The sequence below is a fragment of the Polynucleobacter sp. 86C-FISCH genome, from assembly GCF_018882415.1.
In the GTDB taxonomy this organism is placed as follows: domain Bacteria; phylum Pseudomonadota; class Gammaproteobacteria; order Burkholderiales; family Burkholderiaceae; genus Polynucleobacter.
In genome coordinates this window covers 1,479,875-1,710,560 of the sequence record NZ_JACVOL010000001.1, presented here as the reverse complement: position 1 = coordinate 1,710,560, position 230,686 = coordinate 1,479,875, and the positions used below count along the sequence as shown (strand labels likewise).

Below are 230,686 nucleotides of genomic sequence, written 5' to 3'. Positions count from 1 at the left end.
CTATTTGAATGCATCACGCATCAAAGGCAGTCATGCCGCCATTAAGACAGGCATGCTTGCTGCAGAAGCGGCAGTCGCAGCGATTAATGAAAACCGTTCTGAAGATGTTTTATCTGCTTACCCAACTGCATTCCAAAATAGTTGGCTACATACAGAACTCAATCAAGCGCGTAACTTCAAGCCATGGATGTCAAAAGGGCTCTATCTCGGCACCCTCATGGTTGGTTTGGAACAGAAGTTGTTGGGCGGTAATATGCCTTGGACTGTCCATCTAAAACATGCTGACCACGAATGCCTTGAGCCCGCTGCTCAACACAAGCCCATTGATTATCCGAAGCCAGATGGGAAGATTACGTTTGATCGCCTCTCATCCGTATTTATTTCCAATACGAATCATGCCGAGAATCAACCTATTCACTTAACTTTGAAGAATGATTCGGTGCCTGTGGATGTGAACCTTAAAACCTATGCAGGCCCCGAGCAACGCTACTGCCCTGCTGGCGTGTATGAGTACGTAGAAACTAACGGCAAGCCACGCTTGCAAATCAATTCTCAGAACTGTGTTCATTGCAAGACTTGCGATATTAAAGATCCAACTCAAAACATCGTGTGGGTTACGCCAGAAGGTGGCGGCGGCCCGAACTATGCTTCCATGTAATAAATACAGCCCCGGTTATATGCCGGGGTTTTTCATTCAAAACACGATTCAATAAATAGCGTTATATTTAGCTCATGATGATCTTACATACCATGCTTCGCGTTGGCGACTTGAATCGCTCCATTGATTTCTACACCAAAGTATTGGGTATGAATTTACTGCGCACTACTGAGCGTCCTGAGCAAAAATACTCACTCGCTTTTGTGGGATACGGCAAAGGTAATGGCGATGGACAAGCTGAGATTGAGTTGACCTATAACCATGGAGTTTCTAGTTACGAGATGGGAACAGCATATGGTCATATAGCCATTGGTGTTCCTGATGCATATGCTGCATGCGCCAAGATTAAGGCGGCTGGTGGCAATGTCACTCGTGAAGCTGGACCAGTAGCTGGCGGCGACACCATCATTGCATTTGTTACCGATCCTGATGGCTACAAAATAGAGCTTATTCAGCGCTAATCGTGGCCCAGCCCGATTCATATCAATTAGAAATACTTGATCGCTTAAGCGATATCCCTTGCCAGGACTGGAATGCTCTACTTCCTTCTGATGCAGGACCCTTTCTGCGTCATGAATTTCTGAGTGGCCTAGAAGAAACGAGTTGTGTTGGCGGCAATACCGGGTGGCAAGTTGCGCACCTACTCCTAAAAGATCATGGCCAACTGATAGGCGCAATGCCTCTGTATTTAAAACAACATTCGTATGGCGAATTTGTATTTGATTGGTCATGGGCTCAGGCTTATGAGCAGCAAGGTATGCAGTACTTTCCAAAGGCCCTCTGTGCCATCCCCTTCTCGCCAGTACAAGGCTCCAGAATTCTTAGCGCCAGTCACATTGATGCCGATATGGTTAAGCAGCATGTCATTACAGGGTTAAAAACTTTAGTTGTACAAAACAATCTGTCTTCAGCGCATGTTTTATTCCCTTACGCCTCAGACTCTAAAAGCCTTCAAGAGCAAGGCTTCATGCTACGTGACTCAGTGCAATTTCATTGGCATAACCAGAGCTTTGAGAACTTTGAGCAATTTTTAGCAGTCCTCACAATGAAGCGCCGCAAGAATATTCGGCGTGAACGCGAGCAAGTGGCAAAAGAATCTATTAGCTTTAGGCATGTGTCAGGAATATCTTCAACCAATGATGATTGGGAATTTTTCTATCGCTGCTATGAAAATACATACTTAGAGCATCGCTCTAATCCATATCTCAGTGAGGCATTCTTCAAGCTATGGGCACAGCGAATGCCCGAGAACCTTCATTTAATCATTGCTGAACGTGCGGGAAATCCTATTGCTGCATCATTACTAGTCATAGACCCCAAAACCTCCAAGGCTTATGGCAGATATTGGGGTGCGATAGAACATATCCCCTGCTTGCACTTTGAAACTGCCTATTACCAAGCCATTGAATACTGCATTTCCAACAAGGTACAGACCTTTGAAGGCGGCGCACAAGGTGAACACAAGATGGCGCGCGGCTTCTTACCTACTACGATTCAATCAGCCCATTTCATTGCCGATCCCCGCTTTGCCAAAGCAGTACAACACTTCTTAGATCGAGAGCATCAAGGGATTGGGGCTTATGTTGATGAGCTAGCCGAGCACAGTCCTTTGAAATCGTCTAAAGTACAGCCATGAATTCTGGAAGCAACGACACCAAATCAGCCTCGCAAGATGGCTCTCACTCCCTATCGACTGGGGATAATGAGTCCGACTCCCCTTGCATTGGTGTGTGCACCACTCTTTACGATGAAATCTGCCAAGGATGCGGTCGCACTCTCGGAGAAGTCAGTAATTGGGTTTTCTTTTCTCAAGAAGAAAAGGATTCAGTGTGGAAGCGCATTCGCGAAGAAGGTACTGCGACCCGCTTTCAACGACAAGCCAAAGAAAATAAGCCCGCGTAGGGGCTTATTTTTACTAACAGGTTTACTGCTGAACTTAAATTAGCCAGCCAATGCTTGGCTTCGTAAATACTCTTCGTAAGTTCCGGAGTAATCCACTACAGTGCCATCCATCTTCACCTCTAAGATGCGATTAGCCAAAGCAGATACAAACTCACGGTCGTGAGAAACAAAGATGAGCGTGCCGTCGAATTTCTCAAGTGCAATTTGCAAGCTCTCAATGGATTCCATATCCATATGGTTTGTCGGCTCATCCATTGCTAGCACGTTATATTTTTGGAGCATCAATTTACCCCAAATCATTCTGCCTTTTTCACCACCAGAGAGGACCTTAACGGACTTGCCAATATCGTCACCAGAGAACAAGAGGCGACCTAATGTGCCACGAATCACTTGGTCATCGTCACCAGTATTGCGCCACCAATTCATCCAATCCATGAGTAATTCGTCTTTTGCGAACATCTCAGTATTGTCTTGAGGCATCACACCAACATTAGCATTTTCAGCCCACTTCACATCACCGCTATCAGCAGCAATACCTTCAAAGCGCTTGCTTAGAATAGTCTTGAGTAGTGTCGTCTTACCAGCGCCGTTTTGTCCAATGATGGCAATCTTCTCGCCAGCACGAACACCTAATTTGAAGTTCTTGAAGATAACGCGGTCATAAGCCTTGGTTAGCGCATTGCACTCTACCGCCATGTTATGCAACTTCTTCTCTGTATCAAAACGAATGAATGGGTTTTGACGTGAGGAAGGTTTTACTTCAACAATCTCAATTTTCTCTAACTGTCTTTGACGTGAAGTCGCTTGACGTGCCTTAGAAGCATTTGCTGAGAAGCGTGCTACGAAAGCTGCCAATTCAGCAATTTTTTCTTTAGCCTTAACGTTATTGCTCAGTTGTTGTGTACGTGCCTGTACAGATGCCAGCATGTAGGAATCGTAGTTTCCTGGGTAGACCTTGAGCGTTCCATAGTCCATGTCGGCCATGTGCGTACAGACTTCATTGAGGAAGTGACGATCATGGGAAATGATGACGATGGTGCTCTTAATTTGATTGAGGATGTCCTCAAGCCAATGAATGGAGTGAATATCCAAGTTATTGGTTGGCTCATCAAGCAAGAGAACGTCTGGATCAGAGAACAATGCTTGCGCTAGCAATACACGCAATTTCCAACCTGGCGCAACATTGCTCATTGGGCCGTTGTGTTGCTCAATAGGAATACCAATGCCTAATAACAACTCACCTGCTTTTGCTTCAGCGGTATAGCCGCCGTATTCGGCGTACTTACCTTCAAGCTCAGCAGCCTTCATGTAATCTTCATCAGAAGCATCTGGATTAGCGTAGATCGCATCGCGTTCTGCTGCAGCCTTCCACATCTCTTCGTGACCCATCATCACTACATCAAGAACGCGCACATCTTCGTATGCAAATTGATCTTGACGCAATTTACCCAAACGAATACCTGGGTCTAAGCTCACGTTCCCACTAGTTGGCTCAAGCTCGCCACCTAAAATTTTCATGAAGGTCGATTTACCGCAACCGTTTGCGCCGATGAGGCCGTAACGATTACCGCCGCCAAACTTCACGGAAATGTTTTCAAACAGAGGCTTTGCCCCAAACTGCATGGTGATATTAGATGCTGACAGCACGGATGTTTTCTAGCTTTCTGAAATTCAATAGTTACCCCGGAGGGGCAAAGACCGTTATTTTAACGGCTTAGACGTCTTTGTTGGCAGGAAGCCGTGGTCTTACTTAGACTTTGACCCTAAATGGGGTGAAATTCGTATGAATATCGTAGAAATCCTCGTTTTCTTTACGTTTGAGGTAGTTCACGACCAAGTAAGTCAATGGGGTTGCCAAGACCTCCCAGGACGTCTTGAGAACGTACTGCGCCAAGGCCACCTGAATGATTTCATGGGTTGGCCAGATACCATAAAACGCCAGCATATAGAAAAAAGAGGAGTCGACCATCTCACCTACCGCTGTAGAGCCGATCGTGCGCATCCATAGAGCACGGCCCTGGGTCCAGATCTTCATCTTTGCCAATACATAACTGTTGACCAGACTTCCGCACCAGAAAGAAAACATGGAAGCCAAAGCAATACGCCAAGAGTTTCCAAATACCGTTTCTAGCCCGTGCTGATAATTAGCCATATAGTCGCCAGGAGCAACCGGTAAGGCAATGACTATTTGCGCCATGATTGCGGCAAATGCGAGAGCAGCAAAGCCAGCCCAAACTGCTCTGCGGTCGTATGCGTATCCATAGACTTCCGTCAGGATGTCACCAAAGAAATAGGCGATGGGGAAAAATAGAATTCCTCCACCAAATGGCACAGCCCCGAAATACGGAAGATCAATTACAGCCGCCTTACCAGCGCCAATAAAGTTCGAGCACAACAAAACGACCACAAAGGCAGTCAGAATGAGGTCGTAATAGCGATGGTGACGTCTAGGCGAGTCCATAAGTCCAGAAAAATGGATAATAGAAACAGAATATCTGCATTCCTGAAAATTCGCAGGGCGCAGGCAAAAAGTAACTACAACACCGCATAGAGGATGACAAGGCAATGAGTAAAGTAAGTTTTAACTGGGCAGACCCCCTACTTCTTGATACCCAGCTGACTGAAGAAGAGCGCATGGTTCGTGATGCTGCCGCTGAATATGCTCAAGGCCGCTTAATGCCACGCATTCATGATGCCTATCGTAATGAAACCACCGATCCTGCTATCTTCCGTGAAATGGGTGAGCTTGGTCTTTTAGGAATCACCATCCCCGAACAATATGGTGGAGCAAATCTCAACTACGTCTCTTACGGCTTAATCGCTCGTGAAATCGAACGTGTGGATTCTGGTTATCGCTCCATGATGAGCGTGCAGTCTTCCTTGGTGATGGTTCCGATTAATGAATTCGGTAGTGAAGCGCAGAAGCAAAAATATCTTCCTAAATTAGCCAGCGGCGAATGGATTGGTTGCTTTGGTTTAACCGAACCTAACTATGGCTCAGATGCTGGCGGCATGATTACTCGCGCCAAGAAGGTTCCTGGCGGATTTTCTTTGACTGGCTCCAAGATGTGGATCTCCAACTCCCCGATTGCAGATGTGTTTGTGGTCTGGGCAAAGAATGATGAAGGCATCATTCGTGGCTACATCCTTGAAAAAGGCATGAAGGGCTTAAGTGCGCCAAAGATCAGCGGCAAGATGGGTCTGCGCGCCTCAATCACCGGTGAAATCGTCATGGACGAAGTGTTCGTGCCTGCTGAAAATGAATTTCCAGAAATTGAAGGCCTTAAAGGTCCATTCACTTGCTTAAACTCAGCACGCTATGGCATCGCTTGGGGCGCCCTTGGTGCAGCTGAATGGTGCTGGTATGCCGCACGTCAATACACCATGGATCGCAAGCAATTTGGGAAGCCACTCGCCGCGAATCAATTGATTCAGAAGAAATTGGCTGACATGCAAACTGAGATTACTTTAGGGCTTCAGGGCTGCTTACGCCTGGGTCGCATGAAAGATGAGGGCATTGCTGCTCCAGAAATCACTTCCATCATGAAGCGCAACTCTTGCGGCAAGTCTTTAGATGTTGCGCGCATGGCACGCGATATGCATGGTGGTAACGGTATCTCAGATGAGTATGGCGTTGTGCGTCACATGCTGAACTTGGAAGTCGTTAACACCTACGAAGGTACTCACGATATTCACGCCCTTATTTTAGGTCGTGCACAAACAGGTATTCAGGCCTTCAGTTAAGCGCCCAGCTTGCTTGCGATGGCCTTTGCTGCTCTGGCAAAGGCCTCATCACTATCATCATCTAGTTGTACAAAATTCTCAATTCTGTATTGAGGAAAGTTACGGACAATAGATGATTGGTAGGATGGGTCGTAATGCTTTACTAGCAACTCTTCAACGAGCTCCGGAAAATTACCCGCATCAATTGCCTCATTCCATTTAGCAATCTGCACTTTTCCATAATGAGCAGTCAGCAATGCTAACTTAAGCTTGAAATTATCGGTATCGGTTAGAAAGTGATGGTATTCACGAATTAACCAGGACACTCGTGTTTGAGTGCTCGATCTCAATTCAATACAAGACCCATTGCGAATTTTTTCCATTAAAGCATCAGGTACGTGCAATCCCCCTACCTTCTTGCTTTCGGATTCCACAAATACTGGCTTAGCGGGATCAAGCGAACGCAAGGCATTCCATAGCGCAGTTTCAAAGCCTTTTTGCGATGGCTGGTCTTCATTAGGCTCATTACCAAGCACCGAGCCACGATGAACTGCTAGACCCTCCAAATCAAGGATCTGAGCCCCTAATGCACCGATCTCTTGCAGCACTCGTGTTTTGCCACTGCCCGTCATTCCACAAATGACCTGAAATGAAAATTGACCGGCTGCCTGGTCTAGACCATCAATCACCGTACGACGAAAACCTTGGTAACCACCTTCTAGCTGTTTAGCTTTCCAACCAATCCGATTGAGAATGTGAGTAAAGGCGCCACTGCGTTCACCACCACGCCAGCAATAAATTAATGGACGCCATTCACGGGGTAATTCTAGAAAGTGATTTTCAAGATGAGTAGCAATGTTTTTGGAGACCAACGCTGCCCCTAGTTTTTTAGCCGCAAATGGAGACTCTTGTTTATAAAGCGTTCCTATTTTTGCGCGCTCTTCATTATCAAGAACGGGGTAATTAACTGCGCCAGGAATGTGATCTAAAGCAAACTCTGCTGGAGATCTCACATCAATCACGAGATCAAACTGATCTAGCTCAGATAAAAATTGATCAACTCGTAAGATATTTGGATTGCTGGGTTGCACGATAGACTAGCGCAACTTTTGCAAAATATGCTCAGGCCAAGGCGCTGATTTATTAGTGGTCAAATCTACCCAAACCATGGTGGCGCCACCAATAGCCGCCTCGACTTCAGGCGAGGTAGTTAAAGCCATGCTGGTATAGACGTCCAAACTAGTTCTGCCAATGGCGCCAATGGAGGTCTTTAATATCAGCTCACCTGGGAACGAGAGTTGTTGATAAAAGTTACAAAAGCCATTCAGCATCAACATGGATTCACGACCAGGGGCAACCTCGTAACCCATCGCAGTAATCCATTCACAACGAGCCTGCTCCATGTAGCGAAAGTAAATGGTATTGTTCACGTGTCCATACGCATCCATATCGCCCCAACGAATAGGCATGATCATCTCATGTACTAATTTTCGTTCTTCGGGAATGGTGATGCGCATGGTTTAACGAGTGCTCTTTAGATTAACCAAGTTGCAAAGCAAGTTGGTACAAATTAGTAGAGCGTGCGCCAGAGCGACAAAAAGCAAGAACTGGTCCAGGTAAAGTTTTTAAGAGGCGCGCCATTTCTTGTACTTGAGCCGGAGTGAATGCACCTGGCACCACTGGTAAGTAAACGTAATTTAAGCCCAGCTTTTCTGCTTCGGCTTGAATTGCAGCATTCAAAGGTTGGCTTGGACCACCCTCACCGTCAGGACGGTTATTAATGACGCTCTTATAGCCTTGTTTAGCAATTTCAGCCAAATGGCTTGGGTCTATCTGACCGAGAGTGCCAAACTGAGCGTTATGGCAAGAAATAGGAAGACTCATAAAACCCTCTACATTCAATAAATTATGCGATAGGGTTGATTTTAAATCAGGGTTGACTCAGAGGTTTGGCTTGCTTTTATGGGCCGTAAAGAAGCGCTCGCAAATCTCCATGCCAGCTAGCATGGCAACCACAAACACCAAGGCCTTAAGGTGGCCTGCGCCTAGAGCAACTAGGGCTGGACCAGGACAAAAGCCAGCGATTCCCCAGCCAGCCCCAAAAATTAAGCTACCAATAATCAATGGCTTGGTAATGTCTCTACGTGTAGGGATATGCAATGCCCCACCAAAAAAAGCTTCAGTTCTTTTGCTAACAACGTAGAACCCGGCTAGACCAACAATCACGGCACCCATCATGACAAACATTAACGATGGATCCCAGTTACCGGTTAAATCCAAAAATGCCAAAATCTTCTGTGGATTGCTCATGCCGGAGATGATCAAGCCCCAACCAAACAGCACACCAATTGCGTACTGTCCAAGTAAGCTGAAATGTTTTCTCATCTCAAACTCCAATCAAGTGACGCAGCACGTAAACAGTGATAAATCCTGCACCCATAAAAGAGAGCGTGGCAACTAATGAACGTGGCGATAAGCGTGAAAGGCCGCAAATACCATGGCCACTAGTACAGCCTGAACCATATTGAGCACCAAACCCAACCAGAAGACCGGCAATCACAATCGCGATCCAATCCGCTTCAATTTCCACTACCGGGAATATGCCAAAAAATAACGCTGCCAGAAAAGGTGCGGTTACCAAACCCAGCACCAGAGCAACACGCCATGCTGAATCAGTCAATTTAGGGTGCAGCAAACCAGAAACAATTCCGCTAATACCCAAAATACGACCATGTAATAAAACATACAAGGCCGCAGCAACCCCCAGAATCATCCCGCCTAATAAGGAAGGAATGGGGGTAAAAGACATCCAATCAATTTGCATTATTCAGCCGTATTTAAAATTAACTGCAAGGGTTAGGAGCAAGGCGTATTTGTAAATAACGTAGACCTAAATAAGCCCCAAAGATAAATCCAGGCAAGGCCAGCAGTGAACCAACGGCAAGAGTTGAGATACCGCTCAAGCCCTGCCCTACTGTACAGCCTAAGGCAGTCACACCACCAAAGCCCATCAGTGCAGCGCCGACTAAATGATTGGCTGTATCTTCAGTATTACGAAAGGATTCCCAACGAAATGATTTAGTTGCAATTGATACTGCAGTAGAACCCAAAATCATTCCTACAACAGCTGCAATACCCACTGTGATTACTTTGGATGTATCGCTATACATCATCAACCAATCCAAGGAATAGGCATAAGGTGCAACAAACGAAAGGCTTTCCATGCGACCTGAATTCGTTACCAAAAATACTTCTTCTAAAGTATTTGGATCCTCGGCAACATATCCTAGATTGCCTGATACCCACCATACAGCACAGATTGCCAATCCTACGGCAATGCCTGCAAATAGATTTTCAGCAGTCCAAAATGCTTTGCTAGCTATGGCATAAGCAATGAATGCTGCGCCAATGATCAAGCCTAGAGCCAGATGAAGTTGAGGACGAGCAATGCCAAGAGGTGCGCTTAAAAGACTAGGTAAATCCTGTGGGGTATTAAAGGCGATAAAAAACGTATCCAAAGTATTGATGCGTACCACGCCTAGGAAACCGCGCATTGTCATATAGGCAGTCAATCCGAGGACCATAAACACTACGATGGACTTTAAGTTACCGCCACCGATACGGATCAAGGTTTTGCTGCCGCACCCTGACGCTAAAACCATACCCAAGCCAAATAAAACGCTTCCAACGATTGTGGAAAGCCATAAAAATTTATTGCCGGTATAAAAACTTTTGAGCGGATCAATCAAGCCAAGGTAAGACATCAAGGTAAAACCAATAATGGCGACACCGATAGCTAAGAACCATTGTTTTAAACGACCCCAGCTAGACATGATGAAAATGTCAGAAACTGCACCCATGCTGCAAAACCCAGTCTTCTGCATAACGGCACCCAGAAAAAAGGTGATGGCAAAAGTAGCCCAGAGAACAGACTTGCTTAAAGAACTAATATCTACAACATCCATAGCGATCAAATCTTGAAAAAATTAAGGTTTAAATTTGTAAAACTGTTTATTGAGAAAAGCGGTGACATCCGCTTCATCCTCGGGGAACAGATCAAGCCGTAGTTCGGTATTGCATAGGCCAACCATCTTTTTCAAGTCAGCCAGCGACTTCACCTTACTATCAGAGCGTGTGTAAATCATGTCGCCATTACCAAAGCCGGTTTTCTTGGCATGACAGGCGTAGCACTTTTGCTGGTCTATGGTCTTGCCATTAGCCAAATCTGGAGCGGCAAGCGCTGGAGTGCTAATAAGCGCACTGAAAGCAATTGCTGAGATAGATCGGAGAAAAGTCATTTTCATTACAAATCAAGGATTTAGCATTAATCCTCTATTTTAAGGCCCAATGGCTGAATTTGCCTTACTTGCTTGTCTTACTCAGCCTGGATCGACAGATAGACGTTATAGGCATTCATGCGGTTAGCAGCCCTAAACAGCGGCATCCCCTCGTATTCAGACCAATCAGCCTGTTTATAGGCATCCTCGAAAGGATCTAGGTTAATAGCGGCTTCAGACATGGACTCACGCAAATACTTAAGGTAATTCCTGGTGAAGGCGATGTCTTCAGCCGGTTTAACCGAGTAATTGCCGTGCCCTGGAATCACAATATTAGGGTTGAGTTTTTCAATCTCATCTAGAGCAATCAGCCACCCCTTGCTATCGGCGTTCCCAACAAATGGAATGCGGCCTCTGAAAACCAAATCCCCCGCGAACAATACCTTTTCAGATGGCACATACACCATCAGATCTTCAGGAGCATGCGCAGGTCCAACCCTACTGACAAAGAAATCTACCCCACCAATGGTTAGCTTGGTTTTTTGATCCACCCATACATCCGCAGAGATTAATTTAGTATTTGCATTAACCCAAGGAGCAAAATCGATTCTTGAAGCTATTAAGCGTTGCTTAGCGGTTTCAGAAGAGAGGTAATTTCTACCCTCACCTTGCGCATAGATTTTGGCACCAATCTTTTTAAATTCTTGCAAGCCATAAACATGGTCGGCATGGTAATGACTCACGATGAGAGCCACTATCTTTTGCGGTGTAATTTTCTTGATTTCAGCAATGAGCTTTTGTGCAAGAATCGGCGAACCCAAGGCATCAACAACAACTACTCCACCTGGCGTAACAACAAAGCCAGCATTAGAAATAAAGTTTTGGTTAGCACTACTTCCCATTTCTGGAAAGCCTTGTACAAAATAGGTATGGGGAGCTACCTGGACAGGTTTTAGTGATATCGCATCAACAGGCTTGCCCTGACCAAAAGCCGAACTCAGAAAGATAAGGGATCCCATCAGGATCCCCGCAAGACGTTTGAAGCAATTCATATAAGACTGTTTAAGGCTTGATGTAAGCAAAACCATCTTTATATTGCAAATCGGCAACACGAACTACACCCGATGGCGTGAAATCAGCATCTAAAGTGAACTGGTCTTTTTTCAAGTTACGATTCTTGAGCGTAATCTCGCAAACCTCAAACTTCACACCGCGAGACTTCAAAGCGCCAACTAAAGGTGCGTACTCCACATTATTCTTTTTATCTTTCGCTCCTTCCATCATGATGTCGACGCCATTGGCATGGGTCACCACAATAATGGTGGTTTGTGGCGCTACATCTAAATGATTACGGATATTGCGCAATCCCTTTAAGCCCTGGGACTCTGCATCATCAATGTGGTAAACCACTTTTGTATTACCTGTAGATTGAGCTGAAACTAAAGAACCAAAGCCAAGCGAAAAAGTCAAAACAGCAATGATGGAAAGTAGTTTTTTCATTTCACGTCCTATGACTTAAATTAGATCGAAACCATACCAGGATTGTTTGCAACACCCTTAATGATTGGCTCATTGAGCTTGACTGCTTTAACCACTTTGACATCGCGCAAGTGACGTTCCATTACATCCCAGATTGCCTCGCCACCAGCATTCTTTGCCTCTTCGCTAACCGGCGCCCAGCCTGCCACTTTATAAGTCTTACTAGCCTCAATTGGCTTACCGTTTAAGCGCATATCTGTAATACGCTTACCGGCTGTTTGCGCAGGATCAATGGTGTATTGCATGCCGCCAACGCGAACCATGTCACCACCCTGCTGATAATACGGATCTGGATTAAACAAATTATCTGCCACGTCCTCAAGAATGGTCTTGATGGTTTCACCACTCATATTAGTCACCGTGGTGTACGGATAAGTAATCGCCGTTTGATCCATCAGATTCTCGCGTGTGATTGCTTGACCTGGCAACAGGCTGGTTCCCCAGCGGAAGCCTGGTGAGAAAGCAATCTCCGCATTCTTCTGCGCCATGAGCCCATCTAGGATAAGTTGATCAAAGCTACCATTAAAGTTGCCACGACGATACAAGAGGCCTTCAGTAGTGGCTAATTTTTCATTTAGCTTAGCTTCGAATGGCGCTCTAATTTTGGTGATCAACTTACTCATCGTTGGATCAGCAGGAATCATATTAGAGAAGATTGGCAGTAACTTATATCTAAAGTCGACTGGCTTGCCGCCCTTCACGTCAAAATCAAGTACGCCCAAGAACTTGCTATTGGAGCCCGCATTGGTAACAAGCGTTACACCACCCGCATTCTTTACCTTGACCGGAATAGGCACACCATCATGAGTATGGCCACCTAGAATTGCATCTAGACCACGCACGCGCGATGCCATCTTTAGGTCAACGTCCATACCGTTATGCGACAGAAGCACCACTACCTTGGCCCCTTTAGATCTAACTTCATCAATGGTCTTTTGCATATTCTCTTCTTGAATACCAAAGGTCCAGTCTGGGGTGAAGTATCTTGGATTTGCAATCGGGGTGTACGGGAAGGCCTGGCCAATAATGGCAACCTGAATACCGTTCTGCACTTTCATGACATATGGGTTAAACACCATATCGCCAAAGTCAGATGTCTTAATATTTTGAGCGATAAATGAAACCTTACCTTTGAAATCGCCATTCACGATTTCCATTACGCGCTTCTCGCCTAAGGTCATTTCCCAATGCGGCGTCATCACATCTACGCCTAACGCCAAAGCAGCATCAACCATATCCTGGCCGTTGGTCCAAAGAGACGTACCAGAACCTTGCCAAGTATCACCGCCATCCAATAAGAGCGAGCCAGGGCGATTTGCCTTGATTTGCTTAATCAATGTAGCCATATGGGCGAAGCCACCCATCTTGCCGTAGTTCTGGGCTGCAGCAACGTAATCCAAGTAAGTAAATGCATGGGCGTCACGTGTACCTGGTGCAATGCCATTGGCTTTGAGGAAATACTCGCCAACTAAGTGCGGAGTCTTGCCCTCTTGCCCACCAATGCCAAGGTTTACGTTGGGCTCGCGAAAGTAAATCGGCAATAGTTGCGCATGACAATCCGTGAAATGCAAAAAGTGGACATTACCGAATTTGGGTAAGTCATAAAACTTTTGCGCGTTTCCTTGAGCATTAACAAAATTGGATTGCAGACTCATTCCACCTGCAGATGCAATGGCCAATGCCTGCAAAAATTCGCGGCGACTTAAAGACATAAGATTCCCCTTGTGAAAACAGGCCTGTCGGCCTGTTCTTTGATTCGTTATTGATTAACTGGAGAGGCAGGATCAAGCAGTAAAGCCATGACATCCTGAATCTGCTGCTCATTTAAGAGCTTGAAGTGTGCAAATCGTGGCATATTGCTACACGCGTTATACGCCTTGGAATTATTAATACGATTCCAGGTATACGTAACCACTTCAGGTGAGTAACCGCGCATTTTTCCGTAACCGGTTAATGATGGTCCGATGTTTCCATAAGAAATCTCTTTAGGGTCAATCTGGTGACAGTTATAGCAACCACCGCCAATTACGGTATCAGCTTTATCAGTCCAGGTTGCACCGCGACCACTTTGTGCAATTTTCTCGCCATTCTTCCAGTCGCCAATATATTTGCCATCAGAAGGCTGCTTGATGGTGTCCATATTCATTTTCTGAATCTTGTCGCGCATCTTCTCGCCCTGTTTGCTATTTGCAAACACAGGATCAGAGCAAAACTTCTGGGTTGCATCTTGATCGATACGATCCAAGCCTGCAATACCTTGAGCTTTAAAGCTGTCGGCCATCATTTTGTTGAACTTTGGATCGTTCTTTTGTTGAGCTACAGCTACGTTATGCAGCAAGCTAGAAGCAACAATAAATCCAGCAATAGTTAAGAGCTTTTTGATATTTGTATTTTTCATGATCTTTATCTCTTATCTCTTAACGCTTTAATCCAGGAGTTTCAACTGTTCCGCCGTTGGCAGTCTTTGCCATATACATAGACAAAGCAATCGTTACATCTGAGCCATAAATTGGGAATGGGAAACGCTGCTGACGATAGCAATCGTTCAAGCGCTGTTGCATAGTCCAGAACTGACCGCTAGAAACGCGATACGCCGGCCAATAACCCCATCCGAGAGCGGCGCCCTTTTGCTCGACTAAGTTAGGCAAATCTTGCAAACGAATACGTTTACCGTTTTCAGCATGGCAAGATGCGCATGAGAAATCCATTGGACCACCCTGGAAGAAGAATGCGCGCTTACCGAGCTCATACATTTCTTTTTCTTTGGGATGATTCGTGCTCACCTTAATTTTGTCGCCTTTAGATGCAGTGACTACGTAAGCAACGATCGCCTCCATATCCTTCTTAGGACCTTTTTGGAATGGGGCATCAATCATTTCTTGCGGATCACGACCTTGAAGGACTTGCATACAAGTCATCAAACGTGATTCGAGGTCTTGCACCTTGTTGGTATCTTTAAAGTAGCGCGGCAACTGAGCTGCTGCGCCCTTCACTACGCCAGCGCCTAGGCCTAAATCACACTTCTCAAGAGTGGCGTTTTTAGGGCCTGCTGGTTTTTTCCATAGATCTTCACCGGCTGCTTCATAGAGCTCCGAAGGGTTGCCGTCAGCGATCATCTCGCGATATTTAGCGATATCGTCTGTTGCACTCTTTTGCGCAGAGACTGAAGATGACACTATTAATAAGGTAGCCAACAATCCAGAGGCCAACCCTAAAGTTAATTTACGCTGCATTTGCAACCCTTTCAAAACTCAGGTGATAGTAAAAATCTATGGAGACGAGCAATTAAGAAGCGGTTGCTTCGTCGGTGCGCTTGTCACCCTTGCTATCTACCCAGCTCACAACAATCTTGTCGCCCTTAGCGCCCTTGTATTTGAAGTTCAAGAATGGATCCTTAGAAACCGCTGGACCAAATTGACCATTCAATACATCTTTGCCGTTTGCTTTGACATTGATTGTACTGATGAACCAAGCTGGAATTGTTTTGCCGGAAGCGTCTTTACGCTGGCCAGATTCCATGTCGTGTTTCATCAAAATTTTTACATCCACAATTCCACCGTTCTCAGCAGCTCTAACGCGCATTGGATCAGCCATGTTTTCCTCTTGTAATCTAGTAATTAATTAATGGTATTCAGATAGATTGGGGGATTAACCGCCGCAACCACCTAAAGTTACTTTCACTTCCTTAACAGACATGCTCCATTTGCCATCGGCTTTTACCAAGGCGTATACATTGGAGGTCTGACCCATCTTGATACGTGTAGTAACAAATGGCTCAGTGCCCGCAGGAATGAAGAATTGAGCAGCTAAGGCGCTTGGGTTCTTCTCAACCAAGATTGCCATTTGCTCTGCTTTAAGGGTGGTTGTAATGCCGACCGGCACAACTGCACCATTTTCTGCGATGTCAGGGGCATTCAAAGTAACTGCACCAGACTTCTCTGGACTACCTGCACCCAAGATCTTAAATACATCGTCAAGGCTCTTGCCTTCAAAAGCGGCTTTATTCCACTCTTGAGCTTGGGCCACGCTAATAAGACCCGCAGAAGCCATCAAGCCAAATACGGCTGAATATTTCAATAAACTGCGTCGCTGCTGATTCATAAAAACTCCTTAATTAATCTACTCTTAGTATCAAATATAGCGGTATTTCAAAAAACCTTCCGTAAATCTATTGCCCTGTTAGCATCCAGCGGACGAGAGTGGCCCCATCCTCATCAGATAGCTGCGCCTGGGGTGGCATTGGAATGGCTCCCCAAACCCCAGAACCTCCACTTTTGACCTTAGCCATGAGCTTTTCTTGCGCCCCACTTTGACCTTTATATTTAGCCGCAATATCGGTAATGGACGGCCCCACTAACTTCGCATTTGGTGCATGGCATGCTGAGCAGTTCTCATTTTTAAATAATGCGGCAGGACCCTTCGTAGTGGCCGCATGTGTATCCGCAGCATGGGCTAAGCCCTCACCCGAAGAACCGGGTAACTTATCAATTGGCGGCTTAGTTGAATCTGAGCCGCGATATGGTCCGTACATGCGGTTTTGCTCGGCTATGTTGCCATGGGCATTTCGCGCAAAGTCTGGCAAGGTTGAGCCAATCTGCACAAACTTCACGCAATTAATCATGCAGGATGAACCATTCACATCTGGTTTACCGTTAATACTCCAGAAACCATGATTACGCGTCATACCATTGCGATTTGGCATCTTCTTTTGCACATCAGCAATATTGGTATTGCTCAAGACAAAATCATCTGGAACGATTTCGCCTAAGCTCAAAATAAATGCAACGAGTGCATATGTATCGTCCGGCGTTAATGACCTAGGTGCATTCCAAGGCATTGCTCTGTAGATATAGTCCCAAAGAGTAGAAACCGTAGGCACCTTCATCAAAGTAGTGCGCTGAGGTTGTTTGCGATCAGCCAGTGATGCAACCCTTCCAGTCTTAATATCGTCAGTTGTTGTTCCGCCGGCAATCGGTGTAAAGATTTCATTTGATTCACCGAATACACCATGACAACTAGCGCATTTAGCCTCCCAAATGACTTGGCCCTGAGCTACCGAACCAGACCCCTTTGGCAAACCCTTAAAGTCCGGGCGCACATCAATATCCCAAGCGACCACCTCTGCTGGTGTTGCATTACGCCCAATTCCAGGAAACTTTGCGGAGCCCTGAGTGCTTTGCGCATAGGCAGCATTCGCAACCAGCACAGTCGCAGCGACTAGCCCTAGATGAGCAATTGATTTAACCAACTTGTACATTGCTCACCTCGCCATTTGAATCTAATTTCCAAGACTGTATTGCGTTGTTGTGATAAATCGAGCGATTGCCACGAACATCACGTAATGCTTTGATGGATGGCTGAACATAACCTGTATCGTCAATTGCTCTTGATTGCAAAATTGCCGGAGAGCCATCCCACACCCAATCAATATTGAAACGGGTAATCGATTTAGTAAGGACTGGAGTTTCTAAGCGTGCCGTACGCCAGTTATTGCCACCGTCAAAAGAAACATCCACGCGCCTAATCTTGCCGCGACCTGACCAAGCCATACCACTGACGTTATAGAAACCTTTGTCCAGTAATTGCTGACCGCCAGAAGGCGTTGTAATAACAGATTTACACTCTTGAATCGAGGCGTACTGGCGATGCATGCCGTCTGGCATTAGCTCAATGTAGTGAACCGCCTCATCTTTAGTGTTCCATGGCATATCGCCTACCTCGAGGCGACGCAACCATTTGACCCAGCTAACGCCTTGCACTCCAGGCACTACCAAGCGTAATGGAAAGCCATTCTCTGGACGTAGCATCTCGCCGTTCATACTCCAGGCAACGATCGTATCTTCAAGGCAAGCCTCAAGATTGATTGTGCGGGTCATACCAGAACCATCACCACCCTCAGCAAGTAAAAACTTACCTTTTTTCAGATCGGCACCGCATTCTTCGAGCAATACTTTCAGTGGTACCCCCGTGAACTCACAGCAAGACAACATACCGTGCGTATATTGGACAGTAGGCACTGCAACGTTACCCCACTCTAGACCAGTATTTGCTCCACACTCAATGAAATGTGTACGAGAAACGGAAGGCAAGCGCATCAAGTCGTTCATCGTGAAGACGCGAGCATTTTTCACCATACCGTTCACCATCAATCGATGGGTCTCAGGATTTAAGTTGTACCAACCTTGGTGATGACGCTCAAAGTGCAAACCGTTTGGTGTAATTGTTCCGAATAAGCCTTGCAAAGGTGTAAAGGCAACCGATGCTGCTGATACACGCGTCAAACCTGGTGACTCACGACGAATTAAATTAGCCTCATAAATTGAAGGCACACCATAAGGCATTGTGGCCACGTTTTTACCAAGGGTAGTCTGCCATTCTTGCTTCTCCAGAATTGCTGGATCGCCTTCGCCAGCAGCAAAGGCCATTGGAGCAGCTATACCAGCCGCTGCTCCGCCCAAAGCTGAAAAGAAACCTTTGCGCAAGAAGCCACGACGGGTTTCATCAAGGCCATTGGCATTGATGTCTGCAATTAATTCTTGGGAGACAAAGTGCTCAGGCGCCTTTACCAAGCGAGCCCTGTTCGCTGGCTTCTCGACTGCCGAGATGTCATTAGCACTTAATTCAATTTGCTTATCTGTCATAGAAACTTCTATCTAAAAAATTAATGAATGCTTTCAGCAATTTTGCTGCATACAGATTGGCAAATATCAACCGTAGCATTATCTGCAATCGAGTAATAAACCGTTACACCTTCTTTGCGCCTCAGCAGTATTCCTGCTTTGTGCAATGCCATTAAGTGTCTTGAAACGTTGGCTTGACTAGATCCGCACATCTCAACAACCTCGGACACTGATTTTTCGCCACTGCAAACGGCATACATGATGCGTAAACGTGAGGGCTCAGATAAAACATTGAAATAGGCAGCCACTTTTAGAAAGACCTTCTCCATCTGCTTGGGAGATAAGTTCTTTGTCGCTTTTTGCACTCTAGCTTTCATGCGGCCTATCTATATGAATATATGCGTATAAAGACATATTTAACTCTCAAGGGTGGCCGCTTTATATAGTGAGATACCCTTACGGGATCTACAGATACAATCAATTTGTGGATATCGAAGCCCTTCTTCTCTCGCTAAAGCTGGCTATATGGACCCTGGTCCTAATCTTGCCATTTGGAGTTTGGGTAGCTCACTCACTCCAAAGCATGGGCAAGAGCAGGTCTTGGGTAGAGGCAGCCTTAGCTCTACCGCTGGTTCTGCCGCCCACCGTTCTGGGCTATTACCTCTTGGTCGGATTGGGTGGGAAGAGCGTTTTCGGCATTCCTTTGGTCTTTTCCTTTACGGGCATCCTGATTGCCTCCCTGATTGTCAATTTACCGTTCGCCATTCAGCCAATACAACGCGCCTTTGAAGCCATTAATCCTGAAATCCGTGAGGCAGCCCAAGTCAGCGGTCTATCTAAATGGCAAATCTTTCGCCTCATTGAATTACCGCTTGCTTGGCGCGGCATCACTAGCGCTGCTGTACTGACGTTTGCGCATACCTTGGGCGAGTTTGGAGTCATTCTCATGGTGGGCGGCGCAATTCCTGGTGAAACCAAGACAGTCTCTATCGCCATATACGACAAAGTGCAAAGTTTTGACACCTCTGGCGCAGGTGCTCTATCGCTCATTCTTTTGGGTACATCTTTGATCGCCATTGCCCTTTCATATGGTGTATTTAGTCGCAAGCCCGCGACTTCTAAAAAGTGGAGAGGCTAATGCTGAAAATTAAGCTCTCCCAAAACATTCCCAACCCCTTGCAACTCAACATTGAATGTATGCCGGGTGAATTACACGCCTTGGTTGGCCCTTCAGGCAGTGGCAAAACGACTGCCTTGCGAACAATCGCTGGATTAAATCACGCTGAGAGCGGAAAAATTGAATGCGATGGGCAGTTATGGTTTGAAGCTAATGATGTCAGCGGCATCACCACCTCCTTGAGTCCAGCCGAGCGATCATGCGGGTTCTTATTTCAGCAATATGCCCTCTTCCCGCATCTCACTGCGCTAGAGAATGTGTGTATTCCGCTCTACAACTCGGTTGCAAATCTTGCCGAACGTAAAGTAAAAGCCCAGCAATGGCTTGAACGCATGGGCATTGGCGAGCTCGCAGAGCGCATGCCAAACCAACTGTCTGGTGGTCAGCAACAACGGGTTGCACTTGCTAGAGCTTTAGCGCGCTCACCCAAAATTTTATTACTAGATGAACCGTTCTCCGCAGTAGATGCGCCAACGCGTCAAGGTCTCTACAAAACATTAGCTGAACTACGCAAAGATTTAAATATTCCGATCCTCTTGGTTACCCATGATCTCCGCGAAGCAGATTTGTTAGCGGATCGCATCACCGTCATTGACCAAGGGGTAGGCTTGCAAACAGCGCCACCTCAAGTATTGTTTGAGAAGCCCAGAAACTCTCGTGTTGCTGAACTAGTAGGTATCAGCAACATGTTTGAAGGTGTGTTTAATGCTGGGGTGTTGGCTTGGAATGGAAGTCAGCGAGTATTTGAAGTGGCTGACAAAGGAAAGATTCCTCCCAATACAGCTGTTGCGTGGGTTATTCCTGCTGGAGGATTAAGCCTTCATGCCACATCTAGCCCTGAGAGGATTGAAGCAACTGTAGAGCAAATCAGCACTCTAGGTCAGGTAGCAGTTATTCAACTTCGAACGCTAGAAGGCTCCCACTCAGTACTCTGGGAAGCATCAGCTGCTGAAGTAAAACGTTTAGCGCTAGAGGTTGGAAAAAATAGTTACGTGCAAATCGATGGCAACAAGATTCATATCATGCCACTTCGCCCCATCAATGATCCACGCCGCTTTACGAATTAAGCAACCAATTACTTTTTAGCAACTAAGCCCAAGATTGCAGACATGCCGGTATGCCTTGGCCCCTCTGAGAGCTCTTTCTCATAACTCATTAGTTCAAGTATCTGAAAGTCTTTAGCAAGGCTTCTAATTAATTCTTCAGTGTAGAGGTGTTCTATTAAGCTTGGTCCACCAGTTTTATATTCCAACTGCTTTGGAGTGTAGCCCTGCAGAATAAAGATACCGCCAGGCTTGAGGGCCTCATAAGTTTGCTTAAAGATGCGCTCACGCATTACTGGATCAGCAAACTGAATAAAGATGCCAACCACTGCATCATAAGTATTGGCTTGCCATGCAAAACTATCCGTATCTGAGAATGAATACTCAACCTCAACTTGATTGTCTTTGGCAAACTGCTTTGCTTTAGCTAGCGCAATATCAGAAGCATCAAAACCAACTACCTGCATTCCTTGTTTAGCAAGCCAGACACCATTACGCCCCTCGCCATCAGCGATGCAAAGGACTTTGTCTTTTGACTTCAGATACTGATTTGCCTTTTCAACAAGATATTCGTTGGGCTCTTTGCCAAAGATGAATTCTTCTTTATCAAAGCGTTCATTCCAGAACTGGGTAGCGTCAGAGAAACCCATGGGCTTATCTTGATGGATCTGATTATTTTTTGAGTCCACCAACGAGGTCATTCTTTAAATCGTTGATGTTTTCTAGACCAACTGCAATACGCACTAAGCCATCCGTAATGCCAGCAGCTTTTCTGGCTTCAGGCGGCACGCGGCAATGCGTTGTTGTTGCTGGATTGGTGATAGTTGTACGTGTGTCACCTAGGTTTGCTGTAATCGAGCAAAGCTTGGTTTGGTTAATGAGCTTGAACGCAGCTTTCTTGCCGCCCTTCAGCGTGAAAGACAGAATCGCCCCGCCCTCTTTTTGCTGGCGCTTAGCCAATGCATGTTGAGGATGCGACTTCAAGCCTGGATGGTATACACGCTCGACACCAGGCTGCTTCTCTAGCCATTGAGCTAAGGCAAGCGCATTCTGGCTTTGTTGCTTCATACGAAGCTCTAAAGTCTCGAGGCCCTTTAGGAATACCCAAGCATTAAATGCAGACAGTGTTGGTCCTGCGGTACGCACATATGGGAATACTTTACCCATGATGAAGTCTTTGCTACCCACGATCGCACCACCAACCACTCTGCCTTGACCGTCCAAGTACTTAGTGGCTGAATGAATAACGACATCCGCACCAAGTGCCAATGGTTTTTGCAAGGCGGGCGTACAGAAGCAGTTGTCTACAGCAAATAATGCTTTTGCTTTTTTGGCGATCTTTGAAATTGCTTTGATGTCCGCAATCTCAGTCAATGGATTGGAAGGTGTCTCTAGATAAAAGAGTTTGGTATTTGGTTGGACAGCAGCTTGCCATGACTTGGTATCAGCCAAATCAACATAAGTCGTAGTAATGCCAAAGCGACCCAAGATATTGGTGAACAACTGAATTGTTGCACCAAATACGGAGCGAGAGCAAACAACGTGGTCACCTGCCTGCAGATGCGCCATCGCCAATGTCATGATGGCAGCCATTCCAGAAGCAGTTGCAATACAAGCCTCGCCACCCTCTAGAGCAGCCAAACGATCTTGGAACATGCTGACTGTTGGATTGGTAAAGCGGGAATAAATAAAACCTTGATCAGCGTGAGCAAATCCATCTGCTGCTAATTCAGCGCTATCAAAGCAAAAGCTTGAAGTGAGGAACATCGCCTCGGAGTGTTCTTGATACTCAGCAGTACGACGTGTGCCAGCGCGAACCGCTAGGGTCTCTAGGGCCAGCTTAGAAAAATCAGGTTTTTTGCGTGTGGTTTTGCTCTTCATGATGCTATTTTGACACCGAATTGAGGAATTGCCTCGTGTGAGGCAATATCCTGTCGCTTTTTAGTCTTCGGTAGCTAAATGCAGGTGAAGCTGGGAGCGAGCGAAGTCACTCGAATCCTTTTGACGGTCGGCCTTAGCAGCTGAAGTATTTCTGGCAGCTTCCAAAGCATCCAAATAGGATTCGGTAATATCGCCCGTGACATAGAAGCCATCGAAGCAAGAAGCCTCAAAGTTCTGAATATCCGGATTAACATCCCTTACTGCCTGCTTCATGTCTTCAATACTTTGATAGATAAGTTGATCCGCACCAATCATCTTGTTGATTTCTTCATCAGTGCGGCCATAAGCAACCAATTCACTACGTGTAGGCATATCAATGCCATAGACGTTCGGGAAACGCACTGGAGGCGCAGCAGAGGCAAAGATCACTTTCTTGGCACCAGATTCGCGAGCCATTTGTACGATCTCGAAGGAGGTAGTTCCGCGCACGATAGAGTCATCCACGATCAGCACAGTCTTATCTTTAAACTCGATACGCATCGCATTGAGTTTTTGACGAACTGACTTCTTACGAACAGCCTGCCCCGGCATGATGAAGGTACGACCGATGTAACGGTTTTTAAAGAAGCCTTCGCGGTAATCCACACCTAAATTCTTGGCTACCTGCATTGCTGCTGGACGGCTTGAGTCCGGAATCGGCATCACCACATCGATCTCGTCGACATTGGTCTCTTTGCGAATCTTCTCAGCCAAGTAATCACCCATGCGCATACGCACGTTATAGACAGTGACGCCATCAATGGTGGAGTCTGGGCGAGCCATGTAAACATACTCAAAGATGCAAGGAGTAAGCACTGCATTAGGTACACACTGACGTGAATAGAAATTGCCATCCAAATCAATATAGATTGCTTCGCCAGGATTGACGTCACGTACAAATGTGAAGCCCAAGCCTTCGAGAGCAACAGACTCAGATGCAATCATCCACTCAGGGCCTTGCGGCGTATCAATTCTTCCAATACAAAGAGGACGAATGCCGTACTGATCGCGGAAAGCCAACAAACCATAGCCGGCAATTAATGACACAACCGCATAAGAACCTTTAACGCGACTGGTGACTCCAGTAACGGCATTAAACATTGCGCTCTCATCAAGAGCTGCGCTATTGGTTTCTTTTTGTAGTTCGTCAGCCAATACGTTCAGCAATACCTCAGTATCGGAACTCGTATTGATGTGACGACGATCACGATACGCCATCTCAACACGCAGACTTGGCGCATTGGTTAGATTGCCGTTGTGCGCCAAGATGATGCCGTATGGTGCGCTGACATAAAAGGGTTGCGCCTCTTCTTCGCTGCTTGCTGAACCAGCGGTTGGGTAACGCACCTGACCAATACCCGCATTACCTACTAGGCTGCGCATATTGCGTGTTCTGAAAACATCTCGTACTAAGCCGTTGGCTTTATGCATCGTGAACGAATTACCGTTCATCGTCGCAATACCTGCGGCATCTTGACCGCGATGTTGCAAAAGCAACAAGGCATCATAGAGAAGTTGATTTACTGGTGAGTGGGAAACAGTTCCGACGACGCCGCACATATCTCTAGATTCCTATTGTTAATTTAGGAGTAATGGTAGGGGTAACTTTAGGCATTGCATCACCCATTTGCTTTGCCCAGTCGGCAGGAAGCCAACCTTTAATTAAACCGGTTGCCATATCAATTGCTGGTCTGGTAATGGCATTTTTCCAGGCCATACTTTGCGGAATGGGAGTGAGTGCAGCCAAGGTAGCAAGCACTACAACGATCAAGCCACCACGAATCACACCGAAAATCAAACCCAAAAAACGGTCAGTCAAGCTCAGACCTACTGACAAGATAATTTTTTGCACTACCCCACCAAACAAGCCACAAATGATGAGTGTCAATATAAACAGAATGATGAAACTTACACCCAAACTAAGCAACTCATCCAGGTGAAATGTAGACAGCCATTCTGTAGAAAGATAATTGCTGTAGTGATAGGCAACCCAAGCTGCAGCAAACCAAGATGCTAAAGCAAGCACCTCTTTAAACAGGCCGCGTGAGATACCAACCAAAGCGGAGATCAAGAGCACAACTAGGGTGAAGTAATCCACCGATGTTAGCTTGAGGGTGGATAAGTATTCCATTACTGCTTACCGGATTCGACGAGTCTTGGTGACAGACCCATCGCCTTAATTTTCTTCTCCGCTGCTTCGGCGGACTCTTTATCGGTGTATGGGCCTGCTCGCAGTACATACAACTTAGCACCATCAGTACCAGTCTTATTTAAGACATAGTTTGGAATCTTTTGATCTTTGAGTTTTGCAATCCAACCTTTAGCACGCTCTTCCGATGCAAAAGCACCAATCTGAATAACGTACTTACCTGAACCGTTTGTAGTGGTAGGTTTGGTTGCGTCATCTGTTTTTGGCTTGTCTGCTTTGGCAGCACTGGCAGCAACTACTTCTTCACCGGCCGCCAAACCTAATGCGCCAGATTTATTTGCTGCGGGCGGCGCTGGCTTAACTTCGGTCTTGGCATCCGGTTTTGTTTCCGGCTTTACTTCAGGCGCAGGTACGGGTGCTGCTGCAACTTTGGGTGCTTCTTTAGCACTCTCAACAGGGGCTTCTGCTTTTGGTTTTTCTTCAGGCTTAGATTCAGTGCCGGGGATTGGCAAGCTGGTCACGATATTTACGGCGATATCGTTTGGAGCTAACTTGGGCTTGCTATCCAAAATACGAGGTAGGCCAACTACTGCAATTAAGACCAATACAGCTGCGCCTATCAGACGATGACGCGCTCTTTGTTGTTCTGGATCTTCGGTTAGGGCTAACTCTTCAGCTTCTGCTGCACGCTGAAAACTACGTGGTGCCGCTCTTTTGGCGGTGCGACCACCCCTTGAATCAAATTCAAGGTCATCAGACTGGGTTTTTCGCTTAAAAAAGCTTGGTAAACGAATCATGGATCAGTGGGCCTGGTTGTTTCGGTAAGTCATTACGCCTGCAACGGTATAGAAGGATCCGAAGGTGACAATTCTATCACCCTCACCAGCCTGAGATAGCGCTTTTTGATACGCTAAAGCGGGATTTTCAAAGATTTCGATGCCACCATCTGACCCATTTTTAGGCTTTACACCCATGCTTTCAAGCTTCTGGGCTAGGAACTGCCCTGAAGCCGCCCTAGCTGTCGGTAAATCCGTGCAAAACCAGAAATCCACGATATTCAAAAGGGGCTTAATGACGCCTTCGATATCTTTGTCGGCCATTGCCCCAAAAATGGCATAGGTATAGGGGTGATAGCCCATCTTATCCAGACCTTGAGCCAAGGTAGCTGCGGCATGGGGATTGTGAGCCACGTCCAAAACGACCGTAGGCTGTCCAGGAAGAACCTGAAAGCGACCAGGCAGCTCCACTAGAGCAAAGCCATTACGTATGTCCTGAGCACTTACAGGCAAGCGCTGATGCAGCGCCATTAAGGCGGCAATAACAGCGGATGCATTAAGAATCTGATTGGCGCCACGCAGTGCTGGATAACCAAGACCACTAAAGCGCTTTTTACGCCCTGCCCAACCCCACTGCTGTTTATCACCTTGGAAGTTGTAATCACGTCCCTGCAACCAAAGATCACAACCCAGCTTTTCGGCATGGTCGATGAGTGTTTGTGGTGGCACAGGGTCACCACACACCGCAATATGTCCCGGGCGGAATATGCCAGCCTTCTCCAAACCAATCGCTTCGCGTGTCCCACCTAAGAAATCCGCATGATCAATATCGATACTGGTCACGATCGCGCAATCAGCGTCAACAATATTGACAGCATCTAAACGACCGCCCATACCCACTTCTAATACAACGGCATCTAGATTCGATTTAGAAAATAGATGCATGATGGCTAAGGTGGTGAATTCAAAATAAGTCAACGTTGGCGCGTCAACCAAACTAACGCGCGCATTTTCTACAGCAGCGAAATGCTCAAGCAAGATATTGTCTTTAACATCCTCGCCATTGATACGAGCGCGCTCATTAAATTGCAGAAGATGTGGTGAAGTGTGGCAACCAACACGGTAACCGGATGCGAGAAGAATGCTTTCCAAGAAGGCGCAAGTGGATCCTTTGCCATTGGTGCCAGCAACCGTAATCACTGGACAATCGAAATGCAAATCTAATGCTGCCTTCACACGATTAATACGCTCAAGCCCCATATCGATACCGACAGGGTGAGCAGTTTCGAGGTGGCTAAGCCAAGCCTGTAGGCTAGAAAATAAAATGGGGGCTTGGTGTGCGGAGCTCAAGCGCTTAAACGGCTGCGCTACCCGCTATCGCAGGCTCAGGAAGCTTTTGCAGCAAAGCCAGCAAACGGGCAATTTCACCACGCATCTGACGACGATCAACAATCATGTCAATGCCGCCCTTTTGCATCAAGAATTCTGAACGCTGGAATCCCTCTGGTAATTTCTCACGCACAGTTTGTTCAATCACGCGAGGACCAGCAAAACCAATCAAAGCTTTAGGCTCCGCCATTACAACGTCACCCATGAAGGCAAAGCTCGCGGAGATACCACCCATCGTTGGGTCTGTAAGAACGCTGATGTAGGGCAAACCTTTTTTGGCTAATAAGGTCAACATCGAATTGGTCTTAGCCATCTGGAACAGAGATAACAAACTCTCTTGCATACGTGCACCGCCAGTAGCAGTGACACAAATGAATGCACACTTCTTATCAATTGCCTCTTGGACACCGCGGGCAAAACGCTCACCCACTACAGAACCCATCGAGCCACCCATGTATTGGAATTCAAAACATGCAGCAACTACAGGAATCGTTTCAATCTTGCCGCCCATCACAATCAGAGCTTCAGATTCACCAGAAGCATCGTTTGCTTCTTTAATGCGGTCTGGGTATTTTTTGGAATCTTTGAACTTCAGTGGATCGGTTGGATAAATATCTGCACCGATTTCATAGCGACCTTTTTCATCTAACAGACTGTCTAAGCGTAGACGTGCACCGATGCGCATGTGGTGACTGCATTTTGGGCAGACTGATAAATTCGCTTCGATGTCAGTGCTGTAGAGAACAGTTTCGCAACCGGGGCACTTAACCCACAATCCTTCAGGAACTGATTTGCGATTCGCAGGATCAGTGTGTTGAATTTGGGGTGGGAGTAATTTATCTATCCAGCTCATTAGTTTTTAACTATCCAATGCGTCGCGAATCTCACGAATGAAGGTTTCCAGTGATTGTACCGCCTGGCCAGGGGGCGCATCCTCTAAAAGGCGAATAATTCGGCTACCAATCACCACAGCATCAGCGCTGGCCGACACAGCCTTGGCGCTAGCGGCATCGCTAATTCCGAAGCCTACGGCGATTGGAATATCGGTTTCTTCACGGATTTTCGGGATGATGCTGGCTACGTCCTGGGTATTGAGGTGAGATGCACCTGTAACGCCCCGCATAGAAACGTAATAGATATAACCAGAAGCTATTTTGGCAGCTTCTTTTATACGTTCATGGGATGAAGTCGGTGCCAATAAGAAGATCGGATCAATACCTGCAACGCGCATACGAGCTGCGAAATCAACACACTCCTCTGGAGGGTAATCAACCACTAGAACACCGTCAACACCGGCAGCTTTTGCTTCAGTTGCAAAACGCTCTGCTCCCATTTGCTCAACTGGATTTGCATAGCCCATCAACACCACTGGAGTGTTGGCGTCCTTCTTGCGAAACTCTTTCACCATCTCTAAGCAGCTATGCAAAGTGACGCCATGCGTTAATGCGCGCTCTGATGATCTTTGAATCACTGGACCATCTGCCATTGGATCTGAAAATGGCACACCTAATTCGATCACGCTTGAACCACCGCGTACCAATGCATGCATGAGTTCAACAGTTTGTTTTGGATCTGGATCGCCGGCAGTAATGAAAGGAATTAATCCTTTTTTACCTGTTGCTTTTAGCTCCTTAAAGAGCGCTGTAATTTTTGACATAGCTATTTTATTTTTCTATTTTTATTTTTTCTTTTTAGCCTTCGGAGCCTGTTGCTTGAGCAACGGTATGCATATCTTTATCACCACGACCAGATAGGTTAACCAAGATCGTCTTGTCTTTTGGCAATGTCTTAGCCAGCTTGCAGGCATAGGCAATGGCGTGAGAAGACTCAAGCGCAGGAATGATGCCTTCAATACGGCAACAGTCATGGAATGCTTGCAATGCTTCTTCGTCTGTAATTGCCACATAGTCTGCACGACCAGAATCTTTTAACCAAGCGTGTTCAGGGCCTACTCCCGGATAGTCCATGCCAGCAGAAACAGAATGGGTTTCAGAGATCTGACCATTCTCATCTTGCAATAAGTAAGTGCGGTTGCCATGCAATACACCAGGCTTACCTACGCATAACGCTGCAGAATGTAAGCCACTGCCTAAGCCATGACCCGCTGCCTCAACACCAACAAGTTTTACCTCTGGGTAATCAATGTACGGATAGAAAATACCCATCGCATTTGAACCACCGCCTACACAAGCGAGAACGAAGTCCGGTTGACGACCAGTCATCTCCGGCATTTGCACTTTGCACTCTTCACCAATCACGCTTTGAAAATCTCTCACCATCATTGGATAAGGATGCGGTCCTGCAACAGTGCCAATAATGTAGAAAGTATTGTCGACGTTCGTAACCCAATCGCGCATCGCTTCATTGAGCGCGTCTTTCAAGGTCTTTGTGCCAGATTCCACTGGAACGACTTTGGCGCCGAGCAACTTCATGCGGAATACGTTTTGCGCTTGACGAGCTACATCAACAGAACCTTGATAAACCGTACAGTCCAAGCCAAAGCGGGCGCAAATAGTAGCTGTGGCAACGCCATGCTGCCCTGCTCCAGTCTCAGCAATGATGCGGGGCTTACCCATACGCTTAGCCAACATTGCTTGGCCAATCACGTTATTAATCTTGTGTGCACCAGTGTGATTTAAATCTTCACGCTTGAGATAGATCTGCGCACCACCGAGCATTTCACTCCAACGCTTAGCGTGATAGACCGGTGATGGTCTGCCTACAAAGTGCTTAAGTTCGTAATGAAACTCTTCAATGAATTCTGGATCGTGTTGATATTTTGCATAAGCCTCTTTGAGCTCATCCAATGCATACATCAATGTCTCAGAAACAAATACGCCACCATAGGGACCAAAGTGTCCTCGTGCATCTGGCTTATCGTACATAACTACCTCTTTTGATTTGGTTACAGCAAATTATTGGGATGATGTTTTCGCATCAGCTGCGCGCACTGCCTGGATAAATTGAGCCATGAGCGCAGGATCTTTAACACCCCTGCTGATTTCTACGCCACTACTGACGTCAACCGCGCAAGGATGCAGGCGTGCAATCGCTTCGCCCACGTTGTGCACGTTCAATCCACCACTCAAAACGACCCGAGGCGCGTTTTCGCTTACCCATGTCTGCGGTATTCCTTGCCAATCAAAAGGAACGCCTCCGCCACCATATCCCTCGACGAGGGCATCCAGCAGAAAAGCGTTTGCTTGACCATATTGTAGGGAAAAATCATCAAAAGCGAAGCCTGTTCCTACACGGGCGGCCTTCATCCAGGGCTCGCCAGCAGCAAGCTGGGCACAGCGCTCTGGGGTCTCATCCCCATGAAACTGCCATAAGGTGATCGAGGCAGCAGCCCGAATAGCGGCAAATTGCTCATCTGTTGCGTTTACAACCAATCCAACAGCATCTACCCCTGCTGGGAGCCTAGAAATGAGCTGGGCAGCGATATTGGGGCTTACAGCCCGCACACTTGGGGGATAAAAGACAAAGCCAACCGCATCCACGCCTGCAGCAACGGCTGAATCCACGTCAGCAGACGTCTTTAAACCGCAGATTTTGACCCTAGTTCGGCCGGGAGAATGTGTCAGTAAGCCCATAAATGAATGATAAGGCCTGGGGCCTATTATTTCTCTTGCTTCCCGATAACCTTGGCGGGTAGCCAGGAGTTTTCCAGCAATGGCTGTGGAATGGCAAATTCTTCGGGATAAGTAATTTTGGCTAAGTACAGACCATCCGCCATAAAGGTCGGAGCGGCAATTTGCCGATTCTTGGCTGCCAACACTTCTGTCATCCATTCTGGCTTTTGTCTGCCCTGCCCGATTTGCAAAAAGCATCCAACAATATTGCGGATCATATGATGCAAAAAGGCATTTCCACGGATTCGAAAATAAACCCAAGGCTGCTCAGAAATAATCTCAATGGAGTAAATCGTTTTTACTGGGGTTTTACTCTGACACTCGGATGAGCGAAATGAACTGAAATCGTTCTCGCCAATTAAACATTCAGCGGATTTTTTCATTGCATCTACATCAAGCCAATTGCCTAGCGGCAGCATTAAATATCCAGCACGCGAATGCGACATTGGTGAACGACATGGTCCAGCCTGTAATGCGTAAATATATTCGCGCTCATATGCTGAGAAACGCGCACTAAATTCATCGGAAACGGGTTTAGCCCAGTTCACCACAATCGATGGTGGCAAGAAGGAGTTGACACCTCGTACCCATGAAAAATCTTCCCGCTCGACATTGGTATCAAAGTGCACAACCTGCCCCAGAGCATGAACTCCAGTATCCGTTCTACCTGCGGTGATGGTGTGTATGGGATGTTCTGCACTCGCCTGCTCACCAACAAAAGCAGAGATTGCTTTTTCTAATTCGTCTTGTACGGTGTTGTGATTGACCTGAGTTTGCCAACCAGAATATGGGCTGCCGTCATACTGAAGGCCAAGGGCTATTCGCATATTAGGTATTGCGATGCGAGATTTCTGCCAACAAGCCCTGTGCTTCAATGGTAATTGCAGGGTCAACCGAATTGCTCATGCGGAGTACTTCATCCAAAGACTTTTTAGCGGCAGAAAAATCTTCAATCGTGATGTAAGCGCGTGCCAAATTGAGTTTGACGCGCAAGGTATCCGCCAGAGAATTAGAGGCTGGGACTTCCGTAACAGATGGCACTACATTTGCTGGCTTTGAAAGATCAAGGTCGATTCCCTCAAACAATGCCTTAGCACGAGCTGGCATTTCAAAAGAAGATCCTGTAGCAGGTTTCTCTTCTTGATGTCTTTCTTCTTTGCTTGCTTGATGGGTATGCGTAAGAATACTTGGCGCCTCTGAACGACGAGCATTACGAGCTAAGCCCCACAGAAGTAGACCAGTTAGTGCGATTAAGCCAATGGCCAAAATAGCTGGGCCAAAGCCACCTAAGCCAAAATTACTATCTACCGCCTTCTTCTCTTTTGATTTATCTAAGAGTCTTTGTAGATCGGCAATATTCTTTTCTAATTCAGCGACACGGGCTTTAGTTTGCTCAAGCATCTTCTCTTGAGCGACCAACTCTTCGGTGTAACGACGCTCTTGCTCATTACCCTCAGCACTTGAACCAATCTTTAAGCGATCTTTAGGTGCTACTTCCCCCGGCTTGGCGGCATTTGATCCAGTGCCTGCATTGGCACCCTTTCCATCATGCTCAGCACGCCACTGTTCATTGGCATCAGCAACAAATTGATTTGCTTCTGCAGGACTGATTGAGCGCAACAATGCCTGACTTGGCTTAGTTAACTCAGCGCCAGCAGCCAGGCGATTAATGCTGCCGCTAGCAAAAGCATCCGGATTGGCTTTATACAAAGCCATCATGGTTTGATCAAGAGTGGCGCCCTCTAGTTGAGGTGCAATGGTGGCAGCAATCTCAGATAAGGTTTGACCTGGCTTTACGGTGATTTTTTGTACATCACCCAGCAATAAAGTAAATGTCTTAGTGAGGCTTCCGCTCGACCAATTGAGATTTACCAATACATCTAGAAATGGATCATCCGTCATAGGAACAGAGTCAACGGTTTCAACGAGCACCATTAACCGCTCTTGACGATTGCGATACACCATCGCTTGTGGATTTAACTGCAGTATCTTTTGAGAGATTCCGAGGCGCTCATATGCAGCCTTATTCGGCATCGCCACATTCAGACCGGATAGAGCGGCCTGCTCATCAGCCCCTACCCGAATAGGAATTTCTACTCGCAATGGTTCGCCTGGGCGAGACTGGAGTTGCGGCGCACCTAAGGAGATTGCAGCGGCGTTGAAAGACCAGCTTAGCCAAACAAAGCAAAGGAGCTTTAAAAAGCTTGATTGGCTAAGACGTAGCATCAACTTCAGATTACTTTTCGAGCAAAATGCGGAGCATGCGACGCAATGGCTCAGCAGCGCCCCACAGGAGTTGGTCGCCAACCGTAAATGCACCTAAGTACTCTGGACCCATTGCCATCTTATGCAAACGACCGATAGGTACAGTCAGTGTGCCGCTGATAGCTGCAGGAGATAAATCACGCTCAGTTGTTTCACGATCATTTGGAACCACTTTGACCCACTGGTTATCAGCGGCCAAAATTGCTTCGATCTCTTTGAGTGGAATATCTTTTTTGAGCTTTACAGTCAAACCTTGTGAGTGGCAGCGCATCGCACCAACACGCACACATAAGCCGTCAATTGGAATACTGCCTGGCGTGCGGAATGCTGGACGACCCAAGATCTTATTGAACTCAGCTCCACCCTTCCACTCCTCTTTAGTTTGACCGTTCTCAACAGGCACATCGATCCAAGGAATCAAGCTACCTGCTAATGCGGTGTTGCGGAAGTTTTTCTTCGGAAAGTCAGAAGAGCGCAATGTCTCAGTAACTTTGCGATCAATATCCAAAATCCATGATGATGGGTCAGCCAATTCAGTAGCAACGCTGTCACGCAATGCGCCCATTTGCAGGAGCAACTCGCGCATGTTCTGTGCACCAGCACCAGAAGCCGCTTGGTAAGTCATGGCGCTAATCCACTCAACCATGTCAGCCTTCACCAGACCGCCCATAGCCATCATCATTAAGCTCACGGTGCAATTGGCGCCGATCCAATTCTTGCCACCAGCAGCTAAAGCTTTATCAATCACTGGACGATTCACTGGGTCCAAGACCAATACAGCATCATCTTTCATGCGCAACGCACTGGCAGCATCAATCCAATGACCATTCCACCCTGCAGCGCGTAGCTTAGGGAAGATGTCGTTGGTGTAGTCGCCACCCTGGCATGTCAAGATGATGTCACAACGTGACAATGCTTTGATGTCATTGGCATCTTGCAAAGTGCTTTCACTCTTAGTAACTTTTTTACCATTAAGTAGTGGCACTTCACCACCGGCTTGGCTGGTGCTAAAAAATACTGGCTCAATTAGATCGAAATCCTTCTCAGCGAGCATACGTTCCATAAGAACGCTACCAACCATACCGCGCCAGCCAACTAAACCAACCAAAGGTGTTTGTGTATTTGCCATGATGTTAACTATCTAGTGAATTTGATTTCTGTTTAAGTTTGTTATGTTTCTTATACAAGTGCTGCAACAACAGCATCGCCCATTTCAATGGTTGATACTTTTTTCGTACCTTCGGTATAAATATCAGCCGTACGCAATCCTTGCGCCAATACTTTCTGAACCGCCTTTTCAATACGGTCCGCTTCACCAGGCATTCCTAATGAATAGCGCAACATCATGGCAGCAGACAAAATTGTTGCCAATGGATTGGCGATACCTTTACCGGCAATATCCGGCGCAGAGCCATGACTTGGCTCATATAAGCCTTTATTGTTCTTATCCAAAGAGGCAGAAGGCAGCATACCAATCGAGCCAGTCAACATAGCTGCTTCATCAGACAGAATGTCACCAAACAAATTACCGGTGACTACTACGTCAAATGCCTTAGGCGCTTTAACCAACTGCATTGCAGCGTTATCGACATACATATGCGACAACTCAACGTCAGGATACTCTTTTGAAATACGAATCATCACTTCACGCCAAAGTTGTGAAGTTTCTAATACGTTCGCTTTATCAACGCTGCATACTTTCTTGCCGCGCTTGCATGCCGCTTGAAAAGCAACATGTCCAATACGCTCTACTTCTGGCTCGCTATAGTGCATAGTGTCAAAGCCTTCACGAGCACCTTTAAACAAGGGTAACTCTGAAGTACGAATACCGCGCGGCTGACCAAAATAAATATCGCCATTAAGTTCACGCACAATCAAAATATCTAAGCCGCCAATAATTTCTGGCTTAAGACTTGATGCAGCAGTCAGCTCTGGGTAGCAAATCGCTGGTCTGAAGTTGGCAAACAACTCTAAATGTTTACGCAAACCTAAGATCGCTTGTTCAGGACGTAGTTCGCGCGCAAGGGTGTCGTACTTCCAATCCCCTACCGCACCAAACAAAATAGCATCGGCTTTTTTAGCTAGCTCTAGAGTTGCCGGCGGCAAAGGATGACCAGCAACGTCATAAGCAGCTCCACCAACTGGAGCTTCTTCTAAATCAAACTTTGGGCCAAGGGCTTGGAGAACTCGAACGGCTTGAGCAACGATTTCCGGGCCGATACCATCGCCCGGTAGAACTGCAATTTTCATGAAAGGCCTTTAAATCAACGAAATTACGGCAATTGTGTCGCAAGCCAAGGCATCTTGAGGATGCGCTCAGCTTCATAAGCCTTGATTTTATCTGCATGTTGCAGAGTTAAGCCAATATCGTCTAAGCCATTAAGAAGGCAATACTTCCTAAAGGGGGCAACATCGAAGCTATAAGCGGTGCCATCAGGGGCAATGACTTGCTGAGCCTCTAGATCAATCGTCAACTGGTAACCATTGAAAGCCATGGTTTCATTAAAGAGGTGATCAACCTGCATTTCAGTCAAAACAATGGGTAAAACACCATTTTTGAAGCAGTTGTTATAAAAAATATCAGCAAAGCTTGGGGCGATAACCGCTCTAAAGCCATATTGGTCTAAAGCCCATGGCGCATGCTCACGGGAGCTGCCACAACCAAAGTTCTTACGGGCCAGCAAAATGCCTGCGCCTTTATAACGAGGCTGATTGAGGACAAAGTCTGGATTAATCGGACGAGTGCTGCAGTCTTGACCAGGTTCGCCATGGTCTAAATAGCGCCACTCATCAAAGAGATTTTGCCCAAAGCCAGTCTTTTTAATGGACTTTAAGAATTGCTTTGGAATGATGGCGTCGGTATCCACGTTCTCGCGATTAAGCGGAGCAACTAAACCTTTGTATACCGTAAATTTTTCCATGATTCGACTTTTGCTCTATTTGCTCTAATGATTTACTTCACAGGAGTAACGACAACGTCCTTACCCTTTGTTTGAGATTGATTGCCTTGTTGTGTATTGCTTGATCCGCCCATGGAAGTTCCCATGTTTTGCAAATCCTTACCCATGCCTTCCATTGTGCTGCTACAGGCTGAAATCACCAAGCCAGCAATGCCAATAATGGCCAATCTGGAAATTAAAGAGAGTGAAGAAAATTTCATCGATCAGTTTCCTTATGAAATCTTGCGAACGTCAACAAAGTGACCTTCGATTGCAGCAGCAGCTGCCATAGCAGGACTTACTAAATGAGTACGGCCGCCATTACCCTGGCGACCTTCGAAGTTACGGTTAGAAGTTGAAGCGCAACGCTCGCCTGGCTCCAAGCGATCAGCATTCATTGCTAAACACATAGAGCACCCTGGCTCACGCCATTCAAAACCTGCGGCTTTAAAAATGCGATCCAAACCTTCACGTTCCGCCTGAGCTTTAACCAAACCAGAACCTGGAACCACAAGAGCCAACTTCACATTGGCCGCCACTTTCTTGCCTAAACGATCCACCACTTTTGCGGCAGCACGGATATCTTCAATGCGGCTGTTTGTACAAGATCCAATAAATACTTTATCAATAGCGATGCTACTGATAGGTGTATTTGGATTGAGGTTCATATACTGCAACGCACGCTCCATAGCAGAACGCTTGTTTGGATCACGTTCTTTTTCTGGATCAGGAACGCGGTCGCTAATTGCTAGAACCATTTCTGGAGATGTTCCCCAAGTAACTTGTGGAGCGATTTCTTCAGCACGCAGTTCAACCACAGCATCAAATTTTGCATCTGGATCAGAGTGCAAAGTTCTCCAATACTGCAAGGCTTGCAACATCGCAGGGCCCTTAGGCGCATACGGACGACCTTGAATGTACTCAATGGTTGTTTCATCTACAGCAACTAAACCAGCACGTGCGCCAGCTTCAATTGCCATATTGCATAAAGTCATGCGCCCCTCCATCGAAAGCTCGCGAATAGCTTCGCCAGCAAATTCAATGGTGTAACCAGTGCCACCAGCTGTACCAATCTTGCCGATCACGGCAAGAACAATATCTTTAGCGGTAGAGCCTGGCTGTAAACGGCCATCGACTTTTACCAACATGTTCTTGCTCTTTTTCATGAGCAAGGTTTGCGTAGCCAATACGTGCTCGACCTCTGAGGTGCCGATACCAAACGCCAAAGCACCAAAGGCGCCATGAGTACTTGTATGAGAATCTCCGCAAACCACTGTCATACCAGGCAAAGTTGCGCCCTGCTCTGGTCCAATCACGTGAACAATCCCTTGACGGGTATCGTTCATTTTGTATTGGGTAATACCAAAGGCATCGCAGTTTTGATCTAAGGTATCAACTTGCAACTTAGAAATTGGATCAGTAATGCCTTCAGAACGATCCGTTGTTGGAACGTTGTGATCGGATACCGCCAGATTGGCGGAGATGCGCCAAACAGGACGGCCAGCTAAATTTAAACCTTCAAATGCCTGAGGGCTGGTTACCTCATGAAGCAACTGACGATCAATATAAATCGTGGCTGTGCCATCCTCTTCAGAGTAAACAACGTGGTCATCCCACAATTTGTCATAAAGCGTACGAGACATGAGTGACCTTAAAAAACCTTATTTACGAACTGTAATGTTTGGAACCTTACGTGCTGTTTCGCCAACATACAACTGACGTGGACGGCCAATCTTGTACTCAGGATCAGTAATCATTTCTTCCCACTGAGCAATCCAGCCTACTGTTCTTGCCAAAGCAAAAATACAAGTAAACATTTCTGTTGGGATGCCTAAAGCGCGTTGAACGATTCCTGAGTAGAAGTCTACGTTTGGATAGAGCTTGCGACTTACGAAGTAGTCATCTTCCAAAGCAATCTTCTCGAGAGTCATTGCCAACTTGAACAATGGGTCATCTTGCAAGCCCAATTCATTCAATACTTCATAGCAAGTCTCACGCATCAATTTAGCGCGTGGGTCAAAGTTTTTGTAAACGCGGTGACCGAAGCCCATCAAGCGAACGCTAGAGTTCTTGTCTTTTACTTGAGCGATGAACTCATGAATCTTATCTACGCCACCTTGAGCTTGAATCTCATTCAACATCTGCAAGCAAGCTTCGTTTGCACCACCGTGCGCTGGGCCCCAAAGGCAAGCAATACCAGCAGAAATCGCTGCAAATGGATTTGTGCCTGAAGAACCGCACAAACGCACAGTAGAAGTAGAAGCGTTTTGCTCGTGGTCAGCATGCAATGTGAAGATGCGATCCAAAGCGCGTACCAATACTGGGTTCACTTTGTACTCTTCACATGGTGTTGCGAACATCATGCGCATAAAGTTTGCTGTGTATGACAAAGAGTTATCTGGATAGATAAATGGCTGCCCCACGGAATACTTATAAGCCATCGCTACTAATGTAGGCATCTTTGCGATCAAGCGAATTTGGGCAACTTCACGTGCATGCGGATCGCTGTAATCAATCTCATCATGGTAGAAAGCAGCCATTGCACCAACCAAGCCAGTCAACACAGACATTGGATGCGCATCACGACGGAAGCCACGCAAGAAGAATTGCATTTGCTCATGAACCATGGTGTGGTGCATGACCATTTCATCAAATGCTTTTTTCTCAGTTGCGTTTGGCAATTCGCCATTGATCAAGAGGTAGCAAACTTCTAAGAAGTCACAGTTATTTGCTAAGTCTTCAATTGGGTAACCGCGATAGAGCAACTCGCCCTTGTCGCCATCGATGTAGGTAATTTTGCTATTGCATGATGCAGTAGACAGAAAGCCTGAATCGTAAGTGAACTTACCGGTCTGACCATAGAGCTTACGAATGTCAATTACGTCAGGACCTACTGTCCCTTTGTAAATTGGCAGATCAATATCTGGTGTTCCATCCGAAAACGAGAGTTTTGCCTTGATGTCCGATTCAATCATTTCTAATCCTTAGTCATTCAAAATTATGATTAATACACTATTCATTCATGCATCTATACGCTTACCGCACCAAAAGGTTGAATTACTTCTCTCTCAACCTCTGTAAAACCAGTTTGAAAGAGTTTGTTTGCATCTCTTTCTCCAAGCTTGCTACAGAATCTTTGCGACCAATCAATAAATCCATTAAGTCGTTGTCATCTAGAGCCAATAGCTGGGTTAATACTTTTCCATCTTCAACGCTTAACTGAGTGCCATAGCGCTCAAAGAAACGCTGCAGAATTAAATCGTTCTCTAGCAAGCCCCTGCGAGCGTCACTTTTTAAACGATATAACTCTGCATTGCCGAGGGTCATACTGCCCTACGAACCATCAACTCCTTGATCTTGCCAATTGCCTTCGTTGGGTTCAAGTGCTTAGGACAAACGTCCACGCAATTCATGATGGTATGGCAACGGAACAAGCGGTATGGGTCTTCTAAGTTATCTAAACGCTGCGCAGTTTCTTCGTCGCGGCTATCGGCAATAAAGCGATACGCCTGCAACAAGCCAGCTGGACCAACGAACTTATCTGGATTCCACCAGAATGATGGGCATGAAGTTGAGCATGATGCGCACAAGATGCACTCATACAAACCGTTCAACTCTTCACGCTCTTCAGGACTCTGGAGACGCTCTTTTTCAGGAGGCGGATTATCGTTTACCAAGTAAGGCTTGATAGACAAGTATTGCTTGAAGAACAAAGTCATGTCGACGATCAAATCGCGCACAACTGGCAAGCCAGGCAATGGGCGCAATGTGATGACCTTAGGCAAAGTCAACATATTGGTCAAACAAGCCAAGCCGTTTTTACCGTTGATGTTCATTGCATCTGAACCGCACACGCCTTCACGGCATGAACGACGATAAGAAATGGTTTCGTCTTGCTTCTTCAAAGAAATCAAAGCGTCCAACAACATGCGCTCGCCAGTGAGTTCTAACTCATAGCGTTCCATGCGTGGAGCTGCATCGACATCTGGATCGTAGCGGTAAATTTCGAATATACGGATATCACTCATTTTCTATTTCTCTTCGCTTAGAAAGTACGTTCTTTTGGAGGGAAGGACTCAACCGTTAAAGGCTTCAAAATAACTGGCTTGTATGTAAGCTTATTGCCTTCGCTGTACCAAAGGGTATGCTTCATCCAGTTCTCATCGTCACGATGCGGATGATCATCATGTGAGTGAGCACCACGACTTTCTTTGCGAGCTGCCGCAGAAATCATAGTTGCGTTTGCAGTCTCAACCAAGTTAGCCACTTCCAAAGCTTCAATACGTGCTGTATTGAAAATTTCAGATTTGTCTTTAACCCATAAGTGCTTAGCGCGCTCAGTCAATTTAGCCATTTGACGAACACCTTCGTCCATCAACTCTTGATTGCGGAATACGCCAGCATATTTCTGCATGCACTTGCGAATATCGTTTGCAACGTCTTGTGCGTACTCGCCTGAAGTTGAGTTATCCAACTTCGCAATACGCTCCAATGTTTGCTCACCAGCATTAGCAGGCAATGGCTTGAATTCGCGATTCTTGAGATCAAGGCCAACAATGTGGTTACCAGCAGCGCGACCGAATACTAAGAGATCGAGCAATGAGTTTGTACCCAAGCGGTTCGCGCCGTGCACAGAAACGCATGAACACTCACCAATTGCATACAAGCCATTCACGATTTCATTGTGAATACCATTTGCAGGCACAACTACTTGACCATTGATGTTGGTAGGAATACCACCCATCTGATAGTGAATTGTTGGCACAACTGGAATTGGCTCTTTAGTAACGTCAACGTTAGCAAAGTTGATACCAATTTCATAAACAGAAGGCAAACGCTTCATGATCGTGTCGGCACCAATGTGTGTCAAATCGAGCACAACATAGTCACCGTTAGGACCGCAACCGCGCCCTTCTTTAATTTCTTGGTCCATTGAGCGGGATACGAAATCGCGTGGAGCCAAATCTTTCAATGTTGGCGCATAACGTTCCATGAAACGCTCGCCATCTTTGTTACGCAAGATACCGCCTTCACCACGGCAACCTTCTGTCAACAACACACCTGCACCAGCTACGCCAGTTGGGTGGAATTGCCAGAACTCCATATCTTCCAATGGAATGCCAGCGCGAGCTGCTAAGCCCATGCCGTCGCCGGTATTAATGAATGCGTTAGTTGATGCGTCCCAAATACGGCCTGCACCACCAGTAGCCAACATCACAATCTTGGCTTCCAGGATGTATACCTGGCCAGTTTCCATCTCGAGAGCAGTTACACCAACAACATCACCGTCATCATCACGAATCAAATCGAGCGCCAACCATTCAACAAAGAAATTGGTTTTTGCGCGGACGTTACGTTGGTACAAAGTGTGCAACATTGCGTGGCCAGTACGGTCAGCAGCAGCACAAGCACGTTGCACAGGCTTCTCGCCATAGTTTGCTGTGTGACCACCGAATGGACGCTGATAAATCGTGCCATCTGGGTTACGGTCAAACGGCATACCAAAGTGCTCTAACTCATAAACAACTTTTGGAGCTTCACGACACATAAACTCGATCACGTCTTGGTCACCTAACCAGTCGGAACCTTTGATGGTGTCGTAAAAGTGATAGTGCCAATTGTCTTCACTCATGTTGCCCAATGAAGCACCGATACCACCTTGTGCAGCAACAGTGTGTGAACGTGTTGGGAAAACTTTTGTCAGAACAGCAACATTCAAGCCGGCTTCAGCCAACTGCAATGAAGCGCGCATACCTGAACCACCTGCTCCAATAATCACCGCATCAAAACGGCGGCGTGGCAATGATTTTTTAATTGCAGTCATCGAATTACACTTTCCACAAAATTTGAACGGCATAGGCCGCACAGGCTACGAGATACAAAACGGTTAACACTTGAAGTGTCAAACGAATGCTGACGGGCTTGATGTAATCCATCCAGATGTCACGCACGCCAATCCAAGCGTGATAGAACAAGCTGATGAAAGCCAAGAGTGTTAACAGCTTCATTACTTGACCGCTGAACAAGCCAGACCAGCCCTCGTAGGAGGCGCTACCAGTGATGCAGTAGTCAACTAACAAAACAATCGTAAATACCACCATCACAATCGCAGTAACGCGTTGGATGATCCATTCTTTAAGGCCGTAATGCGCACCGACAACTAAGCGCTTTGGTCCGATTTGATAAATAGGCATGAGATTTCCTTAAATGATTAGCGCTTAGTACAAGCCGAACATTTTGAGACCAACTACTGCAGTCAAAGCTAGACCAATAACAAGAACAATAATGGCCGAACGATTAGCTTCAGACTTCTCTACGCCGATTTCTAAATCGAGCAAGAGGTAGCGGATACCAGCACAGAAGTGATGTAAAAAACACCAGATCAAACCGAGGCAAATAATTTTTACCAAGATGTTGCCGGTAAAAGCCTGGAATTTTTGATAGCTCAACTCAGAGGCAACGCTCTGATCGAAGAGATACAAGATAAATGGCAATAAGAGGAACAATGCTGCTCCACTAATGCGATGAAGAATTGACACTTTACCGGCCCAAGGAAGGCGGTATTTAATCAACTGGGCAAGACCAATATTTTTATAAACAGGTCTATCTTTTTTTACTGCTTGCTGTGAATCAACCATGGGTAATCTCTATCTTTAGGTGGAGGTTCAGTGTGGTTTTGTTGTATCGCAACATATTCTATTGGAAACCTTAGGGGTGGTGGGGATTTTTTGGCGTTTAAAGGGGTTAATTACTGGTTTTTACTGATTTGCTTAGTTCAATTTGTTCTCGTAATGCTGCTCTGAAGTGTCGTATCTAGCGTGACGAATTTCTACTGGTTTATTCCCGTAGGTAAATGCCACCCGCTCTACAGAAAGGAGTGGCGCACCCTGCGGTAAATGCAGGTGCTTCGCTAAAGTCTCATCAGCAGCCACAGCCTTGATCTTTTCTTCTGCGCGCACCATGTGAGTAGCGTACTGACCCTCATAAAAGGCATATACCGGGCCATGCCAAGCATTGAGAACCTCTAAATCTAAGCCCTTAAAGCGCGCCCCAGGAAGAAAAATCTCTTCAAAAACAATGGGTTTACCCGCAAAGCTCTGCACCCGGTCGATATGAATGATGGGGTCGCCTGCCTTTAATTTAAGCAAATTGGCCACATAAGGGCTTGCTTTGGTGTTTTCGCAGGATAAAAACTGATTGGTAAGATGAAATTTCTCGCCGGAGTCTGGGGCTAAGCGTAAAAAACGGTACTGCCAGTCATCCTCTTGATGGGTGGCAACAAAAGTACCCTTCCCTTGGCGACGCACTAGGAGGTTTTGGGCGGCAAGCTCATCAATTGCCTTGCGAACCGTACCCTGGCTGACGGCATAACGGGCTGCCAGCTCCATTTCACTGGGGATAGCCTCGCCTGGAAGCCATTCAGAGGCTTGCAAACTGGTCAAAATCATCGCCTTAATCTGCTCGTACAGAGGGCTAAATGAGGCAACAGGCAAAGTCACATCAGACAAATTAACTCCAGACCGCGTCAATTGGATAAAATTCTAGGTAATTCTAGTCTTATATAAGACATCATTGACAGTGTAAAGCTAAAGTCCCTACACTTGAATGGATAATAGAAAAGTTTTCGTAAATTAACCCTCTTAACCTTCTTCTGGAGTTATTAGTAATGGCAAAAGCCCCAATGCGTGTCGCCGTAACCGGTGCAGCCGGTCAAATCGGATATTCCCTTTTATTCCGTATCGCCAATGGCGACCTTTTGGGCAAAGATCAGCCCGTAATCTTGCAATTGCTTGAGATTCCTGATGAAAAAGCACAAAAAGCCTTAACTGGCGTGATGATGGAGTTAGAAGACTGCGCATTCCCGCTCTTGGCAGGCATGACAGCTCACTCAGATCCAATGACAGCGTTTAAAGATATCGACGTTGCCCTTTTAGTTGGCGCACGTCCACGCGGTCCTGGCATGGAGCGTAAAGATCTACTCTCCGCTAACGCACAAATTTTCACAGCACAAGGTAAAGCATTGAATGCTGTTGCTAAGAAGACTGTAAAAGTATTGGTTGTTGGTAACCCAGCAAACACTAACGCTTACATCGCTATGAAATCTGCTCCAGATATTCCTGCGAAAAACTTCACAGCAATGTTACGTCTCGACCACAACCGTGCACTCTCACAATTGGCTAACAAGTTGAATAAGCCTGTTGCTGATATTGAGAAATTAGTTGTTTGGGGCAACCACAGCCCAACAATGTATCCAGACTATCGCTTTGCAACCATCGATGGCAAGTCAGTTAAAGACTCTATCAACGATGCAGCATGGAACAAAGATGTATTTATTCCTACTGTTGGTAAACGTGGTGCAGCCATCATTGAAGCTCGCGGCCTTTCTTCTGCAGCCTCTGCAGCGAACGCAGCGATTGATCACATTCATGACTGGGTACTCGGTACAAACGGCAAGTGGGTAACTATGGGTATTCCTTCTAAAGGCGAATACGGCATTCCTGCTGAAGTGATTTATGGCTTCCCAGTAGTTTGCGAAAACGGCGAATACAAAATGATCGAAGGTTTAGAGATCGATGAATTCTCCCGTGAGCGCATGACACACACCTTGAATGAATTACTCGAAGAGCAAGCTGGCGTTAAGCACCTGCTCTCATAAGGAAAATTCACACATGAAAAAAAATCTTCTCGCCATTAGCGTAGTACTTGCAAGCCTTTTAGGCGCTGTAAATGCTAGCGCTAGTGAAGAAGTAATTACATGGACTTGTCAGGAAAGCAAGCAGTTCAAAACTACTGGCACTACTGAAAAGGTTCGCTTAACTTGGGAATCTAAATCTTATGATTTAGAGCGCCAAACTTCATTGCCAGGCAGCTTGCGTTACAAGAATATGAACTCTGGTTACGATCTTGTAGTGCTAGGTAACAAAGCAATGTTGTTTAACATCAAAGCAGGTGTACGTCTTGCCGATTTCTGCCAAACAGCAGAAATGAAATCTGGTAAGTTGCCACACTTGTTTGCTGGTGCGGAACCATTTGTGCAGAATTAATTTCTCACGTTGCATTAATTAAAAAAGCCGAGGATTCCTCGGCTTTTTTATTACTTAGTTTCCTATTTCTTTAGTGAAACAAAGGCTGCTGTGACGGAGCGTCATCTGGCATTTCAGCATGTACTGCTTCGCCAGAACGATCCGGAAATAAAGGTGCGCCGCAGTCGTCACAGAGCTCTGGATCAAATAGCATGGCATGACGGAAGACATCTTCCACTCCAGCATCATGCAAAGCATCGCAAATTTTCTTGATCGGACTCTCATCATCCGATAAATCATTTAAAGCATCACTTGCCACGCTCTCGCGATCATAGAGGGGCCAGATCACGCCATACATCACTTCCGAAGAGCCCTTTGCGCTAAATGAAATTCGGTACTCATCGGCCTGCTCTTCGCCAAATGCACCTACAACGCAAGACAAGCCCGCAGGGAGAATGCCGAGAGTGCTCTCGAGGAAATTCACCGCTGCACGAATACTCAAAGGACGAACATGCTTATCTGCTAAGCGACAGTTTGTGAAATAGGCCTCAGGCAGAAGAAGCTCGAACTCACAGCCCGGCAATAAAGAAGCTATTGGCTCTTGCATGGCATTTTGCCAACCAATCAAACTCACGCCGCGCTCTTGACGTGCTGGTGGCTCAGCCTGCCAACGGAAGATTGGGGAGCCAACAGGTGCGCTTAAGGCCGCAATAATGAAACGAGGATCAGCTAATACAGCAATAGTTTCTGACATGTCGCGCAATTCAAGCTTGACGTCTTTTCCAGAGATCGCTGCACTTGCCAATGACTCTGTGAGGATACGAGTTTGACAATGCGAATGGGGCATTTGATCAATGCTATACAACCAAGGAACAATCGCTATGCGTGTGTCCGTTGAAGCAATAGCGCTATGCAAGGCCTGAGCTGTAGACTCAATAATGTTGACCGGCAATGGGCCTGAAGGGATCTGGTAACGCGTGTGAGCAACGATAGGCAGCGCTAACAACAACACATCCCACTCCTGCCCTTCATGCTCGATCCTTAAGGATTCGGCCAAGGTTTCGGCGATATCAGCGAGCACCTCAAAAGCTACCGTATTAATTCGGAAGGTTTGATCCAGGGCGGCGTCGATCACGTTTTGATTCTGACTTTTAAGCAAGCGCATCAAGCGCACATTCAAACGCTCTTCCCAAAAACGGTCTTCAACCTGACTCCCAGAAGCCGCTAAAGAAATAGCGTCAGCAACCAACTTCTCCACCTCAGGAGAATTGCGTTGTGATGCTTTGGTGCGATGAACGGCCATTATTTTCTTTCTGCCCTTCTAAATACAGGCTTATCTACTTTAGATTCTGCGGCATAGTATTTATACCCGTCTAAGTTAAAGCCTTTTAAATCCGCTGGATCGGTAATACGATTCTCAACTACATAGCGCGCCATTAGGCCACGAGCCCGCTTGGCATAAAAAGAAATGATCTTGTACTTACCGTCCTTAGCATCCTGAAATACAGGAGCAATCACTGGGCAATCCAATTCCTTGGGTTGAAGGACCTTGAAATACTCTTCAGAAGCCAAATTCAGTAGTACGGGCTTCTTTTGTTTTTCTAAAACCTTTTTGATGGCATCAGTCACCCTACCACCCCAAAAGGCATAAAGATCCTTGCCCCTGGCATTCTTAAATGAAGTGCCCATCTCTAGTCGATATGGCTGCATCAAATCCAAGGGCTTTAGCGCACCATAAAGACCTGACAAAATCCGAATATGGTCTTGAGCAAAATGTACGGACTTGGCGTCTAAGGTTTTGACATCAAAACCGTCATAAACATCACCATCAAAAGCATAGATCGCCGGCTTGCTGTTCTCTTCGGTAAATTTCTTAGACCAATCCCGATAGCGTCCAACATTCAATATGGCCAATTGATCGGATAAGCCCATAAGCTTGGCAATATCTTGAGGGGCCAATTTCTTCAAGTCGGCAATCAGCTTGGCTGATTCAGAGACAAACTCAGGCAAAGTTGGCGCCTTGACCTTGACTGGGGTCTTGTAATCCAGGGATTTAGCAGGTGAAAGGACGATCAGCATGGCACAATTTGTTTATGTATTTTTACCATTCTAGCGACTACCGGCTATATCCGCTCTAAACGACCGACCACCACCCTGCGCCTCCATGAACCCACTAGAGACTCCCTCTTTTCCAAGTCGCCTGCCAAAGGTGGGGACCACGATCTTTACGGTGATGTCATCTTTAGCTGCGGAACACAAAGCCATTAATTTGGGCCAAGGTTTTCCAGACTTTCCCTGCGATAGAAAACTGATTGCCGAAGTCAATGAAGCCATGTTGGCTGATCGCAATCAATATCCGCCAATGATTGGCATTGCAGAACTTCGTAATGGCATTAGTCAAAAGATTCAAAACTTATATGGTCATCACTACGATGCTGATACTGAAATCACTATCACTGCGGGCGGCACGCAAGGCATCCTGACAGCAATACTCGCTTGCGTTAGTCCGGGCGATGAAGTCATCATCATTGAACCAGCGTATGACAGCTATCGCCCATCCATCGAATTAGCAGGTGGCAAAACGATTGCCGTTTCTTTGCAAGTGATTCGTGATGAGCATGGGCAAGTCGCCTCTTATGAAATTCCATGGGATGCATTAGCCAAGTCAATTAACTCCAAAACCCGTTTAATCATTATTAATACTCCGCATAACCCTACCGGGATGATTTGGAGCAAGGCTGACCTAGATAGTCTCGCGAACTTGGTTCGCAATACTTCCGCATTGATTTTGAGTGACGAAGTCTACGAGCATATGGTCTACGATGGAGCGCAGCACCACAGTGTTGCATCCCATCCCGAGCTTGCAGCTAGAAGCTTTCTGATCTCTAGTTTTGGCAAGACCTATCACGTTACTGGCTGGAAAGTAGGCTATGTGGCTGCACCACCGGCACTAACTAAAGAGTTTCGTAAGGTTCATCAGTTCAATGTATTTACTGTGAATACGCCAATGCAATACGGTCTAGCAACATATCTTGCGGATGCAGAACATTATTTAAATCTCCCCGCCTTTTATCAAGCTAAGCGTGATTTTTTTAGGACGGGCTTGGGTAAGACTAAATTTAAATTGCTGCCTACTCCAGGCACTTATTTTCAGTGCGTTGACTACTCGGCATTGGGCATTCCCCAGGCAAAACTCAATGAGGCTGAATTTTGTAAATGGCTTACAACAGAAATTGGGGTAGCCGCCATACCAGTCTCTGCTTTTTATGAGCAAGCGACTGAATCTGGCGTCATTCGTTTTTGTTTTGCGAAACAAGATCAAACACTCACAAGCGCCTTACAACGTTTAGAAAAAATCTAAGGAACATCATGGCAAATAAGAAATCAGCCGTAATTGATGTTTATAGCTGGCCGACACCAAATGGCCACAAAGTGCACATCATGCTGGAAGAATGCGGCTTTCGATTGGGCAAGGATTGGATCGCTCACCCCATCGATATTGGTGCAGGCGATCAATTTGTCCCTGATTTTTTAAAGATTAGCCCCAACAATAAGATTCCAGCGATCGTCGATCCCAATGGTCCTGATGGCAAACCCATTAGCCTTTTTGAGTCAGGCGCGATTCTTCTCTACTTGGCCGGCAAGACTGGCAAATTCTTGCCTCAAGATACTCGTGGAAAGTATGAAGTGCTGCAATGGCTGATGTTCCAAATGGGTGGCTTAGGCCCTATGCTTGGGCAAAACCACCACTTCCGCCTGTATGCACCTGAGAAAATTGAATACGCGATCAATCGCTATACGAATGAAGCTAAGCGAATCTATGGGGTGTTGGATAGTCAACTGAAAGATAATCCCTATGTAGCGGGGAAAACGTATTCGATTGCCGATATTGCGATTTATCCATGGACGCGTAATTGGAAAAATCAAGGCATTGATATCAATGAGTACCCGCATTTCAAACGATGGTTTGAAAAGATTGGTGCGCGACCAGCAGTAAAGCGTGGTTGCGAAGTATTGACCGCATTACGGAAGCCTTTGCACGATGCCAAGGCTAGAGAGCAGTTATTTGGTTCAACCCAGTATCAAAAGAGGAAATAAGATGAGTATTCAATCAGTCGGTGTAATCGGTGCAGGCACCATGGGAAATGGTATTGCACAAGTGTGTGCAGTTGCCGGCTTAGATGTCGTCATGGTTGATATTAATGAGGCAGCGGTTCAACGCGGTCTCGAGCAAATTAGCAAGAGTCTAGATCGTCTCGTCAAAAAAGAAACCTTAACGGTTGAAGCAAAAGATGCGGCACTCAAGCGCATTAAAGGCAGCACTTCTTATAACGACTTCAAAGGCCTAGGTTTAGTCATTGAAGCTGCCACTGAAAACCAAGCAGTCAAAGAAAAAATTCTCAAGCAAGTAGATGAGATTGTGAGTAAAGACACCATCATTGCTACCAACACTTCTTCTCTTTCCATTACCAAATTAGCAGCACTTGATTCCAATCCTGCGCGCTTTATTGGTATGCACTTTTTTAACCCGCCACCCTTGATGGCTCTGGTGGAGGTAATTCGTGGCTTGCAGACCAGTGACGCGACCCATGCTGCCATTATTGATATGGCTAAGCGCGTTGGCAAAGAGCCAATCACTGTTAAAAACTCTCCAGGATTTGTAGTCAATCGCATTTTGTTGCCGATGATTAACGAGGCCTTCTTTGTTTTATCCGAAGGACTTGCTAGCCCAGAAGATATTGATGCCGGCATGAAGTTAGGTTGCAATCAACCGATTGGCCCTCTGGCATTGGCAGATCTGATTGGTTTAGATACTTGCTTAGCAGTAATGGAAGTCTATTTTGAAAACTTCAGCGACTCTAAATACCGCCCTTGCCCACTGCTTCGTGAAATGGTTGCGGCTGGATATCTCGGTCGCAAAACAGGTCGCGGCGTTTACACCTACGATAAATAATTTTTTACTTTAAATAACGAAACCATCTCATCGTGAACCCCATTCCACCTTTAGTACGCAAACTTGGTTATGCAGGTCTTATTCCATTTATTGGACTAGCTTTAATGGTGCAATTAGCACCCACACCAATGAACTACTTGAGCGCTGAATCCTTAGCAGGTTATGGGGCTGTAATTACTTCATTTATGGGGGCCTTACATTGGGGCGCTAATTTGCACCTCTTGGGTAAAGCACCTGCTGGAGATCGCTGGGAAGACCGTAATGCCTGGATCTGGGGCGTTATTCCAGCGCTAGTTGCTTGGGTAGCACTACATATCTATATACCTGTAGGTCTACTCATCCTTGCTTCCACCCTGATTATTCAGCGCAATATTGATCAGAACACCTATCAATATTATTTTTCTGATGAAGCTACTCGCTCTGCATTTATGACGATGCGTAATCGCTTGACCTATGTTGCCGCTGCATGCCTAACTTGGGCATCTGTAGTGATTCTTTTTATTCAAGCATGATGCAATGAGCAGTCTTTTTGATAGCACTCCGCCACCACCCTTAGCGGAAGCTCTGCGTCCAAAAACGATTGAAGAAGTCATTGGGCAAACCCACTTATTAGCCAGTGGTAAACCCCTCAACTTAGCTTTTGCTTCAGGCAAACCTCACTCGATGATTTTGTGGGGTCCCCCAGGTGTTGGCAAGACAACGCTGGCACGTCTTTCAGCAAAAGCATTTGATCGTGAGTTCATAGCTATCTCTGCAGTATTAGCTGGTGTAAAAGAAATCCGTGAGGCTATTGAGCAAGCCCAACAGAACATGGCCCAGTACGGCAAGCAAACAATCTTGTTTGTGGATGAGATCCACCGCTTTAATAAAAGCCAGCAAGACGCCCTGCTACCCCATGTGGAATCAGGCTTATTTACCTTTATTGGCGCCACTACTGAGAACCCTTCTTTTGAAGTGAACTCCGCTCTCTTATCGCGAGCTCAGGTATATGTATTGAAGTCACTCACGCCAGAAGAGTTGAAATTACTCTTTGATCGTGCGTGCCAACACGCAATGCCTGATGTGCAATTTGAGTCTGCTGCTATTGATACGCTTATCTCGAATGCTGATGGCGATGCTAGGCGTCTATTGAATCTGGTTGAACAAGTACGCAATGCAGCACTGACACCGAATGCTGAACTCAAGAACGTCGATCAACAATTTATTGAAAACGCCCTCAGCGCTCAAGCACGACGTTTTGATAAAGGTGGCGATCACTTCTACGATCAAATCTCCGCGCTACATAAATCTGTACGTGGATCCAATCCCGATGCCGCCTTGTATTGGTTTTGCCGCATGCTCGACGGTGGCGCAGATCCCCGCTATCTAGCGCGTCGCATTATCCGCATGGCATGGGAAGATATTGGCTTAGCAGATCCAAGGGCTATGCAATTAGCCAATGATGCTGCGCAAACCTTTGAAAGACTGGGCTCACCTGAAGGTGAACTTGCTCTAGGACAAGCAGTGGTCTATCTTGCCGTTGCCTCCAAGAGCAATGCTAGCTACAACGCCTTTAATGCGGCACGAGCTTTTGTCGCACAAGACCAATCTAGAGGCGTGCCAAATCATTTGCGCAATGCCCCAACAAAGCTAATGAAAGAGCTTGGTCATGGCAAAGAGTATCGCTATGCCCATGACGAACCTCATGGCTATGCTGCTGGTGAATCCTACTTACCCGAGGGCATGAAAGAGCCGCACTGGTATGAGCCTGTTGAACGTGGGCTTGAGTCTCAGATTAAAGAGAAGTTGGCTTTCTTAAAAAAGCTCGATGAAGAGCATAAGAAGAAGTAAAGCGATATGAGCACAAAAACTTCGGCTACTTTTTATTACGACATTGTTTCGCCGTTTGCCTATCTTTACGTTAAGCAAAGACATCGCCTTGAGGGCAAGCTAGACATCAAGCCAGTTCCGATTCTGTTGGGCGGCCTACTCCGCGCTGCTGAAAACAAGGGCCCTGGTGAGGTTGCAGCTAAACGTCCCCACACTTATCAGTTCTGCGTATGGCAAGCAGAGAAGCTAGGCATCCCTTTTCGCTTTCCGGAACATCATCCGTTTATGACGGTTGCTGCACAACGTCTTCTAGTTGAGCAGAATGCTGACTGGGCAATGGTAGAGCGCGCCTTTGATTATGTGTGGGTAGAAGGCAGAGATCCCAATCTATCTTGGTCAGAATTTTGCACATACTTAGGTTTGCCTGCTGACACCCCTAAACCTGAAAATCCAGAGGTAAAAGCAAAGCTCATTGCCAATACCAACCAGGCCAAAGCTGATGGTGCTTTTGGAGTGCCAGCTCTGATAGTCAATCAACAGTGCTTTTGGGGAATCGATACGATCGACTGGGTCTTGGATTACCTTGCCAGGCCTGGCATGTTTGAAGAGGCCTCTTACGCCTATGCTGGTAATGTGCCTAATGGCCTAAGCTGACGATACAGCTTCATTCACCCATCATGCAGTAATGAGCAATACAATCAATTTAAGTCACTTTCATATTGTTTAAGGAGTTCTTATGCGTAAGCTATTAGCCGCCCTCGTTGTTACCCTTTCTTGTTTTGCCAGCCAAGCTGCAATTGCTGGACCAAAGGTGGAATTTAAGACAAATATGGGGAATTTCGTAGTGGAGTTAGATGACGTTAAAGCACCTAAGACCACTGCTAACTTCTTAAATTATGTGAAGAGCGGTTTTTACAACGGCACAATCTTCCATCGCGTAATTGATGGCTTCATGATTCAAGGTGGTGGCTTTACTGCAGATCTAAATCAAAAGCCAACCAATGCTCCAGTGGTTTCCGAGGCGCAAAACGGTTTAAAAAACAATGCCTATACGATTGCAATGGCCCGCACTTCCGATCCTGACTCTGCAACTGCCCAGTTTTTTATTAACGTTAAAGACAATGTAGGTTTAGATTATCCAAATGCGATGGGCAATGGCTATACCGTGTTTGGCAAAGTGATCTCTGGCACGCAAACGATTGATGCTATTCGTAAGATCCCAACCATGGTTGCCCCAGCGCCACGCATGGGTAGAATGGCTGACGTTCCAAGTCAGACTGTGACCATCGAATCCGCCACGATTCTGAAGTAATCTGAACTTACTAGGCACGCCGCAATGATTTTGCTCGATGACGCGCAAAGCACTGCGGCCTCGCCTACTAGCCGCCTCTATGAAAATGCACTCCACTACTGGCGCGTACTTCCTAGTGGCGATAACGCTGTAGATTTATCCGCCACCCAGAAATGTCTTTCTGAAATCTCTGAATCTCTCGCTAGAGGTGAATATGTTTTGGCTGCATTTGCCTATGAATTAGGTAGGCAAATACACAAGCTTCCCCAGAGACCCTCTTTATCTGATGAACCACATCCATTAATAGAGGCTTGGGCTTTCTCAAGCTTTAAAAAACTGTCCAAGCAAGATGTTGATAGCTACATCTCAGAAAAGCTATCCTTGCTTGAGAGCTCTCAACGTTGTGCAGGCGTAATGGATGTTCAAGAATCGATATCTGAGGATCGTTTTACGGCAGATATCAACGCCATCCAGGAATACATTCGTAGCGGTGATAGCTACCAAATTAATCACACCTACCGCATCAAGGGTGAGACCTATGGAGCTCCTTTAGCTTTATACAGTCGCTTACGGGATAGGCAGCCCGGTAGATTTGGAGCTTACATAGAACATGAAGGCAACTTTCTACTATCTCAGTCTCCGGAACTCTTCATTGCACGCGATGGCGATACTTTAAAAGCCATGCCCATGAAAGGCACTGCCAGTGCTTTATCTGCGGTTGCCAGCGCTTTATCTGATGACCCGAAGAATCAAGCAGAGAACGTCATGATTGTTGACTTACTGCGCAACGATCTCAGCCGTATCTCTTTACCGGGTACGGTAACGGTACCCAATCTTTTTGAGGTAGCAAGACATGGTGATGTTTTGCAGATGACTTCTACCGTGCAAGGTCAAATTAAACCTGATGTCAGTCTCTTTGATATTTTCAAGGCTGTTTTTCCGTGTGGCTCTGTTACTGGCGCCCCAAAGAAACGCAGCATGGAGATTATCCAAGAGCTTGAACCCGAAGATCGAGGCTACTACTGTGGCGCTTTAGGCTGGCTCGACCCCAACGGCAACTTTGCCTTTAGCGTACCTATTCGTACAGTTGAAATTGCGACAGATAGTCAATCCCACGCCTCCACTTTCACTTTAGGTGTCGGCGCTGGCATTACCAATGACTCCGATGTCAAACAAGAGTGGCAAGAATGTCATATTAAATCTGCCTTTCTGATGGATCTTCCAAGCGCTACCGGCTTGTTTGAAACGATTGCAGTAATACATGGTGAGCCGCAAAGACTTCAATCACATATACAGCGCATGCGTGCCTCTGCTTCAGCATTAAGAATTTCCTTTGATATTACAAGTGCAGAAAAGTTAGTTCTGGACGCTTGTGCATCATTTGATAAAAACTTGTCTCATCGATTAAGACTTGATCTTGCGGCCAATGGAGCGCTTTCTATTTCAAGCGCCGTCATTCACCAGACAAATGAACCTGTCAAAATATTCTGGGCTAAAGACATCCTGCCTGGTGATGTAACGATGCATTCAGGGGATGCGCTACTGCGACACAAAGTTAGCGAAAGAACTCTTTATGATCAAGCATGGCAAGAAGCTACTAAGTTAGGCGGTTTTGATGCTCTATTTTGTAATGAGCAAGGCTTTGTGACAGAAGGCGGAAGAACTAGCATTTTTGTTAAACCTCAAGGTAGCTCTGATTGGCTTACGCCCCCCGTCTCAGCAGGTGTTCTGCCCGGTGTCATGCGTGCCGCTTTGCTTGCTGATCCCAAAATGAATGCCCGTGAAGCCAACCTGACTATTAATGATGTTTCAATGGCAGATGAGATTATCCTTAGCAATGCCCTTCGTGGCGCCATCAAAGCCCATTTTTAGAAAGTCAGTATGAAGTATTGTCCTAACTGCGCTGCTGTATTGACGATCAAAATTCCAGTCGATGATTCTCGTGAACGCCATGTATGCGAAGCCTGCGGCAGCATTCATTATCAGAATCCTCGCAATGTAGTGGGTAGCATTCCTGTATACGGGCAGCAAGTGCTCTTATGTCGCAGAGCGATTGAGCCTCGTCATGGTTATTGGACTCTTCCTGCAGGCTTTATGGAGTTAGGAGAAAGTACGAGTCATGGTGCCGCTCGCGAGACTCTCGAGGAGGCTGGTGCTGAAGTAAACATTGGACCGCTCTACTCTCTTCTCAACGTGCCCCATGCCGAGCAAGTACATCTATTTTATTTAGCAACGATGAATGCACCAGAGTTTTCTGCTGGTGAAGAAAGTCTTGAAGTTGCACTCTTTAATGAGGCTGACATTCCGTGGAATGATTTAGCCTTCCCCACTGTCAAGCAGACCTTGGAATGGTTTTTTGCCGATCGCGCTGCAGGTAACTTAGAGACCGGTAAAGAGTTTCATGTGCGCAGTCGTGACATCTTGCCTTCCGAAAGAATTTAAAGAGTCGCTATGGGTCAGATTGCCTGGCTAGGGCCGCATGACCCTTTCCCTAATCCTCTGCTAGAGGCTGATCCAGATCCTAGCGTTCCTGGATTGATTGCGGTGAGCGAACAAATATATCCAGGACAACTCGCGCGCGCCTATCAACAAGGTATCTTTCCTTGGTACTCCGATAACCAGCCAGTACTCTGGTGGTCACCAGATCCTAGAATGGTTTTAAAGCCAAGCAACTTTAAATGTAGCGATTCCTTGCGAAAAATTATTCGCCTCTTTTGTCAAAACGCCCAATCCCAAGTAGAGGTAGATCGTGATTTTGGTGCTGTCATCCGCTCTTGCGCAACCAGTGCACGCAAAGATCAAGACGGCACCTGGATTACCCATGAAATTATGGATGCCTACACGGCATTACATGAGCAAGGCAATGCTCACAGTATTGCCGTAATTGAGGATGGTCAGCTGATGGGCGGACTTTATTGCGTTTCTTTTGGAGGTATGGTTTTTGGGGAGTCCATGTTCAGCCGCAAGACCAATGCGTCCAAAATCGCCCTAGCAGCCCTCAGCGCCTGGTGCCTAGCCAATGAGGTATACATGATTGACTGCCAGCAAGAGACGGCTCATCTGCTTTCTTTGGGCGCCGCACCCATACCGCGTAAAGACTTTTTAGAGCAACTGCAAGTTTCTTTAAATCAAACTAAGATTGATCAATCTTGGACATTTGATAAAACGATCTTGCATCACTGGCTATGACCCAGCTCAAAGAACTTCCTCTAACTACTCTGCAGTTTTATGCGACTGCTCCATATGCTTGTAGCTATCTTCCAAATAAGACTGCTCGCTCTCAAGTGGCTACGCCATCACATTTGATTCATGCGGATGTCTACAGTGATTTGTTAAATGCTGGGTTTAGGCGTAGCGGTCTGTATACCTATCGACCCTATTGCGATGAATGCAAAGCCTGTATTGCGACACGCATCTTAGTAAATCAATTTATCCCCTCACGAAGCCAGCGCCGCGCTCAGAAAAAACACGCTGGTCTTGAAGCTTCAGTATTAAATCTTGGCTACCAAGAAGAGCATTACCAACTCTATCAACGCTATCAACATGAGCGCCATGAAGGTGGAGATATGGATAGCGACGATCAAGACCAGTACATGCAATTTTTATTGCAAAGTCGAGTGAACTCCCGCATTGTGGAATTTCGGGACGGTCCTCATGATCCGCATCCAGGTCGATTACGCATGGTCAGCATGATCGATATCTTGGAACAAGGCATCTCTTCGGTTTACACCTTTTATGACACTTCAAGCCATGCCGCTAGCTATGGTAGCTACAGCATTCTGTGGCAAATCGATCAGGCGCGGATCTTGGGTTTGCCTTACCTTTATCTTGGCTACTACATCAAAGAAAGCAACAAGATGTCATACAAGATTAACTATCAGCCTATGGAGGGGTTGATCGACGATCATTGGCAGCCGCTGTCTGAGTCATAATATCTACCCATGATCGATCGCTATTCCCTTCTACGCCCTTGGCTCTTTTGTATAGACCCTGAAAAAGCCCATAACCTCACTCTGAGCAATATGGATCGCGCGCAGCGCTGGGGATTATTAGAGCGCTTGGTAACTAAGCCGATTAACGATCCACAAATGCTTTGCGGTATTGAGTTTCCAAACCCGGTTGGCCTTGCTGCCGGATTAGATAAAGATGGCAAACACATTGATGCACTGGCCGCATTGGGATTTGGATTTTTAGAAATCGGCACAGTGACGCCCCGCCCGCAGCCTGGCAATCCAAAACCTCGCATGTTTCGCCTTCCTGAAGCACAGGCCATCATCAATCGCATGGGCTTTAACAACGATGGTGTTGATGCCTGCGTCACCAGAGTACGCCGTTCTAAGTTTTGGCAAAGCGGCGGTGTTCTTGGTATGAACATTGGCAAAAATGCCAGCACGCCAATCGAAGAGGCTTCCCGTGATTACGTCTTAGCCATGGAAGCCGTCTACGAAATCGCCACTTATATTACCGTCAACATCTCCTCCCCGAACACTCAAAATCTGCGCGCTCTACAAGGCGAAGAAATGCTCCGTGAATTACTTGGCAGCCTTGATGAAGCTCGAAAGCGTTTATGCGATCGCTATGGCGTTCGTAAGCCACTCTTCCTGAAGATTGCACCGGACTTAGATCATGGCGATATCAATCTCATTGCTGATCTACTACTTGAGTTTGGTATCGATGCAGTCATTGCTACCAACACAACCATCTCCCGCGATGCAGTCAAAGGAATGGAATTTGGCGAAGAAGCCGGCGGCCTATCTGGTGCACCCGTTCGTAATGCCTCCAATATCGTCATCAAAGCTTTAAAAGCTAGACTTGGCAATCAACTACCGATCATTGGCGTTGGCGGCATCATGTCCGGTGCTGACGCTAGAGAAAAGATCATGGCTGGCGCCAGCCTAGTCCAACTCTATAGCGGCTTAATCTATCGCGGTCCAGACTTAGTTAACGAGTGCGCCACCGCCCTCAGGCAGCCCTAAAACGCCCTTAAAGAGCCCCAATTGAGGGGCTTTTTTATTGCTTGTCCCATAAAATGGCATTTCACAATATGCAATTTCGTCTGAAATCGCTACAATAAGCCCTATGAGCACCAGTAAAACCATCAAAACTCCCAAATCTACCGGTGAGGTTGGCAAAACAGCCATCCAGGTAGTGGAGCGCATGATGAATTTGCTAGATGCGCTTGCTGATCAAGAGGACTCAAGCAGCCTCAAAAACCTTGCTGAACTCACTGGCCTCCACCCTTCTACTGCTCACCGCATATTGAATGACATGGTTGCCTGCAGGCTAGTTGAGCGTGGTGATGGCGGCACTTACCGTCTTGGCTTAAAGCTACTAGAGCTTGGCAATTTAGTGAAAGCAAGATTGTCAGTTCGCGAAGCAGCGCAGTTACCAATGCGTACCCTACACAAGCTCACCGGTGAAACAGTGAACCTTTCTGTTCGCCAAGGTGATGAAATTGTTTATGTTGATCGCGCTTATAGCGAGCGCTCAGGAATGCAAGTTGTCCGTGCTATTGGCGGTCGTGCGCCCTTGCACCTCACCTCAGTTGGCAAACTCTTTTTAGCTAGCGATGATCCTGGTCAGGTTCGCGCCTATGTCACACGCACCGGCCTATCCGGACATACTCGCAATAGCATCACAGAGTTAGGCAAACTCGAAACTGAGCTCAATCAAGTACGCAAAGTGGGCAATGCTCGCGATGATGAAGAATTAGAGTTGGGTGTGAGCTGTTTAGCTGCAGCTATCTTGGATGACACCGGGAAATTGGTTGCCGGCTTATCCTTAAGCGCCCCAACCGACCGTATTCAGGCAGATTGGCTGCGCGCTCTTCAAGAAACCGCCTTACAGATCTCCAAAGGCATGGGCTTTAAACCCAAATCTGCCGAACCAGGCAGCGCAAACTAGTCTTACATTAAGCGACGAATTGGCTGCGCGCCAGACGGCATACGCTCATACCAATCACGCACACGTACGGCATCAGCAAAACGAGATTGTGTTCCCACAGAATCTAAGAACACTAATAACAAAGGCGTGTTATTTACTCTAGCCTGCATCACCAAACATTTACCAGCAGCATTAATGAAGCCAGTTTTTTGCAGGCCGATATTCATATCACCAGAACGCACTAAGCGATTGGTATTCAAAAACTTTTGCGGACGTTTTGCAATCACCATGGTCAGGTCCGGCCAAGTTGAAAACTCACGAATGGTTTTATATTGATATGCGGCACTGAGCATGCGCGTCAGATCTTCTGCTGTTGCAACGTTCTCACTCATGAGACCAGTTGGGTCCGCAAAATGAGAATGGTCCATGCCAAGCTCTTTTGCTTTACGGTTCATAGCACCCACAAATGATGAAACACCGCCTGGGTAATTTCTTCCCAAGGTATATGCAGCACGGTTCTCAGAGGACATTAAAGCGAGCAGCAAGGCTTCTTCACGAGTCAAAACAGTACCGCCAGCTAAGCGTGATGAGCGATAACTCGCTACATCTTCAGAGTTGATTACCAAAGTTTCATCTAATGGCATCTTGGCATCTAACACCACCATCGCTGTCATTAACTTAGTAATGGAGGCAATTGGCAAACTGACAGAAGGGTTCTTTTCAAAATACACTTCTTTAGTATCTTGATTAACTACCATCGCTACGCTAGATTTGAGATTCAGATCGTCATGTTGCCCGCGCAATCCCAATGCAGTTGCAAGAGATGGTCTTGCAGGTACAACCGGCTCAGTTGAGCGCGTTACTGTTACGCGAACGGTTTTAGGTTTCTTGGAAGTCTTGGTGCCTGTCTTAGTGGCTGCTTTAGTAGTAGTTTTGGCTTGCTGTTTATCTTTATTAGCAGCAATTGCAGGTGCATTCGCCATAGCGCCAACCGCAAAAATTACTGCCAAGGCAAAAAGCCACAATCGATTCAAACGCATCCCAAAATACCTTCCAAAACTTTCAACATACGGAATGATAATTAATTTCCTTGAGCAAGGCAGTTTTATTCGCCCCAATCCAGGTCATCCACTCATCAAAATCCACTCTTACTAATACGGCCCTACTCTGCAATTGTCGCCACTGTATTAGCCTGACGCGCATTTACAAGCACTACCCCCGTCATTGTTAGACATAGACCAACAGCCATCAACAAGGTAAACGGCTCATCAAATAACATCCAAGCCATTGCAGCAGTTGTCGGTGGCACTAAATAGAGAAAGCTGGTGACTTTGGTAGCAGCCCCCTTGCGAATCATCATGAACAACAAACTGATTGATCCAATCGATAAGGGGAAGATGGCCCAGAGCAATGCGCCAATAACGGAGGGGTTCCAAACCATCTCACCTGATTCAAACAAATACATACAGATAAAGCACAGCGCAGCTGAAACGCCAAACTGAATAGATGAGCCGGCACGCAGGTCAAATACCGGGCAGTATTTCTTCTGATACAGAGTGCCAAAGGTAATAGAAAGCAGACCTCCAAATGCGAGCGCGTAACTCGCCAAAGGAATATGCGTAAAACCAATCTTTTCAACCACTACTAAGGCGACACCAGCAAAACCAAATCCCAGACCAATCCATTGGCGCGGCGATACCCTCTCTGATATCCAGGCAGCAAACCAGGCAGTCACAATTGGCTGAAGTCCAACAATGATGGCGACCAACCCAGCCGTCATTCCCAATCTGACCGCAAACCATACGCCGAGCAAGTAACCAAACTGGAGCAAGATGCCAGCAACGGCAATATGCTTGATTTGAGACCAGCTAGGCCAAGTGATTCTCCACACTAAGCTTAGTGCTGCCATCGCAGCCAAAACCCCTGCAAACCGCCAAAACAAGAAGGTTGCCGGCTCTACATATGGCATTGCTAAACGCGCGATCACGAAACCCGTACTCCAAATGAGTACAAATATCGGGGCAATCGCGTTGTCTAGCGTAAGCTTCATAAGTAACTTGCTGAAAATAATAGGATTTTTTACTGAATCTTCGATTTTAGGCGCTTTTGTCTACCCACCCCATTTATATCCAAGATTGGTAAGATATGCTGCAACGCAACATATATGCCATATAATTTATTAATGAGAGTACATTAGGTAAAAGCCTAAAGTCAGAATCAAAATAATTACCAAATGGAAAGAGACCGAAATGAACTTAACTCCAGAACAAATTGCAGCAGCACAAAAAGCAAACCTAGAGACCTTGAGTGGATTAACCAATCAAGCTTTGCAAAGCATTGAAAAATTAGTAGAACTGAATATGCATATTGCTAAGCAAAGTTTGAGCGATAGCATGAATAGCGCCAAGAAAGCATTAGAAGTAAAAGACATTCAACAGTTACTCGCCCATCAAGCTGAAGCAGTTCAGCCAATGGCAGAAAAAATTATGGCTTATAGCCGCCACTTATATGAGTTAGCTCACGAGACTCAAAACAGCTTTACTCAATCTGCAGAAAAAGAGTTTCAAGCAGGCCAAAAGAAAATCAACTCTTTAGTAGAAGAGTGGACTAAGAATGCACCAGCTGGATCAGATGCGGCTGTGCAAGCCATGAAACAAGCTATCGCTTCTGCTAACAATGTATTTGAGACTAGCCAAAAGGCTGTCAAGCATGCAGTTGAAGTTGCACAAACTAATCTGAATAGCGCTACCGAAACCGTATTAAAGGCTGCCGATACTGCGAGCAAAACTACGAAGAAGAAATAAAGTACTGCAGAGTAATCTGCAATACAAAAGCCCCGATAACTCGGGGCTTTTTCTTTTGCGATTTAAAGATTTCTTTTAGGATTTCTTTTTCACTGGCGGTAGATCAGTGCAATGGCCATGGGCCGCTTCAGCCGCAAGACCTACAGATTCACCGAGGGTTGGATGTGGATGAATAGTTTTACCAATATCCACCGCATCAGCGCCCATCTCAATAGCCAGACACACTTCACCAATCAAATCACCGGCGTGTGTGCCAACAATACCGCCACCAATAATGCGATGAGTAGTTGCATCAAAAATGAGTTTTGTGAAACCTTCATCACGTCCGTTAGCAATCGCTCGTCCACTAGCTGCCCATGGGAATAAACCTTTTTCATAGGCAATGCCTTGTGCTTTGCACTGCTCTTCTGTTAAGCCAGCCCAAGCTACTTCCGGATCGGTGTAAGCAACCGATGGAATTTGCTTCGCATCGAAGTAGGATTTTTCGCCAGCAGCTGCTTCAGCAGCAACGTGACCTTCGTGCACCGCCTTATGAGCCAACATCGGCTGACCAACTAAGTCACCAATTGCAAAAATATTGGGGACATTAGTGCGCATTTGTTTATCCACTGGAATAAAGCCGCGCTCATCTACCTGCACGCCTGCTTTACCAGCATCAATCTTCTTGCCATTTGGAGTACGACCCACTGCAACCAATACCAAGTCGTAGGTTTGCGGTTCCGCTGGCGCATTCTCGCCTTCGAAACTAACCTGTATGCCATCAGACTTCACTTCTGCTTTGGCGGCGCGAGTCTTGAGCATGATTTTTTCAAAACGTCCGGCATTGAACTTCTCCCAGACCTTTTCTAAATCACGATCAGCACCAGCCATGAGGCCATCCATCATCTCAGCAATATCAATACGTGAGCCCAGCGTGCTGTAAACAGTCGCCATCTCTAGACCAATAATGCCGCCACCGATTACCAACATACGCTTTGGGATACTCTTGAGCAATAGTGCGCCCGTACTATCCACAATACGTGGATCTTCTGGCAAGAAAGGCAACTTCACTGGCTGACTACCAGCAGCGATGATGGCCTTCTGAAAGCGCACCACTTCTTTTTTACCAGTGAGGTCTTGGCCAGTACCGTCGGTTAACTCAACCTCGACATGGTTCGCATCTAAGAACTTACCCAGACCACGAACTACTTTGACTTTGCGAGCCTTTGCCATTCCAGCAAGACCGCCAGTTAATTTGGCAATGACAGATTCTTTATAACCACGCAATTGATCAATCTCGATTTTCGGCGCGCCAAATGTAATGCCATGCTTTGCCATGGTCTTCACCTCATCCATGACAGATGTGGTGTGCAGCAATGCTTTAGATGGAATACAACCAACGTTTAAACAAACGCCACCCAAAGTTGGGTAACGCTCTACTAAAACGGTATTCATCCCCAAGTCAGCACTTCGGAATGCTGCACTGTAACCGCCGGGGCCAGCACCAAGCACTAATACTTCACATTCATGATCAACCTTGCCGCTGTACTGCCCTGCTACTGCTGCAGGTGCAGCGGTCATTGTTGGAGCAGCCGGAGCTGGTGCCACAGGAGCTGCAGCAGGTTTAGCGGCAGGCGCCGCACCACTTGCTTCGATTTCTGCAATCACAGAACCTTTGCCAACCTTATCGCCCAACTTAACTGCAATGCTAGTAATAGTGCCTGCAGCATCTGCTGGCACTTCCATTGTTGCTTTGTCTGATTCGAGCACCAAGAGCGGTTGCTCTTTTTCAATAACGTCGCCGACTTTCACCAGCACTTCGATAACAGGTACATCTGAATAGTCACCAATATCTGGCACGAGAATTGTTTGCTTAGCCATGAATTCCCCTTACAGACTAGCGCGACGGAAGTCGGCCAAGAGCTGAGCAATGTACACATTGAAGCGAGTAGCCAAAGCACCGTCAATCACGCGATGATCTGCTGACAAAGACAATGGACAAATGAGGCGTGGGACAAATTGCTTACCATCCCATACCGGCTTCATCGCAGCCTTGCTAACACCCATGATGGCTACTTCAGGTGCATTGACGATCGGTGAGAAATATGTACCACCAATACCGCCTAGAGATGAGATCGTAAAGCTCGCGCCTTGCATTTGATCAGGCTTTAATTTGCCGTCACGAGCAAGGGCTGCTAGATCTGAAGTTTCTTTGGCTAATTCAAAGATGCCTTTTTTATCCGCATCTTTAATGACAGGCACAACCAAACCAGTAGGAGTGTCTGCGGCAAAACCAATATTGAAGTATTTCTTCAGTATCAGATCATCGCCATCCAAAGAGCTGTTGAACTCGGGATATTTTTTCAATGCTGCTACTGCAGCCTTCATTAAGAAAGCAAGCATCGTGATCTTGACGCCCTTCTTCTCATTCTCCTTATTAGTGAGAACGCGGAATGCCTCTAAGTCAGTAATGTCAGCATCTTCGTGATACGTCACAGCTGGAATCATTACCCAGTTACGACCCAAATTGGCTGCTGTGAGTTTCTTAATACGATTTAGTGGTTGACGTTCAATCTCACCAAACTTTGTGAAATCCACTTTTGGCCAAGGAATGAGATTCAAGCCACCTAAACTGCCACCGCTAGAAGCAGCCGCAGGACTTCCTACTCCGCCACTCATTGCTGCTTTGACAAATGCTTGTACGTCCTCTTGAGTAATGCGCCCCTTTGGACCTGATCCTTTAACTTGATCAATCGTGACGCCAAGCTCGCGAGCAAACTTACGAACAGATGGGCTTGCATGACTTACTGCTGCGTCTACTGGCGGAGGAGTATTGCTCAGTGGAGGCGGTGCTGGCGCTCTTGCAATCGGAGGCTCAACAGTTTTAGCTGCTGGTGCCGCTGGTACTGCGCTGGCGGCTACTGGAGTAGCTACAGACGCTGAGGATCCACCTTCCAAAATCAACACAACAGATCCCTCGGAAAGGTTATCGCCAACTTTCACTTTGACCTCCTTCACAACGCCAGAGTGTGACGAGGGAACATCCATGGTGGCTTTATCAGATTCAAGTACAACGATAGATTGTTCTTTTTCAACCTTGTCGCCGACCTTCACCAAAACCTCAATTACAGGGACATCTTTGTAGTCACCGATATCAGGAACTTTGATTTCCATTGGAGATCCGCCAGAACTGACTGGCGCCGCAACTGGTGCTGTCGCAGGAGCGCTAGCAGCTGGTGCTGATGCTGCAGCCGCTGCACCCTCTTCCAAGGTAATGACAACAGAACCCTCAGAAAGGTTGTCACCAATCTTCACTTTGACTTCTTTGACAACGCCAGAGTGTGATGAAGGAACGTCCATGGTGGCTTTATCAGATTCAAGCACAACGATGGATTGTTCTTTCTCAATCTTATCGCCCGCTTTAACCAATACTTCGATCACCGGCACATCTTTGTAGTCACCGATGTCCGGGACTTTGATTTCAATTATTTGACTCATAGTATTTATCTCTTATCAAACCGTCATTGGGTTTGGTTTAGTAGTATCGATGTCGTATTTCTTAATCGCTTCTGCCAACTTAGAGCGATCAATCTGACCGGAGTCAACCAAAGATCTCAAAGCAGTCAGAACCACCCAACGACGATCTACTTCAAAGAAATCACGGAGTTTTTCACGAGTATCTGAACGACCAAATCCGTCAGTACCGAGCACTTCGTAGCGACGACCCATGTGCTGAATCGCTGGACGAATTTGCTCAGCAAATAAACGAACATAGTCAGTCGCAGCAATCACTGGACCAGCAGTGTCTTTGAGACACTTCTCAACATGGGATAAGGTTGGTGCAGCAGCTGGGTTCAAGAGATTGCTGCGGTGTGCTGCAGTCCAATCACGGCCGAGTTCAGTAAAGCTTGGGCAACCCCACAAGTCTGAAGCAATACCCCAGTCTTTATGCAAAATCTCTGCCGCTTCGATAACTTCGCGGAAGATTGTTCCAGAGCCTAAAAGTTGTACGCGCAGCTTTGCGTTGGCGTCGCCAACTGACTTCAGCTTATACATACCCTTAATGATGTCTTTTTCTGCACCCTTAGGCATTGCTGGATGAGCATAGTTCTCATTCATCAAGGTAACGTAGTAATACACGTCTTCCTGAACTTCCAACATGCGACGCATACCATCCTGAATAACTACTGCTAATTCGAATGAGAATGTAGGGTCGTAGCTAATACAGTTTGGAACTGCACCGCTCCATAGATGGCTATGACCATCTTCGTGTTGTAAGCCTTCGCCGTTCAAGGTAGTTCTACCAGCAGTACCGCCAAGCAAGAAACCGCGGCTACGCATATCGCCTGCAGCCCAAGCTAAGTCACCAATACGTTGGAAACCAAACATGGAATAGAAGATGTAGAAAGGCAACATCGGTACGCCATGGGTAGAGTAAGAAGTAGCGGCAGCGATCCAATCGCACATACCACCAGCTTCGTTAATACCCTCTTGCAAGATCTGACCAGTTTTATCCTCTTTATAGAACATCAATTGATCGTGATCTTCCGGGGTGTAGAGCTGACCTAACTGATTCCAGATACCCAATTGGCGGAACATGCCTTCCATACCAAAAGTACGGGACTCATCTGGAACAATCGGAACTACACGCTTACCGAGCACCTTATCGCGCACTACGGTGTTAAGCATACGCACAAATGCCATCGTTGTAGAGATCTCACGACCCTCAGAAGTGGCTTCAAGTAAAGGTGCGAAAACATCTAATGCTGGAACAGGCAAGCTCTCTGCTTTCATGCGACGCTGCGGCAAATAACCACCTAACTCTTGACGGCGCGCTTTCATGTACTCAAGCTCTGGACTGCCTTCAGCGAACTTCACTAATGGCATCTCGTCTAACTGCTCATCTTTAACTGGGATTTCAAAGCGATCACGGAAGCGACGAACGTCATCATCATTCATCTTCTTCGCCTGGTGGGCAATATTCATCGCCTCGCCTGAGCCACCCATACCGTAACCCTTAATGGTATGAGCCAAGATCACGGTTGGCTGCTCTTTATGATTTACCGCTGCATGAAACGCTGCAAATACTTTATGAGGATCATGGCCGCCACGATTGAGCTGCCAAATCTCATCATCACTCCAGTCGCTGACTAAAGCTTTTAATTCTGGAGTGTTGAAAACGATCTCGCGAACGTAAGCACCATTCTTAGACTTCATTGTCTGGTACTGACCGTCAACGATCTCGCCCAAACGCTGCATCAAGATGCCTTTTTTATCACGTGCAAATAAAGCGTCCCATTGACCGCCCCACACTACCTTGATAACATTCCAGCCTGAGCCACGGAACTCACCCTCAAGCTCTTGAATAATCTTTCCGTTACCGCGTACTGGCCCATCTAAGCGCTGCAAGTTACAGTTAATAACAAAAATCAGATTGTCGAGTTTTTCACGACCGGCCATACCAATGGCGCCCAAAGATTCTGGTTCATCGGTTTCACCATCACCCAAGAAGGCCCAAACTTTGCGACCCTGCTCTTGAATAAAACCACGATCTGTTAAGTACTTCATAAAGCGAGCTTGGTAAATCGCCATGATCGGACCCAAGCCCATCGATACTGTTGGGAACTGCCAGAAGTCTGGCATCAACCAAGGATGCGGATAGCTAGAAATTCCTTTGCCGCCTACTTCTTGACGGAAGTTATTGAGCTGACCCTCTTCGAGGCGACCCAACATATAAGCACGTGCATAGACACCTGGCGCTGAGTGGCCTTGTACAAATATCAAATCACCACCATGCTCTGGTGATGGTGCATGCCAGAAGTGATTAAAGCCAACGTCGTATAAAGTCGCCGCTGATTGGAAAGAAGAAATGTGGCCGCCAACGTTGGTATCTTTATTAGCGCGCAAAACCATCGCCATGGCATTCCAACGAGTGTAAGAACGAATACGGTGCTCTACATTCTGATCACCAGGCAAGCGTGCTTGGTTTTCAACTGGAATCGTATTGATGTAAGGAGTCTCAGCATGGAATGGCTGAACTACCCCGTTTACACGCGCATGAGAAATTTGTTGATCAATAAGATAGGCAGCTCTTTCTGGCCCCTCATTGCGAATCACGCCATCGAGCGCTTGCAACCATTCTTGAGTCTCACCCGGATCAGCGTCCTGAGCGTTCTGTTTGCCTAATACTTGGTCTGGAACCGCTGCCATCTTTAGTCTCCGTTAAATAGTGCTTTATTTGTCATTAACTCTATAGGCAATATTCTAGGAAGGTATATGGGTGTAAACAAGCAATTTTCCACATAATGATAATATTTCTCATAATGTGGTAATTTATTGCAGTGCAAATAAGAATGGCTATATAGACCAGAAATCCCGTTTCAGGGGTCGCAATAGGGCAAAATGCTTTGTATTCATGAAAGTTTCAGCCTCCACCAACCTTTTCCTTCGGCCATTGAAATGGCTCCGCAAAATACGCGGATTTAGGCTTGTTTACACCCCTCTGATTGCGATTGTGATTTTTACTGCAGTCATGGGCATTATTTTGGGCACCCTGCACTTACAAGAAAAGAATCAACAAGAAGCGGCGCTATTTAGAGAGCTATCTTTTGCCAAGCAACGTATTCAATCTCGATTTGCTAGCAATCTCGATGCATTAACCACAATCAATCGCGAAGTGTCAGCCAGTGAAGATCAAGTCAAATTCAAGCAAATCGCTAGAGAACAGGCAGATGATCTAGTTGTTAACAATCATGAAATAGTCAAAATCATTTGGCTAAACAACCAAGCTCAGCGTGAATGGGCAGCGCCAAACGAAACTGGCAAATCGGATTGGATTACTAAGACTCAAAATGATCAACCCGTTAATACTGGTCTTGCATCCACCATTGAGCTGAGCAGAGTAACTGGTCGAGCTGCCTTTAGTCCTTTTATCTCGTTGAATCTTCCAGGCGATGAGCCAATCAACGCAGAGAGAAAAATTGTTTTCTGGCAAGTAGTACCCAATATAGTCAGCGGGGAAATTGTGGGTTACTTGGCAGCGCTCTACACCACCCAAGGGATTTTGGATGTCATTCCCGGAGAGCTCAAGTCCTACTACCGCTTTACCCTCATTACCGACAACGAAAAAGTTCTGGCGATCTCCTCTGATAAAGGGACTCCTAAAAGAGCTTTTAGCAATCAGACCAGCTTAGATATCGGAGTATTGAGCCCGAATATCACCTTGCGGATTGACACCTATCCTCCGCCCACTAACCTCACCTTCAGGATGTTGATTGGTGTTGTATTAGGATTAAGTATCTTCGTGATTTGGAGCTTGTGGTCCGTCCTCAAGCAAATGCAAGTGCGTCAAGAAGCCGAGGCAAGTCTGCGCACAGAAACCACTTTTCGTAATGCGATGGAGAACTCCACTCCAGTGGGTATTCGTGCTCACGATATGGAAAAACGCATCACCTATGTAAATCGAGCCTTTTGCGAAATGACCGGCTGGACCTCCGAAGAATTAATGGGCCTCACCCCACCGTTTCCATTTTGGCCAGATAGCCGAAGAGATGAGCTTGTAGATAAGATGAACCGAGCTCTGCAATCAAGCATCAGCGGCAGTATGAAGATTGGCATCGAGGGTGCGATCCTGAAGCGCGACGGAACTTTGATCCAAACCCGTACATTCATTGCGCCATTGATTAATGAAAAAGGTAAACAGACTGGCTGGGTAACTTCCTTAATCGATATTTCGGAGCCGAAGAAGATTCGTGAAGAATTGGCTGCGTCACAAGAGCGATTTACCACCGTTCTAGAAAGTCTAGATGCTGCAGTGTCTGTTGTCTCCCTGGAGACTGATGAACTGCTGTTTGCAAACCGCTTCTACCGAGAAAATTTTGGCAATGATTCCAAGGGGCACTTTCAGCTAGCTCATCAAGATAAAGAAATTGATACCCTGCACAACATCGCGCAAGATCTTCAGGACTACATACGTGATGGCATTCCGACCTCCTTCCTTTATCAGGAATCAGAGTCAGAAGAAGTGCAATTGACTGATGGCAGCAATAAGTGGTTTGAAGTCAGACGACGCTTCATCCCATGGGTTGACGGCCATCTTGCACAATTATTAGTTGCTACCGACATCACCGCTCGTAAAGAAGCTGATGATTTGGCACTCCAACAACAAGAGCGCATGCAGTTCACCAGTCGCCTCACCACCATGGGTGAGATGGCCTCTTCATTGGCTCACGAGTTGAATCAACCACTCTCCGCTATTTCAAATTACTGCAATGGAGTGGCGAAACGTTTAGAAGGCAATGTCGATCCTGCCATTACTAAGGAGATCTTGCCAGCGCTGGCCAAAGCCTCCGAACAAGCCCACCGCGCCGGAACGATCATTCAGCGGATTCGAGGCTTCGTTAAGCGTAGCGAACCTCAGCGTAAAGCAGCATGCGTTTCTGAAATCATTAATGATGCAGTTGGCCTGGTTGAAATTGAAGCGCATCGTCACCGCCTAACCATTAACTCGGAGATTGCTGAAAATCTTCCGGTAGTTAATCTCGATCCAGTCCTGATTTTGCAGGTGGTGGTCAATCTACTGAAAAATGCGCTTGATAGCGTACGGGAGGCCTACCCCCTCTCCTCACGCTGGTCAGCCCCTCCAGTGAAGATTACCGCCGATTTGGACACCAGTATTTTCCCTGCCATGCTCAGAATTCAGGTTATCGATGGCGGGGGCGGAATACCAGAAAACGTACTGGAACACATGTTTGAGCCGTTTTTTAGCACTAAATCCGATGGTATGGGCATGGGGCTCAATATCTGCCGCTCTATTATTGAATCCCACCATGGCAGGCTTTGGGCCACCAATGTCCAGGACTCCGAACAGACCAAGCTGGTCGGCTGCACCTTTACAATACTTCTACCCCTGGAATCCCCTGGAACCAAGGCCAATACTTAATATTGAATTTATAGGTTTACCTCGCGAGAACTGATATGAACTTAAGTGCTACTGCAAAACCAAACCAAGCTGAAGTTGTCTATGTTGTTGATGATGATGAAGCAGTTAGAGATTCCCTCACTTGGCTTTTAGAAAGCAACGGCTATGTTGTGCGTTGCCATGCAAGCGCTGAACGTTTCTTACAGTCTCTGCAAAGCACTGATAAGTCCACTATCTCTTGCGCCATTTTGGATGTGCGCATGCCTGGTATGTCAGGCCTTGAATTACAAGAGCGCTTAACCGCTGAAAATTTGCCAATGCCAGTAGCCTTCATCACAGGTCACGGTGATGTTTCTATGGCGGTATCTACTATGAAGCGCGGCGCAGTAGATTTCATCGAGAAACCATTTAAAGAAAATGATCTTTGTGGTTTGGTAGATCGCATGCTTGCTAAAGCTCGCATTGACTATTCACAAGCAAGCCAACGCAAAATTACTCAAAGCTTACTCAGCAAACTGACTGGACGTGAACGTCAAGTGCTCGAGCGTATCGTTGCTGGTCGCTTAAACAAACAAATTGCTGATGACCTTGGCATTTCTATCAAGACTGTTGAAGCGCACCGCGCCAACATCATGGAAAAGCTCAACGTCAATACTGTGGCAGACCTGCTCCGCTTGGCTTTATCTGATCCACAACCTAATTAATATCAGGGTCTTGAGATGCCAGCGCAATTATTAGACGGAAATGCACTCTCTAAAAAGCTTCGTACAGAGATTGCAGCTCGTGGTGCAATCGTTACTGCCAAAGGCACTCGCCCTGGCTTAGCCGTCATTGTGGTTGGCGACAATCCTGCCAGCGCAGTGTATGTACGCAATAAAGTCAAAGCTTGTGAAGATGTTGGCTTTCATTCTGTTTTAGAGCGCTACTCTGCTGAACTTGGTGAAGAAGAGTTACTGGCTCGCATTGCTACCCTGAATGCAGATCCTGCTATTCATGGAATCTTGGTGCAACTCCCATTACCAGAGCACATCGCGTCTGAACGTGTACTCGAAGCAATTGCTCCCGAGAAAGACGTAGATGGCTTTCACGTGGCGAATGCTGGCGCATTAATGGTTGGACAGCCAGAATTCAAGCCATGCACGCCTTATGGCTGCATGAAGATTCTAGAGAGTATTGAGTATCCGATTCGCGGCGCACGTGCTGTGATTGTTGGTGCATCTAATATTGTGGGTAAACCAATGGCCATGTTGCTGCTTCAGGCTGGTGCAACCGTCACCATCTGCAATAGCAAGACACGTGACCTGGCACACCATACAAAGGATGCGGATATCTTGGTCGTTGCTACCGGCAAACCAAAGATGATCTCTGGCGATATGGTCAAAAATGGCGCGGTAGTGATTGACGTTGGTATTAACCGCCTGCCAGATGGCAAGCTTTGTGGTGACGTTGATTTTGATACCGCCAAGTATGTCGCCGGCTGGATCACCCCCGTTCCTGGTGGCGTTGGTCCCATGACCATCACGATGTTGCTAATGAACACCCTAGAGGCTGCTGAAAAGGCATCAAAGCACTAAGGATTTGACTGGGACTTTTGGCAAAATTGCTCCCAGTCCATTAAGCTAGAGGGATGACTACATCCCTCGTTAACACCCTCCCCGCTGAATTACAAAAAAATCCTCTGGTTACGTTTGGACGTGGCATCGCTGCCTACTCTGAAGTAAAGCCTGAGCACATTGCCCCAGCAATCGAATACCTATTGAAGCATGCACAAGACGCAGTGGATGTTGCGGTAAATCCGAATACAGCACCAACCTGGGAAACGCTGGCTGAACCACTAGAAGATGCTACCGAGTCTTTCGGTAGATCTTGGGGTGTGATCTCTCACCTTAATAGTGTTGCTGATACACCAGAATTACGCGCAGCCTATGGAGAAATGTTGCCCAAGGTGACTGCTTTCTTTTCAAGTCTTGGACAGAATTTAGATCTCTACAAGAAATTTAAAGAACTCAGCAAGTCTCCTGACTTTGCAAAACTGAGTTCAGCTCAGAAGAAAGTGATCGAAAACTCTTTACGTGATTTTCGCTTGGGCGGCGCAGAGCTGAGTGATGCAGACAAACCGCGTTTTGCCCAAATTCAGGATGAGCAAGCAACCTTAGGCAAAGCCTTTTCTGATCATGTCTTAGATGCAACCGATGGCTTTGTGCATCTTGTAACTGATAAGGTGGATCTAGTGGGGCTGCCTGAGGATGCAGTTGCTGCAGCCGCAGATACTGCTCAGCAAAAGAAACTGCAGGGCTGGGCATTCACACTGCACTTCCCTTCTTACTACCCAGTCATGCAGTACTCAGAAAATCGCGCCCTCCGCCGCTTGATGTACGAGGCCTACGTAACGCGCGCTTCAGAGCTGGCGCCACAATACGGCAAAGGCAAGCTGGATTGGGATAATACGAAAAATATGCTTGAGCAACTCAGGCTGCGCGATGAAGAAGCGCGAATGCTGGGATTTAAGAACTATGCTGCACTGAGCTTGGCGCCAAAGATGGCCAATAGCGTTGAGGAAGTCGACTCCTTCTTAACCAATTTCGCCCAGAAAGCAAAACCATTTGCACTCAAGGATTGGCAAGAACTTTCCGAGTTTGCCAAAACTGAACTTTCAATTACAGATGGCTTAGAGCCTTGGGATGTTGCATTTGCTTCTGAGCGATTGAAGCAAGAGCGTTACTCATTCTCAGAGAATGAATTGAAACAGTATTTCCCATTACCCAAAGTATTGGATGGACTCTTCCAAGTGATCCAAACTTTGTTTGGCGTAAAGATTGAAGCAGCCAACCTACCTATATGGCATGCTGACGTGCAATCCTTCTCAGTAAAGAATGCCAAAGGCAATATCGTGGCCTACTTCTATCTCGATCCCTATGCTCGCCCCGGCAAGCGTGGCGGCGCTTGGATGGATGATGCCCGCGGTCGCAGAGTATTACCTAATGGAGAAATCCAAGTACCTGTAGCGTATTTAGTCTGTAACTTTGCGCCTCCGGTGAAGGTTGATGGCGTCTTGCGTCAGCCAACGATTACCCATGATGATGTAATCACCCTCTTCCATGAGAGTGGTCACGGACTGCATCACCTCTTGACCCAAGTGAGCGCTTTAGGTGTTTCTGGAATCAATGGGGTTGAATGGGATGCGGTTGAGCTACCAAGTCAGTTTATGGAAAATTTCTGCTGGGAATGGGAAGTCTTAGAAAAGATGACTGCTCATGCTGAAACTGGTAAGTCTTTGCCGCGTGAACTCTTTGAAAAAATCTTGGCCGCCAAGAATTTCCAAAATGGCTATATGACCCTGCGCCAAATTGTGATGTCATTAACCGACTGGCGCCTACACTCCAGTTTGGATACCAAAGATGCGAAAGATCAAGCGGTACTCGACCTCTCAAGAGCGATTGCCGATCAATTTAATGTCATCCCACAGCCTGCTATTTCTCGCTGGATTAATACCTTCAGTCATATCTTCGCAGGTGGCTATGCAGCAGGCTATTACAGCTACAAATGGGCAGAAGTTCTATCGGCGGACGTTTACTCCGCCTTTGAAGAGGCTGCCAAGCTTACTGGCAGCGTCCTAGATGAAAAAACGGGTACTCGTTATCGAGAAGAGATCTTGGAAGTGGGTGGCAGCCGTCCGGCAGCCGAATCATTCAAGGCCTTTAGAGGCAGAGAGCCGAGTATTGATGCTCTGCTTAGGCATGGTGGCTTGGCATAAGTGATGCTGGATTGATCAAGCAGAAAAACCACCCTCGGGTGGTTTTTCTGCTTCTTGACCTATGAATTTGAATAGTTCTTTTTAATTTGATTTCTATTTTAGTTTCTGACTTAGTTTTTTGGGCAACCATTCTCTAGAGGCTTGCCTGCTACTCGATCCTTAACCCAAGATAAATACATCGGCGCAGAAACACCGGGGGTTGTAAAGTGTGTTTGTTCCCCTGGTAGCTGATTCCTGCCTACATTTGCACCCATGGCGCACATTTGCTTTTGATATAGCTCATGCATGATTGGCGGAACTGCAGTATCTTTTGTTCCCCAGTAAATCACGACTGGTGCTACTGGCTTTACGGGCTTCACACTGCCAGCAACAAAAGACTTCAACCATGCTACTGAGTTGTTCGGCTGAGGCTTAATCAAAGACTTATATTGATCTCCATAAGCATAGCTAAAGCTATCAGCCATCACGTGAACACACTTATTACGGGATAACTTATCCGCAACCTTTGCGCCTTCATCGGTCAACACATCGGTTAACTTCAGATCAGGAAAGGCTGCTTGAGCCCCCCAAAGGCCCATCATATAGTGAGCAAACAAAAATACATTGGAGACATTAGCCTCAGTAAATCCATTCATGATCTTCATTGCGCTAGCATCATCGGATGGAACATTTGGAATCACAGCGGCCACATCATCTGGTGCCAAGGCAACAAATCCTAAATACTCCAGATTGTCTGCCGCAGTGCCCTGAAGAGCCTGATAGTCAGGCAGACTAGCTGCTGCAATCGTTGCTCCACCACCTTGAGACCAACCATAAATAATCGTCTTTTTACCAGCGCCAACTTCTTTCATAGAGCTAGCTGCTCTTGCCGAATTGATAGCATCCCTACCGTTAGTTCCAGCAACCGCATACTGATGCTTGCCGCCACCGCCCTGCCCCTGATAATCAGTGGCAACAATGACATAACCTTCTTTAATAAATTCTTCTACGTTTGGAATGCCGTAGTCAGTCCACGAATTACCATCCATTAGAAAATATTCGTTTAAAGGAGCTGTTGGGTTGATGATTTGTGATGGGCCGCAATTCTGAGCTGAACCAGTAGTGCCATGTGCCCAAGCCAATATCGGCCGACCTTCTTTAGGCGCCTGCCCAATGGGGGAAATGATTAATCCAGTCGCAATCGTCTTACGTTCAGCAACATCCGAAGAAATATAAGCAATCTTCCAAGCTTGCGCACCTTTGACGGAAGTTTCTATTTTTTCCTTCTTGATGATTTGCCCTAACTTCCCTTCAGGAGCCATTTTCATGACAGAGGCATAAAAAGGTGGCATTGGTGGGTCGGCATAAACAGCGAGAGAAAGAATACTCAGTGCCATACCGAGCGCCAAAACAGAAAGGCGAGTGATTTTTTTCATGGATATGATGAAATGAGGTTCTAAAACCTCTATTAAACACCAAGCCAAATAGAAATTAGGGCTATCTAAGCTTTTTTAATCGTTGCGATTACAGGCGCATGGTCTGAAGGCTGCTCCCAGGTTCTGGGCTCTTTATCAACTACGCTAGCGGTGCATTTTTCTTTAAGCGCTTCACTGAGAAGGATGTGATCGATGCGCATACCGGCATTTCTTCTGAAGCCCATCATGCGATAGTCCCACCAACTGAAGGTTTTTGGTAGCTGCTCAAACATTCTGAAAGAGTCTGTTAAGCCCAATTGAATCAATTCTTGAAAGGCTTGACGCTCCTCTGGAGAAACCAGGTTCTGCCCGATCCACTTAGAGGGATCATGCAGATCATCATCGGTAGGCGCAATATTGAAGTCCCCTAACAACGCTAAACGTGAATTCTGCTGGAGCTCTTCACCTAACCAAGTTTGCAATGCTTTAAGCCAACTCAGCTTATATACGAATTTATCGCTATCAGGCGATTGCCCGTTTGGAAAATATGCAGAGACCAACCTCATTGGCTGGGTTCCCGCAAAAGGAATCGTGGCAGCCAAGATTCTCTGCTGCTCATCTTCGAAGTTTGGAATATTTCTAATGGGTTTTAGAAAGCTAGTTGCTGTGTCAGAGGCAATCGGTGCTAGCGCCGCCTTGCGAACAATGATGGCCACACCGTTATACGTCTTTTGGCCTGCCGCTAGACTGAAGTAGCCAGCATCCTCAAGCTCTTGATGAGGGTAATTATCATCCGTGAGCTTGAGCTCCTGCAAACACAATGCATCAATAGGCTGCTGCTTTCTTTCCTGATCCTGCAACCAACGCAGGACTTGTGGAAGGCGAACCTTTAATGAGTTCACATTCCATGCGGCTATGCGAACTGAATCAGTCATCAATTCCCAACTCTTGCAACTTACGGGTAATCGTATTACGTCCAATACCTAGACGTTGAGCAGCCTCCACTCTTCTACCGCGCGTTACTTCAAGAGCTGCTTGTAATACCGCTTTTTCGAAGCGTGCAGTGAGGGCGTCAAAGACTTCCTTATCGCCATCCTGCAGCATCTTGACAGCAAGACGTCCTAAGCCACTCTCCCAGTCACCCGAAGCAACTTTAGTCGCAGCGGGATTGCTTGGCGAGGACTCGCCATGAAGAATCACGGGTTGCTCGCTAGCCTCTGCAACGATATCGGCAGGCAGATCACTTACCCCAATCACATTGGCAGGCGTCATTACTGTTAACCAATGACACAAGTTCTCTAATTGGCGCACATTACCTGGAAATGGCATGGCGCTGATTTCTTTTAAAACTTCATCAGAAAGCTTTTTAGGCTCAACACCCAATGACTTTGCACAAGTGAGCATGAAATGACGGGCTAACATCGGAATATCTTCGCTACGCTCACGCAATGAAGGCATGCGCAAACGAATGACATTCAGGCGATGCAGTAAGTCTTCACGGAAAAGCCCTGCTGCAACTCTTGCATCGAGGTTCTGATGGGTAGATGCAATGATGCGTACGTTGGCCTTGATCGGATCTTGTCCGCCAATGCGATAGAAATGACCATCAGACAAAACTCGCAGTAAACGGGTCTGCAAGTCAAACGGAAGATCGCCTACCTCACCTAAAAACAGGGTGCCGCCATCGGCCTGCTCAAAGCGACCGCGACGTAGCGTTTGCGCGCCAGGAAAGGCGCCACGCTCATGACCAAACAACTCAGACTCCAATAAATCTTTTGGTACTGCCGATGTGCTCAAAGAGACAAATGGACCTTTAGCGCAAGGGCTGTGCTTGTGCAATGCATGAGCTACCAACTCTTTGCCGGTACCAGACTCGCCAGTAATGAGGACCGTTGCATTGGATTGAGCTAAACGACCAATTGCACGAAAGATTTCTTGCATGGCTGGGGCTTGACCAATGATCTCAGTAGCATCTTGGCGCCATGCGGTTAATTCTTTAGATCCAGAGTCATTGCGAATACCCTGCTCAACTGCACGATGAATCAACTCCACAGCTTTTTCAACGTCAAATGGTTTGGTGAGGTACTCAAATGCACCACCTTGAAATGAAGAGACAGCTGAATCCAAATCCGAGTAAGCCGTCATGATGATGACAGGCAAATTCGGATGGCTAGCTTTTACATGCTGCAAGAGATCTAAGCCATTACCGCGCGGCATGCGAATATCTGAAATCAGTACCTGAGGAGATTCCTTCTCCAGAGCATTGAGAACATCATTTGGATTAGAGAAACTCTTATGCGGAATATTCTCACGCGATAACGCTTTTTCTAAGACCCAACGAATGGATTGATCATCGTCAACGATCCAAATTGGTTTCATGATGCTTTCTCCTGCCTACGGTATGGAATTTGAATATGAAAATCGGTACGACCAGGACGGCTATTACAAGAAATAAAGCCCTGGTGCTGCTGAACAAAGGTTTGCGCCAAAGTAAGACCAAGGCCACTACCGCCCTCTCTACCCGACACCAGCGGGAAGAAAATGCGTTCAATAATTTCTTCTGGGATACCTGGCCCGTTATCAATCACATGCAGATCCATCGCTAACTTGTATCGATGCTTAGCAATCGTCACTGAACGTGCCACACGGGTCTTAAGCTCGATTTGCGCAACACCACTTTGAATCTCTTCAGACAGAGCTTGTGCTGCGTTATGAACAATATTGAGAGTCGCCTGAATCAACTGCTCACGGTCTCCCAATACATCTGGCAGGCTCGTATCGTAATTACGAATAATTTTGAGTCCCTTTGGAAACTCAGCCAGAACCAAGCTACGCACACGCTCTAAAGCTTCGTGCACATTGAAGGATTCCATCACGTGCGCCTTGCGATGTGGCGCCAAGAGACGATCCACTAAAGTCTGCAGGCGATCGGATTCTTTAATAATGACTTGCGTGTACTCCCGCAAACCTTTATCTGGCAATTCGAACTCGAGCAGCTGAGCCGCTCCACGAATTCCACCCAATGGGTTTTTAATCTCATGCGCTAAATTGCGCATCAACTGTTTATTAGCTTCAACCTGCTGCGTTACGCGTTCATCGCGCTCACTACGCAACTGCTGATCAATCGGAAACCACTCCATCATGATGAGAGTAGGATCCTCGAGGACCGCCACAACCACGTGTGCCGGTATTGACTCATGATGAATGCTGCCAGGCAAGGAATGCAAGATCATTTCTTGGCGCTGCGCCAGTACATGCCCCTGCTTCACTTCACTAATCATGACTCTTAATGCTTCATTGTCGCCAAATAAATTGTGCACAGATTGACCCTCAAGTGATTTACGTGAGAGGTCCAAAGCTGACTCAGCAGCTGGGTTCACGTACACCAATTGTTGGGTCTCAGCCTCAAATACCACGATGGCATTGGGCATCTGATCAAGCAATGTCGGAAAAAAAGGAGCAGCCGAAGCTGCTCCCTTGAACGAATTGCGCAACAGACCTGCGCTCAAGTTCTCTCCTTCGCTTACAGGGAGTAGTACATATCAAATTCGATAGGATGAGTAGTCATACGGAAACGTGTGACATCTTCCATCTTCAAATTGATATACGCATCAATCATGGACTCAGTGAATACACCACCGCGAGTCAAGAACTCGTGATCTTTCTTCAATGCTTCCAATGCCTCTTCCAAGCTCGCGCAAACGGTTGGGATCTTTGCATCTTCTTCTGGTGGCAAGTCATACAAGTTCTTGTCAGCAGCTTCGCCTGGATGAATCTTGTTTTGAACGCCGTCCAAACCAGCCATCATCAATGCAGAGAAGCAGAGGTATGGGTTAGCCAATGGATCTGGGAAACGAGTTTCGATACGACGACCCTTAGGACTTGGAACGTGTGGAATACGGATAGAAGCAGAACGGTTACGTGCTGAGTAAGCCAACTTCACCGGAGCTTCAAAACCTGGCACCAAACGCTTGTATGAGTTTGTACCTGGGTTAGTAATCGCATTCAATGCCTTAGCGTGCTTGATGATGCCGCCAATGTAGAACAATGCGAATTCTGACAAGCCTGCGTAGCCGTTACCAGCAAACAAGTTTTCTCCATTCTTCCAAATAGATTGGTGAACGTGCATACCAGAACCGTTATCGCCAACTACTGGCTTAGGCATGAAAGTTGCTGTCTTGCCGTAAGCATGAGCAACGTTTTGAATTACATATTTCTGCCAGATAGTCCAGTCAGCGCGTTGTACTAATGTGCTGAACTTAGTACCCAATTCGTTTTGGCCTTGACCAGCAACTTCATGGTGATGAACTTCAACTGGAATGCCCAATGATTCGAGAATCAAACACATTTCAGAACGCATATCTTGGAATGTATCTACAGGAGCAACTGGGAAATAGCCGCCTTTTTTGCCTGGACGGTGACCAGTGTTGCCGCCTTCGATTTCAGCTGCTGAAGACCATGGAGCTTCTTCGGAATCAATCTTCACGAAGCAACCCTGCATGTCAGCACCCCAACGAACGCCGTCAAAAATAAAGAATTCTGGTTCTGGACCAAAGTAAGCTGTGTCGCCCAAGCCAGTACTCTTCAAATACGCTTCAGCGCGCTTAGCAATAGAACGTGGGTCACGGTCGTAACCTTTGCCATCAGCCGGCTCGATTACGTCACATGTCAGAACCAATGTTGGCTCTTCATAGAATGGATCAATGTAAGCAGCTGTTGGATCTGGTTTGAGCAACATGTCTGATGCTTCAATACCCTTCCAACCAGCAATAGAAGAACCGTCAAATGCATGACCGCTCTCAAATTTGTCTTCGTCAAAAGCAGAGATAGGAACTGTCGTGTGTTGTTCTTTACCCTTTGTGTCTACAAAGCGGAAATCAACGAAAGTACATTCTTTCTCTTTAACTAACTTCATCACATCAGCGACGGTCTTCGTCATGCAAATCTCCTCTATTAACTAATTCGGAATTAAAACTTAAGGCATACACCCTTGTTTATTCCAGGCACCAAACATGCCTTATGGATGTATGTAATTTACTGAAGCAAACAAATGGGAACTCTCATTATTGCACTGTTTAAGTGCTGAAATACCCCTCATACAAGCTCAAATACCCCTATTTGCACCTTTTTAGTGCAAATAGTTTTAGGTGATGTCGTGGATTTCGTAACCCAGCTCTTGGGTACCTGTTCTTAAGGCAATCCAGGCGCTTTCTAGGAGGTCGGCATTGCCTTTGATGCCCAGCTCAATATGGCGCTGAGCGTACACGCCGCCCCTGGTGGCATCACCTACTGATGGCAAGCTAAAGACCTTCACCCCAGGAAAATTGGCCTCTATGCGCTCCATTAAGGGGGTCAAAGTTGATTCAATCCCCTTCGGAACAATAAAACTCTGCTCAGCCCAATTCTCTTGGTGGAATAGATCCTTGTAATGGGTATCCAAACACCATGCCATCATCGGCGCCGCCATTACCGGAAAGCCCGGCACAAAGTGATGCTCCTGAATTCGAAAGCCCGGAATTTGGTTGTAGGGGTTTGGAATGATTTCACTACCAAGCGGAAATTCGCCCATCTTGAAACGATGTTGATTTTCTGGAGTGTTGAGATCTGCCTTAATCGGATCTCCTTCTGCCATCGACTGAATTCTGCCGGCAATCAATTCTTTTGCAGTTGGATGCAATTCAATTTTTGTACCCAAGGCTAATGCAGCGCATTGACGAGTATGGTCATCTGGCGTTGCGCCAATACCGCCAGTACTAAACACGACATCGCCGCTTGCAAAGCTCTCCTTTAGCGTGGCAGTAATTTGCGCAGGATCATCAGCAACATACTTAGCCCAAGCAAGGCTGAGGCCACGCTCGTTAAGTAGCTCAATCATTTTGCTCATGTGTTTGTCTTGACGGCGACCTGACAAGATTTCATCACCGATCACGATTAAGCCGAAGCGACGTTGCGCTGCAGCTGCTACATCTTTTGGTTCGTCTATTTCAACTTTTTTCATTTCATCAACCATCTAATTTGCCATCGTATTAACCGTGATACGGAAGTTCCATATCCACTACACGCGATTCCACGGTCAGCGCTTTATCCAACTCTTCTTCTCTCAGCTGCTTTAGTGCATCCAATAGGAAGTAACTAAACCACAAGGCAGCAAATACAAAGATCAAAGAATAAATCCAAAGCGCTATAAAACTTACGATCGGGAATAGCACCAAAGCCAATGCCGAGGTGGCCCAAAAGAATGTAGGAACTGCACCTAGCATCCCCGAGGCAATGCCCATGCAGAGTAAAGGCCAGCGATATTTTTCAAGCAAGAGATCGCGCTCTTCCGAGCTAGCATGTTTAGCCAATACGTCATAGGACATGAGTCGCATCGTTAACCACCCCCAGAGCAAGGGAGGTAAGACAGCGACAAGTGGAGGCACCCACCAAACCGGCAGAGTCAACATCACGAGAGCCAGGCAAATAATGGCCGACCACAATGAGTAAATCAAACTGCCGAAGAACCCGCCGCCTTGTTTACATTCAAGATCATGAAATTGAGAATTTCTTGAAGCAATTTTGACAATTGCAGGGACGGTTGAAAAGGCAATGAATACGAGCAAGCTGATTGTGATCAGCGGAATGATCAGCATGACAAAAAATAATGGCGCTATCCATGCTCGCGCGTTATCAAATCCCGCCCAAACAAGACCTTCTTGAATCCAGCTGGTAAATATCGAAGTTGTCAGAAAGATACTTAATGCTTCGAGTGCAGGCGTCCATGTAAGCCAGATAAGACAGCCCCACAGCACGGAAACAATCAGAAATGGTCTTAAGCTGAGCCACAACATCCGTGGATGCATAGTTCCAACCAAGGCCATACCAAATGATTTAAATACCTGCTGCAAGCCGACCATACAACTCCTATTGCCTTGAGACTTGAAGTCTACTTGGGCATGATTTCTTTAAAGGCATGAACAAGGCCTTGCCACTGTTGAGTAAGGATATTTTGCGAAACCGTTAGGTTTCTTACCCCCGTAGGATAGACCTCTTTAGGGAAGATAGCTGTTCTAAACAACATATCCCACCACGGAAACAAAACACCAAAATTGCAGCCTCCTAAAACACCAGGCTTACCTTTGGCTTCATGACCATATCCAACGGCATGGTGCATACGATGAAACATAGGCGATACCAATAGATATTTAGCAGGCCCTAAATGGGTCTTGATATTGGCATGCTGCCAACTTTGCAGAAATTCACTCAAAGCAATTAGCAAAATGAATTGGCCTGGCGATACTCCAAACATCAACGCAACAAAAGACATCACCACTGCCCGCATGATGTCATCCAGTATGTGATTGCGATTATCAGACCAAGCAGTCATGACTGTTTGGCTGTGGTGCAAAGCATGCAACTGCCACCACCAGTTAAATACGTGTGATGCACGGTGGTAGAGATAGTCTACGAAATCCAGCAATATTAAATAAATCAGGAAGCTAATAGCCGGAATAGAAGTTACACCAGGCCACCATGACTCGACGTTTAAACGATCGAAACGGAAATCGTGCAGGATGGAGTCGACCCCAAAGAAGAATCCAGATAAGGCGATGAATACTAGGCCATGAAAAATTCCCAAGCGATGAAACAAGGTATACAAGACATCTGCCCTGCTGGCTTTCGCAAAACGCTCTTGCTGCTCTGCTGGCGCTAGACGCTCCCAAGTCCTTAAGACAACAATAATCAAGAAAATTTGGATGCAGCCAAACAAAAACCAATCAAGTCCATCAAATACATCTTCAGCCCAAGCCATTAAATCGAATTGATATAAAACGGGGGCTACTATATTTGCAAACAGAAACTCCTGAACGCTAGCGTACGCGGCTGAAATTGCAGAAGTGATTGCATTGAGATCCATACTTTATTTTGACTGATTTACAGGATTCTTGGGCAGCAGTCCAAAGCAGAATCCGCGAGCCTTGAGATTCACAATGAGCTGCTCCAATACGGCGGGCGCCCAAGGGTCTTTTCTGGACCAAATCCCCAAATGAGCCATGGTGATATCGCCATCCTTAAGATTGCGGCTCGCCTTATCCAGAAGAGTGCCGTTGGGGTGTTTATCAGAGTTCAGCTCATCACCCAAAAATCCAGCAGGATCCCAACCGATATGCTCATAACCACACATATTGCCCATGCGAATCAAGGTAGGAGAAGTTTTGCCGCCAGGTGCACGCCATATCTTTTGAATCGGGTGATCGGTAAGCTCTTGAAAACGCTGATCTACACGGCGAATTTCTTTACACATAGCTGCCTCGTTATAGAGGACTGTCATGCCTGCCTTAGGTCCAAACTGAGGTTTTTCAAACACTTCACCTTTAGGACCATCTTTTACAAAATAAGTATGGTCATAGGTATGACTACCAAAGTGATGTCCCTCTTTTACGCGTTCTTGCCAATAAGCCTTCCAAGAATCGTCTAAAGAAAAATCACCGCGGAGAGTTTTCTCATTCGCCAAGAAAAATGTAGCTTTTACATTTTGTCGCTTCAGAATTTCCGCCACCTTTTCTGCGACTGCCATATTGCCAGTATCAAAAGTAAGGTAAACCTTTTTATTACACTCTGCAGCTTGAGCAGAGGCGCCCAATGAAAAACAGCCGAGCAAGAGCACGGCTGCAATACTTATGAATGCCTTATGACTCATGCATTTCATGATGATGCTTACTCCCATCCAGCCCTTGGGGTAAAGAAGACTCCATGAGGCGACTTACCCACCGGAATAACAGTAACTAACTTCATGGTTGGGATATCGATGACTCCAACCTTTTTTGAGAAACGGAAAGTGACCCATAGCGTTTTTCCGTCAGGAGTGATTTCCATATCGTCTGGTCCCGCTGGGAGCCCAGTGATGTCGCCAACCTTTTCCAGGGTTTGCATATTGATCAGACTAATCGTGGAGGCAATACGGTTACTCACAAATACATGCTTCTTATCCCCTAGAGGGCGGAAGTTATGCGCGCCCTTCCCTGTTGGGATGCGTTTTACTTCTTTGCGATTTTTCCAGTCGATCACCTGGACATTGTCTTCGCCAGTAATGCCAACCAATAAGTACTGATCACCAGGCGTCATCCATAAGCCTGCAGGCACTTTACCTGTCGGCATAACCCACAAGACATTTTGTGTTTCAAGATCAATGGCAGCAAGCTCGTTTGAGTCTTGCAAAGTAATGAATGCAATTTTGCTATCGGCTGTAAATGCAATATGGCTTGGAGTCTTTGCCAATTTCACAGTCTTCGCTAATTTGAGATTTGCGCCATCAGCAGCATAAATATCGACACGGTCTAAGCGATTGCCATTTGCCACAAACCATTTGTGATTTGGGGAGTATCCAATTTGGTATGGATCGATGATGTTTGGAATTCTGCCAGTCAACTCACCAGTTGTTGGATTCATTAAAGCCACATCATTGCCTGCTGCATTTGCGATCAGCAAAGTCTTTTGATCTGGCGTCAACATCAGATGGTGAGGTTCTTTACCAACTGGAATGGTTTTGATGACTTGACGAGTAGGCATATCAATCAAACTGACTGAAGCTTCGCCAGAATTGAGAATCACCGCCAACTTAGGCTGATTTACAGCTACTGGTGCTGCAGCATTACTAGCTTGCGCAAATGCGTTTTGATTGGCTAAAAGGAGGGCCAATAAAGCGGAGGTCGCAATTGTGCGAAAACCTCTAATCTTGATAAATGTATACATACCTCCATTGTAAGCAATCAGGAGGCCCAAAATGACCTCTAGGCTGCAATGGATTTGACTTAGCGCAAGCTGGCTAAAACCTTTTCAAGGCGCTTTAAGGACATCGGGGTTGGTGTTTTCAGCTCCTGGGCATATAAAGCCACCCTCAGCTCTTCCAGTTGCCAACGAAAATCCGTTAAGGCCTGGTCTTCGGCCATTGCATAGGATGAGCCACCCTTAGTTCCCTGTATCAGTTTTTGCCATGGACGCGCCACCGATTCCCAATCTTTTTGACACTGGGCATCGCGACTTGGGTTAGAACGTAATTTATCAATCCGCATCGCAATGGCTTTTAAGTAGCGCGGCACATGTACCAGCTGGGCATACGGTATCTCTGCAACAAATTTGGAAAATATCAAGCCTTGCATCTGCGCCTGAATATCAGCATAAGCACTTGGTGATGCAGTTTTTGCACTGGCGATCTTTTTCTGCAAATCCGCATGGGCTTGTAATGCATTTAATGCATGACGAGAAATCTCTTGGGCGATGAGCGCTAATCTTGGTTTTCCTGCTTGTAAGCGCTCTGTAAATTGCTCAGCATTAACTGGCAATGGCTCAGTCATATAAGCACGCTCAAGAGCTAGATTCAAAATCTGATCAATCAATCCCTCTACTGAGCCCACATTAATAAAGAGCAGGCCTAATTCTCGAATACCGGGCAACTGTTTTTGCAAAGCCTTAAGCGTATCTTTATTGCTCAGAGCAAATAGACGGCGCAGCCCTAAACCATGTTGTTTACGAGCTTCCTCTAGATCATCAAACACCTCAAGATCGCAGAAGTCGCCGCGGTCAACTAATGCGGGATAACCAAATAAGGTTTTATTGCCTTTTTGTATTTCTAATGTTTCAGGCAGCTCACCAAACTCCCAGGTACGGTAACCGCCCTGCTCCACCTTACGAGTCGTATCTGCAGTACTTTTACCGCCAGTTGAATTGGCATTAGTTCTTTCGCCCACCGGAGGCTCTACGCCTAACTCGACCTGGGCCGTTTCCTGAGCAATTGCTTGGAAAGCGTTTCGGGCAGTCTGTCCATACTCAGAGCGTAAGCGCGCTAAATTGCGCTCCACCTCTAACTGTCGCCCATGCTCATCGATCAAACGGAAATTCATAGACGAGTGCAAAGGTAAAGCTTCAGGCCTGAAGTCCGTGCGCTTAATTTCTAATCCACGCTCTTTGCGGATGTCGCCAATCAAACTATCTAAGAAGTCACCAACACCAAATTGCTTTTCTTCTAACTTGCGCTCCAGAAAAGATTTAGCGTAATCCGGTAGCGGCACACAATGACGGCGAAGTTTCTGAGGCAAAGATTTGAGCAGGAGAAGCACTTTCTCCTCACACATGCCGGGTACCAACCACTCGCAACGACGTCCATCCACTTGGTTTAACTGCGTCAACGGAACAACAAGTGTCACACCGTCTTTCGGGCTTCCAGGTTCAAAGTGATAGGTCAGGCTAAGTTGCGCACCGCCCACCAGCATCGTCTTAGGATAACGATCTACAGTAATGCCTGCCGCCTCATGGCGCATCAGGTCTGCTTTTTCTAGGCGAAGTTGAGCATCCAGCTCACTTCCCTGATTTTTATCTTCTCCGCTTTTTTTAGCCAACCACGCTTTAAGGCTTTCTCGACTACATACTCCATTGGGAATACGAGACTCATAGAAAGCAAATAGCAACTCATCATCCACTAAAACATCTGGTCGACGTGAGCGATGCTCTAAGGCTTCAATCTCTTTAATGAGACGACGGTTATGCCAAAAGAATCCAAACAGATTTGGGTATTTTTTCTTGGCATCCGTTTCAGTCTCGCGTTGCAACGCTGGAGTATCCATGCGCCCAAACATTTCTTCTTGGACTAAAGCCTGACGAATGAATAACTCTCTAGCTTCATCGGGATTATGAGGCTCATAACGCACGCGGCGGCCATGGTAGATCGGTAGGCCATATAAGGTGCCACGTTCAAACGCCATGACCTCGCCCTGACGGTTATCCCAGAATGGATCACTCAAGGATTTAATTAGACGATGTGCAGCAACCCGCTCCACCCATTGCGGTTCAATCTTTGCAATTGTTCTGGCATACATGCGATTGGTTTCTTGGAGCTCTCCAGCCAAAATCCAGGCACCTGCCTTTTTGCCAATGGTAGAGCCAGGCCAGATAAATGGACGTATACCTCGGGCACCAATGTAACCGCCGGTCTTGCTATTGCGATCCTGGGATTTTTCATCTTCTTCTTTTTTAGCGACATAACCAAGTAAGCCGGTCAATAAAGATAGATGAACTTGTTCATAAGTTGCGGCTAGGCCATTTTCTTTCCAGCCCTTCTCGCCCAGCATCGTATGGAGTTGACCATGGACATCGCGCCATTCGCGTAAGCGACGGGGTGACAGAAACTTACTCTTGCAAAGATTCTCTAGCTGACGATTGCTGTGCTTATGTTGCAAAGCATCCTGATACCAATTCCAAAGCTTTACGAAACTCAAGAACTCAGAGCGCTCATCAGCAAACTGAAGATGCGCTTGATCTGCAGCGGCCGCCTGATCCATAGGCCGATCTCTTGGGTCTTGCGTAGCTAGGGCTGAAGCAATGATGGTTACTTCCTTTAAAGCGTTCTGCTCTTTTGCGGCGAGCAACATACGTCCAATGCGAGGATCTAACGGCAAGTCCGCCAACTGCTTACCAATAGCAGTGAGTTTGAAGCTGTTGTTGATATCCTTGCCGTCTACTGAATCAGATTCATCAAATTCAATTGCACCTAACTCATCTAAAAGTTGTACGCCATCTGCAATTGCTCTGCCAAGTGGCTTATCAATAAATGGAAAGTGCTGAATCTTTGGCAAGCGTAAGGAGCTCATGCGCAACAACACTGCTGCCAATGAACTTCTCAATATTTCCGGGTCAGTAAATTTAGGGCGGCCTTGGTAATCTTGCTCGCTATACAAGCGCACGCAGATGCCATCCGATACACGACCGCAACGCCCCGCCCTTTGATTAGCAGCCGCTTGAGAGATCGGCTCTATTTGGAGCTGCTCAACCTTATTGCGGTAGGAGTAGCGCTTTACTCTAGCTAGGCCGCTATCAATCACATAACGAATATTGGGAACCGTTAATGAAGTCTCTGCTACGTTGGTAGTCAGAATGATTCTGCGACCATTGCCCGGACTAAATACTCTTTCTTGCTCGGCAACGGACTGACGAGCAAACAAACTCAGAATCTCCGGATGAAAGCGTTGCTGCAGGACATGATCTTTACGCAAAGCTTCTGCGCAGTCACGTATCTCTCGCTCGCCCGGCAAAAATACCAATACATCTCCAGCGCCAGCGGCGCCTTCACGCCATAAGCTAGCAATCTCTTCGGTAACGGCATCCGGAATTTCTTTGGCAGTCTTGGATTCTTTTTTACCATCAGGCCTGGCGTCTGGTTCCAGTGGTGCATAGCGCTGCTCCACCGGAAACAGTCGACCACTGACCTCAATTACCGGTGCTACCTTGCCATTCATGGCAAAGTGCTCTGCAAATCGCTGGGCATCAATCGTTGCTGAAGTGATGATCAGCTTAAGATCAGGACGCTTAGGTAGGAGCTGACGCAAATAGCCCAATAAGAAATCAATATTGAGGCTGCGCTCATGCGCCTCATCGATGATGAGCGTGTCATAAGCGCGTAGCTGTGGGTCACGCTGCGTCTCGGCTAGCAAGATGCCGTCTGTCATCAGTTTGATAGAGGCTGTATTGCTAGTCTTGTCGGCAAAACGCACTTGGTAGCCAACATCCTGGCCAATGGGTGAACCTAGCTCTTGAGCAATGCGCTTGGCTGTGGCAGTCGCTGCGATCCTGCGCGGTTGGGTGTGGCCAATGAGCTTGCCACCATTAATGGTGCCTCGCCCCAAGTCCAGACAGATCTTTGGAAGCTGCGTTGTCTTACCTGAGCCCGTCTCTCCGCACACAATGACCACCTGGTGGCTCTGCAGGGCATCCTTGATCAGCTGGCGCTGACCAGAGACCGGCAATTCCTCCGGAAAGCGAATATCTAGCTTCCGCAAGGTGTTGGAAGCAGGCACAGGCTTTGGGATTGCTTTGGGTTTTTGTTGGTTTATAGGCTCTTGCACCCTATAATTTTCTCACTATGCCGACAAATGCACCAAACCAGGCCTCATTGGCCGAAGAAACGACCTCCAACTTCCCTTTTGTGGGGTGGCTGCGTGATGTTGCGCCCTATATTCATAGCTTCCGCGAAAAGACCTTTGTGATTGCTTTTGCGGGTGAACTCGTACAAGAAATCGGTCTTGAGAACCTGATTGAAGATATCGCCATGTTGCATGCCATGGGCATGCGTATTGTTTTGGTTCATGGCATTCGCCCGCAAATTGAAGAGCAGCTCATGCTCCGCAACATTAAAAGTAAGTTCGGTAAGAGTGCTATGCACAGCTACCGGATTACCGATGCCGCTGCACTAGAGTGCGTCAAAGAAGCTGCAGGTGAATTACGTCTGGATATTGAGGCGGCATTTAGTCGCGGTCTTCCAAATACACCAATGGCTGGTTCACGCATTTCAGTAATCTCTGGCAACTTTATTACTGCAATGCCGGTAGGTGTTGTTGAGGGTACTGACTACATTCATACAGGACTGGTTCGTAAAGTGGACTCTGGTTCGATTAGACAATCCCTTGATAGCAACAAAATTGTTTTGCTTTCGCCTTTAGGTTTTTCACCAACGGGTCAAGCATTCAACTTGGCTTATGAAGATGTAGCGGCATCTACTGCTGCAGCACTCAAAGCAGATAAGCTGATTTTCTTAAGCCCATATGCCGGTCTTAAAGATGCTGAGGGCGACTTCATCACTGAACTGTCGATGCCACAGCTACAAGAGTATGTCGCACAGAACAAAGACATGGACTTTGGCATGAAGGGCCTATTGAATACTGCTGGTAGAGCGATTCGGGCTGGTGTTAGCCGTGTTCATTTCCTCCCATGCAATCAAGATGGTGCCCTGCTGGAAGAGCTCTTTACCCATGATGGTATCGGCATGATGCTAGCTTCATCCGATATTGAGAACTTACGTGAAGCCAACCAGGACGACGTTGGCGGCATTTTGCAATTAACTATGCCTCTAGAAGATGAAGGCATTCTGGCTGCTCGTGGTCAAGATGTGATTGAGCGTGATATTCAGCGCTTCTCCGTGATTGAGCATGATCGTGTTCTCTTCGGTTGCGCAGCACTCTTCCCCTTTCCGAATGGCGTTGGTGAGCTAGCATGTCTTGCTGTTGATCCAGATGTTCAAGGATCAGGTGACGGTGAGCGTCTGCTAAAGCGTGTTGAGATGCGCGCCAAACAAGAAGGCATCAAAAAATTATTTGTTCTCACGACAAGAACCGAACACTGGTTCTTAAAGCGCGGCTTTAAACGGGCGTCAGTGGATGACTTGCCTGAAGAAAGAAAACAAATTTATAACTGGGACCGCAAGTCCATGGTTTTAACTAAAGATCTATAAGAAACGCTAGAAATACTAGAAAGGCATTACAGATGGCACGCATGGTTCAATGTATCAAACTCAATAAAGAAGCTGAAGGCATGGATTTCGCCCCTCTTCCTGGAGAGCTGGGTAAAAAGATTTGGAATCAAGTCTCAAAAGAAGCTTGGGCTGGTTGGTTAAAGCAGCAAACCATGTTGATTAATGAAAATCGCCTCAATATGGCAGACCCACGCGCACGCCAATACCTCTTAAAACAGGTAGAAAAGCATTTCTTTGAGGGTGGCGCTGATACCGCACAAGGTTACGTACCTCCGCCAGCAGAATAAATATTCATTACCTTTTAATTAAATATTGATTTGGGGTGTTGACACCCCCAAAGATAAGCGTAGGATGAAGTCGTGGTGAGGCAGTTATAGTGCCCCGCTACATTGGCGAAAGCCAATCTTAATAAGTACATCTATGTGCTTATAGGCTAAGGAACTAAATACCTTCCGAGCGCCTGCGCCATGCAAACCATGGCAAAACAACCCGATGGGGATACCCCGTCGGGTTTTTTATTTCCTAAAGAACGATACGCTCAACACCTGCAGCATTGCTCACTAGCAAAATATTGGCTTTTTCTTTGGCAAATAGGCCCACGGTGATTACGCCAGCAATTTGATTAATTTGCGCTTCCATCTGAACTGGGTTGGCAATCTTTAATCCTGCGACATCAAGAATCCACCCACCGTTATCAGTCACGAATGGCTCGCTAGGTGTTTGATTGAGATCGGCGCGAGTATTTTTCACTAAGCGGAGAGTCACCTTGCCGCCAAACCTCTCCAATTCGCGACTCACGACACCTCGAGCAAGAGGTATGATTTCTACTGGCAGCGCAAAGTTACCCAGCACAGGCACTTGCTTTGATGAGTCACAAATACAAATGAATTGCTTTGCCATTGAGGCAATGATTTTTTCTCTCGTGAGCGCCCCACCGCCACCTTTAATCATGTGTCCGGCTGGATCGATTTCATCTGCACCATCAACATATGCAGGCAAGCCTTGCACATCGTTTGGGTCAAGCACTTTAAAGCCGTGTTTTAGCAAGCGCTCCGTAGTTGCATTAGAGCTCGATACTGTCCCTGCAAAATGATCCTTGTGCGGAGCTAGCGCATCGATAAAGCAATTGGCAGTAGAACCGGTGCCTACACCCAAAACCTGTCCAGCGGGCAACTTGAGAACTTCATCTTTGGCCGCCTCACCTACCATTTGCTTGAGTTGATCTTGATTCATATAGCTATCAAACGCCTTTACTGGAACTGAGTAATTAATCCATCTATCATATGATATTCACAAGTAAACCACTTTAGAGCATTGAGCAAGCCCATGAACAGCACCGCCTCAGCATTAAGCCAGTTAGAACAACTCAAGAAACTCACTACGGTTGTAGCCGATACAGGCGATTTTGAGCGTATGCAGGCCTTCCAGCCGCAAGATGCGACTACCAACCCCTCACTGATTCTGAAAGCAGCTCAGCAAAGCAATTACCAGGATTTAGTGAAGTCTGTAAAAGCAGCCTATCCAGGTATGAGCCCAACCGACCTCGTGGATTACATCCTGGTTGCGTTCGGCCTAGAGATTTTGAAGATTGTCCCTGGTCGCGTTTCTACTGAAGTGGATGCCAGACTCTCATTTGATACCAAAGGTACTGTTGCCAAAGCAAAGCATTTAATTGCCCTATACAAATCTCATGGGATCGATCGCAAACGCATTCTGATTAAATTAGCCGGCACATGGGAAGGCATTGCTGCCGCCAAAGAATTAGAAGCTCAAGGCATTCATTGCAATATGACTCTACTCTTCTCTTTAGTTCAAGCAGCAGCCTGTGGCGCATCTAATGCCAAATTGATTTCTCCATTTGTGGGTCGCATTACCGATTGGAATAAAGCTAAGCTTGGTGCTAACTGGAGTGATACAGCCAATGGCGGAGCAAATGATCCTGGCGTGACTTCTGTGAAGAGAATTTTTCATTACTACAAGCACTTTGGCATCCCAACTGAAATCATGGGCGCAAGCTTTAGAAACACCAGTCAGATATTAGAGTTGGCAGGCGTCGATTTACTAACCATTAGCCCTGAACTATTGGCTGAACTTCAAAGTAGTAATGCGTCTGTTGAGAAAAAACTTAATCCTGCTAATGCTCAAGCAGCATTGCAGGCGGAAGGCATTACACCCCTTAAGCTCGATGAGTCCAGTTTCCGCCTGCAGCTCAATAACGATGCCATGGCGACCGAGAAATTAGCTGAAGGTATTCGGAACTTCTGCGTAGATACTGAGAAGCTAGAAGCACTACTCGCTAATTGAGACTTCAATACTTTTAATAGGAAAAAGAAAAGCCACCCGAAGGTGGCTTTCTCGTCATTGCTTAGGCTCTATTGATAAAAGAGAGTAAAAGCATTCGCACCAGCTACATCAACGTCATATGAGTTGATCGTCTTGATTTCTTTAACTTCCTTCAGCTTATTAATATCAATCACTGACCAATTCAAAGCATTAATAGATCGAACATAGAAAAGGTTTCTAGTTAGATCCTGCAAAAAGAGGACCCAACTAACTTCAGTAGATTCTGTATCGCTACCAGGACCATCGCCCGCTGCGCCTGCCTCATCGATAGTAAGGTCGAAACAACGATCAAAGTTATTCATGATGTGTCCTAATGCAACAATGGCTTCATCAGGAGTTTTTGCCTTACGAACATAATTTGAGTAAAAAGCGGCTTTTACAAATCTTCCTGCAGAGGTCTGAGCAGAAGGTAATGCAGCTAATGCGCTACCTGCGTCAGTTGAAGCGATATTGAGTTTTCCGAGCTTTCCGGCGTTTGGATTGATGTTGGAAAAAGTATAGTTATTTAAATTTTCTAGGTGCCATGGAAACGGCGGCTGATTTGTCATGACATAAACCGGATTGTCATATACGTTTACTTTATTGTCATAGAACTCAATGACAATGGCCCCACCGTTTTTATCAAAAACAGCATAGTGCTCTTGATAAGGGGTATTTCCAAAGTCTGGCACTAATGGCAACCAAAACTCTGTTTCACCACTGAGCATTGCGGCCTTAACCTCGGCAACATTTTTAAAGCTACCCAAAATCCATGTTCCAAGATCATTCACAGAGAGTATTTTTGATGGGTCATTACCAACAGGTGGAGAGCTTGACTTGACAAGCGTCTGAGCGCCAAAGGAGAGCCCTTGATCATTGGCCCCTTGAAACACTGCTGGAAACTTTGCTTCAGGAATCGATTGGCCAACAAAGGCCAAAATTGGATATTGGGTGTTGAAAGTTTTTCCCTGTTTGCCCTCTGGGGTTAAGGATGCAACCGCGGTTCCAGCCGGCATATATGAAATTTGGGTCGGCATGAGGCGCGAGTACTCAATACCACGGCCAAGATATGCCTTGCCGTCAGCATCGAACGTTAAAAGGGATGTACACATAACTGCCTCCTATATATTAAGAAAATAAACCTTAGCAAAATGCTGCTAACTAATGCGTTGGAATTAATTTAGATAAATCAAGGGCGTATCCATTAAGACCGCCCAAGAAGATTTGTACGCCAATTGCCAATAAGATAAAAGCGAGCAATCGCATCAATACATTAGTTCCACTAACCCCTAATAACCTCTGAATACCAGAAGATTCTCGATAAACAAGGTAAACGCTTATCGAGAGCGCTACTAGCGCTAATGTGGCACCAATTAATGCTGGCATGTGATCAATATAATGGAAATCTTTAGTACTCTGCTCAGCTGCGGCTAATGAAATTGCAGTTGCAATAGATCCAGGTCCAACCGTCAAAGGCATTGTTAAAGGGAAAAAGGCGCTACCTGCTGCTGTAGCATCAGTAAGCCCTGACGATTGACTTGAATTGCTACCAGATGAACTTTGTTGGTTGAGTAAATTCCAGCCCACTCCAATAACTACTGCGCCACCAGCAAGCTTGAGTGCAGAAAGTGAAATGCCAAAAAATAGCAGTAACTGAGGACCTATCAACATCGACCCAAAAAGCAAAAAGAAACAATTAACACTGACACTTCTTGCTAGCTTCTTTCTAACATCCTCAGAGCAGCCCTGAACCATATTCAGAAAAATTGGTCCATCGCCCAGGGGATTAATAATTGGGAAAAGAGCGGCAAAGACTGCTACAAACGAGGCAAAGGCAATTGAAAACATGTTGATGTGGGGCTCTTACATAACAGAATAGGGATAAATTAACAGTCCAAACTGGCATGCACTACGTACCTGAGTACAGTCAAGCCAATATATTGGTCTAGTAGAATGAATTCATCATTTACCGAAGTATTTAATGCCGCCATGAATGCAATAGCAGCTCTAGGAATAACCTACCTTCTAATTACAATTTGCTCCGCCAGCATTTTGTATTTTTCATTTAAAGGCAAAATTGATGCATCAGGTAGGTATTTCTTTCTCAGCGAGCTAGCCATCCTGCCGGGAATATTTGGTGTTGCCCTCAGCAGCATCAATCCTGAATACCTAGGAACAACATTATTTTTAATTATTAATACCTCCGTTTGGGTCACGCATATATGCGTTTTATTTAGCATTTATGCTCTTTGGGGCGAAACGAGTTCTAGTAAATTTTTCCTATCAATTAGTTTTGGAATAATCTATGCAGTAACAATAGAAATTTTTCGAAGTACCAACCCCACAATTCAAGTTACTACATTAATTGCAAGCACTGCAGATGCCATATTTTGCTTTTGGGCTTTTGTAATATGCAGATCGACTCAGGATAAAGAGTTAAAAGAAAACTTGTTTTTTAGCTGGATTAAGAATATTGAGTTGATGCTTGGCCTATTTGCCTGCATTCGAATTCTGAGCTGTTTTTCCGATGCTCCAATTAACCCAAGGCTACCCACTTCCGCAGCAATCACTTTTTACATTCTCTTTTTGATTTTGAATGTATTTCGCTATATCTCGTACCAATCACTCAGAATTAGCTGGGTCGACCATAGAACATATAGCATCAACCCCCTTAATAGAAATCTAATGGTTGTTACCCAAGAAAAAAATAGTCTTCTACAGGGTTTAATCGCATCAAATAGAGTCATTGGTATTGGCGCCCTAGCCAGCTCCCTTGCCCATCAACTTAGCCAACCACTTACTGGCATAGGTCTTCAGGTCGAAACCTTGAGGCGTAATTTGAGTCAGCGCGGTAACAATCATGAAGCTGTCAGCGTTCTAGATAAGGTCAACTCACAACTAAGCAAATTAACCAGCCTTGTAAAGAACCTTAGGCAGCTATTTAATGCAAACTATCTTGATTTTCATGAGGTGGATGTAACTTCAACTGCGAATGAATTATTGGAAATCATTGAGCCCACTCTCGAAGCGAAGAAAATTTTACTTGTAAAAAATATTGCTAATAACACTGCAATTCTGGGTGATGCTATTCAAATTCAGCAGGTGCTGATTAATCTAATTAACAATGCAATTGACGCCATTGAGATAGCAAATCCCACATCACGTGAAATTAAGCTAAGCATTGGTCATGAGACTCAATATGTCGTCATTAGCATTGAAGATAGTGGCGACGGAATTGACCCAGAATTGCTACCTTCTATATTTGAGCAATTTAAAACCACCAAAAAAGAGGGATTGGGGATTGGGTTATGGCTGAGTAAAACCATTATTCAAAAGCATCAGGGCATTATCTCCGCTACAAACAGCCCTAGTGGTGGCGCTATCTTCACCATCAAAATCCCTTTGTTACAAGATTCACATGAAAAATCATAGAGTAATCATCGTAGATGATGATCTAGATATTCGTGATGGCCTTCATGTATGGTTGTCTCAAGATTATCTAGTAGAAATATTTGATTGTTCAGAGTCATTTTTAAGTGCCATCAATGATTTTGATTTTGAAGATGGCTTAGCCACCTGTTTGCTACTGGATTTTCAAATGCCAGGTATGAATGGGGTTGAACTACAAAAAACTCTTAAGCAAATTAATATTGAATTTCCAATAATTTTCATGAGCGGCAATGCTCAACAGTCTGACGTCATTGATGCTTGGCATGAAGGTGCGGTTGACTTCATCTTAAAGCCATTTACGCCAGGGAAAATAAGTGCCTCCCTAGAAAAGTTATTTAATACAGCCAAACAAAATCAAGAAAAGATAAAGCCTTCTGAAAGTGATCGGACACGACTTGCTCTCCCCATCACCCCAAGAGAGGCTCAAGTTCTATTGCTACTAGGAAATGGGCACGAGCAACAAGAAGTTGCAGAGATTTTGGGACTGTCCCTGAGAACAGTGAAGATGTATCGTACTTTTTTGAAGAATAAACTTAATCTTCATACTCTGATGGAGTTGGGACGATACTGCGATAAACATCGGGCATCTATTGAAAAACATGCAATGCTTAAGCAGACGTTTGATTAAGCAAAGCACCAAGATCATCTATCAAATAATTTACGTCGCTTAAAGGCCGATAGCGGGCCATCTGCGTCAAAAGAAAAGCCATCCTAAAGGATGGCTTTGGTAACAATTTTGGCAGCAACTAAGACCAATATCTACTTCTTGCCAGTATTAATGCCCAGTATTGAGTAAGCCGGGCAATTACCAATCATTCCCGTCAACAAAGGAACGATCCCTATCCAGGCCCAGGGGCCGGTGATACCAAAACCAGCTAAACCCATTAGCGTAACGCCAACAGTCATTCGCAGAACGCGATCTGTGTGTCCCATATTGCATTTCATATGAAGCTCCTTATTTTACTTGGCAGCTTTGTCAGATACTTTGGCTAGGCGCTGTCTTAATGCCTCATACAAGCATACGCCACTTGCAACAGAGACATTCAAACTTGAGACCACGCCCTGCATAGGGATACGGACTAGCTCGTCACAGTTTTCTTTTGTGAGGCGACGCATGCCCTCGCCTTCGGCCCCCATGACAATACCAATAGAGCCCGTGAGGTCGATATCGTAGATTGACTTAGTCGCTTCATCATCCGTACCAATCAGCCAAACTCCCGCTTCTTGCATTTCTTTCATACTACGGACAAGATTGGTAATAGTAATTACAGGCATGACTTCAGCTGCACCACTGGATACCTTGCTTACGGTGGCGTTAATAGATGCCGAGCGATCTTTGGGGATCACAACAGCATCTACACCAGCGCCATCTGCTACACGCAGACATGCACCAAAGTTATGGGGATCAGTTACACCATCTAAAACCAAAAATAATGGTTTCTTCTGCGCGCTCTCAGCATCTTCAACCACTTCGGTAATGGTTCTTGCAACAGTCATTTTTTCAGCCAAAGCAACTACGCCTTGGTGACGGTCATGCCCAGTTAACTTATGGAGACGTTCAGCGTCTGCTGCATGCAAACGCTCGCCCAGAATCTCTTCGGCTTGCTTTAAAAAATCACCCATGCGCCTGTCGCGACGACCAGAATCAAAGTACACCGACTTCAAGCTACCTGGATCTACCCGCAAACGAGCTTGCACTGCATGGAACCCTACTAATATTTGTTTCATTTTCTTTTCTAACTTAATTTCTACACAGAGCGTCTTTATTTACGGCGTGCTTTAGTGCTGCGAACTGGAGGCTTGCTACCGGCTGGTTTACCAATAGATCTTCCAGGCTTGCTGGTCTTGCCGCTTTTACGAGTTGCCTTACTCTTAGACTGGTTAGCACCCAATGTGCCCGCAGATTTAGCCGCATTCACATTGATACCACTAGGCTTTTGCGGAACCTTATTATCCGGGCGACTCTTTTTAGAAGCTGCTTTTTTATTAGGTCTACCAGTATCAGTTGCCAGTAAGAGCTGACGACGATTGGATGATCCGCCGGGCTCTGCCCCAACTGATTTAACCAAGCTAAATTCAATCTTGCGCGCATCTAAATCAACGCGACTTACCAATACATGCATACGATCACCTAAGCGATAACGTATTCCAGTTCGCTCACCGCGCAACTCTTGGCGTGCTTCGTCATATTGGAAGTAATCACCGCCGAGTTCAGTGACATGCACCATACCTTCGACGAACAGATTTTCCAACTGAATGAATAAACCAAAGTTTGCTACGCCAGTGACTGTACCCGCATACTCTTGACCTAAATGGTCTCGCATGTAGTAACACTTGAGCCATGCCTCAACATCACGAGAGGCTTCATCAGCACGACGCTCATTCGATGAACAGTGAACACCTAATTGACCCCAGATTGGCAATGCGGCATTTGCGCCCTTAGGTGCTTTTGCACCCTTGACACCAGCTTTTGCATCACTTTGGGATTTCTTGGCATTGACTGCATTCTCACGACCCTTACCTTTGCGTGGCAGAGTGAGGTTAAGAGGCACCTTCGGTGGCAAGACTGGTACGTAAGGCTTTTTCTGCAGGATTGACTTGATCACGCGATGCGTTAGCAAGTCGGGGTAACGACGAATTGGGCTTGTGAAATGAGAATACGCTGGATAAGCTAAGCCAAAGTGGCCTTCGTTATCTGGCTGGTACATCGCCTGCTGCATAGAGCGCAACACAACCGACTGCAGCATATTAGCGTCAGGTCTCTCTTTAATTTCACGCATCAATTTAGCGTAATCGCGTGGCTTAGGTTTCTCGCCGCCGCCCAATGAGAGACCGGAGGTTCTGAGAACTTGGCGCAAAGTAACCAACTTTTCTTCTGATGGCTCACCGTGAACACGATACAAGCTGAGGTGCTTATTTTTATCAATGAAGTCTGCAGCACAAACGTTGGCAGTCAACATGCACTCTTCAATTAAGCGGTGCGCATCATTGCGGAGACGTGGCTCAATGCGCAGAATCTTGCCTAGCTCGTTACTAATGATTTGAGTCTCAGTTGTTTCGAACTCAATAGCGCCCCGCTTCTCACGGGCAGAAAGCAAAATCTTAAACAACGAGTAGAGATTTGTTAGTAATGGGCGGAACTGTGCAAAGCGAGTTGCTTCAGGACCCTTGCTATTAGAAAGAATCTCCCAAACAGTGTCATAAGTGAATCTTTGTGCTGAGTGCATCACTGCTGGATAGAACTGATATGCCAACACAATGCCGTTGTTATCCACTACGGAATCGCAAACCATACACAAACGATCTACACCCGGATTAAGAGAGCAAAGACCATTCGAGATCTTCTCTGGCAGCATTGGGATCACACGCCTTGGGAAATATACCGAAGTGGCGCGCAACAAGCCTTCATCATCCAATGGCTGGCCTGGTTTGACGTAATGAGATACGTCAGCAATCGCCACGATTAAACGCCAAGCCTTAGTCTGGCCGTACATGACGGGTTCACAGTAAACCGCATCATCAAAATCTCGTGCGTCAGCACCATCGATAGTAACCAAAGGCACATCACGCAGATCAACGCGACCTTCTAGATCAGCCTGCTGGACTGTATCTGGCAAAGCTGTCGCCTCTTTCATGGCAGCAGCTGAAAACTCATGAGGCACGCCATACTTACGCACAGCGATCTCGATTTCCATGCCGGGATCGTCAATCTCACCTAAGACCTCTACTACGCGTCCAACTGCTTGGCGATAGCTATCTGGGTAATCGATAATCTCGACACTCACTACTTGGCCTAATTTGGCATTGCCCTGACCTTTTGGTGGAATCAAAATGTCATGGCCGATGCGCTTATCTTCTGGCGCAACAATCAAAACACCGTTTTCATTTAAGAGGCGACCGATAACTACTTTATTAGCATGCAGAACAACTTCAACGATTTGACCTTCAGGACGACCGCGGCGGTCTGTACCAAGAACCCTAACATTGACTCTATCGCCGTGCATGACGCGAGACATTTCTCTTTCAGATAGAAAGATATCTTCACCACCGTCATCGGGAATAACAAATCCAAATCCATCTCGATGCCCTTGAACTGTACCTAAACGGTCAGCCTCGCGTGGCACCAAGTCTTTTGCTTTACGCATTTAATTCCTTCGGCAATACATGCCCTGTCTATATATCTAGAGATATCTATTTTTGTTATAAATAAGGCTACTGTATCAAACCACCAAGTCCGATGGGAAAAAGCCAAATGGGGCCAGAAATGACCTAGAAATGCCCATCCCTCTATAATAAAGGCATGCCCAGGTGGCGAAATTGGTAGACGCACCAGCTTCAGGTGCTGGCGATCGTAAGGTTGTGGGGGTTCGAGTCCCTTCCTGGGCACCAAATAGCTTAAAGTCACCCTTATGAGCCTGAATAGAGGGTTCTGTTGCTCCACTGCTGAACCCAACTGATTACCAGTCCATAGACTCCAAATTGAACCCCGCCCTACTCAAAACCTCGAGCAAGAAGAATAAAGGGATTAGCCTTTTTTCAGCCACCGCCCTTGGTATCGGCGGGATGATGGGTGCAGGACTGTTTTCTCTGTTGGGCACTGCAAGCGCTCATGCTGGAACACATATTCCGCTGGCCTTTTTGCTTGGCGCCATTGCTGCGTCCTTCTCTGTCTATTCCTACGCCAAATTAGGTGCCACCTTTCCTAGTAGCGGAGGAGCTGCAACATTTACCGTGATGAGTTTTGGCCCAGGCGTTATTTCTGGTGGTCTCAATATATTTCAATTTATAGCCTACCTAATAGCTGCTGCGCTTTACGCTGCCGGCTTCTCTGAATACGCCAATACCTTGCTTGGCGGCAATTTATCGCCACTGGAAGTAAAGTTTGTTAGCACTGGCATAGTGGTTTTTTGCGCCGGCATTAAATTACTTGGCACTAATTTTGTTGGCAAGGTAGAGGCGCTTGCGATTGGCTTTGTGACAATTGCCCTAATACTCTTTTCTATAGATGGCATTTATGTTGCCGATATAGGCGCACATAAGATGTCGAGCTGGTCTATCAATGGTATCGCTATTGCTACAGGTATTTTGTACATCAACTATCAAGGCTTTGGCGTAGTCACTAACTCTTCTAATGCCATGCAAGAGCCTCGCAAGGAACTTCCGCTGGCAATGTTTTCAGCGCTTGTGTTGGTAACTATTGCCTATGTTCTAGTAAGTACCGCAGCCATCCTGCTACTCTCCCCCGCCCAAATGGCAGCCTACAACGGCCATGTATTGGCGGACGCAGCCCAAATAGTGGCCGGGAAGACAGGTTTTGTTGTAATTGGCGCCTCTGCCCTCTTAGCTTGCGCTGCAGCTCTAAATGCCACGATCTTTGCCGCATCTAATATCGCCGCTGACATGGCTAATAAGAACTCGATCTCTAAAGCACTTGGCGATTCCGTCCTAAAAACAGGGTTACGCTCTTTAACTGTATCTACCGTTTTGGTTATTGCTTTGGTATTAGCTTTCCCGCTAGAGGTAGTTGGAAAAATGGCGAGTCTCGCCTTTTTATTGGTCTACGCCGCAATTACCTTTGGGCATATTCGTGTACGGAAGCAAACAGGCGCCAAGCTTTGGCCACTCTGGACAGCAATCATCATCAACTTAAGCTTATTTTTGACTTTATTTATCAATGTGATTGAGAGCGCTAGAGGAAGTGCAATCGCTCTCATTGCTGCCTTAATTGGATCTTTTGCGATAGAAGCTACTTCTCGTAAATTTCTGAGAAAGAAATTACAAGCCCATTGAGCGGTGCAAGATTTTTGCTTTCATTTCTAACCAGAGACCTTCAAAGTCTTCGGTCTTTTCTTCGGACAGCTGAATAGGAGCAAAGAGACCTCCAAAAATAATGGAGCCCTTCTTGACTAGAGTCTTCTCAAACTCTCCCAAGCCAATTGGCTTATCGTCCATATCCCTAGTGAGCTGAGCAGAACAAACTATTGCTTCAGCATCATCCCTATCAATCACGGCAAACTCAATATATTGCTGATTTTTTTCAACAATCACCAGAGTGCCACGAGCATAGCAAACAGCATCATGCTGCTGAACGATATATGCCAGAAACTGATTCTTTTCCTCCTCTTTCTCAAAAGGGAGATCATCTATAAAGAAAAGGTATTGATCACCCTCGCCATTTACCAAGGTAAACACCTTCGGCACTACTCCATGGCCCAAGGCCAAATTACGGTAATAGGATGAAATTTCTACAGCAAGATTTTCAGAAAATAAGTGCATAGCAATTTAAAAGAGTCTTACTCTTTACGAGTTTTAATAGATTCGATGATTTTATAGAAGGCATCAGGCTGTACGGAGTTCTGTCCTTTAAAAGGTTGATCTGTAATGACCAATAGAGAAATCAAAGCTCCCATGGTGACCGGCAGAATCTTCAAACCAAAGAAGAATGAGTCGGAAGGCAGGAATAAGGTATTAATGCCCATGAGCGCAAACATACAAATCAGAATGACCACCCAAAATAGGCCTGGCAAGCGAATAGTCGAGCGCTCAATACGAGCCTCCCTGCTTTCTGCCACTTCTTCTGACTTCTTAATGATGTCGGTATACATGGCTGTTTGACGATTGGTATGAGGCTCAATCGCCATCAGTTTTCGGGAAATACCCCGCCACAACATATGAGTCTTGGAGCTTCCCTCACCCTTTTGCAATAAAGCCCATTCGTCATTGACGATAGAATTCATATACTCAAATAACTCGGCGCGTACAGGCGCAACGGATGGATCACCAAAGCGAGTCAACAGGCGGTCCAAGTTATTGATACGTCCCGCCTCTTGAGAAACCAAGGTCTGAACTTCACGAAAATTCGTTTGCGCTTGATTGAGTAAAAAACCAATCAATAAACCACTTAAAGTAATGATGGATCCAAAAAGACCCAAGCCCAATCGAGTGCTATCTTGGGTTGGCGCAAAGATGGGAATGTATTGCAGCAGACGTGGCAATACATCTAGCAAAGTAACAAAAAAGAGAACCAGTATTAATAAAATTTGGACATTACTTTTTTTGTATATCCAATTGAAGAACGCATCTTCACGTCGAGTATTCATAGAGCCTAGTTATTGATATATTTATTTAAAAAATTGAGTGTTCGCTCCCAGGCCAGCTGCGCTGCCTCTGCGTTGTACTTCAAGGGAGATAGGCCACGGGTATCTGATTTGGGATTAGCGAAAGCATGTTTGGTGTCATAGCGATGGAACTCGTAATGAACGCCAGCCTGCTTTAACTTTTCCTCCAGTTGATCTACGCCGGAGATCGGGAAGAAGTCATCATGTAATGCCCAATGCGCTAGCATCGGCTTAGTAATTGCTTTTGCATCCACATACTCGAGGGGTGGGTTGCCATACCAAACTATTGAGCCATCAAGCTCTGGTACATTGCAGGCAGCCAAGATGGTGAGTGCACCACCCATACAGAAGCCCGTTACCGCAACTTTGGCACTCCCGGTAGCTTTTAGATACTGAACGGCGCCACGGATATCCTGGCCAGCAGCATCACCAAAATTCAGATCACCCATCAGATGCTCTGCTTCATTGGCTTCAATCGCCAATTTACCGCGATATAGATCTGGCACCAATGCCCTATACCCAGCACTTGCAAGACGATCAGCTACCGCCCTGACCTCATCATCTAGACCCCACCACTCCTGAATCACAACAACTCCTGGAGCATTAGACTTATCGGCCGGCTCAGCAAGGTAGCCTTTTACAGCTTGTCCATCGGGTCTTTTGAATTCAATCATGGGTATCTCCTTATGCTTTTTTCGTATCAGAATGAATATATCCTACCAGCCAGAAAGTGAGCAACCCGCAAATTGCGGCGCCATAGCCCACGAGGTTGTAGTGCTGCATCATGCCATCAGGCCCAATAGTGACTATCCAACCAGCCAAAACCGAAGCAATGCCAGAGGACAGCATTTGTACTGAGCCAACCAAACTCATAAAGGTTCCGCGAATCTTGTTTTCCACCACTTGACTCACCATTGCCATTGCCGGAATCATTCGACCAGATACCAGAATGAAAAATGCGGTTGAGTTAATCAGCACAATCCACAACGGCGTTACCGGTAAATTGGTTGTTACCAACAGCGGTACGAGACTCACAATAGCCAAGACTCTGAAAACAGTAACTTTCCCATACTTATCTGACATATGCCCTATAAAACGAGAACTCATCAGGGTGGCTACACCGCCGCACAAGTAAATTAACGAAATATAGGAGTTACTAATTCCAACATTGGATGTGAAATATAGGGCGATATAGGGGATGACCGAGAACCCTGTAATCATAATGAGTGCCATAAAGACAAAGGCTTTGACATGCTGAGGTGCAATCAAGATCTTCAAAACCTGACTCAGTCGACTGCCTTCATGAACATGATCTAAATGCCCTGCGATCTTGGGAATATTGCGATAGCCCAAATAAAGAATCAGACTTGAAATTAAGGCAATAAAAAAGAACGGTGCACGCCAACCTAAGCTTGGAATATGGTTTGCAAGAAATAATCCCAAAGGAACTCCTGCAACTGTAGACACCGAAAATGCAGCCATTACCGTACCTAGCGCCTTACCTCTTCGCTCAAATGGAATTGAGTCGGCAACAATGGTTTGTACTAGCGATCCTAGAATGCCGCCAAAAGCACCGGCAAATGCGCGAGCAATAAAAAGCGCTTCATAGTTAGGAGCTAAGCCACAAGCAAAAGTGGCGATGATAAAGAGCGCATACAAACTTAGTAGAAGTTGCCTACGCTCAAATCGATCTACATAATAAGTTGCAAAAATACCTGCAGCTGCTGCGGCAAAAGTATAAGAAGAAAGCAACAAACCAAATTGATGCGTGTTGATATTGAGCTCCCGAATAAATTCAGGACCCAAAGGCATCATGATCATGAAATCCAAGATGTGGGTGAACTGTATGCCCGCCAAAGAAAACAAAAAGAAGCGTTCTCGCTTCTTGGTTTCAGTCATATGGGGGGCGGTGTTCAAGGGATGCTTTACTTGGCTTAATCAATATGACATTATCAACCCTGATAAGGAAACTTGCCTGCCTTAAACTAAATGAAATTCGCCTAACTTATGTCCATTTCTACTGAAATCATTACCCAAGCAACGCTAGGCGGAATCCCGCTTCTGCCGTTACTCAGGGATACTTTTTATGGGATTCTTGGTCTAATTCTTGTTCTTCTCTTTCATGGAAGCGGGATTAATTACATCATGCTGCGCTTTGAGAGGCTAACCATTGGAAACTTGAAGCTTAAGCAATACAACCGCGTATTTTTTCATTTTTACGCATCATTTTTCTTCATTGCCTTGATCCATATTGTTGAAATAGTTATCTGGACTTTCTATATTATGGCCCTCAACTTAATGGATAACGGTATTCAGACATTACTATTTGTGGGTAGTTGCTACACCACGGTAGGATTTGTTGAAGATATTTTGCCGACAGGCTGGAAGAGTCTTGCCTTCTTTATTTCTTTCTCTGGATTATTTGCAGTGGCTTGGACTACCTCCGCCATGATTGGCATGACCAATTCATACAAAGCCGCTTGGAATCTCAAGCACCACCAGAAAGACCCTAGCGCTTCTTAATATAGTAGCCATAGACACAGCGATTCCCGTCTCGTGACGGGTTGTGTGTGTCATGAATTACGCCATTAATAATGGCGGTAAGATGCTTAGAAACCTTAGCTATCAGGACTCCATCGGGCAACTCATCAGGTCGTAAATGAACTTGGCAACCCGCCCCTATCTTCATTGTTGGCACCCATTCAAACCCCTGAGCCAAGATGTAGTCATGAAAGACATTACGGTGATTGCCATTCCTAGGTGATGCCCCTTTGACGCTTAATCTCTTGGCAAGACGATCGTTTTTGACTAGCGCATATCTTTCGTTTGCAAGTCTGAGATCTTCATACACTTGCATGTAGGGAAGATTCGCTGCAATCGCAATAGATCTAACAACGCAATCCCCTGCCCCACCTTTAAAGCCAGCCTTCTCCCTACCACCATCATTTAACTGAAATGAATACTTGGGGTACGTTTTAGAGAATGGGTTCAGAAATCCGAACATAGACATGGGCTAATAAAAAATGGATTTGCTTTGTGGGCAAATCCATTCTGATCTAGAGCGCTAAAGAAGTATTAAGCGTGAGCCTTCTTTACTTCTAAACGCCAAGCGTGCAACAAAGGTTCTGTGTAGCCATTAGGCTGCTCAAGACCTTTAAAAATCAAGTCACTAGCTGCTTTGTAGGCATAAGAATCCTTGTAATTTGGCATCATTGGCTTGTACAAAGGATCGCCAGCATTCTGGCCATCAACCACTTTAGCCATACGCTGCAAAGTTTCATTCACTTGGTCTGCAGTCACAATGCCATTGAGTAACCAGTTAGCAATATGCTGACTGGAGATACGCAATGTTGCACGGTCTTCCATCAAACCTACGTTATGAATATCAGGGACCTTAGAGCAACCAACGCCTTGATCGATCCAGCGAACCACATAACCCAAGATACCTTGGCAGTTGTTGTCCAACTCTTGCTGAATCTCTTCTTTAGACCAGTTAGCCTTTTCCACAACTGGAATGGTCAACAAATCATTGATTAAGGCTTCAGCTTCAGCTTGAGTATCGAGCTTTTCCATTTCTTTTTGGAGTTCAGCTACGTTTACTTGATGGTAATGAAGTGCATGTAAGGTAGCAGCTGTTGGTGATGGAACCCAAGCAGTGTTTGCACCTGCTTTTGGATGAACAATCTTCTGCTCAACCATGGCTTTCATCATGTCTGGCATCGCCCACATACCTTTACCGATTTGAGCGCGGCCACGCAAGCCACAATCCAAACCTGCAAATACGTTACGACGCTCATAGGCTGACAACCACTTGCTGGTTTTCATATCACCCTTGCGCATCATTGGACCTGCATACATTGCAGTGTGCATCTCATCACCAGTGCGATCCAAGAAACCTGTGTTAATAAAGGCAACACGTGCACCAGCAGCAGCGATCGCCGCCTTGATATTTGCGCTCATGCGACGCTCTTCGTCCATGATGCCAAGCTTCACAGTGTCAGCTGGCAAGCCGAGTAATTTTTCAACGCGGCCAAACAGTTCGCCTGCAAAAGCCACTTCTTCTGGGCTATGCATTTTTGGCTTAACGATATAAACAGAACCCTTACGTGTATTGCCAATCGCTTGGCTTGCTGGACGATTGATATCGTACAAAGCAATCAATACAGTCACTACCGCATCCAAGATGCCTTCGTAGATTTCTTTACCCTCACCGGTAATGATGGCCGGGTTAGTCATCAAATGACCAACATTGCGGAGGAACAAGAGCGAACGGCCATGTAATGTCACAACACCATCTTTTGCATCAACAGCGCCAATGCCGGCTTTGTATTTACGGTCCGGGTTGAGCGTACGAGTAATCGTCTTATCACCCTTCTTCACTTCCTCAACCAAAGTACCCTTGAGGATCCCCAACCAGTTTTCATAGGCAACAACCTTGTCATCGCCATCCACTGCAGCAATAGAGTCTTCCAAATCCAAAATAGTGGAAAGCGCAGCTTCCAATACAACATCATTGATGCCTGCAGGATCACTAGCGCCAATCGTTTTGCTCTTATTGATTTCGATATCAATATGAATGCCATTGTTGCGCAAGAGGATTGAGCTTGGTGCTGAAGCTTCGCCTTGATAACCAACAAATTGCTTCTCGTCAGCCAAACCTGTTGTTGTGCCATCTTTTAACTTCACAGAAAGCTTATTGCCATCAACTGTGTATGCCACTGAATCACGGTGTGAGCCTTTAGCCAATGGAGCTGACTGATCCAAGAAGTTACGTGCATAAGCAACTACCTTTGCACCACGAATTGGGTTGTAAGCACCTGCCTTAGTGGCGCCATCTTCTTCGGACAGAACGTCGGTGCCATAAAGGGCGTCATATAAAGAACCCCAACGCGCATTAGCGGCATTCAATGCATAGCGCGCATTGAGAACTGGAACCACCAACTGAGGGCCAGCTTGCAGAGCCAACTCATCATCCACATTCTTGGTAGTTGCAGTAATTTTTCCTGGAACATCAACGAGATAATCAATCTCTTTCAAAAACTTGCGATATGCAGGCATATCGGTAATTGGGCCTGGATTTGCTTGATGCCATTTATCCAAATCCGCCTGAATGCGGTCACGTTTAGCTAGCAAGGCTTCATTTTTTGGCGTGAGATCTTTAACGATTTCATCAAAACCCTTCCAAAAGTCGGCACTCTTAATGCCAGTACCTGGAAGCACTTTGTCTTCAATAAAACGATATAAAGGGGTTGCCACTTGAAGGCTATTGCAGGTAGTGCGCGCAGTCATGTTGTTATCTTCTTATGCAAAAGTTAATAAATTAAATTGAGTCGGTTATTTTCCATTAACCCTGAAAAGGGTGCTGGAGGAGAATGGTTTCATCACGCTCTGGACCGGTAGATACCATTGCGATTGGCTTACCAGCCACTTCCTCGATACGACGCAGGAAGTTTTGTGCCTCAACAGGCAGCTTGCTCCACTCACGAATACCAAAGGTTGTGCCCTTCCAGCCTGGGAAATCTTCATAGATTGGTTCGCAGCGAGCTACTGTTTCTGCACCACGTGGCAATACATCCAACTTCTTACCATCGAGGTTGTAGCCAACACATAAGCGAATGGTTTCAAAGCCGTCTAGAACGTCTAACTTAGTAATGCAAAGACCAGACAAGCCGTTGATCTGAATGGAGCGCTTCAATGCAGCAGCGTCTAACCAACCAGTGCGGCGTGGGCGTCCAGTGACAGAGCCAAATTCTTTACCTACTTCAGCTAAACGTACTCCAACTGGATCTTGTTTAGCAGGATTGTCGTGGTCATAAAGTTCGCTTGGGAATGGGCCGGCACCAACACGGGTGCAATAGGCTTTAGTAATTCCCAAAATGTATTGCAATGAATCTGGTCCAACACCTGAACCAGCAGCAGCATTACCTGCTACGCAGTTACTGGATGTAACGTATGGATAAGTACCGTGGTCGATATCTAACAATGTGCCTTGAGCACCTTCAAACAACAAATTCTGACCAGATTGCTCAGCGGCATATAAAGCACTAGAGACATCCACCACCATTGGCTTAAGGCGCTCCGCGTAAGACATGGCTTCAGCCAATGTCTTCTCGTAGTTCACTGGCTCAGCGCCATAGTAATTGGTAAGCATGAAATTGTGATATTCCAAGTTCTCACGTAATTGCTCAGCAAATTTTTCTGGGTAGAACAAATCTTGTACGCGCAATGCACGACGCGCTACTTTGTCTTCGTAAGCTGGTCCAATGCCGCGTCCAGTGGTACCGATCTTCGCTTCGCCGCGCTTCTTCTCGCGTGCATGGTCAATTGCCACGTGGTACGGCAGAATCAATGTAGTTGCTTCAGAGATTTTGAGGCGTGATTGAACATCTAAGCCTGCAGCTTCTAATTCGCCAATCTCTTTAAAGAGCGCTTCTGGTGAGAGAACTACGCCATTGCCGATATAGCAAATAACAGACTTATGCATGATTCCAGATGGAATCAAACGCAAAATTGTCTTCTTATCGCCAACAATGAGTGTGTGTCCAGCATTATGACCACCCTGGAAGCGAACTACTGCTTGCGCATGATCAGTTAACCAATCTACCACCTTACCCTTGCCTTCATCACCCCACTGGGTGCCAATGACAACTACGTTACGACCTTTAGCTTGCTGCTTTGAAGACATAATGAAATCCAAAAAGATAATTACAAAATAAGTTAACTGTTCACTGCTTTAATTTAATTACTGCCTTACTTCTTTTTTACTTCCCAAGAGTTGCCCTGCTTCACCAACTCTCGGTCACATTCGTATTCGGCAGCCTCAAGGGTTGTGCCTGCTGGAACTTGTATCACTACCTCACCCTGACCTCTAAGGGTGGCGATAGCCTTGCTTAATTCTGCATCGTCGATCCAAGGGGCAATGATTGCCAGCTTGCGAATACTTAAAGGCGATAAGCTTGCCAGCGTTAGCAGATCCAAAGAAAAACCAGTAGCAGGACGTGGACGTCCAAAGGCTTGACCAACATGATCATAGCGACCGCCTCTTGCAATCGGCTGCGGTAATTGATCAACATAGGCAGCAAACATCACACCGCTGTGATACTGATAGCCACGCAAATCCGCCAAGTCAATACTGAGCTCTAAATTGCCAGACAGTTTTGCTGCAGCTGACACTAAACGCTCAAGATCCGCTAAAGCCTGATCAATAGCAGCGTGTTTAGGTAAGTCTTTTTTGGCCTTTGCCAGCACTTCCGCACAAGGACCGTTCAACTCGGTCAAAGACATCAATGCTTTTGCAATATTTGTTGGCAAGCAAGTTGCCCATTGAGTTAGACGTGGACGATCCTTGCTTTGCAAGAGACCATACAAAGCTTCAACTGTTTCTTTATTTAAGTTCTGACCGTCTAAGATGCCAGCCAAAATGCCCGCATGAGACAGATCTATATAGACCTTCTCTAAGCCGGCAACAGACAATGTTTTGAGTAATAGAGTAATAGCCTCTAAATCCGCTTCCCAGGTAGAGCATCCATAAATCTCAGCGCCCAACTGCAATTCTTCACGAGCAGAGCTGCCCACTGGAGTGCGAGCGTGCGCTACAGAGCCTGCATAACAGAGACGAGTAACCCCGGCACGATTTAAGAGGTGTGCATCAATGCGAGCTACTTGCGGTGTCATGTCCGCACGCAGACCCAAGGTACGGCCAGATAACTGATCTACTAACTTAAAGGTCTGAAGATTGAGATCGGAACCGGTACCCGTTAATAAAGAATCCAAGAACTCCAAAATTGGAGGAGCAACTAGTTCATAACCATAAGACTGGTATAAATCCAAAACGGCACGACGCAATGACTCAACCTTGCGAGCCTCAGCAGGCAAAACATCTGCAATATCTTCAGGAAGTAACCAGCGATTCATGATGTGAACAATTTGCTTTCTTATTTTTTGTGCAGGAACTTGAAGAACTCGCCGGTCGGCTCAACCACCATCACGTCTTTCTTATCCTTGAAAGAACTTCTATAGGCCTCTAGGCTCTGATAGAACTGAGCAAACTGTGGGTCACGACCAAATGCCTCTGCATAGAGTGCGGTTGCTTTAGCATCGCCTGCACCTTTAATTTTTTGGGCATCACGATAGGCTTCCGCCAAAATCGTATCGCGTTGACGTTCTGCATTTGCGCGAATCTTGTCTGATTCAGCAGCACCCATAGAGCGCAACTCATTAGCAACACGCTTGCGCTCTGCTTCCATACGGCGGTAAACAGAATCACTAATTTCAGCCAATAGGTCAACACGCTTTAAGCGCACGTCCACAATCTCAACGCCGATATCAGATGCGTCATCCGCAACCTTCTTGCGAATACCCTGCATCACCTCTTCACGCTGATCAGAAATCAACTCACGCACAGTGCGCTTGGTGAACTCTTCATTTAAGGCTGAGCGAACCAACTGAGTTAAGCGATCCTGCGCCAAGCGCTCGTCACCCTTAAAGCTAATGAAGAACTTACGTGGATCAACAATGCGCCACTTCACATAAGAATCTACCAATAAGTTTTTCTTCTCAGCAGTAATGAAACGCTCTGCTTCTGGATTGTCAATAGTCAAAATACGGCGATCAAAGAAGCGAACGCTTTCAAATGGTGCCGGCAACTTCACTTGGATGCCGGGATTCTCAATCACGCGAACTATCTGTCCAAAAGAAAACACCACAGCATACTTACGCTGATCTACAACAAAGATGCTAGAGGACAAGACATAAATGAGTGCAACAAAGCCAATGCCTGCCGCAATTAAACGATTTGCATTCATTATCTAGACTCCCTATCGCGACTACGGAGGCCATCACGCTTATCTGCAGAACTATTGTTAGTTGAAGTGGCGTTAGAGGATGAGCTTGCACCAGTGGCACCACCTACCGTCACACTTCCTGTTGGGGTGGTTGCTCCAGATTGAACCTGTGCATTGGCAGCTTGAGCACTTTCCGCACTCACCTGTGCAACGATCTTATCGAGTGGGAGATATAAAAGACTATTGCTCTTAGTGGTATCAACCAAAATCTTAGTAACGTTGTTGTACATCTCGCGCATGCTATCGATATACATACGATCACGCGTCACTTGAGGAGCCTTAGAGTACTCAACCAATACTTGTTTGAAGCGTGTGGCATCGCCTTCTGCGGTAGCCACTACACGGGCCTTATAACCTTCAGCCTCTTGAATCAGACGTTCGGCAGTGCCTTTAGCCCTTGGAATAATGTCATTCGCATATGCCTGACCTTCACTCTTTAAGCGCTCTTGATCTTGACCAGCTTTCACTGCGTCATCAAAGGCTGCTTGCACCTGCTCCGGTGGCTGAACGTTTTGCACAGTCACGCTCGTCACATAGATACCAGTCTTGTAGCTATCCAAAATCTTCTGAATGGAGTTTGCTAAATCAATGCCGATCTTTTCACGACCTTCATACAGCACGGTATCCATCTTGCTGCGTGCAACGATTTCGCGGACGGCTGTTTCAGCAGCTTGTACTACTGCAGCATCAGGATCGCGGTTGTTGAATAAATAATCAGTAGGATCTTTCAGGCGATATTGCACGGCAAAGCGCACATCGATAATGTTTTCATCCTCAGTCAGCATGGAAGAATCTTTTTGATTCGTCGCTTTAATTAGGACTGGGCGCCCTACTTCTACAGAACGAACACCTGATAAGTTCACCGTCTCTTCAGACTGGATTGGCCACGGCATGCGCCAGTTAATACCTGGCTTCGCGGTGTAGTCGTACTTACCAAAAGTCAGAATGACGCCAGCTTGACCTTCTTGAATAATGAAGAAGCCACTGCAAACCCACATAAAGAAGACAACTGCACCTGCAATCAGAATGCTTGCCTTTGAACCGAATGGATTGCTGAAATTGAAATTAGGTGCGCTGATGCCGCCGTTACCGCCGCCACTACCACCACTACCACCTCGTTGTGAAGGCGGAGGAATGTCAGTGCTATTCGGCTTATTAGATGGTTTGCTAGCAGAGCCAGGAGATTTTTTGCCGCCAAAAATGCCAGCAATTCTGTCGTTGAAATCTCTCCAGAGCTCATCCAAATCTGGAGGGCCGTCTGACTTATTTGGCTGACTGTTTGGCCGATTGTTTGGTTGAGTCTCTACAGGCTGATTAGTTTCTGGATCGGCTTTTGGAGCTTGATCGCTTCCCTGCCCATCTTTAGCATCTTTAGATCCACCGGAATTGTGGCTATTGCCCCAACCGGGATCGTTGACCGAAAACAGTCCTAGAAATTTACGCGTCATTAGAAAAATAGCTCGGGTTGGAAATCGGATTAAATTCAGAAGTTTCTGGTCGTTCAGGTAATGGCTCTAAAAACTCATCCGGGGCCAATTGCTTCTTGGCGCGGTTGTGCTCGACCCTTATTCTATCAGTCATTTGAGAGCATTCGGCGAGGGCGGAACGAAGCAAATCAAGGCCCAAGCCAGACTGGGCTGACAGGAAAACCTGGCTAGGAAAGCCCTGCCCATCCCGCTCTAAAACAGCCCCACGGGTAAAGGTTTGGGGCATGAGGTCGATTTTGTTCATTACTTCGATCCTGGGGATGTCATCGGCCCCAATTTCCTCTAAAACAGCCTCAACTTCAGCCTTTTGCTCCCTAGCTACGGGGCTACAAGCGTCTATGACATGCAAAATCAGGTCAGCGTGGATGGTTTCATCCAGGGTTGCCCTAAAAGCCTCTACCAGCTGGTGGGGTAAATCCCGGATAAATCCCACCGTATCGGAGACCACAATCGACCCGACACCATCTAAATGAACCCTTCTTGAGGTGGTATCGAGGGTGGCAAATAGCTGATCAGCCGCATATGTCCCCGCTTTGGTTAGGGCATTAAAAAGGGTGGATTTGCCGGCATTGGTGTATCCCACCAAAGAAACCGAAAACACATCCTTGCGATTTCGAGCACGTCTTTGGGTTCTTTGTTGGCGCTGTAGCTTTTCTAATTCATTCTCAAGACGCTTGGCCTTGGTTGCCAACATCCGGCGGTCCAATTCCATTTGCGTTTCACCAGGACCACCACGCACACCAATACCGCCACGCTGACGCTCCAAGTGACTCCATGCTCTTACCAATCGAGACATGCGATATCGCACTTGCGCAAGTTCAACTTGCGTCTTACCAATGTGACTTTGCGCTCTTTGACTAAAGATGTCCAAAATCAAACCAGTGCGATCCATCACATGAAATCCAATGTGACGTTCTAAATTTCGCTGCTGCGTTGGAGATAAAGGATGGTTGAAGATTGCTAGCTCTGCGCCCTGCTCTTCCATGACCCTTTTGAGTTCATTGGCCTTACCTGAGCCAATAAATAAAGCAGGATCTGTCCTGCCTTTGCGGGCAATAACACTGGCTGCGGGTATGGATCCAGCGCTATCAGCTAAAAGACTGAGCTCAGCCATGCTGTCAGCAAAATCTTCGCGCCCTGTGTCTACTCCAACCAGAACGGCACGTGCCGCATCAACTCCAGTTTTATACAGGGCTAGCTTCTTCTAAACGGAAATCAATCGCACGAGCAGGAACAATCGTCGAGATTGCGTGTTTGTAAACCATCTGCGTCACGGTATTGCGCAAGAGGACAACATACTGATCAAAAGATTCAATATTGCCCTGCAACTTAATGCCGTTTACGAGATAGATCGAAACAGGTACATGCTCTTTGCGCAACGCATTGAGAAATGGATCCTGAAGTAATTGAATTTGTTTGTTATTCATACTGCCCCTTATTTATCTTTTCTGAACTACTTTTTTCGGAGTCTTGCTTTTTTAATTAAATATCAATCTTTACGACAACTTCTACATGAGCCCTCTATATTGGGCTGATTTTCGAAAAAATCAAGCCCATATCAATTTGAAGGTAAAAGCTTATCCCAAATTAACGCTTTTTGCCCTTTTTGCCTTTATCAGCATCCACATAGGGGTTTTTGGCCGTATTCATCTGAATCCGCAAAGGCGTACCGCGTAACTTAAAGACATCCCTAAAGCGACCCTCTAAGTATCGCTTGTAGCTATCAGTCACACCACTCAAGGATGTGCCATGAATGACCACAATTGGGGGGTTCATACCCCCTTGATGGGCATAACGCAATTTAGGACGTCCCATGCCAACGCGTTTCGGCTGCTGATGCTCAATTGCTTCTTGCAAGATACGGGTCAAACGTGGAGTCGGCAACTTAGCCATAGCTGCAGCGTATGCAGAATCCACATCTTTAAAGAGCTCTTTTAGGCCTGTGCCTTTTTTGGCTGAGATCGGATGAACGTTTGCAAAATCTAAGAAGCGTAGTTTTTGTGCAATCTCTAAGCGAGCGCGTTCTTTTACGTACGCATCAATACCATCCCACTTATTCACTGCCACCACTAGCGCACGGCCAGCTTCAACAATAAATCCTGCGATATGAGCGTCTTGCTCAGAAATATCTTGCTGCGCATCTAACATCAAGATCACGACATTACAGTCAGCAATAGCCTGCAATGTTTTGACAACAGAAAACTTTTCAATCGCTTCAAACACTTTGCCACGGCGACGCAGACCAGCGGTATCAACCAGAATGTATGGCTTACCGTTGCGTTCAAAGGGAACTTCAATCGCATCGCGCGTTGTGCCTGGCATGTCAAATGCAATTACACGCTCTTCACCGATTAACTTATTGATCAATGTGGATTTACCCACGTTTGGACGACCTACCACCGCAATCTTCATTGGGCGATTTGGATCGTTTGCTAATTCATCTTCATCTGGTTCTGCGATGCCTAGAGAATCCAATGCATCATCAATCAAACCACGCACGCCATCACCGTGAGCAGAAGAAATTGGGAAAGGTTCGCCTAAACCCAACTCATGAAAGTCTGCTGTGACAACGCCTGCTTGCATGCCTTCAGTTTTATTGACTGCCAGAATGACTGGGCGACCGGTCTTACGCAAGAAGTCTGCGATGACACGATCTTGTGGCGCCATTCCTAAGCGGCCATCCACCAAGAAAATCACAATATCTGATTCAGCAACAGCCTGCTTAGTCTGCTTTGCCATTTCGGCAACGATGCCGGTCTTAGCAACCGGCTCAAAACCACCGGTGTCTACGCAAATAAATGCACGTTCACCAATGCGGCCTTTGCCGTAGTGTCGATCTCTGGTTAAGCCAGAAAAATCCGCCACCAATGCATCACGTGAACGCGTTAAGCGATTAAAGAGAGTCGACTTCCCTACATTGGGACGACCGACGATAGTGATGACTGGATTCATTTTGGACTGTACGCCGCTATTTTTCCACCTTGAGATTGAACCAAGATGAGGCCACCTACCGCAATAGGGGCAGCCGAGATTGGACTACTGTCGTGACGAATACGTGCAACCATCTCACCATTCGCCTGTGAAAATGCATGGATGTAACCCTGGGCATCACCCATTAACAAAACTCTACCTACTGCAAGCGACTCACCGACGTCACGGTAAGTTAACTTAGTATTTTCCCAAACCTGAGTGCCATCCTTGGTTGCAAAAGCAGTGACATAGGATTTATCGTTGGCCGAGAAAACCATGTCCGTACTTTGGGAGGTGCCGGTATAGCTTGAGTAATCCTTGAACCATAAAAGATTGCCAGTACGCGCCTGACCACAGCCAATACGGCCTTGATAAGAAACGGCGCAGAGAATCTCGCCTTCCATACTAGGTTTAGCGGTAACGTCATTCAAGCGCTCAATTTCTGAAAACCCTTTTGGAAACGATACAGGGGTCTCCCAAACTAATCCGCCATTGGCAATCGCAATCATGCCAAAACGTCCACCTGCAAAGCCAGTAACAATCACTTCGTTACCGATGGCCAACATGCCATAACCCACACGCAATGACAAAGCAGACTGCTGACGCTGATAGGTCCATTTTTTGGCGCCAGTTTGCGCATCCAATCCAATAAAACGATTGTCTAGGGCGCGCACAATCACTACGCCACCCGCAACTACTGGCTCACTCAATACTTCGCTGCCGACGCTGACTTTCCAAATCTGCTTGCCTGTGTCGTCATAAGCATAGACAGTGCCTTTGGTAGTCACAGCAACTGTGGTGCGACCATCAGAACCAGGGCCAACAGACAAACGCTCGGGAACAGATGCCTCCCATACCTTGTTGCCTGATGCCAAATCTATTTTGGCCAAGTTCCCTCGATGAGAAGCGGCATATACAGCGTCACCAGCAACAACGGGATGAAAGTTAAAAGTTTCTGATGAACCAACGCTAGTTGACCATACCGGTTGCAAATCAAATTGATTCGTAACCGTAGTCAGTTCGGCAGGCTTTTTCACACGAGAGCCACCGGAACAAGCGACTAAAGCTATTACCACGGAACCCAATACCAAGGCAGCGCCTAGGCGCATCGGCAAACGCTTCATCTCTTTAGTCATCACTGAGAAACCCCTCCAACAGCATCTAATTTAACCTTCAAGAGACGGCGCGCCTCCTCTGGAAATTCTTTTGCTTGATCCAACTTCTTCCAAGCTTCTTGATAACTCTGCTTAGCTTGATCATTTTTCTTTTGCGCTAAATACCAATCGCCTCGACGCTCAAGCCAGAGGGACTCAAAACCAGCGATAGGTTTCTGATTCAGAATTTGATCTGCCTCAGCGAAATCCTTTTCCCCACCCTGCTCAATTAACTGTGTCACTAAACGTAACTTTGCCAATGCCAAGTAGCCATCATTTGAAGCATTCTTAGCGGCCCAACGTAAATAATCTAAAGCTTTATTGCCATCACCCGCATCTGATGCGATACGCGCAGCAATTAAGCTAGACATCGCCGCATAAGGTGTACGGCCAAAATCTTTTTGCAAATCATCTGCAGCACGCAAGGTTTGATCTTTATCACCCTTAGCAATTGCACCAACCATCGTTTCATATAGCTTGGAGGCTTCAAGCGCCTGACTATTGCGCCACCACTGATAACCACTATACGCAGCATAAGCAAATAAAGCAGCAGTAATCACACCTGTAATGAGATTGCGATATTTTTGCCAAAACGCTTTGAATTGGTCTAATTGTTCTTGTTCTTCTAGATCTAAAGGCATGTCAATCCAAACTAATTAATAAGTAATTTATAAGTATTAGGCTAATTCTATTCGGAGGCGCCTACCAAGGCATCAATTGCTGCTCCCAAGACATCATCTAAAGGAATAGACTTCTGTTCACCTGTGCCGCGCAGATCCTTGAGTTGAGCCTCGTTCTTAGCCAATTCATCAGGACCAATAATGACCGCAAAGGCAGCCCCACTACTATCCGCCTTCTTCATTTGGGACTTAAAGCTAGCGGATTGACCATCTGGAGGGCAGAAAAGAATGGTATCGATTCCAGCACTACGTAAACGCTCGGCAATAATCATGGCGGCCGTTAAAGTCTCACCGCCCTGGTGCAAAACAAAAATATCGCATTGCGCCTGGGTTTCCGGCAAGGAACCAGAAACTTTCTTGAGCTCAAGAACACGCTCCATACCCATTGCCCAACCACATGCAGGAGCAGCTTTGCCGCCCATGCGTTCAATTAAGGGATCATAGCGACCACCACCAGCGATAGTGCCCTGCGCACCTAACTCTTCTGTCACCCACTCAAATACTGTGAGGTTGTAATAATCTAAGCCACGAACTAAGCGGGGATTAATTTTGCAAGGGATGTTATTCGCTTTAAGCAAAGCTTGTACCGCATTGAAATGCTTCAGCGACTCTTCACCCAAGAAATCCAACAATTTCGGCGCACCTTCGATCAAGGCCTGCATCTCTGGATTCTTAGAATCCAAAATTCGTAAAGGATTTGTAAGCAGACGGCGTTGTGAGTCTTCGTCCAACTGCGATTTGTTCTTCTCAAAATACGTTACCAGGGCTGCACGATGCTCTGCACGCTCAGGCGCCTGACCCAGAGAGTTAATCTCTAAACGAACGCCCTTCAGACCTAGCTCATCCCATAGGCGCTGGCCCATGAGAATAATTTCTGCATCGATATCAGGTCCAGCAAAGCCCAAGGCTTCAATACCGAACTGGTGGAACTGGCGATAGCGACCACGCTGTGGACGCTCATGGCGGAACATCGGACCCGTATACCAGAGACGCTTTGGTCCTTCGTACAGCAAATTGTTCTCAATCACGGAACGCACTAATGCAGCTGTACCCTCTGGGCGCAAAGTCAATTGCTCGCCATTCAAACGATCTTCAAAGGAATACATTTCCTTCTCAACGATATCAGTCACCTCACCAATACCGCGCTGAAATACCGCCGTAGCTTCCACAATAGGCGTTCTCAAAAATTCATAGCCATAAGCGCGCGTGAGATCACGCAAAACATGTTCAAGATGCGCCCATTGAGCAGCATCGGCTGGCAGCAAATCATTCATGCCGCGTACGCCGTTAATCTTCTGCGTTTTTTGAACTTTATCTTTTACGTTTTGATCAGTCATTTTTATTATTGTTTTGCTTAAACCTGTTTAAACCTTAGCCGCGTAGTTTTGTTTTACGTATTCATCCACAATCACCTGGAACTCTTCGGCAATTCTCTCACCACGCAGCGTTTTTACTTTAACCCCATCTACGAACACTGGGGCAGCTGGGGTTTCTCCAGTACCTGGCAAGGAAATACCAATATTGGCATGCTTACTCTCACCTGGGCCATTGACGATGCATCCCATGACGGCCACATTCATATTCTCAACGCCAGGATGAGTTTTCTTCCAAACCGGCATTTGTTGACGTAAGTAAGACTGAATATTGGCTGCTAATTCTTGGAAAGTGGTACTAGTTGTTCTGCCGCAACCAGGACAAGCAATCACCATCGGCGTGAAATTACGCAGGCCCATGGTCTGCAATATCTCCTGCGCAACAATGACTTCGTTTTCTCGAGGAGCGCCTGGATCAGGTGTTAACGAAACACGAATCGTGTCGCCAATACCTTCTTGCAACAAGATACCCATTGCTGCAGTTGAAGAAACAATTCCTTTGCTGCCCATGCCTGCTTCAGTTAAACCCAAATGCAATGGATAGTCAGAGCGACGAGAGAGATCGCGATATACCGCAACCAAGTCCTGCACATTACTTACTTTGCAAGACAACAAAATTTGATCAGGGTTCATCCCAAATTCAACCGCTTTTTCTGCAGACTGCAACGCAGATTGAATCAAAGCCTCAATCATCACCTCTTGCGCAGTTTTTGGGACTGCTAAAGCCGCATTACTATCCATGATCGAAGCCAAGAGATCTTGATCTAAGCTGCCCCAGTTCACACCAATACGAATCGGCTTGTCGTATTTACATGCGGCTTCAATCATCTGAGCAAATTGTGGATCACGCTTCGCGCCCTTGCCTACATTGCCTGGATTAATGCGGTACTTAGAGAGCGCCTTTGCGCACTCTGGGAAATCATTTAATAAAGTGTGGCCGTTGTAGTGGAAGTCACCAATGAGTGGTACCAAGACATCCATCTTGTCCAACTGCTCACGAATATAAGGAACTGCAGCAGCTGCTTCTGGTGTATTGACAGTAATGCGCACCATCTCTGAACCAGCACGCGCCAATTCTTTTACCTGGATTGCTGTGCCAACTGCATCGGCAGTATCGGTATTGGTCATCGACTGCACACGAACAGGAGCATCTCCTCCAACGGTAATGATGTTGGTTTTCCAGGCAACAGTTGCCTGACGCGTAGCTCGCTTAGGTGCTGGACCTAACGGCAATGGTGGCAAAGAATTATCAGAGCTCATTGGATCTATTAATCAGGGTCTAATCTTTAACTTAATTTTTTGAGCCACTCAATGGGGTGCTCATTTGACTGCTCATTGGATTCCACTTCTTCGATTTCAATCTCGGCGCTATGCACATCACGCTCACGAACTCGAGTGCGATCTACTACATCCCCCGCCAACTGGCCACAGGCAGCAGCAATATCATCGCCACGAGTCTTGCGCACTGTCGCCACCATGCCGGCATCCAGGAGAATGCCCGCAAAGGCATTTACCCGCTGGGCTGACGAACGCTTGAGACCGGACTCTGGGAACGGATTAAATGGAATGAGATTGATTTTGCACTTAATGTTTCTGAGCAAGCGCACCAATTCTTTTGCTTGGATATCAGAGTCATTCACGCCATCGAGCATGCAATATTCAAAAGTTAAAAAGTCTCTTGGTGCGAATGGCAAGTAACGCTCACAAGCGTCAAGCAATTCACGTAGAGGATATTTTTGATTCAAAGGCACTAGTTGATCGCGCAATGCGTCGTTCGGCGCATGCAAGGAAACTGCTAGTGCCACTGGACAATCTTGTGCCAAGCGATCAATCATCGGCACTACGCCTGATGTTGAAACGGTCACACGACGACGGGACAAACCATAAGCCCTGTCATCGAGCATGAGACGCAATGCAGAAACAACGTTGTCGTAATTGAGTAATGGCTCGCCCATTCCCATCATCACCACATTGGAAATCACACGACCAGTATGTTCCCAACCTGGAGTAGGAAATTTTTCAATACGACGAATTGCTTCTGGATCATTGCGCAGAAGATGTTCGGCAAACCAAAGTTGACCGATGATTTCACCAGAAGTGAGATTGCGCGAGAAGCCTTGATGCCCAGTTGAGCAAAAACGGCAGTTCACTGCACAGCCCGCTTGAGAAGAGATACACAAAGTGCCTCGATCATCCTCAGGGATAAAAACGGACTCCACCGCATTGCCAGCGCCCACGTCCAGCAACCATTTGCGGGTGCCATCTAGCGCATGCTCATCTTTAATTACGGGGAGAGAAAGTACTTCTGCTTTATCTAGCAAAGTCGCTCTAAAGCTTTTTGCTAAATCACTCATGTCATTGATGTCTGATACACCACGTTGATGTATCCACTGCATGAGCTGCTTTGCCCTAAAGGGCTTTTCATTCAACCCCGCGACATACGCTGCCATTTGGTCAGCGTCAAAATCTAAGAGATTTACGCGCGGGGAGGTCAATGCGCCTACTTGTAGATAAATAGGTTACTGATTAACGATTGAAAACATTCATGCCAGGGAAGAAGAATGCAACTTCCACAGCAGCTGTTTCAGGAGCGTCAGAACCGTGTACAGCGTTTGCATCAATGCTGTCAGCAAAGTCAGCACGGATTGTGCCTTTTTCTGCTTTCTTAGGATCAGTAGCGCCCATCAAGTCGCGATTCTTAGCAATAGCGCCTTCGCCTTGCAAAACTTGAATCATGACAGGACCGGAGATCATGAAGCTCACCAAGTCTTTGAAGAAAGGACGATCTTTGTGAACGCCATAGAACTGCTCAGCTTCGTTTTGTGACAAATGCGCCATTCTGGAAGCAACGATCTTCAAACCAGCAGATTCGAAACGGTCATAGATTTTGCCGATGACGTTTTTAGCGACAGCATCAGGTTTGATAATAGAAAGGGTGCGTTCAATTGCCATTCAAGACTCCAATAGTGATTTCAAAGGTATTTGCCAGCTTGGGGCTATAAGCCACCCCACTCCAGCGACCCCCGAATTATACATTGCCTGACCGTATTTACCCCTATGTCCGTAGGGCTAAGCCCTTGAATTTACAGGGCATAAGCCTTTAATTTGTAGGTCTTTCACATGGGGGCTTGAAATTTAGGCGTTTTGTCTATACTTACTGTCAATAGCCCTATATGGGCTCTTGTAATAACTATGAAAAAAGAAGGAGTCAATATGAGTGATCTGAACTCTTACGGCTTTGGCCAAACCGGCTCAATTAGTACCGTCCAAGTACGCAACCGCGTACTCCGCAATACCTATGCGCTCCTAGCGCTATCCATGGTGCCTACTGTCATTGGCGCCTGGCTCGGTGTTGCCATGGGATTGGATCTCTTCGCAGGTAGCCCATTCATCGGCTTTATCGTGTTCATGGCAGTTGCCTTTGGCTTCTTCTGGGCAATTGAAAAGAATAAAGACACTGGTGTAGGCGTTCTCCTACTCCTCGGCTTTACTTTCTTCATGGGCATCATGATGTCCCGCTTAGTTGGCTACACACTGAACAGCTATAGCAATGGTGCAACTCTCATCATGTTGTCATTCGGCGGCACTGCTGCAATCTTCGCCACTATGGCAACCATTGCAACTGTAAGCAAGAGCGACTTTGCTGGTATGGGCAAGTGGCTCATGGTTGGCGTGCTGCTCTTGATCGTTGCCTCATTAGCAAACATCTGGCTGCAGTTACCGGCTTTGATGCTGACTGTGATGGTTCTAGCTATCGCAATCTTCTCAGCCTTTATCTTGGTTGATGTACAGCGCGTGATCAACGGTGGCGAGACTAACTACATCATGGCTACATTAGCTATTTACTTGGATGTGTATAACGTCTTTACCAACTTACTTGCCCTCTTGGGTATTGTTGGCGGTAACAAAGATTAAGCAATACTAAGAACTGAAGTGTGATGTTCTCTAAAGGCGCCTGCGGGCGCCTTTTTATTTGCTACAAAATAAGCTTCGTGCGAATTGTTTGCGACTAGAAACTAAACAGCTACAAACATACTCACAGCATAAGACAGCGCCATCAAAATAAATAAGAGGGCAAAACTATCTGAGGCTTTCATGACAAACTCCCAAAAGTAATTTACGGGCATGGCAGCAATACATCTCTGCACAAGCTCAATCTACTCTTGGGTTGGGGCCAAGTATTTACCCGGCGCACTGGATTTAGGCGCTACGCACTAAATTGGGGCAATCTAGGATGAACTAGAGGCGATCAAAAACCGCCATAGACTCCACATGGGAGGTGTGAGGGAACATATTGATAATCCCTGCACTACTCAAGGAGTAGCCTGCTTGATGGCACAGGATCTCAACATCCCTTGCTAGCGTTTTGGGATTGCAGGAGACGTACACAATGCGCTGAGGGAGCAAGTCACTTTGCTGAAGGTGTAATTCAGCTAACGCCTTGCAAATCTCCATCGCACCTTCGCGTGGTGGATCCATTAGCCAGCGCTCTGCTTTTCCCCAGGATGCAATCGTTTCTGGGGTCACTTCAAACAAATCACTTTGCATAAAGCTTACTTTATCAACCAGGCCGTTATGTTCGGCATTGGTTTTGGCTCTAGTGGTTAAGCTTGCTAAACCTTCTATGCCTAAAACTTGTTTTGCTTTTCTGGCAAGCGGTAAGGTGAAATTACCAATGCCACAGAATAAATCGAGCACACGATCCGTTGGCTTTACTTCAAGCAAGCGAATCGCCCTACTCACTAATGCGCGATTCATCATGTGATTGACCTGCGTAAAGTCTGCCGGTTTAAATGGCATCTCGATTTCAAATTCAGGTAGCCGGTAACAAAGCTTGCCAGTCTCGGGATAAAACGGTGCTACCGTCTCAATGCCTTTAGGCTGGAGCCATATCCACACCTGATGCCGATCGGCAAACTCTCGCAGCAGCTGTTCGTCATCAGACGTTAGGGGCTTGAGATTACGAAACACCAATGCGGTAACTGGTTTTGATTTTTTAGGATCATCCGACTGAGAATCTTCTGGCTCGCCAACCGCAATTTCAATTTGCGGCATACGATCGACGATGGACAAACCCATCACCAATTTGCGCATCTCTGGCAATAAGTCAGATACGTGCTTTGGCAAAATCTCACACGCAAGCATGTCAGCAACATAGCCGCTCTTACCTTCATGAAAGCCAATGAGTACCGTGCCTTTTTTGATAGAGCGATTAACGGCGCTGAGGCGTGCACGATGGCGGTATTCCCAAGTAGGTCCGCCCATAGGACGCAGAATTTCTCCTGGCTTTACTTTGGCAATGTGATGCAGATCGTCTTCGAGTACACGCTGCTTCATGGCAACTTGCGCACGTATATCTAAATGCTGCATCGTGCAGCCACCGCACACACCAAAGGCTTTGCATTTGGGTTCAGCCCGAAACACAGCAGGCCTCAGAATATCGCGAACTTTAGCTTTGCTAAAACGGGCTTTATCACTGGTGATGGTGTAAGTTACTAGCTCAGTTGGCAACGCGCCTTTAATGAAGATGACTTTGCCACTTTGACCCTGAGCAAGCTCTTCCTCATTAGGCATTAAGCGTGCAATCCCCTGAGCATCAAGATCTAAGGCTTCAACTTTGATTGGCTCAGTCACTTCAATATTGACTGGCTTATCCCCTCTACGCATCAGCTGAAAAACCCTGGAGATATTCTTGCCATTGAGCGCCATTAGGCTCTTTAGCTTCTTTTTCTAAATAGGCTTTTACAAACTCAATCTCTTCTTGGTACTCCTCGAGAGAGAAGCCACCGCGCAGCAACTGAAAGCGGCAATACATGAGATAAGTGTTGACCACATCAGTCTCACAGTAACGGCGAATATCATTAATCTTGCCATCCTGATACGCGGGCCATACCTGGCTGCCGTCCATGCCCATCTTGCCTGGGAAGCCGCATAACTTAGCCAAGCCATCAAGAGGCGCATTGGCGCGACCATTGAATTTAGCTAGTAGATCCATCATATCGAGATGACGCATGTGATATCGACTAATGTAGTTATTCCACTTAAACTCACGGCTATCAGACTCTTGGCTCTCGCCCATCTCCCAATAACGTGGTGCTTGAATGTGATTTGCTAGAGCGCGATAGTGCAATACCGGCAAGTCAAAGCCACTGCCATTCCAAGAAACCAATTGTGGCGTGTATTTTTCAATGAGATCAAAGAAGGCCTGAACCAAAACCTTTTCATCATCTTGTGGGGTACCTAGGGTGCCCACTTTAATTTGTGGCAATCCCTCTTTAGTGGTTCTGCGTATCACGCAAGATATAGCGACAATCTTTTGCAAAAACAAGGGCAAAAATTCGCTGCCGGTTTTGGCCGCACGATCGGCCATGGCTTTGCTAGCCACTTCGGTATCGCTCATGGATTCTGGAAAATCTTCCAGACGACGCAATCCCGCTACATCAGGAATGGTTTCAATATCAAATACGAGAACAGTTGCCATACTTACTTAAGGCAACGTTACTGTAGATACGGCGTTGGATTAACTGGTTTTCCGTTAACGCGTAATTCAAAGTGCAACTTGATTGCATTGGCGTCTGTATCACCCATCTCAGCAATCCTCTGACCCTTACGAACGGCATCACCCTCTTTTACCAAGAGCTTGCTGTTGTGGGCGTAAGCAGTGAGATAAGTATTGTCATGTTTAACAATGACTAGATTGCCGTAACCACGCAAGCTATTACCTGCGTAGACCACCTTGCCATCAGATGCTGCAAGAACAGGTTCGCCGACTTTACCGGCAATATCAATACCTTTATTGGTCTCGCTAAATTCAGCAATCACTTTGCCTTTAGCCGGCCAAGATAAACGGATGCCAGGCTCAGCTACGACTTCAGACTTTGCTGGCTCTGGAGAGGTTGCTGGTGAATCAGACTTGTCTGCTGCGGGCTTCTTATCCGCAACACGTGCAGACTTAGTTCCCGCAGGCGCTTTAATCAAAATCAAATCACCAACCTCAATCACATTCGGATTGAAACTAGGATTAGCTGCTTTATTCCATTGCACAACATCCCGTGGCGCTTGACCATTATCTAAAGCAATGCGCGCTAAGGTATCGCCTTTTTTAACTCGATAGTAACCAGGCGGTGTTGGCTCACTAGATCCACCGCTGCGATCAGTCACACTAGCAGGCTTCGTACGGGGCGTAGAACAACCCACCATCAACATCAATGATGCGGAAATGAGCGCAATGAAGAAAGGCTTAAATAAGGTACTTGGCATTAAATTGATTTCTGAATTGTTGAATTCATCATAAAACTCATACTACCCCTGATTGTAAGGGGACAAAAAAGACCCCGTCCAGCACAGTTCTTTGATAGCGCTGAGAACTCATTCTCTCCACCATCACAAGCTGCTGCTCTTTGTCATTTTTGGCAACTGGAGCTACTAGGCGGCCACCAATCGCCAACTGGTCCAATAAGGCATCTGGAATGCCCAATCCTGCTGCAGCCAAGATGATCCCGTCAAATGGTGCCGCTTGGGGTAAGCCCAAGATACCGTCACCATAGATTAGGCGCAGATTATTAATCCGAAATGGGCGTAACTTCGCTCTAGCCATGTCATGCAATGGGCGTATACGTTCAATTGAGTAAACCTCATCTGCCAGCAAACTAAGAACTGCCGCTTGATAACCGCAACCAGTTCCAATCTCTAGAACTTTGCCAAGCTTGTGCTTAGGCTTATGAAGCAATTCAATCATGCGTGCCACTACGGATGGCTTAGAGATAGTTTGCTCATGACCGATAGGCAAAGCCGTATCTTCATAAGCCTGTGCATGCAAACCCGCGTCCATGAAGGCATGACGTGGAACGGTAGCAATTGCCTCTAAAGTTTTGCCATGCTTAACACCGCCAGCATGCACTTTTGCAGCTAGCGCTTGCCGATAGGCAGCAAAGCGTTCTGTTGGAGCTTTCAACCGCGATCCCATCCATTTGCGCGCATTGCTGCTAAACGCGCATGATGCGTTAAGTCCAACTGCATTGGCGTAATAGAAATACAGCCTTCAGCAATCGCATGAAAGTCGGTACCTTCGGAACCCTCTTTGACATCGCCCGCAGCGCCAATCCAGTAAATCTTGTCGCCACGAGGGCTGTCTTGCACCACTACTGGCTGCGAATGATGGCGATTGCCCAGGCGGGTTACGCGCCAACGATAAAGATCGGCGTAGGGACGATTCGGAATGTTGACGTTCAGCAGTGTTGCTACGCCATCAGCATGATTTTTGCTTAACGCAGAAACCAGCATTTGCGCTACTACATCGTGCGCTGCTTTAGCGGCATCTTCAATACGATTCCAACCGCGATCAATTTGTGAGAATGCAATGCCCGGCACTCCAAACATCACACCCTCAACAGCAGCAGCTACTGTGCCAGAGTACAGAGTATCTTCACCCATGTTCTCACCTTGGTTAATGCCAGAGATTACCAAATCAGGCTTCTCATCTAAAAAACCAGTCATGGCAACGTGAACACAATCCGTCGGCGTGCCATTGATAAAGAAAAATCCATCACGCTCACCACCAGCCACTCGATGAATCGAGAGAGGTCTTGAGAGTGTTAATGAATTTGATGCACCACTATGGTTTTGCTCGGGAGCGATCACCGTAATCCGACCCAAAGGACGTACCGCATTTACCAGAGCCAATAGGCCAGGAGCTAAATAGCCATCATCATTGGAAACCAAGATGTGAGGTTGACGATTGCTCATGAATATTGGGTTCTTTCTATTTTTCTGAATGTTTATATATTACTAGCTGGGGTCAGGGAGCGCGCTCTAAACCAGCCATATATCACTGGCAACACCAAAAGCGTCAAGATCGTAGTGGTTACCATACCGCCCACAATGACTAATGCCAAAGGACGTTGCGCCTCCGACCCAATGGAGTGCGATAAAGCAGCTGGCAAGAGGCCAAGGCCTGAGAGTGCGGCAGTCATCAACACTGGGCGAACACGCAATGAAGCACCCTCCACCATGATGTCCTTCATCTGACCATGTTCTGTAGCAGCTGTCTTATTAATAAAGGAAATCAGGATCACGCCATCCTGAATGGCGATACCAAAGAGCGATAGGAATCCAAAGAATGCCGAAATACTCAAGGTCTCACCTGCTAGATGCAAAGCAATCACACCACCAATAGCAGCAAATGGCACATTAATCATCACAATGAAAGCATCACGGAAATTACCGAATGCACTCACGAGCAATAAGAAGATACCTAATAATGCCAACGGCACAATTAACATCAACTTCTTCTGCGCTTGCTTCATTTGATTGAACTGACCATCCCAGCTAATCGAATAGTTTGGCGGCAAAGTAATGTTCTTCTCTACCAAGAACTGAGCATCTTCTACAGCGCTACCTAAGTCACGGTTACGAACGCTAAACTTAATCGCAATATAGCGCTTACCAGCTTCGCGGTAAATAAAGAATGGGCCATCCGTTAAGCGAACACTGGCTACCATTGACAAAGGAATCTTGGTACCGTCAGGTGCCTCAACCAGTAAGTGACCAATATCAGCCACGTCATTACGGCTACCTTCATTCAGACGCACAGCAATACCAAAAGTTTTTTCATCTTCAAGTAAGTTAGTCACTGCAGCGCCACCAATAGCGTTTGCTACTACCGTCTGAATATCATTCACATTAATGCCGTAGCGCGCAGCGCGATCACGATCAATCTGAATATTCAGCGTAGGCTGACCTAACTCCTTCAGAATGCCCTCATCAGCTACACCCCGAACTTTTTTGAGCTGATCAATGACTTCATGTGCTTTTTGATCCAAAACCTCAAGGTCAGTGCCGTAAATCTTGACTGAGTTTTCGCCCTTAACGCCTGATAAAGCTTCGTTAACGTTATCTTGAATATATTGAGAGAAACTATAAGTAATACCAGGAATCTTATTGAGCTCAGTCTCTAAATGCGCAATCAAATCCTTCTTTGAGGACCCGCTTGGCATCTTGTCCGGACTCTTTAAGTAAAGACCATATTCTTGGTTAAACACACCAGTAGAGTCGGTACCATCGTCTGGACGACCAATCTGTGCAGCAACCTTTTCAATCTCCGGTTGCTTCATAAAGGTTTCGCGAAGTTGATTGGCAATCTTGACTGAATAATCGAGATCGACTGTATTAGGCAATGTCACGCGCAACCAAATATTGTTTTCTTCCAAGGTTGGCAAGAAGGCTGTGCCTAGGCGAGTCATGCTTAAGAGCGTGATTCCCAATACAAAGACTGCCACTGAGAAAACGGTTAATGGACGGTCCATCCATCTTCTTAGCAAAGGCTTGTAGCTATCCAAAATCTTGGTAATGAAAGATGGTGGCTTGTGATGTAGATTTTCACCAAATACCAGTGAGATCATTGCCGGCAAGAATGTCAGGCTAAGAATCATCGCTGCAATCAAGGCAAAGCCCATCGTAAATGCCATTGGCTTAAAGATGATGCCCTCTACGCCACCCATGAAGAACAATGGTGAATACGCGACGATGATGATGCCAGTGGAATAAATCATGGCACGCTGAACCTCACTGGTTGCCAAAATGATGCTTTGGTTCAGACGCTTACCGCCCTCCTCTAAGTGACGCATGACGTTTTCCGTCAGAATCACTGCCGAGTCAACGATCACACCAAAGTCAATTGCCCCCAAAGAAATCAAATTGGCAGGTACGCTCCATAAATGCATTTGAATAAATGACACACAAAGCGCTAGAGGGATCACCGCAGCAACTACCGCAGCTGCACGAATATTTCCCAAGAAGAAGAATAGAACTGCCAATACCAGAGAGATACCAAAGAACAAGGTGTGTTTAACGGTGCCGATCGTGATATCCAACAGCACCTGACGATCGTAGAAAGGCTTTACCTCGATGCCAGGAGGCAGAATATGTTTATTAATGTTTTCGACAGTATTGCGCACACGAGCCAATACTTCAGTAGCGTTCTCACCACGACGTAAATAAACAATACCCTCAACCGAATCGGGATTGTCGTTGAACTGGAACATGCCCAAGCGTGGCGCATTGCCAATCTCTACCCGCGCTACATCACCAATCCGAATGGGGACGCCATTATTGATTGTGACTACAACCTGCTTGATGTCATCGATATTCTTCAGAAGACCTACACCGCGCACCACAAACTGCTGCTCACCACTAGGGAGTAAGCCGCCACCGGTATTGCTATTGGCATTGGTGAGGGCTGTAATTAACTGATTGACTGATACGCCCTTAGCCTGCAAGCTTTCAGGACTAACAATGACTTGATATTGACGAACCTTGCCGCCAAAAGACGAGACATCAGCTACACCCGGGGTTTGCTTAAGCTCTTTGTAGATCTCATAGTTTTGCAAGGTCTTCAACAAAGTTGAAGATGCATACTCAGAGCGCACTTCGTAACGCATGATCTCGCCAGTCGCATCTGAGTCAGGGCTAATACTGGAAGTAACACCCGGTGGAAACGCAACGTTTGCTAAGTTAGCTAAAAAGGTTTGACGGGCCTTGAATGGATCGGCAGTGTCATTAAATTTGAGAGTAACAACAGATAAACCAAAAAGCGATACCGAGCGAAATGCTTGCAAGCCCGGAATACCTGCCAAAGCGTTCTCTACCGGAATAGTGACCTGCTGCTCCACTTCGGTGGTACTTCTTCCTGGCCACTGTGAAATCGCTTGAATGGTTAATGGCGCGACTCCAGGATAAGGCTGTATTGGTAACTTACTCAAACTGAGCATACCCAAACCAAGCAGAACGATGGACGCAAAAATGACAAGCGCACGCTTCTCAACTACCCCTCGAATAAAGGAGGTGAAAACGCTCACTTAGTCCTCCTGCTTTGCAAAACGATCGTTTAACAAAACAGCGCCTTCGGATAACACTTGCCAGCCTTGCTCTACACCTTCGGTGATTGCAAAGCTCTTGCTATTGAGGTCATATCCTTTAACAGGTACGCGACGGAAAGTTTCTGGGCCAACTTTAACGATGGCGTAACGATTTTCACGTACTCGCACAATAGCGGACTGCGGAACCACTACAGCATCTGCCGTACCTGTAGTTAACGAGCCTGATGCAAACATGTCTGGGCGCAAGAGATCATCCGTATTTTCAACATCCGCACGAATTAATAAAGCGCGGGTTTGTGGATCAACCGTTGGCGAAATGTAATTGGCATAAGCAACGAATTCTTTTTCTGGATAGGCTTCTAGGTGCAAGACCATCTTTTGACCTTGTTTGATCAAACGAAAATCTTGCTCAAATACATTACCCAAGAACCAGAGCTGCTTAGGATCAGCCAAAGTCGCAATCACATCGCCAGAACTCACGGCAGAACCTGGCTCGACATTACGCTTAACCACAACCCCTTTTAAAGGGGAGCGCATGATTAAGTTATTGCTTGTCTTACCGGTAGATTCGATACTTTTGATATCACCATCGCCTGCGCCGAGATTTCTCATACGATTTGCGGCAGCTTGCTGAGTAATGCGCGCATCACCCAATAAGTCACTCATAGATTTATTAGCCTCGAGAACTTTGGCAGTTTTAGATGAGAGTAAGTATTCTTGCTGGGCAGATAGGAACTCGGGGCTATAGAGCTCGACGATTGGGGAGCCAATCTCTACTTGAGCACCGTCGAAAGCATAAATACGCTCTACGCGACCAGGTGCACGAGCTGACAAGACTTTAGATTTCTCTGCATTAAATGCCAAACGTCCTGGCACTTTGATATTAACGGGCACTTGCACTTTTTCAGCCGTCTGAAAAACATAGATTTCAGGATTGAGAGTCACTCCAGGAAGCTTTAATTCCAAGACGCCACTACTTTCAACCTTAAGCGCCTTATCGGAGGCTTCGATTTTTACAGCACGATTGACGTTGGTTACACGCCCTACTACGATGCCCAAAGACAAAATAGCAAAAGCAAAAGCAGCCAGACGAACGCGATAACGATTCTGCGGTGATAGATTCCAATATAAGCCTGCCAAGCCAGCAGCAGCCACTTTTGCATGGTGCGTACCGTGATGCGCGCCTTTATGCAAAATAGGCTTAACCTTTTCAGTTAAGTGCTTGAGAAACGAAAGAATTTTGTCTTTCAAAACTGCTCCTTAAAAGGGTTCTTTACCCGCTGACACCATTAATACCGCCTGCGTTTGCATTAGATTGCTCTCAGCCTGAGCCAATGCAATTTCCAAGTTACGCAGCTGTGTTTGCGCAGTCAATAAATCATTAAAGCCTTGGCCATTATTTGAATACTGAGTCAGACCTACCTTGTAAGCTGCATCAGCCTGCGGTACTTGGCGCTCTTTTAAAAACTGGGTTTGATTCTTAGCCTGCTCGTAAGCGGCATAGGCTGTATTTACAGCTAAGACGATTTGCTGACGGTTTGAGATGTTGCCCGCTTCTGCAGCCGCTTGATTACGCTGCGCTTGCTCTACCCCATACTTTTCCTTAGTAAAGAAGTACAGAGGAATAATGAGATCTAATTCAAACTGATAAAACAGCGCGCCATTATTTGCTGAGAATGGTCCGCGCGGAGTGTAGGATGAACCAATCACCTGAAAGTCTGGCAAGTAAGCCTTCTTAGCTAAATCCACACCTTTGCGAGCTGCATCCAACTGGAGCGCCGAACTCTTTAACGATGGATGACTACTTTCGGCGTAATCTTCCAATTCAATTAAAGTTGGGACGCCATTCATAGCACGTCGAACATCGCCACGTAATACCAATTTTTCACGAGAGTGGCGGCCGACCAATGTGTTGATGTTATGCAAAGCTACGTTGAGCTGACGCTCTACATTGAATTGATCTGCTTGCGCTGCGCTTTGTGCTACTTGGGCGTTCAAATACTCAACATAGGCAGCAGCGTTATTGGCATAACGTGCTTTTGCTACATTCTTGATCATCTCCAAACGAATGACAGATTCCTTTAGAACCGCCAATTGCTTCTGTGAAGACAAAGCGCTGTAGTACAGGGTTGAAAGCTGAGCACCCAACTGCAAGTAAGTAGATTCGGAGCTTGCTAACAAGGCCTCAGCATTGGTATCGGCAATATCCGCAGCAAGACTCTTTTTGCCTGGAAACTGGAAAGGTTGCGCTACAGAAATAGAGTTATTACTACTAATGCCACCGGGATATTGCTGTGATGGCGCATTTGCTCCGCCCAATGCAAACGGTGAATTCACCGGCATACCAGACCATACCAACCCTACTTGTGGATTCGCTGGTGCATTAATTTGCGGAACAGTCGCTTTGGCAGATAAATAGGATTCACGCAATGAAGACAGCTGCGGATTATTTACCTTAAGCTCATTCCATAGCTGACGCAAATCCATTTCCGTCGGGCCTGATGCAATTGGCTTGGCGTATATCTTTGGGGTATTCGCTTTTGTTACTGGGGCAAATAATTCTGCGGCTTTAGAGTTTGTACCCGCCTTTTGATCTTGTGCACCTAACTGAGCACCAATCGATGGCGGCGCAGCTAAAGAGGTATCACCGGACTGAACTGTAACGCTTGCTGGCGCCTCCCCTACAGAGGTCTGAGCGAACACTAAAGATGGAGGGACTGAGGCACAAAGAACGCAAGCGAATACCGCAAATGATGTCTTGCTTTTGAGCGGTTTAACTTCGCTAGTTATATTTTTGCCGAGAATCAACAAATGCCACTGCCTCTAAATCAATCAAATGCTGTTTTTATAGCCCCAGATGCAGATTTAGATCAAATCTATGCCCGTTTAAGGGGGTTTTATGAATTATAGGTGACAAAAGTCAAAAGTCTAAATATTTGGATTCTCTAACTTATTGATTTTAAAGATAAAAATTATCACTAATGTCAGCAAAACCCTTAAAACTCGGCATGAATCCTAAAAGATAGGATATTCACCGGGCCGCGAGCAGCGTTGTAGGCGGGATTATTGATGTGCTGAAAATTCAAACCAGCCAAGACATTCTTGATCACAGTGGCGTTGTAATACACCTCTCCGATTCGCTCTGGGCGATAAGAAATTGTCTGACCAGGACCAGCATAGTCGCCAATAAAGTAAGACACGCCGCCAGATTGCAAATAGTTTTTGCGATAACTGGATAAACCGTTTTGCATCATCGAGATGCCAATCGTATCTTTAGGTCGACTCCAACTTGTGCCATTCAATCCCATGCCTACTGATATGGAGTTATCCGCCTCAGTAAACGACATCGTTTCAGTATGACCATCAGAAGTGAAGGCGCGACCATAGATGCCTAAGTCTTTTGTTAAAGCCTGTTCGCCATTAATACCAACACCGGTTTTGTATTGATAGTTAGTTCGTACATTATCAATTGCTTGTGTACCTTGGGCGTTATTAGTAACCACATAATTTGTTGCATCCTGAAAACGCGCCAGAATCATTCGATTACGATAAGCAAGCACGCTCACCTTACCCGGTAAGTCTGCAATATTGTGTTGACGCTCTACTTCAATTTGATCTCCATAGGTATTGAATATTTGCCAATTGAGATCACGGCCATTAGGGGACTTTGGAGCCAGCATACGGGAGGCTCTCATAACCCAATTACTGAGGTACCATTCACCCGCCAAGCCAGTACTATAGCCACGTGCGTCGGCAGCGTAGTCATAAGCTAGATAGGTCATATTGCCCCAGTTCATAAACTGAATACGAGGGTCTTTGGCGTATTTACTATCGTCAAAAATATCTAAAGTAGAAAACTGTCCAGCGGTAACTACAACACGATTACTGCTAACAGTTTGTGTAATTTGATTGGCTTCGTTTTCGAGAACAACTTTATCGCCCTCTTGATTAATAGTTTGACGCAGAAATGCGCGAGCAGAATAAAACTTTGCGTTAAGGCCAGCTGCTTTTGTCGCCTCACCGTTAGAAAATCCGCCAAGACCAACTAAATCAGAAAATGGCACGCCAGATACCACCTCTGGATTGAAATAGATATCTGTGTTTGGGGCTAAGCGTGCACCAAAAAATAGAGTGCCTGACCAGGTATAGCTCATCGACTTCGATGAAGAAAGGCTATTTTCTCCAGAGTAGCTGGATGTGAAATTGCTGTAACGCTGATTGATATAGGTTGTTTGACCGTGAATATTTACAGGCAAACCAAAAAGCGTTCCTTCGGTTGGCAGATCATCAATAGGCGATGCAAAACTCGCAATTTGATCCGAGCCAGATCCCGCCTTCTGCGCAAATGCAGTTGCTCCGAAAAACGTGCAAATCATGCTCAACAGGAGGAGTAGATAAATCTTGCGGGTCATTCACAATTTCTAGTTGGGATGCCAGTGCTATGCATTAGCAACATGCCGATAGGAAAACGAGGCAAACACAGCTTGGGATTGAAGCCCAAGGGTGGCGCAGACCAAATTATCCCCAAAAAGAGGTAATTTACCTAGTCTTTATGACGTAGCAATGACGGATTGATAAAGGATTATTGATGGCTTGGGCTTGAATTGGGCTTTAGGTGTGCCCTCAAAACAACTTACCACCTAGATTGAACAGAATTAACGGCGATCCATTAAGGCACGAGCTAGTGTGCCGGCATCAACATACTCAAGTTCACCGCCCACTGGAATGCCGCGCGCAATGCGAGTCACCTTAATGCCTTTAGATTTGAGAACCTCACCAATGTAATGGGCAGTTGCTTCGCCCTCACTGGTGAAGTTGGTGGCCAAGACTACTTCCCGAATGGGCACACCGGTATCAGGAGTCTCAATACGATTGAGTAGACGATCAAAGCCGATTTCATTTGGACCCATGCCATCGAGTGGCGACAGACGGCCCATCAGTACAAAGTAATTGCCTTTAAAGCTGAGAGTCTGCTCCACCATGACTTGATCAGCTGGAGTTTCCACAATACAAAGAAGTGATGGGTCACGACGCTCATCAGAGCATGTGCTGCAAATCTGTGTTTCTGAAAATGTATTGCAACGAGCGCAGTGCCCTACCGTTTCAACCGCTTCGCCTAATGACTGAGCTAGTACAGCTGCGCCATTGCGATCATGCTGCAAAAGATAGAACGCCATACGCTGAGCGGACTTAGGGCCTACTCCAGGAAGCACGCGCAAAGCCTCGATCAATCGACCGAGTGCATCTTGAGGTGCTTCTATGCGTGCCATTAAGAATTCAACTAACTAATTAAGTTAGAACGGCAACTTGAAGCCAGGAGGCATTGGCATACCGGCAGTAGCGCCAGACATCATCTGTGCACTAGCGGCTTCTACTTGCTTAAATGCTTCTGTATAGGCGGTCACGATGAGGTCTTCCAACATCTCGCGATCATCCATTGCGCCTGGATCAATCTGCACGCGCTTAAGTTCGTATTTGCCAGAGATCGTTACTTTAACTAAGCCGCCAGCCGCTTGGCCAGTCACTTCCAACGCAACCAATTCGGCTTGCGCAGTTTTCATCTTCTCTTGCATCTGCTGAGCCTGTTTCATGAGGCCAGCAAGTCCACCTTTCATCATCGCTTTATTTCCTTAGTGCTTATGTATTGATATTTAAATTAAAGAGGCTGTATTGAGTGACCAGATTAAAGTGGCTTTACTGAACCACCAACGACCTTGGCACCAAACTCTTTTTCCAATTGCTGAATAAAAGGATCGGCAGCAATCATTTGCTCGGCGTTCATTCTTTTTTCTTGATGAATCTGTGCATCAACCTTTGCAACGGTTTTGCCTTCTACTTCACCTTTTTCAATCACGATCTTCACCGGCTTACCAAAGTGCGCAGTAAGTGCATCGCATAAACGACCAACAGAAGCTTCGGAAGCCAGCTGCGGCATTGGCGTCACAATCGTTGCACGCACTCCAGCCGCTGAATCATTCCAATCTTGCAGCTCCGTCTGAAACGCTAACTGCTGCACTAAGCCTTTAACTGGCAGCTGACGCATCAATGCATGCCAATCGGGACGTTCTGCTGAGCTAGCTACGGCAGCTGGTGCACTAGGAGCGGATGCTGGCGCCGCTGCAGGCATAACTGCTTTAGCAGCAGGCGCTGGTGCAGCCGCTCTGGATGCTGGTGCAGCAGGTGCTGGACGAGTGGTATTTACTGGTGGGGCCGATGGTGCTGGAGATGAACTACCTCCTCCACCATTGCCTGGACGAAACGCCAGCATGCGCAAGAGCGTCATGGCAAAACCAGTTTGCTCATCTGGTGCAAGCGATAAATCTGGGCGGCTAGTAATCGTAATTTGATAGAAGAGTTGCGCTTCTTCTTTTGTTAATTGAGTGGCTAAGCGACGAATCTCGCCCGCTTCTGGCCAATCATCCAATACAGACTCTGGAACAACTTGTGCTGCTGCAATCTTTTGCAACAAGCTGGATAGATCTTGCAATGCCAATGAGAAAGACATGCTGCGCTCGCCCATTTCATTTGCAACAGAGAGAAGGCTTGCGCCATCTTTAGCAATTAAGCAATCCAGAATGCGAATGAGATAGGCATCGTCTAATGTGCCGAGCATGCCGCGCACAGACTCTTCAGTCACTTTACCGGCGGCATAAGCAATAGCTTGGTCTGTAAGTGATAAGGCATCACGCATAGAGCCTTGGGCTGCTTTGGCAAGAACACGCAAGGCATTGACTTCGTATTCGACTTTTTCTGAGGCAAGTACTTTTTCTAAATGCTCAACGATGAGCGGCACTGGCATTTGCTTGAGATTGAACTGCAAGCAACGTGACAAAATAGTTACCGGGATCTTTTGCGGATCGGTTGTAGCCAAAATAAATTTGACGTGCTCTGGAGGTTCTTCCAAAGTTTTCAGCATGGCATTAAAGGCATGATTGGTGAGCATGTGCACCTCGTCAATCATGTAAACCTTGTAACGACCATTGCTTGGTGCGTAAGCAGCTTTTTCTAGGAGAGCGGCAATATCGTCGACACCACGATTACTTGCGGCATCCATCTCGATATAGTCAACAAAGCGACCAGCGTCGATTTCCATGCAAGCCGGGCATTTTCCACAAGGCTCTGAAGTCATCTTGCCGGAACCATCGGATCCCGTGCAATTGAGGGCTTTTGCCATAATTCGGGCTATGGTGGTCTTACCTACCCCACGGGTGCCAGTAAATAGCCATGCATGGTGCAGGCGACCCTGATCCAAAGCATGGGTCAAGGCCTTGACCACATGGTCTTGACCGACTAATTCAGAGAAGGTTTTGGGGCGCCACGAACGGGCCAATGCCAATGCTGTCATGTCTTACATTCTAACAAGCTAAAATGGAATTGGATGGGCCTCCCCGCATGGTGGGTTGGATAACCTGGTCAGGTCGGGAACGAAGCAGCCAAACCCAATTTCTGCCAGTGCCGGGGGTTTGGCTCATCCACCCTATTTCAGTTAACCGGAAGCGTTAATTTCGGTTGATTTAGCTTCACTGACTTAATCTCTTTAGCGTTGACATCCAACTTCTTAAAGTCAAATACATAGATATTGGTGTTTTCATACATCTTGACGCTATAAGTCATATTCTTATTGTTGGCCACGACGCTCCATTCGGTTACTTCGTAACCACCAAGACCACCACCGTAAGGATTGCTTGCTGGCAATGTTACCGAGCCAGGCGGAATATCAAAGCTTCCTAGGATATGCCAAGCAGCATCACCCATTTGCGCAGTTGTAAAACTGGTTGGTACTGAGTTAGATAAAAACAGTGCACGAATAAAACGACTGGTGCTCAAGAAATCACCAGGCATTCCATGCAAGCCAGTGCCTGAGCTAGGTGCATTGAAAGTCGCACCATTAATTTTTAGTGGTGGCTTCTCGATATTAGAAAGATTTACATAGCTACCAATATCACGCAGGTGATACTCAAACGGTGGATCATTGGTCATGACGGTGGTTGGGTTATCAAAAATCGTCAATTGGCCTTTAACGTATTCCACCACAATGCTTTTGCCTTTAGCGTCATGGAAGGTGTAATGCACTAGTGGGGTGCCATTTCCATAGATAGCAAGCTTGGCACCATTGACTTTAATCTGCTGCAAGCCTGCTTTAATTTCATCCACAGTTGCAAAATTAGACAGCGCATAGGTGAGAACTTGAACTGAGTTAATGCTGTTCGCTGACTCAGCAGGAGAAACTGCTTGGTATTGAGCGCTGTTTGGAAGATTGAGAACGCCACCCATCAAACCTTTTTCATTCATGCCATCAACCAACTCTGGGAGACCTAATGGATTCATTCCGGCAACAGCATATTTAGTAGTCCAGCTACGACCAGAACCATATTGACCATCAGTACCAATTCCCTTTAATGCGTAGTTCTTAGGAATAGTAATGAGCTCTGACTTGAGTGGCATACCAAACTCCATGGTCCGACCATACACAGATCCACCATCACTACCCTTGAGCATGAAGCTAGTACAGGCATTGCTAATTAATGGTGTAAACGCCAATGTGGCAGAAACTGAAGCAGCAAGAATTTGCCTAGTCCATGAATGTTTCATGTAATTCCCTTTATGTAGACTGATATCTCAGGAAATTCTAACTGAATAGCTAGGCAAATGAATTCAATTATTTAGAAGATTTTCAGAATCCTGAAAATTCCCCAAATCATCCAAATAATGAGCAAAACCAGGACAGTTCGTGCATCCAAAGAAATTCTAAATAGTTGTAATTGCTTATGGGAACACTCAATTGACACTCGCAATGCAAGCCCTCCTCTATATAGAAGAGTTCAGCGTAGTGCCTTCAGATCAGATCGAGTAGGGTTTTAGGATGATTTAAATGTAAGTAAGTTGGTAGACCAGGCACAATAGATCCACGTAATCTTTTCAAAGTCCCTATGCCCCAAGCCATTATTTTTGATGTAGAAGCAACTGATAAGAACGATGCCGTCATTATTGAAGCCGCTTCATTAGACGTAAGCTCTTTAAATCCATTTGAAGTGGGCAATCCTTGGGTACAGCGCTACAACCCTGGTAAGCCGATTAGCTTGGGCGCTCTTGCTACACATCACATCATGGATGAAGAATTGGTTAATTGCCCTGCAAGCAGTTCTTTCCGATTACCTGCTGGCACTAAATATTTGATTGGTCACAACATCGATTTTGATTGGGTGGCTATTGGCAAACCTGAAGTTAAAAGAATCTGCACACTAGCGCTAGCCCGCAGCCTTTGGCCTGAGCTTGATAGCCATACTCAAAGCGCCCTGCTCTATCACTTCGAACGCGATACCGCTAGAGATCAATTGCGCAACGCGCACAGCGCACTAGCTGATGTATGGATTTGCTCCAAGATTGTTGGGCAAATTATTAATAAGTTGCACCCAGTCTCCTTAGATGCCTTTTGGGAAATGTCTGAGAAAGCTCGCATTCCGAAGGTGATGCCTTACGGCAAACATAAAGGTGAACTGATTAGCCAAATGCCCACTGACTACAAGCAATGGATGTTACGCCAGGACAATGTCTCCGAATATCTGCGCAAAGCCTTAGAAGCCAAGTAGCAGCCTTTACTAGGGAATAAGGAATCCGTGATTTCCTTATTCCCCCTCTAGGCCTACTGCTTGTTCTTTACTGATACTTGCGACTAAATACTTGCTGATTTGTACTTTCGTTGCGCTTAGTATTTTTCAATACCGCGCAATAAGACAAGATCATGATGACTGCCAGAGAAATTCCGTTGAAGTTGTTTAGTAAGTTACTTAATGCGTCCATTTGCTTCTCCTTTATGCGTTGTTACGTGTTATTTACTGATGAATTGATTTGTTACTGAATTCTTTATCTAGCCACTGGGAGCTCATCCCAGCGGGTGGTGTAGTTCGGCGATCGATTGTTTGATCTCATTTGCCACTCTTGTTTAGTGCTATTGGTTCCTGAAGCTGCGGATCTAATGGCCGCATTACCAAAGCGCGTATTGATTTCATCCACTGCTTTCATGAGATGAGCAGACTTACCTTTGGTTTCGATATCGTCAAACAAGGATTGCTGGGCTGTAGGCTTATCACTAATCAGATTCAGAATGACACCCGCTTTCTTATAGCGAAAGCTCGCTTGATAGATTTGCTTCAAGCCTGCTAGCGCAGCATTCGTCAACGTCAGTGTGTTATCTGTTGGGTCTACCAGTGGAATCGTGACGCTTTGATGGTGTTGCGGTTCGTTTTGCTTAAATGGATTGGTCTGAATAAATACTGTGAGCGCGCCCGTAGTACTGTTTTGCGCTCTGAGCTTTTCAGCTGCACGGGCCACATGAGTGGCAACCGACTGCGCAATCTCCGCTTGGCTAGTCACAGGTTTACCAAAGCTACGCGAGGCAATGATTTGTTGTTTGGCTGGCGCCACTTCTTCTAACTGCAGACAAGATGTGCCACGCAGTTCATAGCAAAGACGCTCCATGACTACACCAAACTGCTGACGCATTGCTTGTGGTGAAGCTTGCAAGAGATCAAATACGCTTTGAATATTTTGAGCTTTGAGTTTTTTGGCAATCTGCTTACCAACACCCCAAACCTCACCCACTTCAGTCTCACTCATCCACTGATAGAGCTCTTCTTTGGCCATCGCATTGACATCGCATACACCAGCAAACTGCTTGTGCTTTTTAGCCAAGTGATTGGCTAGCTTGGCTAAAGTCTTGCTGGCACCAATGCCTACACAAACCGGTAAGCCAGTGGTGTCTTTAACTTGCTCTTTGATCTTTTGACCCAACTCAATGGTGTCTTGATATTGCTTGAGGACAGTTTCGATTTGCAAGAAGCTCTCATCGATGCTGTAGACCTCTAAGTTAGGTGTAAATGTTCTAAGTACTTGAACCACCCGGCTACTCATATCGCCATATAGAGTGTAGTTAGATGATTGAGCCAGGATGCCATGCTTCTTGGCAAGATCCTTCATCTGAAACCAAGGCGTACCCATCTTCACGCCAAGCGCTTTAACTTCAGCGCTACGTGCCACAGCACAACCATCGTTATTCGAGAGCACCACCATTGGCACGTCTTCTAGCTTAGGCTGAAATACACGCTCGCAAGAAACGTAGAAGTTATTTACATCTACGAGTGCAAAGAGCGAATTTGATGAGGTGGATGTGGTTTGTGAATGGAGATTCATCTCACTTGCCCTCTTTGCTGTATCTAGTACTGGCATTGCTGTACTTGCGCACCACTCCAACAACTACACCCCAGATCTGCAACTCACTACCCTCGTTAAAGGTGATGGGTTGGTAATTGGGGTTTTCTGGTTGGAGCTCAATACGACCACGCAATTGATAAAGGCGCTTGATGGTGTATTCACCATCCACTACGGCCACAACAATGTCTTTGTGTTTTGGTTTAAGTGCTTTATCAACGACAACCTTGTCGCCGTCGCAAATACCCGCACCCAACATCGAATCCCCCTTCACGGTGAACATGAAGGTGGCTGGCTTGTTCTGAACCAGGTAATGGTTCAAATCCAAGCCATCCTCAGCGTAATCTGCTGCTGGACTGGGGAATCCAGCTGAAATCCGGTGACTCAGGAGCTTAAGCTCATAAGCAGCAAAATGCCCCGCCAAGGCTTGTGGTGCCTGGCTTAGAGTTACTTTTGTGGGGTTCATTACTTGCGTCATAGTCATTAATATACTGTATGTTTATACAGTATATGTAAAAACCGCAAAAACAGGGCTATTTTTGTTGTTTTGGGGCTATGACACCCCTGCCACCCCCTCTTTTCTGCCCTCTGCTCTAGCCATAAACCCCAAGTTCCCCATGCTTGCATTGGGCCCGAGGAATTGCATAATAGGTCTAGAAGTTACATCTTAAGTAGCTCATATAAAAACAATAGTAGGAGACACATGAAGACGTATAAGATCGCGTCCGTTCCGGGCGATGGCATTGGTAAAGAGGTTATTCCCGAATGCGAAAAGGTATTAAATGCCTTAAGCAAAAAACATCCTGAAGTCGCTTTCCAATTCGAGCATTTTGATTGGGGTGGAGATTACTATCGCAAGCACGGCATCATGATGCCTGATGATGGCTTAGAACCTTTGCGCTCTAAAGATGCCATCTTGTTTGGCTCAGCTGGTGACCCTGATATTCCAGATCACATTACTTTATGGGGCTTGCGTCTCAAAATCTGCCAAGGCTTTGATCAGTACGCAAACGTGCGCCCTACTCGCATTCTTCCTGGCATTGAAACACCACTGCGTAACTGCAAACCAGGTCAACTCGATTGGGTGATCGTGCGCGAGAACTCTGAAGGCGAATATTCTGGTGTAGGCGGTAGAGCCCATCAAGGTCATCCGATTGAGGTTGCCTCTGATATGAGCATCATGACGCGCGTTGGTGTTGAGCGTGTCCAGCGCTTCGCCTTTAAGTTGGCGCAGTCACGCCCTCGTAAGCACCTTACCGTAATCACCAAATCCAATGCGCAGCGCCATGGCATGGTGATGTGGGACGAGATCGCCAATATCGTTGCTAAAGACTTTCCAGACGTCACTTGGGATAAAGAGTTGGTCGATGCCGCTACTGCGCGCATGGTTAATCGCCCCGAATCTTTGGACACCATTGTTGCAACCAACTTGCATGCAGACGTACTGAGTGATTTAGCAGCCGCACTTGCCGGCAGCCTAGGTATTGCACCAACAGCCAACCTAGATCCGGAGCGTCGCTATCCATCGATGTTTGAACCGATTCATGGTTCTGCTTTTGACATCATGGGTAAAGGGCTTGCCAATCCAATTGGCACCTTCTGGTCAGCAGTGATGATGCTCGACTTCTTGGGTGAAAAAGCCCTGGGCGCAAAACTCATGGCAGCCATTGAAAAAGTGACTGCCAATCCAAAATTACACACCCGTGATTTAGGTGGTACAGCCATGATGAGTGATGTTACTAATGCAGTTATTGAGGAGATCTCCAAATGAAGTTATTTAAATTACTAAGTGGTTTAATTGGCGGCCTGCTGAGTGCTTGCTTGCTTTCGTTCGGTTTGTTATCTGGCGCGAGCGCCCAACCCTTCCCAGATAAAACAATTCAGTACATCATTCCCTTTCCGCCCGCTGGTGAGTCTGATTTGGTAGCGCGCTACCAAGCCGATATCTCTGCCAAGAAATTTAAGCAGCCTATGGTGGTTATGAATCGTGCTGGTGCAGGCGGCGCTTTGGTATGGAGTGCACTTAATACCTACCCAGCTGATGGCACGACTGTGGTGGGTGTCAATATTCCACATACGATCTTGCAACCACTTCAGGAAGGCATTCAGTACAAGACTGATGACATTAATGCGATCTACTACTATCACTACACCCCTGATGCTTTGATGGTCTCTGCAGATAGCCCTTATAAGACCTATCAAGAATTTATTGCGGCAGCCAAAAAAGATCCGGGCAAGATGTCCTTGGCTGGATCAGCACAGTTCTCCGCAAACCATATGGCAGTTGAGCGTCTGAATAAATTAGCGGGCGTCAAAATCAACTACGTACCATTTAAAGGTACTGGTGATTTGATTACAGCTCTAATTGGCATGCACGTTGATGGCGCTATGGGTTATCTACCTTTAGCGATTCAGCAAAAAGGGAAAGTACGTACGCTGGCGATTGCGACTGAGAAGCGTAACCCCGCTCTACCAGATGTACCAACCTTTAAAGAGCTTGGCTTGAACTGGGTGGACGGCGCATACCGCGGCGTAGCTGTGCCAAAAGCCACTCCACTAGTGCTCCAACAAAAAATGTCTGACTACTTTGCACAACTTAATGCCGATCCTGAAACCAAGAAGAAGCTAGAAGATTCCGGCTTTGTCATTGTGGATGTGCCTTTAGCAAAAATGCCAGCATTTATCAAAGAGAAAACCGCTCAAGCTATGGATGATGCAAAGAACGCAGGGATGATTAAGTAAATCCTTCATCTTGTTTATTACAGTTTTGATTTTTTCCCTAACTTCAAATAAAAAACCACCGCATTCGGTGGTTTTTTATTGAGCGTCTTTTGTTTTAGCAAAAAACAAAAGCGAGTATTGCCGGGTCATCCACAAAAGCATTGGATAGATAAATACTGACCCGATAAAACCAAGGCTGAGCAGTCTCTACGAATTCGACAATGATGGGGAAGCGTTCCATACCTAAATGATAGTGCCTTATGCACTACTTCACTTCAACTATCTCACCCTTAGATGAAATCAAGTAAGCCTTGTTTGGCCTGTCTTCTCGGATGCGCGCAAGTTCAGCTTGGTAGCCCTGCAACTGCTTGCGATACTTTTCATATTTCTCGCTACCTACCTCTGGAATCGTGAGTTTGTAATCGATGATGGCTAAATGATCATCCAGCTCCACTAAGCGATCCATGCGGTAGCTCTTGCCATCTTCGCTAGCGATATCAAGCTCATTCCAGGCTTGAACCCATTCGCCTGATGTCAGATAGCGCTGGAGTTCTGGAGTGCCCAAGACTGCTTTGATTCGAGTCAACAGTGTTTGCGCATGCTCTTCATCCACACCCAACCAATTCATGAGCTCTTGCTCGCTTGGCACGGGTGGCTTTGCTTGATTGCTAGAGTCTGGAGTAAGGAACTCAAGCAACTTATGAAAGTTTGTACCCTCTTCCAGAATTTCTGGGTCAGGCTCTGCTTTGGCTTGTTCTAAGACTCTTTCTGCAAGCTCCTTCGCTAGGACTCCACTCTCAATCTTTGCAATTGAGTCTTGATGGTTGCTCTTAGCTTGATCCCATGCAATCTGAAAGTGATCAATCTTAAATGGCCCACTTCCAAGCTCTAACTGCATATCGCGCTGCTCTAGTGGCATATCTTTAAAGTCAGGCGTATTCATATCTAGTACAGGAACACCTGCAGCCAGGGCTCTACCGTACCAAGAGCGCTCATTCAGCCCAGTCTTGCTACTGCTAGCAGCGCCGCTCAGCCATAGACCCTGCTTAGCTCTAGTCATAGCAACGTAGAGGAGATTCCAATTTTCATTCTGACTAACTTCATTCTCTTTTTTGAAGATGAGGCTACGCTCGCCTGTGAGCGTCTTGGAGGTATACAAAGAGAGATGCGTCGGGCTGTCATGCTCTGGCGACCAATCTAATAGAACACCTCGATGCGGTGCACGCCACTCCGTATTGTTTGCATCAAGCATGATGACAAAAGGTGACTCCAAACCTTTAGCCCCATGTATTGTCATTAAACGTACACGCTGATGACGATCCTCCTCCGACATCTCGCTTTGCTCATCAACTTCACCAATATCTTCATTTGCTTCGGCTTCAACATCACCCTCATCCGGCGTTTCATCATCATCGCCACGACGCATTGCGTTCATCTCATCAATGAAGCGACTTAAGCTTGGATAGCGACCACCATCCTGATTTAAGGCGAGCTCCAGAAAAGCATCTAGATTCGCCAAGACTTGCGCCCTGGCTAGATTTTGAGCGGCAACGGCATAACTCACTCGCAAATTACTCTCGTGATAAATCAAATCCAGTAAATCATGAACTGGTAATGCCTCGCCTAACCCACGCCAATGCTCTAAATACCTTGCCGCCTTCTGGGTTTGCGGGTTTTGACTAGCTTGTAATGCATCCCACCAGGAGCGATAACCTTGGCCATTGCCGCCAATACTCATACTGAGTTCTTGCATCTGCTGCTCGGTAAAACTAAAGATTGGACTACGCAGAATCTGGGCCAACGGCAAATCATGGCGAGGAGAAACCAATACTGTTAGCAATGCAATAAGGTCATCGATTTCTAATGTATTGAGAAGACCACCCAAGCGAGTACTGTCATAAGCTAAGCCCGCTTCACGAAGAGCTCTTTCAAACTGCGGCAAATATTTACGACGCTTTACCAGCAAGATAAAGTCACTTGCTCTTGCAGGGCGCCAATAATCTTTGCCGTCTTTTTTATCCATCACCTGGCGTGTTGCAATTACATGATGAATTAATCGACTAACTTGCTTGCCCTCTTCATAGCGCTGCTGAACATCACTAGTTTGACCAGAATCTCGAATCGCAACATCAAAAGCTGAGCCATAACGTTCTGGCTGCTCGTTCTCCACTCGCTCAATGAGGGGTAATAATTTTGTCTCACCATCTACTGCATAGGCTTCCGCTGGTAAGCCCTGTTGCAAAGGCTTCCAGGCTGTAGCTTGCTTGGCATATTGATAGCTCTCCGGCAAGACACCTGCCAAGAACACCCCATTCACCGCATCATTAATGGCCGGTGCATTTCTGCGGGTGGTATTTTGCGATAAGGCAGCCGCATTTAACTTTCTCACCAGAAAATCTCTAGCGCTATCAAATAGTCTTGGATCGGCACGGCGGAAACGATAAATCGATTGCTTAGGATCGCCAACAATAAAGACGCTTGGCATTGAACCATCATCGCCATAACCATCTAACCATGAGCGCAATATTTGCCATTGCAATGGGTTGGTATCCTGAAACTCGTCGATCAGAATATGTTTGTACTTTGCATCCAAGCGAGCCTGCAAATAAGAGGCATTGGCAGAGCTAGCCATTAATTGACTCACACCAATCTCTAAATCATCAAAGTCCCGCACACGCATGGACTCTTTGGCTTTTTCCATATGGGCAAGCATCGCCTCACTCATGGCAAACCATGCGATATTAAGATCGCGAATCAGGTGTTCGCTTTGCCAGGCAAATAAGTCTTGATAAGCATCTACCCAGCCATTGCGAATCTTCGTAATTTCTGTGGGATCAATATTCTTTGTATTTAGATACTTAAGCATTGGGGCTGAGGTCTTAGCAATGTCTGCCAAAGGAGTCCGTGCTTGAGTTAAAAAATAAGCTTGAAACTCATTGGCGATATCCATCGCCGAGCCATTGGCGTCATGATGCTCAATCACTTGCTTTAAGTACGCTGCTTTACCTACTTGGGTTGGGGTGCCATTTTGAAAACACTCATAGAGCATCTCTAGATCTTTTTTGGTACCAGGAAGCTTCCAAAAGACTTCAAGTGGATTGCTCTTGGCTAGGTAGGGCAAGATCTTTTCCAAACAATCTGCTGGCTGAATATTTTTAGCAATACAAGCGTCTTGAAAGAAAGTCCACGCGCCTCTTTGTTTAAAGAGACTGTAATTTCCCATCAAAAATTTTTGAGTCTCACTCGCACCAAACTCTGCCAGCAATACGTCATAGTGCTTTTTTAAATCCTCTGGCAGATTGCCCCACCAATCACCCATGCACTCTTCTTGTAGGCGCTTAGCATCCTCTCGCAGATTAAAGCCAGGCTGTACCTCTGCAGATACGGGAGCTGCACCAAGCAAACGCCCAAACCAACCATGAAAGGTATCAATCACGATAGCCTGCGGGCTAGATAGAACCTTGATGTATAAGGCTCTAGCCTGGGGTAACAATTGAATAGCCTCTTCTTTCGTTAGCCCTCTCATTTGTAATTCATGTGTAAGCGTTACGTCATCTGCAGTGGAAAACTCTTCCAATAAACCGTAGAGGCGATCACGCATTTCTTGTGCGGCTTTACGCGTAAAGGTCAACGCCAAGATCTCTTGGGGCTTTGCGCCGGCTAACAACAACCTGATCATACGAGCCACCAATAGCCAAGTTTTGCCGCTACCTGCACAAGCAGAGACGATTACAGATCTTTCTGGATTACAGGCCAGGGAATAATTGAACTCTTCGCTCACCACATCCCCTTTCTGCAAATGCCTCTAGCTTCACAGTATTGACATACGCTATCCGGTGCAAATGCTTGCATAGGCTTACGTGCCCATAAGGTATTTAAATCTTGGGTGATCTGCTCTGAAAACTCTGCCATCAGTTCCGGCATGTTTTCTACTGCATGCGCCCGGACACTTTTATCTTCGCCTTTATCCAAGTCAGCCCTGAGACTTACCCATTCAGCCTGCCCCACCATACGACCTGGGATATGAGCTGCAACCGCGTTTTCACTGGCAGCGCGGGCATAAATTAAGAGCTGCGGATCATCCAAGAGATTCTCGGCACGATCCACGATCTTTTTCATCTTTTGATTTTTATAGTCAATCACTGCGGCCGCAGTGCCATCAAATTGATGAATATCAAATCGATCAGCACGTCCTGCAATACGGATATCTCTTTGCACGCCATCGGGATCACTCAAACTTAATGTAAAGCCAACCGTTAGCTCGGCATCGTGATAACGCCAGCCCTCGCTTTCTCTTTGAATTTGCCAATCCACAAAACTAGGAATTTGTTTTTGCCAATCCCTTAGGGTTCCAAGCACTCTTGCGTCGCCTGCGATGAGGCGCTCAAACTCGTTTTCAGAGCATTTCATTAAATGCTCGATCATCCATTGACGACGCTCATCTGCACCGTCATGAATAGGTGAGTGAGATTTTTCATCCTCAGTTTTCAGCGCTTGAAAAAAGGTTTTGAGCAAAGCATGCAAAGTTTGACCCGCAAGGGAGGCATCAAAGCCTTCTTCGAATTCTTTTGCCTTACGCAATCCCAATAAGCTGCTAACGTAATAGCGGTAGGGACAATCCCGCAAAGCCTTATAGGCGCTGGGCGAGACCGTTACCGGAATCGCTAAATCTTTATCAGGCACGCTCACCGACATTTGCAGTGGTTGAGATTTGCCTTCATACGTCTCCGGCTTCACCTCTATCGCTTTCCAGTCTTTTAATTGGGTCTGTAAACGCTGAATCCATGCCGATGGACGTAGAGGTTCACCACTTTTACTTTTACTTTGCCAGAGAAGATCTACTTGCTTACAGGAGACCAGCAACTGAGAGAGGTCTCTAGCCTGCTGTACGTACTGAGCTGCAACTGTAGAAGACTTGAGATAGCGGTTCAGTGTGTCCGAGAAAAATAATGGGGGCTCAGAAAATGCTGGTAGCTGCTGCTCATCACACCCAATTAACACTACTGCATCAAATTGTCGTAAGCGTGTTGAGCTCAGAGGTAAGATACTCAGGGTTGCTTGCGCCTCTTTACCAGTTTCCTCATAAGTTGCTTCTTCGATAACAGTTTTTAGCAAGCTCAACCACTCCGGTAGGCGCATCTTCAGATTGCTATAGACGCCACTACTGAGATTAAAACTATTGAGAACTTCTAACAGCTGCTTACCAGCAGCATCGCTCTCTAGGCGCCCTGCCATACCGGTCTCTATTAGGTTTTTCTGCAAAAGATCGTATGCACTAGAACAATCCACCGATAAGTGCTGCCAAGCGACGTGGAGGCGTCTTACAAACTTAATGAGGTCGATTAAATGCTCGTTGGGCGAGCCGCCATTTGACGCAGCATACTTATTTGCTCGCTCAATCGCTATGAGAAAAGTTTCCCACCCAGACTTGGCCTGACTCGCAATCAAAATATCTTCAAGTTGAGCAAGCAGACCGATGCATGCCTCAGGGGGTTTATTCAGGCTATATGGAAGATCAAAATAAGGGTTTTGCAAAAACTCTAATAGCGCACTCGCGCTAGGCCCCTCTTTGGGTGCACGTATCAACTCAAGCCAACTATCAAATGCAGCTGCCGCTCTAGTGGTAGATAACTTCCAACCGGTTTCATCCCGGATTCGCAGTGCGCTGCCTAGGCGACTTAATAAAGCGCGCGCCCTTCGAGCTGCTAAACGATCCTGTGCAACCAGGGCAATATTTTTCTTGCCAGCAATAAGATGAGACTCAATCGATTTCGTTGCAGCCCATGCTAACTCTTCAAAGCGTCTTGCTGCCAGCAAGCGCCAAGCATCATTTCTATTGGCTTGAATATTGCTACTCACTTGAGAATCTTCTACAGGGTTTGCAGATGCGATATGTCCCTCTGCATCAAGCCCACAAAGCGCCTCAGACCACAGAGCCACTGAATTCCAGTCTAAATCTACGCGCACCACTGGAGCATATTGAGCATATTCATTAAGGTAGCGATCAATTAACTCTTGATCTACCGGCTTCGGATCCGCCGTCTGCACCCAAATGAATGGACGCACATTGCTATGCTGTTTTTCCGCATTGGAATTTGCCAATTGCATATGTGCAGCCATTGCCAAATGTTTGCGTATCACTGGGTCGCCAACGCTGCTTAAATAACGCCAGAAAGTGAGTAGTACTGCAGACTCTTCATCTACAACATTGCGCGAGAGTCCTACATAAGCTTTAGCAATCGCCTGATCTAAAACAAGCTCTACTTTTTTCAGCCAAGTCTCTGTATCCAAGGCATGCGTCTGCAGCAATTCATTTAAATCGCTCTGCAATTGCGGAATAACTGCCTCAGATAACGTGTCGCACGCATCGATCACTGCTTGCGCCAATCCCCATGCACCCGCTTCGCTTTCTACTTTGAACCATGCTTGCAAGGTTTTGTGTTTGCGCAAATTGACAAACACCGATAACCATCTCTCTAAATCTGTTTGCTTCTTTGGAAATTTCCATGCGCCTGGTGCTGCTTCTAGCCAATCCGTAAAACTAATGACTTGGGGCAAGAAGGCAATACTGCTTGGTAAGTCTTTGGGTCGGTTTTGCTCTAAAGCTGCCCTCACCCCAACCAGAGGCCCTGCGGTGCTGAGCACCACTAAGGGGCGCTGATTGGTTTGCACTGCACAATCCCAGATGCCTTTTGCCAATTGGGCAAGCGCTTGGCTATTAGGCGTGATTGCCCAAGCTTGCGGCTGCTTTTGGTCAGAAATGGTTGGGAAAGACTGAGACATGAAGTGTGTATTTATCTATTTTGAGCAGAACGTTCCGCTTATTGCTAATATAAGCGTTGTAACGACATAATTAAATAACTCGCTAAATAAGTCTAAATAAGGAATTTTCATGAGTGCCGGCATTAAATATGTAACTGACGCCTCTTTCGAACAAGACGTCCTCAAGTCCGATAAACCTGTTCTGCTCGACTTCTGGGCTGAGTGGTGTGGTCCTTGCAAAATGATTGGTCCGATTCTGGAAGAGCTCGCTGGCGAATACGGCGATAAGCTACAGATCGCAAAAATGAACGTGGATGAGAACCAAGGCGTACCTGCCCAGTTCAATATTCGCGGCATTCCTACCCTGATCCTCTTCAAAAATGGCACCGTGGCTGCTCAAAAAGTAGGCGCTTTGGCCAAATCTCAGTTGACTGCATTTATTGATAGTCATCTGTAAATAGTCTCAGACCACAGGTTCACCAGCTGAGCCTGTGGTTTTTACCGATTTACCGTAGTTATCAGACCCGTGTTTTAGTGTAGTATTACTCAAACGCACTAATCAGTGCCCCGATTTCCAGCAATTTACCTCCCCCTTCTTTAGCAAATTCCAAAATTCTGTTTTTCCACATCTGCGTGATCTTGATCAGCGCAGCGATACCTCAAAACAAATCCATCCCATTCTGATTTCCCCTTTTATTTACACCCGAGAACCACATGCAATTAACTGAACTCAAAGTCCTCCACGTATCCGCTCTGCTAGAAATGGCAGCTAGCTTGGAGATTGAAAACACACAACGGATGCGTAAACAAGAATTGATGTTTGCCATTCTGAAAAAACGTGCGAAGGCTGGTGAAACAGTATTCGGCGACGGCACTTTGGAAGTATTGCCTGATGGCTTTGGTTTCTTGCGCTCACCTGAAGCCTCTTACATGGCTTCTCCAGATGACATCTACATTTCTCCTGCGCAGATCCGCCGCTTTAACTTGCACACTGGTGACAGCGTTGAAGGTGAAGTGCGTACACCTAAAGATGGTGAGCGTTACTTTGCATTGGTAAAGGTCGACAAGATCAACGGTTTGGCTCCAGAAGCCCTCAAGAACCGCATCATGTTCGAGAACTTAACGCCTTTGCATCCGAATCGCGTGATCAGTCTAGAGCGTGATATCAAGGCGGAAGAGAATTTAACTGGCCGCATTATCGATATGATCTCCCCTATTGGTTACGGCCAACGTGGCTTGATCGTAGCGTCACCGAAATCCGGTAAGACCGTGATGATGCAGCACATTGCACACGCAATCTCTGCAAACAATCCCGACGCCATTCTCATCGTGTTGCTCGTTGACGAGCGCCCTGAAGAAGTTACTGAAATGCAACGCTCCGTTCGCGGTGAGGTAGTTGCTTCTACTTTTGATGAGCCAGCTGTGCGTCACGTTCAAGTTGCCGAGATGGTGATTGAAAAAGCAAAACGTTTAGTAGAGATGGGTAAAGATGTGATCATCTTGCTTGACTCGATCACTCGTCTTGCTCGCGCATACAACACGGTAGTTCCTTCATCAGGCAAAGTACTTTCTGGTGGTGTGGACGCAAATGCATTGCAACGCCCTAAGCGCTTCTTCGGTGCCGCACGTAATATTGAAGAAGGTGGTTCATTGACCATCATCGCTACCGCCCTGATTGAAACTGGTAGCCGCATGGATGACCTCATCTATGAAGAGTTCAAAGGTACCGGCAATATGGAAGTTCACCTTGAGCGTCGTTTGGCTGAGCGTCGTGTTTATCCATCTATTAACCTCAATAAATCTGGCACCCGCCGTGAAGAGTTGCTGGTTAAAGCTGAAAACCTCCAGAAGATCTGGGTATTGCGTAAATTACTGGCCGATATGGACGATATCGAGGCGATGAACTTCATCGTCGATAAGCTCAAATCCACCAAAAATAATGGCGAATTCTTCGACTTAATGCGTCGCGGAGGCTAATTTAGGGGTCCAGAGGGCTTTTTAGCCCTTTTTGGACCTCCAAAATGCGCTTTGTTGTTGATTTCATGGCATAATTTCGCCTTTACTGCTTTTAAAACCTGGGAAAGTATTTAAGTCAATTTGGCTCAAACGGCTACCCGCTCATAGGACTCATAATGAAACCTGGCATTCACCCCGAATATCGTGAAATCGTCTTTGTAGACGTTTCTAATAACTTCAGCTTCAAGACTCGCTCCACAATGGCTACTAAAGAGACCATTAAGTGGGAAGATGGCAATGAATATCCATTGGCCAAGATCGAGACTTCATCTGAATCACACCCTTTCTACACTGGTACCCAGAAAATTATGGATACCGCTGGTCGTGTTGAGAAATTCCGTCAGAAATTCGGTACCAAGGCTGTTGCTAAGGCATCCGGTGATGGCGCTGCTAAAACAGCTGAGAAAAAAGCTGCTGCTGCAGAAGCTAAAGCTGCTGAAAAGCCAGCTAAGAAGAAGGCTTAATACACTTCTATTCGCAGGGTATGTGAAATACCTGCTCTGCGAGATAATCAAGGCAGCGTTTGCTGCCTTTTTTATTTTGAACTGCACACATGGTCAAACTTACCGCCGCTGCCACTAAATCCATTCCGCGCATTATTATTTTTGCGCTGACTTTGGTTTATGGTTTTGCTGGCCTCTTCTTTCGGGATCCCTGGAAAAACGAAGATGCCATTGGCTTTGGCGGCATGTGGACACTCTTTCGTGGTGACTCTATCGACTGGATAGTTCCACATTTAGCTGGTCGCGACATCTCACTCGGTACACCACTGCCCTACTGGATTGGGGCGACTCTCATTAAATGGTTTGGCCCACTCATTGGCGCTGCCAATGCTGCTCGTTTGTATTCCGCAATTTGCTTCTTTGCTGCCGCACTGGCTATTTGGTATGCAACCTATTTATTAGGTCGTCGTCGTGAAGTGCAACCAATAGCTCTAGCTGTTGGTGGTCAACCAGATTTGAAGAGTTACGGCATGACCTTGGCCGATGGTGCCCTACTCATCTTCTTAGCTTGCGTAGGTCTTGCTCAGCGCGCCCACGAGACAACGCCAATGATGGCGCAACTGATGGGTATCAGTATTGTTCTTTATGGGACTGTGCGTGGTTTAGATAAACCATGGCAAGGTGGTTTATGGACTGGTCTTGGTATTGCCATCGTCGCACTATCAAGCAACCTTACCTTGAGCTTAATCATTGTTAGCTCAACTATTATTGCGGTCATTGCTAGCAATGCAAAGTTGCGCTTTCGCTGGACTCTCACCAGCACCGTCTTAGGCTTAATTGGTTTTGCAATTTGGCCTTTGGTTTGGTACCTGACTGATCTTTCACCACAGTGGCGACATATTGCTGAAGAAGGTTGGCGCAACATGCCAGAAATGCGCGCTACTCCATCTATCGAATCTCTAGGATTCTTAAGTGTGAACTTCTGGGCTTACGCCTGGCCTGTCTGGCCACTTGCAATCGTTTCACTTGCTCACTGGGGTCGTACAAAGGAATCTGGCGCATGGCGTGCTCCACACCTCGCTATCCCATTGAGTTTATTTATTGGCAGCTTGATTTATGTTCTATTCCGACTAGAGGCGAATGAGCATGACTTGATGATCTTAATTCCAAGTCTTTCTATCATTGCTGCATTTAGCCTGCCCGTTCTTAAGCGTAGTGTGATTAGCTTTATTGATTGGTTTGCGATGTTTAGCTTTACGCTCATTGCTCTGGCCATCTGGATTATTTGGCTAGCAAAAGTCACTGGCTATCCAGAATCTACTGCGGCCAATATTGCACGCCTACTTCCGGGATTTGAGAGTCAATTTAATATTCTGGCATTTGTTGTGGCGCTCGTTACTACAGGCGTATGGCTTGCAGTTGTTCGATGGAGAACTTCACGCGCTCCAAAAGAAATTTGGCGCTGCCTCATCATTTCAGCATCAGGCACGACCCTCATGTGGGTTCTGCTAATGAGTCTGTGGCTACCAACTATTAACTACGCCAAAACCTATCGTCATGTTTCTGCGCGTTTAGTGCAAATGGTTCCTTCAGGGGGTGGCTGCGTTGACACCAGTAATCTGGGCTTTGCTCAGCTAGCCTCTTTTGAATACTTCTCCAAACTTGACTTGCGCGATGATCCGAATTGCCCTTGGATGCTTACCCACAGCCAATCTGAGGCAAAAGCCTACGCGCAATTAAACAATAAGAAACTCACCCTACTTTGGGAAGATCGTCGTGCTGCTGACCGCGACGAGCGCTTGCGCCTTTACGAAGTAATCCCAGAATAAATCGTGCTGCACTTTAAGTTATCGCGCCTACGCGAGGATATCCCCTCCTTACTAAAACTGGCTGGGCCATTACTTATTGGGCAGTTAGCCGTTATTGCCTTTGGTGTTCTAGACACGGCAATGACAGCGCGCTACTCAGCTGATGACTTAGCAGCGCTCGCCATGGCTTCTGCCATCTTCATCAGTATTTATGTTGGCTTAACGGGTGTGATTTCTGCACTCGCACCAATTGCAGGTCAACTATTCGGCGCTAAACGATTTTCAGAAATCGGTGAAGAGGTTCGTCAAGCAACCTGGCTCGCTTTAGGGCTGAGCGTTTTAGGCTGCTTCATTTTGCTCAACGCGGATCATTTGCTTGCCATCTCGCAGATGAATGCTGCGATTGAAGGCAAGGCAAAGCTATATCTCAATATCCTAGCAATTGGCTTACCTGCCAGCATGGGAATGCGCGTCCTGATGGCGCTTCACAATGCAGTATCTCGCCCTACCGTGATTACAGTAGTGCAAATCATCGGCCTAGCGCTTAAATTACCCCTCAATCTGCTCTTTATTTATGGTGGCTTAGGCATTGAGGGTATGGGTGGTCCTGGTTGTGCAGTTGCCACGGTAATCATCAATTGGTCATGGCTACTCATGACTTTAGGCTTTGTCTTATTTGATCGCTTCTATAAGCCATTTAAGATCTTTACGCGCTTTAGCATGCCCAACTGGCACCGCATCTGGACTTTATTGAAACTCGGTGCGCCCATTGGCTTTAGTTACTTGATTGAGGTGACTTCATTCACCTTCATGTCTCTATTTATCGCCCGCCTTGGAACTACTGCATTGGCAGGCCATCAAATTGTGGCGAATATGGGGACCGTTATTTATATGGTGCCACTCTCCCTCTCGATTGCGACGATGACGCTAGTATCCCAATCCATTGGCGCTAATAAACCTGAGCGCGCTGAAGAGATCGGTTGGTCTTCCGTCTTCTTCACAACTGCACTATGCATCAGCATTGGTATTACCGTTTGGATCTTAAGAGTTCAACTACTTGATTTATATGATCCGCCAGCGGAAGTGAAGGCATTCTCCATTCCCCTCTTTTTGTTTATTGCGTTTTATCAAGTGTTTGATGCACTACAAATTACTGCGGCATTTATTTTGCGAGCTTACCGAATTGCTTTTTGGCCCATGGTCATCTACGCAGGCTCGCTTTGGGGTGTCGGCCTTGGTGGCGGCTACCTCATGGGCTTTAATGTCTTAGGCAATACGCCTGAGTTCTTGCAAGGTGCCAATGGCTTCTGGGCGGGCAATAGCCTAAGCTTAGCTTTGGCTGCATGCTTTTTACTCTACCTCTTTAGAAGAACGGCGGAGCGCTATGAAAAAACGCATCCGCCGGTAGAGGTTTAATAAAAGGCTTTGCGCCTTTTACATTTCTGCTCTCTTACTTATAAACCTTCAAAGTAGAAGCATCATCATCTAAACGTCTCTTCAGATTGCGCTGCTGTCCTGGAGATCCAGGGTTATTGGTAATAAAGTTTTGATCAGCCAAATGCTTGCGGACATCTTCCGCCAAATCCAAAGAGGCTACCTTCATTAGCTTCGCGTTACTTGGTTTGTGACCAGTATCTCTACCGTCGATTTGAACATCCTTGCCTTCTCCTGAAGCCACAAATGAAGCAACGATTTGGGATGTCTTGGTGTCCACAATATTGAAGTCTACGGTCACCTCAAGTGTTACCTGTTGCGAGGTAGATTTTGTACCCGGGATATCTGCCACATTATCTGTGCTAGAAATTTCAGCTAATACGCCATACAGCACATAGTCTGCATCACCAAAATCACCCGCCTTAATACGTTTGACGATATCAAAGAACTCGTCCCCTTGATTGGGCGCAGCTACCGTAGCCTTAGCTTGTACTACTTTATAGCCAGACTTAATTAATAGACCACGAATAGGGTTAGCCAAGTAACGCAATTCGCCATACTCGCTATTGCTTTGATAGCCTGACTTCTTCATGCTTTGGGTGCTTGCACTCGATGAGCTTGAGCCTGGTGTCGCAGCATCAACTACCGGCGCTGGAGGCGCACCTGTGCCAGGGCTTGTAGCCTTTGGATCAGATAAGTCTGTGAACTTCACTGGAAATGCAGATGAATTTGCACCACCCGTAATAGCAGAGGCATTTGCTTTATCGGCATCCACTTCAATTGTCTTTGGTGCAATTGTTGAGGAGATGCTGTTGCCGGTAGTTGTTCTAGTCTCTTCAATAAAGGTTAAGTTCTTGCCCTCTCTTTTGAAGTAGATATCCGTCACAGCAATAGATTTCGAATCAGCCTTGAGGGCCTCGGCATTAATGACTGGATTCTTGGGTGGATCAGCGGGCCTCTGACCAACGATCGCCGATTCCGCACTTGGAGCAGGCGGCTTAGTAGCGCAGCCAGCCAAAAAGGCTATGCCCACACTTGCGCAAGCTAATAAAGTTCTTTTACTTAATTGCATTCAATCCTCTACTGAAATATTTAGCGTATTAGCGCGTTGCAGTCTTACGAATCTCTTTTTCATCAGCCCACTCAAGCAGGCCAGATTCGTTATTAATGAGATTTAAGTTAAAGACGTAATAAACATCTTTTACATCCTTCGTATTCTTCACAATAGAAGCAATCGATCCCTCAATACGATATTGAGCGCCTTGCATATTGCCAGTTTTGGCAATTGTGCTGTTCTTATAAAGGCCTGACTGATTCTGGCGCTTGAGTTCTTCTGTTTGATTTTGCATTTCAGAGACGCTAACGGCAAAACGCACTTGACCACTCTTCATCAGTTGCGTGCGGATCTTATCGGTAATCACGCGCGTATCAATGTATTCAGAAGTCTTATTCTTCACGTCTGCCAAGGTCACAATTGGCGCATCCTTGCTTCCAGAGATTGCTTTGGACTGCAGCAATGATCTTGTCATCGCTTCAGCAATCATCTGCAAATCAGTAGAGCCATAATTAGCATTCACTGTCTCGACAGCTTTGGCATCGCCGTAACGTACTTGTGGTCCTGAGCAAGCAGATAGAGCCGCTACAGATAAAACAATGGCGGATAAATGGATGGTTTTGGTATTCATAGTCATTTTCAATCAGTCCTAATATCTTCAATAAGGTGTTTTATTTGTATTGGTTTAACTCAAAACGAAAGTCAGTGGCATCTGGCGTTGGGGCTATACCCATAATAACGGTCGTCTGACCTTTGCCAACTGTCACAGGCTTCCATGCCTCTTCATCTGTCACTGCCATGCCATTTTTACCAAGCCATTTGAAGCGATACGAAACGAGATTGGATTTACTCTCATTCAAAATCGTCACTTGTGCAGTTAATATGCCATTGCGCACCAGACTTCGCATATCGGTAATTTGAATGCTATCCGTGTCACCCATCCGCACTGTCATGTCCTTCATGGATGGTGTTGAGCTACACGCTGCTAGCGCAAGTGTAGTCAGAAGAATGGCAAGGTACTTATTCATCGAGGTCTTTCCTAATTAAAAAGCTGCTGAAAGCTGTTTAGCAGATTGGGTGGCTCATACGGCTTCACCCCTTCTATATTACCGCTTGCGGGGGTCTCAGAAGGTGTGGGAGTCGAGGTGGGATTGGGGTTTGAGGCTGGGGCTGGAGTTGGCGTCGCTGGCTGAGCTACGGCAGGCGTAGAAACAGTTGCTTTAGTTGCAGTAGGCGCCGGCAACTCTGGAGCAACCTCCTCAGGTTTTGGGTCCTGAAAACTTCCCCATAACTTCTTGAGGCCATCCATAGCACTACCAGAGGGTTGTGATGGCGGCAATATAGATGAAGATGCAGCTGGGGTTGCTACAGGTGTTGCGGCTGGAGTAACAGTCTGACTATTGACAATGGGTACAGGAGCAACCAATTTAGGCGGCAGAGCTGCAGGATCATTTGAGGTGAGCACTGTAGCCTTATTTCTGAACATCCGAATGTAGACCACGTTATACCCACCAACCAAATTAACTGTTTGGGAAGCTGTGACACCAGATGGCAAAGTGTATTTAAGAACAGTGGGGCCAATTGGCAAACCCATTCTGGCCATATACGTTTGTGCTGGCAAAGTTGACCAGTGGCGCACATCGGTCACATTGATCGCCTGCAAACCATATCCCGTGATCATTCCGGCAATAGCCCCAATAAGAGCGGCAGTGCCATTGTTTTGGTTATTCTGATTGCGCTGATTGGCGGCTTGTTGTGCGGCGCGATCTGCCGCATATTGAGCAGCCAGTGATACCAATGCTCTTGAAGAAGCCCTTAAGACATAGGCTGGCATCTCATCACGCAAGTTCTTGCGAGCCATAGCATCAATATTCGCAACCAATTCAGGATTGGCCACCCTATCACCTAACTGAATCAATGAAGGTCTAAAACGCTCAGTAGATTTTTCAATCACAGGAAAAGTTAAGGTGATGAGCTTTGAATTGCCACCGATATTAAATGTTTGGCTAATTTGATAAGGAATAATTTTAGGCATATACCCTGTATCAATCACGATCAAGGTATCAGCAAAAGTTTTTTTACTACGATTAGCAATATTGGAATCTAGCTTAGCAATACTGGTTTTAAAGAAATTGACTTGTGGGCGCAACTCGATTGCAAGGCGATACCCTGGAGCAGCCATGCTAGCCTCACCTTGTGACTCATGAATAAAGCCTGACAAGTAATACGCTGCTGGATTTTGATAAGAGTTCTTGAGGCTACGCGTTTCTTCATCATCCAATAAATTAATTGGATAGCCGCTGATGTTTTCAATGCGACTGGTAGCAGCCTGAGTATTGGGATTGGCTTGCTGCTCACGCTCTACTTTAGATACTGCAGTGACTTTGCTTTGAATGAGCTCTTCAATCACCTTTTCACGCTGCGCCATCTTTTTCGCCTCTACCATGGCGTCATCCCAGCGGCCTTGTGAGAGATGATTTAAAGCTAAGGCCTGACTTAACAAAGTCACTTCATAAGGCTTGGGGTCGTACTCACTACTAAAGCCTTCAGACAAAACATAGGAGCTAGCGCCTGAAAAAGAGCGCCTTAGTTTGTCGCTAGTCGTTAACTCCCAACGACTGACCAATTGGTCGGCAGCCAATAGGTTTTGTGTGCTGCTTGGGATCTGAGAAGGACCCTGTAAGCGCTGCACCTCACCCATCTCCATGTAGTAGAGGGTATTTTTATCCTTGAATGCACCCTGAATGACAGCCGCAGTGTTCTGCAAGTCTCCGTTTTTGAACGGCTCCTTAGATTCATTCATCTTCAATTGCTGAGTCTGCGTTGCGCAGCCAACCAAGAAAGTGACTGTCAGCGCGATACCGAATTTAGAAAAGTCTAATGCTGAAAATTTAAGCAAATTGATAGGTTGGTGAATAGAGTAGAAAAACAATAATGCCTTTATTGAACTGTCATCCATTTAACGCCTGAAAACAGCCTGAAGCTGACATAAAAAGAGTTTATTACTCTAATTTTGCGCCAGATTGCTGCACCACCCTACCCCATTTAGCTGCTTCCGAAGCAATTAACTTGGAAAGGTCCTTGGAGCTGCCAGGGGCTGGATCTAGGCCGCCAGCCAAAAGACGGGATTTAACCTCGGAATTACTCAAGGTGTGGCGCACCATTTGATTCAGTTGCTTTTCAATATGTGAAGGCAAATTCGCTGGTGCCATCAAAGAAAACCAAGAAACCGCTTCAAACCCAGTTAATCCCTGCTCAGCCAGAGTAGGAATTTCTGGGGCAGCTTGAGAGCGCTTGAGAGTGGTTACTCCGAGGGCCTGCACTTCCCCAGCCTTAATTAGGGTCAAAGAGGATGAAAGGTTATCAAATAGCATGGAGATACGGCCGCTTAATAAATCTGGCAACGATTGGGCGCGGCCCTTATAAGGAATGTGACGAATTTGAACGCCGGCCATTTCTTTAAATAACTCACCTGACATATGTAGTGAGGTGCCGACTCCTGATGAGCCAAAAGTCAATTGATCTGGCTTTGCTTTTGCTAACTCAATTAACTCATGAAGATTATTGACGCCCAATTTTTTATTCACAACAAGTACGTTGGGTGTACTAGCTAAAAAACTAATGGGTGTGAAATCTTTTACAGGATCGTAAGAAAGCTTTTCATAAAGAGCGCCATTAATCGCATGAATACCAACAGTACCAATCAGCAAGGTATATCCATCGGGATCACTCTTCGCAACTAGGTCAGCACCAATATTGCCGCCATAACCTGGCTTGTTCTCTACCAATACTGGAACCCCTAAGCTTTGCTGCCAATTTTCAGCGAGTACGCGGGCTAAGATATCTGGTGCGCCGCCTGGAGTAAAGGTGACAATAATTCGAATTGGCTGCTTAGGCCAAGCAGGCTTTACTGCCGATTTAGATTGCGCATGAGCACTGACAATCACTAGCAACCCTAGACAGAAAAGCAGGACATGCTTAAAAGACTTATGGAATTGCATATTTGATGACCGCAGAACTAGACCGAGGGGTCTAAGTTAAAAACCAAAGCGAGAGCGTAGCCACAGCCAACCCTCGTATTTCACGGGGTCATCAGCACAAGGACCGATACCGCATTCCAGCAAGGTGGAAACAAGATTTCCGAATACCAACAAAATGAAAAGAATAACTAAAGTATTTGCGAACCAGGAACGTGAACGCACATCGCGATTAGGCAACATTAACAACACTGCCAAACCCAGCAATAAACCGGTATAGCCAACATAAGCCCAAGTATAGAAATGCAATTCTAAAAAGGTTTTACCAAAGCCTTTGTCGCCCGGCAAAATATGTAAGAACACCTGGCGCAATGAAACCATCATCCCCACTAGGCCACCAATAATGCCCCAGCCATAATGAGAAGAATGCGCACCACAGCGAATATTTAAGACCAATGCAAAACCAATAATCACAAATCCAATGCGTTGCATTAAGCATAGCGGGCAAGGCAACTCACCAAAGTAGATTTGATCTACAAATGCATAGGCCAGCATGCCAACAACAGCCAGCAGCGCAAGTTGATTACCCAACGCGGCTAATGAAGGAAAAGAATGTCTGCTCATAATCGATTACAGACTAATGTTGAGATGGCTATTTGCATGAAAACGAAACCAAACCAACAGGATTCCAATAGTAATTGCCAAAAGTATTAAGCCTGCAAGGCGCTTCTCAAACCAGACCAATACAAGTCCGATAAAAGCCGTCAGGAATGGCAGAAACATATACATAAAGGAATTCTAGCGCAGGAGGGTCTGTGTATGGATAAAAACTCTATTACAGGGCTTGGGAAGTGGTCTTTTCTCGATTTAAGACACTTGCCTTTGATTAGAATAAGCCTATGACTGTCAACTCCACCCCACCCTGCTTGGATTTACAAATCGACGGAAAAATTGCGCGAGTTATCTTTAATAATCCCGCAGCCCGTAATGCACTTACTTGGCCCATGTATGAAGAGCTAAAACAGATTTGCGACTCACTGGCAAAAAACGCCGATATTCGAGTAGTCATTTTTCGGGGAGCGGGAGACAAAGCATTTGTTTCGGGAAGTGATATTCAACAGTTTGTTGAACTCAAAGAGAATGAGGCTTATGAAGTAGCTGTCGATCATATCTTTGCCTCTTTACAACAACTACCTATGCCAACGATTGCCATGATTGAAGGTTTGGCAGTGGGTAGCGGACTTTTAATGGCAACCGCTTGTGACTTTCGAATCTCTACACCCGAAGCGCGTTTTGGTATACCAGTAGCCAAGACCTTGGGTAACTGCCTATCACCAAGCAATCTGTCCTGGCTCGCTACTCACCTTGGCGTACCTACCGTGAAGAAGATGTTACTCACTGCAGAACTTATTAAGGCGCCAGAATTATTGAAGTCAGGTTTTCTGTATCAAACAATAGATGCATCAGAAATAGATGCGGCAACGAATGCGCTGGCGCAAAAACTTTCTTCACTAGCGCCGATCACTCAAAAGGCAAGCAAGCTGGCGTTGGCGCGTCTACTCCAAAGCAACCTGCCTGATTGCACAGACCTCATGCGTGAAACTTACAACAGCAAAGACTTCAGAGAGGGAGTGAACGCCTTCTTAGAGGGTCGTTCACCCCGGTGGATTGGCAAGTAAGTCAGGGCTGCCGCCCTAGCTCTTAGAGTTTAAAAACTCCACTACGATTTTTACAAACTGATCTGGAACCTCAACATGAGGTACATGACCGACATTCTCAATCGGCACCAGTTTTGCATTTGGAATAGCTGCCTGTGCTTTTTTTCCTAACTCCGGAAAGTTACCTAAAGACTTAACAGCCTCCGGCGGTGCAAAGCGACGTCCAAATACAGTGCGATCCTTCTGGCCGATAACCAATAACACCGGCATCTTTAGTTGCGGCAAGTCATTCACCACTGGTTTTTCTGCAATCATCTGATAGGTCAACACAGAAGTCTTTGCATAAGCTGGATAGTCTGGGCCTTTTTGTACTCGTACATACACCTCTACAAATTTTTCGTAACTAGGCTGCCAAACCGGAAAATAGGTTTGTAGAAAACGACGGTAGCTAGTTTCTGTTTGCGCCATTTCTAACTTAAGAAGATCTTCATTCTTCTGCGGAGGAATATCTTTGCTGTAATCCTCAAGACCCAGCGGATTCTCTAGGACCAACTTTTGCACTGTTTGAGGATATAGGCGTGCGAAACGAACGCCAACCATTCCACCCATTGAGTTAGCAATAACTGATACCCGTTGGATATTGAGAGACTTTAATAAAGCCTGAGTATTGGCAGCTAAATCATCAAAGTGATAAGCCACATCAGGCTTAGAGGACTTGCCAAAGCCAATCTGATCTGGCGCAATTACCCGGTAACCCGCCTTAGATAGCCCAGCAATCGTTGGCGCCCAATAGTCGCTAGAAAAGTTCTTGCCATGAAACAAAACCACCACACCCTTTTGCTTGCCCAAACCAGCAACATCCATATACATCATGCTGGCTGGTTGCCCTTGTAAAGAAGTCTTAAATTCCTTTAAGGGATAGGGATATGGCCACTTACTTAAGCGCAAATCTAATGGGGCTGCATCAGCATAGAGACTGGCTGGAGGAGTAGGCTTACTAGCTTGCTCATTATGAGCGCAGGAAACAAGAAGCAAGGACAGCGCTCCCGCTGAACATATGAAGCCTATTTTCTTAAGCAAACTATTCATCAAGCAAACCCCTTTTGAATTTAGATAACTTTTGTCTTTAAATTAGGTAAGCCCGCAACGCTACCTTCAAGCACATCGCCTTTTTTCACAGGGCCTACTCCTGCTGGCGTGCCTGAGAAAATGAGGTCTCCCGGCTCCAAAGTAAACAGAGTGGAAAGATAAGCAATCGTATCGGGTACGTTCCAAATCAGTTGGTTGAGATCGCCTTCTTGACGAACTTCGCCATTCACTAATAGTTTGACTAAACCTTTAGCTGGATGCCCACACTGGCTGGCTGGAGTAATCTCACCACAAGGTGCAGATTGATCGAACGCTTTGCCGGTATCCCATGGGCGACCCATCTTCTTTGCTTCGCCTTGCAGATCGCGCCTAGTCATATCCAAACCAACACCATAACCATAGACATGCTCAAGCGCTTTATCTGCGGGAATATTTGCACCGCCCTTGCCAATCGCTACGACCATTTCAATTTCGTGATGAACATCATTTGATAAGTTGGGATAAGCCATATCTTTACCATCAGTCACAATGGAATTGGCGGGCTTCATAAAAAAGAATGGCGGCTCACGATCTGGATCATGACCCATTTCACGAGCGTGATCAGCATAGTTACGGCCAACACAATAAATGCGATTGACTGCAAAGCGACGGGTATCTCCCGTTACCGGCAACGAAACTACCGCTGGGGGATCAATCACAAATGCTGAGCACATAAAAACCTTTCTATGAATTTTGCTAAATGAGTGTTTTATTTCTGATGAGTAGAAGTATGGCGCAATTTCAATAACAAGATACTGAGAGCCAGGGCAAAGGTCAATGCATTTGCCATGATCAGTGGCCACTTCTCAATAATGAGGCCATAGATGAGCCACAAGCCCACGCCAACTGTAAACAAGGAATACATCCCTAGCGATATACCCGATAGATCCTTGGTTCGCCAAGAGCGAATCGCCTGAGGCAGAAAGGCAATCGTAGTTAAGAATGCAGCGCAATAACCAATAATCTCAATTTGATGGGGCTCTAAGGTCATTTAGTCATTGCAGTTAGGGTAATTTATGTTCATCCTCAGTATTACTCTATCTCACCGACAATCAGTTAATGCTTTTTCATACCCGCTTTGCGTGCTTCAACTTCTTTATTGATGGCGGCGATTGTTTTAGCGTCGGGTGATTTCCAATTACCGCCTGAGTTATTCACCATATAGACCAAAGCATCTGCAAAGCCTTGAATGCTGAGATTAGGATTGCCGCCTTTAGGGGGCATGGATCGAACGCCATAGTAGGCATGAGCAGTGAGTTCTACTTGCCCCTCGGCAATTAAAGGTGCCCACTTAGCCTTATCACCAAATTTAGGGGCATTCAAAACACCCGTACCGTGGCAATTGGCGCAGACTTGTTTATAAGTGCTCTCACCAGATTGCGCGTTAGCAATTTGTAAAAACGTAGCGCCGAATAAACAAGGCAAGATAAAGATAAAGGACTTTAAGCGCATCAGGGCACCCTCTTAGTAAATGGATGACTAAGAATGTATCTCAAATTACAGAGATCTGCCTACACCCAATAAAACAATCAGGCTAGGCCGAGGGCGCTAGCAATCTGATAGGTGATAAATGCAGCAATATAGGCCAATCCAAAAAGATAGCTCAACATAATGACGGGAATCTTCCAACCCCCCGTCTCCCGCTTGACTGCTGCAATAGTAGATAGGCACTGAGGGGCAAATACAAACCAAGCCAATAAAGAAAGTGCAGTAGCAAGAGACCAGCCACTGGAAATCAAAGGAATCAAGGCATCTGCTGCATCCGCACTTGAGCTGGACAATGCGTATACCGTTGCCAAAGAACTCACCACAACCTCTCGAGCTGCCATACCAGGAACCAGGGCAATGCTGATTTGCCAGTTAAACCCAATTGGCGAGAACACATAAGCTAAGGCTTGGCCTAACATACCAGCAAAACTATATTGAATAGGCGACCCTGTTGCACCCTCCGGAGGCAATGGGAAACTAGACAACACCCACAAACCAATTGTCATTACCAGAATAATGCCGCCGACGCGACGCAAGAATATTTCTGCGCGTTGCCATAAGCTGATTGCCAAATTACTTAAGCGTGGCATGTGATAGCTAGGTAACTCCATCATCAGCGCGTTCATCTTAAATTGCTCACTCGTAAAGCGCTTCAGAATCCAGGCAACCGCCATCGCCCCCAAGATTCCAGCAAGATAGAGCAAGAACAAAACTAAGCCCTGCAGATCAATACCAGCCCAGAGCTTTTGCTCTGGAATAAACGCGGATATTAATAGCGCATAAACCGGCAAGCGCGCAGAACACGTCATCATCGGCGCAATCAGAATGGTCACCATACGATCACGCGAATTCGAGATACTTCTGGTGGCCATGATTCCTGGGATTGCACAAGCAAAGCTCGAGAGCAGCGGAATAAATGATCTACCAGAAAGACCAACCGATCCCATCACTCTATCCAAGAGATACGCGGCTCTTGGAAGATAGCCAGATTCTTCCAGTAACAGAATAAAGAAGAACAAAATCAGAATTTGCGGCAAGAAGATCACCACGCCACCTAAGCCAGCCAAAATTCCGTTGATCAATAAACTACGCAACCAACCATTAGGGAGCAATTCAGCAATATGGCCACCAAGGTATTCGACTGCATCCTTAATGAGATCCATCGGTACAGTCGCCCAACTAAAGACCGCCTGGAAAATGCAAAAGAGTAAAACCACCAAAATAATGGGGCCAAGAACTGGGTGAAGCAATACTGCATCGAGGCGATCGCTTAACTGGTCGGGAATGATGCGATCTAACTTCAAGTTTTGCAGAATCTTTTGCACTTGCACATTGTCCGATTCGGTATGCGCAATATGAGAAGCCACATTCTCCATAGTGGCATCACCTGTGCCAGAACGGAGACCATCTAAATTTCGCCAATCGAGATTGGACAGAAACTGTTTAATCTCATCAGCACCATTGGATTGAATGCCAATACTGGTAAGCACAGGCAGGCCCAGCTCATTTGATAGCGCAGCAGTATCTATTTGCAAGCCTTGACGCTTGGCGATATCGAGCATATTGAGCACTACGACGCAAGGCAAGCCAAGACGCTTTGCAGCCAATACCAAGCGTAAGTTACGGCGCAAATTAATTGCACTTAATACGCAGATCACTAAATCAGGGCGCTTCTCCCCTTCCGCCCTACCAAGCAATACATTGCAAGTTACCCGCTCATCAAGTGATCTTGGATACAGGCTATATGCACCCGGTAAATCAAGAACGCGAATATTTTTTTCTGAGTCTAGGGTCAGACGCCCTTCTTTGCGCTCAACAGTAACGCCAGAATAATTAGCCACCTTTTGGCGACTACCAGTCAATAAATTAAATAGCGCTGTTTTGCCGCAATTGGGATTACCCAAAAGCGCTACGAGTGGCTCACTAGAAAAAAAGTGGACTTTGGATTCAGACATGCTGCAAAGATTCAACCAAAATCATGCGCGCTTCCGATTGGCGTAAAGCAAAAGTTGAAGCGCCTACGCGAACCATATATGGACCCTTACCAAGCAAACCTTTGCGCAATACAGTGACTTGCTCACCAGGTAGAAAGCCAATGTCTTCTAATTGCCCTTTAATTTGGGGCGCACCTTTGGGCACGTCCACCTCAGTAACGCGATAAAGACTGCCTAAGTCGACTTGGTCTAAATTCATTAAATATGCTGTTTAGCTTGTTTAAAGCCCATTATAGCGACAAATGAGAATGAATATCATTCGTTTAAAGGGCTGACTATCTGGCAATAATGCCTCTTTTGAGGCGCCTAAGGCTTGATCCAGAACAAATGGTGGGGGATTAATATGCCCTTCAGTGGTTAAGGTGTGCTGTAACCATATTTTTGTAAGATAGCTTTTGCTTTAGGCCCCTGCATAAAACGATACAGGTCCTGCGCCTCTTGAGGTGCGCCTTTAATCAGCACCATCCGCTGCTTAATAGGCTCATACATTTTTGTATCAACCGCCACATAACTCGTTTGCTTTAACAGTTCCGGCGACCTTGCTAATGAAAATGCAGTAAAGCCAAGATCAGCGGCGCCACTAGCTACATACGTAGTGGCGGATCCAATATTATCGGCATAAACAAGCTTGTATTTTGCGAGATCCCATAGACCTTCCGCTTTTAAATACTGAACAGCTGCCCTGCCATAGGGTGCAAGTTCAGGCTTAGCAATTGCTACCTTATTGGCCTTACTAATTGCCTTAGCAATGTCCGACTTACTATCCAACAAATAAATACCAGAAGATGTTTTGGTGATGATGACTAACTTACCAATGGCGTACACCGAGCCATCATCCACTGTCTTGCCATTTTTAAAGAGTTCAAGTGGAAACTGCTCATCAGCCGCAATAAATAAGCTGAAAGGTGCTCCATTCATAATTTGCGCAGCGAAATTACCGGATGAGCCGTAAACCACTCTCATCTCAGGCTTACCAGTAGATTTAAATTCAGCGGCAATCTCCGCAAAAGCATCTTTCATATTGGCTGCAACAGCAATAGTGGCAACCTGTGCGAATACGCTACCGGTAAAGGCAAAGAATACTGCGAGGAGGATAAAGATCCGCTTGGTCATGTCGAATCCATTCTAGTGGATTCATTGGTCCTTAGAAAACTATAGCCAATCCTGAATTTGCCTATTGAGACTGACCGCTTTATATCCCGGTGTTTCACCGGAGGCACTTCGAATCTTGCGTATCAACTTAGAAGATGCTGACTGAGCAGCCATCTCCTTATGCATAGCCACAAAGAAAATCTCATCCTTGAGAGGCACAAATCCAAGGCCGTTTTCTAGAGCTATATTCTTCACCCCTAAGCCCACATCAGCCTTACCTGCAAGAATCGCATTGGCTACGGCTGAATGGGTAAATTCCTCATGGAGATAGCCATTAATATCTGAGGGGTCGATTCCCTCCTCCATCAATAGGTTATCCAACAACAAACGAGTGCCGGAGCCGATTTGGCGATTGATAAAGCGTACTTTTTTGCCAATTAAATCCTCAACCGAACGAATTTGAAGTGGATTTCCCTTTTTCACTATCAAGCCTTGAATACGCTTCATCACAGGATAGATTTCAATATTGTTTTTTGATAGGCGCTGATAAATTGCTTTTGAGTTATCTTGATCAGAGACATGATAGCCAGCAATATGCGCTTCGTTACTGAGAAGCCTCTCAAGAGATTCGCCTGAACCTGCAATTTTGAGTTCAAGCCCCTGAATTTCTCCAGCTGCCTTTTGAATAACTGAATCACTGCTGGAGAAAAATTTCCAGCGCACGCTTTCTGACTTTTGTATTTTCTTAATTTCTTTTAACAACCTATCGTGATACTGGGCATCATGCTTTAAGTGCTCAGCCTGCATATCTTCAATAAACTGAATTAAAAAAGTTCCAAATTCAGTCAACTCGGAACCATGACCCTTAGTCCGAATAATCAGCGGCATACCTAATTCAGCTTCGACTTGATTGAGCTTGCCCCACGCTCCTCTATAGGAAGTGCCTGATTTTTTACTAGCAACCACCAGGGAGCTTCCCTGACCGATGTCTTTGAGCAGCTGAGCGAGCCAAATCAGATCGACAGAAGCCCTTCCATCGACCTTGGTATTAACAATCAACGTGGGGCGGACTTCAATTTGCATATGTAATTGTTTGCATATTCATTAAGTATTAATGTATGCGATCATATCCTTTTAATCAACCCTTTCGAGTGCAAATATGAAAAAAATGTTCCGGAGACTATTCCTTGCTACCCTCGTAGCCCTATCCATTCCTGCAGCACAGGTTTATGCGCAGGAGAAAAGCATTGTGGTTTCATCCACCACCTCCACTGAGCAATCAGGCCTATTCAATTACATGCTGCCCATCTTTAAGATGAAAACTGGCATCGAAGTCAAAGTGGTGGCAGTAGGAACTGGCCAGGCTCTAGATATTGGTCGACGTGGCGATGCTGATGTCGTGTTTGTTCACGATAAAGTAGCTGAAGAAAAATTTGTTGAGGAAGGTTTCTCAACAAAACGATATGAAGTGATGTACAACGACTTCGTCCTCATTGGACCTAAGTCAGATCCAGCGAAAATTGCTGGCGGCAAAGATATTCAAGTAGCACTTCAAAAAATTGCTGCTGCACAAGCACCATTTGTATCTCGCGCTGATAAGAGTGGTACTCATGCGGCTGAATTGCGTTACTGGAAAGGTGCTGGCGTTTCAGTCTCTCCCGGTCCATCTTGGTATAAAGAAACTGGCTCCGGCATGGGACCTGCCCTGAACACTGCATCCGCAATGAATGGCTACATCTTGGCTGACCGTGGTACTTGGCTCAGCTTCAAGAATCGTGGCGATCTCGCAATTTTGGTTCAAGGCGATCCAAAGCTATTTAATCAATACGGTGTGATGCTAGTAAACCCAGCTAAGTTTCCTCATGTGAAAAAGGTACAAGGTCAGGAGTTTATTGATTGGCTCATCTCCAAGAATGGTCAAGACGTGATTGCTAGCTACAAGATTGATGGCGAGCAATTGTTCTTCCCTAATGCTAAGAAGTAATCAGCATGAAAAATAAGAAGCCCTTCATTACCCTAAAGAGCCTAATGGCCAGTGTTGCCCTTAGCGTAGGACTGCAAACTGTTATGGCACAAAACAATCCTATAAAACCTGAAGCAATTTATGGGCAAGGTAGCCAAAGTTTTAAATTGGCTACTGGCAGCCCTGGGGAGCTAGGGCTTCTTCAAGCGCTTGGAGAAGCGTTTGATAAAAAAGAAGGTGCTCGTCTAGTTTGGATTAAAGCAGGTAGCGGTGCCTCACTAAACCTTCTTAAAACTGGGCAAGTCGACATGATCATGGTGCATGCCCCTGATGCAGTGAACAAGGCCATTGCAGATGGTTGGGCCACTAACCGAACGCTGATTGGCTCCAATGAGTTTTATATTGTTGGCCCAAAGAATGATCCTGCAAATATCAAAACTGCAAATAGCGGTGCTGATGCCTATTCCAAGATAGCCAAAGCGAAAGCAAACTTTATTTCTAGGGGTGACAAATCAGGCACCCACCAAAAAGAGATGGAAATCTGGAAAAAGGCAGATGTAACACCAGAAGGTAGCTGGTATATCGTTACCAATGACTTTATGACAGCCTCCCTCAAAAAGGCGAATGCAGAGAATGCTTATTTCATGACAGATAGCAGTACCTGGGTTGCCGAGAAAGATGTGGCGCCCAATCTGCAGATTCTTTATCGTGGCGATAAGTTCCTAGTAAACACTTACGATGCCTTGGCTGCACCCGCTGGCAGCACTCAGAATCGCGAAATTGCCGTGAAATTCATTCAATTTGTTGCCTCAGATGAAGGTCAGGCCATCATTCGGAACTACGGAAAATCAAAATACAAAGAGGCTCTTTATAATGATGCTGCATATGCAAAGCAATACGTTCATTAGGAGAAATCATGGAACTGAAAGTCAAACTTAGCGCTCGTAATACCCTAAACGGAAAAGTAGTCGAGCTCAAAATGGGTCAAACCACTTCTCATGTCAAGCTAGATATCGGCGGTGGACATATTGTGACTGCCTCCATTACCAATGAAGCGGTTGACGAACTTAACCTCAAGGTTGGTGATCAAGCTTGGGCTGTTATCAAAGCCTCTGATGTCATGATCGCCAAAAGCGCGTAAATCAAACCTGCATTAAGTAAAAAAAAGCCCGCGTTAGCGGGCTTTTTTGTTACTGGCGTACCGCCCAGATAATTCAATACTGCGACATCTTTATTTCTTTGGTGTTACAAAGCCGATAGCTGTGTCGTCAATGAACTCAATCATCACGTCATCACCAGCTTTAAATTTCTCAAGACCGAGAACAGCTTGATCTACTTTAACTTTTTGCTTCTCACCACTAGGCATCGTAAAAGTCACGATACGTGTCTTTTGATCAATTGTTGAAATCTTTACGGTCGCATATACAGTATCTGTAGTCTCTTCAAATGGCTTAGCAGAACCTTTACCCGCCACTACCACTGAGCGCACACCAGATACGCCAGGTTTTTGATCTTTACCAACAGCTGTCAAGCCAACAGCAATCGCTTGAGCATGCTCAACCAAGAATACGTCGCCCTTTTTAACCTTATCCAAATCATTAACAGATTTAGCAACATTCATCTGCGCCAAATTACCGTTAGCATCTTTCAATACAACGATGCGCTTCTTTGCGTCTACTGAATCAACAGTAGCACTCAAAACTACAACGTCAGCTGCCAAAGGCATCATTTTTGCAGGGAGTTGCGCAAACACCGAGCTTGCAAGGGTAACGCCTGCTGCTGCAAATAAACCAGCCAATAAAGATTTCTTCAAGATAACTCCTAATGAGTAAAAGGTTTCAGAGGGGCCCAATACAGAGCCACAATTCATTGTAACCATGGAATGAACCGTTTTTAGTGCGGCAGCGAACTATCTGCCACCCTCACTTCTTTGGTAAATTGAGCGGGAAATCAAAATAAAGGCGTGAGTGATCTTGGAAATACTGCTGAAATCATGGAAAGAGGCTGAAGCAAACGCCTTTTTGGTGCGCCAGGAAGTTTTTATCCTAGAGCAAGGCGTTCCAGCCGAGCTTGAATTGGACGAGTTTGATTCGTCAGCAACCCATGTCCTAGCCTATCAAGACGCGCACTGTATTGGCACAGGAAGACTTGTGAATTTAAGCGCTAAGCAGGCTCAAATTGGACGTATGGCAGTCTTAGCCAAATTCAGAGGAAAAGGCGTAGGGAAGCAAATCCTGCAAAAGCTAGTAGATCTAGCCGCCTCTCAGGGGGTGCGGGAGATCATCTTGCATTCCCAAGTCAGCGCAATCCCTTTCTATGAAAAACTGGGTTTTCAAGCTCAGGGGGGCGTCTATGATGAGGCCGGAATTCCACATCGTAATATGATGCTCACATTAGCAAACTCAGATTAATAAGCAATGACTACTAACACCACTTCAGCCCCTTCAACTTTTACTTACGTTCATCGAGTTTGCTATTCCGATACGGATGCTGCTGGTTTTGTGTATCACGGTCGCTATTTGGAAATTTTTGAACGTAGTCGTGCAGAGTGGCTTTCCCAACGAGGCTTAAGCCCTACCAAGCTTGCAAATGAGTTCACCATGGTCATGCCCTTACGTGAGCTCACCATGAACTTCTATAAGCCAGGACGTCTGGATGATTTGCTTTACATAGACCAAGTGATTGAGCACCGTGGCCGTACACAAGTGACTGTTAAGCAGACGGCGCAAAGAAAGCTTCCTGATAGCGAAGAGTTCCAAGTAATTGCTAGCGCTGTCTTGCATATCGTCTGCGTTGATACCAATACTCTCAAACCCAAAGCTTGGCCTGATTGTGTATTTCAAGATGAGTAATGCATCTAATGGAACAAACCATGTCTGACGGAAAGCTACTGACCTTCGTAAAAAAGCTTAGCCTACTGCTTGAGCAAAAGCCAAGTGAGGCTGTGATTTTTACTAATGGAAAAAAATTACTTGAGAATCTCATTGCCATAGATGATTGGCTTCCCGATGAATTTACTAAGCCCCACCCCCAGTATTACCAGCAATATCTTTTATATGCAGACCCCCTAGATCGCTTCTCAGTTGTGAGCTTTGTTTGGGGCCCCGGACAAAAAACACCCGTTCATAATCACACCGTCTGGGGAATGGTTGGTCAATTGCGCGGCCAAGAAAAAGGTACGCCTTACTATCGACAAGCTAATGGCGAATTTAAACCTGGTGAATCCTGCGTTAGCCCACCAGGACATGTAGATACAGTCTCGCCCGCTACCCATGATATTCACGTAGTGGAAAACAATATGAGTGACCAGACTTCAATCAGCATTCATGTCTATGGCGGCAATATTGGACGCATTCATCGCTCCGTATTTGACCCTGTCACTGGAGCAGAAAAATCTTTTGTCTCCGGCTACGCCAATTCCGTCGTACCAAACCTCTGGAATCCAGCTTAATCAGGTAATTCTCGAGCTTTTGGGTCGATGACTTAAAATAGAGGCTCTTACTGCAAACGCACTGGCGTGGCAGCTCACCCCATTGACCGGGATAGTCGATTTTTAAGTACGTTGAATACGGGTCAATACTTTATTGGCCCCTATGCTATTTACAGATCTTGGTTTATCAGAACCCATTCTTCGCGCTATTGCCGAAGAAGGCTATACCAGCCCCACACCGATTCAAGCTAAATCGATTCCTGCCGTTTTAAAAGGTGGCGATCTATTAGCTGCAGCACAAACTGGTACAGGCAAAACCGCCGGCTTTACTCTTCCAATTCTGCAGCGTTTAACTTCAAGCAAGGCAAGTTCAGGCAAGCGCTTATTGCGCGTTTTAATTCTGACGCCTACTCGCGAATTAGCTGCCCAAGTCCAAGAGTCTGTCGTGACCTATGGCAAATACACCGGCTTGAAGTCGACAGTAATTTTTGGCGGGGTTGGCGCCAATCCACAAATTAAAGCGATTGCTGGTGGTCTCGATATTTTGGTTGCGACGCCAGGACGCCTATTGGATTTAATGTCACAAAATTGCGTATCTCTTAAAGATATTGAAATATTAGTTCTCGATGAAGCGGATCGCATGCTCGACATGGGCTTCTTACGGGACATTAAGAAAATCTTAGCCGCGCTACCAAAGCAACGTCAGAATCTTCTCTTCTCAGCAACCTTCTCTACCGAGATCAAAGCACTGGCTGATGGATTACTAAATGCACCGGAGTTGATTGAGGTAGCTCGCAGCAATAGCACCAACGAGGCAATCGCCCAACTCATACATCCAGTAGATAGAACCAAGAAGCATCCATTATTAGCCCATCTCATTAAGAGCAACGACTGGCAGCAAGTGCTGGTCTTTACTCGTACCAAGCATGGCGCTAACAAATTAGTAACGCAGCTAGAAAAAGATGGCATTACTAGTATGGCTATTCATGGCAATAAGAGCCAATCCGCCCGCACGAAAGCATTGGCCGACTTCAAGGCAGGTAAGTTAACAGCCTTAGTTGCTACCGATATTGCAGCACGCGGAATTGATATTGACCAACTACCCCATGTTGTTAACTACGATCTACCGAACGTCTCTGAAGATTATGTACACCGTATTGGACGTACAGGACGTGCAGGATCAAACGGCGTAGCAGTATCTTTAGTATGCGTTGATGAACATCAGATGCTGAGAGATATTGAAAAACTGATTAAGCAAAAACTACCGCAGGAAGTGATTGCAGGTTTTGAGCCTGATCCGAATGCAGTGGCACAACCCATTCAGCTGCGTAGTCAACAACATCAGCAATCCAGAAAGCCAAGACCTGCTGGTGCCGGTGGTGCCCCAACTAAAAAGACTCCAGCAAAGCGCGGTAGCCCACCTAAAAGAAGCTTTAACCGTTAATTGATTAGATAAAATATCTTTATACATTTAAGTATTAGCCTCATTCAACCCTTTTATTAATTTTTACCAACATGACTACATCACGCCGCTCAGCTATCAAAACAATTATTGGTGCATTTGCTGTTCCTACACTCAGCCCAATCACATCAGTCCTTGCTCAATCCTCATCCGAGTGGACCACCTATGAGATCGTGACTGAAGTTAATCTTGAGTCTCCCAATGGAACTGCGGAAACCTGGATTCCATTGCCATTAATTTTGGATACAAACTACTTCAAAACATTAGCCATCCGCCCTGAAGCTAGCGACCCTAAAGCTGTTAATCAAATTTATGAAACGCCAAATAAACAAGCTCGTATGCTTTGGACTAAGTGGGACAAATCCGCGAACAACCATTCTGTAAAAGTATCGATGCTGGTGAGCACTCGAAATCGCAACCTAGATTTTTCCTCACCAAATCCAGCCCTCAAACTCTCCAAAGAAGAGCAACGCTTTTGGACCCGTGGTACAAAATACCTCCCTACTGATGGCATCGTAAAAGCAAAAGCTCAAGAATGTATCGCCAACTTACCAGCCAATGCGTCTGATGTTGATAAAGCTAAAGCCATCTATAACTGGGTAGTGGATAACACACACCGCAATCCTAAAACCCGCGGCTGCGGGCAAGGTGATGTCAAGCTCATGCTTGAAACCAATAACCTTGGTGGCAAGTGCGCAGACATTAATGCCGTATTTGTAGCGCTTGCACGAGCAGCAGGCTTGCCAGCGCGTGATGTGTACGGAATTCGTATTGCCGACTCTGCTCGCGGCTACAAGAGTTTGGGTAAAGGTGGTGACATCACCAAGGCACAACACTGTCGTGCCGAGTTTTATGCCTCAGGCTTTGGCTGGGTTCCAGTAGATCCAGCAGATGTGCGCAAAGTCATTCTTGAGGAAACTGGTGGCTTAGCGGTTACTGATCCAAAGGTCATTGCTATTCGCGATTACCTCTTTGGAAATTGGGAAATGAACTGGATGGCCTATAACTATGACCATGACCTTACCCTCCCTGGTTCTGCCCTAGGTAAGAAAGGTGAGATTCCATTCTTAATGTATCCACAAGCTGAAAACACCGAAGGTCGCTTTGACTCACTCGACCCGGATAACTTCAAATACAAAATTACCAGCAGACGCATTGGTTAATTTATTAGCAAAACCCGTAATGTTGTTATTTATGTCTAAGCCAGTTCGAGAACTTGTTCTTGTTCTGGCTTTTTCTTTGCTTACGCTTACTAGCTACTCAGTCAAAGCAGAATGGCGGCCTGCAACTCAACTTGGACTGTCGCAAGTAGCGCCATCCCTTGAGCTCAATAACCTTTCCGGCAAATCGGTCGATATAGCCAAGCTCAAAGGTAAAGTTGTTGTAGTGAACTTTTGGGCAAGCTGGTGCGAACCCTGCCGAGAAGAATTTGAAGAATTAATTCAGCTACAAGAAAACTATGGTCCCAAAGGGCTTGTTGTTTTAGCTGTGAACCTTGCTGAAATGAAGCCGCGCATTATGCAGTTTCTAAAAGGAAATGGCTTTTCAGAAAATAGCATTGAAATATTGCTTGATCGCAATAGCATCACCTATAAATCCTGGAGGGCTCGTGGCTTACCAACCACTTTTCTTATCAGTAGAGGCGGGAAAGTCGAGGGGGTATGGATCGGCGCTATCGAAAACATAGACAGCAATGAAGTTAAAGGGAAAATAGAAACCCTTCTTCGTCAGTAAACAACACTTCTTCTGCTTCTGATACCCTTGTTATATGAATACATCAAATACAACTACTGAGCCACGCCTCACTTCCCTCTCACACGGCGGTGGCTGTGGTTGCAAGATTGCCCCTGGAGTTCTTTCTGAGATTCTGAAGAATGTTCCGCAGCTACCCTTTCCAAAAGAATTGCTGATTGGCATTGAAACATCTGACGATGCTGCGGTTTATCAAATTAATGAGTCGCAAGCCATCGTCGCGACAACCGATTTTTTCATGCCGATCGTAGATGACCCATTTGATTTCGGAAAAATTGCAGCTACCAATGCAATTAGCGATATCTATGCGATGGGTGGCACTCCTTTGTTTGCGCTTGCCTTAGTTGGCATGCCAATTAAAGTTTTATCAAACAAAACCATTGCTCGCATCTTGGAAGGTGGCGCTGAAGCTTGTCGCAGCGCTGGTATTCCTATTGCTGGTGGGCACACAATTGATTCTGTTGAACCTATTTATGGATTAGTAGCAATTGGCATCGTTGATCCTAAGCGCGTAAAGAGTAATGCCAGCGCAAAACCGGGCGATGTACTCATCCTAGGTAAACCACTAGGCGTAGGAATTCTATCGGCTGCCTTGAAAAAAGATCTATTAGGGCCAGACGGATATCGAGAGATGATCTCCAATACCACCAAGCTCAATGCTGCAGGCCCTGATCTAGCTAAGCTGGCTGGCGTGCATGCCCTAACTGATGTCACTGGATTTGGCTTAGCTGGCCACACTCTAGAGTTGGCACGCGGTTCTAACTGCACTGCACATATTGACTGGAGCCAAGTACCCCTGCTCTCTAACGTACAGACACTGGCTGATGATGGCGTGATTACTGGCGCCTCAGATAGAAACTGGCTTAGCTACGGCAATGAAGTCGGCATCCCAGCAGACTTCACTCCAGCTCAACGTGCTTTATTAACGGATCCACAAACGAGCGGTGGACTGCTTGTGTCTTGCAGTCCTGATAGCGTCAAGGAGGTGTTGGATATCTTTAATCAACATCATTTCTTGGGCGCCCGCGTCATTGGTCAAATGGGCAAGCGCCAAGACAAGCCGTTAGTTATTTCTTGAGATTAAATACGCTTGAGAAATCAAGCTGACCATTTCCTGCTTTGCTGTGAGTTTCATAAAGTTGCTGAGCTAACTTTCCAAGCGGAACACTAGCATCTAGGTTCTCGGCATTTTCAACTGCCAAGCCTAAATCCTTGAGCATAAGGTCAACGCCAAAACCACCAGCGTATCCCTTTGAGGATGGCACATTTTCCATAACGCCTGGACAAGGGTTATAAAGCTCCAACGCCCAATTGCGCCCCGAGCTCTTCGTCATGATGTCAGACAGTACCTTGGGATCAAGGCCATTCGCAATACCTAAGCGCAGCGCTTCACTCGTGCCAAGCATCTGAATACCCAAGAGCATATTGTTGCAAACCTTAACAGTCTGCCCCGCTCCATTGGCGCCTGCATGAAAAATATTCTTGCCCATCTTCTCAAGCACTGGCCGGGCGCACTCTACCGCCCCAGTATCACCCCCAACCATAAACGTTAAGGTGCCAGCTTGCGCACCAGCGGTACCACCAGAGACGGGCGCATCAATCATGACAAAACCTTTTGCCTTAGCTGCAGCAGCAACTGCTTGCGCTACCTTAGGTGAAATGGTTGAGCAATCAATCAGTAAAGTTTTAGGATTAGCGCTTGCCAACAAGCCTGTATCACCAAGATATAAACCTTCAACATGACGTGACGCAGGCAGCATGCTAATCAATACATCAGCATCTTTTGCCGTGTCGTTGGCATTAGCCGCAACGATGCCTCCCGCAGTAGCAAATGCATCTAATTGACCCTTTGCCAAATCAAAGCCTGATATCTGATGACCCGCTTTTAATAAGTTAAGGGCCATTGGTAAGCCCATATTGCCAAGTCCAATAAATCCGATTTTCATAATGCTCCTAGTTTTATTGTTTTCTTGAGGCTAAGTATTTCACGCCCTCAGATCCATATGATTCTGCATGAGGCTGCTTAAATTCCAGATGAAAAATTTCTCCAGCTTTGTAAATCTTACTTAGGCCATCAATCACGATGGTGATATCGCCTTCGACAACAAGAGCCTTAACTTCAAATGGATGCTCATGAATGCCAAGCTGCCCCTTGGGCGCTTGCTGAACCTCTACTGGCTCAGGAAAACCATCCCGACGCAGTAACTGTAAAAATTCCTCTGAATTCATGCCTCAACTATAGCGTGGATATACTCACCTGGCATTGAGCAATTTTCATGGGGAGTCATGATGGTAAAAGTAATTGGGTTGATTGAATTGCGGGATGAAGGTGCTTTTGAGCAATACCGCTCCCAAGTAGGCCGGACCGTAGAGCTATACAAAGGCTCAATCAAAAATCGGGGCGCCGTTGCCGACGTTTTTTGGAATGAACTTGCTTGTGCGCAATTCAGCGCATTCGTAGAGCTGGAATTTCCTAGCGCAAAAGATGCGAAGACTTGGGCCAACAGCCCTGAGTACCAAGGACTTGTACCCAATCGCAACAAAGCAATGAAGTTGACCCTATTCAGTATTGCAATATAAGTCCAGTCGATCCACTCTTAAAGCTCAGGCACTAGAAATAAAAAAGCCTAGCTCGCAAGCTAGGCTGATCAATCAATATGGGGTAAGAATTACTTCTTCGCTTCCATTGCCTCTTTAGCAGCAGTGATTTCTTTACGACGCTCTTTACAAGCACCGGCGATTTCTTGCAAGGCTTTGCGTGCGCGCGCAGCAGATGCCTTAATACCTTTTTCAATAAATTTTTCGTTTTCAGCTTTGTATGTTTCGAAAGCAGCCAACAATGTATCGTGTTGTGACATCTCGTCTCCTATTAACAAATGAATATTTATACTGACAGCAAAATCAGTATATCCCTATAAAAACCACAGGAAATCACCCCTTAAATCAGGGATAACTCTTATATTGGTGGCTTCAGCCAAAATAGGCTGATTAATAAATATGACTCGGGGACAGACAAAATGATCAGAAATGTCTTTCTATTGGTTTTTGGCGCCCTCATTGGGCTCTCAGCCAATGCACAAACTACCTCCTGGCCCAATCCCAGCAAGCCAATCACGTTTATTAACCCCTTCCCTCCTGGAGGGGCTGTAGATGCCTTTGGACGCCCTCTTGCTAAGCAACTATCGACCCAACTGAATGACTCTATCGTGGTTGATAACCGCGGGGGTGCTGGCGGCACAGTCGGTGCTGCAGCTGCAGCAAAAATGGCACCGGATGGTTATACCTGGCTTCTTGGTGCAGTGCATCATTCAATTGCGCCAAGCATGTACACCAGCCTCTCTTATGACATCACCAAGGAATTTGAGCCAATCGCGATTATTGGCAGCGTTCCCCATGTCATTGTTGTGAACCCTACTAAGTTTCCGAAAAACGATCTGAAATCCATCATGGAAGAGATTCGTAAATATCCAGGTAAATACAACTACGCATCTACAGGTAACGGTACCTCACAGCATTTAACAGGTGAACTCTTTAAGATGCAGAACAAATTGTTCATTACGCATATTCCTTACCGTGGAACAGGGCCAGCACTTCAAGACCTCGTTGCAGGCCAAGTTGACATGATGTTTGACACGCTAGCAGGTGCTGCACCTTTCATCAAGAATGGACAACTTATTGCAGTTGCAGTGGCAACCTCCAAGCGAGTGGATGCGTTTCCAAACGTACCAACCGCTCAAGAACTCGGGATCTCCAATTTCATTGTGTCTAGTTGGTACGCCATGTGGGCTATTAAAGGTACACCTAAAGAAATCGTTGAAAAGATGAGTGCCGAAGTACAGGCAGCACTTGCTTCACCTGAAATTAAAGAACGCTGGGCAAGTATGGGAGCTACAGTTCCCAAGATGACACGCCCTGAGCTTGCCGCTTACATCAATCAAGAAATTACTCGTTGGGGTGATGTAGTTAAAAAGTCCGGCGCTAAATTAGACTAAAAAAATAATACAAATTTATCAAGAGACAGCATGACCATTCAGATCAAAAACCATTCCTTTGTTCGCAACAAGCTTATCAACAAAGAAGAGATTGCATTCTTAGATGTACGTGAAGAAGATCCTCACGCACAAGAGCATCCCCTTTTTGCTGCAAACCTACCCCTTTCCAGAATTGAGATTGATGCATACGCCAAGCTGCCAAAGAAGAGCGTACCCATTGTCACCCTAGATGATGGCGAAGGATTTTCTCAGCTTGCAGCACAGCGCTTGGTGAATTTAGGATTTACAGATGTTTCCGTATTTGATGGAGGCGTCAAGGGCTGGAAGGAAGCAGGCGGCGAAGTGTTTAAGGATGTGAATGTACCTAGCAAGTCTTTTGGTGAATTTGTAGAATCAAAGCGCCATACACCCTCTTTATCTGCTCAAGAGGTGAAACAATTAATTGATAGCAAAGAAGATGTTGTAGTTGTAGACGTTCGTCGTTTTGATGAATACAACACTATGAGTATTCCAACTGGGATTAGCGTGCCTGGTGCCGAGCTTGTTCTCCGCCTTCCTGAATTGGCCCCCAACCCTAAAACTAAAGTGATTGTGAACTGCGCCGGTAGAACCCGCAGCATCATCGGCACCCAGTCACTTATTAATGCTGGTATCCCCAATGAAGTGAACGCCCTTCGCAATGGCACGATTGGTTGGACGCTAGCTGGACAAGAGCTTGATAAAGGCCAGAGCAGAAAATTTCATGAGGTGAGCGACGACACAAAAAATGAAGCAGCAATTCGTGCTCGCAGTGTTGCCGATAGAGCGGGTGTCAAGCGCGCTAGCCTTGATGATGTCCAGACCTGGAAGACGCAATCTGATCGCACTACTTATTTCTTCGATACGCGCACTCCAGAAGAATATGAGGCAGGCCACCTTCCAGGATTTCGCTCTGTACCAGGCGGACAGCTTGTACAAGAGACTGAAATGGTTGCTCCAGTTCGTGGTGCCCGTGTAGTCCTAGTAGACCCTAGTGGCGGTGGAGTACGCGCCAATATGCCAGCCTCTTGGTTGGCGCAAATGGCCTGGGATGTCTATGTTCTTGATGAAGTCCATACCTCCAGCCTCACGGAAAAAGGTTCATGGCAGGCGCCTTTACCGGGGCTCCCAAAAATAGAAACTGTAGATGCGATCGCAGTTTCTAATTGGCTCAAGAATGACAGCAACACCATTGCAATTGATTTCAGCACACATGCTAATTACATTAAAGGGCATATCCCAGGAAGCTGGTATGCCCTACGCTCTGAACTTGCAGAGGCGATGAAAAAAATTCCTCAAGCAGATCGCTATGTCATCACAAGTTCGCCAAGTGAGTTAAGTCTTTTTGCTGCCCAAGAATTGCAAGCCCTCACCGAAGCAGAGGTGCTTGTTTTAGAGGGTGGTAATGCAGCCTGGACGAAGGCAGGATTGGAGCTTGAGAAAGGCCCAAGTCATTTGGCCTCACCTCCGCTGGATCGCTACAAACGCCCCTATGAAGGTACGAACGTAGACCCATCTGCAATGCAAGCTTATCTGGACTGGGAGTTTGGGTTGGTAGAGCAGCTAGGCAAAGACGGAACTCACCACTTCTGGGTTCTATAACTCTTGATAGCCATTCATCAATCGTTGTCGCCTTTTCGACTGCTAGCCTGCGTTTTTATTTTTTTAGGCCTTTGCGCCTGCGAACGAGAAACATATACAAGCTGGAATTGCAACTCTGCAACTGAGACCAAGATCCCCATGGTGCTTCGAAAAGCCCAAATGGAACTACAGGGGAATATATTTGACTATTGCGGCAGCCTTGGAAATCAAAGTTACTTTGATCAAAAATGTCCTGCTCAGATTAATCAATCCAACATTACATTTACGCCCTCTACTGGGCTACTTGCAAAAAAAGACCAGGCACTGCAATGTGCCGCGTTGTAACAGTAATCACCCATAATTAACTCATGAACCGTCTCAGCCCCAAGAAATTACTTCTCACTAAATGGACGGCCGTAAAGCCGATTGCCAAACAGAAGCATTTCTTAGTTAGTAAGGTGATTCTTCCCGAGCCGCCAAGCGAGAAGATTGAATTCATTGAAATCGAGGCCGTCTATTCTAAGAAAACAACCCTCATTGCATGGCGTGACCTCACCAATAGCGAGTTATGGTTACAGGGCTGGCAATAAAAAACCGCCTCAGTAGCGAGGCGGTTTTAGACATCAAAATAACAGCAATTAAGATTCGTCAGACTTCTTTTTAGTTGGTGATTTTTTTACCAAGTCATCGATACTCTTTTCAGCTGTCTCGGCCACTTGATTAACAATTCGACGGCCCTCCTTAAACATGTTCTGACCAGTCACAGACATTTCATGAACAACCTTAGATAATTTGTCAGCATGGGCTGGCATTTTATTTTCAGCATCTTCAAGCCAGGTTACTAAAGAGCTACGAACCTTCTCAAGATGCTTCTCAGTTTCATCGGCAGCCCCTTCACCAAGATCTTTCAATACTGATTTCACCTTTTTTTGGTAAGCTGCCGCACGTTTTGCCGTCTCTTTGGCAGCCTCCTCTTGCAAGTCTTTTAACTTAGCTAGATCATTTTTCGCGGCAGACTTAGCGCTATCGAGAGCATTCTTCATGCCCCACTCAATCTCTGCTAAATGATGTTCGCTTAATTTTTTTGCCGCCTCTAGCAATGTGTGCGAATAATCAAATAATTCTTTTGCTTTTTCACGTTGCCATTTTTGAAGTTCTTTTGCATCCATTTTTATGCTCCTTTGAATGAAGGTTAATAAGGCTTTGATACTTAACTCTATACCCAATTTGATGAACTGCCAATTCCCCGAAATTACCGCATTAAAATGACAATATGACTACAAGACAATCCGTTTATGACAGAATTGGTGGAATCGACAAAATCGATGAATTAGTAGATCGTTTTTACGATTTAATGGCCTTGGAGCCAGTTTTTAGCGATTTGCGGGCAATGCACCCCCAAGATCTTTCGACCTCACGAGAAAAGCTCAAATTTTTCCTGACCGGCTGGATGGGTGGTCCTGATATCTACTCACCAAAGTATGGTCACCCCATGCTCAGAGCTCGTCACCTGCCATTTAAGATCGGCTTAAAAGAACGCAATCAGTGGTTAGCGTGTATGTATAAAGCCATGGAAGAATGCGGCATTGAAGGCAATGTTGCGAAACAACTTGAAGAATCATTTTTCAACACTGCAGACTGGATGAGAAATCAGCCAAACTAGCGATTGGTTATTTACAGTGATTGTGCGCAAGCAAATCCACTTGCCCACGCCCACTGGAAGTTATGGCCACCTAAATGGCCAGTGACATCAACGCATTCACCAATAAAGAATAATCCCGGGTGATTACGCGACATCATGGTCTGCCCATCAAGCTCCTTAGTGTCTACGCCGCCTAACATTACCTCTGCTTTTTTCCATCCCAGAGTACCCGCTGGCTTAACTGACCAGTTTGTGATGAGCTCTTTGAGTGCTTGACGATCTTTTTTAGAAACTTCAGCCCACTTACGACCCGTTAAACCTTTTTGATCGGCAAATGCTTTAGCTAAGCGCTGCGGCAAAACAGAGGCCAAAATAGTTTCAGTAAGTTTTAAGCGATTCTCTTCATTGTTAAAGAGTTCATCACAGTTAAATCCACCGGGACGCTCAATTGCCCCCAGCCAATCAATATGAATCGGCTCGCCCTCCTCCCAATAGCTACTCGCCTGGAGAACTGCTGGGCCTGATAAGCCTTTGTGAGTGAGAAGCAGGTCTTCATTGAATCTACAGGCACCATAACGATGCCCTTTGGATCCCGAGGCTATTCTGACGGGAACGCTCAGACCGGCCAAATCATTGAGATTCCCAAAATTATCTGCAGTAAATGAAAGCGGCACTAGAGCAGGTCTTGGGTCGACTACTTTTAACCCAAACTGCTTTGCAATATCCAAAGAATAGGCGGTAGCACCAATAGCAGGAACAGGCAAACCACCCGTAGCCATCACCACAGACTTTGTCTTTTCAACACCCATATTGGTATGCACTATCCACTGATCGCCATCCTGTGCAATAGATTGAACTGTTACGGGATGACGAATAGTTACTTTGCCCTTGGCACATTCAGCAAACAGCATCTCAATAATTTGCTTGGCAGAGTCATCACAGAACAATTGGCCTTGGTGTTTCTCGTGATAACCAATTTTATAAGTGGCAACAAGCTTGATGAATTCAGAGGATGGATATCTAGCAAGCGCACTTTTAACAAAATGTTGATTGAGGGATAAGAAATTGGCTGGACTACTATGCAGGTTTGTGAAGTTGCAACGACCGCCACCGCTAATACGAATTTTTTCACCCAATACTTCTGCGTGATCCAGTACCAGCACCCTCTTACCCAATTGACCTGCAACGCCCGCACAAAAAAGGCCCGCAGCACCACCGCCGATAACGATGGCATCCCAAGTTTTACTCATGCCTTACTCAAAACGATCGATGATGTCAGATGAGATCTTTAGCTTTCTCATATGAAGCTTGGTATAGGCCTGACGGAAGTTTTTAGTCATCGAGATCATGACCGATGCAGTCCATGCAAAAGAAAACATTCCAGAAAAAGCGATGATGACTGCCAACATTTTCCAGCCATCCGGAAGAATATCTTCCATGAAGCCCATCGCAGTATAAGTACTACCGCTAAATAAAATGCTTTGACCTAATGCTGGCAGCAATTTGAATGCGTATAACGCAATACCCCAGATGAGTATTTCAGCAATGTGCGTTAGAAATAATAAGAATACGCTGATATAAAAACAGAGCGCTACAGAAGAGTATTTTTTCTCAGCCAGATACAAAAATGTTTTTACCTCATAGCGCTTAGCAATCTGGAGCAACATTACGCCATGAAACACCATGACCAATAGGAGCATAGCCCCACCCAGCAGATAACCAGGAAGATCAAGAGATGTAGCGAGATTGGCTTGCGAAGGATTCATATGGGTGATTTTACAGGCGCCCTGTCAGCCTAACTGATACCAGTCTCGAATCACCTGCCAAGCCTCCTCTGCCGTCTCGGAAAAGTGAATGCTTTGCATATCTTCTTGATCAATCACACCAAATTCCACCATGTGAGCAAAATTCACCATCTCATTCCAGTAGCTTTTGCCTACCAATATCACCGGTATAGGGACAACCTTTTTGGTCTGTATGAGCGTCAAGACCTCGAACAGCTCATCAAACGATCCAAATCCGCCTGGATAGGCCACGATTGCCCTGGCTCTCAACATGAAGTGCATCTTACGCAGAGCAAAGTAATGAAAACGAAAACTTAAACCAGGGCTGATGTACTGATTTGGGTGCTGCTCTCTAGGAAGGCTGATATTAAAACCAATAGTTTTGTCGCCAGATTCAAAAGCACCACGGTTAGCGGCCTCCATAATGCCAGGTCCGCCGCCTGTACAAATATGAAGCTTGTTGGAGTCTTTTTTCTGTGTTGAATTGTATGAAGCCACTAGAGCGCCAAACTGACGAGCAGATTCGTAATATTGACTATGTAATAACGCTTTATTAGCAGCTGCTATCTCGTCTGAAGTCTTAGCATTTTCTTTGAGGACTAATGCTTCTGCCTCACTCACAAAACGCGTTGAACCAAATACTGTAATCGTGTGCTCGATACCATGTTCTTTGAGCAGTACTTCGGGCTTAAGTAACTCCAACTCAAATCGAATGCCCATAGTTTCTCTTCGAGCCAAAAAGGCCTCATCATCAAAAGCAAACTTATAAGAGTCATCAGAGTCTTGCTCTGAGATTTGACTTTGATGTAGATTTAAAAACTCGGTGATCGTTTGCGAGTTATGAATGGGCAGCTTTGGACTCATATGACAACCTTTTGGGGTAATTTGGACCATCTTAACTCGCGTCCAAAATAAGTGTTAATACCTAGTTCAACCAAGGATACGGGCTTCTAGGGATTATCGGGATTTACCCAGAGCCCATCCCGAGTTAATATTGATGTAATTTCAATCCAATCGAAGGAAAAGCAATGAGCAACCGTGCAATTATCATTATGGTACTAGTCTTAATTGGTGCCACCGCCTATTTACTAATCAAAGGCGACGGCGACATTGATATGGGCGGTGAAAAGCATGGTGCTGAAGCTGCGCACATGGAAGATGCAAAGAAAGATGCGCCTGCCGCTCCTGCAGCAGCCCCAGCAGCTCCTGCAGCTGACGCTAAGAAGTAATTCTTTCCTCTGCATATAAAACCGCGGTCCGCCGCGGTTTTTTTATATCCACTTTTATAGCCATGAAAACCATCGACTCTTCTACCCTCTCTTCCTTTGCCCCAACCGCAACTTTGCGTGTTGGCATCAATTTGGGCAACCCAATTCTTGCAAATGAGGGGCCCAATACAAAACGACTTTATGGCGTAACGATTGATATTGCAAATGAGATTGGCAAGAGAATTTCTCTACCAGTGCAACTCACGCCCTTTAAAACTGCTGGCGCGACTGTGGATGCAGTCAAGACTGGAGAAATCGATTTGGTATTTGTAGCAATTGATCCAGTGCGTGGTGCCGATATTAGCTATACCCCAGCCTACATTCAGATTGAAGGTGCTTACATGGTCAAAGCCGATTCAAGAATTAATAACAATGAAGAGGTAGATGCTGTTGGTAATGAAATCGTGGTTGGTAAGGGCAGCGCCTATGACCTCTACCTGTCCCGTGAGATCAAGAATGCCACCCTGCTCCGTGCTGCCAGCTCGCAAGCTGTTGTGGACGACTTTATGTCAGGCCAGGGCAATATCGCAGCAGGGGTAAAACAGCAACTAGAGAGTGATGCAAAACGCTACGAGGGTTTGCGCATGCTGCCCGGACGTTTTATGGTGATCAATCAGGCAATTGGTATTCCGAAGGCTCGCACTCACTATGAGAGCGCTACTGCCTACTTAAGCAATGTCATCAACGAGCTAAAACAATCTGGTTTTATTGCTGACGCTATGAATCGTCACAACATTCAAGGCGCTAAAGTAGCTGACTAAATTTGCACCTCTCTAGCACTGATAGGTATGCAAACGCTCAGGGATGATGACATTGCTCCAATGCAACCCATCCCTAATGCATTCGGCTAACACCGAAGAAGACTCTGGCTCTCCATGTACTACGAAGACAGTGCTCGGCGCCTTTTCAAATCCCCTCAACCAATCCAGCAACCCTGCCTGATCGGCATGAGCCGATAAACCGCCGATTGTATGAATGGAGGCCTTGACCGGAACCTCCTCGCCAAATAAGCGCACTTTCTGCACCTTATCTACTAAGCGCCTACCAAGACTGCCGTATGCCTGAAAGCCGGTAATCACAATTGCGTTTTGCGAGCGCGGCAAATTACTAGCCAAGTGATGAACAATGCGGCCAGCATCACACATGCCACTAGCAGAAATAATAATGGCACCGCCCTTAAGCTTATTCAATGCTTTAGATTCTTCTACATCGGCAATAAAACGAAGATCTACTGCATCTGGATTATTTTTGTACCACTTAAAGGTTGTTTGCGACTGACCATCTAATTGCGCAAAAAAATGCTGAGTGAGATGGGTTGCTGCCGTAGCCATCGGCGAGTCCACCCAGATACTTAAATGGGGTAAGCGCCCTCTTCTCACCAAGTCAATTAACAAAAAGAGTATTTCTTGAGTTCGTCCGACCGCAAAAGCTGGCATCACCACATTGCCATGCGCAGTCATTGTGGAAGTAATCACCTCGACCAACTCGTCTTCTGTATCTTGGAGACTACGATGAAGTCGATCGCCATAAGTTGACTCAACCACAACAACATCCGCCTTCTGAATTAAATCAGGATCAGGCATGAGGACTTTACCCTTCATACCAATATCACCTGAAAACACACAACGTTTTTTCTCGAGCCCATCTTCAGTGATATCCATGACCGCTATAGCCGAACCTAAAATATGTCCAGCGTTACGAAACTCCAGCTGTACACCCGGCGCTATTTCCACTGACTGCCCATACTCCAAAGGCTCAAACTGGGTCAGCGTCATCTCAACTTCTTCCCTTGAATACAGTGCAACCGGCATTTCCCCGTGCCACTTACCTGCTTTTTTCTTTCTCTCCGCCCGTTCCACATCGGCACGCTGTAAATGAGCGCTATCCAACAAAAGAATTTTTAACAACTCAAAGGTAGCGCTAGTGCAGTAGATCAGCCCGGAAAAGCCTTGCGCGCACAAACGAGGTAGCAAACCACTATGGTCAATATGCGCGTGTGTGAGCACTACAAAGTCGAGGTCTTTAGGTGCGAATGGCAAAGGCTCAAGGTTCTTATTAGTTGCCTCGCGGCCACCCTGGAACATGCCGTAGTCAACCATGAAACGCCTTGGCTTCCCAGAAAGCATGACTTCAACCGAATGGCGTGAGCCCGTTACCTCGCACGCCGCACCAAGAAATTGAATCTTCATATGATCAGCATACTCTTTCCTATAATTAGCTCAAGAGCTTTGCAATCAGAGCGATACTAATCAAATGAACTCTCAACCAGCCACACTCGATACCCTGAAGCTAATTAAGCTTCTCAAGCGAGAGCCTGCAGAACATAAAGGCAATGCCGGTAAAGTTGTTTTAATTGGCGGCGCACCCGGCATGGCTGGTGCACTGATTTTGGCGGGTAATGCCTGCTTACATCTAGGCGCAGGCTGGACCATTCTAGAAATACTTGACCCAGCATCAGCACGTGCCGATGTAAGCCAACCCGAACTCATGATTCGTCTTGCTACATTGGATATTCAAGCAAGCCTTGCTACTGCCAAACCTGATGTAATTGCTATTGGCCCAGGTCTCGGAAAATCGGAGTTAGCATCTTGCTGCTTGCATGCAGCTCTGGCATACCCAAGCATCCCATTAGTGCTTGATGCCGATGCCCTCAATCTCATCAGCGAATCTCCTGAGTTACTTAAGCAACTTCAGATTCGTAATCAACAATTTCCTAACTCTACCGTTCTTACACCACACCCAGGGGAAGCGGCAAAACTCTTAAGGTCTACGACCGAAAAAGTGCAGTCAGATCGCATGAAATCCATCCAACAGCTTGTTGAATTAACGCAATCGATCGTAGTGCTCAAAGGGCAACATACTCTGATTGCCTCTCCAGAATATCCCCCAGCACAATGCCTAGCAGGTAATCCCGGCATGGGAACGGGAGGCATGGGCGATGTTCTGACAGGAAGTATTGCCGCCATCGCCGGCCAAGGTGTACGGCATCAAATCAATTTATGGCAGGCAACAGGGATTGCGGTTGAGCTCCACGCTAGCGCAGCAGATAGCTTGGTAACCAAAGGGGTTGGCCCTATTGGCCTTACTCCCTCCGAGACCATTTTAGAAATGCGATCCCTACTAAATAAACTGTTATAAATCTTTATGCATTCAGTAAGCGCAGCACATCATCACCGACGTTACCTTTATGGCATCTTGATGGCCGGGATCGGCTCTATGCTTTTCTCAGGCAAGGCGATTTTGGTAAAACTCGCTTTTGGTTATGGCGCAAACGCAGAAACACTCTTAGCTTTACGCATGCTCATGGCACTCCCCTTGTTTTGGGGGATCTTCTGGTGGGAATCTCGTCGCAAGACGATGAGCCCAATTACCTGGCTTGATCGTGGCAAGTTATTTTTCTTGGGATTCTTGGGCTACTTCCTATCTAGCTATATTGATTTCTTGGGTCTCCAATACATCTCGGTTGGTTTGGAACGCATCGTCCTCTATCTCACACCAACTATTGTTCTACTTATCTCTTACTTTGCATTAAAAAAACCAATTTCCAAACTGCAGTGGTATTCATTGATCGTTGGCTACATTGGGGTATTTATCGTATTCATACAGGATGCTAGCTCTTCAGGACTAAGCGCCTGGCTTGGAATGTTTTTAGTGTTTGGTAGCGCCTGCTCATATGCAGCCTACATGATTGGTGCAGGAGAGATGGTCAAGCGTATTGGAAGCGTTCGCCTTGTCGTCTATGCCAGCTCAGCCTCAGCCATCTTGAGCATATTGCAATCAACCATTCATAATCCGACTGCCATATTCGAGCAACTCCCACAGATTTATTGGTATAGCCTATTGAATGCAAGCCTCTGCACAGTCATTCCGATGCTACTCATCATGATTGCCATCAATCGCATCGGATCACCATTGGTGGCGCAAGCGGGAATACTCGGCCCTGTATCTACTATTTTTATGGGATATTTAATTCTGGCCGAGCCAATCACTTGGACGCAAATTAGCGGAATGACTTTAGTGATTGCGGCTATGTGGCTATTAGTGCGCAATGATGCGCCAACAAAAAAGTCACCAGATCCAAAAAAATCTGATGACTTAGATAGTACAGAACCCCTCAATTAGGGGAAATCAATTTACTGAGCTGCTGCGTCGGCGGGTGCTTTAGATTTCTTCTTGGATTTCTTTTTAGACTTTTTCTCAGCTTTCTTTTCTTTCTTAGCTTTTTTCTTAGCTTTCTTTTCAGCAGATTTCTCGCTTGGGGCAGCAGTCGGTGCAGGAGCTGGTGCAGCAACAGGTGCGGCAGCTGGGGCAGACGCTGGCGCTGGGTCGGCAGCCATCACAGAAGTTGGGGCAATACCGATAGCAGCAGAAATCAGACTAGCTAGGCTCAAGCGCGCAATACGAGAAATCATGTAATTCTCCGAGAAAGTTTGTGGATAATTTAATAATACTCAAAAAATTGAGATTAATGCTTCATTTTTATAAGGCTGGACATGAGTGATTTTCCGAGCGACATCTTTACTGAACCACAAGGCTATTCAGTAAATACCCTAGAACAGCTGGGACCTTTGACTGGCATGGCAGGCATCTGGGAAGGCATTCGTGGTTTAGATGTGAAGCCCAAAGCCGAGGGGCCGAAGAAACAAGCCTATGTAGAGCGCATTGAACTACAACCTATTGATCCCCAAACCAATGGTCCTCAATTGTTTTATGGCTTGAGATATCACACTCACATCACTAAGCCCGACCAAGTAAAAACCTATCATGATCAGGTGGGGTATTGGCTATGGGAGCCAGCGACCGGCAACATCATTCATACCCTCTCGATACCGCGAGGCATGATCACGATGGCAACTGGCAAAGCTGCGCCCGACGCAAAGCAATTTGAGTTACTCGCCAAAGAAGATGATCGATGTGCGGGCATCTCATCGAACCCCTTCCTAGATTACGCGTTTAGGACAGTCGAGTTTCGCATTCAGGTTTCAATTAATCATGATGGCACTTGGTCTTATGAACAAGACACGGTCATGAAAATCAAAGATCAGGCAGAGTTATTCCACCACGTAGATAAAAATACGCTACACAAGATTGGCGAGGCAACGCCTAATCCTCTTGCTAGATGAATCTGAATTTGATTTCGGTAAATGTAAAAAAGGCCATCATGTGATGGCCTTTATTTATATTACTTAACTCCCGAAGTCTTTACGCAGGCTGTGCTTCAGTCTCGGTAATTTTTTCTAGCGCTGCTTCAAGATGACCAACAGTGCGGTCAACATGAGCCAATTTTTCTAAACCAAACAAACCGATACGGAAAGTACGGAAGTCTGGACGCTCGTCACACTGCAAAGGAACACCTGCTGCAGTCTGTAAACCAAGGGCAATAAACTTTTTGCCAGACTGAATGTCCGGGTCCTTGGTATAGCTAACCACTACGCCAGGAGCCTGGAAGCCCTTGGCTGCTACAGAGTCATAGCCTTTAGAAACCAACAGGTTGCGTACTTTTGTACCCAACTCTACCTGCTTGTCTTTAAGTGCCGCAAAGCCGAGTGATTGAGTTTCCTTCATCACATTACGCAAAACCTTTAAAGCATCTGTAGCCATGGTGGTGTGATAAACATGACCACCCTTTTCATAGGCTTCCATGATCTGTAGCCACTTTTTCAGATCCATCGAAAAGCTGCTGCTTTGTGTAGCATCAATACGCTCGCGAGCACGATCACCCAAGGCGATCAGTGCGCAACAAGGTGAGCTACTCCAACCCTTTTGAGGTGCAGTAATCAGCACATCCACATTGCAAGCTTTCATATCAACCCACATTGCACCAGAGGCAATGCAATCCAATACAAATAGACCGTTTACTGAGCGCACTGCCTCGCCTACTGCTTTGAGGTAATCATCTGGAAGAATGATGCCGGCTGAAGTTTCTACGTGCGGTGCAAACACTACCGCTGGCTTTTCCTTCTTAATATATGCCACCACTTCCTCAATCGGAGCAGGAGCAAATACACCTTGTGTGGAATCTTCTAACTGGCGACCTTTAATCACCGTGACATCCTTGGTGATGTTCGCCAAATCAAAGATTTGTGTCCAACGGTAGCTAAACCAACCATTGCGCAAAACTAAACATTTTTCATTATTGGCAAACTGACGAGCAACCGCCTCCATGCCAAAAGTGCCGCTGCCGGGAACAATCACTGCTGAACTAGCGTTATAAGCGTCTTTTAAGACGCTTGAAATATCAACCATCACGCGCTTAAATTCTTCAGACATGTGATTTAAAGAGCGGTCGGTATAAACAACCGAGAACTCCAATAAACCGTCTGGATCAACGTTGGGAAGTAAGCCTGGCATAGTAATTTCCTAGGGATTTCAGTGATTAGCCCTAAATGATACTGATTTAAGTCTTTTTTGGGGGCTTGAGGGTAAAACCCTGTTTAAAAGGCCTTTTTTTGCCCGTTTTCGGCCTGCTACTTTCCAGTTTTGGAGGAAATGGCAATCCCGGCAACGATTAATGCAAACGCCAAACCATGAAATAGTTGCGGTGGCTCACCCAGCATGGCGGCCGACAATAGCGCCGTAAACAAGGGGATGAAGTTCGCAAAAAAAGCAGCAACCGTAGGTCCAGCTCCATTGACGCCCAAACCCCAGCAACGATAAGCAATGAGAGATGGGCCAATAGCAACAAACAAAATTAAAGATGCCATCCACCAATTTAAGTCGATGTAAGCATGACCAGCGGCAATTTCAAAACCATCAAAAAATCCTGTCCATAAAAGACCGACAGTCACTTGAGCCATTAAAAATTCAGCCCATGGCCATTGGCGCTCAGAACTCGATCCAGGGCGACTTAGCATCCAGCTATAAAAAGCCCACAAGATAGTGGCCAGCATAATTAAAAGATCGCCGATCACCATTTCCATAGACAACAGCGTTGCTAAATCACCGCGTGTTAATACAATGCCAACGCCAAGCAAACTCACTACTGCGCCAATCATTTGCAGGATGCTCGGCTTTACTTGATAAAACACTGCGCCAATAAATAACATCCAGATCGGCATGCTGGCGCCAATTAAGGTGACATTGATGGCGGTAGAAGTTTGCAGTGCCAGGTACAGGAGCACGTTATAGCTCCCCACCCCAAATAAACCCAAGAGTAAAAAGCGTTTTTTGTTTTGCCATAAAGCACTTCCAGGCATGAAGACACGCCAACCCAATGGAAGCAGAAGCAAAGCAGCCAACCCCCAACGAACTGCGCTTAAGGTAATTGGAGAAATACTCCCTACCAATACGCGGCCAGCAATGGCATTACCAGCCCATAAAGCAGTAGCCAATAATAAGTAGGTAATAGTTGCGAGATTAAGCTGGGGCATAGGGAGATTTATGAGCGGGAACGGTTATTTAGCGTCCCCAAACAAGGGATACCCTAGCATTGTAGAAACAAATCCCCCGGTATTGCTAAGATAGAGCTTAAATTAAGCTTTTGCTCTAACAAAATAGCATCAAACAGAAGGATTTATTGTGGCAATCATTACCAACATAGAAGACTTGCGGGTCCTCCACCAAAAACGCACCCCCAAGATGTTCTACGACTATGCAGACTCTGGATCATGGACAGAGTCCACATATCGCGCCAATGAGTCTGACTTCCAAAAAATTAAATTGCGCCAACGTGTAGCGGTCAATATGACTAACCGCACGACTAAGACAACCATGGTTGGTCAAGAAGTTGCCATGCCGGTTGCACTCGCACCTACTGGCCTCACTGGAATGCAGCATGCTGATGGTGAAATCTTGGCCGCTAAAGCTGCTGAGAAATTTGGCGTGCCATTTTGCCTGTCTACGATGAGTATCTGTTCAATTGAGGATGTGGCTGAACGCACTACCAAGCCATTTTGGTTTCAGCTTTATGTGATGAAGGATCGTGGCTTTATTGAGCGCCTCATTGAGCGCGCTAAGGCAGCGAAATGTTCGGCACTTGTCCTCACTCTAGATTTACAAATCTTAGGTCAACGCCATAAAGACTTAAAGAATGGCCTCTCTGCTCCACCTAAGCTCACCATTGCCAATATGATCAATATGGCGACTAAGCCACGCTGGTGCATGGGAATGGCAATGACGCCGCGTAGAACATTCCGCAACATTGTTGGTCACGCCACCGGTGTTGGCAATATGTCTTCACTCTCCTCTTGGACTGCAGAGCAGTTTGACCCAGGGCTCAACTGGGGTGATGTTGAATGGATTAAAAAACTCTGGGGTGGAAAGCTCATCATCAAAGGCATCCTTGATGAAGATGATGCACGCTTAGCCGCAAACTCCGGGGCAGATGCATTGATTGTTTCTAACCATGGTGGCCGTCAACTCGATGGCGCAATTTCTAGCATCAAAGCATTGCCGGGAATTGTTGATGCCGTAGGCAAAGATATTGAAGTCTGGATGGATGGCGGCATACGCTCTGGTCAAGATGTTCTAAAAGCTTGGGCCTTGGGTGCACGCGGCACAATGATCGGTCGCCCATTCTTGTATGGCTTGGGCGCGATGGGTGAAGCAGGCGTAACTAAGTGTTTAGAGATTATTCACAATGAACTCGATATCACCATGGCATTTACAGGTCATCGTGACATTCAGAATGTGACTAAAGATATTTTGTATCCAGGAACCTTTTAAATTTTTCACCTTCTCAACTACCCTCTTGCTGTCTTTGGCGTATCGCTTGTAGTATTCGCTTTCGCTGTATGGTTTGGGCATACAGCGCTTAGTCGCTATCGCACCAAAGACACCGAAACCTCTGAAGATCTAGGCATCATTCAGACGGCCACATTGACTTTGCTGGCCCTCATCATTGGTTTTACTTTCTCAATGGCTATCGATCGCCATGACCAGCGGGAAATTTTTGAGGAAGGCGAAGCAAACGCCATTGGAACTGAGTACTTGCGGGCAGACCTTCTTCCCCCTAAGGCCTCAGCCGCCACTAAAGATCTATTGATCCAATACATCGATCAACGCATTCTGTTTTACTCCAAACAGAGTCCAGAAAAGATTCAGGAAATTCGTAGCAAAACAGATCAACTGCAAATGGCTCTCTGGAACGAAATCCTTCCTGTTGTTCGCACTAAAGACACTCCTGCAATTGCGCTAGTCGCCTCCGGTATGAACGACGTCTTAAATTCTCAAGGTTATGTTCAGGCCGCTTGGTGGAATCGCATTCCCTACACCGCCTGGGCGCTAATGGCTGCCATAGCGGTTTGTGCAAATTTATTAGTGGGATTTGGTGCGCGTAATTTTCAGAAGAATACGGCCCTCTTCATGATCTTCCCTTTTGTTGTTTCAGTGTCATTCTTTTTGATTGCTGACATTGATAGCCCAAGGGGTGGCGTAATTCGAATTGAAGCCAAAAATTTAGTAGCACTTAAAAATAATCTAACTCAGCAGATGGAAAAAGCCCAGCCATCAGTCGGTATTAAATAAGCTTCACCATAAAGGCGGTCCAGATGAAACGTGTAGTGGATGTTTTTAAAAACCGTGGTCGCGAGTTGGTTTGGACCTACGTCATTCATCTTCAGAATGACGAGGACTTTCACCCCGGACAGTTAGACTTTGAAGTAGAGGCCCTTAGACTCTCTCAGCTAGATAAACGCGGCACTACGAATGAACTTAGCGCCAGAGTTCGGCTCAATAACTGAGGTTTAGGCGCTTTTGGGGGTAAATTACCCCTGGTATTGCCAATGTTAATGAGATTCATTATCATTTATGATGAATCAACCTAATAACGGCATCCCCATGACTCGCACCAAATACCATCCAGCCTCCATATTCTTTCATTGGTTTGTTTTCATCCTCGTTGTGGCCGCCTTTATCGTGATTGAACTTAAAGGGCAATTCCCCAAGGGAAGCGAACCGCGCGAACTTTGCAAATCAGTGCACGGCGTTATTGGACAGCTCATTTTTTTGGCCATGGCTGCTCGCTTAACGATCCGCCTCATTTATGGCGTTCCACAACCCACAAACCCAAAACCTGTAATTGTTTCACTGGCTAAGGCAATGCATTGGCTGCTCTATGCACTTCTCTTGATATCCCCTATCTTCGGCATTCTGTATTTTCAGTATGGCGGCAAAGAAATCCACTTCTTTGGTTTGGTATGGCCTCAGCTAGTTACCCCAAATCCTGAGATGAAAAAATTAGCTGAAGGGATTCATGAGTTTTTAGGAAATTCACTCTATATTTTGATTGGCATTCATGCTATCGCTGGACTATGGCAACATTACGTAATTAAGGACGATACACTTCGTCGTATGTTGAACAAAGTAAATGCATAAACTAAAGCTGGGGTAATGATTAAATGAAGCCACTCTCTAAAAAAGCCAAGATGGCTGTCGGCTGGACAATCTTAATGACCGTCATTGGAACCGCCATGTTGCACCAGTGGCAATTCTTTGCGATGGGCTGCGCGTCCATTGCCTTATTGCTTGTAGCGAATCACTACGATCTTCTAAAAGATCCTGAAGACAAAAAATAATCCCACCTATGTGGGGGTGGGATTATTGAGATGCACCCCAAAGTCTGGGGCTTATATTAAAGAGTTGGGTAATCGGTGTAGCCGGCTTCACCGCCACCATAAAAAGTAGCGCGGTTATAAGGATTTAAAGTAGCGCCTTTCTGGAATCTTTCCGCCAAATCTGGATTAGCAATATATATACGGCCATAAGCTACTGCATCTGCTAAGCCATCCTCTAGAACCTTCTCACCCATAGCTTGGTCATATCCACCAGCAGTGATAAATTTTCCTTTATAAGCTGCACGGAACATTTCAGATGTAATGGGCGCATCTTCATTCACTTGATCACCACCTCCTGCACTAGTTGAGCGAGGCTCAATCATATGTACATAGGACAGGTTATACGTGTTGAGCTTTGCAATCGCAGCAGTAAACAAGGCAACTGGATCACTATCACCCATATCGTTAAAAGTGCCGTAAGGCGAAAGGCGTACACCAACCTTATCGCTTGGGAATACTTTGCAGACTGCCTCGATGACTTGACCCAATAAACGCAGGCGGTTCTCAATAGAGCCACCATATTCATCGGAGCGTTGATTGGTTTTATCTTGCAAGAATTGATCTAGTAAGTAGCCATTAGCAGAATGAATTTCAATGCCATCAAAGCCTGCAGCCTTTGCATTTTGAGCTGCTGCCTCAAACTCTTTGAGTAAACGAGCGATATCTTCCACACTCATCGCAGTTGGTACTTCATAGTCATGCAGCTTCCAATCAGCGCCATAAGTTTGACCTGATGCAGCAATAGCTGAAGGCGCCTCAGGTGCACCCTGCTCTGGATGCAAAGAAGAATGGGAGATGCGGCCTACATGCCATAACTGCGCAACGATTGATCCGCCCTTCGCGTGAACAGCCTCAACGATCTCTTTCCATGCAGCAGTCTGTTCTGCTGAATAAATTCCGGGTGTGGCGGGATAGCCTTTGCCCAATGGAGAAATTTGAGTTGCCTCAGTAATAATTAATCCAGCGCTAGCACGCTGTGCGTAATACGTTTTTGCTAATGGGTTTGGCACATCACCAGCCACCGCACGCATTCTAGTAAGCGGAGCCATGACTAGACGGTTTTTTAATTGAATTGAACCGAGACTAACCGGTGTGAACATGATTTCTTTGCCTGACATTTGCTGCCTTTTTGTAGTAATAAATTAGATGATGGACTGTAACAAGGATTGGTAATTTCTGCTGAGCAATGAATATGCTTAATTAGGTGCGCCCAAATTGTTCACGAATGCAATTAGCCAGCGCATTAAATTCTTGGGTATGTGCCGTCGATGATCGCGCAACCAAAGCAATCACCCTCTTAGGTGCAGGCGATGCCAACTCCTTCGCCACTAATTGAGAGTTATTCAATAAACTGCTCTTGACCGCCATGCCAGGAAGCAAGGCGATCCCAAGACCTGACTCGACCATCTGTAATAGGGTTAGCAAACTCGTTGCCTCCAAGCCTTCAGCCTTACGGATATCGGTTCGCCTGCAAGCTTGCAAACTATGCTCTCGCAAGCAATGCCCCTCCTCTAACAATAGGAGTCGCTCAGCCATCTTGGCCGGCAAGGTTACCTCTTTACCTTTTAAAGCAGGATCACCCTCTTTTGCAACCAACCAAAAGTGATCATCAAACAATTCTTGTACAAGTAGCCCACTGACGTCATATGGCAATGCAATCAAAGCAAAGTCCAACTTGTGCTCTGCAAGTCTTGAAAGTAGATTTGCTGTGAGATCTTCCCTCAGAGTAATTTTGAGATCCGGAAATCGCGTACGGACTTCAGGCAAAACTACGGGCAATAAGAATGGAGCGATAGTTGGTATAACTCCCAAACGAATTGTGGCGGTCATTGGCTTACCTGTTGCGCCCGCATACTCCACCAAATCTTCAGAAGCAGCCAAAATGAGTTTTGCGCGCTCAAGCACCTCTAAGCCAATCGGGGTAATCGAAACATTTTGGCGATCACGTTCCACTAAATGGATCCCTAGCGCATCTTCCAACTCCTTTAAGCCAGCGCTTAATGTCGACTGCCCGACAAAACAAGCTTGCGCAGCTCTGGTGAAATTGAGCTCTTTAGCCAAAGCAACGAAATAACCCAATTGCCTCAAAGATGGTGAATAAGCCATACATACCCCTTGTTATCGATTTATTAGATAAATACTATCATAATGATTTACTGGACTGATAAATAAATTAAGCGCACACTACATCCATGGTTGAGAAAGCAGCAAATAAGACTCAACAAATCGCACTTAATGAAAAGGAATCAAAATGGCACGTCCAGAGATCAAAACCATTCACAACTTAGAGTCCGCCTTTGCTGGCGAATCTATGGCGCATATTAAATATCGCTACTTTGCCAAGTTAGCTCGCGCGGCGGGCGACGAAGAGACAGCCAAAATATTTGAAGCAACTGCCGAGCAAGAGGTAATGCATGCATTTGGTCACCTAGACTTACTCTACCCTGCCAATACAATCACACCAGCACGCGCCTTAGAGATTGCAATTGAAGGTGAAACTTATGAATACACAGAAATGTATCCTTCGTTCCGGAAAACGGCTGTAGAAGAAGGTAATGCAGCTGTAATTCAAGAGATTGATGAGCAAATCGCTGAATCAAAAGAGCATGCAGAGCAGTTTCAGGCGGTATTGGCAAAAGCAGCAAAACGCTTCGCTGCATTAGCTAATGTTGAAGAGCGCCATGCAAACCATTACAAACAGGCTTTAGAAAAAGCAAAGGTTTTTGCTGCTCAATAAGAGTAGCTCAGAAATAAATAGCAATTAAATTTAAAATGAATGAATTATTTAAGGAACCAGCATGAAAACTTACCAATGTATCGTATGCGGCTATATTTATGATGAAGCAAAAGGAATCCCTGAGGATGGTATTCCAGCTGGAACGCTCTGGGCTGATGTACCCGAAGACTGGGAATGCCCTGACTGCGGCGTTGCAAAAGCCGACTTTGAGATGGTTCAAGTAAGCTAATACCCATTCATCACAATTAACTCTGTTTATTTTTCGTCATTTTGGAGAGCTCAGCTTTGGATCAAACTACCCCTCAATCCGGTTCCGCGATTGTCATCATTGGCAGCGGATTGGCTGGCTACACTGTTGTACGAGAAATTCGTAAACTGGATAAAGTAGCACCCATCACTTTAATAACAAGAGAGCCTGGTTATTTTTATTCAAAGCCAATGCTCTCTACTGCACTTGCCAGCAAGAAAGAAGCAATGCAACTCGTCTCTACTGCAGCCGATGGTATGGCAACACAATTAGAGATGACGATCTTAGGTGAATGTGATGTCAGCGGGATTGACTCTAATACTCAAACAATTAAAACCAGCAAGGGCGATCTTCCTTATGGAAAGCTGGTTATGGCATTAGGAGCGGATCAAATTCGCTTGCCATTACAAGGTAGCGCTGCCAACGAAGTCTTCACCGTTAATGATCTTGAGGACTATGCCCGTTTTCGCACTGCTATCGAAGGCAAAAAGAAAGTTGCCATACTGGGTGCGGGCCTGATTGGTTGTGAATTTGCCAATGATCTTGTGCTGGGTGGATACGAGGTAGACGTTATTGATTTAGCTCCTCAGGCCTTAGGCCGCCTATTGCCGGAAGCAGCGGCGCTTGAGTTACAAGGAAAGCTAAGTGCAGCCGGAGTACGTTGGCATCTTGCTACAACTGTAAATGCCATTGACCGCAAAGGAGATAGCCTACAGGTGTCCTTGGAAAATGGCAGCACGATAAATTGCGATGTATTTTTGTCTGCCGTAGGTTTAAAACCGAGAATTGAATTAGCCAAAGCAACTGGCATCAACGTTGGGACCGGCATTCAGGTCAATCGTGAACTAGAAACCAATATCAAAAATATCTTTGCAATAGGAGATTGCGCAGAGGTGGATGGTTTGGTTTTGCCATACGTCATGCCCATCATGCAAGCAGCACGAGCATTGGCGCCAACCTTATTGGGTCAAGCCACACCACTCACCTACCCTGCAATGCCAGTGATGGTAAAGACCCCTGCTTTACCCACCATAGTTTCTCCACCAGCAAAGGGTGCTGAAGGTAAGTGGACTACCACCCCAGTAGAAGGTGGTCTAGAGGCCCGCTTTGAATCTGCAGATGGTAAGTTGTTGGGCTTTGCATTAATGGGTGCGGCCACAGCACAACGTGGCGCCCTCACCAAAGAACTGCCAGCCATACTAGCGTAAGAAATACCGATACAGCAACAAAAAGGCCCGCATTGCGGGCCTTTTCTTTATGCAGCTAGTGGCGATTAAGAAACAATCACGAACCAAGTTGTGTTGTGTGATTGTGCAACCATCAAGAACAACATCGGGATAGATAAAACTGTATTCAAACGGGATGTCAGCATCGCAACGCGAGCAGACTTTGCCTTTACATCGGCTTCAACAGCTACGATGCCAAGGGCACGCTTCTGATTTGGCCAAATAATGAACCAAACATTAAAGGCCATGACTAAAGCAATCCACATACCTAAACCGATTGCACGGAACGGCGCTTGCAATGTGAAAGCTTGGTGCAAGTAGCCACTTAAGCCAGCAACGATCAAACCTGTTACTACAGTAAACAAAGCTGCGTAACGGAACCAGAACAATGCAGTTGGAGCAATCACTTTACCAATCGCTGGTTTTTGCTCATCTGGAATCTTTGGCATTGAAGGAATTTGCACAAAGTTGAAATACCAGAGTAAACCAATCCACATCACGCCAAACATCACGTGCAACCAGCGGAATACAAACGGGAGCTCAGCAGAACTAAAGTTTCCGCCCAAAGCAAAGATGATTAAGACAAGAAGAACAAAGCCTGCAAGAACAGTACGTCCCAGCGAAGTTAAGATAGAGGTCATGAGGGTTTCCAGAGATTGAAATATTATTTAGCGAAATTCTGGCTAGCAAAATCCCAATTCACCAGATTCCAAAAATTTTCCAGATACTTTGGACGCGCATTGCGAGTATCGATATAGTAGGCATGCTCCCAAACGTCGCATGTCAGCAGAGCTTTAGCATCAGTAGTAAGCGGAGTTGCTGCATTGCTAGTGGAAACTAGATCGAGACTGCCATCCGCCTTCTTAACCAACCATGCCCAACCAGATCCGAAAGTTCCTACTGCGCATTTGGTGAATTCTTCTTTGAATTTATCAAATGATCCCCACTTAGCATTAATGGCATCGGCCAATGCACCAGTAGGAGCTCCACCGCCATTTGGCTTCATACCAAACCAATAAAAAGTGTGATTCCAAACTTGGGCTGCATTATTAAAAATACCACCTGATGACTTTTTAACAATCTCTTCAAGGGTAGAGTTCTCAAACTCAGTGCCCTTAATTAGGTTATTCAAATTAGTGACATATGTCTGATGATGCTTACCGTAGTGAAACTCCAAAGTTTCCTTAGAAATATAGGGCGCTAAAGCATCAAGAGCGTACGGCAACTGAGGTAAGGTATGTTCCATTTGTATTCCTTTTAATTACATTAAGAGCAAAAATATAGGTTATTTTTGAATAACTATAGACTATTCTGGCTTTTTTGTTTGAGGGGCAAACAAATTCCGCGAGCCCTGATAACTTAAGGCCTGGTTAAAAAAGAAATGCCGGCAATAGGCTCGCCGGCATCCAATAAGACCAGAGGTTCTGCAGCTTATTGCGCCGTCCAACCACCGTCCATATTCCAAGCCACTCCACGCACCTCAGAAGCGTCAGGCCCGCACAGAAATACTGCCAAGGCAGCCAATTGCTCTGGAGTAACAAACTCACCGGATGGCTGCTTTTCAGATACCAGGGCAGTTTTCGCAGCTTCATTAGAAATGCCTTCACGCTCTGCGCGCGCATCCACCTGTTTCTGTACTAGCGGGGTCAAAACCCAACCTGGACAAATTGCATTGCAGGTAATACCGGTGCGGGCATTTTCTAGAGCGGTAACCTTAGTAAGACCAATAATGCCGTGCTTTGCAGCTACGTAAGCAGCCTTCTGAGTAGAGGCTACTAAACCATGTACGGATGCGATATTGATAATGCGACCCCAATTACGCTTCTTCATTCCAGGTAACGCATGATGCGTCGTATGAAATGCAGAGCTCAAATTAATGGCGATGATAGCGTCCCACTTATCAGTCGGAAACTCTTCAATATTTGCGGTGTATTGAATGCCGGCGTTATTAACCAAAATATCCAGTGAGCCAAAACGCTTTTCTGTCTGCTTGATGAGGTCTTCAATTTCAGCGGGCTTACTCATATCGGCACCGTGATAATCAACTTCTACTCCACATGCTTTGATTTTGGCGATGGCTTCATCTTTCTCACCAAAACCATTAACCATGATATTGACGCCTTGCTTTGCTAATGCAATAGCCATCCCTAAGCCAATACCGCTAGTAGAGCCAGTAACCAGGGCAGTTTTACCTTTTAATGTAGACATTTCTTTTACCGTATCAAGTTAACTAAAGGGCTGTTGAATTTACCCAAAAACTTGATGTTACAGGATCTGGGGCTTAGATCAGATGTAGCCATCTGCCCAGCTGATGCCAAAAGCTATCTGGAACCAGAGTGAGGAGCCAAGTAAATAGAATGAAGCGCAATAGCTTGCCTATAAACATATAAATCAAGCATGGCTGCCAGGGAAGCTTTAACCATCCCGCTGCCAAACATAAGGGGTCACCAAGACCAGGAAGCCAAGAGAGCAACAACAGCTTGGGACCCCAGCCCTCTAGCCAACGCTTAAGACGACTATTGCTAGGCTCATCCATTGCTTTAAAGCTATTGCGAGCAACTACTCCAAGCCACCAATCCACCATTCCGCCCAATGTATTACCTACTGTGGCAACCATAATCGCAAGCCAAAATAAGTGAGGGTTTAGAGTGATGTAGCCAAACAAGATAGGCTCGGAACCTGCTGGTATTAATGTGGCGGAAATGAATGCACTGATAAATACCGCTGGTAACCCAACGGAAGGCATCCCAAACCAGGCAAAGAAATGCTCGAACATATGCTCCATTAAGACCAAGCCCCTATGACATGGGCACGCAAACAAATGGACTTAATCCAATGGCATAGGTTGTTGGCAATTATGGCGCCTTCATTTGCTCTCATAGAGCCTATTTTGCCTTGTTTTGGTCAGGATCCAAGATTTCTAAATCTTGCTTAAACTATCGTCTGTATAGGCAGTTAAACCATAAAACTTATAAATTGAGACTTCCATGAGTTACCCCATTCCAAAGCCAGACCAATATCAAGAAATGCGCGAAGCATTACGCGACCTCTGCGGCTCTTTTGACTCCGCTTACTGGCAAAAAATTGATCACGAAAGAGGCTATCCAGAAGCTTTTGTAGATGCAATGACCAAGGCCGGTTGGTTGGCTGCCCTCATCCCAGAGGAATACGGTGGATCAGGCTTAGGCCTCGCCGAAGCATCCGTCATCATGGAAGAGATTAATTTTTCTGGCGGTAATTCAGGCTCATGCCACGGGCAGATGTACAACATGGGTACCTTGTTGCGTCACGGCTCAGAAGCCCAGAAAAAAATGTATCTTCCTAAAATTGCATCAGGCGAGTTGCGCTTGCAAAGCATGGCTGTGACTGAGCCGACAACGGGGACCGATACAACTAAATTAAAAACCACTGCAGTTAAAAAAGGTGATAAGTATGTGGTGAATGGCCAAAAGGTTTGGATCTCCCGCATTCAACACTCTGATCTGATGATCCTGCTGGCTCGCACTACCCCCATCAGTGAAGTGCAGCGTAAATCAGAAGGTATGTCGATCTTTATCGTGAATCTTGCTGATGCTATTGGCAAAGGTATGGAGGTTCGGCCAATTGCCAATATGGTCAATCATGAAACCAATGAAGTATTTTTTGACAACTTAGAAATTCCTGCTGAAAACCTCATTGGCACCGAAGGTCAGGGCTTTAAATACATTCTGGATGGATTAAATGCAGAACGCGTATTAATTGCTGCTGAATGCATAGGTGATGCTTACTGGTTTATTGATCGCGCACGTCGTTACGCCAATGACCGAGTTGTATTTGATCGACCTATCGGTAAAAACCAAGGCATTCAATTTCCGATCGCAGATAGCTATATTGAAACTGAGGCAGCCAATCTTATGCGCTTTAAAGCCTGCGAGCTATTTGATAATCACCAACCTTGCGGCCCTGAAGCCAATATGGCTAAGTACCTTGCAGCTAAAGCATCTTGGGAGGCTGCGAACGTGTGCTTACAAACCCATGGTGGTTTTGGTTTTGCTAATGAATATGATGTTGAACGTAAGTTTAGAGAAACTCGTCTCTATCAAGTGGCGCCAATTTCAACCAATTTGATTTATTCCTATATTGCTGAACATGTTCTTGGCCTACCAAGATCTTTCTAAAAAGTAACCATATGAGCGTTCGTCCATTAGATGGCATTACGGTTGTTGCACTAGAACATGTCATTGCGGCACCATTCTGCACTCGCCAATTGGCTGATTTGGGTGCGCGCATTATTAAAATTGAACGCCCTGGGGGCGGAGACTTTGCGAGAGGTTATGACACTCAGGTTGAGGGACTCTCCTCTCACTTCGTTTGGGTCAATCGATCTAAAGAGAGTTTGACGCTTGACCTCAAGCAAGACTCTGCAATGGCAATCTTAAAAAATTTATTGAAAACCGCAGATGTCTTTATCCAAAACCTTGCGCCTGGTGCAGCCTCTCGTATGGGTCTGAGCCCAGAGGTTTTGCAGAAAGATAATCCTGGATTAATCACCTGCGCTATCTCGGGTTACGGCAATGATGGGCCTTATCGCGATAAAAAAGCTTATGACCTCTTAATCCAAAGCGAAGCAGGATTTCTTTCGATTACCGGAACACCAGAGACGCCAAGCAAAGCTGGTAACTCAATCGCCGACATTGCAGCAGGAATGTATGCCTATACGAATATCTTGGCAGCATTGCTACAAAGAGGAAAAACTGGAAAAGGCTCGGTGATTGATATCTCCATGCTTGAGGCATTAAGTGAGTGGATGAGTTTCCCAATGTATTACGCCTACAAAGGTGCTGAGCCGCCACCAAGAAATGGCGCATCACATGCAACTATCTACCCATATGGCCCCTTCAAAGCAGGCGATGGAAAGACTGTCATGCTGGGCCTTCAAAACGAACGTGAATGGGTGCAGTTTTGCGAGATAGTTATAGAGAATCCCGCACTAGCTCAAGATGAACGCTTTGATCGCAACTTCAAGCGTAACGAAAAACGTGCTGAACTCCTAGAAATCATTAATGCTTGCTTTAGCAAACTCAGCTCAGAGCAATTAATCGCTCGCTTAGAAAAAGCACAAATTGCAAATGCCCATCTCAATGACATGGCAGGTCTTTGGAAGCATGAGCAACTGAAAGCACGTAATCGCTGGACTGAGGTTGACACGCCAAATGGCTCGATAGCCGCCCTTTTACCTCCAGGCCTCAATGACAGCTACGATTACCGCATGGATCCTATACCTGCAGTAGGACAGCATACTGACGCTATCCTCAAAGAGCTCGGAATGTCAGAGTCTGAGATAGCTTCTATGCGGGTTAGTGGAGCAATTTAAAGCAGTGGTGAAGTAAGGTGTGCAGCATTCTCCAGGTAACGACGCCAGGTTGGTCGTTTTGCCCAGGCTTTTGGATCAACATAATCTGATTGCGCTAAATAAGATTCTATTAACTTCTCTAATTTGGCACAGAAATCAACGTTGTAAACAATGAGGCTGATTTCAAAATTAAGACGTAAGCTGCGTTGATCAAAATTAACTGAGCCGAAGATGGCAATGCGCTTATCAATTAACAGACTCTTCGTGTGCAGTAAGCCGCCATGGAACTCCGCAATAATTACTCCGGAGTTCATCAAATCCTCATAGAAGCTCTTACTACTCCAAGCCACTAGCGTGGAATCATTAAGCTTAGGAACGATCAAGGTGACCTTAACACCTCTGGCTGCCGCAGCCATCAACGCCTGGATTAAACCATCATCCGGACCAAAATAAGGCGTTGTAATAACCAACTCTTCACGAGCATCCATAATGGCCGATAACAAGACCTGATAAAGAATATCGTCACGATAAACCGGGCCAGAAGAGAACTCTTGAGCTATAGCGCCTCCTACATGAGGCGATGCCGGTGGCTCGCGATCCCTAAAATTCGTAATGTTTGGGTTATCAACACTCCAATCAAATGCAAAGGTCAATTCAAACTGGGCAGCTACTGGACCTTCGATGCGCACCATCGCATCTACCCACTCACCCACGCCTGAGTCCTGCTTAAATGTGCGCGGATCAACCAAATTCATACTGCCGGTCCACACTACAGCACCATCAATAACGAATATCTTGCGGTGTAGACGTAAATCGGCGCGACGGAACTGAAAGCGGCCAATCTGAATCGGCAATGCCTCCGTTACTTCAATCCCAGCCTTGCGAAAACGTGCCGGCCATGGAGACTTAAACCAATTTTTACTGCCTAAAGAATCCAGTAATACACGACAGGCTACGCCGCGCTGAGATGCTGCAATTAAAGCTTCGCAAACTCTATCGGCATCACCGCCCAAAGCCCAAATATAAAACTCTAGATGCAAACTTTTTTGGGCACCATTAATCTCATCAATAAAATTTTGCAAAATTTTGAGTGAATTGGTATGCAATTCAATCTTGTTGCCTGCCACTACTGGTGAGCCATTTTTGGACTCAGCTAAAAGACTGAGAGCCCTTCCCTCAACTGGCAACTTCTGCCTATCAGCCGCAAACTCCTGGCGCATTGTCTCGGTAATTTTTTCATACTCGTGATTCATGCGAACAATCTTGCGGGTAAGCTTTCGTCCTACAGGTCTTTCGCCTATCAGAACGTAAAAGGCAACTCCCAAAAGGGGTACTAATATCACGATCAGAAACCATGCGAATGCTACACCCACTGGTCTTCTGGCTGAGATCAAGTGAAGGCCAAACAAAAGCACAATGAGGATGTGTACGATTGGAACCCATATTAGAGAGAATCCAAAAACGGATCCGAAAATAAACGACAAAATATTCATACAAGTTCCAATTCAGCAGTAATACCTAGATGATCTGATAGCTTCAGCCATTCATGCAAAATTTTTGCAGAATGAATTTTTAATCCACGCACATAAATCCTATCCATAGGAAGTAATGGCTTCACACTCGGAAAAGTTTTCGCCGGCGAACCAGTAAGCACCTCAAATACCTCATCAAAACCAGCGGCTTTCATAGGCGCACTCACACGATTGCGCCAATCGTTGAAGTCACCTGCAACGATCGTGGGTCCATCTTGAGTCAAGTTTTGAATATGTCGAATAATAGTCTCCAGCTGCCGCTCTCTGCCGCGCTCGAAGAGTGCCAGATGCACGCAAAAGCAATGAATAGGCTTATCGATACCTTCTAACCTAGTAATGCTGTGCAACAACCCACGACCCTCAAAGCGATATGCTGAGATATCGTAGTTATTTCCTTTTTGTTGTGGATGTCTGGAAAGAATCGCATTGCCATGATGCCCATCACGATATTCCACATTCTTTCCATAATGCCAGTGCTGCCAAAAATCCTCAGAGAGAAAGTGAGTTAACTCTGTCAGCGGCCATTGCTCAAAGCGCCTTAATCTTCCTCGGTGCTCCTGTTGCAATTCTTGCAAAAAAAGGAGGTCTGGATAATGACTGCGCATTTGCTGGCGCAACTGATAAATCGTGGCATGTCGATGCAAGGGCGATAAACCCTTATGAACATTCATGCTTAAAACCGTAAAGCGGGAAGAGTTAACTAGACTCATTAAAACTGCCCTGCTGCGCGCTGACGACGAACGCGTGCCAAATAGATTTCACCTTCGACCAATTCTTGGCACTGCATACATTTATTGCATATAGAAGCCTGCTCACGCAACTCGTCAATAGAGTCGATCGGGTGAGCATCCAAATACTCACGCAAATCCACGTCGAGGACCTCGTTACAGAGGCAAACCACTTCAGCCATAGGTCGAAAATAGGGAAATCAATCTCATTACAGCCATTTTGCCATTGCCTTGATAGAATCTAGCGCATGTTGAAAGCTTTTCAGGACGCCCTTACTCTGCTTGCCCATCTAGATGGCGCAGTTTTGGGTATCGTCCTAGTCTCGCTGCAAGTCAGCCTGAGCGCCCTTTTGATTGGCACGCTTTTAGGCCTTCCAATTGGCGCCCTTCTGGCAACCGAGCAATTTACCGGCAAAAAGACGATTATTGTGACCCTCAATACCCTGATGGGTGTGCCTACAGTGATAGTTGGGGTCCTGGTATATCTCATGCTCTCGCGTACAGGCCCCCTGGGAGCCTGGGGCTGGCTATTTACAACCAAGGGGATGGTTGTGGCTCAGGCACTTCTAACAACACCCCTAATCGCCGCCCTTAGTCGGCAATTAATAGAGGACTCGTGGAAAATACATCGCGATTCCTTTTTAAGCCTCAGATTGCCTCCTTTATCGCGCTTTAAATGGTTGATATGGGATTGTCGCTTTTCCCTAACTATCGCTATCCTAGCGGGCCTAGCCAGAGCAATTTCCGAGGTTGGGGCCGTCATGATTGTGGGTGGCAATATTGATCGCTCGACCAGAACTATGACAACGGCTATTGCTCTTGAAACAAGTAAGGGCGACCTTCCGTTAGCACTTGCTTTGGGAATCGTGCTTTTAGGGATAGTTCTAATCGCTAATTTATTTACACTTATTGTTCGTCAAGTGGCGGAGCGCCGTTATGGTTAATTCCGTTGAAAATTTTGAGAAGTTCATTGAGCTCAAAGACATCATCGTCAAGAGCAATGGCAGAACAATTCTCAATATTCCACATGCGATTATTCCAGCAGACAGAATTACTGCTTGTATTGGGCCGAATGGTGCTGGCAAAACGACTTTTCTCAAGGTGCTTGATGGTCTTATCAAACCAGATAGCGGCACCGTCACCTACTCTTTCAAAACCAATACTTCATTAGTTTTGCATCACACACCCATGATTAAAGCTTCTGCAGCCGCTAACATTGGGATTGTTCAAGATGTCGATTCAAGCATCACCAAATTAGACATCCAAAAGGTTATGGATGAAGTTGGTCTCAGCAACTTAGCCAATAGTCCAGCACATAAATTATCTGCCGGCGAAAGACAAAAATTATGTCTTGCAAGAGCTATTCTTCTCAAGCCGAATTTAGTTTTATTAGATGAGCCTACTGCAAATCTTGATCCCAACACTACCGAACAGGTTGAAGACCTCATTCGAAAATTTGATCAGCATGGCGCGGATGTGATTTTTTCATCTCATCAACTGGCTCAAGTACAAAGACTCGCTCAGCACATCATCTTCATTGACCAAGGCGAGATAAAAGAAAAGGGACCCGTAGGCCCCTTCTTTGAAAATCCCCTGACAAATGCAGCTAAACGCTACTTACATCAAGAGTTGCTGTCCGACTAATTACTTAGCAGCAGGTGCTGCTGGGGCTGGTGGTGCAGCTGCAGCTACCGGCGGAGTAAATGGTGGAGGTGCAGTACAAGCTCCTGGAGCTGGAGTTCCAGGCATCCTAAACTGATCTGCCACCTTGTTTTGTGACAAACATAATTTGTAAGCATCTACTCTACCGCTATAAGCCGTCTTCGCTTTGGCTAAAGCTGCTGCTTCCGCCTGCTCAGGAGTCAATGGAGGTAGTGCAGCAAACGCTGCAGTTCCAGCAAAAGCACAGAATGTGAAAGCAATGATTTTTTTCATGGCTTAACCCTTTTTATTAAGATCGTCGTACCAAAGCTCATGGTGCTCTTTAGCCCAAGTCGCATCTACATAACCAGTCTTCATGCCATCGATTGAACCTTGCATACCGATAGTACCGATATAGATGTGCCCCATCGCCAGTGCACTCATCAAGATAGCAGCACTGCTATGAATAATGTTTGCAATCTGCATAGTGCCACGTGTGTATTCAATAGTCATGAACGGTACGATCATATCGAGCACAAAACCTGAGGCTGAAATTGTAAGACCCAAGAATGTCATACCAAACCAGAACCAGAATTTCTCACCAAAGTTAAAGAAGCCTGCTGGCACATGCTTGCCATTCAAAATGCCACCGAAGTTCACGATCCAATTCATATCACCTTTGCCTGGGATATTCTTACTTACAAAGAGTAAGAAGAAAACCACAACAGTGATCGTAAACAAAGGTCCTGTGAAGTTATGAATATTCTTACAAACATCTAGGAAAGAGCCATAAGCTGCTCCACCCATCAAAGGCATTGCAAAATATTTGCCGTAAAGAATCAATAAACCAGTAAATGCCAAGGCTAAAAAGCTGAAAGCCATCAACCAGTGCACCAAGCGATCAAAAGCGCTGAAGCGTTTGATTTTCACGCCTGACATTGGCTCATGTAACTTGATAGAACCTTTAAGGGTATACATCGCAACTACGCCAAAAAACGCAAGTGCTAGCAACCAACCGCCGTAGACTGTGATTACACCGTTACGAATCACGCGCCATTGCTGACCAGCACGCTGAATCAGTACGCTAGCCTCTTTGTCAGGAATGCTGACATAGTTATATGGATCGCTATTGGCGGAAGTAAAGATAGATGGGTTCGCTGGCTGAGCTTGTGCTTGCGTTCCATTGGCCAAAGCATTTGGATTGGCCGGCACAGACAATGGCGGAATATCTACTCCGCTAGCAGATGGCAGCGGCGCCATCGGTGCACGCTCAGCGAAACTGATCCCGCTTGCCAAAGTCAGCGACAAACCTGCGGTCACTACTAAAGCGCGTAGAACTTTTGAAAATGATCGTTTCATACACATGTCCTTAAACGTTTTCGTTTTATTTATAGTTATTTAGTTGATCACTTAACGCGACTGTATTCGTTTTGACCTTGGGTACGCTTGTCAACAGACTCAGTCCAACTAGCCTGATTACCCGGCGTCCAGTTCTTAGTCATAAAGCCATTATTGGCACCCATGTAAGGAGCAACGTCTGGACGTTTAGCAGCCTTAGCAGCAATTTCTGGAGGCTCAGAGCAAGCAGCCAACAACCCTGCTGCCGCAAAACACAATCCGAGAGTTTTGAAATTAACTTTCATTATTTAGCTCCTGGAATTTTTGCAGCAGGTGTTGGTGTTGGCGCTGGTGCATCTGGGCCACCGTAAGCAGTAGTCCAACCAAATGCTTTAGATCCTGGATATTTACCATTCTTTTCACGCATCGCAACACGATTATTGAAGATGCCAGAAATAATGTCGCTGTCACCACCAATCAATGCCTTGGTTGAACACATCTCAGCGCAAAGTGGCAACTTACCTTCTGCCAAACGATTGCGTCCATACTTTTCGAACTCAGCAACGCTGCCGTTCTCTTCCGGACCACCGCTACAGAATGTGCACTTATCCATCTTGCTACGGGTGCCAAAAGCGCCCTTGCTCAAGAATTGTGGTGCGCCAAATGGGCATGCAAAAGAGCAGTAGCCGCAACCGATACAGATATCTTTATCGTGCAACACAACGCCCTCATCGGTGCGATAGAAGCAATCTACTGGGCATACCGCCATACAAGGTGCATCGCTACAGTGCATACATGCAACTGATACTGATTTTTCTTGACCAATGATGCCGTCATTCACCGTTACAACGCGGCGACGATTAACACCCCAAGGCACTTCGTTATCATTTTTACAGGCTGTGACACAACCGTTGCACTCAATGCATCGCTCTGTGTCGCAAATAAATTTCATTCTTGCCATTGTGTTCTCCTGACTTTATTTTTTGACTTAGGCAAATTTTTCGATTTGGCACATAGTGGTTTTGGTCTCTTGCATCATCGTCACCTGGTCGTAACCATAGGTTGTTGCAGTATTGACCGCCTCACCAAGAACCACTGGAGCCGCGCCTTCTGGGTAGTACTTACGCAAGTCATTGCCCTGCCACCAACCAGCAAAGTGGAATGGCACCCAAGCTGTTCCTTGATCGACACGCTCAGTAACCAATGCACGAACTTTGATTCTTGCACCTGTAGGTGATTTCACCCAAACATAATCCCAGTTCTTAATGCCGCGATCTGCTGCTGCCTTAGGATTAATCTCAACAAAGTTTTCTTGTTGAAGTTCAGCCAACCATGGATTTGAACGAGTCTCATCACCACCACCCTCGTACTCAACCAAACGACCAGAGGTCAGAATGATTGGAAACTTCTCATATAACTTCTGATTCAAGTTTTGATCTTGAACAGTCTTATAGAGAGTTGGTAAACGCCAGAAATTCTTCTTATCCGCAGAAGTTGGATACTTACGCATCATCTTCTCGTTAGTACTGTAGAGGGCTTCACGGTGAATTGGAACTGCATCTGGGAAGTTCCAAACTACTGCGCGTGCTTTCGCATTACCAAATGGATGGCAACCGTTTTTCATCACAACGCGCTGGATACCACCAGATAAGTCGGTCTTCCAATTCTTACCTTCAGCAAGCTTCTTCTCATCTTCAGTTAACTGATCCCACCAACCAAGTTTCTTCACGAACACGTGATCAAACTCTGGGTAGCCGGTAGTAATCGCAGAGCCCTTAGAGCAGGAACCGTCACCAGCCAACAAGCTCACACCCTCGCGCTCAACACCGAAGTTGGCACGGAAGTTACCGCCACCCTCCATGACGCTCTTACTGGTGTCATAGAGATTTGGTGAACCTGGGTGTTTGATCGCAGCTGTACCGTAGCAAGGCCAAGGCAAGCCGTAGTAATCGCCAGTAGTGTCGTAACCAGTAACTGGATCTACACCACCACGAGATTTCAGGGTCTTCGGATCAAATACTCCAACCATTCTCATGTGTGCTTTGAGACGCTCAGGAGTTTGACCTGTGTAACCAATAGTCCAAACGGAGCGATTGATTTCACGCAAGATGTCTTCGATTTGAGGCTCTTTCCATTGCTTACCAGCAAATTTAGAGTTCAGCATCTTGTAGTTCTTGGACAACTCTTCGCCGAAGCCAAGGCGGTCAGCAAATGCTTGCATGATCACATGGTCAGGTACAGATTCAAACAATGGGTCGATAACTTTCTCGCGCCACTGTAAAGAACGATTGGATGCTGTCGCGCTTCCGCATGTTTCAAACTGGGTTGCTGCTGGCAACAAATAAACATTACGGTTCTTGTTTACTACATCACCCTCTGCTGCAGGCATTGCTGCCATAGCTGCAGTAGCACTTGGGTATGGATCAACCACAACCAAAAGATCCAACTTATTCATCGCGCGCTTCATATCCAAGCCGCGAGTTTGCGAGTTAGGAGCATGACCCCAGAAGAACAAGCCTTTAACGTTAGTCTGTTGATCGATCATGTCGTTCTTCTCAAGAACGGCATCAACCCAACGAGAAACAGTAGTTCCAGACTTCTCCATCATGTCCGGCGCATAGCGGCCTTTAATCCATTCGTAGTCAACACCCCAAACAGTTGCGTAGTGTTTCCATGAGCCGGCAGCTAAACCATAGTAGCCAGGCAATGAGTCTGGGTTAGGACCTACGTCAGTTGCACCCTGAACGTTATCGTGACCGCGGAAAATATTTGTGCCGCCACCAGATTTACCAACGTTACCTAATGCCAACTGCAAAATACAAGATGCGCGAACCATGGAGTTGCCAATGGTGTGCTGTGTTTGACCCATACACCAAACAACCGTACTTGGACGATTCTTAGCCATGGTTTCAGCAGCTTTGTACATTTGAGCTTCAGGAACGCCGCAAGCCTCTTCCACAGCAGCTGGATTCCACTTCTCCATAACCTCTTTACGAATCTCTTCCATTCCGTAAACACGGTCATTGATGTACTTCTTATCTTCCCAGCCATTTTTAAAGATGTGATACAGAAGACCGAACAAGAAAGGAATGTCTGTACCGGAACGAATGCGGATGTATTGATCTGACTTCGCTGCTGTACGGGTGTAGCGCGGATCAACCACGATCACTTTGCAACCATTCTCTTTAGCGTGCAACAAGCTCAACATAGAAACTGGGTGAGCCTCAGCAGCATTTGAACCGATGTACAAAGCAGCCTTAGAGTTCATCATGTCGTTGTAGCTATTGGTCATCGCACCATAGCCCCAGGTGTTTGCAACACCGGCAACTGTTGTGGAGTGACAGATACGAGCCTGATGGTCTGTATTGTTTGTGCCAAAGAAAGAGACCCACTTACGGAGCAAGTAGGCCTGTTCGTTGTTGTGCTTTGATGAACCGATAAAGAACATTGCGTCCGGAGAATATTTCTCGCGAATACCCTTCATCTGTGCAGTAATTTCAGTTAAGGCTTGATCCCAAGAGATACGCTGATACTTTCCATCAACCAATTTCATTGGATAACGTAGACGATAGTCGCCATGACCGTGCTCACGCAATGCTGCGCCTTTTGCACAATGAGCGCCTAAGTTAATAGGAGAATCGAACACGGCGTCTTGACGTACCCAAACACCATTCTCAACAGTCGCGTCAACCGCGCAACCTACTGAGCAGTGAGTACAGATGGAGCGTTTAACCTCAATCTTGCCCTTACCGTCGAGCATTGCCTTGCTTTGCTCTGCAGATGCTTTTTGCACAAAGCTTAATTGGCTAGCAGCGATACCAGCACCAACACCTACGCCAGAGCGTTTAAGGAATGTGCGGCGATCCATCGTTGGCACTGCGGCTTTTAAACCTCGTGACAAACTGCCAATCAGACGTGATGTTGAACGACTGCTTTGTGGGGTATTGGATTTACGAGTCAGACTCATATGGTGTCCCTGAGAAAGTTTTTGTATTTATTAATTAACTGTTAAGGCAATAACTGGTGAAACTAATTAAATCAAAGTGGTTTCGTAATACTTACGCATGTGTGCAGTCATTGTTTGACCCGCATCTTTCACCGTTTTGGTGCTACTAATTTCTTGGATGACTGCTTTACCAACCGGAGTTTGGCTAGCTACAGCAACAGCACCTACTGCAGCGCTTGCACCAATAAAGAAATTGCGGCGCGATGGCTTCGCTTGGTCACTTAAAGCAACTTTGGATTTAGTGCTCATGGCATGCTCCTATCTAGTTTTTCTTGATTTCGGACAAGTGTAATTGGTAATTGCATTTTTCGCATATTGTCATAACGAAATATATATAAGGCTTACCCTCTATTGCACTGCAACATTAAATCATGTCAAAGCCCTGACCTTCGATCGCTAGGAATTCTCTGGTTAGCGCGGCAACAGGGTGATACAAATGCATCTCTGGAATCCCTTCTATTGCATCGCACAATTCGTCATACCAGGGGCGGATATGCTCATTGAAAAAAACCCTTTGATTTGTAAGGTTTGAGACTTCAACATCATCCCCAGCAATTAGGTATCGCATGACTTCACAAAGCGCGGAAATATGGTCCTCGGTTTCAGTAACCTCTTCGGCTGCCTCAAGCCCAAATCCCTCTAGAGCTTTGCGAATATTGACCAAAGGCTTCTCATTGAGATGGCCTGCCATATAAAAAGAGCCATTTAGAACAACATTAGGTTTACCAACGCTAATGAAATTCAAATCAAACTCATCATGCCAAGCCTTGGCAGGGTTATTTTTGGCAACTTCAACCACATCCATCCATACTTTGGCTAGTGGCGCTTCGTTAGCGGCATCTTGCTGATCCGCTGTAGCAGCGATTTGATCTAATAATTCTTGATCGGGTGGCATCTGAAAAAAGCGCGCAATCAAGCCATATAAATCTGCTCTTGCCAAATCCTCTGGCAAACCAACATCCCCCACTTCGGTAGATGCATTTTCATTAATTAAGTCTTTTGCTATTTCGCTCATGTTTCTTTTTTCACCATATCTACTACGCGACAATCACTACACATCTTCAATCGATCCATTGCTGCCCCAGCAAATGCGCCATGAGCGCCCAACTTAGTCAGCATCAAGTCAACCATCTTCAATGTTCCAAAAGGTTTTCCACAGCTAATGCAATGGAAAGCCTGGGTTTCATTCAAAGTGGATCTCTGTTTACGCTGCTCTACAGTCTGCAAGCGAGGCGCAAGAGTTAAGGCCTTTTCTGGGCAAGTTTGCGCACAAATACCGCATTGAACGCACTGCTTCTCAATAAAGGAAAGGATGGGCTCATCAGGATTATCTAAAAGCGCACCTTCAGGGCAACTGCTTACACAAGACATACACAAGGTGCAGGCATCTTTGTTAATTGTTAGTCCGCCCAATAATGAGGACTTGGGAAGCGCCACGCCTGCTTCAGGTAAAGGCGTCTTCGCTTGCTTTTGCAGATGCTCTAAAACAGCTTCTAATGTTTCTCGCTTTTGATTGGATAAGCCCATGCTTGTGGGAGTGCAAATTGAATTTAGCGAGCCGCGTTGACGTAATGCGCCCATTGCCTTTGATGCTGTTGCCAAATCATCGGTGGAGCTTGCCAGTATCAACTGAACACGCTCATCAAAACCATATGCTTTCAGAATGCTATTAGCTAATTCTGCCTGCTCTTCGAGAGCAGCACGGTATGCAGGATCTTCATCCCCACTTAGCAACAAGATGACTTCAGCAAATCCATAGGACAAGGCACCTAGCCACAAGTCCAAACCAGTCGAAGCGATGTGTTCAATGCCATAAGGAATTACAAATGCAGGAAGGCCTTCAAACTGCTTTGGCATGATGTGCGAGGATCTACCCAAGCCATCAATCATTTGAGTACCAGCTTTTAACGTGTGCAACAGCAAACTAGGGGCCATTGCTTGGTTAAGTTTTTTAGCTTCGGCTGTAAATACATTCGCCACTGTTTTTAATTCTTTGCCCTGGTGAGAAACACTCGGATAGCTGTAGCTCATGGCACCAGACGGGCAGGAAGTAGCACAGGCGCCACAGCCCATGCATAGATTTGGATTTACTTCTACAGAGCCTTGGCCATTTTTAAAGATGGAACCAATAGCACCGGTTGAGCAAACATCAATGCAAGCACTGCAACCTACTTTGCCATTGCGACCATGCGCACAAATCTTTTCGTTATAAGTAAAGTATTTAGGCTTTTCAAACTCACCCACCATATCTGACAATTGGTTTACAGCCAATGCTTGATCCAAAGGATCAACGCCAGGAGCAAAGTAGCCTTGCGGGGTTTGACTCATGCGCATTTTAGGATCAACACGCAAATCCAAAATCAAATCAAATTCAGAATTGCGTCCGCGCTCTTTTCGATCAAATGAGATAGCGCCAATACCAGCGCAGGCAGTAACGCAGGCACGATGAGATTTACATTTATTCAAATCAATCTGGAAGGAGAGATCAATAGCACCTTCAGGACAAACTTCTACGCAGGCACCACAGCGGGTACACATCTCTGGGTCAATCGGATTTTGCAAATCCCAATCAACTGAAAAGTTACCGAGATATCCATCTAGCTTAGTAACAGCGCCTGTATAGATTGGGTAGCTTCTATTGAGTGGCAAATCACCAGGCTCGGTACATAAAACGGAGACGTCTAAAGATGGACTTAATTTTTCAGCCCAAGGAGTAGCTTGGGAACCAGCACCAACAATCAGCAACCTGCCCTGGCTTTCATAATTCACCACTGGAACTGGGTCAGCTTCAGGCATATCAGCCAAAGCTAGTAGTGCAGCAATCTTGGGTCCCGATACTTTTGCTTCTTGCGTCCAACCGGCAACTTCACGGATATTTACAAAACGCAGTGGGGCAACTAGAGGCTTCTCAGCTTGATCCGCTAACTCACCAAAAAGCGCAGCTTCTTGTGTACACGCTACTACTACAGAATCTGAGCCCTCAAGAGCCTTCAAAAAGGATCCGACTTCTTGTCTACATAAAGAAGTGTGCATCGGCACGCCGAGTGCTTTTGCATCCAAAGGCATGGTGCTATTACAGTTACAGACTAATTTTTGACTCATGCGCTATCTTCTTAAGTTTTTTTCTGTTCAGGCTCAATTGACGGTTCATTTGGCACTCCATCAACTTGAGCAAGAGGGTTTTGCTGGGGGGATGTTAAATCAGTTTGCTGTTGTACATCCAAAGCATTCGCCTCCAGCTCAGGATTAGCGGCCTGAACTTCAGTTTGCCGGGAAACTGGGGATACCTCTTTAGCGGAGTCATCAGCAGTCTTGCTGAAAAGATTCAGCATATCGCTCTGCACCATTCTTTCAAGCATTCCTGGCGGCAGAGGGTCTGGTTTGCTGTAATCGTCAATGTAGATATCTAGCCCATCCATGATGTTGAAATGGGGGTCAGTGAACATTTTCTTTAAAGCAGCCTGTTGAACAGTAGGATCGACATCCGGCTTCATAAAGGCAGAAAAATCGGGGTCAAAGCGATCGATCTTCGCAACATCGTCTAACGTAGGTAACGGCGGGGTCTCCTCTGCAGCTTGCTCAACAGAAGCCACTGGAGTCGCCTCTTTGGGCGCCTCAGTTTTATTCTCTACAGGATCGGCTTCTAATCCAGCCTTGCGCTTAGACCAACGACCGAGAAACCCATCAGCCATTATTCCTCCGCAGGGCGTTGTGCACCCTTAAATGATGCAGGCTTATGACGCTTTTTAGGCTCTGGATGATATTTTTCATTTACATACTCTTGTAGCCAAGATGCATGTTGCTCACTCATGGGAACCGTATCAACTGACTCTCCTCCATCTAGCAAGCGAGCTGCTTCGTTATAACTAACGCAAATACGATGCGGAATTGCGAATGACGATTCCGCCTTTGCCAATTCAAGAGATTGCTCGTCGACATAGCGCTCAATATCTTCCTCAAGACGCCACATCACAAACCAGCTTGGGGTTGTGGCAGAGACGTTGAGGTAGTAACCCTCAGCCTCATCAGGAAAAAGATCAAGTTCGTAGCCAGTAAATAGCCAAGACTCTCCCTCGGCATCGCGCCCAAGAAACTGACCTGAAATAGCATTGCTTTGTTTGCTATTAAATTGCCCCAAATCTAGCACTACCTCTTGAGGCGCCCAGCGGTAAGAAACCCATGGGTTATCAATATTTTGTTTACGCATTAATACAGCAAAGCGCATAAATGTTCAGGGCCTTAGGTGTTTTGAACAACAATGTTCGGAAATTTACTGCTCATATCTTTGGATAGAGTAGCAACACGGATAGCAACCTGTCTAGCAATGCCTTTATATATCGCGCTAATTGCACCGTCAGGATCCGCAACCACTGTAGGACGACCAGCATCTGCCTGCTCTCGTATAGATAGATTCAAAGGTAGATCACCTAAGAAATCCACTCCATACTCTTTGCACATCTTTTGGCCACCGCCAGTACCGAATACATGCTCTTCGTGCCCACACTTTGTACAAACGTGGGTGCTCATATTTTCAATGATGCCGATGATAGGCACGCCTACCTTTTCAAACATCTTCAGGCCTTTGCGAGCATCTAACAACGCAACGTCTTGAGGTGTAGTAACAATCACTGAGCCAGTAACGGGAACTTTTTGCGCAAGAGTTAATTGAATATCACCAGTACCTGGTGGCATGTCCACAATTAAATAGTCCAAATCACGCCAGCGGGTTTGACGAAGCAACTGCTCGAGTGCAGAAGTCACCATTGGGCCGCGCCAGACCATTGGCGCATCATCATCAATCAAAAAGCCAATTGAACTTGCCTGCAAGCCATAAGCCTCCATTGGCTCAATCGTATTCTCTTCAAGAGAGTCTGGTCTACCAGTAATACCCAACATCATTGGCTGACTTGGGCCGTAAATGTCTGCGTCCAAAATACCAACCTGCGCACCTTCGGCAGCAAGCGCTAATGCCAAGTTCACAGCTGTTGTCGATTTACCAACGCCGCCTTTGCCACTAGCAACCGCAATAATATTTTTTACACCAGGCAATAGCTTCACGCCACGTTGCACTGCATGCGCAACAATTTGACTAGATATATTGACGCTGACATTTTTAACACCAGACAATTCGCGCAAGGCATTGATAACTGATTTGCGAATCGAATCAAACTGACTCTTAGCTGGATAGCCTAGTACGATGTCTAAAGAAATATCGCCATCTTCTACACGGAGATTCTTTACGTTTTTTGCGGTAACGAAATCAATCTTAGTATTAGGATCAACTAAGCCTTTGAGTGCTGCCTGGACTAACTCTGGTGTAACCGACACAACCTTCTCCTATGCTGAACAATTCCGAGGCTGCTGCCTCAGAGCGATTAACTGCTTAAATATATGAATAAGAGGGTAGATTAACCGCGCCAGCAAAAATTTGCTTACACGCGCCAATAACAACGAAATCTACATTTAATTTATTACCGGAAAGCCAGCGTCCGTTATGAGTTGACTGGCCTGCGTTTCAGATAATGTCGTTTCTAGGTTGACAGTCTGGCTCGCCAAGTCGGCCTGAACTTTGGCTTGAGGGTCCTGAGCCTGAATTGCTCTCGTGACCGCATTAATACAGCCCCCACAAGTCATCCCAGATACTTTTAAAGTCAACATATAGGCCTTTTTGATGTAAATACGGCTTGCATGCAGTAGATTATCTTCTATATGAACCCCCAAATAGACACTAAATCAGAGCTATTTACTCTGGATATCGGCGGGATGACCTGCGCCTCGTGTGTAGGCAGGGTTGAGAAGGCTTTGGACAAAATGCCGGGCGTAGAGGCTGCCAGCGTGAATTTGGCAACGGAACAAGCCAAGGTGCGCTTAAAAGCAAATTCTGGGCTCAATGCGGACGACCTTATCGCCACAGTCCAAAAAACAGGCTATGAAGCAAAAATCAGTAGCCCTCATCAAATTTCAGTAACGGCACCCTCTAAGCTGTTTTGGGGAGCAGATGGTTTGGGGCGCGTATTGCTGGGGTTCGCCCTCTCCGCACCACTTTTTCTCCCGATGCTCCTCATGCCTTTTGGCATACATTGGGCGCTTTCGCCAAAGTGGCAACTTCTGCTTGCCACTCCAGTGCAATTCTTTTTGGGATGGCGTTTTTATAAAGCAGGCTTCAAATCTCTCATGTCGGGCGTGGGCAATATGGATTTGTTAGTAGCGCTCGGCACAAGTGCAGCATACGGCCTCAGCATCTATCAAATGATTGCATCACCTCATGCGAGTCACGAACTGTACTTTGAAGGATCTGCGGTCATTATCTGCATGGTTTTACTAGGCAAATGGTTAGAGGCCAGAGCTAAGCAACAAACTAGCGAAGCAATTCGTGCATTACAAAAGTTGTGGCCGGAGCATGCCAAAATCATTGAGCGAGATATTGTCATCACTGAGAACTCTGCCTTAGATCAATTTCACGACCTACCTTTAGATCAGGTATTTCCGAAAGACCGTGTCTTGGTTCTGCCCGGCGAGCGCATACCAGTGGACGGCATCATCCTACTTGGCAATAGTCACATTGATGAATCACTACTCACTGGAGAAAGTGATTCAGTCAAAAAACATATCGGAGAAAGAGTCATCGGCGGCTCACTCAATGGCGAAGGTGTCTTGGTCATTGAGGCTCAAGCGGTGGGCGTTGAGAGCGTACTTTCTAAAATCATCTCCCTGGTTGAAGATGCGCAAACCCAAAAGGCACCAATACAAAAATTGGTAGATCAGGTGAGTGCTATTTTTGTTCCTAGCGTGATCGTGATTGCAATCATTACGGGATTGGCAAACTGGTTTTATTTGGACTCAGCATCTATTGCTATATTGAGAGCAGTCTCTGTACTCGTGATTGCTTGTCCATGCGCACTAGGACTTGCAACGCCAGCAGCCATCATGGCAGGAACCGGGGTGGCAGCGCGTTTTGGAATTTTAATTAAAGACCCACAAGTTTTGGAGTTGGCGCATCGCTTGAATGTTGTTGCGTTTGATAAAACGGGAACACTCACTGTTGGCAAACCAAGACTACTGAAAGTCATTTCTTTTAGCGGATCATTTTCTGAGAATGACATTCTGGCAACAGCTGCAGGTCTTCAACTTGGTAGTGAGCACCCTCTTGCAAAAGCACTTCTAGACGCCGCCAAACAAAATGGCTTGACCCCAATAACGCCGACTGATAGCAAAGCATTGCCGGGCATTGGCATTAGCGGCAAACCTAGCGCTGGTGCTCTTGCTGGACAGAGCCTTACCCTGCAAAGTATTGCATCCCTAGAGAGCAACCACCATCATGCCGAAATACTAGGAAAGGCTCAGACTTGTTTTGAGGCCGGTCAGACTGTTTCAATCTTGATGAACAATGAAGCGCTCACTTCGCCAATTGCCATATTCTCATTTGGGGATGAGCTGAAAGAGAATGCTCAAGAGGCAATTACCTCATTACGCCATCTCAATATTCGCGCTGTAATGCTCTCTGGTGACAACATCGCTGCTGCAAATCGTGTTGCAAAAAATATTGGCATTGAAGAAGTATTTGCGCAAATAATGCCAAGCGATAAAGCAGAGATTATTCGCAAACTTCAATCCAAAGATGGACATCGCCAATTTGTTGCGATGGTAGGCGATGGTGTCAATGATGCGCCCGCCTTAGCTACCGCAGATGTTGGTATGGCCATGTCTACTGGTACTGATGTTGCAATGCAGGCTGCTGGCATCACCTTAATGCGAGGCGACCCCACATTAGTTGCAAATGCGATTGATATCTCTAAGCGAACCTGGCAAAAAATTCAGCAAAATTTATTCTGGGCTTTTATCTTTAACGCCACCGGCATCCCCTTGGCTGCGCTGGGCTACCTCTCGCCGATGCTGGCTGGAAGTGCCATGGCGCTGTCTAGCTTTTGCGTTCTGAGCAATGCGCTCTTACTCAAGCGCTGGCGCCCTACTCACTACTAAAAACATCTTTTTAGTACGTTTTACTTATTTTGTATTCTTACGAATTAATTCAATATCGCCATAAAACGCTCGTGTCTCTGACTTAGTGTTATCGGTATCCGTCAGTAAAGCAATGCCAATGACTTCACCAGGCGCTTCGCCATAGGCACGCTTATAGTCAGCAGCTAAATCACGCTGGTGTTTATGCCACTGCCCTAAATTGTCCCAACCAGAATCCACCACAATCATTTTGATACGAGAAGTATGTGCATTTGTAATGATGGTATCGACAGGTGATTTTCCAGACCAGATATACATCAGCGTGGCATACGGCATCTCTTGACCACTAATGAGATTGGCCATCTCAAAAGTCATTTTTTCTTTTAAGGGTAGCTTGGACTTATTGCCATCAAATGCAACCAAAATACGGAGCGGCGCATCGTCAGCATAACCATCGGCATTGTCAGCATTAACGATTGGGTTCAGCGCCTTCCATTCCCATTGCAATAGTAGGTTGGATGCCTGACGAGGACGCAACTTCACCGCCAATCCAGATGCAGAGGTTTTCGAATTTGCACTCAGCACTGTTTTTCCTTGGTAACTCTCAAGGCGATACACCGTATTCTTTTTAAAGGGTGCTATGCGATAAAAATTCCACCCGTTTGGCATGCCGTTTCGGGCTGTCTCAGCAGAGAATTTAGGCAGCTCCTCTTGGGCCGGCAGCTTTTCAGCATTAAATGGTTGACCGGCTTCGTTTTGCACCGAATCACCACTTAAGCCAGCACAGCCGACCAACATAAGGATTGTGCTGAGAATTAAAAATAAAGGGGCTCGCTTCCACATGCCTTAATTGTCCCAAAGATTGCTCGATGTGAGTCTAAAATCATCTAATGCGCCATCAATCACCCTCAAGCTGGGCCGTAATCTGCGTCTTTATTGCCGCGGTGGTGCATTTGGCCCTTGGTTTTTCTATTGAGTTCTCAGTAGATGAGGCTCACTACACTTTATATGCCCAACACTTGGCTTGGAGCTATTTCGATCACCCTCCGTTAGTAGGTTGGATTCAGTGGCCTTTGGTTGCCCTAACATCCTCAGAGGGTGTTATTCGCTTTATCCCAGAATTGCTGTGGATCATTTCTTGTTATTTGGTTTATCAAGTCACGATTGAGCTTCATCGTCTAATTCAAGGACGTAATGCTGGTTACCTCACTAGCGCACTACCATCAGCAAATTTATGTGGTCTTTTGGCAGTGTTAATTATTACTACTGCACCGATGCTACATGTACTAGCAATTGGTTTATTGCCCGATACCCTGCTGGCACCGTTAAGCCTTGGTCTGATGCTAATGGCACTTCGTTGGCTTAGGAAAGATCAATTCAGCATTGGTGATTGGATTGTGACTGGCATCTTGCTCGGCCTCGCGGGCCTTAGTAAATACACCGCCGCATTTACAGCGTTTGCATTGTTGTTTGTATTCCTCAGTTCACCCAGAAAATCTTGGTTTACAAAAGCAGGCTTCTGGCTAGCAGCATTGGTAGCCCTATTGCTCATCTCACCCGTGCTTTATTGGAATTGGGTTAATGACTGGATTTCATTTAAATACCAGCTTGCCCATGGGGGCGGCGGCGAATGGCTTTGGCGCCGACTGGCTGCGTACATTGGCATTCAGATTCTCGTCTTTGGACCGCTCTTCATATTAGGTTGCGTAATCTTTATAAAAGACTGCATGCATGGGGCAAAGCTTTCTCTAGTTGCGCTTTTAGGATTCTTTTTTATTCCTTTTGTAATTTTTACTAGCTTAGCGGGTGGAGGCGGTCTTCCTCACTGGACCTCACCTGCATGGTTCTGTCTCGCTCCTTTTGCCGGAATTGGTTTAGCAAAAGCATGGGCAATGCAACATCGTCAATGGATTCGCGTTTTGTTTTTCATCCAGATTGCAATGTGTTGTATCGGCTTTGCTTATGTCTTATCGGGAGGCATTAATACGGCCTCGATTAAATCGAATCCAATTGCCGATTTATATGGATGGAAAATTGCGGGTCAGAAAGCAGCGGAGATTACTAAAGCCACCAAAGCAAATGGCATCGCTGTTCAAAACTGGACCTTAGGTAGTCGCGCTGCTTGGTATGCATCGCCTACCCCGGTATTTGTCTTAGATCAGAGGCAAGATCAATTTGACCTCTGGTTCGGCGAGATCCCGATTGGCGCAAATATCCTTCTTATTAGCTGGTCAGGTATGACTTACCCTCTGCCGGTAGGCAATAAGTCCGCCTTTGAGGCATGTCAGCCCCTTGATAGTCTTGAAATTGAGCGATTTGGTCGAATTTTGTCCAAATTTGACTTTAGCCTTTGCAGCAACTGGCGGGGACCAGGTACTTCAGAGTAATTCCCTCAAATTCAAGACCTTAGGCGCCCAAGGCATTATCCTTACGCTTATGAGTTCACAAGCCAAACCCACCCCAAAAACCCAATCGGGGTGGAAATCCATTCTCAAACGAGCTTGGCCCACCATTCGGGTTCTTCTGTCCATTGCATTGCTTTGGAAGGCTACTAGCGGAATTGACTGGCATGCATTAATGGATTCCCAAATAAAGATGGAGCCAATTTGGCTAGTTGCAGCCGCTATTGCTATTTGCTGCGCCTTTATCTGCGGAGGATTGCGCTGGGGTTTTCTTATGCGGAGTGTTGGATTCCAAGGCAATTTAAGAAATTACATTGCCCTCTACTTTGCTGGCGGGTTAATCAATCAAGGCTTGCCCAGCACATTAGGCGGCGATAGTTATCGCGCAATTACAGCAACACATTTAACCAACAGCGATAGCTTGAGCGATACAAAAGAGCTTGACCAAGAGCTGCATCATTCCGTTGACCTAGAGCATGCAGCCCCAAAATTACGGCTTAGCTTTGCAATGACCCTAGTTGATCGTCTATTGGGCCTGGCTGGCAATAATTTACTTGGCGGTCTTGGGCTAGTTCTAGGCGGCGCAACGCTCGCTACTTGGGGGCAAGATTTGGGTTATGTAGTTTTAGGGGTGATGATTATTTCGGGGGTGCTAATTGGATTGGTATTGGCATGGGGCACAAGCCGTCAATTACTACAAAAACTTTTAGACCGCCTGCAAATGAATAATGCGATGCCAGGAATTAATCTAGCTTTTTCTTGGCCAATGAGCATGGCTCAAGCCGTATTCGCAATTGGAATTCATGGTTTTATTATTTTAGCTTTTGGGTTCTGTCTCAGGGCATACGGTGCTGAAGCTCCAATCTCCAGTCTCATGATTGGCTTACCTGCCCTCAGCCTTCTACTGATGTTGCCGATCAGCATCTCTGGATGGGGATTG

Annotated in this window: 231 protein-coding genes, 1 tRNA gene, 1 other RNA gene and 1 pseudogene (2 of these 234 cut by a window edge); 81 read left to right on the top strand and 153 right to left on the bottom strand. The window is 46.1% G+C overall.

Annotated elements, in window-relative coordinates; translation table 11 throughout:
* The 4 genes from ICN10_RS08665 to ICN10_RS08650 all read left to right on the top strand — a co-directional run.
* A protein-coding gene (locus tag ICN10_RS08665) for an electron transfer flavoprotein-ubiquinone oxidoreductase (RefSeq protein ID WP_216214660.1) crosses the window boundary here: on the top strand, nucleotides 1-658 show its final stretch. Its footprint begins 1,013 nt before the window's first position; only the last 658 of its 1,671 coding nucleotides appear in the window; its start codon lies off the left edge, out of view; the stop codon is at nucleotides 656-658.
* A 74-nt stretch (nucleotides 659-732) separates the two neighbouring features.
* On the top strand, nucleotides 733-1,119 hold the full coding sequence (gene gloA, locus ICN10_RS08660; RefSeq protein WP_216214658.1) for a lactoylglutathione lyase: 387 nt from the start codon (nucleotides 733-735) through the stop codon (nucleotides 1,117-1,119).
* A 2-nt stretch (nucleotides 1,120-1,121) separates the two neighbouring features.
* Entirely contained in the window at nucleotides 1,122-2,294 is a 1,173-nt protein-coding gene (locus ICN10_RS08655; RefSeq protein ID WP_216214656.1) for a GNAT family N-acetyltransferase, read from the top strand.
* Nucleotides 2,291-2,560, top strand: coding sequence for a DUF1289 domain-containing protein (locus ICN10_RS08650; RefSeq protein WP_216214655.1), 270 nt, complete (start codon nucleotides 2,291-2,293; stop codon nucleotides 2,558-2,560). Before ICN10_RS08655 ends, ICN10_RS08650 begins: the two co-directional genes overlap by 4 nt.
* A gap of 39 nt (nucleotides 2,561-2,599) precedes the next feature.
* Here ICN10_RS08650 and ICN10_RS08645 read toward each other — a convergent pair whose 3' ends face one another.
* Nucleotides 2,600-4,207 (bottom strand): ABC-F family ATPase, encoded by a 1,608-nt coding sequence (locus ICN10_RS08645; protein WP_216214653.1) that lies wholly within the window; start codon nucleotides 4,205-4,207, stop codon nucleotides 2,600-2,602.
* A 103-nt stretch (nucleotides 4,208-4,310) separates the two neighbouring features.
* On the bottom strand, nucleotides 4,311-5,021 hold the full coding sequence (locus ICN10_RS08640) for a queuosine precursor transporter (RefSeq protein ID WP_216214651.1): 711 nt from the start codon (nucleotides 5,019-5,021) through the stop codon (nucleotides 4,311-4,313).
* 104 nt (nucleotides 5,022-5,125) lie between these two features.
* Here ICN10_RS08640 and ICN10_RS08635 point away from each other — a divergent pair, with 104 nt between their 5' ends.
* Nucleotides 5,126-6,304: an acyl-CoA dehydrogenase gene (locus ICN10_RS08635; protein WP_216214649.1), complete on the top strand. Its 1,179-nt coding sequence runs from the start codon at nucleotides 5,126-5,128 to the stop codon at nucleotides 6,302-6,304.
* Here ICN10_RS08635 and mnmH read toward each other — a convergent pair.
* The 17 genes from mnmH to ICN10_RS08550 form a co-directional block, all read right to left on the bottom strand.
* Nucleotides 6,301-7,374 (bottom strand): tRNA 2-selenouridine(34) synthase MnmH, encoded by a 1,074-nt coding sequence (gene mnmH / locus ICN10_RS08630; RefSeq protein WP_216214647.1) that lies wholly within the window; start codon nucleotides 7,372-7,374, stop codon nucleotides 6,301-6,303. The genes ICN10_RS08635 and mnmH overlap by 4 nt on opposite strands.
* A 6-nt stretch (nucleotides 7,375-7,380) precedes the next feature.
* Entirely contained in the window at nucleotides 7,381-7,800 is a 420-nt protein-coding gene (locus tag ICN10_RS08625; RefSeq protein WP_216214645.1) for a thioesterase family protein, read from the bottom strand.
* A 22-nt stretch (nucleotides 7,801-7,822) separates the two neighbouring features.
* Nucleotides 7,823-8,167 (bottom strand): TIGR01244 family sulfur transferase, encoded by a 345-nt coding sequence (locus ICN10_RS08620; protein ID WP_216214643.1) that lies wholly within the window; start codon nucleotides 8,165-8,167, stop codon nucleotides 7,823-7,825.
* Nucleotides 8,168-8,224: 57 nt separating this feature from the next.
* Nucleotides 8,225-8,668, bottom strand: a complete 444-nt coding sequence (locus tag ICN10_RS08615) for a YeeE/YedE family protein (protein ID WP_216214640.1) — start codon at nucleotides 8,666-8,668, stop codon at nucleotides 8,225-8,227.
* A 1-nt stretch (nucleotide 8,669) separates the two neighbouring features.
* On the bottom strand, nucleotides 8,670-9,107 hold the full coding sequence (locus tag ICN10_RS08610; protein WP_216214638.1) for a YeeE/YedE family protein: 438 nt from the start codon (nucleotides 9,105-9,107) through the stop codon (nucleotides 8,670-8,672).
* 19 nt (nucleotides 9,108-9,126) lie between these two features.
* Nucleotides 9,127-10,248, bottom strand: a complete 1,122-nt coding sequence (locus ICN10_RS08605) for a YeeE/YedE family protein (RefSeq protein WP_216214636.1) — start codon at nucleotides 10,246-10,248, stop codon at nucleotides 9,127-9,129.
* Between the two features lie 21 nt (nucleotides 10,249-10,269).
* Nucleotides 10,270-10,581, bottom strand: coding sequence for a hypothetical protein (locus ICN10_RS08600; RefSeq protein ID WP_216214634.1), 312 nt, complete (start codon nucleotides 10,579-10,581; stop codon nucleotides 10,270-10,272).
* A gap of 77 nt (nucleotides 10,582-10,658) precedes the next feature.
* Nucleotides 10,659-11,612 carry an MBL fold metallo-hydrolase gene (locus ICN10_RS08595; RefSeq protein WP_216214632.1) on the bottom strand — a complete coding sequence of 318 codons (954 nt, stop codon included), beginning with the start codon at nucleotides 11,610-11,612 and terminating at the stop codon, nucleotides 10,659-10,661.
* A 10-nt stretch (nucleotides 11,613-11,622) separates the two neighbouring features.
* A complete protein-coding gene (locus tag ICN10_RS08590) occupies nucleotides 11,623-12,060 on the bottom strand; it encodes a DsrE family protein (protein WP_216214630.1) in 438 nt (145 codons plus the stop codon).
* Nucleotides 12,061-12,080: 20 nt separating this feature from the next.
* Nucleotides 12,081-13,811: a thiosulfohydrolase SoxB gene (gene soxB, locus ICN10_RS08585; RefSeq protein WP_216214628.1), complete on the bottom strand. Its 1,731-nt coding sequence runs from the start codon at nucleotides 13,809-13,811 to the stop codon at nucleotides 12,081-12,083.
* Between the two features lie 47 nt (nucleotides 13,812-13,858).
* Entirely contained in the window at nucleotides 13,859-14,497 is a 639-nt protein-coding gene (gene soxX, locus ICN10_RS08580) for a sulfur oxidation c-type cytochrome SoxX (RefSeq protein ID WP_216214626.1), read from the bottom strand.
* A gap of 19 nt (nucleotides 14,498-14,516) precedes the next feature.
* Nucleotides 14,517-15,332, bottom strand: a complete 816-nt coding sequence (soxA, locus tag ICN10_RS08575) for a sulfur oxidation c-type cytochrome SoxA (protein WP_216214624.1) — start codon at nucleotides 15,330-15,332, stop codon at nucleotides 14,517-14,519.
* 52 nt (nucleotides 15,333-15,384) lie between these two features.
* Nucleotides 15,385-15,693, bottom strand: coding sequence for a thiosulfate oxidation carrier complex protein SoxZ (gene soxZ / locus ICN10_RS08570; RefSeq protein WP_068321433.1), 309 nt, complete (start codon nucleotides 15,691-15,693; stop codon nucleotides 15,385-15,387).
* Between the two features lie 54 nt (nucleotides 15,694-15,747).
* A complete protein-coding gene (soxY, locus tag ICN10_RS08565; RefSeq protein ID WP_215385261.1) occupies nucleotides 15,748-16,200 on the bottom strand; it encodes a thiosulfate oxidation carrier protein SoxY in 453 nt (150 codons plus the stop codon).
* Between the two features lie 67 nt (nucleotides 16,201-16,267).
* Nucleotides 16,268-17,356 carry a c-type cytochrome gene (locus ICN10_RS08560; RefSeq protein WP_216214622.1) on the bottom strand — a complete coding sequence of 363 codons (1,089 nt, stop codon included), beginning with the start codon at nucleotides 17,354-17,356 and terminating at the stop codon, nucleotides 16,268-16,270.
* Nucleotides 17,340-18,740 (bottom strand): sulfite dehydrogenase, encoded by a 1,401-nt coding sequence (soxC, locus tag ICN10_RS08555; protein ID WP_216214620.1) that lies wholly within the window; start codon nucleotides 18,738-18,740, stop codon nucleotides 17,340-17,342. Before soxC ends, ICN10_RS08560 begins: the two co-directional genes overlap by 17 nt.
* 20 nt (nucleotides 18,741-18,760) lie before the next feature.
* Complete coding sequence (locus ICN10_RS08550; protein WP_216214618.1) at nucleotides 18,761-19,096, bottom strand: metalloregulator ArsR/SmtB family transcription factor; 336 nt, start codon at nucleotides 19,094-19,096, stop codon at nucleotides 18,761-18,763.
* A 107-nt stretch (nucleotides 19,097-19,203) separates the two neighbouring features.
* Between ICN10_RS08550 and modB the strand changes: the two genes are divergently transcribed.
* Nucleotides 19,204-19,857: a molybdate ABC transporter permease subunit gene (modB, locus tag ICN10_RS08545; RefSeq protein WP_216214615.1), complete on the top strand. Its 654-nt coding sequence runs from the start codon at nucleotides 19,204-19,206 to the stop codon at nucleotides 19,855-19,857.
* The gene (locus ICN10_RS08540) at nucleotides 19,857-20,963 is read left to right on the top strand and encodes an ABC transporter ATP-binding protein (protein WP_216214613.1); all 1,107 of its coding nucleotides are present in this window, start codon (nucleotides 19,857-19,859) and stop codon (nucleotides 20,961-20,963) included. The genes modB and ICN10_RS08540 overlap by 1 nt, the downstream gene beginning before the upstream one ends.
* Nucleotides 20,964-20,971: 8 nt before the next feature.
* On the opposite strand, the gene ICN10_RS08535 is transcribed toward ICN10_RS08540, so the two are convergent.
* The 24 genes from ICN10_RS08535 to ICN10_RS08420 all read right to left on the bottom strand — a co-directional run bounded on the left by ICN10_RS08535 (nucleotide 20,972) and on the right by ICN10_RS08420 (nucleotide 43,508).
* The gene (locus tag ICN10_RS08535; RefSeq protein ID WP_216214610.1) at nucleotides 20,972-21,589 is read right to left on the bottom strand and encodes a bifunctional 2-polyprenyl-6-hydroxyphenol methylase/3-demethylubiquinol 3-O-methyltransferase UbiG; all 618 of its coding nucleotides are present in this window, start codon (nucleotides 21,587-21,589) and stop codon (nucleotides 20,972-20,974) included.
* Between the two features lie 22 nt (nucleotides 21,590-21,611).
* Nucleotides 21,612-22,820: an O-succinylhomoserine sulfhydrylase gene (locus ICN10_RS08530; RefSeq protein ID WP_216214608.1), complete on the bottom strand. Its 1,209-nt coding sequence runs from the start codon at nucleotides 22,818-22,820 to the stop codon at nucleotides 21,612-21,614.
* 60 nt (nucleotides 22,821-22,880) lie between these two features.
* Nucleotides 22,881-24,419, bottom strand: a complete 1,539-nt coding sequence (purF, locus tag ICN10_RS08525; RefSeq protein WP_216214606.1) for an amidophosphoribosyltransferase — start codon at nucleotides 24,417-24,419, stop codon at nucleotides 22,881-22,883.
* 4 nt (nucleotides 24,420-24,423) lie between these two features.
* Nucleotides 24,424-24,990 carry a CvpA family protein gene (locus ICN10_RS08520; protein ID WP_216214605.1) on the bottom strand — a complete coding sequence of 189 codons (567 nt, stop codon included), beginning with the start codon at nucleotides 24,988-24,990 and terminating at the stop codon, nucleotides 24,424-24,426.
* The gene (locus tag ICN10_RS08515) at nucleotides 24,990-25,805 is read right to left on the bottom strand and encodes an SPOR domain-containing protein (RefSeq protein WP_216214603.1); all 816 of its coding nucleotides are present in this window, start codon (nucleotides 25,803-25,805) and stop codon (nucleotides 24,990-24,992) included. The genes ICN10_RS08520 and ICN10_RS08515 overlap by 1 nt, the downstream gene beginning before the upstream one ends.
* 3 nt (nucleotides 25,806-25,808) lie before the next feature.
* Nucleotides 25,809-27,134 carry a bifunctional tetrahydrofolate synthase/dihydrofolate synthase gene (gene folC / locus ICN10_RS08510; protein ID WP_216214601.1) on the bottom strand — a complete coding sequence of 442 codons (1,326 nt, stop codon included), beginning with the start codon at nucleotides 27,132-27,134 and terminating at the stop codon, nucleotides 25,809-25,811.
* 4 nt (nucleotides 27,135-27,138) lie between these two features.
* Nucleotides 27,139-28,026, bottom strand: coding sequence for an acetyl-CoA carboxylase, carboxyltransferase subunit beta (gene accD, locus ICN10_RS08505; RefSeq protein ID WP_216214599.1), 888 nt, complete (start codon nucleotides 28,024-28,026; stop codon nucleotides 27,139-27,141).
* Between the two features lie 6 nt (nucleotides 28,027-28,032).
* The gene (gene trpA, locus ICN10_RS08500) at nucleotides 28,033-28,830 is read right to left on the bottom strand and encodes a tryptophan synthase subunit alpha (protein ID WP_128113432.1); all 798 of its coding nucleotides are present in this window, start codon (nucleotides 28,828-28,830) and stop codon (nucleotides 28,033-28,035) included.
* Nucleotides 28,831-28,864: 34 nt separating this feature from the next.
* Nucleotides 28,865-30,058, bottom strand: a complete 1,194-nt coding sequence (gene trpB, locus ICN10_RS08495) for a tryptophan synthase subunit beta (protein WP_068321388.1) — start codon at nucleotides 30,056-30,058, stop codon at nucleotides 28,865-28,867.
* A gap of 30 nt (nucleotides 30,059-30,088) precedes the next feature.
* The gene (locus ICN10_RS08490; protein ID WP_216214597.1) at nucleotides 30,089-30,766 is read right to left on the bottom strand and encodes a phosphoribosylanthranilate isomerase; all 678 of its coding nucleotides are present in this window, start codon (nucleotides 30,764-30,766) and stop codon (nucleotides 30,089-30,091) included.
* Nucleotides 30,767-30,792: 26 nt separating this feature from the next.
* On the bottom strand, nucleotides 30,793-31,632 hold the full coding sequence (gene truA / locus ICN10_RS08485; protein ID WP_216214594.1) for a tRNA pseudouridine(38-40) synthase TruA: 840 nt from the start codon (nucleotides 31,630-31,632) through the stop codon (nucleotides 30,793-30,795).
* Between the two features lies 1 nt (nucleotide 31,633).
* Nucleotides 31,634-33,031 (bottom strand): FimV/HubP family polar landmark protein, encoded by a 1,398-nt coding sequence (locus ICN10_RS08480; protein WP_216214593.1) that lies wholly within the window; start codon nucleotides 33,029-33,031, stop codon nucleotides 31,634-31,636.
* A 10-nt stretch (nucleotides 33,032-33,041) separates the two neighbouring features.
* Entirely contained in the window at nucleotides 33,042-34,199 is a 1,158-nt protein-coding gene (gene asd, locus ICN10_RS08475; protein WP_216214591.1) for an aspartate-semialdehyde dehydrogenase, read from the bottom strand.
* A gap of 50 nt (nucleotides 34,200-34,249) precedes the next feature.
* The gene (gene leuB, locus ICN10_RS08470) at nucleotides 34,250-35,320 is read right to left on the bottom strand and encodes a 3-isopropylmalate dehydrogenase (RefSeq protein WP_216214589.1); all 1,071 of its coding nucleotides are present in this window, start codon (nucleotides 35,318-35,320) and stop codon (nucleotides 34,250-34,252) included.
* 23 nt (nucleotides 35,321-35,343) lie between these two features.
* Nucleotides 35,344-35,991, bottom strand: a complete 648-nt coding sequence (gene leuD, locus ICN10_RS08465) for a 3-isopropylmalate dehydratase small subunit (protein WP_068321370.1) — start codon at nucleotides 35,989-35,991, stop codon at nucleotides 35,344-35,346.
* Between the two features lie 32 nt (nucleotides 35,992-36,023).
* Nucleotides 36,024-36,230 (bottom strand): hypothetical protein, encoded by a 207-nt coding sequence (locus ICN10_RS08460; protein WP_216214587.1) that lies wholly within the window; start codon nucleotides 36,228-36,230, stop codon nucleotides 36,024-36,026.
* 12 nt (nucleotides 36,231-36,242) lie between these two features.
* The gene (gene leuC / locus ICN10_RS08455) at nucleotides 36,243-37,652 is read right to left on the bottom strand and encodes a 3-isopropylmalate dehydratase large subunit (protein ID WP_216214580.1); all 1,410 of its coding nucleotides are present in this window, start codon (nucleotides 37,650-37,652) and stop codon (nucleotides 36,243-36,245) included.
* Nucleotides 37,653-37,670: 18 nt separating this feature from the next.
* A complete protein-coding gene (gene gltA / locus ICN10_RS08450) occupies nucleotides 37,671-38,984 on the bottom strand; it encodes a citrate synthase (RefSeq protein WP_068321361.1) in 1,314 nt (437 codons plus the stop codon).
* 82 nt (nucleotides 38,985-39,066) lie between these two features.
* The gene (locus ICN10_RS08445) at nucleotides 39,067-39,336 is read right to left on the bottom strand and encodes a succinate dehydrogenase assembly factor 2 (protein WP_216214578.1); all 270 of its coding nucleotides are present in this window, start codon (nucleotides 39,334-39,336) and stop codon (nucleotides 39,067-39,069) included.
* Nucleotides 39,333-40,037 carry a succinate dehydrogenase iron-sulfur subunit gene (locus ICN10_RS08440; protein ID WP_062308838.1) on the bottom strand — a complete coding sequence of 235 codons (705 nt, stop codon included), beginning with the start codon at nucleotides 40,035-40,037 and terminating at the stop codon, nucleotides 39,333-39,335. The genes ICN10_RS08445 and ICN10_RS08440 overlap by 4 nt, the downstream gene beginning before the upstream one ends.
* 17 nt (nucleotides 40,038-40,054) lie before the next feature.
* On the bottom strand, nucleotides 40,055-41,833 hold the full coding sequence (sdhA, locus tag ICN10_RS08435; RefSeq protein WP_216214576.1) for a succinate dehydrogenase flavoprotein subunit: 1,779 nt from the start codon (nucleotides 41,831-41,833) through the stop codon (nucleotides 40,055-40,057).
* Between the two features lie 4 nt (nucleotides 41,834-41,837).
* Complete coding sequence (sdhD, locus tag ICN10_RS08430; protein WP_068321349.1) at nucleotides 41,838-42,203, bottom strand: succinate dehydrogenase, hydrophobic membrane anchor protein; 366 nt, start codon at nucleotides 42,201-42,203, stop codon at nucleotides 41,838-41,840.
* Between the two features lie 24 nt (nucleotides 42,204-42,227).
* The gene (gene sdhC, locus ICN10_RS08425) at nucleotides 42,228-42,647 is read right to left on the bottom strand and encodes a succinate dehydrogenase, cytochrome b556 subunit (protein WP_216214574.1); all 420 of its coding nucleotides are present in this window, start codon (nucleotides 42,645-42,647) and stop codon (nucleotides 42,228-42,230) included.
* A gap of 132 nt (nucleotides 42,648-42,779) precedes the next feature.
* Nucleotides 42,780-43,508: a GntR family transcriptional regulator gene (locus ICN10_RS08420; protein WP_240480891.1), complete on the bottom strand. Its 729-nt coding sequence runs from the start codon at nucleotides 43,506-43,508 to the stop codon at nucleotides 42,780-42,782.
* 167 nt (nucleotides 43,509-43,675) lie between these two features.
* Between ICN10_RS08420 and ICN10_RS08415 the strand changes: the two genes are divergently transcribed.
* A complete protein-coding gene (locus ICN10_RS08415; protein ID WP_215349315.1) occupies nucleotides 43,676-44,665 on the top strand; it encodes a malate dehydrogenase in 990 nt (329 codons plus the stop codon).
* Between the two features lie 13 nt (nucleotides 44,666-44,678).
* Entirely contained in the window at nucleotides 44,679-45,053 is a 375-nt protein-coding gene (locus ICN10_RS08410) for a hypothetical protein (RefSeq protein WP_216214573.1), read from the top strand.
* A gap of 70 nt (nucleotides 45,054-45,123) precedes the next feature.
* Here ICN10_RS08410 and ICN10_RS08405 read toward each other — a convergent pair whose 3' ends face one another.
* Nucleotides 45,124-46,335 carry a DUF2863 family protein gene (locus ICN10_RS08405; RefSeq protein WP_216214571.1) on the bottom strand — a complete coding sequence of 404 codons (1,212 nt, stop codon included), beginning with the start codon at nucleotides 46,333-46,335 and terminating at the stop codon, nucleotides 45,124-45,126.
* Nucleotides 46,335-47,111, bottom strand: a complete 777-nt coding sequence (gene yaaA, locus ICN10_RS08400) for a peroxide stress protein YaaA (RefSeq protein WP_216214569.1) — start codon at nucleotides 47,109-47,111, stop codon at nucleotides 46,335-46,337. The genes ICN10_RS08405 and yaaA overlap by 1 nt, the downstream gene beginning before the upstream one ends.
* Nucleotides 47,112-47,196: 85 nt before the next feature.
* Here yaaA and ICN10_RS08395 point away from each other — a divergent pair, with 85 nt between their 5' ends.
* From ICN10_RS08395 to ICN10_RS08335, 13 genes are all read left to right on the top strand, one after another.
* On the top strand, nucleotides 47,197-48,393 hold the full coding sequence (locus ICN10_RS08395; RefSeq protein WP_216214567.1) for a pyridoxal phosphate-dependent aminotransferase: 1,197 nt from the start codon (nucleotides 47,197-47,199) through the stop codon (nucleotides 48,391-48,393).
* An 8-nt stretch (nucleotides 48,394-48,401) separates the two neighbouring features.
* A complete protein-coding gene (locus ICN10_RS08390; RefSeq protein ID WP_216214565.1) occupies nucleotides 48,402-49,130 on the top strand; it encodes a glutathione binding-like protein in 729 nt (242 codons plus the stop codon).
* Nucleotide 49,131: 1 nt separating this feature from the next.
* Nucleotides 49,132-49,986 carry a 3-hydroxybutyryl-CoA dehydrogenase gene (locus ICN10_RS08385; protein WP_216214564.1) on the top strand — a complete coding sequence of 285 codons (855 nt, stop codon included), beginning with the start codon at nucleotides 49,132-49,134 and terminating at the stop codon, nucleotides 49,984-49,986.
* A gap of 32 nt (nucleotides 49,987-50,018) precedes the next feature.
* Nucleotides 50,019-50,498, top strand: coding sequence for a DUF3429 domain-containing protein (locus ICN10_RS08380; protein WP_370626203.1), 480 nt, complete (start codon nucleotides 50,019-50,021; stop codon nucleotides 50,496-50,498).
* 4 nt (nucleotides 50,499-50,502) lie between these two features.
* Nucleotides 50,503-51,816 carry a replication-associated recombination protein A gene (locus ICN10_RS08375; RefSeq protein WP_216214562.1) on the top strand — a complete coding sequence of 438 codons (1,314 nt, stop codon included), beginning with the start codon at nucleotides 50,503-50,505 and terminating at the stop codon, nucleotides 51,814-51,816.
* A 6-nt stretch (nucleotides 51,817-51,822) separates the two neighbouring features.
* Entirely contained in the window at nucleotides 51,823-52,449 is a 627-nt protein-coding gene (locus tag ICN10_RS08370; RefSeq protein ID WP_216214560.1) for a 2-hydroxychromene-2-carboxylate isomerase, read from the top strand.
* A gap of 82 nt (nucleotides 52,450-52,531) precedes the next feature.
* Complete coding sequence (locus ICN10_RS08365) at nucleotides 52,532-53,107, top strand: peptidylprolyl isomerase (protein ID WP_216214558.1); 576 nt, start codon at nucleotides 52,532-52,534, stop codon at nucleotides 53,105-53,107.
* 24 nt (nucleotides 53,108-53,131) lie between these two features.
* Entirely contained in the window at nucleotides 53,132-54,958 is a 1,827-nt protein-coding gene (locus ICN10_RS08360; protein ID WP_216214556.1) for a bifunctional chorismate-binding protein/class IV aminotransferase, read from the top strand.
* A 9-nt stretch (nucleotides 54,959-54,967) separates the two neighbouring features.
* Complete coding sequence (locus ICN10_RS08355; protein WP_216214554.1) at nucleotides 54,968-55,528, top strand: NUDIX hydrolase; 561 nt, start codon at nucleotides 54,968-54,970, stop codon at nucleotides 55,526-55,528.
* A 9-nt stretch (nucleotides 55,529-55,537) separates the two neighbouring features.
* Complete coding sequence (gene aat / locus ICN10_RS08350; RefSeq protein WP_216214552.1) at nucleotides 55,538-56,275, top strand: leucyl/phenylalanyl-tRNA--protein transferase; 738 nt, start codon at nucleotides 55,538-55,540, stop codon at nucleotides 56,273-56,275.
* Nucleotides 56,272-57,018, top strand: a complete 747-nt coding sequence (locus ICN10_RS08345; protein WP_216214549.1) for an arginyltransferase — start codon at nucleotides 56,272-56,274, stop codon at nucleotides 57,016-57,018. The genes aat and ICN10_RS08345 overlap by 4 nt, the downstream gene beginning before the upstream one ends.
* 9 nt (nucleotides 57,019-57,027) lie before the next feature.
* Nucleotides 57,028-58,062 carry a quinone-dependent dihydroorotate dehydrogenase gene (locus tag ICN10_RS08340; RefSeq protein ID WP_216214547.1) on the top strand — a complete coding sequence of 345 codons (1,035 nt, stop codon included), beginning with the start codon at nucleotides 57,028-57,030 and terminating at the stop codon, nucleotides 58,060-58,062.
* A gap of 103 nt (nucleotides 58,063-58,165) precedes the next feature.
* A complete protein-coding gene (locus tag ICN10_RS08335) occupies nucleotides 58,166-58,990 on the top strand; it encodes an IclR family transcriptional regulator (RefSeq protein WP_216214545.1) in 825 nt (274 codons plus the stop codon).
* Between the two features lie 2 nt (nucleotides 58,991-58,992).
* Here the strand turns inward: ICN10_RS08335 and ICN10_RS08330 are convergent, their stop codons facing one another.
* The gene (locus ICN10_RS08330; protein WP_216214544.1) at nucleotides 58,993-60,009 is read right to left on the bottom strand and encodes a serine hydrolase; all 1,017 of its coding nucleotides are present in this window, start codon (nucleotides 60,007-60,009) and stop codon (nucleotides 58,993-58,995) included.
* A 122-nt stretch (nucleotides 60,010-60,131) separates the two neighbouring features.
* Nucleotides 60,132-61,019, bottom strand: a complete 888-nt coding sequence (locus tag ICN10_RS08325; protein WP_216214542.1) for a DMT family transporter — start codon at nucleotides 61,017-61,019, stop codon at nucleotides 60,132-60,134.
* Nucleotides 61,020-61,218: 199 nt separating this feature from the next.
* On the opposite strand from ICN10_RS08325, the gene ICN10_RS08320 reads away from it, so the two are divergent.
* Nucleotides 61,219-61,773, top strand: coding sequence for a phasin family protein (locus tag ICN10_RS08320; protein WP_216214540.1), 555 nt, complete (start codon nucleotides 61,219-61,221; stop codon nucleotides 61,771-61,773).
* Nucleotides 61,774-61,848: 75 nt separating this feature from the next.
* On the opposite strand, the gene lpdA is transcribed toward ICN10_RS08320, so the two are convergent.
* Genes lpdA through aceE form a run of 3 tightly spaced genes read right to left on the bottom strand, consistent with a single transcriptional unit; the run spans nucleotide 61,849 to nucleotide 67,962 of the window.
* Entirely contained in the window at nucleotides 61,849-63,633 is a 1,785-nt protein-coding gene (lpdA, locus tag ICN10_RS08315; RefSeq protein WP_216214539.1) for a dihydrolipoyl dehydrogenase, read from the bottom strand.
* Between the two features lie 9 nt (nucleotides 63,634-63,642).
* Complete coding sequence (gene aceF / locus ICN10_RS08310; protein ID WP_216214536.1) at nucleotides 63,643-65,250, bottom strand: dihydrolipoyllysine-residue acetyltransferase; 1,608 nt, start codon at nucleotides 65,248-65,250, stop codon at nucleotides 63,643-63,645.
* Between the two features lie 15 nt (nucleotides 65,251-65,265).
* A complete protein-coding gene (gene aceE / locus ICN10_RS08305) occupies nucleotides 65,266-67,962 on the bottom strand; it encodes a pyruvate dehydrogenase (acetyl-transferring), homodimeric type (protein WP_216214534.1) in 2,697 nt (898 codons plus the stop codon).
* A 205-nt stretch (nucleotides 67,963-68,167) separates the two neighbouring features.
* On the opposite strand from aceE, the gene ICN10_RS08300 reads away from it, so the two are divergent.
* Genes ICN10_RS08300 through ICN10_RS08285 form a run of 4 tightly spaced genes read left to right on the top strand, consistent with a single transcriptional unit; the run spans nucleotide 68,168 to nucleotide 74,426 of the window.
* Nucleotides 68,168-70,693, top strand: a complete 2,526-nt coding sequence (locus ICN10_RS08300) for a PAS domain S-box protein (RefSeq protein WP_216214532.1) — start codon at nucleotides 68,168-68,170, stop codon at nucleotides 70,691-70,693.
* Between the two features lie 35 nt (nucleotides 70,694-70,728).
* Nucleotides 70,729-71,376: a response regulator transcription factor gene (locus ICN10_RS08295; RefSeq protein ID WP_068321237.1), complete on the top strand. Its 648-nt coding sequence runs from the start codon at nucleotides 70,729-70,731 to the stop codon at nucleotides 71,374-71,376.
* A gap of 15 nt (nucleotides 71,377-71,391) precedes the next feature.
* Nucleotides 71,392-72,246 carry a bifunctional methylenetetrahydrofolate dehydrogenase/methenyltetrahydrofolate cyclohydrolase FolD gene (gene folD, locus ICN10_RS08290; RefSeq protein ID WP_216214530.1) on the top strand — a complete coding sequence of 285 codons (855 nt, stop codon included), beginning with the start codon at nucleotides 71,392-71,394 and terminating at the stop codon, nucleotides 72,244-72,246.
* 53 nt (nucleotides 72,247-72,299) lie between these two features.
* Nucleotides 72,300-74,426: a M3 family metallopeptidase gene (locus tag ICN10_RS08285; protein WP_216214528.1), complete on the top strand. Its 2,127-nt coding sequence runs from the start codon at nucleotides 72,300-72,302 to the stop codon at nucleotides 74,424-74,426.
* 110 nt (nucleotides 74,427-74,536) lie between these two features.
* Here ICN10_RS08285 and ICN10_RS08280 read toward each other — a convergent pair whose 3' ends face one another.
* The 11 genes from ICN10_RS08280 to hrpA all read right to left on the bottom strand — a co-directional run bounded on the left by ICN10_RS08280 (nucleotide 74,537) and on the right by hrpA (nucleotide 89,646).
* Complete coding sequence (locus ICN10_RS08280; protein WP_216214526.1) at nucleotides 74,537-75,841, bottom strand: lipase family protein; 1,305 nt, start codon at nucleotides 75,839-75,841, stop codon at nucleotides 74,537-74,539.
* 65 nt (nucleotides 75,842-75,906) lie between these two features.
* On the bottom strand, nucleotides 75,907-76,755 hold the full coding sequence (gene xth / locus ICN10_RS08275; protein ID WP_216214524.1) for an exodeoxyribonuclease III: 849 nt from the start codon (nucleotides 76,753-76,755) through the stop codon (nucleotides 75,907-75,909).
* The gene (gene ntrC / locus ICN10_RS08270; protein ID WP_216214522.1) at nucleotides 76,748-78,199 is read right to left on the bottom strand and encodes a nitrogen regulation protein NR(I); all 1,452 of its coding nucleotides are present in this window, start codon (nucleotides 78,197-78,199) and stop codon (nucleotides 76,748-76,750) included. Before ntrC ends, xth begins: the two co-directional genes overlap by 8 nt.
* Complete coding sequence (gene glnL, locus ICN10_RS08265; protein WP_370626221.1) at nucleotides 78,196-79,317, bottom strand: nitrogen regulation protein NR(II); 1,122 nt, start codon at nucleotides 79,315-79,317, stop codon at nucleotides 78,196-78,198. Before glnL ends, ntrC begins: the two co-directional genes overlap by 4 nt.
* Before the next feature lie 26 nt (nucleotides 79,318-79,343).
* The gene (gene glnA, locus ICN10_RS08260) at nucleotides 79,344-80,759 is read right to left on the bottom strand and encodes a type I glutamate--ammonia ligase (protein WP_216214518.1); all 1,416 of its coding nucleotides are present in this window, start codon (nucleotides 80,757-80,759) and stop codon (nucleotides 79,344-79,346) included.
* A 204-nt stretch (nucleotides 80,760-80,963) separates the two neighbouring features.
* Nucleotides 80,964-81,818 (bottom strand): molybdopterin-binding protein, encoded by an 855-nt coding sequence (locus ICN10_RS08255; RefSeq protein ID WP_216214516.1) that lies wholly within the window; start codon nucleotides 81,816-81,818, stop codon nucleotides 80,964-80,966.
* Nucleotides 81,819-81,846: 28 nt separating this feature from the next.
* Nucleotides 81,847-82,716 carry an EI24 domain-containing protein gene (locus tag ICN10_RS08250; protein WP_216214515.1) on the bottom strand — a complete coding sequence of 290 codons (870 nt, stop codon included), beginning with the start codon at nucleotides 82,714-82,716 and terminating at the stop codon, nucleotides 81,847-81,849.
* 29 nt (nucleotides 82,717-82,745) lie between these two features.
* A complete protein-coding gene (locus ICN10_RS08245; protein ID WP_216214514.1) occupies nucleotides 82,746-83,717 on the bottom strand; it encodes a sterol desaturase family protein in 972 nt (323 codons plus the stop codon).
* 3 nt (nucleotides 83,718-83,720) lie between these two features.
* Nucleotides 83,721-84,500, bottom strand: a complete 780-nt coding sequence (locus ICN10_RS08240) for a polysaccharide deacetylase family protein (RefSeq protein ID WP_216214513.1) — start codon at nucleotides 84,498-84,500, stop codon at nucleotides 83,721-83,723.
* 17 nt (nucleotides 84,501-84,517) lie between these two features.
* On the bottom strand, nucleotides 84,518-85,552 hold the full coding sequence (locus ICN10_RS08235; RefSeq protein WP_255536839.1) for a cytochrome D1 domain-containing protein: 1,035 nt from the start codon (nucleotides 85,550-85,552) through the stop codon (nucleotides 84,518-84,520).
* Nucleotides 85,553-85,611: 59 nt separating this feature from the next.
* Nucleotides 85,612-89,646, bottom strand: a complete 4,035-nt coding sequence (gene hrpA, locus ICN10_RS08230; RefSeq protein ID WP_216214512.1) for an ATP-dependent RNA helicase HrpA — start codon at nucleotides 89,644-89,646, stop codon at nucleotides 85,612-85,614.
* A gap of 65 nt (nucleotides 89,647-89,711) precedes the next feature.
* Here hrpA and argA point away from each other — a divergent pair, with 65 nt between their 5' ends.
* Complete coding sequence (gene argA / locus ICN10_RS08225; RefSeq protein WP_216214511.1) at nucleotides 89,712-91,076, top strand: amino-acid N-acetyltransferase; 1,365 nt, start codon at nucleotides 89,712-89,714, stop codon at nucleotides 91,074-91,076.
* 32 nt (nucleotides 91,077-91,108) lie between these two features.
* A complete protein-coding gene (locus tag ICN10_RS08220; RefSeq protein WP_216214510.1) occupies nucleotides 91,109-91,384 on the top strand; it encodes an oxidative damage protection protein in 276 nt (91 codons plus the stop codon).
* Nucleotides 91,385-91,619: 235 nt separating this feature from the next.
* Here the strand turns inward: ICN10_RS08220 and rpiA are convergent, their stop codons facing one another.
* Nucleotides 91,620-92,330: a ribose-5-phosphate isomerase RpiA gene (gene rpiA, locus ICN10_RS08215; protein WP_216214508.1), complete on the bottom strand. Its 711-nt coding sequence runs from the start codon at nucleotides 92,328-92,330 to the stop codon at nucleotides 91,620-91,622.
* Nucleotides 92,331-92,423: 93 nt separating this feature from the next.
* Here rpiA and tal point away from each other — a divergent pair, with 93 nt between their 5' ends.
* Nucleotides 92,424-93,401, top strand: coding sequence for a transaldolase (tal, locus tag ICN10_RS08210; RefSeq protein WP_216214499.1), 978 nt, complete (start codon nucleotides 92,424-92,426; stop codon nucleotides 93,399-93,401).
* A 68-nt stretch (nucleotides 93,402-93,469) separates the two neighbouring features.
* On the opposite strand, the gene ICN10_RS08205 is transcribed toward tal, so the two are convergent.
* Together ICN10_RS08205 and ICN10_RS08200 are read right to left on the bottom strand one after the other, a co-directional pair.
* A complete protein-coding gene (locus ICN10_RS08205) occupies nucleotides 93,470-94,531 on the bottom strand; it encodes a linear amide C-N hydrolase (RefSeq protein WP_216214497.1) in 1,062 nt (353 codons plus the stop codon).
* 49 nt (nucleotides 94,532-94,580) lie between these two features.
* Nucleotides 94,581-95,267 (bottom strand): MarC family protein, encoded by a 687-nt coding sequence (locus tag ICN10_RS08200; RefSeq protein ID WP_216214496.1) that lies wholly within the window; start codon nucleotides 95,265-95,267, stop codon nucleotides 94,581-94,583.
* A gap of 141 nt (nucleotides 95,268-95,408) precedes the next feature.
* Here ICN10_RS08200 and ICN10_RS08195 point away from each other — a divergent pair, with 141 nt between their 5' ends.
* Nucleotides 95,409-96,851, top strand: coding sequence for a sensor histidine kinase (locus ICN10_RS08195; RefSeq protein ID WP_216214494.1), 1,443 nt, complete (start codon nucleotides 95,409-95,411; stop codon nucleotides 96,849-96,851).
* A complete protein-coding gene (locus tag ICN10_RS08190; RefSeq protein ID WP_216214492.1) occupies nucleotides 96,838-97,497 on the top strand; it encodes a response regulator transcription factor in 660 nt (219 codons plus the stop codon). The genes ICN10_RS08195 and ICN10_RS08190 overlap by 14 nt, the downstream gene beginning before the upstream one ends.
* Before the next feature lie 131 nt (nucleotides 97,498-97,628).
* Here the strand turns inward: ICN10_RS08190 and ICN10_RS08185 are convergent, their stop codons facing one another.
* The 3 genes from ICN10_RS08185 to rnr are packed head-to-tail and all read right to left on the bottom strand — an operon-like array spanning nucleotide 97,629 to nucleotide 101,014.
* On the bottom strand, nucleotides 97,629-97,814 hold the full coding sequence (locus tag ICN10_RS08185) for a DUF2892 domain-containing protein (RefSeq protein ID WP_216214490.1): 186 nt from the start codon (nucleotides 97,812-97,814) through the stop codon (nucleotides 97,629-97,631).
* Between the two features lie 15 nt (nucleotides 97,815-97,829).
* The gene (rlmB, locus tag ICN10_RS08180; RefSeq protein ID WP_216214488.1) at nucleotides 97,830-98,597 is read right to left on the bottom strand and encodes a 23S rRNA (guanosine(2251)-2'-O)-methyltransferase RlmB; all 768 of its coding nucleotides are present in this window, start codon (nucleotides 98,595-98,597) and stop codon (nucleotides 97,830-97,832) included.
* 35 nt (nucleotides 98,598-98,632) lie between these two features.
* Nucleotides 98,633-101,014 carry a ribonuclease R gene (gene rnr / locus ICN10_RS08175; protein ID WP_216214486.1) on the bottom strand — a complete coding sequence of 794 codons (2,382 nt, stop codon included), beginning with the start codon at nucleotides 101,012-101,014 and terminating at the stop codon, nucleotides 98,633-98,635.
* A gap of 157 nt (nucleotides 101,015-101,171) precedes the next feature.
* On the opposite strand from rnr, the gene ICN10_RS08170 reads away from it, so the two are divergent.
* Together ICN10_RS08170 and ICN10_RS08165 are read left to right on the top strand one after the other, a co-directional pair.
* A tRNA-Leu gene (locus ICN10_RS08170) sits at nucleotides 101,172-101,258 on the top strand.
* A gap of 90 nt (nucleotides 101,259-101,348) precedes the next feature.
* A complete protein-coding gene (locus ICN10_RS08165) occupies nucleotides 101,349-102,659 on the top strand; it encodes an APC family permease (RefSeq protein WP_216214483.1) in 1,311 nt (436 codons plus the stop codon).
* Here ICN10_RS08165 and ICN10_RS08160 read toward each other — a convergent pair.
* Genes ICN10_RS08160 through ICN10_RS08145 form a run of 4 tightly spaced genes read right to left on the bottom strand, consistent with a single transcriptional unit; the run spans nucleotide 102,645 to nucleotide 105,886 of the window.
* Nucleotides 102,645-103,145 carry a hypothetical protein gene (locus tag ICN10_RS08160; RefSeq protein WP_216214481.1) on the bottom strand — a complete coding sequence of 167 codons (501 nt, stop codon included), beginning with the start codon at nucleotides 103,143-103,145 and terminating at the stop codon, nucleotides 102,645-102,647. The two genes, ICN10_RS08165 and ICN10_RS08160, sit on opposite strands and share 15 nt — an antisense overlap.
* 17 nt (nucleotides 103,146-103,162) lie before the next feature.
* Nucleotides 103,163-103,969, bottom strand: a complete 807-nt coding sequence (locus ICN10_RS08155; protein ID WP_216214479.1) for a DUF4239 domain-containing protein — start codon at nucleotides 103,967-103,969, stop codon at nucleotides 103,163-103,165.
* A 5-nt stretch (nucleotides 103,970-103,974) separates the two neighbouring features.
* Entirely contained in the window at nucleotides 103,975-104,661 is a 687-nt protein-coding gene (locus tag ICN10_RS08150) for a dienelactone hydrolase family protein (protein ID WP_216214476.1), read from the bottom strand.
* Nucleotides 104,662-104,671: 10 nt separating this feature from the next.
* Entirely contained in the window at nucleotides 104,672-105,886 is a 1,215-nt protein-coding gene (locus tag ICN10_RS08145; RefSeq protein WP_216214474.1) for an MFS transporter, read from the bottom strand.
* A gap of 108 nt (nucleotides 105,887-105,994) precedes the next feature.
* On the opposite strand from ICN10_RS08145, the gene ICN10_RS08140 reads away from it, so the two are divergent.
* Nucleotides 105,995-106,510, top strand: a complete 516-nt coding sequence (locus tag ICN10_RS08140; RefSeq protein ID WP_216214472.1) for a hypothetical protein — start codon at nucleotides 105,995-105,997, stop codon at nucleotides 106,508-106,510.
* On the opposite strand, the gene ICN10_RS08135 is transcribed toward ICN10_RS08140, so the two are convergent.
* The 15 genes from ICN10_RS08135 to ndk all read right to left on the bottom strand — a co-directional run bounded on the left by ICN10_RS08135 (nucleotide 106,497) and on the right by ndk (nucleotide 123,446).
* A complete protein-coding gene (locus ICN10_RS08135; protein WP_216214471.1) occupies nucleotides 106,497-106,991 on the bottom strand; it encodes a hypothetical protein in 495 nt (164 codons plus the stop codon). The genes ICN10_RS08140 and ICN10_RS08135 overlap by 14 nt on opposite strands.
* Before the next feature lie 71 nt (nucleotides 106,992-107,062).
* The gene (locus ICN10_RS08130; RefSeq protein ID WP_216214469.1) at nucleotides 107,063-109,276 is read right to left on the bottom strand and encodes a malate synthase G; all 2,214 of its coding nucleotides are present in this window, start codon (nucleotides 109,274-109,276) and stop codon (nucleotides 107,063-107,065) included.
* A gap of 55 nt (nucleotides 109,277-109,331) precedes the next feature.
* The gene (locus ICN10_RS08125) at nucleotides 109,332-110,672 is read right to left on the bottom strand and encodes an adenylosuccinate synthase (RefSeq protein WP_216214467.1); all 1,341 of its coding nucleotides are present in this window, start codon (nucleotides 110,670-110,672) and stop codon (nucleotides 109,332-109,334) included.
* 65 nt (nucleotides 110,673-110,737) lie between these two features.
* Nucleotides 110,738-111,901, bottom strand: a complete 1,164-nt coding sequence (locus ICN10_RS08120; protein ID WP_216214465.1) for an ATP phosphoribosyltransferase regulatory subunit — start codon at nucleotides 111,899-111,901, stop codon at nucleotides 110,738-110,740.
* 20 nt (nucleotides 111,902-111,921) lie between these two features.
* Nucleotides 111,922-112,791, bottom strand: coding sequence for a protease modulator HflC (hflC, locus tag ICN10_RS08115; protein WP_068321145.1), 870 nt, complete (start codon nucleotides 112,789-112,791; stop codon nucleotides 111,922-111,924).
* The gene (hflK, locus tag ICN10_RS08110) at nucleotides 112,791-114,278 is read right to left on the bottom strand and encodes an FtsH protease activity modulator HflK (RefSeq protein WP_216214462.1); all 1,488 of its coding nucleotides are present in this window, start codon (nucleotides 114,276-114,278) and stop codon (nucleotides 112,791-112,793) included. The genes hflC and hflK overlap by 1 nt, the downstream gene beginning before the upstream one ends.
* Entirely contained in the window at nucleotides 114,268-115,473 is a 1,206-nt protein-coding gene (gene hflX, locus ICN10_RS08105) for a GTPase HflX (RefSeq protein ID WP_215350168.1), read from the bottom strand. Before hflX ends, hflK begins: the two co-directional genes overlap by 11 nt.
* A 28-nt stretch (nucleotides 115,474-115,501) precedes the next feature.
* Nucleotides 115,502-115,744, bottom strand: a complete 243-nt coding sequence (gene hfq / locus ICN10_RS08100; protein ID WP_068321135.1) for an RNA chaperone Hfq — start codon at nucleotides 115,742-115,744, stop codon at nucleotides 115,502-115,504.
* Nucleotides 115,745-115,904: 160 nt separating this feature from the next.
* Nucleotides 115,905-117,269, bottom strand: a complete 1,365-nt coding sequence (gene der / locus ICN10_RS08095; RefSeq protein WP_216214455.1) for a ribosome biogenesis GTPase Der — start codon at nucleotides 117,267-117,269, stop codon at nucleotides 115,905-115,907.
* Nucleotides 117,266-118,423 (bottom strand): outer membrane protein assembly factor BamB, encoded by a 1,158-nt coding sequence (gene bamB / locus ICN10_RS08090; RefSeq protein WP_216214452.1) that lies wholly within the window; start codon nucleotides 118,421-118,423, stop codon nucleotides 117,266-117,268. Before bamB ends, der begins: the two co-directional genes overlap by 4 nt.
* Nucleotides 118,423-119,082 carry a tetratricopeptide repeat protein gene (locus ICN10_RS08085; RefSeq protein ID WP_216214450.1) on the bottom strand — a complete coding sequence of 220 codons (660 nt, stop codon included), beginning with the start codon at nucleotides 119,080-119,082 and terminating at the stop codon, nucleotides 118,423-118,425. Before ICN10_RS08085 ends, bamB begins: the two co-directional genes overlap by 1 nt.
* Before the next feature lie 47 nt (nucleotides 119,083-119,129).
* The gene (hisS, locus tag ICN10_RS08080) at nucleotides 119,130-120,458 is read right to left on the bottom strand and encodes a histidine--tRNA ligase (RefSeq protein WP_216214448.1); all 1,329 of its coding nucleotides are present in this window, start codon (nucleotides 120,456-120,458) and stop codon (nucleotides 119,130-119,132) included.
* Nucleotides 120,459-120,485: 27 nt separating this feature from the next.
* Complete coding sequence (ispG, locus tag ICN10_RS08075; protein WP_216214445.1) at nucleotides 120,486-121,754, bottom strand: flavodoxin-dependent (E)-4-hydroxy-3-methylbut-2-enyl-diphosphate synthase; 1,269 nt, start codon at nucleotides 121,752-121,754, stop codon at nucleotides 120,486-120,488.
* Between the two features lie 26 nt (nucleotides 121,755-121,780).
* Nucleotides 121,781-122,989 carry a 23S rRNA (adenine(2503)-C(2))-methyltransferase RlmN gene (rlmN, locus tag ICN10_RS08070; RefSeq protein WP_216214443.1) on the bottom strand — a complete coding sequence of 403 codons (1,209 nt, stop codon included), beginning with the start codon at nucleotides 122,987-122,989 and terminating at the stop codon, nucleotides 121,781-121,783.
* Nucleotides 122,990-123,020: 31 nt separating this feature from the next.
* The gene (gene ndk, locus ICN10_RS08065; RefSeq protein ID WP_068321117.1) at nucleotides 123,021-123,446 is read right to left on the bottom strand and encodes a nucleoside-diphosphate kinase; all 426 of its coding nucleotides are present in this window, start codon (nucleotides 123,444-123,446) and stop codon (nucleotides 123,021-123,023) included.
* 261 nt (nucleotides 123,447-123,707) lie between these two features.
* Between ndk and ICN10_RS08060 the strand changes: the two genes are divergently transcribed.
* Complete coding sequence (locus tag ICN10_RS08060; RefSeq protein WP_216214442.1) at nucleotides 123,708-124,409, top strand: Bax inhibitor-1 family protein; 702 nt, start codon at nucleotides 123,708-123,710, stop codon at nucleotides 124,407-124,409.
* A gap of 324 nt (nucleotides 124,410-124,733) precedes the next feature.
* Here the strand turns inward: ICN10_RS08060 and rlmD are convergent, their stop codons facing one another.
* The 12 genes and pseudogenes from rlmD to dnaX form a co-directional block, all read right to left on the bottom strand.
* Nucleotides 124,734-126,161, bottom strand: coding sequence for a 23S rRNA (uracil(1939)-C(5))-methyltransferase RlmD (gene rlmD / locus ICN10_RS08055; protein WP_216215277.1), 1,428 nt, complete (start codon nucleotides 126,159-126,161; stop codon nucleotides 124,734-124,736).
* Entirely contained in the window at nucleotides 126,154-126,975 is an 822-nt protein-coding gene (locus ICN10_RS08050; protein ID WP_216214439.1) for a 3'-5' exonuclease, read from the bottom strand. The genes rlmD and ICN10_RS08050 overlap by 8 nt, the downstream gene beginning before the upstream one ends.
* A 17-nt stretch (nucleotides 126,976-126,992) precedes the next feature.
* A complete protein-coding gene (locus ICN10_RS08045; RefSeq protein WP_216214437.1) occupies nucleotides 126,993-127,754 on the bottom strand; it encodes a peptidoglycan DD-metalloendopeptidase family protein in 762 nt (253 codons plus the stop codon).
* Nucleotides 127,755-127,791: 37 nt separating this feature from the next.
* A pseudogene (locus tag ICN10_RS08040) lies at nucleotides 127,792-128,415 on the bottom strand (protein-L-isoaspartate(D-aspartate) O-methyltransferase); the annotation flags it as partial.
* A gap of 29 nt (nucleotides 128,416-128,444) precedes the next feature.
* Entirely contained in the window at nucleotides 128,445-129,239 is a 795-nt protein-coding gene (gene surE, locus ICN10_RS08035; RefSeq protein WP_216214433.1) for a 5'/3'-nucleotidase SurE, read from the bottom strand.
* A gap of 32 nt (nucleotides 129,240-129,271) precedes the next feature.
* Nucleotides 129,272-132,349, bottom strand: coding sequence for a CusA/CzcA family heavy metal efflux RND transporter (locus ICN10_RS08030; protein WP_216214432.1), 3,078 nt, complete (start codon nucleotides 132,347-132,349; stop codon nucleotides 129,272-129,274).
* On the bottom strand, nucleotides 132,350-133,621 hold the full coding sequence (locus ICN10_RS08025; protein WP_216214430.1) for an efflux RND transporter periplasmic adaptor subunit: 1,272 nt from the start codon (nucleotides 133,619-133,621) through the stop codon (nucleotides 132,350-132,352).
* 9 nt (nucleotides 133,622-133,630) lie between these two features.
* Nucleotides 133,631-135,181 (bottom strand): TolC family protein, encoded by a 1,551-nt coding sequence (locus ICN10_RS08020; RefSeq protein ID WP_216214429.1) that lies wholly within the window; start codon nucleotides 135,179-135,181, stop codon nucleotides 133,631-133,633.
* A 185-nt stretch (nucleotides 135,182-135,366) separates the two neighbouring features.
* Nucleotides 135,367-136,782 (bottom strand): carbohydrate porin, encoded by a 1,416-nt coding sequence (locus tag ICN10_RS08015; RefSeq protein ID WP_216214427.1) that lies wholly within the window; start codon nucleotides 136,780-136,782, stop codon nucleotides 135,367-135,369.
* Nucleotides 136,783-137,025: 243 nt separating this feature from the next.
* Nucleotides 137,026-137,640 (bottom strand): recombination mediator RecR, encoded by a 615-nt coding sequence (gene recR, locus ICN10_RS08010; RefSeq protein ID WP_215349117.1) that lies wholly within the window; start codon nucleotides 137,638-137,640, stop codon nucleotides 137,026-137,028.
* 24 nt (nucleotides 137,641-137,664) lie between these two features.
* Nucleotides 137,665-137,988, bottom strand: a complete 324-nt coding sequence (locus ICN10_RS08005; protein WP_216214425.1) for a YbaB/EbfC family nucleoid-associated protein — start codon at nucleotides 137,986-137,988, stop codon at nucleotides 137,665-137,667.
* 65 nt (nucleotides 137,989-138,053) lie between these two features.
* Nucleotides 138,054-139,715: a DNA polymerase III subunit gamma/tau gene (gene dnaX, locus ICN10_RS08000; RefSeq protein WP_216214422.1), complete on the bottom strand. Its 1,662-nt coding sequence runs from the start codon at nucleotides 139,713-139,715 to the stop codon at nucleotides 138,054-138,056.
* Nucleotides 139,716-139,747: 32 nt separating this feature from the next.
* On the opposite strand from dnaX, the gene ffs reads away from it, so the two are divergent.
* Nucleotides 139,748-139,846: signal recognition particle sRNA small type (ffs, locus tag ICN10_RS07995), an RNA gene on the top strand.
* 6 nt (nucleotides 139,847-139,852) lie between these two features.
* On the opposite strand, the gene ICN10_RS07990 is transcribed toward ffs, so the two are convergent.
* Entirely contained in the window at nucleotides 139,853-140,962 is a 1,110-nt protein-coding gene (locus ICN10_RS07990) for a linear amide C-N hydrolase (protein WP_216214421.1), read from the bottom strand.
* Between the two features lie 338 nt (nucleotides 140,963-141,300).
* Here ICN10_RS07990 and ICN10_RS07985 point away from each other — a divergent pair, with 338 nt between their 5' ends.
* Nucleotides 141,301-141,960, top strand: coding sequence for a putative quorum-sensing-regulated virulence factor (locus ICN10_RS07985; protein ID WP_216214420.1), 660 nt, complete (start codon nucleotides 141,301-141,303; stop codon nucleotides 141,958-141,960).
* 67 nt (nucleotides 141,961-142,027) lie between these two features.
* Here ICN10_RS07985 and ICN10_RS07980 read toward each other — a convergent pair whose 3' ends face one another.
* The 3 genes from ICN10_RS07980 to ICN10_RS07970 all read right to left on the bottom strand — a co-directional run bounded on the left by ICN10_RS07980 (nucleotide 142,028) and on the right by ICN10_RS07970 (nucleotide 144,062).
* Nucleotides 142,028-142,171 carry a hypothetical protein gene (locus tag ICN10_RS07980; protein ID WP_216214419.1) on the bottom strand — a complete coding sequence of 48 codons (144 nt, stop codon included), beginning with the start codon at nucleotides 142,169-142,171 and terminating at the stop codon, nucleotides 142,028-142,030.
* Nucleotides 142,172-142,234: 63 nt separating this feature from the next.
* On the bottom strand, nucleotides 142,235-143,560 hold the full coding sequence (locus tag ICN10_RS07975) for a Y-family DNA polymerase (protein WP_216214418.1): 1,326 nt from the start codon (nucleotides 143,558-143,560) through the stop codon (nucleotides 142,235-142,237).
* Between the two features lies 1 nt (nucleotide 143,561).
* Nucleotides 143,562-144,062 carry a LexA family transcriptional regulator gene (locus ICN10_RS07970; protein WP_216214417.1) on the bottom strand — a complete coding sequence of 167 codons (501 nt, stop codon included), beginning with the start codon at nucleotides 144,060-144,062 and terminating at the stop codon, nucleotides 143,562-143,564.
* A gap of 219 nt (nucleotides 144,063-144,281) precedes the next feature.
* Here ICN10_RS07970 and ICN10_RS07965 point away from each other — a divergent pair, with 219 nt between their 5' ends.
* Together ICN10_RS07965 and ICN10_RS07960 are read left to right on the top strand one after the other, a co-directional pair.
* Nucleotides 144,282-145,349: a tartrate dehydrogenase gene (locus tag ICN10_RS07965; RefSeq protein ID WP_216214416.1), complete on the top strand. Its 1,068-nt coding sequence runs from the start codon at nucleotides 144,282-144,284 to the stop codon at nucleotides 145,347-145,349.
* A complete protein-coding gene (locus tag ICN10_RS07960; protein ID WP_216214415.1) occupies nucleotides 145,346-146,320 on the top strand; it encodes a tripartite tricarboxylate transporter substrate binding protein in 975 nt (324 codons plus the stop codon). Before ICN10_RS07965 ends, ICN10_RS07960 begins: the two co-directional genes overlap by 4 nt.
* 244 nt (nucleotides 146,321-146,564) lie before the next feature.
* Here ICN10_RS07960 and ICN10_RS07955 read toward each other — a convergent pair whose 3' ends face one another.
* Nucleotides 146,565-150,080, bottom strand: coding sequence for a UvrD-helicase domain-containing protein (locus tag ICN10_RS07955; RefSeq protein WP_370626202.1), 3,516 nt, complete (start codon nucleotides 150,078-150,080; stop codon nucleotides 146,565-146,567).
* Entirely contained in the window at nucleotides 150,077-153,082 is a 3,006-nt protein-coding gene (locus tag ICN10_RS07950; RefSeq protein ID WP_216214412.1) for a PD-(D/E)XK nuclease family protein, read from the bottom strand. The genes ICN10_RS07955 and ICN10_RS07950 overlap by 4 nt, the downstream gene beginning before the upstream one ends.
* A 109-nt stretch (nucleotides 153,083-153,191) precedes the next feature.
* Between ICN10_RS07950 and trxA the strand changes: the two genes are divergently transcribed.
* The 5 genes from trxA (at nucleotide 153,192) to ICN10_RS07925 (ending at nucleotide 158,744) form a co-directional block, all read left to right on the top strand.
* Nucleotides 153,192-153,518 carry a thioredoxin TrxA gene (gene trxA, locus ICN10_RS07945; RefSeq protein WP_068321063.1) on the top strand — a complete coding sequence of 109 codons (327 nt, stop codon included), beginning with the start codon at nucleotides 153,192-153,194 and terminating at the stop codon, nucleotides 153,516-153,518.
* A 257-nt stretch (nucleotides 153,519-153,775) separates the two neighbouring features.
* Nucleotides 153,776-155,038 (top strand): transcription termination factor Rho, encoded by a 1,263-nt coding sequence (gene rho, locus ICN10_RS07940; RefSeq protein WP_068321061.1) that lies wholly within the window; start codon nucleotides 153,776-153,778, stop codon nucleotides 155,036-155,038.
* Nucleotides 155,039-155,193: 155 nt separating this feature from the next.
* Entirely contained in the window at nucleotides 155,194-155,541 is a 348-nt protein-coding gene (locus tag ICN10_RS07935) for a type B 50S ribosomal protein L31 (protein WP_068321059.1), read from the top strand.
* An 89-nt stretch (nucleotides 155,542-155,630) separates the two neighbouring features.
* Nucleotides 155,631-157,349, top strand: coding sequence for a glycosyltransferase family 39 protein (locus ICN10_RS07930; protein WP_216214410.1), 1,719 nt, complete (start codon nucleotides 155,631-155,633; stop codon nucleotides 157,347-157,349).
* A 3-nt stretch (nucleotides 157,350-157,352) separates the two neighbouring features.
* On the top strand, nucleotides 157,353-158,744 hold the full coding sequence (locus ICN10_RS07925) for an MATE family efflux transporter (RefSeq protein ID WP_216214408.1): 1,392 nt from the start codon (nucleotides 157,353-157,355) through the stop codon (nucleotides 158,742-158,744).
* Between the two features lie 34 nt (nucleotides 158,745-158,778).
* On the opposite strand, the gene ICN10_RS07920 is transcribed toward ICN10_RS07925, so the two are convergent.
* The 7 genes from ICN10_RS07920 to ICN10_RS07890 all read right to left on the bottom strand — a co-directional run bounded on the left by ICN10_RS07920 (nucleotide 158,779) and on the right by ICN10_RS07890 (nucleotide 164,582).
* Entirely contained in the window at nucleotides 158,779-159,834 is a 1,056-nt protein-coding gene (locus tag ICN10_RS07920) for a hypothetical protein (protein ID WP_216214406.1), read from the bottom strand.
* Between the two features lie 28 nt (nucleotides 159,835-159,862).
* The gene (gene lpoB / locus ICN10_RS07915; RefSeq protein ID WP_216214402.1) at nucleotides 159,863-160,453 is read right to left on the bottom strand and encodes a penicillin-binding protein activator LpoB; all 591 of its coding nucleotides are present in this window, start codon (nucleotides 160,451-160,453) and stop codon (nucleotides 159,863-159,865) included.
* Nucleotides 160,454-160,487: 34 nt separating this feature from the next.
* Nucleotides 160,488-160,844 carry a YcfL family protein gene (locus ICN10_RS07910; protein ID WP_216214399.1) on the bottom strand — a complete coding sequence of 119 codons (357 nt, stop codon included), beginning with the start codon at nucleotides 160,842-160,844 and terminating at the stop codon, nucleotides 160,488-160,490.
* Between the two features lie 11 nt (nucleotides 160,845-160,855).
* Nucleotides 160,856-162,715: a COG3014 family protein gene (locus ICN10_RS07905; RefSeq protein WP_255536838.1), complete on the bottom strand. Its 1,860-nt coding sequence runs from the start codon at nucleotides 162,713-162,715 to the stop codon at nucleotides 160,856-160,858.
* A 103-nt stretch (nucleotides 162,716-162,818) separates the two neighbouring features.
* Nucleotides 162,819-163,817, bottom strand: coding sequence for a tripartite tricarboxylate transporter substrate binding protein (locus tag ICN10_RS07900; protein WP_216214397.1), 999 nt, complete (start codon nucleotides 163,815-163,817; stop codon nucleotides 162,819-162,821).
* 36 nt (nucleotides 163,818-163,853) lie between these two features.
* A complete protein-coding gene (locus ICN10_RS07895; protein WP_216214395.1) occupies nucleotides 163,854-164,417 on the bottom strand; it encodes a disulfide bond formation protein B in 564 nt (187 codons plus the stop codon).
* Nucleotides 164,418-164,423: 6 nt separating this feature from the next.
* Nucleotides 164,424-164,582 carry a DUF5993 family protein gene (locus tag ICN10_RS07890; RefSeq protein WP_216187565.1) on the bottom strand — a complete coding sequence of 53 codons (159 nt, stop codon included), beginning with the start codon at nucleotides 164,580-164,582 and terminating at the stop codon, nucleotides 164,424-164,426.
* A gap of 110 nt (nucleotides 164,583-164,692) precedes the next feature.
* On the opposite strand from ICN10_RS07890, the gene ICN10_RS07885 reads away from it, so the two are divergent.
* On the top strand, nucleotides 164,693-165,472 hold the full coding sequence (locus ICN10_RS07885; protein WP_216214393.1) for an enoyl-CoA hydratase/isomerase family protein: 780 nt from the start codon (nucleotides 164,693-164,695) through the stop codon (nucleotides 165,470-165,472).
* Nucleotides 165,473-165,487: 15 nt separating this feature from the next.
* Here the strand turns inward: ICN10_RS07885 and ICN10_RS07880 are convergent, their stop codons facing one another.
* From ICN10_RS07880 to ICN10_RS07845, 8 genes are all read right to left on the bottom strand, one after another.
* Nucleotides 165,488-166,540 carry an alpha/beta fold hydrolase gene (locus ICN10_RS07880; RefSeq protein ID WP_216214390.1) on the bottom strand — a complete coding sequence of 351 codons (1,053 nt, stop codon included), beginning with the start codon at nucleotides 166,538-166,540 and terminating at the stop codon, nucleotides 165,488-165,490.
* Between the two features lie 20 nt (nucleotides 166,541-166,560).
* On the bottom strand, nucleotides 166,561-167,253 hold the full coding sequence (locus tag ICN10_RS07875) for a fumarylacetoacetate hydrolase family protein (RefSeq protein ID WP_216214388.1): 693 nt from the start codon (nucleotides 167,251-167,253) through the stop codon (nucleotides 166,561-166,563).
* Between the two features lie 35 nt (nucleotides 167,254-167,288).
* A complete protein-coding gene (locus ICN10_RS07870; RefSeq protein WP_068321027.1) occupies nucleotides 167,289-167,570 on the bottom strand; it encodes a SemiSWEET transporter in 282 nt (93 codons plus the stop codon).
* A 65-nt stretch (nucleotides 167,571-167,635) separates the two neighbouring features.
* Nucleotides 167,636-168,031, bottom strand: a complete 396-nt coding sequence (locus ICN10_RS07865; RefSeq protein ID WP_216214386.1) for a cytochrome c5 family protein — start codon at nucleotides 168,029-168,031, stop codon at nucleotides 167,636-167,638.
* A 77-nt stretch (nucleotides 168,032-168,108) separates the two neighbouring features.
* Nucleotides 168,109-170,022 carry a ferrous iron transporter B gene (locus ICN10_RS07860; RefSeq protein ID WP_216214384.1) on the bottom strand — a complete coding sequence of 638 codons (1,914 nt, stop codon included), beginning with the start codon at nucleotides 170,020-170,022 and terminating at the stop codon, nucleotides 168,109-168,111.
* A complete protein-coding gene (locus ICN10_RS07855; protein ID WP_068321020.1) occupies nucleotides 170,015-170,260 on the bottom strand; it encodes a FeoA family protein in 246 nt (81 codons plus the stop codon). The genes ICN10_RS07860 and ICN10_RS07855 overlap by 8 nt, the downstream gene beginning before the upstream one ends.
* Nucleotides 170,261-170,418: 158 nt before the next feature.
* Nucleotides 170,419-171,174, bottom strand: coding sequence for a molybdate ABC transporter substrate-binding protein (gene modA, locus ICN10_RS07850; RefSeq protein WP_216214382.1), 756 nt, complete (start codon nucleotides 171,172-171,174; stop codon nucleotides 170,419-170,421).
* A 39-nt stretch (nucleotides 171,175-171,213) separates the two neighbouring features.
* Nucleotides 171,214-172,236, bottom strand: coding sequence for a substrate-binding domain-containing protein (locus ICN10_RS07845; RefSeq protein WP_216214380.1), 1,023 nt, complete (start codon nucleotides 172,234-172,236; stop codon nucleotides 171,214-171,216).
* Between the two features lie 85 nt (nucleotides 172,237-172,321).
* On the opposite strand from ICN10_RS07845, the gene ICN10_RS07840 reads away from it, so the two are divergent.
* From ICN10_RS07840 to ICN10_RS07830, 3 genes are read left to right on the top strand one after another with little or no spacing between them, the layout of a single operon-like run.
* Nucleotides 172,322-173,137: a substrate-binding domain-containing protein gene (locus ICN10_RS07840; protein ID WP_216215275.1), complete on the top strand. Its 816-nt coding sequence runs from the start codon at nucleotides 172,322-172,324 to the stop codon at nucleotides 173,135-173,137.
* A 5-nt stretch (nucleotides 173,138-173,142) separates the two neighbouring features.
* Nucleotides 173,143-174,024 (top strand): substrate-binding domain-containing protein, encoded by an 882-nt coding sequence (locus tag ICN10_RS07835; RefSeq protein ID WP_216214378.1) that lies wholly within the window; start codon nucleotides 173,143-173,145, stop codon nucleotides 174,022-174,024.
* Nucleotides 174,025-174,032: 8 nt separating this feature from the next.
* Complete coding sequence (locus ICN10_RS07830; RefSeq protein WP_215348965.1) at nucleotides 174,033-174,257, top strand: molybdopterin-binding protein; 225 nt, start codon at nucleotides 174,033-174,035, stop codon at nucleotides 174,255-174,257.
* 90 nt (nucleotides 174,258-174,347) lie between these two features.
* Here the strand turns inward: ICN10_RS07830 and ICN10_RS07825 are convergent, their stop codons facing one another.
* Nucleotides 174,348-174,929 carry a hypothetical protein gene (locus ICN10_RS07825; RefSeq protein WP_255536837.1) on the bottom strand — a complete coding sequence of 194 codons (582 nt, stop codon included), beginning with the start codon at nucleotides 174,927-174,929 and terminating at the stop codon, nucleotides 174,348-174,350.
* 154 nt (nucleotides 174,930-175,083) lie between these two features.
* Here ICN10_RS07825 and ICN10_RS07820 point away from each other — a divergent pair, with 154 nt between their 5' ends.
* The 7 genes from ICN10_RS07820 (at nucleotide 175,084) to selD (ending at nucleotide 180,838) form a co-directional block, all read left to right on the top strand.
* The gene (locus ICN10_RS07820) at nucleotides 175,084-175,527 is read left to right on the top strand and encodes a GNAT family N-acetyltransferase (RefSeq protein WP_216214376.1); all 444 of its coding nucleotides are present in this window, start codon (nucleotides 175,084-175,086) and stop codon (nucleotides 175,525-175,527) included.
* Nucleotides 175,528-175,533: 6 nt separating this feature from the next.
* Nucleotides 175,534-175,968, top strand: coding sequence for a YbgC/FadM family acyl-CoA thioesterase (locus ICN10_RS07815; RefSeq protein ID WP_216214374.1), 435 nt, complete (start codon nucleotides 175,534-175,536; stop codon nucleotides 175,966-175,968).
* A 20-nt stretch (nucleotides 175,969-175,988) separates the two neighbouring features.
* Entirely contained in the window at nucleotides 175,989-176,567 is a 579-nt protein-coding gene (locus ICN10_RS07810; RefSeq protein ID WP_216214372.1) for a hypothetical protein, read from the top strand.
* 142 nt (nucleotides 176,568-176,709) lie between these two features.
* The gene (locus tag ICN10_RS07805) at nucleotides 176,710-177,990 is read left to right on the top strand and encodes a DEAD/DEAH box helicase (protein WP_216214370.1); all 1,281 of its coding nucleotides are present in this window, start codon (nucleotides 176,710-176,712) and stop codon (nucleotides 177,988-177,990) included.
* A gap of 71 nt (nucleotides 177,991-178,061) precedes the next feature.
* On the top strand, nucleotides 178,062-179,171 hold the full coding sequence (locus ICN10_RS07800; RefSeq protein WP_216214368.1) for a transglutaminase family protein: 1,110 nt from the start codon (nucleotides 178,062-178,064) through the stop codon (nucleotides 179,169-179,171).
* Between the two features lie 19 nt (nucleotides 179,172-179,190).
* Entirely contained in the window at nucleotides 179,191-179,742 is a 552-nt protein-coding gene (locus ICN10_RS07795; RefSeq protein WP_216214367.1) for a TlpA disulfide reductase family protein, read from the top strand.
* 34 nt (nucleotides 179,743-179,776) lie between these two features.
* Nucleotides 179,777-180,838 (top strand): selenide, water dikinase SelD, encoded by a 1,062-nt coding sequence (gene selD / locus ICN10_RS07790; protein WP_216214365.1) that lies wholly within the window; start codon nucleotides 179,777-179,779, stop codon nucleotides 180,836-180,838.
* Here the strand turns inward: selD and mmsB are convergent.
* Nucleotides 180,828-181,709: a 3-hydroxyisobutyrate dehydrogenase gene (gene mmsB / locus ICN10_RS07785; protein ID WP_216215271.1), complete on the bottom strand. Its 882-nt coding sequence runs from the start codon at nucleotides 181,707-181,709 to the stop codon at nucleotides 180,828-180,830. The two genes, selD and mmsB, sit on opposite strands and share 11 nt — an antisense overlap.
* A gap of 10 nt (nucleotides 181,710-181,719) precedes the next feature.
* Nucleotides 181,720-181,989, bottom strand: coding sequence for a cupin (locus ICN10_RS07780; RefSeq protein WP_216214363.1), 270 nt, complete (start codon nucleotides 181,987-181,989; stop codon nucleotides 181,720-181,722).
* Between the two features lie 57 nt (nucleotides 181,990-182,046).
* Here ICN10_RS07780 and ICN10_RS07775 point away from each other — a divergent pair, with 57 nt between their 5' ends.
* Nucleotides 182,047-182,340: a DUF1330 domain-containing protein gene (locus ICN10_RS07775; RefSeq protein WP_255536836.1), complete on the top strand. Its 294-nt coding sequence runs from the start codon at nucleotides 182,047-182,049 to the stop codon at nucleotides 182,338-182,340.
* Between the two features lie 89 nt (nucleotides 182,341-182,429).
* Here ICN10_RS07775 and ICN10_RS07770 read toward each other — a convergent pair whose 3' ends face one another.
* The gene (locus tag ICN10_RS07770) at nucleotides 182,430-182,618 is read right to left on the bottom strand and encodes a hypothetical protein (RefSeq protein WP_028819023.1); all 189 of its coding nucleotides are present in this window, start codon (nucleotides 182,616-182,618) and stop codon (nucleotides 182,430-182,432) included.
* A gap of 159 nt (nucleotides 182,619-182,777) precedes the next feature.
* Between ICN10_RS07770 and ICN10_RS07765 the strand changes: the two genes are divergently transcribed.
* The 3 genes from ICN10_RS07765 to ICN10_RS07755 all read left to right on the top strand — a co-directional run bounded on the left by ICN10_RS07765 (nucleotide 182,778) and on the right by ICN10_RS07755 (nucleotide 185,941).
* Nucleotides 182,778-183,752 carry a tripartite tricarboxylate transporter substrate binding protein gene (locus ICN10_RS07765; RefSeq protein WP_216214362.1) on the top strand — a complete coding sequence of 325 codons (975 nt, stop codon included), beginning with the start codon at nucleotides 182,778-182,780 and terminating at the stop codon, nucleotides 183,750-183,752.
* 30 nt (nucleotides 183,753-183,782) lie between these two features.
* Nucleotides 183,783-185,372, top strand: a complete 1,590-nt coding sequence (locus tag ICN10_RS07760) for a rhodanese homology domain-containing protein (protein WP_216214360.1) — start codon at nucleotides 183,783-183,785, stop codon at nucleotides 185,370-185,372.
* Nucleotides 185,373-185,719: 347 nt separating this feature from the next.
* A complete protein-coding gene (locus ICN10_RS07755; RefSeq protein ID WP_216214357.1) occupies nucleotides 185,720-185,941 on the top strand; it encodes a TIGR02450 family Trp-rich protein in 222 nt (73 codons plus the stop codon).
* A 48-nt stretch (nucleotides 185,942-185,989) separates the two neighbouring features.
* On the opposite strand, the gene ICN10_RS07750 is transcribed toward ICN10_RS07755, so the two are convergent.
* Complete coding sequence (locus ICN10_RS07750; protein WP_216214355.1) at nucleotides 185,990-186,520, bottom strand: phasin family protein; 531 nt, start codon at nucleotides 186,518-186,520, stop codon at nucleotides 185,990-185,992.
* Nucleotides 186,521-186,624: 104 nt separating this feature from the next.
* On the opposite strand from ICN10_RS07750, the gene ICN10_RS07745 reads away from it, so the two are divergent.
* Nucleotides 186,625-187,014, top strand: a complete 390-nt coding sequence (locus ICN10_RS07745; protein WP_216214352.1) for a group II truncated hemoglobin — start codon at nucleotides 186,625-186,627, stop codon at nucleotides 187,012-187,014.
* A gap of 11 nt (nucleotides 187,015-187,025) precedes the next feature.
* On the opposite strand, the gene ICN10_RS07740 is transcribed toward ICN10_RS07745, so the two are convergent.
* The 3 genes from ICN10_RS07740 to ICN10_RS07730 are packed head-to-tail and all read right to left on the bottom strand — an operon-like array spanning nucleotide 187,026 to nucleotide 189,641.
* Nucleotides 187,026-188,243 (bottom strand): NAD(P)/FAD-dependent oxidoreductase, encoded by a 1,218-nt coding sequence (locus ICN10_RS07740; RefSeq protein WP_216214350.1) that lies wholly within the window; start codon nucleotides 188,241-188,243, stop codon nucleotides 187,026-187,028.
* Between the two features lie 3 nt (nucleotides 188,244-188,246).
* Nucleotides 188,247-188,759, bottom strand: coding sequence for a hypothetical protein (locus ICN10_RS07735; protein WP_216214348.1), 513 nt, complete (start codon nucleotides 188,757-188,759; stop codon nucleotides 188,247-188,249).
* A gap of 24 nt (nucleotides 188,760-188,783) precedes the next feature.
* Nucleotides 188,784-189,641 (bottom strand): LOG family protein, encoded by an 858-nt coding sequence (locus tag ICN10_RS07730; RefSeq protein ID WP_216214345.1) that lies wholly within the window; start codon nucleotides 189,639-189,641, stop codon nucleotides 188,784-188,786.
* Between the two features lie 164 nt (nucleotides 189,642-189,805).
* On the opposite strand from ICN10_RS07730, the gene ICN10_RS07725 reads away from it, so the two are divergent.
* A complete protein-coding gene (locus ICN10_RS07725) occupies nucleotides 189,806-190,006 on the top strand; it encodes a hypothetical protein (protein WP_068320974.1) in 201 nt (66 codons plus the stop codon).
* Nucleotides 190,007-190,068: 62 nt separating this feature from the next.
* Nucleotides 190,069-190,806, top strand: coding sequence for an ABC transporter substrate-binding protein (locus ICN10_RS07720; protein WP_216214343.1), 738 nt, complete (start codon nucleotides 190,069-190,071; stop codon nucleotides 190,804-190,806).
* Nucleotides 190,807-190,818: 12 nt separating this feature from the next.
* Here ICN10_RS07720 and ICN10_RS07715 read toward each other — a convergent pair whose 3' ends face one another.
* The gene (locus ICN10_RS07715) at nucleotides 190,819-192,234 is read right to left on the bottom strand and encodes an MBL fold metallo-hydrolase RNA specificity domain-containing protein (RefSeq protein ID WP_216214341.1); all 1,416 of its coding nucleotides are present in this window, start codon (nucleotides 192,232-192,234) and stop codon (nucleotides 190,819-190,821) included.
* Nucleotides 192,235-192,298: 64 nt separating this feature from the next.
* Here ICN10_RS07715 and ICN10_RS07710 point away from each other — a divergent pair, with 64 nt between their 5' ends.
* Both ICN10_RS07710 and ICN10_RS07705 read left to right on the top strand, forming a co-directional pair.
* Nucleotides 192,299-193,183 carry an NAD(P)H-hydrate dehydratase gene (locus ICN10_RS07710; RefSeq protein WP_216214332.1) on the top strand — a complete coding sequence of 295 codons (885 nt, stop codon included), beginning with the start codon at nucleotides 192,299-192,301 and terminating at the stop codon, nucleotides 193,181-193,183.
* Between the two features lie 6 nt (nucleotides 193,184-193,189).
* Nucleotides 193,190-194,167 (top strand): DMT family transporter, encoded by a 978-nt coding sequence (locus tag ICN10_RS07705; protein ID WP_216214330.1) that lies wholly within the window; start codon nucleotides 193,190-193,192, stop codon nucleotides 194,165-194,167.
* Between the two features lie 11 nt (nucleotides 194,168-194,178).
* On the opposite strand, the gene ICN10_RS07700 is transcribed toward ICN10_RS07705, so the two are convergent.
* Entirely contained in the window at nucleotides 194,179-194,457 is a 279-nt protein-coding gene (locus ICN10_RS07700; RefSeq protein WP_216214327.1) for a protein tyrosine phosphatase, read from the bottom strand.
* Between the two features lie 81 nt (nucleotides 194,458-194,538).
* Between ICN10_RS07700 and ICN10_RS07695 the strand changes: the two genes are divergently transcribed.
* Nucleotides 194,539-195,168, top strand: coding sequence for an FABP family protein (locus tag ICN10_RS07695; RefSeq protein ID WP_216214325.1), 630 nt, complete (start codon nucleotides 194,539-194,541; stop codon nucleotides 195,166-195,168).
* Between the two features lie 79 nt (nucleotides 195,169-195,247).
* Here ICN10_RS07695 and ICN10_RS07690 read toward each other — a convergent pair whose 3' ends face one another.
* Nucleotides 195,248-196,396 carry an aminotransferase class V-fold PLP-dependent enzyme gene (locus ICN10_RS07690; protein ID WP_216214323.1) on the bottom strand — a complete coding sequence of 383 codons (1,149 nt, stop codon included), beginning with the start codon at nucleotides 196,394-196,396 and terminating at the stop codon, nucleotides 195,248-195,250.
* 116 nt (nucleotides 196,397-196,512) lie between these two features.
* Nucleotides 196,513-197,415 carry a DMT family transporter gene (locus ICN10_RS07685; RefSeq protein ID WP_216214321.1) on the bottom strand — a complete coding sequence of 301 codons (903 nt, stop codon included), beginning with the start codon at nucleotides 197,413-197,415 and terminating at the stop codon, nucleotides 196,513-196,515.
* Between the two features lie 148 nt (nucleotides 197,416-197,563).
* Here ICN10_RS07685 and ICN10_RS07680 point away from each other — a divergent pair, with 148 nt between their 5' ends.
* The 5 genes from ICN10_RS07680 to ICN10_RS07660 all read left to right on the top strand — a co-directional run bounded on the left by ICN10_RS07680 (nucleotide 197,564) and on the right by ICN10_RS07660 (nucleotide 200,559).
* On the top strand, nucleotides 197,564-198,709 hold the full coding sequence (locus ICN10_RS07680) for an L-lactate dehydrogenase (RefSeq protein ID WP_216214319.1): 1,146 nt from the start codon (nucleotides 197,564-197,566) through the stop codon (nucleotides 198,707-198,709).
* Nucleotides 198,710-198,862: 153 nt separating this feature from the next.
* Entirely contained in the window at nucleotides 198,863-199,510 is a 648-nt protein-coding gene (locus ICN10_RS07675) for a hypothetical protein (protein WP_216861072.1), read from the top strand.
* Nucleotides 199,511-199,533: 23 nt separating this feature from the next.
* A complete protein-coding gene (locus ICN10_RS07670) occupies nucleotides 199,534-199,725 on the top strand; it encodes a hypothetical protein (protein ID WP_216214317.1) in 192 nt (63 codons plus the stop codon).
* 67 nt (nucleotides 199,726-199,792) lie between these two features.
* Entirely contained in the window at nucleotides 199,793-200,359 is a 567-nt protein-coding gene (locus ICN10_RS07665; RefSeq protein ID WP_216214314.1) for a cytochrome b, read from the top strand.
* Between the two features lie 23 nt (nucleotides 200,360-200,382).
* Nucleotides 200,383-200,559: a hypothetical protein gene (locus ICN10_RS07660; RefSeq protein WP_161484699.1), complete on the top strand. Its 177-nt coding sequence runs from the start codon at nucleotides 200,383-200,385 to the stop codon at nucleotides 200,557-200,559.
* 56 nt (nucleotides 200,560-200,615) lie between these two features.
* Here ICN10_RS07660 and ICN10_RS07655 read toward each other — a convergent pair whose 3' ends face one another.
* Complete coding sequence (locus ICN10_RS07655; protein WP_216214312.1) at nucleotides 200,616-201,716, bottom strand: alkene reductase; 1,101 nt, start codon at nucleotides 201,714-201,716, stop codon at nucleotides 200,616-200,618.
* An 82-nt stretch (nucleotides 201,717-201,798) separates the two neighbouring features.
* Nucleotides 201,799-202,704, bottom strand: coding sequence for a hydrogen peroxide-inducible genes activator (locus ICN10_RS07650; RefSeq protein WP_216214311.1), 906 nt, complete (start codon nucleotides 202,702-202,704; stop codon nucleotides 201,799-201,801).
* Between the two features lie 145 nt (nucleotides 202,705-202,849).
* On the opposite strand from ICN10_RS07650, the gene ICN10_RS07645 reads away from it, so the two are divergent.
* From ICN10_RS07645 to ICN10_RS07635, 3 genes are all read left to right on the top strand, one after another.
* Complete coding sequence (locus ICN10_RS07645) at nucleotides 202,850-203,335, top strand: rubrerythrin family protein (RefSeq protein ID WP_216214309.1); 486 nt, start codon at nucleotides 202,850-202,852, stop codon at nucleotides 203,333-203,335.
* A gap of 61 nt (nucleotides 203,336-203,396) precedes the next feature.
* Nucleotides 203,397-203,564, top strand: a complete 168-nt coding sequence (locus tag ICN10_RS07640; protein ID WP_068321654.1) for a rubredoxin — start codon at nucleotides 203,397-203,399, stop codon at nucleotides 203,562-203,564.
* Between the two features lie 56 nt (nucleotides 203,565-203,620).
* On the top strand, nucleotides 203,621-204,790 hold the full coding sequence (locus tag ICN10_RS07635; RefSeq protein WP_216214308.1) for an NAD(P)/FAD-dependent oxidoreductase: 1,170 nt from the start codon (nucleotides 203,621-203,623) through the stop codon (nucleotides 204,788-204,790).
* A gap of 65 nt (nucleotides 204,791-204,855) precedes the next feature.
* On the opposite strand, the gene ICN10_RS07630 is transcribed toward ICN10_RS07635, so the two are convergent.
* From ICN10_RS07630 to ICN10_RS07615, 4 genes are all read right to left on the bottom strand, one after another.
* The gene (locus ICN10_RS07630) at nucleotides 204,856-205,449 is read right to left on the bottom strand and encodes a urate hydroxylase PuuD (protein ID WP_216214306.1); all 594 of its coding nucleotides are present in this window, start codon (nucleotides 205,447-205,449) and stop codon (nucleotides 204,856-204,858) included.
* A 23-nt stretch (nucleotides 205,450-205,472) separates the two neighbouring features.
* Nucleotides 205,473-206,054: a superoxide dismutase [Fe] gene (gene sodB, locus ICN10_RS07625; protein ID WP_068321667.1), complete on the bottom strand. Its 582-nt coding sequence runs from the start codon at nucleotides 206,052-206,054 to the stop codon at nucleotides 205,473-205,475.
* A gap of 185 nt (nucleotides 206,055-206,239) precedes the next feature.
* Nucleotides 206,240-207,016: a 3-hydroxybutyrate dehydrogenase gene (locus ICN10_RS07620; RefSeq protein WP_068321670.1), complete on the bottom strand. Its 777-nt coding sequence runs from the start codon at nucleotides 207,014-207,016 to the stop codon at nucleotides 206,240-206,242.
* Nucleotides 207,017-207,089: 73 nt separating this feature from the next.
* On the bottom strand, nucleotides 207,090-207,593 hold the full coding sequence (locus tag ICN10_RS07615) for a YqaA family protein (protein WP_216214296.1): 504 nt from the start codon (nucleotides 207,591-207,593) through the stop codon (nucleotides 207,090-207,092).
* A gap of 202 nt (nucleotides 207,594-207,795) precedes the next feature.
* Here ICN10_RS07615 and ICN10_RS07610 point away from each other — a divergent pair, with 202 nt between their 5' ends.
* The gene (locus ICN10_RS07610; protein WP_068321707.1) at nucleotides 207,796-208,965 is read left to right on the top strand and encodes an acyl-CoA dehydrogenase family protein; all 1,170 of its coding nucleotides are present in this window, start codon (nucleotides 207,796-207,798) and stop codon (nucleotides 208,963-208,965) included.
* 11 nt (nucleotides 208,966-208,976) lie between these two features.
* Nucleotides 208,977-210,161, top strand: coding sequence for a CaiB/BaiF CoA-transferase family protein (locus ICN10_RS07605; RefSeq protein ID WP_216214294.1), 1,185 nt, complete (start codon nucleotides 208,977-208,979; stop codon nucleotides 210,159-210,161).
* On the opposite strand, the gene cls is transcribed toward ICN10_RS07605, so the two are convergent.
* Genes cls through ICN10_RS07590 form a run of 3 tightly spaced genes read right to left on the bottom strand, consistent with a single transcriptional unit; the run spans nucleotide 210,158 to nucleotide 212,582 of the window.
* A complete protein-coding gene (gene cls, locus ICN10_RS07600; protein WP_216214292.1) occupies nucleotides 210,158-211,633 on the bottom strand; it encodes a cardiolipin synthase in 1,476 nt (491 codons plus the stop codon). The two genes, ICN10_RS07605 and cls, sit on opposite strands and share 4 nt — an antisense overlap.
* Nucleotides 211,630-212,382, bottom strand: a complete 753-nt coding sequence (locus ICN10_RS07595) for an endonuclease/exonuclease/phosphatase family protein (RefSeq protein WP_216214290.1) — start codon at nucleotides 212,380-212,382, stop codon at nucleotides 211,630-211,632. The genes cls and ICN10_RS07595 overlap by 4 nt, the downstream gene beginning before the upstream one ends.
* Nucleotides 212,382-212,582 carry a (2Fe-2S)-binding protein gene (locus ICN10_RS07590; protein WP_068321724.1) on the bottom strand — a complete coding sequence of 67 codons (201 nt, stop codon included), beginning with the start codon at nucleotides 212,580-212,582 and terminating at the stop codon, nucleotides 212,382-212,384. Before ICN10_RS07590 ends, ICN10_RS07595 begins: the two co-directional genes overlap by 1 nt.
* Before the next feature lie 66 nt (nucleotides 212,583-212,648).
* Between ICN10_RS07590 and ICN10_RS07585 the strand changes: the two genes are divergently transcribed.
* Together ICN10_RS07585 and ICN10_RS07580 are read left to right on the top strand one after the other, a co-directional pair.
* Nucleotides 212,649-213,344, top strand: coding sequence for an ABC transporter permease (locus ICN10_RS07585; RefSeq protein ID WP_216214288.1), 696 nt, complete (start codon nucleotides 212,649-212,651; stop codon nucleotides 213,342-213,344).
* Nucleotides 213,337-214,044, top strand: a complete 708-nt coding sequence (locus ICN10_RS07580) for an ATP-binding cassette domain-containing protein (RefSeq protein WP_216214286.1) — start codon at nucleotides 213,337-213,339, stop codon at nucleotides 214,042-214,044. The genes ICN10_RS07585 and ICN10_RS07580 overlap by 8 nt, the downstream gene beginning before the upstream one ends.
* On the opposite strand, the gene ICN10_RS07575 is transcribed toward ICN10_RS07580, so the two are convergent.
* From ICN10_RS07575 to ICN10_RS07520, 12 genes are all read right to left on the bottom strand, one after another.
* The gene (locus tag ICN10_RS07575) at nucleotides 214,045-214,335 is read right to left on the bottom strand and encodes a hypothetical protein (RefSeq protein ID WP_216214284.1); all 291 of its coding nucleotides are present in this window, start codon (nucleotides 214,333-214,335) and stop codon (nucleotides 214,045-214,047) included.
* Between the two features lie 3 nt (nucleotides 214,336-214,338).
* Complete coding sequence (locus ICN10_RS07570; protein WP_216214282.1) at nucleotides 214,339-215,400, bottom strand: formate dehydrogenase subunit gamma; 1,062 nt, start codon at nucleotides 215,398-215,400, stop codon at nucleotides 214,339-214,341.
* Nucleotides 215,401-215,447: 47 nt separating this feature from the next.
* Nucleotides 215,448-215,684, bottom strand: coding sequence for a hypothetical protein (locus ICN10_RS07565; protein ID WP_216214280.1), 237 nt, complete (start codon nucleotides 215,682-215,684; stop codon nucleotides 215,448-215,450).
* A complete protein-coding gene (gene fdh3B / locus ICN10_RS07560; RefSeq protein ID WP_216214277.1) occupies nucleotides 215,684-216,340 on the bottom strand; it encodes a formate dehydrogenase FDH3 subunit beta in 657 nt (218 codons plus the stop codon). The genes ICN10_RS07565 and fdh3B overlap by 1 nt, the downstream gene beginning before the upstream one ends.
* A 27-nt stretch (nucleotides 216,341-216,367) precedes the next feature.
* Entirely contained in the window at nucleotides 216,368-219,346 is a 2,979-nt protein-coding gene (locus tag ICN10_RS07555; RefSeq protein ID WP_216214274.1) for a formate dehydrogenase subunit alpha, read from the bottom strand.
* Between the two features lie 66 nt (nucleotides 219,347-219,412).
* Nucleotides 219,413-219,634: a formate dehydrogenase gene (locus ICN10_RS07550; protein ID WP_216214270.1), complete on the bottom strand. Its 222-nt coding sequence runs from the start codon at nucleotides 219,632-219,634 to the stop codon at nucleotides 219,413-219,415.
* Nucleotides 219,635-219,749: 115 nt separating this feature from the next.
* A complete protein-coding gene (locus ICN10_RS07545; RefSeq protein ID WP_216214268.1) occupies nucleotides 219,750-220,400 on the bottom strand; it encodes a molecular chaperone in 651 nt (216 codons plus the stop codon).
* On the bottom strand, nucleotides 220,397-222,487 hold the full coding sequence (locus ICN10_RS07540) for a 4Fe-4S binding protein (protein ID WP_216214266.1): 2,091 nt from the start codon (nucleotides 222,485-222,487) through the stop codon (nucleotides 220,397-220,399). The genes ICN10_RS07545 and ICN10_RS07540 overlap by 4 nt, the downstream gene beginning before the upstream one ends.
* Nucleotides 222,488-222,498: 11 nt before the next feature.
* Nucleotides 222,499-223,077 carry a DUF3306 domain-containing protein gene (locus ICN10_RS07535; RefSeq protein ID WP_216214264.1) on the bottom strand — a complete coding sequence of 193 codons (579 nt, stop codon included), beginning with the start codon at nucleotides 223,075-223,077 and terminating at the stop codon, nucleotides 222,499-222,501.
* Complete coding sequence (locus tag ICN10_RS07530; RefSeq protein WP_370626200.1) at nucleotides 223,077-223,592, bottom strand: DUF3305 domain-containing protein; 516 nt, start codon at nucleotides 223,590-223,592, stop codon at nucleotides 223,077-223,079. The genes ICN10_RS07535 and ICN10_RS07530 overlap by 1 nt, the downstream gene beginning before the upstream one ends.
* A gap of 32 nt (nucleotides 223,593-223,624) precedes the next feature.
* Entirely contained in the window at nucleotides 223,625-224,713 is a 1,089-nt protein-coding gene (gene apbC / locus ICN10_RS07525) for an iron-sulfur cluster carrier protein ApbC (RefSeq protein WP_216214259.1), read from the bottom strand.
* Between the two features lie 135 nt (nucleotides 224,714-224,848).
* Nucleotides 224,849-225,043, bottom strand: coding sequence for a heavy-metal-associated domain-containing protein (locus ICN10_RS07520; protein WP_216214257.1), 195 nt, complete (start codon nucleotides 225,041-225,043; stop codon nucleotides 224,849-224,851).
* A 51-nt stretch (nucleotides 225,044-225,094) separates the two neighbouring features.
* Here ICN10_RS07520 and ICN10_RS07515 point away from each other — a divergent pair, with 51 nt between their 5' ends.
* Nucleotides 225,095-227,365 (top strand): cation-translocating P-type ATPase, encoded by a 2,271-nt coding sequence (locus ICN10_RS07515; protein ID WP_216214254.1) that lies wholly within the window; start codon nucleotides 225,095-225,097, stop codon nucleotides 227,363-227,365.
* Between the two features lie 24 nt (nucleotides 227,366-227,389).
* Here the strand turns inward: ICN10_RS07515 and ICN10_RS07510 are convergent, their stop codons facing one another.
* On the bottom strand, nucleotides 227,390-228,142 hold the full coding sequence (locus ICN10_RS07510; protein WP_255536835.1) for a DUF3047 domain-containing protein: 753 nt from the start codon (nucleotides 228,140-228,142) through the stop codon (nucleotides 227,390-227,392).
* 92 nt (nucleotides 228,143-228,234) lie between these two features.
* Between ICN10_RS07510 and ICN10_RS07505 the strand changes: the two genes are divergently transcribed.
* Entirely contained in the window at nucleotides 228,235-229,731 is a 1,497-nt protein-coding gene (locus ICN10_RS07505) for a glycosyltransferase family 39 protein (RefSeq protein WP_216214251.1), read from the top strand.
* A 49-nt stretch (nucleotides 229,732-229,780) separates the two neighbouring features.
* On the top strand, nucleotides 229,781-230,686 hold the 5' portion of the coding sequence (locus ICN10_RS07500) for a lysylphosphatidylglycerol synthase transmembrane domain-containing protein (protein ID WP_216214249.1). It continues 138 nt past the right edge of the window; only the first 906 of its 1,044 coding nucleotides appear in the window; the start codon lies at nucleotides 229,781-229,783; its stop codon lies off the right edge, out of view.

Bases quoted from the DNA above. Each gene is read 5' to 3' on its own strand.
- gloA (WP_216214658.1), top strand. From the start codon at position 733: ATGATGATCTTACATACCATGCTTCGCGTTGGCGACTTGAATCGCTCC.
- ICN10_RS08650 (WP_216214655.1), top strand. From the start codon at position 2,291: ATGAATTCTGGAAGCAACGACACCAAATCAGCCTCGCAAGATGGCTCT.
- ICN10_RS08640 (WP_216214651.1), bottom strand. From the start codon at position 5,021: ATGGACTCGCCTAGACGTCACCATCGCTATTACGACCTCATTCTGACT.
- ICN10_RS08635 (WP_216214649.1), top strand. From the start codon at position 5,126: ATGAGTAAAGTAAGTTTTAACTGGGCAGACCCCCTACTTCTTGATACC.
- ICN10_RS08625 (WP_216214645.1), bottom strand. From the start codon at position 7,800: ATGCGCATCACCATTCCCGAAGAACGAAAATTAGTACATGAGATGATC.
- ICN10_RS08620 (WP_216214643.1), bottom strand. From the start codon at position 8,167: ATGAGTCTTCCTATTTCTTGCCATAACGCTCAGTTTGGCACTCTCGGT.
- ICN10_RS08615 (WP_216214640.1), bottom strand. From the start codon at position 8,668: ATGAGAAAACATTTCAGCTTACTTGGACAGTACGCAATTGGTGTGCTG.
- ICN10_RS08610 (WP_216214638.1), bottom strand. From the start codon at position 9,107: ATGCAAATTGATTGGATGTCTTTTACCCCCATTCCTTCCTTATTAGGC.
- ICN10_RS08605 (WP_216214636.1), bottom strand. From the start codon at position 10,248: ATGGATGTTGTAGATATTAGTTCTTTAAGCAAGTCTGTTCTCTGGGCT.
- ICN10_RS08600 (WP_216214634.1), bottom strand. From the start codon at position 10,581: ATGACTTTTCTCCGATCTATCTCAGCAATTGCTTTCAGTGCGCTTATT.
- ICN10_RS08595 (WP_216214632.1), bottom strand. From the start codon at position 11,612: ATGAATTGCTTCAAACGTCTTGCGGGGATCCTGATGGGATCCCTTATC.
- ICN10_RS08590 (WP_216214630.1), bottom strand. From the start codon at position 12,060: ATGAAAAAACTACTTTCCATCATTGCTGTTTTGACTTTTTCGCTTGGC.
- soxB (WP_216214628.1), bottom strand. From the start codon at position 13,811: ATGTCTTTAAGTCGCCGCGAATTTTTGCAGGCATTGGCCATTGCATCT.
- soxX (WP_216214626.1), bottom strand. From the start codon at position 14,497: ATGAAAAATACAAATATCAAAAAGCTCTTAACTATTGCTGGATTTATT.
- soxA (WP_216214624.1), bottom strand. From the start codon at position 15,332: ATGCAGCGTAAATTAACTTTAGGGTTGGCCTCTGGATTGTTGGCTACC.
- soxZ (WP_068321433.1), bottom strand. From the start codon at position 15,693: ATGGCTGATCCAATGCGCGTTAGAGCTGCTGAGAACGGTGGAATTGTG.
- soxY (WP_215385261.1), bottom strand. From the start codon at position 16,200: ATGAATCAGCAGCGACGCAGTTTATTGAAATATTCAGCCGTATTTGGC.
- ICN10_RS08560 (WP_216214622.1), bottom strand. From the start codon at position 17,356: ATGTACAAGTTGGTTAAATCAATTGCTCATCTAGGGCTAGTCGCTGCG.
- soxC (WP_216214620.1), bottom strand. From the start codon at position 18,740: ATGACAGATAAGCAAATTGAATTAAGTGCTAATGACATCTCGGCAGTC.
- ICN10_RS08550 (WP_216214618.1), bottom strand. From the start codon at position 19,096: ATGAAAGCTAGAGTGCAAAAAGCGACAAAGAACTTATCTCCCAAGCAG.
- ICN10_RS08540 (WP_216214613.1), top strand. From the start codon at position 19,857: ATGCTGAAAATTAAGCTCTCCCAAAACATTCCCAACCCCTTGCAACTC.
- ICN10_RS08535 (WP_216214610.1), bottom strand. From the start codon at position 21,589: ATGGGTTTCTCTGACGCTACCCAGTTCTGGAATGAACGCTTTGATAAA.
- ICN10_RS08530 (WP_216214608.1), bottom strand. From the start codon at position 22,820: ATGAAGAGCAAAACCACACGCAAAAAACCTGATTTTTCTAAGCTGGCC.
- purF (WP_216214606.1), bottom strand. From the start codon at position 24,419: ATGTGCGGCGTCGTCGGAACTGTTTCCCACTCACCAGTAAATCAACTT.
- ICN10_RS08520 (WP_216214605.1), bottom strand. From the start codon at position 24,990: ATGGAATACTTATCCACCCTCAAGCTAACATCGGTGGATTACTTCACC.
- ICN10_RS08515 (WP_216214603.1), bottom strand. From the start codon at position 25,805: ATGATTCGTTTACCAAGCTTTTTTAAGCGAAAAACCCAGTCTGATGAC.
- accD (WP_216214599.1), bottom strand. From the start codon at position 28,026: ATGAGCTGGATAGATAAATTACTCCCACCCCAAATTCAACACACTGAT.
- trpA (WP_128113432.1), bottom strand. From the start codon at position 28,830: ATGTCAAAAATTACAGCGCTCTTTAAGGAGCTAAAAGCAACAGGTAAA.
- trpB (WP_068321388.1), bottom strand. From the start codon at position 30,058: ATGTACGATAAGCCAGATGCACGAGGACACTTTGGTCCCTATGGTGGC.
- ICN10_RS08490 (WP_216214597.1), bottom strand. From the start codon at position 30,766: ATGGGCTTACTGACACATTCTCCCGGCCGAACTAGGGTCAAAATCTGC.
- truA (WP_216214594.1), bottom strand. From the start codon at position 31,632: ATGCGAATAGCCCTTGGCCTTCAGTATGACGGCAGCCCATATTCTGGT.
- ICN10_RS08480 (WP_216214593.1), bottom strand. From the start codon at position 33,031: ATGCTACGTCTTAGCCAATCAAGCTTTTTAAAGCTCCTTTGCTTTGTT.
- asd (WP_216214591.1), bottom strand. From the start codon at position 34,199: ATGGCAAATACACAAACACCTTTGGTTGGTTTAGTTGGCTGGCGCGGT.
- leuB (WP_216214589.1), bottom strand. From the start codon at position 35,320: ATGAAAATTGCAGTTCTACCGGGCGATGGTATCGGCCCGGAAATCGTT.
- leuD (WP_068321370.1), bottom strand. From the start codon at position 35,991: ATGGAAAAATTTACGGTATACAAAGGTTTAGTTGCTCCGCTTAATCGC.
- ICN10_RS08460 (WP_216214587.1), bottom strand. From the start codon at position 36,230: ATGAAATTTTCTTCACTCTCTTTAATTTCCAGATTGGCCATTATTGGC.
- leuC (WP_216214580.1), bottom strand. From the start codon at position 37,652: ATGTCTCGTACGCTTTATGACAAATTGTGGGATGACCACGTTGTTTAC.
- gltA (WP_068321361.1), bottom strand. From the start codon at position 38,984: ATGATTGAATCGGACATCAAGGCAAAACTCTCGTTTTCGGATGGAACA.
- ICN10_RS08445 (WP_216214578.1), bottom strand. From the start codon at position 39,336: ATGACCCTCGGCAATGCAGAGTTATATCGTTTAAAAAGTGACGCTCGC.
- ICN10_RS08440 (WP_062308838.1), bottom strand. From the start codon at position 40,037: ATGAGTGATATCCGTATATTCGAAATTTACCGCTACGATCCAGATGTC.
- sdhA (WP_216214576.1), bottom strand. From the start codon at position 41,833: ATGACTGCAATTAAAAAATCATTGCCACGCCGCCGTTTTGATGCGGTG.
- sdhD (WP_068321349.1), bottom strand. From the start codon at position 42,203: ATGCCTATTTATCAAATCGGACCAAAGCGCTTAGTTGTCGGTGCGCAT.
- sdhC (WP_216214574.1), bottom strand. From the start codon at position 42,647: ATGGTTGATTCACAGCAAGCAGTAAAAAAAGATAGACCTGTTTATAAA.
- ICN10_RS08415 (WP_215349315.1), top strand. From the start codon at position 43,676: ATGGCAAAAGCCCCAATGCGTGTCGCCGTAACCGGTGCAGCCGGTCAA.
- ICN10_RS08410 (WP_216214573.1), top strand. From the start codon at position 44,679: ATGAAAAAAAATCTTCTCGCCATTAGCGTAGTACTTGCAAGCCTTTTA.
- ICN10_RS08405 (WP_216214571.1), bottom strand. From the start codon at position 46,335: ATGGCCGTTCATCGCACCAAAGCATCACAACGCAATTCTCCTGAGGTG.
- yaaA (WP_216214569.1), bottom strand. From the start codon at position 47,111: ATGCTGATCGTCCTTTCACCTGCTAAATCCCTGGATTACAAGACCCCA.
- ICN10_RS08395 (WP_216214567.1), top strand. From the start codon at position 47,197: ATGAACCCACTAGAGACTCCCTCTTTTCCAAGTCGCCTGCCAAAGGTG.
- ICN10_RS08390 (WP_216214565.1), top strand. From the start codon at position 48,402: ATGGCAAATAAGAAATCAGCCGTAATTGATGTTTATAGCTGGCCGACA.
- ICN10_RS08385 (WP_216214564.1), top strand. From the start codon at position 49,132: ATGAGTATTCAATCAGTCGGTGTAATCGGTGCAGGCACCATGGGAAAT.
- ICN10_RS08375 (WP_216214562.1), top strand. From the start codon at position 50,503: ATGAGCAGTCTTTTTGATAGCACTCCGCCACCACCCTTAGCGGAAGCT.
- ICN10_RS08370 (WP_216214560.1), top strand. From the start codon at position 51,823: ATGAGCACAAAAACTTCGGCTACTTTTTATTACGACATTGTTTCGCCG.
- ICN10_RS08365 (WP_216214558.1), top strand. From the start codon at position 52,532: ATGCGTAAGCTATTAGCCGCCCTCGTTGTTACCCTTTCTTGTTTTGCC.
- ICN10_RS08360 (WP_216214556.1), top strand. From the start codon at position 53,132: ATGATTTTGCTCGATGACGCGCAAAGCACTGCGGCCTCGCCTACTAGC.
- ICN10_RS08355 (WP_216214554.1), top strand. From the start codon at position 54,968: ATGAAGTATTGTCCTAACTGCGCTGCTGTATTGACGATCAAAATTCCA.
- aat (WP_216214552.1), top strand. From the start codon at position 55,538: ATGGGTCAGATTGCCTGGCTAGGGCCGCATGACCCTTTCCCTAATCCT.
- ICN10_RS08345 (WP_216214549.1), top strand. From the start codon at position 56,272: ATGACCCAGCTCAAAGAACTTCCTCTAACTACTCTGCAGTTTTATGCG.
- ICN10_RS08340 (WP_216214547.1), top strand. From the start codon at position 57,028: ATGATCGATCGCTATTCCCTTCTACGCCCTTGGCTCTTTTGTATAGAC.
- ICN10_RS08335 (WP_216214545.1), top strand. From the start codon at position 58,166: ATGAGCACCAGTAAAACCATCAAAACTCCCAAATCTACCGGTGAGGTT.
- ICN10_RS08330 (WP_216214544.1), bottom strand. From the start codon at position 60,009: ATGCGTTTGAATCGATTGTGGCTTTTTGCCTTGGCAGTAATTTTTGCG.
- ICN10_RS08325 (WP_216214542.1), bottom strand. From the start codon at position 61,019: ATGAAGCTTACGCTAGACAACGCGATTGCCCCGATATTTGTACTCATT.
- ICN10_RS08320 (WP_216214540.1), top strand. From the start codon at position 61,219: ATGAACTTAACTCCAGAACAAATTGCAGCAGCACAAAAAGCAAACCTA.
- lpdA (WP_216214539.1), bottom strand. From the start codon at position 63,633: ATGGCTAAGCAAACAATTCTCGTGCCAGATATTGGTGACTATTCAGAT.
- aceF (WP_216214536.1), bottom strand. From the start codon at position 65,250: ATGAGTCAAATAATTGAAATCAAAGTCCCGGACATCGGTGACTACAAA.
- aceE (WP_216214534.1), bottom strand. From the start codon at position 67,962: ATGGCAGCGGTTCCAGACCAAGTATTAGGCAAACAGAACGCTCAGGAC.
- ICN10_RS08300 (WP_216214532.1), top strand. From the start codon at position 68,168: ATGAAAGTTTCAGCCTCCACCAACCTTTTCCTTCGGCCATTGAAATGG.
- ICN10_RS08295 (WP_068321237.1), top strand. From the start codon at position 70,729: ATGAACTTAAGTGCTACTGCAAAACCAAACCAAGCTGAAGTTGTCTAT.
- folD (WP_216214530.1), top strand. From the start codon at position 71,392: ATGCCAGCGCAATTATTAGACGGAAATGCACTCTCTAAAAAGCTTCGT.
- ICN10_RS08285 (WP_216214528.1), top strand. From the start codon at position 72,300: ATGACTACATCCCTCGTTAACACCCTCCCCGCTGAATTACAAAAAAAT.
- ICN10_RS08280 (WP_216214526.1), bottom strand. From the start codon at position 75,841: ATGAAAAAAATCACTCGCCTTTCTGTTTTGGCGCTCGGTATGGCACTG.
- xth (WP_216214524.1), bottom strand. From the start codon at position 76,755: ATGACTGATTCAGTTCGCATAGCCGCATGGAATGTGAACTCATTAAAG.
- ntrC (WP_216214522.1), bottom strand. From the start codon at position 78,199: ATGAAACCAATTTGGATCGTTGACGATGATCAATCCATTCGTTGGGTC.
- glnA (WP_216214518.1), bottom strand. From the start codon at position 80,759: ATGACGAAGACCGTCGCTGATGTGATGAAGTTAGTTAAAGAGAAAGAA.
- ICN10_RS08255 (WP_216214516.1), bottom strand. From the start codon at position 81,818: ATGAAAAAAGTTGAAATAGACGAACCAAAAGATGTAGCAGCTGCAGCG.
- ICN10_RS08250 (WP_216214515.1), bottom strand. From the start codon at position 82,716: ATGGTCGGCTTGCAGCAGGTATTTAAATCATTTGGTATGGCCTTGGTT.
- ICN10_RS08245 (WP_216214514.1), bottom strand. From the start codon at position 83,717: ATGGATCTCAATGCAATCACTTCTGCAATTTCAGCCGCGTACGCTAGC.
- ICN10_RS08240 (WP_216214513.1), bottom strand. From the start codon at position 84,500: ATGAGTCATAAGGCATTCATAAGTATTGCAGCCGTGCTCTTGCTCGGC.
- ICN10_RS08235 (WP_255536839.1), bottom strand. From the start codon at position 85,552: ATGTATACATTTATCAAGATTAGAGGTTTTCGCACAATTGCGACCTCC.
- argA (WP_216214511.1), top strand. From the start codon at position 89,712: ATGCCGACAAATGCACCAAACCAGGCCTCATTGGCCGAAGAAACGACC.
- ICN10_RS08220 (WP_216214510.1), top strand. From the start codon at position 91,109: ATGGCACGCATGGTTCAATGTATCAAACTCAATAAAGAAGCTGAAGGC.
- rpiA (WP_216214508.1), bottom strand. From the start codon at position 92,330: ATGAATCAAGATCAACTCAAGCAAATGGTAGGTGAGGCGGCCAAAGAT.
- tal (WP_216214499.1), top strand. From the start codon at position 92,424: ATGAACAGCACCGCCTCAGCATTAAGCCAGTTAGAACAACTCAAGAAA.
- ICN10_RS08205 (WP_216214497.1), bottom strand. From the start codon at position 94,531: ATGTGTACATCCCTTTTAACGTTCGATGCTGACGGCAAGGCATATCTT.
- ICN10_RS08200 (WP_216214496.1), bottom strand. From the start codon at position 95,267: ATGTTTTCAATTGCCTTTGCCTCGTTTGTAGCAGTCTTTGCCGCTCTT.
- ICN10_RS08195 (WP_216214494.1), top strand. From the start codon at position 95,409: ATGAATGCAATAGCAGCTCTAGGAATAACCTACCTTCTAATTACAATT.
- ICN10_RS08190 (WP_216214492.1), top strand. From the start codon at position 96,838: ATGAAAAATCATAGAGTAATCATCGTAGATGATGATCTAGATATTCGT.
- ICN10_RS08185 (WP_216214490.1), bottom strand. From the start codon at position 97,814: ATGAAATGCAATATGGGACACACAGATCGCGTTCTGCGAATGACTGTT.
- rlmB (WP_216214488.1), bottom strand. From the start codon at position 98,597: ATGAAACAAATATTAGTAGGGTTCCATGCAGTGCAAGCTCGTTTGCGG.
- rnr (WP_216214486.1), bottom strand. From the start codon at position 101,014: ATGCGTAAAGCAAAAGACTTGGTGCCACGCGAGGCTGACCGTTTAGGT.
- ICN10_RS08160 (WP_216214481.1), bottom strand. From the start codon at position 103,145: ATGCACTTATTTTCTGAAAATCTTGCTGTAGAAATTTCATCCTATTAC.
- ICN10_RS08155 (WP_216214479.1), bottom strand. From the start codon at position 103,969: ATGAATACTCGACGTGAAGATGCGTTCTTCAATTGGATATACAAAAAA.
- ICN10_RS08150 (WP_216214476.1), bottom strand. From the start codon at position 104,661: ATGATTGAATTCAAAAGACCCGATGGACAAGCTGTAAAAGGCTACCTT.
- ICN10_RS08145 (WP_216214474.1), bottom strand. From the start codon at position 105,886: ATGACTGAAACCAAGAAGCGAGAACGCTTCTTTTTGTTTTCTTTGGCG.
- ICN10_RS08140 (WP_216214472.1), top strand. From the start codon at position 105,995: ATGTCCATTTCTACTGAAATCATTACCCAAGCAACGCTAGGCGGAATC.
- ICN10_RS08135 (WP_216214471.1), bottom strand. From the start codon at position 106,991: ATGTTCGGATTTCTGAACCCATTCTCTAAAACGTACCCCAAGTATTCA.
- ICN10_RS08130 (WP_216214469.1), bottom strand. From the start codon at position 109,276: ATGACTGCGCGCACTACCTGCAATAGCCTTCAAGTGGCAACCCCTTTA.
- ICN10_RS08125 (WP_216214467.1), bottom strand. From the start codon at position 110,672: ATGTCTTCAAAGCAGCAAGCTAAAGGTCGTAACGTAGTTGTCATTGGC.
- ICN10_RS08120 (WP_216214465.1), bottom strand. From the start codon at position 111,901: ATGAATCGCTGGTTACTTCCTGAAGATATTGCAGATGTTTTGCCTGCT.
- hflC (WP_068321145.1), bottom strand. From the start codon at position 112,791: ATGAATGCAAATCGTTTAATTGCGGCAGGCATTGGCTTTGTTGCACTC.
- hflK (WP_216214462.1), bottom strand. From the start codon at position 114,278: ATGACGCGTAAATTTCTAGGACTGTTTTCGGTCAACGATCCCGGTTGG.
- hfq (WP_068321135.1), bottom strand. From the start codon at position 115,744: ATGAATAACAAACAAATTCAATTACTTCAGGATCCATTTCTCAATGCG.
- der (WP_216214455.1), bottom strand. From the start codon at position 117,269: ATGAATCCAGTCATCACTATCGTCGGTCGTCCCAATGTAGGGAAGTCG.
- bamB (WP_216214452.1), bottom strand. From the start codon at position 118,423: ATGACTAAAGAGATGAAGCGTTTGCCGATGCGCCTAGGCGCTGCCTTG.
- ICN10_RS08085 (WP_216214450.1), bottom strand. From the start codon at position 119,082: ATGCCTTTAGATCTAGAAGAACAAGAACAATTAGACCAATTCAAAGCG.
- hisS (WP_216214448.1), bottom strand. From the start codon at position 120,458: ATGACTGATCAAAACGTAAAAGATAAAGTTCAAAAAACGCAGAAGATT.
- ispG (WP_216214445.1), bottom strand. From the start codon at position 121,754: ATGAGCTCTGATAATTCTTTGCCACCATTGCCGTTAGGTCCAGCACCT.
- ndk (WP_068321117.1), bottom strand. From the start codon at position 123,446: ATGGCAATTGAACGCACCCTTTCTATTATCAAACCTGATGCTGTCGCT.
- ICN10_RS08060 (WP_216214442.1), top strand. From the start codon at position 123,708: ATGAGTGATCTGAACTCTTACGGCTTTGGCCAAACCGGCTCAATTAGT.
- rlmD (WP_216215277.1), bottom strand. From the start codon at position 126,161: ATGCGTAGAGGGGATAAGCCAGTCAATATTGAAGTGACTGAGCCAATC.
- ICN10_RS08050 (WP_216214439.1), bottom strand. From the start codon at position 126,975: ATGGCAACTGTTCTCGTATTTGATATTGAAACCATTCCTGATGTAGCG.
- ICN10_RS08045 (WP_216214437.1), bottom strand. From the start codon at position 127,754: ATGCCAAGTACCTTATTTAAGCCTTTCTTCATTGCGCTCATTTCCGCA.
- surE (WP_216214433.1), bottom strand. From the start codon at position 129,239: ATGAGCAATCGTCAACCTCACATCTTGGTTTCCAATGATGATGGCTAT.
- ICN10_RS08015 (WP_216214427.1), bottom strand. From the start codon at position 136,782: ATGACCCGCAAGATTTATCTACTCCTCCTGTTGAGCATGATTTGCACG.
- recR (WP_215349117.1), bottom strand. From the start codon at position 137,640: ATGGCACGCATAGAAGCACCTCAAGATGCACTCGGTCGATTGATCGAG.
- ICN10_RS08005 (WP_216214425.1), bottom strand. From the start codon at position 137,988: ATGATGAAAGGTGGACTTGCTGGCCTCATGAAACAGGCTCAGCAGATG.
- dnaX (WP_216214422.1), bottom strand. From the start codon at position 139,715: ATGACAGCATTGGCATTGGCCCGTTCGTGGCGCCCCAAAACCTTCTCT.
- ICN10_RS07990 (WP_216214421.1), bottom strand. From the start codon at position 140,962: ATGAAACATTCATGGACTAGGCAAATTCTTGCTGCTTCAGTTTCTGCC.
- ICN10_RS07985 (WP_216214420.1), top strand. From the start codon at position 141,301: ATGCCCCAAGCCATTATTTTTGATGTAGAAGCAACTGATAAGAACGAT.
- ICN10_RS07980 (WP_216214419.1), bottom strand. From the start codon at position 142,171: ATGGACGCATTAAGTAACTTACTAAACAACTTCAACGGAATTTCTCTG.
- ICN10_RS07975 (WP_216214418.1), bottom strand. From the start codon at position 143,560: ATGAATCTCCATTCACAAACCACATCCACCTCATCAAATTCGCTCTTT.
- ICN10_RS07970 (WP_216214417.1), bottom strand. From the start codon at position 144,062: ATGACTATGACGCAAGTAATGAACCCCACAAAAGTAACTCTAAGCCAG.
- ICN10_RS07965 (WP_216214416.1), top strand. From the start codon at position 144,282: ATGAAGACGTATAAGATCGCGTCCGTTCCGGGCGATGGCATTGGTAAA.
- ICN10_RS07960 (WP_216214415.1), top strand. From the start codon at position 145,346: ATGAAGTTATTTAAATTACTAAGTGGTTTAATTGGCGGCCTGCTGAGT.
- ICN10_RS07950 (WP_216214412.1), bottom strand. From the start codon at position 153,082: ATGTCTCAGTCTTTCCCAACCATTTCTGACCAAAAGCAGCCGCAAGCT.
- trxA (WP_068321063.1), top strand. From the start codon at position 153,192: ATGAGTGCCGGCATTAAATATGTAACTGACGCCTCTTTCGAACAAGAC.
- rho (WP_068321061.1), top strand. From the start codon at position 153,776: ATGCAATTAACTGAACTCAAAGTCCTCCACGTATCCGCTCTGCTAGAA.
- ICN10_RS07935 (WP_068321059.1), top strand. From the start codon at position 155,194: ATGAAACCTGGCATTCACCCCGAATATCGTGAAATCGTCTTTGTAGAC.
- ICN10_RS07930 (WP_216214410.1), top strand. From the start codon at position 155,631: ATGGTCAAACTTACCGCCGCTGCCACTAAATCCATTCCGCGCATTATT.
- ICN10_RS07920 (WP_216214406.1), bottom strand. From the start codon at position 159,834: ATGCAATTAAGTAAAAGAACTTTATTAGCTTGCGCAAGTGTGGGCATA.
- lpoB (WP_216214402.1), bottom strand. From the start codon at position 160,453: ATGACTATGAATACCAAAACCATCCATTTATCCGCCATTGTTTTATCT.
- ICN10_RS07910 (WP_216214399.1), bottom strand. From the start codon at position 160,844: ATGAATAAGTACCTTGCCATTCTTCTGACTACACTTGCGCTAGCAGCG.
- ICN10_RS07900 (WP_216214397.1), bottom strand. From the start codon at position 163,817: ATGCAATTCCATAAGTCTTTTAAGCATGTCCTGCTTTTCTGTCTAGGG.
- ICN10_RS07895 (WP_216214395.1), bottom strand. From the start codon at position 164,417: ATGAGCAGACATTCTTTTCCTTCATTAGCCGCGTTGGGTAATCAACTT.
- ICN10_RS07890 (WP_216187565.1), bottom strand. From the start codon at position 164,582: ATGTATATGTTTCTGCCATTCCTGACGGCTTTTATCGGACTTGTATTG.
- ICN10_RS07885 (WP_216214393.1), top strand. From the start codon at position 164,693: ATGACTGTCAACTCCACCCCACCCTGCTTGGATTTACAAATCGACGGA.
- ICN10_RS07880 (WP_216214390.1), bottom strand. From the start codon at position 166,540: ATGAATAGTTTGCTTAAGAAAATAGGCTTCATATGTTCAGCGGGAGCG.
- ICN10_RS07875 (WP_216214388.1), bottom strand. From the start codon at position 167,253: ATGTGCTCAGCATTTGTGATTGATCCCCCAGCGGTAGTTTCGTTGCCG.
- ICN10_RS07870 (WP_068321027.1), bottom strand. From the start codon at position 167,570: ATGACCTTAGAGCCCCATCAAATTGAGATTATTGGTTATTGCGCTGCA.
- ICN10_RS07865 (WP_216214386.1), bottom strand. From the start codon at position 168,031: ATGCGCTTAAAGTCCTTTATCTTTATCTTGCCTTGTTTATTCGGCGCT.
- ICN10_RS07860 (WP_216214384.1), bottom strand. From the start codon at position 170,022: ATGTCTGAATCCAAAGTCCACTTTTTTTCTAGTGAGCCACTCGTAGCG.
- ICN10_RS07855 (WP_068321020.1), bottom strand. From the start codon at position 170,260: ATGAATTTAGACCAAGTCGACTTAGGCAGTCTTTATCGCGTTACTGAG.
- modA (WP_216214382.1), bottom strand. From the start codon at position 171,174: ATGACCAAGCGGATCTTTATCCTCCTCGCAGTATTCTTTGCCTTTACC.
- ICN10_RS07845 (WP_216214380.1), bottom strand. From the start codon at position 172,236: ATGCAAATTGAAGTCCGCCCCACGTTGATTGTTAATACCAAGGTCGAT.
- ICN10_RS07840 (WP_216215275.1), top strand. From the start codon at position 172,322: ATGTTCCGGAGACTATTCCTTGCTACCCTCGTAGCCCTATCCATTCCT.
- ICN10_RS07835 (WP_216214378.1), top strand. From the start codon at position 173,143: ATGAAAAATAAGAAGCCCTTCATTACCCTAAAGAGCCTAATGGCCAGT.
- ICN10_RS07830 (WP_215348965.1), top strand. From the start codon at position 174,033: ATGGAACTGAAAGTCAAACTTAGCGCTCGTAATACCCTAAACGGAAAA.
- ICN10_RS07815 (WP_216214374.1), top strand. From the start codon at position 175,534: ATGACTACTAACACCACTTCAGCCCCTTCAACTTTTACTTACGTTCAT.
- ICN10_RS07810 (WP_216214372.1), top strand. From the start codon at position 175,989: ATGTCTGACGGAAAGCTACTGACCTTCGTAAAAAAGCTTAGCCTACTG.
- ICN10_RS07805 (WP_216214370.1), top strand. From the start codon at position 176,710: ATGCTATTTACAGATCTTGGTTTATCAGAACCCATTCTTCGCGCTATT.
- ICN10_RS07800 (WP_216214368.1), top strand. From the start codon at position 178,062: ATGACTACATCACGCCGCTCAGCTATCAAAACAATTATTGGTGCATTT.
- ICN10_RS07795 (WP_216214367.1), top strand. From the start codon at position 179,191: ATGTTGTTATTTATGTCTAAGCCAGTTCGAGAACTTGTTCTTGTTCTG.
- selD (WP_216214365.1), top strand. From the start codon at position 179,777: ATGAATACATCAAATACAACTACTGAGCCACGCCTCACTTCCCTCTCA.
- ICN10_RS07780 (WP_216214363.1), bottom strand. From the start codon at position 181,989: ATGAATTCAGAGGAATTTTTACAGTTACTGCGTCGGGATGGTTTTCCT.
- ICN10_RS07775 (WP_255536836.1), top strand. From the start codon at position 182,047: ATGATGGTAAAAGTAATTGGGTTGATTGAATTGCGGGATGAAGGTGCT.
- ICN10_RS07770 (WP_028819023.1), bottom strand. From the start codon at position 182,618: ATGTCACAACACGATACATTGTTGGCTGCTTTCGAAACATACAAAGCT.
- ICN10_RS07765 (WP_216214362.1), top strand. From the start codon at position 182,778: ATGATCAGAAATGTCTTTCTATTGGTTTTTGGCGCCCTCATTGGGCTC.
- ICN10_RS07760 (WP_216214360.1), top strand. From the start codon at position 183,783: ATGACCATTCAGATCAAAAACCATTCCTTTGTTCGCAACAAGCTTATC.
- ICN10_RS07755 (WP_216214357.1), top strand. From the start codon at position 185,720: ATGAACCGTCTCAGCCCCAAGAAATTACTTCTCACTAAATGGACGGCC.
- ICN10_RS07750 (WP_216214355.1), bottom strand. From the start codon at position 186,520: ATGGATGCAAAAGAACTTCAAAAATGGCAACGTGAAAAAGCAAAAGAA.
- ICN10_RS07745 (WP_216214352.1), top strand. From the start codon at position 186,625: ATGACTACAAGACAATCCGTTTATGACAGAATTGGTGGAATCGACAAA.
- ICN10_RS07740 (WP_216214350.1), bottom strand. From the start codon at position 188,243: ATGAGTAAAACTTGGGATGCCATCGTTATCGGCGGTGGTGCTGCGGGC.
- ICN10_RS07735 (WP_216214348.1), bottom strand. From the start codon at position 188,759: ATGAATCCTTCGCAAGCCAATCTCGCTACATCTCTTGATCTTCCTGGT.
- ICN10_RS07730 (WP_216214345.1), bottom strand. From the start codon at position 189,641: ATGAGTCCAAAGCTGCCCATTCATAACTCGCAAACGATCACCGAGTTT.
- ICN10_RS07725 (WP_068320974.1), top strand. From the start codon at position 189,806: ATGAGCAACCGTGCAATTATCATTATGGTACTAGTCTTAATTGGTGCC.
- ICN10_RS07720 (WP_216214343.1), top strand. From the start codon at position 190,069: ATGAAAACCATCGACTCTTCTACCCTCTCTTCCTTTGCCCCAACCGCA.
- ICN10_RS07715 (WP_216214341.1), bottom strand. From the start codon at position 192,234: ATGAAGATTCAATTTCTTGGTGCGGCGTGCGAGGTAACGGGCTCACGC.
- ICN10_RS07710 (WP_216214332.1), top strand. From the start codon at position 192,299: ATGAACTCTCAACCAGCCACACTCGATACCCTGAAGCTAATTAAGCTT.
- ICN10_RS07705 (WP_216214330.1), top strand. From the start codon at position 193,190: ATGCATTCAGTAAGCGCAGCACATCATCACCGACGTTACCTTTATGGC.
- ICN10_RS07700 (WP_216214327.1), bottom strand. From the start codon at position 194,457: ATGATTTCTCGTATTGCGCGCTTGAGCCTAGCTAGTCTGATTTCTGCT.
- ICN10_RS07695 (WP_216214325.1), top strand. From the start codon at position 194,539: ATGAGTGATTTTCCGAGCGACATCTTTACTGAACCACAAGGCTATTCA.
- ICN10_RS07690 (WP_216214323.1), bottom strand. From the start codon at position 196,396: ATGCCAGGCTTACTTCCCAACGTTGATCCAGACGGTTTATTGGAGTTC.
- ICN10_RS07685 (WP_216214321.1), bottom strand. From the start codon at position 197,415: ATGCCCCAGCTTAATCTCGCAACTATTACCTACTTATTATTGGCTACT.
- ICN10_RS07670 (WP_216214317.1), top strand. From the start codon at position 199,534: ATGAAACGTGTAGTGGATGTTTTTAAAAACCGTGGTCGCGAGTTGGTT.
- ICN10_RS07665 (WP_216214314.1), top strand. From the start codon at position 199,793: ATGATGAATCAACCTAATAACGGCATCCCCATGACTCGCACCAAATAC.
- ICN10_RS07660 (WP_161484699.1), top strand. From the start codon at position 200,383: ATGAAGCCACTCTCTAAAAAAGCCAAGATGGCTGTCGGCTGGACAATC.
- ICN10_RS07655 (WP_216214312.1), bottom strand. From the start codon at position 201,716: ATGTCAGGCAAAGAAATCATGTTCACACCGGTTAGTCTCGGTTCAATT.
- ICN10_RS07650 (WP_216214311.1), bottom strand. From the start codon at position 202,704: ATGGCTTATTCACCATCTTTGAGGCAATTGGGTTATTTCGTTGCTTTG.
- ICN10_RS07645 (WP_216214309.1), top strand. From the start codon at position 202,850: ATGGCACGTCCAGAGATCAAAACCATTCACAACTTAGAGTCCGCCTTT.
- ICN10_RS07640 (WP_068321654.1), top strand. From the start codon at position 203,397: ATGAAAACTTACCAATGTATCGTATGCGGCTATATTTATGATGAAGCA.
- ICN10_RS07630 (WP_216214306.1), bottom strand. From the start codon at position 205,449: ATGACCTCTATCTTAACTTCGCTGGGACGTACTGTTCTTGCAGGCTTT.
- sodB (WP_068321667.1), bottom strand. From the start codon at position 206,054: ATGGAACATACCTTACCTCAGTTGCCGTACGCTCTTGATGCTTTAGCG.
- ICN10_RS07620 (WP_068321670.1), bottom strand. From the start codon at position 207,016: ATGTCTACATTAAAAGGTAAAACTGCCCTGGTTACTGGCTCTACTAGC.
- ICN10_RS07615 (WP_216214296.1), bottom strand. From the start codon at position 207,593: ATGGAGCATATGTTCGAGCATTTCTTTGCCTGGTTTGGGATGCCTTCC.
- ICN10_RS07610 (WP_068321707.1), top strand. From the start codon at position 207,796: ATGAGTTACCCCATTCCAAAGCCAGACCAATATCAAGAAATGCGCGAA.
- ICN10_RS07605 (WP_216214294.1), top strand. From the start codon at position 208,977: ATGAGCGTTCGTCCATTAGATGGCATTACGGTTGTTGCACTAGAACAT.
- cls (WP_216214292.1), bottom strand. From the start codon at position 211,633: ATGAATATTTTGTCGTTTATTTTCGGATCCGTTTTTGGATTCTCTCTA.
- ICN10_RS07595 (WP_216214290.1), bottom strand. From the start codon at position 212,382: ATGAGTCTAGTTAACTCTTCCCGCTTTACGGTTTTAAGCATGAATGTT.
- ICN10_RS07590 (WP_068321724.1), bottom strand. From the start codon at position 212,582: ATGGCTGAAGTGGTTTGCCTCTGTAACGAGGTCCTCGACGTGGATTTG.
- ICN10_RS07585 (WP_216214288.1), top strand. From the start codon at position 212,649: ATGTTGAAAGCTTTTCAGGACGCCCTTACTCTGCTTGCCCATCTAGAT.
- ICN10_RS07580 (WP_216214286.1), top strand. From the start codon at position 213,337: ATGGTTAATTCCGTTGAAAATTTTGAGAAGTTCATTGAGCTCAAAGAC.
- ICN10_RS07575 (WP_216214284.1), bottom strand. From the start codon at position 214,335: ATGAAAAAAATCATTGCTTTCACATTCTGTGCTTTTGCTGGAACTGCA.
- ICN10_RS07570 (WP_216214282.1), bottom strand. From the start codon at position 215,400: ATGAAACGATCATTTTCAAAAGTTCTACGCGCTTTAGTAGTGACCGCA.
- ICN10_RS07565 (WP_216214280.1), bottom strand. From the start codon at position 215,684: ATGAAAGTTAATTTCAAAACTCTCGGATTGTGTTTTGCGGCAGCAGGG.
- fdh3B (WP_216214277.1), bottom strand. From the start codon at position 216,340: ATGGCAAGAATGAAATTTATTTGCGACACAGAGCGATGCATTGAGTGC.
- ICN10_RS07555 (WP_216214274.1), bottom strand. From the start codon at position 219,346: ATGAGTCTGACTCGTAAATCCAATACCCCACAAAGCAGTCGTTCAACA.
- ICN10_RS07550 (WP_216214270.1), bottom strand. From the start codon at position 219,634: ATGAGCACTAAATCCAAAGTTGCTTTAAGTGACCAAGCGAAGCCATCG.
- ICN10_RS07545 (WP_216214268.1), bottom strand. From the start codon at position 220,400: ATGAGCGAAATAGCAAAAGACTTAATTAATGAAAATGCATCTACCGAA.
- ICN10_RS07540 (WP_216214266.1), bottom strand. From the start codon at position 222,487: ATGAGTCAAAAATTAGTCTGTAACTGTAATAGCACCATGCCTTTGGAT.
- ICN10_RS07535 (WP_216214264.1), bottom strand. From the start codon at position 223,077: ATGGCTGATGGGTTTCTCGGTCGTTGGTCTAAGCGCAAGGCTGGATTA.
- ICN10_RS07530 (WP_370626200.1), bottom strand. From the start codon at position 223,592: ATGCGTAAACAAAATATTGATAACCCATGGGTTTCTTACCGCTGGGCG.
- ICN10_RS07520 (WP_216214257.1), bottom strand. From the start codon at position 225,043: ATGTTGACTTTAAAAGTATCTGGGATGACTTGTGGGGGCTGTATTAAT.
- ICN10_RS07515 (WP_216214254.1), top strand. From the start codon at position 225,095: ATGAACCCCCAAATAGACACTAAATCAGAGCTATTTACTCTGGATATC.
- ICN10_RS07510 (WP_255536835.1), bottom strand. From the start codon at position 228,142: ATGTTGGTCGGCTGTGCTGGCTTAAGTGGTGATTCGGTGCAAAACGAA.
- ICN10_RS07505 (WP_216214251.1), top strand. From the start codon at position 228,235: ATGCGCCATCAATCACCCTCAAGCTGGGCCGTAATCTGCGTCTTTATT.